This window comes from Streptomyces sp. NPDC048420 (genome assembly GCF_040651535.1).
Lineage (GTDB): Bacteria > Actinomycetota > Actinomycetes > Streptomycetales > Streptomycetaceae > Streptomyces.
In genome coordinates this window covers 1-225,298 of record NZ_JBEZKG010000002.1, presented here as the reverse complement: position 1 = coordinate 225,298, position 225,298 = coordinate 1, and the positions used below count along the sequence as shown (strand labels likewise).

The window sequence follows — 225,298 nt, the reverse complement described above, 5'->3', positions numbered from 1 at the left end:
CTACCCCGCCGTCCCCGGGAGCAGGCACGCCTCCTCCATCGCCCCCGGAAGCACGCACGCCTTCCCCGCCGTCCCCGGGAGCAGGCACGCCTCCTCCATCGCCCCCGGAAGCACGCACGCCTTCCCCGCCGTCCCCGGGAGCAGGCACGCCTCCTCCACCGCCCCCGGAAGCCCCTTCACTCCCTCCGTCGTACGCGAAACCCCCACCGCTCCCGTCATCACCCGGGAGGCGCGTCTCTCGCCCCGCTCCCGAACCCCCCATGCGCGTCCTGCGCGGATCCACTCCCGGCGCCGGCTTGAGCGGCCCCTGTGGGGCGAATCCCGGGGGGAGGGGGCCGAGTTGGTCGAAGATCTCGATCGACTCGTCGTCGGGGCCGGGCTCCGGGAGGAGTTCCCTGGCCGAGGCGAGGGCTTTGCGGGCCCCTGTGGCGGTGCGGAAGCGTGCCTGGGGGTCCGGCTGGAGGAGCGAGGACACGACCTGCCAGAGCGGGTCGGGGACGCCCTGGGGCGCGCCGGGGGTGCCATGGGCGGCGAAGTACTGGATGAGTGCCTTGGTGTCGGGCTTGGCGCCCTCCAGGAGGTACAGCGCGACCAGGCCGACGGCGAACAGGTCGGCGGGGAAGTCGGGTTCGGCGCCCATCATCTGCTCGGGCGCGAGATAGCCGGGCGTGCCCACGACGAGGTTGGTCTCGGTCAGGCGCGGTTCGCCCAGCCGCATGGCGATGCCGAAGTCGGACAGGCGCAACCGAGGGCGGCCGGTGCCGGTGGCTTCGAGGAGGATGTTGGCGGGCTTGATGTCACGGTGGACGACACCTTCCGCGTGCACCGCGGCCAACCCCGCGAGGAGTTGGTCGAGCAGCGTGCAGACGAACGCCGGGGGCAGCGGGCCGTAGTCGCCGACCAGGTGGACCAGCGAGCCGCCGGCGACCAGGTCCATGGTGAACAGGACCTTGTCGTCGTCGGCGGCCCAGCTGGCGGGCGCGAGGACATGGGGGTGGTCGATCCGCAGAGCCTGTTCGCGGACGAAGCGCAGCAGGGAGTGCGCGTCGCTCTGCAACAGGACCTTGGCGGCCACATAGCGGCGGCGCCGGTGGTCCCAGGCACGCCAGACGGCGCCCACGCCTCCACGCCCGATCGGATCGGCCAGTTCGTACCGGCCGGCGAACACCTCACCCATGGCTGTGCGTCGCTCCTCCCCCTGCGGCTACCCCCTTGCATCCCCCTCGATGAGCGATACGACCCCTCGTGGCCTCCCGGATGAGAGATACGGCCCCGTGTTCCTCGTCTCCTCGGCGGGTGACACACCCCCGTGTGTCACCCCCGGTGCGGAGCGCGACCCCCTCGCGCTCCCGCGTACTGCCTGCACGGCCTTCGGCCCGGCTGCCGAACCCCCTTCGGCGGCCGGGCGGACGGCTCAGTTCTGGTGGGACTGGTAGTGCGTGACCGCGTCGGAGGTGCGGCCGGCGCCGTAGACCCGGAGGAACTCTGCCAGTTCCGGGTGGGTCGGGGCGAGGGTGTCGGCCGCGTCGATGATGTCTCCGGCGGCGGCCACCGAGCGCAGCAGTGACTGGATCTCGCGGACGACCCGCTTGACCGTCGGCGCACCCGAACTGCTCGTCGTGGTCGTGGTGTTGCTGAGCACCGATCCCCCCTGCGACTTCTTGATCTCGTCCATGCGCTCGGTCGCCTCGGCCGCGCTCACGCTGCCGTCGGCGACCTGCCCCGCCAGGTCCTGCAGCAGCTGCACCCGCTGGACCACGGCGGGATTGCCGATCTTCGCCCGCTGACCGCTCATCAGCTGAGACAGCATCGGAGCGGACAGTCCCAGTACCCCCGCGAGACGAGCCTGGTTCAGGCCGAGGTCGTCTATGAGCTTACGGAAGAGCGCCCCCAGCGGCTCCCCGTACCAGTTCCGCTGCAGTTCCCGCGCTCTTGCGGTCGCTTCCTGCTGTGCGGCGTCCATGTGCGTCTCCCCATCGCTTCCCCAAAAAATCCGTGGTTCGCGACAGCGAACCACGCCGAGCATCTTACGGAGAGTGGTTGTTCGCGGGGACCCCCAATCTTTTTGCGGAACACCCGGGATGACCCGGTACTCTGGTCTCCGGCGCCCACCGGTAAGTGGTTCTTCCGGCGGACGTATCCCTCCCGGGGCCTTAGCTCAGTTGGTAGAGCGCTGTCTTTGCATGGCAGATGTCAGGGGTTCGACTCCCCTAGGCTCCACACTTCAAGAGCCCCTCTGAACTGCGGAAACGCAGGTCAGAGGGGCTCTTTTTGCTGTCGGAAGGTCTTCGTGGGGAGCTTCGAGGGTCGGCCCTCCAATTGACGTATCGCAATTCGTCGATACGATCTCGATATGCCGACCTTCGATGCCGCTCCCACCGCACTCATCGTCCACGCCCATCCCGAGCCCCAGTCGTTCAGCACTGCCCAGATGACCACCGCCGCTCAGGCTCTGCGAGACGCCGGATACCAGGTCGACGTCCTCGACCTCTACAGGGACGCCTGGGCCCCGGTCCTCGCCCGCGAGGAGTTCGCCCCGGTGGACGGGCCGTTCAAGCCGCAGGCCGAGCAGATGCGCGCGGTCCAGGACGGCACGCTCGACGCGGCGGTCAGGGACCAGCTGGAACGGCTGCTCGCCGCCGATCTCCTCGTACTGTCGTTCCCGCTGTGGTGGTTCTCGCTGCCGGCCATCCTCAAGGGGTGGATCGACCGGGTCTTCGTGATGGGCGCCCTCTTCGGCGGTGACCACGGCCTCTTCGGTGACGCCGCGCTCGCAGGCAAGCGCGCGATGCTGCTGTTCACCACCGGCGGCTCGAGCGAGGCGTTCCAGTCCGACGGGGCCTTCGGCTCCATGGACGACTTCCTGTTCCATATCCACCGCGGGATGCTGGAGTTCGTCGGCTACCAGGTCCTCGACCCGGTGATCACCTATGGACCGGCCCATCTCACCGACGAGCAGCGGACGTTGGCGTTGAAGGTGGTCCGGGAGTCCGTCATGCTCACCGCGACCGCTGCCGTGCCCACGGTCCGTGCAGGGGGCAGGTGAGCTGGTGGCCGGGGTGGACGACACCGCCGTACGGCTGGGCGGTGATTCAGTGTCGTAGCCCAGTCGTGTGCTGTGCGAGCGGAGCCGTCGCGCTTCCCAGGAGCCGCAGTGCTGCCTCCGACGGTGAGGCGGGCTCTGCCGTGTAGGCGATCAGGTGCTGGCCCGAGGTGCCGGGGATGACGAGGTTCTCGAAGCTGAGTTCCATCGCACCGACCAGTGGGTGACGCAGGTGCTTCACTCCGGAGGTGCAGGTGCGCACCGGGTGACGAGCCCAGAGGGTGGCGAACTCGTCGCTTTTCATGGTGAGTTGACCGACGAGCCCGGCCAGGGCACGGTCGTCGGGGTGGCGTCCCGCGACCAGGCGCAGGGCGGCCACGGCGAGCTCTGCCTGTTCGGCCCGGTGTGTGTACAGCTTCCGGTACTGCTCGTCCAGGAAGAGCATCCGGGTCAGGTTCGGGCGGGTGGCCGGTGTGTCAGGGCTTTCGGGCGCCAGATGTCCGGCGAGCAGGGCGTGACCCAGGTGGTTCCACGCGAGGACGTCGTTGCGCCGGTCCATGACGAGGGCCGGTACGTCGGTCATGGCCGCCAGCAGTTGCCGGGTCGAGGCGCCGGCCTGTGCCGCCCGGGGCGCTGCGGGGCGGCACGAGGTCGCGGTGGGACGGGCGAGGTCCTTCAGATGGGCGGTCTCGTCGTCGCTGAGGCGCAGCGTGCGTGCGATCGCCTCCAGCACACTGTCGGAGGCGCTGACGGCGCGACCCTGCTCCAGGCGCGTGTAGTGGGTGATGCTGACGCCCGCAAGCATCGCCAGTTCCTCGCGGCGCAGGCCGGTGACGCGGCGTCTGGTCGGGTGCGGGGCGATGCCGACCTCCTCGGGGCGCAGCGCGGCGCGGCGCGACTTGAGGAAGTTTCCCAGCTCGGACGAGGCGCCCATTGATACCCCCAGGTCGATGGACGACGGCAGGCTGTGGCCACTGACTTCCCATCATGCCCGCCGGTCCCGAAAGCCGGGAGCCGTGAGGGTGGTCCTGTGATGACCACCCTCGTGCCGGATGTGCAAAGCAGGGTTCTGGCTGGGAATCCGGACGCCGACCAGTCTTTTTCCACAACCGCGTGTCAGGAACCATGAGGAAAAGGACTCGACGTCATGTCTGTCACTGATACGGAGGCGGCTGGTACCGGGCCCCGCCCCGCCCTCGACACCGCACCAGTCGGAGCCGTGCTCACCCCCCGGCTGCGGATGGTGCTGGTACTGCTGCTGGCAACGCAGTTCATGCTGGCTGTGGACTTCGCCATTCTGAACGTGGCGCTGCCGGTGATCGGTGTGGGCCTGGGCTTCTCCTTGTCGCACCTTCAGTGGATCGGTACCTCCTTCGCGCTGTGCGCGGCGGGATTCACCCTGCTCTTCGGCCGGGTCGCGGACCTGTTCGGCCGACGCCGGCTGTTCCTCGGCGGCCTCGTGGTCCTGGGCGCGGCCTCGCTCCTGGGCGGGCTGGCACAGAATCCGCAGACGCTGATCACGGCCCGCGTCTTCCAGGGGCTGGCCACCGCGGCCGTGACCCCTGCCGCGCTGTCGCTGATGACCACCTCGTTCCCGGAGGGTCCGCTGCGGCAGAGGGCGCTCGGCCTCAACGGTGCGCTGATGTCCAGCGGTTTCACCACCGGCGCCGTCCTCGGCGGTGTGCTGACCGACCTGCTGTCGTGGCGGTGGGCGTTCTTCATCAACGTTCCCGTCGCGCTCGCCGTGCTGATCGTCGCCCCGCGGGTCATCACGGAATCCCGGCTCGAGGAGCGCCCCAAGCTGGATCTTCCCGGCGCCATCAGCGTCACGCTCGGCCTGCTGGCGATCATCTTCGGTCTCACCCAGGCGGGCGAGAAGGGCTGGGGTTCGGCTGCCACCCTCTGGTCGACGGCGGCGGGCGTGGTGCTCCTGGTGGTGTTCTACGTCGTCGAGAGCAAGGTGTCCGCGCCGCTGGTGCCGCTCGGCGTGCTCGGTAAGCGGTCGGTGGCCTGGGGCAATGTCGCCGGTCTGATCGCGTTCGCCACCTTCACCTCCCTGATCTTCCCGCTCACCCTCTACCTGCAGGAAGTGCTCGGCTTCTCCGCGCTCGCCGCCGGCCTGTCCTTCGGTGTTCTCGGCCTCGGCACGGTCACAGGTGGTGTCACGGCCTCGAAGGTCATCGGGAAGATCGGCACCAAGCAGACGCTGATCGTGGGCGGCCTCCTGCAGACCGTGTTCACCGCGGCCCTGGTCGGCCTCGGCGACGACCGCTCGTGGATGTGGCTGATGCTGGTCGCCGGCTTCCTCGGCGGTATCGGCAACATGCTCGCCATCGTCGGTTTCATGGTCACCGCCACCTCGGGTCTCGCCGACCACGAACAGGGTCTGGCCACCGGTCTCGCCACGATGACCCAGCAGGTCGGCATCACGATGGGTACGCCCGTCATGAGCGCCGTCGTCACCGCCGCCATGGCGGGTACCGGAGCCTCGGCCATGCTGGGCGGTCTGAAGGTCGCGATCGCGGTGAACGCCGCCATCGTGCTCCTCGGCCTCCTCAGCAGTGCCGTGTTCCTGCGCAGCGACCGGTCTCCCGCGCGGTAACGCGATGGCGGGCCGGCACGGCGGGGCGGGGCAGGGCGCTCCCTGGGGGAGGCGGCCGCGGCTCGCGAAGGCGTAACGCATCGAATATCGTCGATTCGACCACAGTCGGCTCCGCCTCAGCACCGGAAGGCTCATGACGACAGACGACATGCCCGCGGCAGGCGACCTCTCGGCCCTGCTCGAGCCCCTCAAGGCGCTCGCCAACCCCGTGCGGTTCCAGGTGCTTCAGTGGCTGCGTGAGCCGGAGGAGCATTTCGCGGTCGATCCCGCTGTCACCGACCCGCGTGCGGTCGGCGTCTGTGTCAGCCATATCCAGGCCAAGACCGGACTCGCGCAGTCCACTGTCTCCGCCTACATGGCGGTGCTGGAGCGGGCGGGCCTGGTGCGCTCCACGCGCGTCGGGAAGTGGACCCACTACCGGCGCGACGAAGAGCGCATCGCGTCGTTCATCGAGGCGTTCAGGCGGGAGGTCGGGGAGGCGCACATGGTGGACTCCCTGCCCCTGTGAGCCCATCTGGCGGGTGAGCTCCGAGCGGGTCTCCTGGTCGGTTCCGGCCTCGGGGTTCTTCGTGCGCGAGGCGGAGGCGCGAGGCGGAGGCCGGCTCGGAATGCCGGTGGCGCCCTGCCAGGTCATGACAGAACACGTCTCCCGACCCGGCCGAACTCACCGGGCGTCTGGCCGTGTTCGCGACGGTGACCGCCGGACGCGACCCTGATCGACCGGATTGCCACTCGCCCCTACTCCACCTGGCTGACCGGCGCGAACCCCGGCCTCGCGGACCCGGCGAAGCGCCTCGCGCTGCTCCCCACGCCGTGGAACGGCTCAAGCGGCAGCCGCACACCCGCGTCCACCTCGACGCCGGCAACCCCGGCTGGGTCACCGACGGGTCTGAGCGCGAAGCCACCCTCAGCCCATCAGCGCCCGGTACACCGCCGACGACCTCGGATGGGCACGACAGCCCCACACCCCGTGCGGGCAGTAGTCGGTGACGGACTGGTACAGGGGACGCTGCCGGGCGAACCAGGTGAGCATGCCGCGCATGTACGCCGGGTTGTCGCCGTTCTCGAACAGGCCCCACTCCTGGTACGAGAACGGCTTGCCGTGGGCGCGCGCGAAGCGGACGTGGGCGCGCAGACCGTACGGCTCGGCGACCTGCTCGGTGAAGCTCAGGCCGCGCGGGGCGTCGTAGGCGTCCATGCCGATGATGTCGACGACCTCGTCGCCCGGGTAGCAGCGCGGCCACGGGACCGCGTCCCGGCCGCGGGTGGGCGTGAACTCGAAGCGGAAGCGCTGACCGGGCACCGAGCGCATCGCGCGCACGATCCTCGTCCAGTACGCCTTCCAGGCCGCAGGGTCCGGGCCGCAGCGGTGGGTGTAGGTGGTGCCGTTCATCTCCCAGCCGAGCACGACGATCGTGTCCGGGACGCCGAGGGCCGTCAGCCGACGGGCCAGGGCACGGAAGTGGGCGTCGTAGGCGCCGCTAGCCCCGCGCCGGAGCTCGGCGCGCACTGCGCCATCGGGAAGGTGGGCCTCGGTGCGCTCCAGCATCGGCACATTGAGGACGAACATCCGCTCCGGGTCCGCCCGCCGCCAGGCCGCCCAGGACTCCAGATAACCCGGCGCCCCCTCGATGTTGCTCCAGCGGTCGCCGGGCAGATACACGTGCCCGACCCGGGGCGTGGGCCCGCCGAGCCATGCTCCCAGTTCGCCGAGACGCCGTATGTCGGAGGGCTCGTAACCGACGTACGCGCCGTACGCGGAAGCCGCCGAGGGCTCGGGCGCACGGGCGGTGCAGGCCGAAACCAGCAGCAGTACGGCGGCCAGGGCGGCCCGCCCACGGCGCGAGGGCTTCATGAGGGCGGCGGCCCCTCCGTGCGGGAGACGTGTCCCCGCGACTGTGCCGCACCGGAGCCCGGCCCCGCCGGTTCGGCCACACCGTCGGGTGAACACAACGGTGGGGCGGAGAACTCTCCGCCCCACCACTGGTAGTGCACGCCCTCAGCCCGGCGTCAGCGCCCTTCGTCGTTCCTGGCCGCGTCCTCCTCGGCCTCCTTCGCCTGGACCTCGGGGTCCAGGACGGACTGTCCGGTGCCGTCCACGGACGCCAGCCGGCCCGTCTCGGGCACCTCCGTCGCGGCGGGGGGCTCGACCAGCCAGTCCGGGTTGGCCTGCTTGTCCCACCACTTCCAGGCGGCGAAGGCACCGCCCGCGACGATGCCCGCGACCGCGAGCGCCTTGGCGAGCCGTCCGGCCCGCGCCCGCCGCTCGTGCTTGCGGACCAGCTTCTGGATCTCCTTGGGCGAGACCTGGCCGCGCAGCGCGACCAGCGCGGCCGCACTGCGGGCCGTGGCCTCCTTCTGGACCGGCCCGGCCGCGGCGACGGCCTGCTCGATCCTCGGACGTGAGTAGTCGGCGGCCTGCTTGGCCGCCTTACGGGTACGGACGGCCGCCTCGTGGGCGGCATGGTCGACCTTCGGCGGAACATGTGTGCGGGCCTGCTCCAGACGCGGCGCCACATGGGCGCCGTACTGGACACGCGCCTGCTCGGCGGCCTGGGACACCTTCGGCGCAAGCCGTACGCGTGCCTCCGCCGCGTACTGCGAGGCCTTGTCCTTGGCATTGTCGGCGTAGGGCGCCACCACTTCCGCGGCGTGCAGCACGCTGTCCTTCGCCGAGCCGGTCGCGGCGCGCACGCTGTCGATGCGGGTCACGGGATCCTCCTCCTCGGTGGCGTACGGTATTTCGACTTTCCACCCTTTTACGGATCATGCCTGCTGGAGCGCAGCCCGGCACCTGAGGGCGGGCATCCGGATCAATAACGGATGAATACGTGGCAACAGGAGCTTGTCGACGACAATGCCACGGATCGCCGCCCGGCGCCCCTGCCCGGAGCCTCCTCGACCGGATCCGTGCGAGGATCGGAGGGGCACAACAAGACAACGGAAGGCAGATCGTGGCCGAGCAGCTTTACGCCACCCTCAAGACGAACCACGGCGACATCGAAGTCCGGCTCCTGCCGAACCACGCCCCGAAGACGGTCAAGAACTTCGTCGAACTCGCCCAGGGCGAGCGCGAGTGGACGCACCCGGGCACCGGTGAGAAGTCCACCAAGAGGCTCTACGACGGCACGATCTTCCACCGCGTCATCAGCGGCTTCATGATCCAGGGCGGCGACCCGCTGGGCACCGGCATCGGCGGCCCCGGCTACGAGTTCGAGGACGAGTTCCACCCCGACCTCTCCTTCAACAAGCCCTACCTCCTCGCCATGGCCAACGCCGGCCCGGGCACCAACGGCTCGCAGTTCTTCATCACCGTCTCCCCGACGGCCTGGCTGAACCGCAAGCACACCATCTTCGGCGAGGTCACGGACGCGGCCAGCCAGAAGGTCGTGGACACCATCGTCGGCGTCAAGACCACCCGCCCCAACGACCGGCCGGTCAACGACGTCGTCATCGAGTCGGTCGTCGTCGAGACCCGCTGAGGTCCCGCGGGTACCCGCGCGTAGGGAACCAAACGCCCCGCTCAACCGTAAGGATGGGCGGGGCGGTCATGTCCGTACGACGACTCAGGGCGACTTAGGGGATGGCATGAATCAGGAGGCGGGCAGTTCACCGGAGGCCCAGAGCCTGCCTGGCTGCTACCGGCACCCGGACCGTGAGACCGGCATCCGCTGCACCCGCTGCGAGCGCCCGATCTGCCCCGAGTGCATGGTCAGCGCCTCCGTCGGCTTCCACTGCCCCGAGTGCGTGCGCGACGGCGGCGGCACCGGGCCCGCACCGGCCGCGGCGAGGCCCCGCACCATCGCGGGCGGCACCGTCACGGCCGATCCCCGGCTGTTCACGAAGATCCTGATCGGGATCAACGTCGCGGTGTTCATCGCCATCCAGGCCAACAAGTCCCTGGTGACGGACCTCAGCCTCATCGCGGCCTGGCCGCCGGCGCCGTTCGCGCCCACCGAGGGAGTCGCGGGCGGACAGTACTACCGCCTGGTGACCTCGATGTTCGCGCACCAGGAGATCTGGCACATCGGCTTCAACATGCTGAGCCTGTGGTGGCTCGGCGGCCCCCTCGAAGCGGCCCTGGGCCGGGCCCGCTATCTCGCGGTCTATTTCGTCTCCGGGCTCGCGGGCAGCGCCCTGGCGTATCTGCTGGCCAGCCCGAACACTCAGACACTCGGCGCCTCCGGTGCCATCTTCGGCCTCTTCGGCGCGACCGCGGTCCTGATGCGCAAGCTCAACTACGATCTGCGGCCGATCATCGCGCTCCTGGTGATCAACCTGATCTTCACCTTCGGCTGGAGCAGCATCTCCTGGCAGGCCCACATCGGCGGCCTCGTCGCCGGGCTCATCACGGGCTACGGCATGGTCCACGCCCCGCGAGAGCGCCGGGCGCTGGTGCAGTACGGCATCTGCGCGCTGGTCCTGCTGATCGTCGTGGGCATGACCCTGCTGAGGACCGCACAGCTCACCTGAGCAGGCAGTTGTCCACAGTGAGTGGCGAATCTTGTGCATACAGTGCGGGAACAGCTGTGCCCCCTGTCACCGACCCGTGTTTATGCAGGTCAGGCAGGGGGCGAACAGGCTTGCGGGGGCTGGTGTGATGGTCGCATCGGCGTCAACCCTCGATGAGTTATCCACAGATCGTAGTCTTTTCCCCAGGCCCTGTGGAAATTGCTCCAGGCTGTGGATAACTCAGCGGATACCCCTGGGCAGAGCTACTTCCACTGGGTGGAGACGCCGAATCCGGCGGCGATGAAACCGAAGCCCACCACGATGTTCCAGTTGTCCAGAGCGTCGATGGGCAGCGAGCCGTCGGTCACATAGAAGACGACGATCCAGGCCAGCCCGATGAGGAACATGGCCAGCATCACGGGTGCGACCCAGGCGCGGCTGTTCAGCTTGATGGCGGTCGCCTGCTTCGCCGGGGGCGGCGTGTAGTCGGCCTTCTTGCGGATACGTGACTTCGGCACGAGGGTCTCTCCTGTCGATGCGCTGCGTGGCCGCGCAGGTAACTGGTCGGGCTCCGGGCAGCGTACAAGGGGACTCTTAGCGCTCCCCCGGGCGTCCGTTAGCGTAGTGCTTCCGCGGCGCCGAAGGAGATAAGGGTACGTTGAGCAATTCTGCCGACTCCCCCCAGTCCGAATCCAGCCCTGTTCGCAAGTCGGGTTTCCGGCCCGTGCGGGTGCTCACGGTGGGTGTCTTCGCTCTCGCGGGCCTGATCTTCTTCACGAGCTTCAACACGGCCAAGGGCACCGACATCCGCACGGACGCGTCCATGCTGAAGCTGTCGGATCTCATCCAGGAGCGCAGCCACAACAACGCCGGGCTCGACGAGGCGAACGGCTCCCTGCGCCGGGACGTCGAGTCGCTGGCCGAGCGCGACGACGGCAGCACCAAGGCCGAGGACGACAAGCTCGCCGCCCTGGAGGACCGGGCGGGCACCCAGAAGCTCAAGGGGAAGGCGGTCACGGTCACACTCGACGACGCCCCGCCGAACGCCACGGCCAAGCTCCCCGGCTATCCCGAGCCGCAGCCCGACTACCTGGTCATCCACCAGCAGGACCTCCAGGCCGTGGTCAACGCCCTGTGGAAGGGCGGGGCCAAGGGGATCAAGGTCATGGACCAGCGGCTGATCTCCACCAGCGCGGTGCGCTGCGTGGGCAACACCCTGATCCTCCAGGGCCGCGTCTACTCGCCGCCGTACAAGATCCAGGCGGTCGGTGACCCCGGGAGGCTGAAGCAGGCGCTCGCGGACTCCAAGGCGATCCAGAACTACATGGTCTACGTCAACGTCTACGGCCTCGGCTGGAATGTCGCCGACGACGGCACGGTGACTCTTCCCGGCTACTCGGGCACAGTGGATCTGCAGTACGCCAAGCCCGTGGAGTGAGCACGATGTGAGCCCCTGGAGCCGCCGGTGCGTGTCGTCGTCAGGACCGTCAGCGAGCTGTGCATCACCGCCGGCGCCCTGATCGTGTTGTTCGTCACCTATGTGCTGTTCTGGACCGGCGTGAAGGCCGACCATGTCATGGACGACCAGATAGACACCCTCCAACGGCAGTGGGCCACGAGCACGCCGACGCCGAAGGCCTCTTCGAGCCCGGCGGGGGTGACGTACCGGAACGGGCAGCCCTTCGCGGTCATGTACATCCCGCGCCTTGGTTTCACGTGGAACAAACCCGTGCTCCAGGGCACCGATGTCGGCACCCTGAAAAAGGGCCTCGGCCACTACGCCGACACCGCGCGGCTCGGCGGAAAGGGCAACTTCTCGGTCGCGGGACACCGGCGCACGTACGGCGATCCGTTCAAGGACTTCCCTAAGCTGCGGCGCGGTGACGCGGTCGTGCTGACGGACGGTACGTCCTGGTTCACGTATCGGATCGACAAAGGGCCATACAAAACAGTGCCCACCGACATTGAGGTGATCGATCCTGTGCCACGTAAGTCCGGGTACACGCGGCCCGGCCGCTATCTCACGCTGACCACGTGCGATCCGGAGTGGGGACACAGCCACCGGCTGATCGTCTGGGCACACCTGGACTCCACACAGCCTGTGGAGGACGGCAAGCCAGTTGCCCTGCGCCGTTAGTCTGGTGCGGTACGGCGTGTGTCTGGTGCCGTGGTACGACGGAAGGGACGGCATGTACGGCTGGATCTGGCGGCATCTGCCGGGCAACGCGTGGGTCAAGGCGTTGCTCTCACTGGTGCTGGCGATTGCTGTGGTCTACGTCCTCTTCCAGTACGTCTTCCCGTGGGCCGAACCACTGCTGCCCTTCAACGATGTGACGGTGGACAACCAGTGAGCGCGCGCATTCTCGTCGTCGACAACTACGACAGCTTCGTCTTCAACCTGGTCCAGTACCTGTACCAGCTGGGTGCCGAGTGCGAGGTGCTGCGCAACGACGAGGTGTCGACGGCGCACGCCCAGGACGGTTTCGACGGCGTGCTGCTGTCGCCGGGCCCTGGGACACCGGAGGAGGCGGGCGTGTGTGTGGACATGGTCCGCCACTGTGCCTCGACCGGGGTACCCGTCTTCGGCGTCTGTCTGGGCATGCAGTCGATGCAGGTGGCGTACGGCGGTGTCGTGAACCGCGCCCCGGAGCTGCTGCACGGCAAGACGTCGTTGGTCGAGCACGAGGGCCGCGGGGTCTTCGCCGGGCTGCCGACGCCGTTCACCGCGACCCGGTACCACTCGCTGGCCGCCGCGCCGGCGACGGTCCCGGCCGAGCTGGAGGTCACCGCGCGGACGCACGACGGGATCATCATGGGGCTCAGGCACCGTGAACTCCCGGTCGAGGGTGTGCAGTTCCATCCCGAGTCGGTGCTGACGGAGCACGGGCACCTGATGCTGGCCAACTGGCTGGTGGAGTGCGGCGACCAGGGCGCGGTGGCGAGGTCGGCGGGGCTCGCCCCGGTGGTGGGCAGGGCCACGGCGTGACGGCCCTGCGCCCCGAGCGCGAGGACTTGTACGGCGACGCGTCGTACGAGTCCTACGGTGGCGATCCCTACGGCGGGGAGTCGTACGCCGAGGAGTCGTACATCGAGGAGCCTTTCGGCGGGGTGCCTTCGGGCGGTGCGTCTTCGGGTGGGGTGACGCAACCGTATGTGCCTCCTGCCGACGACGAGACGGTGGCGTTGCGGATACCGGATCCGCCGCCGTCCTCCATATCCGCTTCTGCGGCCTCTTCCGTCACATCCGCCACTGGATCCCCACAGGGCGGCCGTGCGGCCCGCAGAAAGGCCGCCAAGGGCCGTCACGGGCGTCATGGCGGCGGGGCCGCCCCCGAGTCGCAGCCGGAGCAGGAGTCGCCGGACGGGAAGCCGCTCTCCCGTGTGGAGGCCCGTCGGCAGGCCAAGGCGCGCAAGCCCGGTCCGGCCGTCGTCGCGAGCCGGGCGATCGGTGAGGTGTTCATCACCACCGGTGTGCTGATGCTGCTGTTCGTCAGCTACCAGCTGTGGTGGACCAACGTCCGGGCGCATGCGGCGGCGGACAAGGAGGCGAGCAGCCTCCAGAACGACTGGGCGAGCGGCAAGGGCGCGCCGGGCACCTTCGAGCCGGGGCAGGGCTTTGCCCTTCTCCACATCCCCAAGCTGGACGTGGTCGTGCCGATCGCGGAGGGCGTCAGCAACAAGAAGGTGCTCGACAAGGGCATGGTCGGGCACTACAGCGAGGGCGCGCTGAAGACGGCGATGCCCGACGCCAAGACCGGCAACTTCGCCCTCGCCGGGCACCGCAACACACACGGTGAGCCCTTCCGTTACATCAACAAGCTCAGCCCGGGTGACGCGATCGTCGTCGAGACGCAGGACGAGTACTACGTCTACAAGATGACGTCGACGCTGCCGGTGACCTCTCCGAGCAACACGAGCGTGATCAACCCCATCCCCACCGGGTCCGGTTTCACCACGGCCGGCCGCTACATCACCCTCACCACCTGCACGCCGGAGTTCACCAGCAAGTACCGGTTGATCGTCTGGGGCAAGATGGTCGAGGAACGGCCGCGCAGCAAGGGCAAGCCGGATGCGCTCGTCCAGTAAGGGCAGATGACTAGTGGCAGCGACCACCGAGCAGCAAGAGCAGCACACCGGCGCCCCCGCGCGGCGTCGCCGCGGTATCGGCCGGATCGCCATGGCGGTCAGCGTCTTCGGTGAACTCCTCATCACGGCGGGTCTGGTGCTCGGCCTGTTCGTCGTCTACTCGCTGTGGTGGACGAACGTCGTCGCCGACCGTGCGGCGGACAAACAGGCCGACAAGGTGCGCGACACCTGGACCGAGCGGACCACCAGTGGTCCCGGCGCGCTGGACACCAAGAACGGGATCGGCTTCCTGCACGTCCCCGCGATGAAGAACGGCGAGGTCCTGGTCGAGAAGGGCACCTCGACGGAGATCCTCAACGACGGTGTGGCCGGCTACTACACCGACCCGGTCAAGGCCACGCTTCCCACCAGCGGCAAGACGGGCAACTTCTCCCTTGCCGCCCACCGGGACGGCCACGGCGCGAAGTTCCACAACATCGACAAGGTCAGGAAGGGCGACCCGATCGTCTTCGAGACCAAGGACGAGTGGTACGTCTACAAGGTCTACGCCGTCCTCGCCGAGACCTCGAAGTACAACGTCAAGGTCCTCGGCCAGATCCCCAAGGAGTCCGGCAAGAAGAAGGCCGGCCACTACATCACGCTGACGACGTGCACGCCCGTGTACACCTCGCGGTACCGGTATGTGGTGTGGGGGGAGCTGGTGCGCACGGAGAAGGTGGACAGCGAGCGGACGTTGCCGAAGGAACTGCGCTGACGTCCCCCTACCGGTAGAGCTGCACCGAGGGCGACAGGGCGTCAGCGCCTCGCAGCCGGTCGGAGTCGATGCCGACGGTCAGATGCTCCAGCTGGGAAAGCGCCGCGAGCGGGGCCACGTCGAGGTCGCCCTCGGCGGTCATGTCTCCTCTGATCTCACAGATCCGCAGCCCCGGAAACGCCGTCGGCAGCCGGTGGACCGCGGCCTGGACGGCACGGTCGCCCCCGCTCTTCAGGGAGAGATGGGCCACGTGCCCCAGGACCGTGGCCGGGTCGAGGACCTCGAACGAAGCGGCGGTGACGTCGAGTTCGAGGAGAGCTGCAAGACGGCTGATCTCCTCCCAGTCCTCGACCGAGGCGGGGCTCGACAGGGGACAGAGCCTGAGCTGTTCGAGCTCGGAGAAGTCGCCCAGGCCCCGCAGACCGTCCGACGGCTGTGCCAGCCCCGCGATTCTCAGACTGGACAGCGGGGATTGCCTCGGCAGCCACTCCACCGGCCAGGAGAGCGGGGAGATGCTGTTGATCTCCAGGGCGCGCAGCTGCCGCAGCCGGGACACCGAGCCCAGGTCGACGGCCTCGGTACCGGAGACGCTGAGGGAGAGAGTGGTCAGCGACAGCTCCGTCAGGGCCGACAGGTCAGCGAGGGCGGGGCAGTCGCCGAGGACGAGGCTCCGTAGCTCCGACTGCCCGGCCAGCCAGGAGAGGTCCGTGATCGTGTCGTTCGCGACCGTCAGGGAGGTGCAGGTGTGCCGGGAGGCGTACGCCGCCAGGGCCGGGCCGGAGACGGTGGACCTGATGCGCAGATACGCCGGCCGCAGCCCGAGGCGGAGCAACTGGTCGAGTTGGTCGTCGGACTGGATGGTGTAGGTGAGCTTGCCCGGATCCATGCGCGCGACGACTTCCTCGGCGTATTGAGCCGTGTCGTAGCGGGGCCAGGCCTGCAGCAGAAGACTGCCGACCAGGGGGAAGGGGTGCTCGGCGAAACGGGCCAGGAAAGTGAGCGCCGCGTCCGACTTTATGTGCGAGGCGGCGACGACCACGTGGTACGCGGTCACGTCCTCCGTGATGTCCTCCGGCCCGGGCAGCAGTCTGAGGATGAGCGGCCCCGCCTCGGCGAGCGCCCGGGCCTCCTCCTCGCTCTCGGGCGGGATGAGCTTCGCGGTACGGAGCTCCACGGCCTCCCGCACGGCGGGTTCGAGGGCCGTGGCGTGCTCCAGGCACGCGGCGGCCAGCAGGTAGACGCGGGCCCGGACCCGCTCGTCCTCGGTACGGTCCCCCAGCGCGAGCAGATCCTGGAAGATCGAGACGCGTTCACGTGCCCGCGCGAGGGCGACGGCCATGCGGATGACGTCCTCCCACTGGTCGTCCGCCGCGTGGGCCACCAGCAGCCCGAAGTCGCCCTCCTCCAGGACCGCCCGGGCGCCCAGGAAGTCCTGGAAGGTGCGGTGGATGAAGTCCACCGCGTCGGGCGCGGGTTCGCGCAGCAGACCGCTGCGCTCCAGGAAGAACTCGAAGACGGCCGGGACGCCGCCCAGCGCGGCCACCTCGGGTACGGCGGGCAGGGCACGGCCGATGATGTCCTCGGCGCGCGAACGGTCCATCTCGGTACGGCCGTTCTTGATCAGCCAGTACGCCAGTCGCTGGAGCACGTCGAGCTGCGGATCGTCGGCGAGTTCGGGACCGGCCATGTCCCGCTCCCGGTCCCGGCGGCTGAGCAGCATCGACAGCGCGGCCTCGTACAGCTCCTTGCGGCCGTGCGGGAGGTAGCCGCGCCGGTCGCGGTGCAGGGCGCAGATCAGCCCGCACATCAGCGGGTTGGTCGCGAGCCGGCCCAGGTCGTCCTCGGTGCGGACGGCCCTCAGCAGCTGTGCCTCGTACCGGTCCAGGTCGGCGTCGTCGTCCGTGCCGGTACGGGCCGCCTCGTGCCAGCGCCTGATGAAGGTGGCGATGTCGGCCGGGCTCATCGCGGACAGCGTCAGCTCGGTGAACTCGTCCTCGGAGAGCCAGTCCTGGTCGACGGCCGACGGGCGTGAGGTGACCAGCCAGCGGTTGTCCTCGTGGTACGTCTCGGTCAGGGTCCGCAGCCAGTTCCGGGTGCGTTCCCGTTCGGCCTCGGGGATCTCGTCGATGCCGTCGATCAGGACCAGGCCCCGCCCGGCGCGCAGAACCCGGTTCTCCCAGCCGTCGGGCTGGGTGCCGTCGAGCGGACAGTCGACCGCCGACAGGAACGACCTGGGCGCGGGCAGACTCCTGCCGTTGCGGGTGAGGGTTCTGAGGGGCAGTACGAACGGAACGCGGTCGTCCAGGTGGTCGTACTGCTCGGGCAGGTCGTCACGGGTGGCGCTGACCGCCAGCCACTGGACGAGCGTGGTCTTGCCCGAACCGGCCTCGCCGCGGAGCAGGACACGGCGGGTGGTGGCGAGGGCCTGGTCGGCGGTCTGCGGGGTGGCCAGGTGCCGGACGCGTGACCTCAGCACCTCCCACCTCTCGTGGGTGTTGAGCTTCCGGAACGCCCCGGGCTCTCGCCGCAGGGACGCGTCGGCGTCGGCGAACAGGTCCCAGAGGTCCCCCTGCGAAGGCGTGCTGTCCGGGCGGTCGAGCAGGCCCTTCTCGGCGAGCCGCACGAGTCGCTCGTACGCCTGCTGGATTCCCGAGGACGCCTCCAGGCTCAGGTACGCCACGTCCAGGGGCCAGTGGCGGCGGGAGTTGTTGAGGTCGATGCCGTAGATCGTGAGCTTGCCGTGGCGTTTGGCGATGTGGGCGAGGTAGTCCCGCTCGAAGGCGGCGTCCGTGTCGCCGGGACGGGGATTGCGGCTGATGAGTTCGTCGACCTTGGCGATGAGCTCGCCGGTCGACTGGGACTGTCCGACCAGGGTGTGGGCGACGAAGGTCGAGCGCTGGGTGAAGAAGTGCAGGATGTGCAGGCAGGCGGTGTCGAGCAGGGAGTCGTAGAAGTGGGTGGCGTCCGCCGAGAGGTGGCGCTCGGGGTGGTCGCCGGCCTTGCGGAGGGTGCGGGCGAACTCCCGGGGGCCGAGGTTGACGGCATCGAGGTCGGTGATCGTGAGGTCGCCTAGGGCCCGCAGGGTGGTGGCGAGCGCGTCGACGACGGCCTGGCGTTCGTCGGCGGCGATCGGGCGTTCGCCGGTGCGCAGGGCCTGGGCGACCAGCTTGCGGGCGAGGCGTCGGACGTCGGCGTCGGTGAGGGAGCGCTTCTCCCCCTTGAAGGAGACGTACCCCGAGATGCGCAGGGGCTTGTCGACCAGCCCGGCACCCGGCCCCTCCGTGACGAAGAGCTTCCTGACCAGGGGGCGGACGGCGGCGGAAGCGAGCCGGACGCCGATGGTCGTGGGTTCCAACTGTGCCCCCGTAGAACGACTTTGCCTCTGGTGGACGGCTGATCGTCCATCGTATCGACAGGACTCGGGAGCGCGGGTACGACAGAGCCCCGGCCACCTTGTCGAGGTGCCGGGGCTCTGTCGTGCACTGCCGTGCGGCTAGCCGCCGGTGCCGCCTCCGAAGAAGCCTCCGCCGTTGTTGCCGCCGTTGTTGCCGTTGCCCGTGTTCACCGTGGCCAGGGTGATCTGGGTGCTGGCCGGGTCGTCGACCTCGTTGCCCGCCGGGGGGTCCTGCTGTATCACGAGAGCCGTGTCGCTCTGGTCGCTGCCGTTCGCGAACCGGATGTTCGTGAAGCCGGCGTTGTTCAGGATCTGCCTGGCCTGACCCAACGTCTGGTTGACGACGTTCGGGACCTCGGTCTTGTCCGCCGGCTTGCCGATCTGGATGTTGACCGACGAGTTCTTGTCGACCTGCGTACCGGCCTGCGGGGAGGTCGCGATGACCTTGCCGATCTTGTTGGTGTCGTCGGTCTCCACCTCGGTGCAGTTGCCGACGAGGTTGTTCGCCTGCATCTGTGCCTTGGCCTCGTCACAGGAACGGTCGGTGACGTCCGGGACCGTGGACTTCGCCTCGGCCTTGGCGATGGTGAGGGTGACGGTAGAACCCTTCTCGACCTCCTGGCCGAGCTCCGGGTCCTGCTTGAGGACGGTGCCCACCTCCTCGGTGGACTCCTCCTGCTTGGTCTTGACGACGAACTGGTACTTGTCGCCTTCCAGCGTCTCCGTGGCGTCGTCGACGTTCTGGCCGAGGACGCTGGGGACGGCCACCTTGGGCGCACCGGTGGACACCACGATGTCGACTGCGGACTTCTTGTCGACCTTGGTGCCGCCGGTCGGGTTCTGCTCGCAGATATTGCCCTTGGCGGTGTTCTCGCAGGCCTTCTGCGTGACCTGGCCGATGGTCAGGTCGACGTTGGTCAGCTGCTGTTTCGCGGCTGCCTGTGACTGGTTGACGAGGTTCGGCACCGCCACGGTGTCGTTGCCCGCGCCTCCGCCGCTGAAGATCCACTTACCGATGAGGATCGCGCCGACGAGCACCAGGACACCGGCCACCACCAGCAGGATCGTCGAGGTGTTCGACTTCTTCTGGCGGCGCCGGTCGGGGCGGTCGTCGTAGCCGTAGCCGCCGTCGTCCGGGTTCATCGGCGGCAGCATGGTGGTGGCGCCCGCGTCGGCGCGCAGGGCCGTGGTCGGCTGGTCGTCCGGGTAGCCGCCGTAGCCCACCGAGCCCATCGCCGCGGTGGCCGCGACCGGCTGGCCGTCGAGGCAGGCCTCGATGTCGACGCGCATCTCGTCGGCGGACTGGTAGCGGTAGTTGGGGTCCTTGACCAGGGCCTTGAGGACGATGGCGTCCATCTCGGGCGTGATCTCGGGGTCGAAGACCGACGGGGGCTGCGCCTCCTCGCGTACGTGCTGGTACGCGACGGCCACCGGGGAGTCGCCCACGAAGGGCGGACGGACCGTCAGCAGCTCGTAGAGGAGACAGCCCGTCGAGTAGAGGTCCGACCTCGCGTCGACCTGCTCGCCCTTCGCCTGCTCCGGCGAGAGGTACTGGGCGGTCCCGATGACCGCGGAGGTCTGCGTCATCGTCATGCCGGAGTCGCCCATGGCGCGGGCGATGCCGAAGTCCATGACCTTGACCTGGCCGTTGCGCGTGAGCATGACGTTGGCCGGCTTGATGTCCCGGTGGACGATCCCGCTGCGGTGGGAGTACTCCAGCGCCTGGAGGATCCCGATGGTCATCTCCAGGGACCGCTCCGGCAGCAGCTTGCGGCCGCTGTGCAGGAGTTCGCGGAGCGTGGAACCGTCGACGTACTCCATGACGATGTACGGGATCGAGACCCCGTCGATGTAGTCCTCGCCCGTGTCGTAGACCGCCACGATCGCGGGATGGTTGAGCGAGGCGGCCGACTGGGCCTCCCGGCGGAACCGGGCCTGGAAGGACGGGTCGCGCGCGAGGTCCGCGCGCAGCGTCTTCACCGCCACCGTGCGGCCGAGGCGCGTGTCCATGGCGAGGTAGACCTCCGCCATGCCACCACGGCCGAGCACCTGGCCCAGCTCGTACCGGCCGCCGAGGCGACGCGGCTCTTCCATAGCTTCCTACCAGCCCTCTCCGTCGGTCCCGACCGGCACGTCTGTGCCGTCGGAGGCTGCACTCCGGGCCTACCGTACCCGGCTAGCTTTGTGTGACCTGGCCAAGTGCGTCACCCGATACAGGACCGGTATCGCAACGTGCACCGATGTGAAGGGGACGTGAGCGGGGTCACTTCTTGGAGTCGATGACCGCCTCCATCACGTTCTTCGCGATCGGGGCGGCGAGACCTCCGCCGGAGATGTTCTCGCGGGCCGCCGCATTGTCGTCCTGGATCACGACAGCGACCGCTACCGGTGCGCTGTCTCCGACCTTGGCGTACGAGATGAACCAGGCGTACGGGTTCTTGCTGTTGTTCTCGCCCTGCTGGGCGGTACCGGTCTTGCCGCCCACCGTGACGCCGTTGATCCGCGCGTTCTTGCCGGTGCCGTCGTTGACGACGGTCTCCATCATCGACTGGAGGATCTGGGCGTTCTCCGCGGAGAGCGGCTCGCTCATCTTCTCCGGCTCGGTCTTCTCGAGGGTGTCGAGGTTCGGGGCCTGGAGTGAGTCGACCATGTACGGCTTCATCAGGGTGCCGTTGTTGGCGACGGCAGAGGCGACCATGGCCATCTGGAGCGGGGACGCGGCGGTGTTGTACTGGCCGATCGAGGACAGCGCGGTCTGCGACTGGTTCATGTCGCTGGAGAAGACCGATGCGCTGGAGCGCACCGGCGTGAACTGCTCCTCGTCGAAGCCGAACTTCTTCGCCTCGGCCAGCATCTTCTCGTTGCCGAGGTCGGAGCCGACCTTGCCGAAGACGGTGTTGCAGGAGAACTGGAGCGCGACCCGCAGGGTGGCGTTCTTGCAGGGGATGTTGCCCTCGTTCGGCAACTGGGTCGTGGTGCCCGGCATGGTCCACGGCAGTGGCGAGTCGGTCTTCTCGTCGGCCGAGGTGTACAGGCCGTTCTCCAGAGCGGCGGCCGCGGTGACGACCTTGAAGGTGGAGCCGGGCGGGTAGACCTCGCGCAGCGCCCGGTTGAGCATCGGGTCGTCGGGGTTGTTCTTCTTGTCGAGCTTCTTCCAGGCCGCCGCGTCCGAGTCGCTGCCGCCCGCGATCGTCGACGGGTCGTACGACGGGTAGGAGGCCAGCGCCAGGATCTTGCCGGTGGACGGCTCGATGGCGGCGACCGCGCCCTTGCCGCCCTGCTTCTTCAGACCGTCGTAGGCGGCCTTCTGCGCGGCGGCGCTGAGGGTGGTGACGACATTGCCGCCCTCCTTGGCCTTGCCGGTGAGCATGTCGAGGGTGTTGCGGAAGAAGAGCCGGTCGTCGTTGCCGGTGAGGATGCCGTCCTCGATGGACTCCAGCTGGTTGGCGCCGTAGGACTGCGAGACGAAGCCGGTGACCGGCGCCCACATGGCGCCGTCCTTGTAGGTGCGCTTGTACTTGAAGTCGCCCGACGTCGTCTCCGCGTGCCCGGTGATGGCCTTGCCGTCGACGATGATGTCGCCGCGGGGGGTGGCGTACCGCGCGATGAGCACACGGCGGTTCTTCGGGTCGTCCTTGAGGCTGTCGGCCTTGACGTACTGCAGCCAGTTGTCCCGCAGCAGCAGCGTGAGGACGAGGAGGCCGCAGAAGATCGCGATCCGGCGCAGGGGCTTGTTCATGAGGGGCGGACCACCTGGGTCATCTCGGCGTCGGGGCTGGGGGCGGGGGCGGGCGCCGGGCGGCGGGCGGTGTCGCTGATCCTCAGCAGGATGCCGATCAGGGCCCAGTTGGCGATGACGGAGGAACCGCCGTACGCCAGGAAGGGCATCGTCATACCGGTCAGCGGGATCAGGCCCATCACACCGCCGGCGACCACGAAGACCTGGAGGGCGAAGGCGCCGGACAGGCCGACGGCGAGGAGCTTGCCGAAGGGGTCGCGGGCGGCGAGTGCGGTGCGGACACCACGCTCCACGATCAGGCCGTACAGGAGCAGGATCGCCATGAGGCCGGCCAGGCCCAGTTCCTCGCCGAAGGTGGCGAGGATGAAGTCGGAGTTGGCGGCGAAGCGGATCAGCTCGGAGTGGCCCTGGCCCCAGCCGGTGCCGAGGGTGCCGCCGGAGCCGAACGCCCACAGGGCCTGCATGGCCTGCTCGGAGTGGCCGACGACGCCCTGCTGGCTGAGCGTGTACTCCTTCATCGGGTCGAGCCAGGCCTGGACCCGCTGCTGGACGTGCGACTCGAAGGAGGCCACGCCCACCGCGCCCGCCGCCGACATCAGCAGACCGAAGACGATCCAGCTGGTCCGCTCGGTGGCGACGTACAGCATGATGATGAACATTCCGAAGAACAGCAGCGAGGTACCGAGGTCGGTCTCGAACACCAGGATGAGGATCGAGATGAACCAGACGACCAGGATCGGTCCGAGGTCGCGGCCGCGCGGCAGGTAGAGGCCCATGAAGCGGCGGCTGGCGAGCGCGAGCGCGTCCCGCTTGACCATGAGGTAGCCGGCGAAGAACACCGCGAGGACGATCTTGGCGAACTCGCCGGGCTGGATGGTGAAGCTGCCGAGCTTGATCCAGATCTTGGCGCCGTAGACGTTCAGGCCGAGGCCCGGGACCAGCGGGAGCAGCAGCAGGACCAGCGCGCCGACCATGGAGATGTAGGTGTAGCGCTGGAGGACGCGATGGTCCTTGAGGAACACCATGACGACGGCGAACAGCGCGATGCCGAGCGCCGTGTAGATCAGCTGGTTGGTGGCCTTGCCGCCGGCGACCCCGAGCCCCCGCAGCAGCGCCGACTGGTCGAGCCGCCAGATCGCGACGAGCCCGAGCCCGTTCAGCAGGGTCGCGAGCGGCAGCATCAGCGGGTCCGCGTACGGTGCGAACTTGCGTACGACGAGATGGGCGACGCCGGCCAGCAGGCCGAGGCCCAGGCCGTAGCTCAGCAGTCCGGACGGGACCTGGTCGTTGATGGCCAGGCCGACGTTGGCGTAGGCGAAGACCGGGATGAGGACGGCGAACACCAGCAGCGCCAGCTCGGTGTTACGGCGGCTCGGGGCGCCGATCGCGCCGATCGTGGACGTGTGGTGCGTCGACGGGTTGGTTGTACTGCTCATGGTGTGACGGGGCCTCTCACGGCTTGCCTACTGCGTACCGCATTGCCCGACGACCTGCTTCTCCTGGTCCGAGAGAGTGGGACCGGGGGTGGGAGTGGCGGTCGGGGATGCGGAAGCGCTCGGGGACGGCGAGGTCGTGCCGGTCGGTGTCGGTGTGGCTTTGGACGTGAGGGAGGACTGAGTGGTTCCCGTGGTGCCGCCGGCCTCGCCCTCGCCCGTCTTGGAGTTCTTCTTGCTCTCCGTGGCCTGCGCCTGGGCTTCCTTCCGGCACGCGGAGGCCTGGACGCCCAGCTCGTCGATCTTCTTCTGGGCCGTCTTCAGGTCGCCCTCGGCGATGGTGCCCTCGACCGACTTCTGCTGGTAGGGCGGCAGGTACTTGAGTTCGATCTCGGGGTGGTCCTTCTCCACCTTCGACAGCGAGACCCAGGCCAGGTCCTGGCTGATGCCCCGGTACAGCGCGACGTGCTCGCCGTTGGTGCCGACGTAGTACTGCGTCTGCGTCCAGCGCCAGCCGCCGTACAGGCCACCGCCGATGACGGCGAGCGCGAGGACCGTGTAGAAGGATCTCTTCAGCCACCTGCGGCCCTTGCGGGGCTTGACGAAGTCGTCGTCGGTGTAGTCGCCGAAGCTGCCCGCGGGGGTGTAGCCGGTGGTGTCGCCGGAGCCGGGCGGGCCGAACTCGCCGCCGCCCTGTCCGGGCACCTGCCGGCCGAGCCCGGAGGCGCGGCCCGCGGGGGTCTGCATGATGCCGTTGTCGTGCAGCTGGTGCTGGTTCTCGGCGACCGCGCCGACCACGACGGGCTGGTCGTTCAGCTGTCCGGCGAGGGTGTCGCCGGTGTCCAGGTCGAGGACGTCGGCCACGATGACCGTGATGTTGTCGGGGCCGCCGCCGCGCAGCGCGAGCTGGATCAGCTCCTGCACGGTCTCCTGGGGGCCCTGGTAGCTGGCGAGGGTGTCCTCGAGCGTCTGGTGGGAGACCACGCCGGACAGGCCGTCGGAGCAGATCAGGTAGCGGTCGCCGGCGCGGACCTCGCGGATGGAGAGGTCGGGCTCGACGTGCTCGCCGCTGCCCAGCGCCCGCATCAGCAGGGAGCGCTGGGGGTGGGTGGTGGCCTCTTCCTCGGTGATGCGGCCCTCGTCGACCAGCCGCTGCACCCAGGTGTGGTCCTGGGTGATCTGGGTCAGGACGCCGTCCCGGAGCAGGTAGGCGCGTGAGTCGCCGACGTGCACCAGACCGAGGCGCTGACCCGTCCACAGCAGGGCGGTCAGGGTGGTCCCCATGCCTTCGAGCTGGGGGTCCTCCTCGACCAGGGCGCGCAGCTGGTCGTTGGCGCGCTGGACGGCGGTGCCGAGGGAGGTGAGGACGTCGGAGCCGGGGACGTCGTCGTCGAGGGCGACGATGGTGGAGATGGCCTCGGAGGAGGCGACCTCACCGGCGGCGGCGCCGCCCATGCCGTCGGCGATGGCGAGCAGGCGTGGTCCGGCGTATCCGGAGTCCTCGTTGCCCTCCCGGATCATGCCTTTGTGCGATCCGGCGGCGAAGCGCAGTGACAGACTCATGCGCACCTCGCCTGTCGGCTCCGGGTACATCCGCACGGTGCCCACCCTCCGGTCGGGAGCGCGCCGGGGCCCGAGGTGGGGGCCCACTCCGCGTGCTCGCTCCGCTCGCGCCTATTCATGATGTAGCACTACTTCCGCAGCTCGATGACGGTCTTGCCGATACGGATCGGCGCGCCCAGCGGAATCGGTGTGGGAGTCGTCAGCCGCGTTCGGTCGAGATACGTGCCGTTGGTGGAGCCCAGGTCCTCGACGATCCACTGGCCGTCGCGGTCCGGGTAGATCCTGGCATGGCGGCTGGAGGCGTAGTCGTCGTCCAGCACGATGGTGCTGTCGTGCGCCCGGCCCAGGCTGATGGTCTGGCCCTGCAGCGCGACGGTCGTGCCGGTGAGGGTGCCCTCGGACACGACGAGCTTGGTCGGGGCGTTACGGCGCTGGCGGCCGCCGGCGGCCGGCTGCTGGCGCTGCTGCGGGGGTGCCTGCCGCTGCGCCTGCTGCTGTGCTCGGCCGGCCTCCCGGCGCGAGCCGCGCTGGGTGACGCGCGTACCGAACAGGTCGCTGCGGATGACCTGCACGGCCACGATCACGAACAGCCACAGTACGGCCAGGAAACCCAGCCGCATGACCGTGAGGGTCAGCTCTGACATTGCCCCCGCTTCACCCTTCGGCTTGCCGGTAAATGATGGTGGTGCTGCCCACGACGATCCGCGAGCCGTCGCGGAGCGTAGCGCGGGTGGTGTGCTGCCCGTCCACCACGATGCCGTTGGTGGACCCGAGATCCTGGATCGTCGAGGGCGTTCCGGTCCGGATCTCACAGTGCCGGCGCGAGACGCCGGGGTCGTCGATCCGCACGTCGGCTTCGGTGCTGCGGCCCAGCACCAGCGTTGCGCGGGAGATCTGATGGCGGGTGCCGTTGATCTCGATCCAGTGGCGGGTGCGGGAGCCCGGCGCGGGCGCGCCGACCGGGCCGCCGGCGCCGGGGCGCTGGGCCTGGGCCGGCTGCGGATAGCCGTAGCCGCCGGGGGCCCCACGGCCGCCGGGCGGCGGCGCGGTCGGCATGGGCGGGGCGCCCGCGGGGGCGGCCGGCGGATAGCCGTAGCCGCCCGCTCCCGCGCCGGGGGCGCCGGGGCGGCCGGCCGGGGCTCCGGTCCCGGGGGCCTGCTGGTTGGTGGAGGAGGCGAGCGTACGGCTGCGCACCCGGTACAGACCGGTGTCGAGGTCGTCCGCCTTCTCCAGGTTGACCTTGATCGGGCCCATGAAGGTGTAGCGCTGCTGCTTGGCGTAGTCCTTCACCATGCCGGCGAGCTCGTCGCCGAGCTGGCCCGAGTAGGGGCTGAGCCGCTCGAAGTCGGGCGTGCTCAGCTCCACGATGAAGTCGTTGGGTACGACCGTGCGGTCGCGGTTCCAGATGGTGGCGTTGTTGTCGCACTCCCGCTGGAGCGCGCCCGCGATCTCCACGGGCTGGACCTCGGACTTGAACACCTTGGCGAAGGTGCCGTTGACCAGACCTTCGAGACGCTGCTCGAACTTCTTCAGGACTCCCATGAGGCACCTCCTCCGTCCTTGCCGTCCTGGGTACTGCGCTGCGTGCTGCTTACCTGGTACTGCTTACTGATCGTATCCACGCGCCGGTGAATCGGCTGGTTCCCCCTGTCGGCACTGTCGACGGGTGTCGACGCCTCCGAAGTTCCCTGTGAAGCTCCACTTCGAACTCCGCTGTCGAACTCCTCTGTCAAGGATCGTAGAGGCGGCCGCAGACCAGTGTCCCGCACCTGACTGTGGACCCTGACCGGCTCCTGGGGAGACGGGGACTACCGGTACGAGGTTGATACGTGAACCGGCACAGGTTGATACGTGGCCGACGGCACCCCGGTTCGGTGGACCGCGTCCGAAGCCGCTGGTGGGCGGCTGCCCCCGGATAAGGGATGTGAACCCACCCCCTCCCGCGTGCTAATGTTCTGCGTGTCGGAAGGCGCCGCACCGCAAGGCCAGGAGCCCGAGGACACACCCAATGCGCGGGTGGCGGAATAGGCAGACGCGCTGGATTCAGGTTCCAGTGCCCGCAAGGGCGTGGGGGTTCAACTCCCCCCTCGCGCACCACTGGAAGCCCCCCAGGTCCTGGACCTGGGGGGCTTTTTGCTGTCCGGGTGCGGGCCCCGGGTGGTGGCGGGGCTCACGCTGTGAGGTCGCTCTCACTGACGTCCGGTCGGCTGTGGAAGAGCCAGGAGTTGCTGTCGTACGACGGCCCGGTCGCCTGCGGGAGGCGGCCCGGCCGTCGGTCACTCCCGCATACCTGCCGGCTCCACCGCCCGGCGCCGCATGGCCAGCGCGGCCGGGGCGACGGAGGACACCACCGCGAGTACGGCACACGCGCCCACGGTCGCTCCGAGCTCCGTCCAGGGCAGCACCACCGTGCTCCGCACCGACAGCAGGCCGAGCGCGCTCCACATGCCCGCCAGGTTGAATGCGGCGACCAGGAGTCCGAGCACCGCGCCGACCGCGACGACCATCAGCGCCTCTCCGGCGACCAGCCGCAGTACCTGCGGGCGGGTGGCCCCGGCCAGCCGCAGCACGGCCAGGTCGCGTACCCGGTCGGAGGTCGCCATGACCATCGTGTTGGCCAGGGAGATCCCGGTGTAGAGGAGGGCGATGCCGAGGACCAGCAGGAAGCCGTACCGGGTGGTCCGGTTGGTCTCGGGGTAAGTGGCCCGCACCCACTGGTCCTTGGTGAGGACCTGCCCGCCCGCCTCGGTGAGCGCGGTGGCCACGGCGGCCGGATCGGCACCGTCGGCGAGGGCGACGTCCACGCAGTCGACGCTCGCGCCGGGGGCGTTGGCGGGGGTGACGTACGCGCCGTTGTCGCCGGTGCCGGTGGTCATCACCGCGGCGATCCGCAGCGACTTCTTCGTGCCGTCCCCGAGCCACACCTCGACGCTCTGCCCGACGGTGTGCTTCTCCCACTCCTCGTTGACGATGATCGAGTCGTCGTCGAGGTCGCTCACCCTGCCGGAGGCCAGCGGCAGGTGCATGGTCCTGGCGAGCGGGCCCGCCTCCGCCGCCCGGGCCGCGGACTTGACGAGGGCGACGCCCTCCTCCAGGACGTACACGGCGCTCGACGAGGTGGCCGAGACCAGGGCGCCCTTTGTCCTGCGCAGCTTGGTGAGCGTTGCCGCGTCGAACCCGGCGTCCCCGGCCGGGGTGACCACGAACGCGGCCGAGGTCTGCTCGCGCCTCTCGGTGGCCTTCGCCTCGTTCAGGGTGGCCGTGGCACCCAGCAGCGAGCCCGCGAGGGCCACGGTGACCAGGACGGGCGCCGCGACGGCCGTCGTACGGCGGATGCCCGCGGCCGCGTTCTCCCGCACCAGCATCCCGCCCGCGCCGGGCAGTCGGGCCGGCAGCCAGGCGATCAGCCGGGTGAGCGGGCGCACCAGGGCCGGTGCGAGCAGCGCGACCGCGGTGATCAGCAGCATCGGACGGCTCACATAGGTCTTGCGGTGCAGCAGCTCGCCCGGGTCGGAGACCAGGGCCACGGCCAAGGTCACCGTCGCGGTCAGCAGCAGGCCCGCTCCGAACATTCGGCGGCCCCACGTCATCGCCGAGGTGTCCACGGACGCCTCGCGCAGCGCCTGGGTGGGCCCGGTGCGGCCGGCCCGCCAGGACGCGGCGATCACTCCGAGCAGCGCGACGAGCAGACCGGTCCAGAAGGCCAGGTGGTACGGCCAGGTGGAGTCGCCGATGGTGAACCAGCGGGGCGCGAGACCGCCGTCGACCACCCATGCGGCGAGCTTCGGGGCGCCGTACGCGCCGAGGACGCAGCCGGCCGCCGACGCCAGTACGCCGACCACCAGGGCCTCCGCGCACACCATCCGCCTGACCTGGCCGGGCGTGGCCCCCGCGATGCGCAGCAGGCCGAACTCCCGGCGCCGCTGGGCGACCGCGAAGGCGAACGTGGACGACACCACGAACACCGACACGAAGGCGGTGACCCCGCCGGCCGTGCCGAACAGGGCGTTCATCGCGGTGAGCGCCTCGCTGTCACGGTCCGGGTCGGCGTCCGCGAGACGGCGGTCGGTGCCGGTGAGGACCTGGAGGTCCTGGCCCGCGACGGCCGCGCGTACGTCCGCCGCGTCCGCCTTCACGACCAACTGGGTGCTCCTCGGCGACAGTTCGGCGGCGCGGGCGTCGGTGTAGAAGACGGCGTCCTCGAAGCCGCGCGAGGCGACGGTTCCGACGACCGTCACGGTGCCCCGGTCGGTGGCGAGGCGCTCACCGGGCCGTGCCCAGTCGCCGGTGACGACGACCTCGTCGGCGGCTCGGGGAGCACGGCCGCCGTCGATCTCGTACGGCGCGAAGGCGGCCGTGGGCCAGGGGTGGCCGACCAGATCGCCGGGTCCCCGCGCGGCCCGTACGGGGAAGGACCGGTCCGCGATGACGGGGCCGAGCTGCCGGAGCCTCGCCACGGTCGCCTCGGGCACCGGGCGCGGGTGGGCGAGTTCGTGGGTGCGGTCGCCGATCGGGGTCTCCACCCGCAGGGTGTCCTGGCCCTGGACGACGACCGGTGCCGTGGCGAACCGCTCCGGCTGCCGTTCGGGCGCGTCCAGGGAGGAGGCGAGGGCCAGGCCCATCACGGCGAGCAGGGCGACGCCCAGGGAGAGCGCGAGGAAGCTGCCGGCGAAGGTGACCCAGCGGGTGCGCAGGGTGCGCAGGGCGACGCTCAGCACGGCACGGCCTCCAGCCTGGTCGTACGGGCCGCGATGTCGTCCGCGCTCGCGCCGGTCAGCTCGCCGTCGACCCGGCCGTCGACGAGGAGGACCACGCGGTCGGCGTAGGAGGCGGCCACCGGGTCGTGGGTGACCATGATGATCGTCTGGCCCTCGCCGTCGACCATGGAGCGCAGCAGGGTCAGCACCTCACGGCTGGTCTGCGAGTCCAGGGCGCCGGTCGGCTCGTCGCCGAAGAGGACCTCGGGGCGGGTGATCAGGGCGCGGGCGAGGGCGACGCGCTGCTGCTGGCCGCCGGACATCTCGGTCGGCTGGTGTCGGGCGCGGTCGCCGAGACCTACCTGCCGGAGAACCTCGCGGACCCGGGACTGCGGCACCCGCCGGCCGGCCAGCCTCAGCGGCAGGGCGACGTTCTGCTCGGCGGTCAGCGCCGGCAGCAGGTTGAACGCCTGGAACACGAACCCGATGCGCTCGCGGCGCAGCAGGGTCAGCCCGGTCTCGCTGAGCCCGGTCAGCTCGGTGCCGGCCACCAGGACCGAGCCCGAGGTGGGGCGGTCCAGGCCCGCTGCGCACTGCAGCAGGGTGGACTTGCCGGAGCCGGAGGGGCCCATGACGGCGGTGAAGGTGCCGCGGGGGAAGGCGAGGGAGACCTGGTCGAGGGCCGTTACGGTGCTGTCGCCCGACCTGTAGCTCCTGGTGAGGGAGCGCAACCGAATGGCGTCGCCGCCACTGTGCGCCGCCGTTTGCTTCGTCGGCCGAGCCGTCATACGGGTGCCGCCTCTCTCGTCTCTCGGGGACTCCACGAAACCGTGCGGAGACACTCGGGCGCAGTGCGGCAGGGGCGAGACCCGGGGTATGGCCGGCCCTACCCCCTGACCCCTCCCTGGACCCATGGCTCCGCCCCCGGCCGCCCTTCTACGGTGATTCCCATGCACCCTCGGAATGTGTGGCAGGCCATGTCCCGGCCGGGCTTCCTGCTGTCGGCGTGGCCCTGGCGCTCGACGGGCTATCTGCTGACCGGCGCGGTCGTCGGAGTGCCGACTCTGGTCGGCCTGGTGACGCTGGCGGTCGTCGGCGGGGCGCTGGCCGTCGTTCTCGTCGGGCTGCCGCTGCTGGTCGTGCTCGCCCTCGTCGGACTGCCGGTCGCCTGGGTCGAGCGGCGCAGGCTGGCTCTGGTGGACCGGGACCCGGCGCCCGACCCGCACCGGGCACCGGCCGCCGAGGGGCTGGTGCCGTGGCTCAGGACGCGGCTGAAGGAGCAGGTCACCTGGCGCGAACTCGCGTACACCGTGCTGTTCGCGGGCCTCCTGTGGCCGCTGGACGCGCTCGTGTTCACGGTCGCGCTGCTCTTCCCGGTCTCCATGGCCGCCGCCCCGCTGGTCATGGCCACGATCGGCGAGGGCCGCGAGACGAAAATCCTCAAGCAGTGGACGGTCACCACCTGGCCGACGGCGTTCGGGGTCGCCGTCCTCGGACTGCTGCTGCTCGCTCTCGGCGCCTACGTCCTCGGGGCCGCGGCCGGCGCCCGCGCCGCACTGACCCGGCTGCTGATCGCCGACCGGGACGGCGACCTGGGCGCGAGGGTCGTCGAACTGAGCCGTTCGCGCGTGCGGTTGGTGGACGCCTTCGAGGCGGAACGCCGCCGCATCGAACGCGACCTGCACGACGGCGCCCAACAGCGCCTGGTCGCCCTGACGATGACGCTCGGCCTGGCCCGCCTCGACGCCCCGCCGGGACCGCTCGCCGACCAGCTCGCCAAGGCCCACGACGAGGCCGGCAAGGCCCTCGCCGAACTGCGCGAACTCATCCACGGCATCCACCCGAAGGTGCTGGCGGACTACGGCCTCGGAGCCGCCGTCGCCGACGCCGCGGACCGTTCCGTGGTCCCCGTCGACGTGGGCCTCTCCCTTCCGGGCCGCTTCGACCAGGCGGTGGAGGCGGCCGCGTACTTCGTGGTCTGCGAGGCCCTCGCCAACATCGCCAAGCACAGCGGGGCGGACCGCGCGCAGGTGCGCGGCGGGCATGCGGACGGCCGGCTGGTGCTCGAGGTGCGGGACGACGGCCGCGGCGGCGCCGACGCCTCCGGGGGCAGCGGACTGACCGGACTCGCGGACCGGGTGTCGGTCCTGGATGGCAGACTCTCCCTGTCCAGCCCGCCGGGTGGGCCGACCCTGCTGCGTGTGGAGTTCCCTTGCGAGGCGACCGAGTTGAGCGAGGCGGCCGATCGCTTCGCGTAGTCCTGGCCGAGGACAGTGTGCTGCTGCGCGAGGGCCTCACAGGTCTGCTCGGCCGCTGCGGCCACGAGGTCGTCGCGGCCGTCGGTGACGCGCAGGCGCTCATCGCGGCGGTCGAGGAGCACGGCCCGGACATCGTCGTCACCGACGTCCGTATGCCGCCCGGCTTCCAGGACGAGGGTCTGCACGCGGCGGTCCTCCTCCGTGAGAAGCGCCCCGCCCTGCCGGTGCTGGTGCTCAGCCAGTACGTGCAGCGGACCTACGCCGCCGAACTCCTCGACTCCGGCGACGGCACGGGCGTCGGCTACCTGCTCAAGGACCGGGTGGGCCAGGTCGAGGAGTTCGTCGACGCGCTGTCCGAGGTGGCCGAGGGCGGCACGGTCGTGGACCCCGAGGTCGTACGGCAACTGCTGCGCCGTCGCCGCGATCCGCTGGAGCGGCTCACCCCACGCGAGCGGGAGGTGCTGGCGCTGATCGCGGAGGGCAAGTCCAACGGGGCGATCGCGCGGGAGCTGGTCGTGTCGGAGGCGGCGGTGGGCAAGCACATCGGGGGGATCCTGACGAAGCTGGACCTGCCGCCTGCGGACGAGACCCATCGACGGGTGCTGGCGGTGCTCGCGTATCTGCGGGCGTGACGTCGCCTGCGGCGCTCGGGACGGGGTGACCTCACGCTGTGGCTGTGGGCGCCGGTTGTCCACAGCTGTGGAGTTGTCCACAGGGTCTGACGCGTTTCGGCTGGTGGTTGTACGGTCTGCACGAGTTGATGTTGTTGACGCGCGGACCGGACACCCGGCCGGCGTGGAGCGAGGTGCGGGGGAGGCGGTCGGTGTGTCCGAGGCCGGTGTGGAGGCGAAGGCCGGGATGCCGGCGGAGTCCGTCGGGGGCTCGGCACGGCGGCCCGTCGTGCCCGGCTTCGCCCGTTGGCCCGTCGAGGACTCGCATGAGGACTCGCCCAAGAAGCAGGGCAAGGCCCTGCGCCAGAGCGTCCCGCGCAGCGCCCATGGCGCGCTCGACCTCGACATCTCCCGACCCGGCGCGGTGAGCGCGGTCGAGGAGTCGAGCCGCGGCCGCATCCCCGAGCTCGCACCGCTGCGGGTGGGCCGGATGGCGGCCACGCCGTTCGCCTTCCTGCGCGGCGCCGCGGGTCTGATGGCGTACGACCTCGCCCGCACCCCCATGACCCGGATCCGCGCCCAGATCTGCGGCGACGCGCACGCGGCCAACTTCGGCCTGTACGGCGACGCCCGCGGTGACCTGGTCATCGACCTGAACGACTTCGACGAGACGGTGTACGGCCCCTGGGAGTGGGATCTCAAGCGGCTCGCCGCCTCCCTGGTCCTCGCGGGCCGGGAGATCGGCGCCGACGAGGTCACCTGCCGCGCGGCGGCGCACGGCGCGGTGGGCGCGTACCGGCGCACCATGCGGCTGCTGGCCAAGCTCCCGGTGCTGGACGCGTGGAACGCGATCGCCGACGAGGAGCTCGTCTCGCACACGGACGCCCACGACCTGGTCGGCACCCTTGAACGGGTCTCGGAGAAGGCGCGGGCCAACACCAGCGGGCGTTTCGCGGCGAAGTCGACGGAGCCCACCGAGGACGGCGGCCGCCGCTTCGTGGACGCCCCGCCCGTGCTGCGCCGGGTGCCCGACGCGGAGGCCGCGGCGGTCGCCGCCTCCCTGGAGCACTACCTGGGCACACTCTCCGAGGACCGGCTGCCGCTGCTGGCCCGCCACGCGGTGCACGACGTGGCGTTCCGCGTGGTCGGCACGGGCAGCGTGGGCACCCGCTCCTACGTCGTCCTGCTGTTGGACCACCGCGGCGAACCGCTGGTCCTCCAGGTCAAGGAGGCGCGGGCCTCCGCTCTGCTGCCGCACCTGGTCACCGCGGGCTTCGAGGTGCCGTCCGTGGATCACGAGGGCCGCCGGGTCGTCCTGGGCCAGAAGCGGATGCAGGTCGTCAGCGACATCCTGCTGGGCTGGACGACCGTCGAGGGCCGCCCCTTCCAGGTCCGCCAGTTCCGCAACCGCAAGGGCAGCGTCGACCCCACCGCGCTCTCCGCCGACCAGATAGACGACTACGGCCGCATGACCGGCGCCCTCCTGGCCCGCGCCCACTCCCACAGCGCCGACCCGCGCCTCGTCTCCGGCTACTGCGGCAAGAACGACGAACTCGACGAGGCGATCGCCACCTTCGCCGTGACCTACGCGGACCGCACGGAAGCGGATCACGGGGAGCTGGTGGCGGGGATCAGGGCGGGGAGGGTGGCGGCGGAGACGGGGGTGTGAGGAGGCGGGGGTGTGAGGAGACGGGGGCTTTTTGCCGGCGTGGCTGCACTCACCCGAAGAGGGCGCGGGGCTGTGCCGATATGCGGCTCCGCCGCGTGGGCGCGACCAGCCGCACTGAGCCTGTACCCGACCCGGCACCCAGGATGGCGCCTGCCCCACACCGACACAGTTACGCTGTTCGGATGACGTCCCCGGAAACCGACGGCACAGCCGCCGCAGGCGCAGGCACCGCGCGGCTGGAGCAGGCCGTGCGGGCCGCGGAGCAGGCGCTCATCGAGTACGAGATCGCGGTGGAGACCTTCCGCATCGAGGTGGAGAACTTCTCCCGCCTGCACCACCAGCGGCTCGGCCCCATGTACACCCGCCTCGACGAGCTGGACGCGCAGATCGCCGAGGCCCGGGCCGCCCGCACCGGCGACCCCGAGGACCTGCGCAAGGCGGACGAGGCCCGCGCCCGGGTGATGCCGATGCCCGGCGTGGAGGAGCTGTTCCACGGCTGGATGGACGGCGAGGGCCTGTTCCCGGAGGCCGCCGCGATGCTCACCGACCAGCCGGTGCGGCCCCCGCAGCGGGTCCGCCCCAGCGACGAGGCCCGCAAGCTCTACCGTGAGCTCGCCCGCAAGGCCCACCCGGACCTCGCGCAGGACGACACCGAGCGGGCGCGGCGCGAGGAGTTCATCACCCGGGTCAACGCGGCCTACTCCCGCGGTGACGAGGCACTCCTGCACGAACTGTCCGAGGAATGGGCCGCCGGGCCGAAGCCCCCGGAGCCGGGCCCCACCCCCAGCGAGGAGCTCTACGCCCGTCTCGAATGGCTCGCCCGGCGCAAGGAGCTGCTCTCCGTTGTCGCGCGGGAGCTGGAGGAGGGCGCGATCGGCTCGATGCTCCGGATGGCTCCGGACGACCCGGACCGCCTCCTGGAGGAGATCGCGGAGAAGCTGCTCGCCGATGTCTCCGCGCGCGAGGCGGAACTCGCTCAGCTGCTCGCCCAGGAGTGACCTGCCGTCCCCTCACGGGCGTCGGGTAGCGTCGGGCCCATGAACTTCGGTGCTGGTGTGCCCACGGTCCAGGTGACAGACCTCAAGGACGACGACTTCCTGCTGGATGTCCGCGAGGACGACGAGTGGCAGGCGGGTCACGCCGAAGGGGCGCTGCACATCCCCATCAGTGAGTTCGTGGCGCGCTACGGCGAGCTGACCGAGGCCGCGCCGCAGGACGGCCGCGTCCATGTGATCTGCCGCTCCGGCGGACGCTCGGCCCAGGTCACGATGTACCTGGCCCAGCAGGGCATCGACGCCGCGAACGTCGACGGTGGCATGCAGCTGTGGGCCGAGGTGGGCCGCCCCGTGGTGACGGACGACGGCCGACCGGGGTTCGTGCTCTAGCCGCAGGCGGTTCCGGTCCGGCTCGGGTGGCGGGGCTCGGTCCCGGCTCGGGTGGCGGGGCTCAGTCCTCACCGCCGCTCGGGTTCCGGTCGTAACGGCTCGCGCGGCGGGCCAGCTCGCCCGCCGCGAGGGTCGCGGTGGACACCGCGCGCGTCCAGCGCGGGCCGCCCCGTGCCGCCCACCAGACACAGGCACATCCCGCGAGGGTGAGCACGAGGACGCCGGACAGGACGAGCACCATCATGCCCGGCCTCCTTCTGATGTCGGGGTTCCGTCATCCTCTCAGTCGCCGATCAAGCCCTCTTGGTTCCGACTCTTGGTTCCGCCTCACCCCAGGGAATGCGCCGCCAGCAGATCCCCCAGCGCCTCCTCGTGCGCCGCCGCCGGGCCGAGCGACAGCTCCAGGTGTTTGGCCCAGGCGTGGTACCGGTGCAGGGGGTAATCCACGTCGGCGCCGAAGCCGCCGTGCAGATGCTGTGCCGTCTGCACCACCCGCCGTACCCCCTCCGAGGCCCAGATCTTCGCCACCGCGACATCCCCGGAGACCGGCAGTGCGCCCCGCGCCCCCGAGGCGATCCGCCACGCGGCCTGCCAGAGGGTGACCTCCATCGCGCGCAGGTCGATGTAACGGTCGGCGGCCTGCACCGCGACGGCCTGGAACGTGGCGACCGGGAACCCGAACTGCTCCCGCTTGCTGGTGTATTCACTGCTCATCCGCAGCACCCGCTCGCCCAGACCGAGCGCCAGCGCGCAGGTCCCCGTGACGAGCAGCTCCCGCAGCCACTCCCACGCGCCCTCGGTGTCGATCACGTCCCGCGCGGCGAGCCGCACCGACTCCAGCCGCAGCTCACCCAGCCGCTCCCCGCTGGTCGAGAACTGCTCGCCGAGCGCGACCCCGTCATGGAGCCGGGGCACCAGCGCGAGGACGGTCCGGTCGGCGGGCGTGTGCGCGGGTACGACGACGAAGTCCGCGTCGTACGCCCACGGCACCGCCGTCTGCACCCCGTCCAGGATCCAGTCGGTGCCCTCCCCCTCCTCCTGCCGTGCGGTGACAGCGAGTTCGGCCGGGTCGTGTCCGGTGCGGCCGCTCGCGGCGACGGTCAGTACGACCTCCCCTCGCCCTGCCCGCTCCAGCAGCGCCGCCCTCGACTCCGGGCTTCCGTACGCCTGTACGGCCGCCATGGCCGCACTGTTCTCCAGCAGTGGCACCCGGGCCAGCACCTTCGCCGACTCGCGCAGCACCAGGCAGAGCGCGACGGCGTCCAGGCCCGCCCCGCCGTACTCCTCGGCCGTCAGCAGGCTCAGCAGGTCCGCGTCGGCGAGCCTGGACCACAGCGCGCGGTCGAACTCGTCGGCGACGGCACCCGTGGTCAGCGCCGGACTCGGCACCGCGTCCGGGACGACGTCGGCGAACACCCCCCGCGCCGCTTCGGCCGCCGCCTGCTGCTCCTCGCTGAAGGTGAAGTCCACGGTTCCTGTCCTTCCGACGGTCGGCCGATCTGACGGTCCGTCAAGATAGAACAGGTTCTAGAAGAAGGGAACGGGCTGCCGGGGTCCACGTGCCGGGAACCGGAACCCCATACCGACCGATCATTCGGTTCGTGCGATTCCATGATGGGTCGGGCGCCGTAGGGTGTCCACCGCTGTGGAAAACCCGCGGTCGCCGCCTGTGGAAAACGGGGCGGGAGTGAGAACGGCCACGGCGGGACCGGGTCGAAAGGGGCTGTGCGGGGCGGTCGGGCCTGAGTACCGTGCCGGTGCGAGCCGCCGCGGTGAGGCGGGTGCGGCGAGCGGGCACGGGCATCGCGGGCACGGGCATCGGTCACCGGCTTCTGCGGCGCCCGCAGCTGTGCGGCCGTGCGGCCGGAGGACGGACCGGAATCGGGAACGGGGCGGAATGGACGCGTACGACGGAGGCTCGAACGCCCGGCGGCGACCGGACGCTTCGAACGGGCCGGGCGGTGTCCCCGAGTCGGGCGGGTCGGACGGGTCGGAAGGGTTGACGGAGCGGAGTGGCTCGACCGAGTCCGACAACGTGACCGAACCGGAGGTCACCGAGCCGACCGAGCCGCAGAAGGTCCTTCCTCGTCCCGACCGAGAGCCCGCCGATGTGCGGTCGGCTGCCCCCGATGATCCGTACGCCGGGCTCGCAGCCCCTCGCCCCTCCGTCCCGCGCCCTGCCGGCCCCGCCCCTGATCTCGACGCGATACCCCGGACCGCCCCCGGCCCCCGTTCCGGCGTAGCCGCCCTCTCCCTCCGCTATCAAATCGGTGTCGCTCTGGCGCTGGCCGTCGTCGCGGTCGCCGTCTGTGTGCACATCGGGATGGTGTTTCTGTACGTCGCGCCGCCGAACACGGTGACCAAGCAGCACGGCGAGGCGGTCGACGACTGGATCTACCCGGAGTTCGAGCAGAACTGGAAGCTGTTCGCGCCGAACCCGCTGCAGCAGAACATCGCGGTGCAGGTGCGAGCCCGGATCCGCGGCGCCGACGGCGGCAGCCGTACGACCGGGTGGTACGACCTGTCCGCCCAGGACGGCCGGGCCATAGACGGCAACCCGCTGCCCAGCCACACCCAGCAGAACGAGCTGCGTCGCTCCTGGGACCTGTTCGTCGCCACGCACGGCACCGACAACCGTCCGATCGGCCTGCGCGGCACCCTGTCCGAGACCTATCTGCGCCGGATCGTGGTGCTGCGCCTGGAGCGCGAGGACGCGACCGCGCCGGGCGGCGTCCTCGTGAGCGTCCAGGTCCGCTCCAGGACCGCCAACGTGCCACCGCCGAAGTGGAGCGAGGAGAAGGTCTCTGTGCAGCCGGTCTACCGGGAGCTGCCGTGGTGGGCCGTGACGGCGGACGACACCGAGGGGAGCGCCCGGTGAACCGATTCGCTCTCCTGGTGTCGAACGGCATCGCCCGCGTGACCGGGTCCGCCCTCGGCCCCTACCAGACCGCGATGATCCGCATCGGCTTCAGCGCGACCTGGCTGCTGTTCCTGCTGCGCGAGTTCCCGCACCGCCAGGAGCTGTACGGCCCCGACGGCCCGTGGAGCTGGAACCTGGCCGAGCAGCTGATCTCGACCAACGGCGCCTTCACGGCCCTGATGTGGTCGGACAGCCGGTTCTGGTTCGAGACGGTGTACGTGCTCGCCGTTCTGTCGTGCCTCCTGCTGCTGCTCGGCTGGCGCACCCGCACGATGTCCGTGCTCTTCATGGTCGGCGTGCTCTCGCTGCAGAACCGCAGTGTCTTCATGGGCGACGGCGGCGACAACGTCCTGCACCTGATGTGCATCTACCTCGTCTTCACACGCTGCGGCCGAGTCTGGTCGCTGGACGAGCGCCGGGCCACGCGTACGCGGGAGGCACGCGCGCGTGGGGAGCTCGTGGTCGACCGGGTCGGCCCGGCCCTGTGGGGCGTCCTCGGGCTGGTGCTGGTGTCGGCGACGTTCCTGGACAAGCTGGACGGCGACCTCTTCGTCCCGGCGCTTCTGTGGGCCCTGTGGCTGGCGCAGGCCCTGTGGTGGGCGGTCGGACGCTTCGCCCGGTCCGGTCAGCCGCGGATCATGCTCGACGTGATCGCCGACGTCGTCCACAACGGCGCCCTGCTCGTGATCATGGCCGAGGCCTGTCTGATCTACGCGACAGCGGGCTGGTACAAGATCCAGGGCTCCCGCTGGCAGGACGGCACCGCCGTCTACTACCCCCTCCACCTGGAGTCCTTCTCGCCCTGGCCCGCTCTCGCCGACCTGCTGTCGGCCAACGGCGTCATGGTGATGCTGGTGACGTACGGCACGGTCGCCGTGCAGGTCGCCTTTCCGTTCACGCTGTTCAACCGGCGGGTCAAGAACGTCCTGCTGGCGGCGATGATCACTGAGCACGCGGTGATCGCGGTCGTCCTCGGGCTGCCCTTCTTCTCGCTGGCCATGATCGCCGCCGACTCGGTCTTCCTGCCGACGTCGTTCCTGCGCCGGCTCGGCGCCGGAGCCGCACACGCGCGTGCCCGGCTGCGGGCACGGTTCGCGGGCGGGGACGGTCCGGACGCGAGGCTGCCGGGGCAGCGGGCCCCGGAGAACCCCGAGCACACGCACGTAGGCTTCACGGCATGAACGACCCCGTGAGCGCCTGGCACCGGCTCGCCGACACCGCCGTACTGCTCGACGGCTTCCACGCCCTCAAGCACGCCGTGCGCTTCGGGGCGGAGATCCCCGTGGCGGTCGCCGTGGACCGTCCTGCGGTGCTCGGTCTCGCCGACGAGCTGGCACCGGACGTACGGGATCGTCTGGACGCGCTTCTGACGCAGATCCCGGAGTCGTCGTACACGTCCCTCGTGCCGCGCCCGCATCCGACCGCTGTCGCGGCCCTGGCCGTACGACCGTCCCGTACGGTCCACCTCGAGACGCTGGCCCGCACACCGCGTACCGCCCCGGTCGTGGTCCTCGACAATCCGCGCAACCTCGGCAACGCGGGGGCCGTGATCCGGCTGGCCGCCGGTTTCGGGGCGACCGGTGTGGTCACCACCGGCACCCTGGACCCCTGGCATCCGACGGTCGTGCGCGGCGGGGCGGGCCTGCACTTCGCGACCGCCGTGGAGCGGCTCACCGTGGCCGAGCTGCCGTCCGGCCCGGTGTTCGCGCTGGACCCGGAGGGCGACGACATCCGGGCGGTGAAGCTCCCGGACGACGCCGTCCTCGCCTTCGGCTCCGAGCGCAGCGGGCTGTCGCCCGAGCTACGCGCGCGTGCCGATCACCTGGTCGCCCTTCCGATGCGTCCGCAGGTCTCCAGCTACAACCTGGCGACGAGCGTGGCGATGACGCTGTACCACTGGAGCCTCACCGGCTCCTAGGCCTCGCGCCGGACCTCCACCACCCGGAACCGGTTCGCGACGAACGCCCCGTCGGTCAGCGCGGCATTCGCCGCCGGGTTGCCCCCCGACCCGTGGAAGTCGGAGAAGGCGGCCGTCTGGTTGACGTAGACCCCGCCGACCAGGTTCAGCGACAGCTGGGCGGCCTCCTCCAGGCAGACCTCCTGGACGGCCTGCTCGACCTCCTCGTCGGTGGTGTAGGCGCCCACGGTCATCGCGCCCTTCTCGCGAATCGTCCGGCGCAGCAGCTCGACCGCGTCGGAGGCCGAGTCCACCGCCACGGCGAAGGACACCGGCCCGAAGCACTCGCTCATGTAGGCGGCCTCGTTGTCGGGCTTGGCGCCGTCCAGCTTGACGACGACGGGCGTACGGACGACCGCGCCCGGGAACTCGGGGTTGCTGATCTCCCTTGAGGGCAGGGCGACTTCACCCAGCCCCGCCGCTGCCTCCAGGCGGGCCTTGACGTCCGGGTTCACGATCGCGCCCAGCAGCGAGTTCGCGCGCGCGTCGTCGCCGAGCAGGCCGTCGACCGAGCGGGCCAGGTCGGCGACCACCTCGTCGAAGGTCTTGGGACCCTCGTCGGTGCGGATGCCGTCGCGGGGGATCAGGAGGTTCTGCGGGGTCGTGCACATCTGGCCGCTGTACAGGGACAGCGAGAAGGCCAGGTTGGCGAGCATCCCCTTGTAGTTCCCGGCCGATTCCACGAGAACGGAGTTGACGCCGGCCTTCTCGGTGTAGACCTGCGCCTGGCGGGCGTTGGCCTCCAGCCAGTCGCCGAACTCCGTCGAGCCGGTGTAGTCGATGATCCGGATCTCCGGACGCGTGGCCAGGGTCTTCGCGATGCCCTCGCCGGGGCGCTCGGCGGTGAGCGCGACCAGGTTCGGGTCGAAGCCGGCCTCGCGCAGGACGTCCCGCGCCACCTGGACCGTGAGCGCCAGCGGCAGCACCGCGCGCGGGTGCGGCTTCACCAGGACCGCGTTGCCGGTCGCCAGGGAGGCGAACAGGCCCGGATAGCCGTTCCACGTCGGGAAGGTGTTGCAGCCGATGACCAGGCCGATCCCGCGCGGGACGGGCGTGAACTGCTTGGTGAGCGCGAGCGGGTCGCGCTTGCCCTGCGGCTTGGTCCACTCGGCGGTGTCGGGGGTGCGGACCTGCTCCACGTACGCGTACGCCACCGCCTCCAGGCCGCGGTCCTGTGCGTGCGGGCCGCCCGCCTGGAACGCCATCATGAACGCCTGGCCGCTGGTGTGCATGACCGCGTGCGCGAACTCGTGGGTGCGGTCGCTGATCCGCTTGAGGATCTCCAGGCACACCACCGCGCGGATCTCCGCGCCCGCGTCCCGCCAGGCCTTCTGGCCCGCCCTCATCGCGGGCAGCAGCACGTCCACGTCGGCGTGCGGGTACTCGACGCCCAGCTCGATGCCGTACGGCGACACCTCGCCGCCCACGAAGCCGTCGGTGCCGGGCTGGCCGAGGTCGAGGCGGGTGCCCAGGAGGGCGTCGAAGGCGGCCTTGCCCGCCGCCATGTCGAGGCTGCCGTGCTCGCCGTAGGCCTTGGGGTGTTCGGGGTGCGGGGACCAGTACGCACGCGTGCGGATCGCTTCGAGCGCCTGGTCGAGGGTCGGCCGGTGCGCGGCGATCAGCTGGTGGGCGGTCAGTTCGGCGGCCATGCGGGACCAACTCCTCGTCTTTCGAACTCTTCGTCGAGCTCATGACCTGGGCAGAAACCTGGGCAGGAACAGACGGACAGGGCTAGAGTAACCGAACGATCGGTCGGGACAAGGGGGTCCGCCGCATCTGTGGAAAACCCCGTGCGGGAGGATCGCGCACATGACAGCACTCGACCTCAGCAGCCCCGTGGCCGTCGTCGGCACCGGCACCATGGGCCAGGGCATCGCCCAGGTCGCGCTGGTCGCCGGGCACCCCGTGCGGCTGTTCGACGCCGTGCCCGGCCGTGCCCGGGAGGCGGTCGACGCCATCGGCGCCCGCCTCGACCGGCTCGTCGAGAAGGACCGGCTCACCGCCGCCGACCGGGACGCGGCACGCGCCCGCCTGCTGGCCGCCGAGCACCTCACCGACCTCGCGGACTGCACCCTGGTCGTCGAGGCCGTCCTGGAGCGGCTGGACGTCAAGCAGGAACTGTTCCGCGCGCTCGAGGACATCGTCGGCGAGGACGCGCTGCTCGCCACCAACACCTCCTCCCTGTCGGTGACGGCCATCGGCGGCGCCCTGCGCAACCCGGGGCGTTTGGTGGGCCTGCACTTCTTCAACCCCGCGCCGCTGCTGCCCCTCGTCGAAGTCGTCTCCGGGTTCGCCACCGACGTCTCGTCGGCCACGCGCGCGTACGAGACGGCACGCGCGTGGGGCAAGACGCCGGTCGCCTGCGCCGACACCCCCGGCTTCATCGTCAACCGCATCGCGCGGCCCTACTACGCCGAGGCCTTCGCGGTCTACGAGGCCCAGGGCGCCGAACCCGCCACCATCGACGCCGTCCTGCGCGAGTGCGGCGGCTTCAAGATGGGCGCGTTCGAACTGACCGACCTGATCGGGCAGGACGTCAACGAGTCCGTCACGCACTCCGTGTGGCGGGCCTTCTTCCACGACGTGCGCTTCACGCCCTCCCTCGCCCAGCAGCGCCTGGTCGAGTCGGGCCGGCTCGGCCGCAAGAGCGGGCAGGGCTGGTACGACTACACGGACGGCGCCGAGCGCGACGAGCCGCAGACCGCGGAACCGGCCCAGGCGCCCGCGTACGTCGTCGCCGAGGGCGACCTGGGCCCCGCCTCCGAACTGCTCGCCCTGATCCGCGAGGCGGGCATCCCGGTCCGCGAGGACGAGGAGGACCACGGCACCCGGCTGGTCATGCCGAGCGGCGGCCAGCTCGCGCTCGCCGACGGGCAGACCTCGGTGGAGTTCCGGGACGTCGTCTACTTCGACCTCGCGCTGGACTACCGCAGGGCCACCCGGATCGCGCTGTCCGCCTCCCAGGACACCTCGCAGCAGACCCTCGCCGAAGCGGTCGGGCTCTTCCAGGCGCTCGGCAAGGACGTCAGCGTCATCGGGGACGTGCCCGGCATGATCGTCGCGCGTACGGTCGCCCGGATCGTCGACCTCGCCCATGACGCGGTCGCCAAGGGGGTGGCCACCGAGGAGGACATCGACACCGCGATGCGGCTCGGGGTCAACTACCCCCTGGGCCCGTTCGAGTGGAGCCGCAGGCTCGGCCGCAACTGGGCCTACGCGCTCCTCGACGACCTGCACATGCGCGACCCCTCCGGGCGGTACGCGCCCTCGCTCGCGCTGTACCGGCACGCGTACGCCTCCGACAAGCGGGAGGGCAGCACCTCATGACGACCGCCAAGCGCGACACGTACACCCCCGAGACGCTGCTGTCCGTCGCCGTCCAGGTCTTCAACGAGCGCGGCTACGACGGCACCTCCATGGAGCACCTCTCCAAGGCCGCCGGCATCTCCAAGTCGTCGATCTACCACCATGTGACCGGCAAGGAGGAGCTGCTGCGCCGGGCCGTCAGCCGGGCCCTGGACGGCCTCTTCGGCATCCTCGACGAGGAGCACGCGTGCGTGGGCCGCGCCTCCGACCGGCTGGAGTACGTCGTGCGGCGCATGGTCGAGGTCCTGATCACCGACCTGCCGTACGTCACCCTGCTGCTGCGTGTGCGCGGCAACACCGGCACCGAGCGCTGGGCCATGGAGCGCCGCCGCGACTTCGACCACCGGGTCGCCGAGCTCCTGAAGGCGGCGGCCGCGGACGGCGACGTACGCGCTGACGTGGAGGTACGCCTCGCCACCCGCCTGGTCTTCGGCATGATCAACTCCATCGTGGAGTGGTACCGCCCGGACGGCCGCGGCATGAACGAACGCGAGGTGTCGGACGCGGTGGTCCAGTTGATCTTCGGGGGCCTGCGCAGAGCTTCCTGAAGCCGACCCTTGGCTCCGGGGCTCCTGACCTCAGCCCTGCGGCTCCAGATCCTCCTCCTCGAAGACCAGCAGGGTGCGGGTGCTCAGCACCTCCGGGATCGCCTGGAGGCGGGTGAGGACCAGTTCGCGCAGGGATCTGTTGTCGGGGGTGTGGACGAGGAGCAGGACGTCGAAGTCGCCCCCGACCAGCGCGATGTGCGAAGCGCCGGGCAGCTGGGTGAGCTGTTCGCGGACCGTGCGCCAGGAGTTCTGGACGATCTTCAGGGTGATGTAGGCCGAGGTGCCCTGGCCCGCCCGCTCGTGGTCGACACGGGCGCCGAAGCCCCGGATGACGCCGTCTTCCAGGAGCCGGTTGATACGGGCGTAGGCGTTGGCGCGTGAGACATGGACGCGTTCGGCGACCGACCTTATCGACGCGCGGCCGTCCGCCTGGAGCATCTGGAGGATGTCCTGATCGATGGCGTCTAGGGGGCGTGGGGGTGGGAGGGAGGCACCGCTCTCCGGGCCGTCGGCCATTTGTTCAGGTGCCATGTCCCCCTGCCTCCCTGTCATGGACGTACTGCGTTCATTGGAGGCTGTGGAGAACCGTTTGTCCACAGCCTGAGGGGGCCGGTAGCCAAAATGTGCCGACGACCGAACAATCGGTAGGTGAGGCGCCTCACACCCGTGGCGCGCCCGAAGCCGTCTCCCACGAGGAGGTGCCGTCATGACGGTCATGGAGCAGCGGGGCGCGTATCGGCCGTCGCCGCCGCCCGCCTGGCAGCCCCGAACCGACCCCGCGCCGCTGCTGCCCGACGCCGAGCCCCACCGGGTCCTCGGCACGGCAGCGGCGGCCGGGGCCGACCCGGCCCTGCTGCGCCGCCTGTACGCCGAGCTGGTGCGCGGCCGCCGCTACAACGCGCAGGCCACCGCCCTCACCAAGCAGGGCCGTCTCGCCGTCTACCCCTCCACCACCGGCCAGGAGGCCTGCGAGGTCGCCGCCGCGCTGGCCCTGGAGGACCGCGACTGGCTCTTCCCCAGCTACCGCGACACCCTCGCCGCCGTCGCCAGGGGCCTGGACCCCGTCCAGGCGCTCACCCTGCTGCGCGGCGACTGGCACACCGGTTACGACCCGCGCGAGCACCGCGTCGCCCCCCTGTGCACCCCCCTCGCCACCCAGCTCCCGCACGCCGTCGGCCTCGCCCACGCGGCCCGCCTCAAGGGCGACGACGTGGTCGCGCTCGCCATGGTGGGCGACGGCGGCACCAGCGAGGGCGACTTCCACGAAGCGCTCAACTTCGCCGCCGTCTGGCAGGCTCCGGTGGTCTTCCTGGTCCAGAACAACGGCTTCGCGATCTCCGTCCCGCTCGCCAAGCAGACCGCGGCCCCGTCGCTGGCCCACAAGGCCGTCGGCTACGGCATGCCCGGGCGTCTGGTCGACGGCAACGACGCGGCCGCCGCGCACGAGGTCCTCACCGCCGCCGTACGCCACGCGCGCGCGGGCGGCGGCCCCACCCTGGTGGAGGCGATCACCTACCGCGTGGACGCCCACACCAACGCCGACGACGCGACCCGCTACCGCGGCGACGCCGAGGTCGAGACCTGGCGCGGACACGACCCGATCGCCCTCCTGGAGCACGAACTGACCGAGCGCGGCCTCATCGACGAGGCCGGCATCGAGGCCGTCCGCCAGGACGCCGAGGAGTTCGCCGCCGGGCTGCGCGAGCGCATGAACCAGGACCCGGTCCTCGACCCCATGGACCTGTTCGCCCACGTCTACGCCGAGCCCACCCCGCAACTTCGCGAGCAGCGGGACCGGTTGAGGGCCGAGCTCGCGGCGGAGGGGGAGACCCGATGACCACCGTCGCCCTCAAGCCCGCCACCATGGCGCAGGCCCTCACGCGCGCGCTGCGCGACGCGATGGCGGCGGACCCCACCGTGCACGTCATGGGCGAGGACGTCGGCACCCTCGGCGGTGTCTTCCGCGTCACCGACGGCCTCGCCAAGGAGTTCGGCGAGGACCGCTGCACGGACACCCCGCTCGCCGAGGCGGGAATCCTCGGCACGGCCGTCGGCATGGCGATGTACGGGCTGCGCCCGGTCGTGGAGATGCAGTTCGACGCCTTCGCCTACCCGGCGTTCGAGCAGCTGATCTCGCACGTCTCACGCATGCGCAACCGCACGCGCGGCGCGATGCCGCTCCCGATCACCATCCGGGTCCCCTACGGCGGCGGCATCGGCGGGGTCGAGCACCACAGCGACTCCTCCGAGGCGTACTACATGGCGACTCCGGGGCTCCATGTCGTCACGCCCGCGACTGTCGCCGACGCCTACGGACTGCTGCGCGCCGCCATCGCCTCCGACGACCCGGTCGTCGTCCTGGAGCCCAAGCGGCTGTACTGGTCGAAGGACTCCTGGAACCCGGAGGATCCCCAGAGCGTTGAACCGATCGGCCGCGCGGTGGTGCGGCGCTCGGGCCGGAGCGCCACGCTCATCACGTACGGGCCGTCCGTACCCGTGTGCCTCGAAGCCGCCGAGGCCGCGCGGGAGGAGGGCTGGGACCTCGAAGTCGTCGACCTGCGCTCGCTGGTGCCGTTCGACGACGACACGGTCTCGGCCTCGGTACGGCGGACCGGGCGAGCGGTCGTCGTGCACGAGTCGGGTGGGTTCGGCGGACCGGGCGGGGAGATCGCGGCCCGGGTCACGGAGCGGTGCTTCCATCATCTGGAGGCGCCGGTGCTGCGCGTGGCCGGGTTCGACATCCCCTACCCGCCGCCGATGCTGGAGCGTCACCACCTGCCCGGCGTGGACCGGATCCTGGACGCCGTGGGGCGTCTGCAGTGGGAGGCGGAGAGCTGATGGCCCAGGTGCTGGAGTTCAGGCTGCCGGATCTCGGCGAGGGCCTGACCGGGGCGGAGATCGTCCGCTGGCTGGTGGAGGTCGGCGACGTCGTCGCGGTCGACCAGCCGGTCGTCGAGGTCGAGACGGCCAAGGCGATGGTCGACGTGCCCTGCCCCTACGCCGGCGTGGTCACGGCCCGCTTCGGCGAGGAGGGCAGCGAGCTCCCGGTGGGGTCACCGCTCATCACGGTGGCGGTGGGAGCGGCGTCCTCCGGCGGTTCGACCGAGGCTCCGGACGCCAAGGGTTCGGGCAACGTGCTTGTCGGATACGGCACTTCGGAGCCCCCGGCACGCAGGAGGAGGGTACGTCCAGAGCAGCCGGTGTCGGCATCGGCCGGAGCGGCGAACGGGTCGTCGGGCAGGGCGGAGTCGCTCGACGGGCGGCCGGACGCGGCGGACGCGCCGAGCCGGGCGACCGTGTCAGGCGGGGGCGACGGGCAGGCGGGTGGTCTCGGCGTGGCCGACGGCCCGGTTCCCGTGATCTCCCCGCTCGTCCGTCGACTCGCCCGCGAGAACGGCCTCGACCTCAAGGAGCTCACCGGCTCCGGCCCGGACGGACTGATCCTGCGGGCCGATGTCGAGTACGCCCTGCGGGCCGCCGCCGTACCGACGCGCACAGCGCCCGAACCGGCCACCGCCCCGGCACCAGCCCCTGCGACCACCCCCGCAGGGACCCGTATCCCCCTCAAGGGCGTCCGGGGCGCGGTGGCCGACAAGCTCTCCCGCAGCCGCAGCGAGATCCCCGACGCGACCTGCTGGGTGGACGCCGACGCCACGGAGCTGATGCGGGCGCGAACCGCCATGAACGCCGCCGGGGGACCGAAGATCTCCCTGCTCGCGCTGCTCGCCCGGATCTGCACCGCCGCCCTCGCCCGGTTCCCCGAGCTCAACTCCACCGTGGACATGGCGGCCAGGGAGATCGTGCGGCTCGACGCCGTGCACCTCGGGTTCGCCGCGCAGACCGAGCGGGGTCTGGTCGTGCCGGTGGTGAAGGACGCACACGCGCGCGACGCCGAGTCCCTGTCCGCCGAGTTCGCCCGGCTCACCGAGGCCGCCCGCACCGGCACCCTCACCCCCGCGGAACTCACCGGCGGCACCTTCACGTTGAACAACTACGGCGTGTTCGGCGTCGACGGCTCCACGCCGATCATCAACCACCCCGAGGCGGCCATGCTCGGCGTCGGCCGCATCGTCCCCAAGCCGTGGGTGCACGAGGGCGAGCTGGCGGTGCGCCAGGTGGTCCAGCTCTCGCTCACCTTCGACCACCGGGTCTGCGACGGCGGCACCGCGGGCGGCTTCCTGCGGTACGTGGCGGACTGCGTGGAACAGCCAGCGGTCCTGCTGCGCACCCTGTGACCGCCATGCCGCCCGACCCGCCCAGCGCCCGCGCCGCCGCCCGCACGTTCCCTGTGATCGCCTCGGCCCGCATACTCGGGGGGTGACCGCATACGACGTCGTCGTGCTCGCCGGAGGTGCCGCCCGGCGGCTCGGCGGCGCCGACAAGCCCGGCGTGCGCGTCGGGGGACGCCCGCTGCTCGACCGGGTCCTCGCCGCCTGCGCCGACGCCGACACCACCGTCGTCGTCGCCGCCCCCCGCCCCACCGCCCGCCCGGTGACCTGGGCCCGCGAGGACCCGCCCGGCGGCGGCCCGCTGGCCGCCCTGGACGCCGGCCTCAGGCACACCACCGCGCGGTACGTCCTGGTGCTCTCCGCCGACCTGCCCTTCCTCCAGGAGGCCACCGCACGACTGCTGCTGACCGTGCTGCGCACGGGCGGCGCCGACGGCGTGCTGCTCACCGACGCCGACGGCCGCGACCAGCCGCTGGTGGCCGCGTACCGCGCGCCCTCGCTGCGCCACGAGCTCACCGCACTCACGAAGGAGCACGGCACCCTCACCGGGCTGCCGCTGCGTAGGCTGACCGCCGCGCTCGACCTCACCCGCGTCCCCGACCCCGTCGCGTCCTTCGACTGCGACACCTGGGACGACATCGCCACCGCCAGGGCACGCATCAGGGAGCATGGGCACGTGTTGGATGAATGGATTACCGCAGTCAAGGACGAGCTGGGCATCGACCTCGACGTCGACACCGGCGTACTGCTCGACCTCGCCCGTGACGCCGCGCACGGCGTGGCCAGGCCCGCGGCACCGCTGACCACCTTCCTCGTCGGCTATGCGGCCGCACAGGCGGGCGGCGGACCCGAGGCGGTCGCCGAAGCCTCCCGCAAGGCCGCCGCCCTGGCCCTGCGCTGGGCCGACGAGAACGCCGAGGACGCCGCGGACAGCGGCGGTGCGTCCGACGGGCCCGCCGACACCCGCCCGGACGCCGGATGACGGCCCGGTCCCTGCGCAGCGACGAGAACGCCGGGCGGACCGAGGACGCCGACGAACTCGACGTCGAGGAGGCGCTGGCCCTCGTGAGGGACGACAACGGCAGCACCCACCAGGGCGGCCACCGCCCTCCCGCGCCCCCACCTCAGGGCTCCGGCCCGGCAGCCCGGCGGGACGCCCACCACAAGGCCACCCCCTGGCCCGAGGCCCGCGCGAGCGCCGCCCGAGCCGCCCGCGCGGTCAACCGGAGCGCCCACCGGGCCCCCGTCTCCGTACGGCTCGACGACGCCCTCGGTCTCACCCTGGCCGCTCCCCTCGACGCCCTCACCGACCTCCCCTCCTTCGACACCTCGGCCATGGACGGCTGGGCGGTCGCGGGCCCGGGCCCCTGGGCCGTGCGGGACGAGGGGGTGCTGGCCGGGCACGCCGAGCCCGCGCCCCTCACCGACGGAGAGGCGGCCCGGATCGCCACCGGCGCCCGTATCCCCCCGGACACCACCGCCGTCCTGCGCAGCGAGCACGGACAGACCGACGAGAAGGGCCGGCTGCACGCCACGCGAGAGGTGGTGCCCGGTCAGGACATCCGCCCGCGCGGTCAGGAGTGCCGCAGTGGCGACCAGCTCCTGCCGCCCGGCACCCTGGTCACCCCGGCCGTCCTCGGACTCGCCGCGGCCGCCGGATACGACACCCTCGCCGCCGTCCCCCGCCCCCGAGTCGACGTCCTCGTCCTCGGCGACGAGCTGCTCACCGAGGGCACCCCGAGGGGCGGCCTGATCCGGGACGCGCTCGGCCCGATGCTGCCGCCCTGGCTGCGCGCGCTCGGCGCCGAGGTCACCGCCGTACGCCGGTTGGGCGACTCCGCCGAGGCCCTGCACAAGGCGGTCACCACCTCCCAGGCCGAGGTGATCGTCACGACCGGCGGCACCGCGTCCGGACCCGTCGACCACGTCCACCCCACGCTCCAGCGCATCGGCGCCGAACTCCTCGTCGACGGCGTCAAGGTGCGCCCCGGCCACCCCATGCTGCTGGCCCGCACCAAGGAGAACCAGCACCTCGTCGGTCTGCCGGGCAACCCCCTGGCCGCCGTCTCCGGCCTGCTCACGCTCGCCGAGCCACTGCTGCGCACCCTGGCCGCACGCCCGGCCCCGGAGCCGTACACGCTGCCTCTGCGGGACGAGGCGCACGGTCACCCGTACGACACCCGGCTCGTCCCGGTCGTCCTGCGTGGCGACAGCGCGATCCCGCTGCACTACAACGGCCCGGCGATGCTGCGGGGCATCGCGGCCGCCGACGCCCTCGCCGTCGTACCGCCCGGGGGCTCCCGGCCGGGGCAGGAGGCTGAACTGCTCGATCTGCCCTGGGCGTCCGCCGGAATCGGGGTGTGTTTCACGTGAAACTTCCGGGCCATGACGCGATCGCCCGCCAGGCGGACGAGCATCTCGTGACCCACAAGGTGAAGTTGCCTCGGAAGGTGGTGGAGCATCCGTTCCGCCAGGTCGCCAGGCGGGTGCTGATGGCCCTGCTGGTCCTCACGGCGACCGCCCTGATCGTCTACTTCGACCGCGACGGCTACAACGACAACTCCGACAAGTCCGTCGACTTCCTCGATTCCTGGTACTACGCGACCGTCACCCTCTCCACCACCGGATACGGCGACATCACCCCGGTCAGTGACGCCGCCCGGCTCACCAACATCTTCGTCATCACGCCCCTGCGCGTGCTGTTCCTGATCATCCTGGTCGGCACGACGCTCGAAGTTCTCACCGAACGCACCCGGGAGGAATGGCGACTCAACCGCTGGAGGTCCACCTTGCGCGACCACACCGTCGTCATCGGCTTCGGCACCAAGGGCCGGTCGGCGATCCAGACCGTCTGTGCGACGGGACTGAAGAAGGAACAGGTCGTGGTGGTCGATCCGAGCAGCAAGGCGATCGACGCCGCGACCGCCGACGGCTATACGGGGATCATCGGGGACGCCACACGCAGTGAGGTGCTCAAGCGCGCCGAGGTGCACAGGGCGCGGAAGGTCATCATCGCGACCCAGCGCGACGACACGGCGGTCCTTGTGACGCTGACCGCCCGGCAGCTCAACAAGGGCGCCAAGATCGTGGCCGCCGTGCGCGAGGAGGAGAACGCGCCGCTGCTCAAGCAGTCCGGCGCCGATGCCGTCATCACCAGCGCCAGCGCGGCCGGCCGGCTCCTCGGTCTTTCGGTGCTCAGCCCCGCCGCCGGCATGGTGATGGAGGACCTCATCCAGCAGGGCAGCGGGCTCGACCTCGTCGAACGCCCGGTCATAAAGGCCGAGGTGGGACGGAAGCCGAGGGAGACGGACGACCTGGTGGTGAGCGTCCTGCGCGGGCACCGGGTGCTCGGCTACGACGATCCGGCCATCGGGACGCTGGAACTGACGGACCGGCTGATCACCATCGTGCGGGCGACGCCGGGCACCCAGGTGGCACCCGACGCCCGCCCGCTTCCCCCGATGCCCTCGCAGTGATCACTTGCGGTTGTAGAGCCGCATCGTGACCGGCCCGAAGACCGCGACGAACAGGCCCGCCCACCCCAGCGACCAGGCGATCTCGTCGGCGGGCCAGCCGCCCGCCATCAGCTCGCGCACCGCCGAGGACAGATGGGTGATCGGGCTGTTGTTGACGAAGGCCTGGAGCCAGCCAGGCATGGTCCTCGGGTCCACGAAGATGTTGGACAGGAAGGTCAGCGGGAACATCACCATCATGCTGACGCCCATCACCGACTTCTCGGTGCGCAGCAGCAGCCCGAACATCGTCCAGATCCACGAGAACGCGAACGAGAAGACGACCAGGAGCGCGACCCCGGCGAGTACGCCGCCGACCCCGCCGTCCGGGCGGTAGCCGAGGATCAGGCCGACGGTGAGCATCACCACGGACGCGATCGTGTAGCGCAGGGCGTCACCGAGCAGATAGCCGACCATCGTCGACGGCCGCCAGATGGGCAGCGTCCGGAAGCGGTCGAAGACACCCTTCTCGATGTCGATGTTCACCGAGATGCCCGTGTACATCGTGATCATCACGACCGACATCACCATGATGCCGGGCAGCAGGAACTGGATGTACTCCTTCGGGGACCCGGCCAGGGCGCCCCCGAACAGGTACGTGTACATCAGCACCATCATGATCGGGAACGCGGTGACGTCGAAGAGCTGCTCCGGCACGTGCTTGATCTTGAGGATGGCCCGCCAGCCGAAGGTGAGGGAGGCCGAGAAGGCGCTCGGGCGCGGCGGCCGCTCCCCGGCGACGAGCAGCGCGGCCAGCGACTCGGCACTGACAGGGGCGAGGTCCTTGGCCTCGGTCTGCGTCACGGTGCTCATGCCGCCGCCTCCTCGGTCTCGTGGGTGGGATGTCCGGTGAGGGCGAGGAACACCTCGTCCAGGCTGGGCTGGCCCAGCGAGAAGTTGTCGACGGTGATGCCCGCGCGTGCCAGTTCGGCGAGGGCTCGGGAGGCCTGCTCGGCGGCCGTGTCACTGGCCGCCGAACCGAGCCGGGCCGTCAGCGCGACCGAGTCCGGTTCCAGCTGCACCTGCGCTTCCAGGGACCGTCGCAGGATCTCCGCCGCCTCGGGCCGCTGTCCGCCGTCCCTGAGACGCAGATGTACGGTTCCGGCGCCCACGGAGGCCTTCAGCTCGCCCTTGGTGCCCTCGGCGATCACCCGGCCGTGGTCGATGACGGCGATCCGGGAGGCCAGCTGATCGGCCTCGTCCAGGTACTGCGTGGTCAGCAGCACGGTGGTGCCCTGGGCGACGACCGCGCGCACGATGTCCCAGACCTGGTTGCGGGAGCGCGGGTCGAGGCCGGTGGTCGGCTCGTCCAGGAAGAGGAGCTCGGGGGTGTTGAGGATGGACGCGGCGATGTCGATACGGCGCCGCATGCCGCCCGAGTAGTGCTTGACCTGCTTTCCGGCGGCCTCCGTGAGTCCGAAGGCCTCCAGGAGCTGTCCGGCACGCTCGCGTGCGGCCTTCTTGTGGTGGCCGAGGAGGCGGCCCAGCAGGACCAGGTTCTCGGTGCCGGTGAGGTCCTCGTCGACGGAGGCGTACTGGCCGGTGAGGCTGACCCGGCCGCGGACCTCGTCGGCCTCGCGGACGACGTCGTGGCCGAAGACGTGGGCCTCGCCGCCGTCGGGTCGCAGGAGGGTGGCGAGCATCTTCACGGTGGTGGTCTTGCCGGCGCCGTTCGGGCCGAGGACGCCGTAGACCGTGCCGGCCGGCACCGCGAGGTCGACCCCGTCGACCGCCCTGGTCTCGCCGAACGTCTTGACCAGGCCCGCCGTCTCGATGGCCAGGCCTGACGTGTGCTGGCTCATGGGTGGGTTTCCTTCCGCGTACTTGGGTTACGCATGGGGAGACCTTTACCGTCGCGCAAACTCATCGGTCGTGCACGGGGTTTTCGGCAGGACCGGTCCAAGGACGGAGAGATCTGCGACCTGAGACCGAGGAGTAGCGTCGGGCCCATGTATGCGATCACGATTCCCGAACCCGGTGGGCCCGAGGCGCTGGTCTGGAGCGAGGTGCCGGATGCCGTGGCCGGTGAGGGCGAGGTGCTGGTCGAGGTGGTGGCCGGGGCCGTCAACCGCGCCGACATCCTGCAACGGCAGGGCTTCTACAACCCGCCGCCCGGCTCCTCCCCCTACCCCGGCCTGGAGTGCTCCGGGCGGATTGCCGCGGTCGGCCCCGGGGTCTCCGGCTGGGCCGTCGGCGACGAGGTGTGCGCGCTGCTCGCGGGCGGCGGCTACGCCGAGAAGGTCGCCGTGCCGGCCGGGCAGCTGCTGCCCGTGCCCAAGGGCCTCGACGCGCGTCGGGCGGCCGCGCTGCCCGAGGTGGTCTGCACGGTCTGGTCGAACGTCTTCATGATCGCCCACCTGCGCCCCGGCGAGACCCTCCTCGTGCACGGCGGCTCCAGCGGCATCGGCACGATGGCGATCCAGCTCGCCAAGGCTGTCGGCGCGAAGGTCGCCGTGACCGCGGGCACCCGCGAGAAGCTGGACCGCTGTGCCGAGCTGGGGGCGGACATCCTGATCAACTACCGCGAGCAGGACTTCGTCGAGGAGCTGGCGAAGGCCACCGACGGGGCGGGCGCCGACGTCATCCTCGACAACATGGGCGCGAAGTACCTGGACCGCAACGTGAAGGCGCTCGCCGTCAACGGGCGGCTCGCGATCATCGGCATGCAGGGCGGCATCAGGGGCGAGCTGAACATCGCCACGCTGCTGAACAAGCGGGCCGCGATCAGCGCGACCTCGCTGCGGGCGCGACCGCCGGCCGAGAAGACGGCGATCGTGGCGGCCGTGCGCGAGCATGTGTGGCCCCTGCTGGACGCCGGGCACGTGCGTCCCGTCGTCGACCGCGAACTGCCGATGAGCGAGGCCGCGGCCGCGCACCGGGTGGTCGAGGAGAGCGGCCACATCGGCAAGGTCCTGCTGGTCACGGTGTGAGTCCGGTGCGGTTGGGCCGGTCGGTCCTAGCCGCGTCGTATCCGCAGCGCGAACAGGCCGATCCCCAGGCCCAGCCCGACCAGCACCAGGCCGGTGCCGAGCGGCAGGATGAACACTCTGGGGCTCGCCACTGGGCGCTCCGCGGACTGCCCCGCGGGCTGCTTCGCAGGTCGTGACGGCGGTGCTACGGCGGTCTCCCGGGGCGGATCCGATACGGCGGCGAGGTCGCCGTCGTCGTGGCCGTCGCCGGCGCCGGACGGGTCGGCACCGGCGGCATCCGTCTCCTCCGGTTTCTCACGGCGCCCCGGCCGCTCCCGTCCCTCACCGGCCCGGCTCCCGGCCCGGGAGGGCGTGGCGGCGGACGGGGTGGGGGCGAGGGAGGCCGACGGGGAGGCCCGGAGCGGCCCATGCGGTGGCGAGGAGTTCACGGGAGCGCCGGACGGCCGGAAGGGTGAGGACGCTCCGGCGGTGGCCTCCGGTCCACGGGCCGGCATCGACGCCGATGCCGACCTGGGTCCCGGCGCCGGATCTGGCGGACGTCCGGAAGGGGAGGAGGCACGGGTCAGGGATCCGCTGCGCCGAACCGGCTCTGCGCCGTACGCCGACCCGTTGCCGTGACTCTGCTGCGTGCCGTACCCCCGACCGCCGCCGTAGCCCTGCTCTACCCCGTAGCACCAGCTCTCCAGCGGTCCGACGGCCGTGCTCGCCACCAGCACCACCGCCAGTACCGTCGCGCGCAGCCAGGGAGTCACGGAACAAGACTGGCATTTCATGGAGATCCCGGCATTCCGGGTGGTGCCCTGGTGTTGATCTGCTCTGTGAACGGTGGATCAGCACACACCGGGGGCACCCCACTGATGAGGTGTACGGGTGCGAGAGAATGGCGGCATGGAGATGCCGAGGAACGAAGGTTCGCCGGAAAGCCCCCAGATCCTGGTCGTGGGCCAGGACGGGATGGCGTTGGGCGGCGGGGGGGACGACGACTCCCGCGAGGTTCCGGTCACGGAGATGGTCGAGCAGCCCGCGAAGGTCATGCGGATCGGCAGCATGATCAAGCAGCTGCTCGAAGAGGTGCGCGCCGCTCCCCTCGACGAGGCCAGCCGGGCCCGGCTCAAGGAGATCCACCACAGCTCGGTGAAGGAGCTGGAGGACGGGCTCGCCCCCGAGCTCGTCGAGGAGCTGGAGCGGCTCTCTCTGCCCTTCAATGAGGACTCGACCCCGAGCGACGCGGAACTGCGCATCGCGCAGGCCCAGTTGGTCGGCTGGCTGGAGGGCCTCTTCCACGGGATCCAGACCACCCTGTTCGCCCAGCAGATGGCCGCGCGGGCCCAGCTGGAGCAGATGCGCCGCGCGCTCCCGCCGGGCGTCGGCGGTCACGAGGACGGCGGTGACCCGCGCGCGGGCGGCCGCACGGGCGGACCGTACCTGTAAACCCCCTGAACCGACGAAGGGCCCGGCGGCCGATGCCGCCGGGCCCTTCACTTCGCCTGTGGGAAACGCTCGTTCGGGTTTTTCTTCGGCGCCCCGGCGAAACCGGCGGGCGTGACCTTGGCCACGAAAGCCCCGCCGGGAACCGGCCGCCGACGCGTCGGACGCGGTGCCCGTTCCGTGACCGTACGCGAAAGAAAGGTGGCGCGGGCGTTACAGGTGCCCTACCGCCGGTACACAGGATTTGCACGCCGAGACGTAGTACAGGTTTGATGGCCGGTCCGTCTCGGGCCGGCCCCCGGGCTCATCCCGGACCGGCGGCTTGCGCGAAGGCTGTAGCGTGGCCGACGGAGACCGTAACAACACCGCGCGCACCGCGGGCAGAAACGACGGCGAGGACCGATGGCACAGCAGCAGCGCGCTCAGGGCCCGTCCGACCCCGAGGCGACTGGCGGCGGAATGTCAGATGCGCCGGAGCTGTGGGGTAACGGCGGACTGGTGGGGGACGGCCGATATCGGCTGACCCGCAGACTCGGCCGGGGCGGCATGGCCGAGGTGTTCGCCGCCGAGGACGTTCGGCTCGGCCGCACCGTGGCGGTCAAGCTGCTCCGGGCCGACCTCGCCGAGGACCCGACCTCCAAGGCCCGCTTCACGCGCGAGGCCCAGTCCGTGGCCGGCCTCAACCACCACGCGATCGTCGCCGTGTACGACTCCGGCGAGGACTTCGTGGGCGGCCAGTCGGTGCCGTACATCGTGATGGAGATCGTCGAGGGACGGACGATCCGTGACCTGCTGATCAACGCCGAGGCGCCCGGGCCCGAGCAGGCCCTGATCATCGTCTCCGGGGTCCTGGAGGCCCTCGCCTACTCGCACCAGCACGGCATCGTGCACCGCGACATCAAACCGGCGAACGTGATCATCACGCACAACGGCGCGGTCAAGGTGATGGACTTCGGCATCGCCCGCGCCCTGCACGGCGCGTCCACCACCATGACCCAGACCGGCATGGTCATGGGCACCCCGCAGTACCTCTCCCCCGAGCAGGCCCTCGGCAAGGCGGTCGACCACCGCTCCGACCTCTACGCCACGGGCTGTCTCCTCTACGAACTCCTCGCGCTGCGGCCGCCGTTCACGGGCGAGACCCCGCTCTCCGTGGTCTACCAGCACGTCCAGGACATCCCGACACCTCCGTCGCAGGTCTCCGAAGCCGTCCCGCCGGAGCTCGACGGCCTGGTCATGCGCTCGCTCGCCAAGGAGCCCGACGACCGCTTCCAGACCGCCGAGGAGATGCGCGGGCTCGTCCAGTACGGCCTCCAGATGCTGTACGACCAGGGCGGCCACACCGGCACCTGGAACACCGGCCCGGTGACGGTGCACGACGGCCGCGGCACGCCCGCCGCGGGCTTCGCGAGCACCAGTGTGCTTCCGCACCCCGGCGCCGCCTCCGGCACCACCCAGATCCCCCAGCCGATCCTGCCGGGCGGCTACGGCGGCGGGGACGACGGCGGCTTCGAGGGGCACGGCAACCGGGGCAGCGGCCGCGGCAAGCTGTGGATCCTCGCCGTCCTCGCGGTGATCGCCGTCGCGGCGGGCGTCGCGCTGGCGCTCAACGGCGGGGGCGGGGGTGGTGCCGGCACCGACATCACGCCGACGGCGACCACCTCGCAGACCACCGACGACCAGTCGGCCAGCGAGACGCCGAGCGAGACGGCGACGGACGAGTCGACCGACACGTCCACCGACGACAGCGGCAGCTCGGGCGGCTCGGGGTACACACCGTCCTATACGCCGTCGTACACACCCTCTTACACGCCTTCTCCTACGCCCACCCAGCCGACTGAGACTGCGACGGAGCCGACGGACACCGCGGAACCGACGGACACGGCGGAGCCCAGCGACACGGCGGAACCGACCGGGGGCGGTGGCGTCATCTCAGGGCCCACCGGCGGAGACGAGGACTCCTGAACCGCTGAACCCCTCACGCACGCGTGGGTCCTTGGAACGGGCCCCACGCGTGCGTGCCGTTTGTCTGCTCGTACGGCGCCGACGTCAGCCGACGAACGCGTCGCACACCGCGTCGTACTCCCGCGTCCACCACACCACCAGCGCCGAGGCCGCCGGGAACTGGGGGTCCGCGCGGGTGTCGCCGCGTTCGTAGTGCCAGCGCAGCATCCAGAAGTCGTTGAGGCGCTCCCACCACACGCGGTGCACGGCTGCCGCGAGTTCCGAGGGGGTCGCTCCCGCGGTACGGCGGTACGCGCGCGCGTAGGCCCGCGCCCTCGGCAGGTCGAGCGTCCCCGCGGGCCGTACGAAGAAGATCGCGGCAGCGCGTACGGCCTCCTCGGCGCGGGGCTTCACGCCGAGCCGGTCCCAGTCGACGATCGCGGCGGGCGCGTCGCCCCGGTAGAGCAGGTTGAAGGGGTGGAAGTCCCCGTGCACCCAGCCCACCGGCCCACTGTGCGGAGGCCGCCGCCCCGCGTGCTGTTCGAGCAGCGCACGCCGCTCCAGAAGGCGGTGCCGGGCCAGTTCGTCGAAGGAGTCGGCGGGCCGGTGCCGGCGCACACGCGCGAGGAGGTCGTCGATGAGGGCGAAGGTGACGGCGGGGTCGGTGCCGGTCTCGGCGGGCCCGGCACCCGGCGCGCCCTCATCCCGGCGCACTCCCGCATCCGCTCGTACGCCCCCTTTCGGCACCGCACCGGCCTCCACCGGCATCACCCGCTCCAGGCTCGCGTGCACCACCCCCAGCAGTGCGCCCAGCCGTTCGCACTGGTCGGTGCTGAGTTGGGTGCCGTGGTGGTGGCGGCCGTCGATCCAGGGATGGAGGGCGTAGGCGTGGCCGCCGACGACAGCGACCGTGCGGCCGTCCTGGCCGGGGAGCGGCGGGGCCACCGGGACGCCGAGATCGGCCAGGCGCCGGGTGGCCCGGTGCTGGCGGGCGATCGCCTCCGGGGCGGCCGTCTCGGGGTCGAAGTGGTGCTTGAGGAAGTAGTGGCCGCGGGTGGTGCGGAGCCGGTAGCCGCGGTTGAGGAGCCCTTGGTCGACGGGGTCGCAGGCGAGGGCGGACCCTGCGCCGTACTGGCGGAGGAGGGCGCCCAGCGGGGGCGCGTGAGGCATCAGGGGTGGTACAGGAGAGCGCGGCACGCGCCAGATGCTAGGGCACGGAACAGGGCTGTGAGCTGGGCGTTGTCACAGCAGGTCATATTCAGTCACGGTGTGTTCTCGAAGAGGCGTACCCGGCCACCGTACGTCGAGGTCGTCGAGGAGGAATACCCTGATTTCTCCGTCTTCGCGCGCTCGGCAAGTCAGACACGGAAAGTCTTCCGGTGGCCTGGGTGGACGGGATAACGTGCCGTTGCTCCGGCCTGCTGCAAGGCTGTGACCAGCGCCCCTTCGGCTCTTTTCCGATTTACTTGGAAATCCAAGCAAAATCGCAGGTCAAAGGGGGTTTCACAGAAATGTGGAGCACTGGGTAACGTGATTCTTGCAGGGCGCTCGCCGGGGCACCTGTCACGCCTGTTCCGGCCGAGTGGCACCCACCCCGTGCCCCGGGTGTCGGAAGCAGGCGAGCCGCACTGGTACCCGGCAATCCCGGGGGCCGGACCGACGGAGGAGCACACGTGACCGTGGAGAGCACTGCCGCGCGCAAGCCGCGACGCAGCGCCGGGACGAGGAAGTCCCCGAGCACCAAGCCCGAACTGGTTCAGCTGCTGACGCCCGAGGGCAAACGCGTCAAGAACGCGACCTACGACAAATACGTCGCGGACATCACCCCCGAAGAGCTCCGCGGCCTCTACCGCGACATGGTGCTCACCCGCCGCTTCGACGCCGAGGCCACCTCACTGCAGCGCCAGGGCGAACTGGGCCTGTGGGCCTCGCTGCTCGGCCAGGAAGCCGCCCAGATCGGCTCCGGGCGGGCGCTGCGCGACGACGACTACGTCTTCCCGACCTACCGCGAGCACGGCGTGGCCTGGTGCCGCGGGGTCGACCCGACCAACCTGCTCGGCATGTTCCGCGGTGTGAACAACGGTGGCTGGGACCCGAACAGCAACAACTTCCACCTCTACACGATCGTCATCGGCTCCCAGACCCTGCACGCCACGGGCTACGCGATGGGCGTCGCCAAGGACGGCGCGGACAGCGCCGTGATCGCGTACTTCGGTGACGGCGCCTCCAGCCAGGGCGACGTGGCCGAATCGTTCACCTTCTCCGCGGTCTACAACGCCCCGGTGGTGTTCTTCTGCCAGAACAACCAGTGGGCGATCTCCGAGCCGACCGAGAAGCAGACCCGCGTGCCGCTCTACCAGCGCGCGCAGGGCTTCGGCTTCCCCGGTGTACGGGTCGACGGCAACGACGTGCTCGCGTCGCTGGCCGTCACCAAGTGGGCGCTGGAGCGGGCCCGCGGCGGCGAGGGGCCGACGCTCGTCGAGGCGTACACCTACCGGATGGGCGCCCACACCACCTCCGACGACCCGAGCAAGTACCGGGCCGACGAGGAGCGCGAGGCGTGGGAGGCGAAGGACCCGATCCTGCGCCTGCGCCGGTACCTGGAGGCCTCAAACCACGCGGACGAGGGATTTTTCGCGGAACTGGAGACCGAGTCCGAGGCGTTGGGCAGGCGAGTGCGTGAGGCGGTGCGTGCCATGCCGGACCCGGACCGCTTCGCTCTCTTCGAGCACGCGTACGCGGACGGGCACGCGCTCGTCGACGAGGAGCGGGCCGGGTTCGCCGCCTACCAGGCGTCGTTCGCGGATGGGGAAGGGGCCTGATCATGGCAGCGGAAACGATGGCACTGGCCAAGGCGATCAACGAGTCGCTCAGGCGCGCCCTGGACACCGACCCCAAGGTCCTGGTCATGGGCGAGGACGTCGGCAAGCTCGGCGGTGTCTTCCGGGTCACCGACGGCCTCCAGAAGGACTTCGGCGAGGACCGGGTCATCGACACCCCGCTCGCCGAGTCGGGCATCGTCGGCACCGCGATCGGCCTGGCGCTGCGCGGCTACCGGCCGGTGGTGGAGATCCAGTTCGACGGCTTCGTCTTCCCGGCCTACGACCAGATCGTCACCCAGCTCGCGAAGATGCACGCGCGGTCGCTGGGCAAGGTCAAGATGCCGGTCGTCGTGCGCATCCCCTACGGCGGCGGCATCGGCGCGGTCGAGCACCACTCGGAGTCCCCGGAGGCGCTGTTCGCGCACGTGGCGGGCCTGAAGGTGGTCTCGCCGTCGAATGCGTCGGACGCGTACTGGATGATGCAGCAGGCCATCCAGAGCGACGACCCGGTGATCTTCTTCGAGCCCAAGCGGCGCTACTGGGACAAGGGCGAGGTCAACACCGAGGCCATTCCCGGTCCGCTGCACAAGGCGCAGGTGGTCCGCGAGGGCACCGACCTGACGCTCGTCGCCTACGGCCCGATGGTGAAGCTCTGCAAGGAGGTCGCCGACGCGGCCGCCGAGGAGGGCAAGTCCCTGGAGGTCCTGGACCTGCGCTCCGTCTCGCCGCTGGACTTCGACGCGATCCAAGCCTCGGTGGAGAAGACCCGCCGCCTGGTCGTGGTCCACGAGGCGCCGGTGTTCTTCGGGTCGGGCGCGGAGATCGCGGCCCGGATCACGGAGCGCTGCTTCTACCACCTGGAGGCCCCGGTGCTCAGGGTCGGCGGCTACCACGCCCCGTATCCGCCGGCGCGTCTGGAGGAGGAGTACCTGCCGGGTCTGGACCGGGTGCTCGACACCGTCGACCGTGCCCTGGCGTACTGAGGAGAGGGTCGTGACGACGATGACACAGGCGTCCGTACGCGAGTTCAAGATGCCCGACGTGGGCGAGGGGCTCACCGAGGCGGAGATCCTCAAGTGGTATGTCCAGCCGGGGGACACCGTCACCGACGGGCAGGTGGTGTGCGAGGTGGAGACGGCCAAGGCGGCCGTCGAACTGCCCATCCCGTACGACGGGGTGGTGCGCGCTCTGCACTTCCCCGAGGGCACCACGGTCGACGTGGGCACGTCGATCATCGCGGTGGACGTGTCGGGCGGGGCGGCCTCGCCCGCTGAATCCGCTGCTCCTGAACCCGCTGCTCCTGAATCCCCCGCTCTCCAGGAGCCGAAGCCGGAAGGCCGCCAGCCGGTCCTGGTCGGCTACGGCGTGGCCACCTCCTCGACCAAGCGCCGCCCCCGCAAGGGGCCCGAGGTCCCGGCCCAGCAGGCGTCGGCGGCCGTCCAGACCGAGCTGAACGGCCATGGCCCGGCGGCTCCCGTGGTGGAGTCCCGTCCCCTGGCCAAGCCTCCGGTGCGCAAGCTCGCGAAGGACCTGGGCGTCGACCTCACGACGGTGACCCCATCCGGGCCGGACGGCATCATCACCCGCGAGGACGTCCACGCGGCGGCCGGCCCGACCGAGGCGCCCGCGCCCGCGCCGGTGACACAGGCCCCGGTCCCGGTTCCGGCGGCCCCTGCGGCGTCGTACGACTCCGTCCGCGAGACCCGTGTCCCGGTCAAGGGCGTCCGCAAGGCCACGGCACTGGCGATGGTCGGCTCGGCGTTCACGGCCCCGCATGTCACGGAGTTCGTGACGGTGGACGTGACGCGCACCCTGAAGCTGGTCGAGGAGCTCAAGCAGGACAAGGAGTTCGCGGGGCTGCGGGTGAACCCCCTTCTGCTGATCGCCAAGGCCCTGCTGGTCGCGATCAAGCGGAACCCGGACATCAACGCGTCCTGGGACGAGGCGAACCAGGAGATCGTGCAGAAGCACTACGTCAACCTGGGCATCGCGGCGGCCACTCCGCGTGGCCTGATCGTCCCGAACATCAAGGACGCCGACGCGAAGACGCTGCCGCAACTGGCGGAGTCACTGGGCGAGTTGGTGTCCACGGCGAAGGAGGGCCGGACCTCTCCTGCGGCGATGCAGGGCGGCACGGTCACCATCACCAACGTCGGTGTCTTCGGCGTCGACACCGGCACGCCGATCCTGCCGCCGGGCGAATCCGCGATCCTCGCGGTCGGTGCGATCAAGCTCCAGCCGTGGGTCCACAAGGGCAAGGTGAAGCCCCGCCAGGTCACCACGCTGGCGCTGAGCTTCGACCACCGCCTGGTGGACGGAGAGCTGGGCTCCAAGGTGCTGGCCGACGTGGCGGCGATCCTGGAACAGCCGAAGAAACTCATCACCTGGGCGTGACCTGTCCGGCCCGGACAGGTTGTTCAACGGTGAAGGGACGGCCGCAAGTTTGGGTTGCGGCCGTCCCTTCACGCCTTCACGGGCCGATCAGGACCGGTCGAGCACGTAGATGACGTTCAGGTCTCGTCGCCACTCTCTACCTGCGGGCGCTCGGTTCGTTCATTCACCAATGCGAGGGAAGTTCTTTTGTTCCCCTTGCGCCTGGCACCCCGACATGACGAAGGGGCCCGTCGCCCATCGGCAACGGACCCCTACGTGACAGTCGGTGTCAGCTGATCTTCGCGTAGCCGTAGTTGATGAGCTTCTTGACGTCGGTCGTGCGGTTGGCCGCCGAGGAGGAGGTCATGACCGCGCCGATGACGGACTCGCCGTTCTTCGTGGCGGCGAAGACGAGGCAGTACTTGGAGTCGGAGCCCGAGCCGGTCTTGATGCCGAGCGTGCCGTTCCAGCCGAGCAGGGTGTTGGTGTTCTTCCAGGCACCCATGGTGCGGGTGCTGCCGGTCTTCGTGATCGTCTTCGCCGTGTACGACTTGGTCTTCACGACGGACTTGAAGGTCGAGTTCTTCATCACGTTGCGGGCGAGCAGCGTGAGGTCCTTCGGAGTCGAGGCGTTCGAACCATTGCTTATTCCGTCGAACGAGTCGAACTTCGTGTTCGTCATACCGAGGTTCTTCGCCGTCGTGTTCATCTTCGCGATGAACGACTTCGTGCGCGCGGAGACCGTCGAGCCGGAACCGAACTTGTCGGCCAGTGCCATCGCGGCGTCGCAGCCGGACGGCAGCATCATTCCGTAGAGCAGCTGACGGACGGTGACCTTGTCGCCGACGATCAGGTGGGCGGAAGAGGCGCCCTTGGAGACGATGTAGTCGCTGTACGCCTTCTTGATGGTGACCTTGGCGTCCAGGTTCAGGTTCGACTGCGAGAGCACGACCTTGGCGGTCATGATCTTCGTGGTGGAAGCGGTGAGCCGCTTGGTGTTGGGCGACTTGCTGAAGAGGGTCGTGCCGGTGGCGCTGTTCATCAGGAAACCGCCCTTGGCGGTGATGGTCGGCGTGGTCAACGCCTGCGCGGGTGCCGCGGTGAGAGCCCCGGTGGCGAGCACTGCGCCGGTCGTGATCGCGACGGCTGCGGCTCTGCGGACGCGGAGGCCCTTGATGGCGGTAATCAACTGAAATACCCCGAATACGTCGAATGCCCCTGAAAGTGCGGCCGAGTTGAAGGGGAACGAGGTTGAGGCCGCATGTGTCTGACACGTAGATAGCACGGAAGGTTGTGCAGTCGCTGGGGCGGGTGTCGATTTCCGCGACGAGGGTGACGGCCGGGGGTCCGCATGCTGGACGGGGCTCATCATGCGTACGTGTTGTATCTATGCTGTGGGCATGAGCCTGGCCGTGAAACAGCCCCCCGCCGCCGACCGCGTCTACACCCACGTCAAGCAGGGTGTCCTGGACCGTCGCTACGAGGGCGGGACCCTGCTCACCGAGGGCGAGCTCGCCGAGGCCGTCGGGGTGTCCCGCACACCGGTGCGTGAGGCGCTGCTCCGTCTCGAGGTCGAGGGGCTGATCAAGCTTTACCCGAAAAAGGGAGCGCTGGTCCTGCCCGTCTCCGCCCAGGAGATCGCGGACGTCGTCGAGACCCGCCAGCTCGTCGAGGGTCACGCCGCCCGCAAGGCCGTGCCGGCGTCCCCGCAGCTCCTCGCACGCCTGGAGGAGTTGCTCGCGCGGCAGAAGGAGCAGGCCGCGGCCGGGGACCTGGCCGGCGCCGCCGTGACCGACCGCTGCTTCCACGCCGAGATCGTCCGCAGCGGCGGCAACGAGATCCTCAGCCGGCTCTACGACCAGCTCCGCGACCGCCAGCTCAGGATGGGCGTCGCCGTGATGCACGCCCACCCGGACCGCATCACCAAGACCCTCACCGAGCACGAGCAGATCCTTCACGCCCTGCGCTCCGGCGACGCGGAGGCGGTCGTAGGCCTGATTCACGGGCATGTCGAGTGGTTCTCGAACCTGGCGCGGGGGGAGGTCCGATGAACCGCTCCCCGCTTCCCGGTGACCCTCCGGGCGGCCGGCGCGCGATGGCCGTGTGGGGCATCGGCGTCTCCGTCTACTTCGTCGCTGTCATCTTCCGCACGTCCCTCGGGGTCGCCGGCCTCGACGCGGCCGAGCGGTTCCATGTGAACGCCTCGGCCCTGTCGACCTTCTCGATCCTCCAGCTCCTCGTCTACGCCGGCATGCAGATCCCCGTCGGCCTGCTCGTCGACCGGCTCGGCACCAAGAAGGTGCTGACCCTGGGCGTGGTGCTGTTCACGGCGGGGCAGCTCGGCTTCGCGTTCTCGCCGTCGTACGGCACCGCCCTCGCCTCGCGCGCGCTGCTCGGCTGCGGCGACGCGATGACCTTCATCAGCGTGCTGCGGCTCGGCACCCGCTGGTTCCCGGCCCGCCGCGGCCCGCTGGTCGCGCAGCTCGCCGGGCTGGCCGGCATGGCGGGCAACCTGGTCTCCACCCTGGTCCTGGCCCGGCTGCTGCACGGCATCGGCTGGACGGCCGCGTTCGCGGGCAGCTCGCTCGCGGGTGTGGTGGTGCTGGTCCTGCTGCTCCTCTTCCTCAAGGACCACCCCGAGGGACACGAGCCGGAGCCGTTCCCGCACCGGGGAGCGGCCTACGTACGACGCCAGATCGCCGCGTCCTGGCGGGAACCCGGCACCCGGCTCGGGCTGTGGGTGCACTTCACGACGCAGTTCCCGGCGATGGTGTTCCTGCTGCTGTGGGGCCTGCCGTTCCTCGTCGAGGCGCAGGGGCTGTCCCGGGCGGTGGCGGGCGAACTGCTCACGCTCGTCGTGCTGTCCAACATGGTCTTCGGCCTGGTCTACGGCCAGATCGTGGCCCGGCACCACGCGGCGCGGCTGCCGCTCGCGCTCGGCACCGTGGCCGCGACGGCGCTGCTGTGGGCGGGCACGCTGGCCTACCCCGGCGAGCACGCGCCGATGTGGCTGCTGATCGTGCTGTGCGTGGTGCTCGGCTCGTGCGGGCCGGCCTCGATGCTCGGCTTCGACTTCGCGCGCCCGGCGAACCCGCCGGAGCGGCAGGGCACCGCGTCCGGCATCACCAACATGGGCGGGTTCGTCGCGTCGATGACGACCCTGTTCGCCGTCGGTGTCCTCCTGGACGCGACCGGCGACAACTACACCGTCGCCTTCTCGTCCGTCTTCGTGCTCCAGGCACTCGGCGTCAGCCAGATCCTGCGGCTGCGCAGGCGGGCGGCGCGCAGGGAGCGGGAGCGGCTGGTGGCGAGCCGGGTGGAGACGGTGCACGTCCCTGCGTAGCCGCGGGAGCTACGCAGGTCTCACACCCGATTCCTACTGCGTCACCGTGAAGTTCCGCAGGATCGCCGACGTCAGTTCCGGGTCGCCGTCCGCCTTCACGCGGTCCGCCGCCGACTCCGGGGTCACGCGGCCGCAGGCCAGGCGGACGTAGGTCTCCCAGTCGAGGGTGAGGGTGGCGGCGGGGCCGAGCGCGGGAGCCGTCTCCAGTGTGCCGCGGCCTTGGATGTCGACCCTTATCGTGCGCAGGAACTCGACGGGGCCGTGGATGTCGAAGACGATCGCCGAACTGCGGGGCGCGTTCGCCTTGGTGGCCACTATGTCGGGGAGGGCGTCGAGCAGCACGTCCCGGGCGATGTGCGCGCCGGGGGAGTCGAGGTTGCCGGGCCGGCCGAGGGCGGTGCGCAGGTCCTGTTCGTGCACCCAGACGTCGAAGGCGTGCTGGCGCATGGAGTCCACGAGCGTCAGTTCGGTTCCGAGCGGGCCGCGCACCTTCGTGCCGGGGTCGCGGGACTCGTTCCGCAGCTGGCGGTTGCGGCGGATGATGACGTACTCCAGCTCGGACGTCATCTCCGGCGCCGTGTGGTGGCGGCGGACGTCGACCTGCATCTCCATGTACCGCTGGTGGTCGTTGGTGACGTGGAACAGGTCGCGGGGGAGGGTGTGGATGGGGCGCGGGTCGCCCAGCATCTCGCAGTCCAGCCCGATGACATGCGACACCACGTCCCGCACCGACCAGCCGGGGCAGGGGGTACGACGGTTCCACTCACCCTCGACGAGGGGCGTCACCAGCTCGGATATCGCGTCGATGGAGTGGGTCCAGGCGTCGGCGTAGGGCTGGAGAGTGGGATGCAGACTCACGGAACGGGACCCCTCGGCGGTCGGAGCACGGGCTGGTGGTGGCGGCGTTGCCAGTGGAGGTGGTGGCTGTCGGCGGGTGTCTTGGAACGCTAAGTTACGCTGCTGCGAGGCACCCCGGCAGTGCTTTCGTGTGACGATCGTAGGCCCGTAACGGACGGCTCGAATGCCAGGACGGTGGTAGTGTGCGCGCCTCTTTGATCCAGATCGCCGTGGATGAGGGCGAATCGGTCGAATCGCGTCGGCGTCGGGTGGCGTCGCTGGTACGCGATCAGGCCGGAGCCGACCTCGTCGTCCTGCCGGAACTGTGGAGCACGGGGGCGTTCGCCTTCGAGGAGTTCGGGAGCGAGGCCGAGCCGCTTCACGGGCCGACGTACGAGGCCATGGCGAAGGCCGCGAGCGACGCGGGCGTGTGGCTGCACGCGGGCTCGATCCCCGAGCGGGCCCCCGACGGCACCCTCTACAACACCTCCCTCTTCTTCTCCCCCGCCGGTGAACTGGCCGCCACCTACCGCAAGATCCACCGCTTCGGCTTCGACAAGGGCGAGGCCGTGCTGATGGGCCGCGGCGAGGACCTGGTGACGGTCCGTCTGCCGGAGACGACCGTCGGCGTCGCCACCTGTTACGACCTCCGTTTCCCCGAGCTCTTCCGTGGTCTCGTCGACGCGGGCGCCGAGACCCTGGTGATCCCGGCGGGCTGGCCGGAGCGCCGCCGGGCGCACTGGACGCTGCTGGCCCGGGCGCGGGCGGTCGAGAACCAGGCGTTCGTGCTTGCCTGTGGAACGGCCGGGACGCACGCGGGAGTTCCACAGGCAGGTCACTCGATCGTGGTGGATCCGTGGGGCGAGGTGCTCGCGGAGGCGGGCGCCGACGAGGAGGTCCTCACGGTGGAGTTCGACCCCGGGAAGGTGGCCGTGACCAGGGAGCAGTTCCCGGCCCTGAAGGACCGGGTGCTCTGAGACCCGGGGCAACGGCCCAGGGGATCAGTCGTCCTCCCGCTCCTTCTCCGCGAGGTGGATCACGCACACCGCCACCGCGATGAGCAGCGCCGGGTCCGCGTCGTCGCGGACGATGTCGACGCCGTAGGTCTCACGGACGTGCAGCCAGCGCCGGGAGACCACGGCGAGCAGTTCGCCGTCGTACTCGACGGCGAACTCACGGTCGAGGATCTTGCCGCTGACGTCGAGTTCGGTCCTGCCGTCGGCGAGCGCCACCCGGTAGTGGTTGCGCAGCAGCGACAGGCGTTTCCGCTTGATCTTCGCCAGCGGCTCGCCGTCCCGCTCGATCACCATGGTGTCGCGCAGGGCGAACATCTTCTGGCGGATGTCGATCAGGACCCGCCCGTGGGTGTCCTTCAGCTCGAAGGTGTCCCTGACCCGCATGGCTTTGCCGTCGACGAGGAAGACCTTGTTGCCCCGGTCGTCCTCGATCCAGTAGTCGTCACCGATGCCGAGGAGCCGGTCGCGTACGAGGAATCTCATGCCGTTACCGCTTCCCCGGCGCCCGTCCCGAAACGCCGCCGGTAGGCCGACGGGCTGAGGCCGGTCTCGCGCCGCACGCGCGCGCGGAGGTTGGCGGCCGTGCCCAGACCGCTCCTCGCGGCCACCACGTCGAGGCGTTCCTCCCCGCGCTCGATGAGCCGGCAGGCGAGCGCCACCCGTTCCGCCGTCAGCCACGCGAGCGGAGTCGTGCCGAGCTGGGCCTGGAAGCGGCGGTGCAGGGTCGCCGGGGAGACAGCCGCGCGGGCCGCCAGGCCGGCCACCGTCAGCGGCTCCCCCAGCCGCTCCTGCGCCCACGCGAGCAGCGGACCCAGCGACTCGTCCCGTACGTCGGGCACGGGCCGCTCGACGAACTGCTTCTGGCCGCCGTCGCGGTGGGCGGCGAAGACGAGCCTGCGGGAGACGTGGTTGGCGATCTCGGCGCCGTGGTCCCGTCGTACCAGGTGCAGCCCCAGGTCGAGCGCCGAGGCGCTGCCGGACGCGGTGAGGATGTCGCCGTCGTCGACGAAGAGGATGTCCGGCTCCAGCCGCACACGTGGGAAGCGGGCCCGGAACGAGTCGGCCCACATCCAGTGACAGGCCGCCCGCCGTCCGTCCAGCAGCCCGGCCTCCGCCAGGGTGAACGCGCCCGAGCAGAAGCCGACCAGCCGGGCGCCACGCGCGTGTGCCCGTCGTACGACGTCCAGCACCTGCGGTGAGCGCGGGGTGTCGGTGTCGGGCCGGTTCGGCACGATCAGCGTGTCCGCCTCGTCCGCCGCCTCCAGACCGGCGACCCCGGTCAGCGTGAAGAAGCCGTCCCGCATCCGGGTGCTCGACCCGGCGGCGCACAGCGTGAAGTCGTACAGCTGCCGCCCCAGTTCCGGCCGTCGCAGCCCGAAGACCTCGATGGCGCAGCTCATTTCGAAGGGGTTGGAGTTCTCGTCGACCAGCAGGACGACACGGTGAGAGGATTCTTGCGCCATGTGCGATTTCTAGCACTCGTGCGGTGAACGAGGCACCCGCACGATGACCTCATGACCACCGAACCCGTCTCCCTGCCCGCCGCGCTGGCCTCCTTCACCGAGCAGTGGAGTCCCCGCATCGTCAGCGCCGTCAACGACTACGACGTCCGCGTCACGCACGTCGAGGGCGAGCATCTCTGGCACGTCCACGACGACACCGACGAGTTCTTCCTGGTCCTGGAGGGCGAGCTGCACATTTCGCTGCGGGAGCCGGCCGGCGAGCGCACGGTCGTTCTGCCGAGGCTGTCCGTCTTCACGGTCCCGCGGGGCGTCGAACACAAGCCGTACGCCCCCGTCCCGACCGACATCCTCCTGCTCGAACCCACCGGCACCTCGACGGTCGGCGACCGCCATGACGAGATCCCGGCCCATGTGGACGTGACGACGGGCCACGCGCTGCACCGGTGACCCGTCCGACGGCTACCGCCTGCGCGGGACCAGCTTGAACACCGCGACGCCTGCCGCCACCAGGGTCGTGGCGGCCACGACCATCGCCATGCTGTTGAGCCACAGCCCGGTCGCCGCCAGCGTGGCGCCTCCGGCCCCGGTGGTACCGGCGCCGATCACTCTTCCGTACATCGCGCTTCTCCTGTGTTGGTTTCCATGAGGGTTACGTAGCCACCCACTTCTCCTCGCTGCGGCGCAACAGCCCCCACAGCGAGGAGAAGTAGACGGCGTGCTGAAAGAGGTCGTAGAGCATCTCGGGGATCATCAGCGCCGCCACCAGCACGGCACGTGGCCCGGCCCGGCGTACGGAGACCGTCTTCTCGACCACGAAGACCAGCCCGATCGCGGTCCAGAAGGGCGAGTAGCCGGGCCAGCCGTACAGCGTGGTGTAGGTGCCCATGTAGGTCAGGTAGATGAGGAAGGACAGCGCTCCGAAGCCCATGAGGAACTGCTGTGCGAAGTAGCGGGCGGTGACGCGGGTCCAGCCGTAGTCGCGCAGGTTCTCGAGGGCTCCGCGCTGCCACCGCAGCCGCTGGTGCCACAACTTGCCCAGGGTGGGCATGACCTCGGTGGTGACCGCGCAGCCTGCCGGGGACATGGTCCGGTAGCCGAGGGTCTTGACCGCCTTGGTCATCTCGTCGTCCTCGGTGAGCGAGGCGAGACTGTAGTAGGCGTGGCCGCCGCCGATCACTCCGTCGCGGCGGGCGGCGCGCACCTCGCGCAGGACGCGGGCGCGGAACATGGTGCCGGTGCCGGTGAGCACCTGGGCCTTGCCGCCGGTGCGCTCCAGCTCCCAGGCGTAGCGGTGGAACTCCATGCGCTGGAGCAGGCCGAGCAGACCGCCGCCGTCCTCGCCGTAGAAGACCCCGCCGACGGCACCGACCTTGCGGTTGAAGGTGCCGATCGCCGTCTCGTTGAACGACGGGTCGAGCACGGTGTCGGCGTCCTGCACCAACAAGAGGTCGCGGTCCTCGAGATGGGGCAGCACCCAGGCGATGGCCTGGTTGAGGGCGCCGGCCTTCTTGTGCGTGTTGCCCTGGGTGGCGAAGACCTGGGCGCCCTGTGCGAAGGCGATCTCGGCGGTGGCGTCGGTGCAGTTGTCGGCGACCACGACGATCAGGTCGGGGCGCCGGGTCTGCCGCCACAGGCCCTGGATCGCGTCGGCGATGCGGTCCTGTTCGTTGTGGGCCGGTATCAGCGCCACCAGGCGTGTGGGGCCGTCGAATTCGTCGGGGGCGGCGTGGGCGCGGCGCGCCGCGTGCCGGTGGGGGCGCGGTGAGCGCGGATAGTGCGCCGCGGGTGACGTCGCCTCAAGTGTCGTCGTGGAGTGGAGCACGGGGAGCCCCCGGGTGTGCTGATGGTTCACGCCCGGCACTGCAGACCCCCCGGGCTCTCAAGGATCCCGAGTCTTCACTATTTCCACACAAGCAGACAAGTCAACCTGGATCACGGATTGCTCACGGTTGACTGTGTATCCGACTTGAGAGCCGTATCCGGTTTACACGCCGTATCCGTCGGAGTATCCGTCACGGCGTCCGTGCCGCTCCTCCTCGATCACCGTCGGCGCCGTGGGCGGCATGACCACCCGCCTGCGCCGCGCGATGCTGCTGAACGTCGTCACGCCGATCAGCCCCACGATCATCAGAATGACCCCGACCAGGTCGAGGTTGACCCCGTTCATGTGCCAGTCGGTCGCGAAAGTGAGGATGGCTCCCACGGCGATGAGGATGATGCATCCGCCCAAGCCCATGAGTGTCGCCTCCCTGTCCGGGCCGGTCGTTCCGGTCCGGACTCGCGGGTACCCCCACTCCGGGCGAACTACCCCTCCAGGAACGCCACCAGCGCGTTCGCCAGCAGATGCGGGTCGTCCACGCCGCACAACTCCCGGACGCTGTGCATCGACAGGATCGCCACACCGATATCGACGGTCTTGATGCCGTGCCGGGCCGCGGTGATCGGCCCGATCGTCGTGCCGCAGGGCATGGAGTTGTTGGAGACGAAGGACTGGAAAGGCACACCGGCCTTCTCGCAGGCGGCGGCCCACACGGCCCGGCCCGAACCGTCCGTGGCGTAGCGGTTGTTGACGTTGACCTTGAGGATCGGCCCGCCGTTGACCCGCGGGTGGTGCGTCGGGTCGTGCCGCTCCGCGTAGTTGGGGTGCACGGCGTGCCCGGTGTCGGAGGACAGACAGACCGTCCCCGCGAAGGCCCGCGCCCGGTCCTCGTACGACCCGCCGCGTGCGAACACCGAACGCTCCAGGACCCCGCCGAGCAGCGGCCCGTCGGCGCCCGTGTCCGACTGCGAACCGTTCTCCTCGTGGTCGAAGGCGGCGAGGACGGGGATGTACGACAGCTCCGGGCCGCCCGCGACCGCGGCCAGGGCGGCCACGCCCGCGTGCACCGACAGCAGGTTGTCCATCCGCGGTCCGGCCAGCAGCTCCTTGTCCCGGCCCAGATAGGCGGGCGCCTCCACGGAGTGCGTCATCAGGTCCCAGCCGGTCACCTCGCCCGCGCCGAGCCCCAGTTCCTCCTCCAGGAACGCGATCAGGTCGCCGTCGCGCACATCGTCGCCGAGCCCCCAGATGGGCTGCAGATGCCGCTGCTTGTCCAGCTTGAGCCCCTCGGAGGAGACCGCGCGGTCCAGATGGATGGCGAGCTGGGGCACCCTCAGCAGCGGCCGGTCCACGTTCACCAGCCGCGTCGAACCGTCCCGCAGGGTCAGCCGGCCGGCCAGCCCCAGGTCACGGTCCAGCCAGGAGTTCATCAGCGGACCGCCGTAGATCTCCACGGCCACCTGGCGCCAGCCGTGTCCGCCGGCGTCGGGCAGCGGCTTGACCCGCAGGTTGGGCGAGTCGGTGTGCGCGCCGACGATCCGGTACGGCGTGTGCGGCGTGGCCGTCTCGGGGACGTACCAGGCGATGATCGCGCCTCCGCGCAGTACGTACTTGCCGCCGCTCGACCCGTCCCAGGCGTCCGTCTCCGAGACCTGGCGGAAGCCTGCCTTCTCCAGCCGCTCGGCGGCGTTCGCCACCGCGTGGTACGGCGTGGGGCTCGCTGCCAGGAAGGACATGAGGTCGTCGGTGTGACCGCGGTCGAAGCGGGAGGGTTCGCTCATGGCAGCCACCCTAAGGTGCCGTGCAGCCGTGTCGAGCCGCGGTTCCGTGAAGGATCGTGCCACCGCGGAGGCGGATTTGATCGGAAAGCGGTGGGCCGGAGGCGTATGCCGTTTCGCGGACGGGACCGTCCGGGCCCCCGGGACCTTCCGTGGTGGTCCCGGGGGCCGTGATGCCGGCGCGGCGTCAGCGGCGCAGTGCCTCCGCCGGCTGGATGCGGGCCGCACGCCAGGCCGGGTAGAGGCCTGCCAGCAGGCCCGTGGCGAGGCCCACGGCCGGGGCGGCGGCGAGGGTGACCGGGTGGACGACCGGCGTCCAGTCCCGTACCACCGCCACCGCGACCACCGTGATCACACCGACGCTGGTGCCGACCAGGCCGCCCAGCGCGCCCAGCGTGCCCGACTCCGTGAGGAACTGGAGCGTGATGTGGCGGCTGCGAGCGCCCAGCGCTCGGCGCAGACCGATCTCGCCCGTGCGCTCCAGCACGGCCACCAGGGTCGTGTTGGCGATCCCCACCGCGCCGATGACCAGGCAGATCGCGGCCAGCAGCAGGAAGAGCTGGCCCAGGTCGGAGGTGACCGACGTGCGCAGGGACCTCGGGTCGGGCGGCGGGGTGGCCTTGAGGTACTCGGGGTGGTCCGGCCGCAGCGCGGTCGGCGCCTCGTGGGCCACCTGGGCGGCCGCCCCCGTACTGGTGGCCACCAGCATCTTGGCGCCCCCCTCCTCGGGCACCCCCCACAGCCGCTCCGCCGTGCTGCTCGGGACGACCACGCTCAGCAGGAGGTCGGCCTTGCGCTGCACGTCGTCGATGATGCCGATCACCGCGAACGGCTCACCGTCGATGAAGACGGCCGGCCGCGTGTCCAGTGTGGTGATGCCCAGCCGGGCGGCCGTCCCGGAGCCGAGGAGCGCCACCTGGGCCGAGGTGTCCTGCTGGAAGCCGTCGTACAGCCGCCCCTGCGCGAGCGTGGGCAGCGCGGCCTGGAGCGTTCCGGGTGAGGCGGCCAGGATCTGGGCCCGTTCACCGGTGGCGTCACCGAGCGGGGACGCGCGGACCGTGTCGGTGCCGGTGAGCCGTACCTGCCAGTACACGCCCGCGTGCTCGACGCCGTTCAACGCCTCGATCCGGTCGTCGGCGTCGTCGGGAAAGGCGTAACCGGCGAACTCGTTCTGCTGGCGGCCCACGTCCTCGATGGTCACCTCGGTCGCGCTGAGCAGGTCGAAGCGCGAGTCGATCTGCGAGGAGGTGGTGGCCGTCAGACCGAGCACGGCGACGAAGGTGCCGACGCCCAGGACGGTGCCGAGGCCGGTGAGCGCGGAACGCGCGGGCCGTTGCAGCATCCCGGCGAGGGCCTCGCCGAACAGGTCGCGGGGGGAGAAGGACGAGAACGCGGAGAGCGAGGGCTCGGGGGAGCGGCGGCGGCTTCGCAGCCGTGGCAGTCGTCTTCGCCTGTCGGTCACTCGGCGACTCCCTCCGCCGACAGGGCCCGCCGGGGGCCTCGGCCGGGCTGCTCGGCGAGGACGCCGTCCCGGATGGCGACGGTGCGTTCCCCGTGGGCGGCGACGGCCGGATCGTGGGTGATGACGAGTACGGTCATGCCCTCGGCGTGCAGCTCGTCCAGCAGCGCCAGGACGCTCTCGGCCGTCGCCGTGTCCAGGTTGCCCGTCGGCTCGTCGCACAGCAGCAGCGAGGGCCTGGCCACCAGGGCGCGGGCGATCGCCACCCGCTGCCGTTCACCGCCGGACAGCCGCGTCGGCACCGCGTCGATCCGGTGACCGAGCCCGACCCGGATCAGGGCGGCACGCGCGCGTGCCGTGCGGTCGGCGCGGCCGGAGCGGTTGTAGACCATGGCGAGGGTGACGTTCTCCAGCGCGCTGCGGTGCGGCATGAGGTGGAACGACTGGAAGACGAACCCGATGTGCCGCCCGCGCAGCGCGGCGCGGGCCGCCTCGCCCGCGCCGGCGACATCGATGCCGTCCAGGAGGTACGAGCCCTCGGTCGGCGCGTCGAGCAGCCCCGCCACGTTGAGAAACGTGGACTTGCCCGACCCGGACGGCCCGATCACGGTGACGAACTCGCCCCGCCGCACGACCAGGTCGCAGGGCCGCAGCGCGGTGACGGGTGGCGGGCCGGGATAGGTCAGCCCCACCCCGCGGAACTCCATGACCGGAACCTCGGGCCCCGGCCCGGGCGCCTGCGGTGAGCCGCGGCGGCGGGTGTGGGCGCGCAGCCTCATGCACCGCCTCCCGGGGCCTGCCGTATACCGGTGACCACGAGGGCGCCGGGGTCCAGACGGCCACCGGCCACGGGAACCACCTCCACGTACCCGTCGCCCTGGGTGCCGGCCCGGACCTGCACCCGACGCTGTGTGCCGTCCGCGGCCACGACGGTGACCGCGCTCTTGCCGTCCGAGCCCACGGACACGGCGGTGACCGGCACCACCAGTGCCTTGCCGTCCGTGGAACCGGCCTCGACGGTCAGCCGCACCTCCTGGCCCGCCAGTGCGCGGTCCAGGGGCTTGTCGGGCTCCACCACGAGCGGATAGCCCTGGGCCGCGGCCGGGGCGCGCTCGCCGTCCGACCCGTCCTCGGAGGTGGTGCCGTCCTGCTCCTGGCCCGCGTCCAGGGTCTGAGACACGGACCGCACCTTCCCGGGGACGGTGGTCCCGGAGCGCTCGGCGAGGACCTCGACCCGCTGACCGGCCCTGACCAGGCCTTTCTGGCGCTCCTGCAGATATCCCCGGACGACGAGCCGGCCCGCGGACACCTTCATCACGCCGGCCGTCACCCGAGTGCCGACCGCCCCGGACACCGAGTCCACCCGGGCCGGGAAACCGGGCAGGAACACGACCTCGCCTGCGGGCAGCATGGGACCGGCGGCGGACTGTGCGTCGGTCAGGTTCTGGCGGGCCGTCTGCAGGTCCTCCCGCGCCCACTCGACGGCGCGCCGGGCCTCGGCGGCGCCATCACCTGCGTCTGTGTTGTTTTCACCGTCGGCCGGTGTCGCCGAGGGGGACGGCTCCGCCGCGTCGGCGGCCGACTGCGCCTGCTCCAGCGCGCGTTCGGCGGACCGTACGCCCTCCTCCGCCGCCTTGACCGCCTGGCCCTCGTCGTCGACCGCCGGCCTGGGGTCGTAGCCGAGCCCGGCGTAGAAGGCCTGGAGCGCCGCTTTCGTACCGGCCTTGAAGGTGCCGGACGGGTCGTTGCCGGTGCCGTGCCCGAGGTCGCGCAACGCTTTCTGCAGCTGGGCCACGTCGTCGCCCTTGGCCCCCGGCTTGAGGTCCCGGTACACGGGGAGCTCGCCCTTCAGGACGAACACCGGGCGGCCGGACACCTCCAGCAGGAGCTGACCGGCGCGGATCGTGTCCCCGGTGTTGACCGGGAGCTTCGTCACCACGGGTTCGGCGGCGCCCTCACCGCCCGACGCGACGGGCGTCACGGTCACGGACTGTCCGGCCGCCACGGTGCCGCGCAGCACCACGGTCTCCTTCAGCACCCGCCGTTCCACCGGCGCGGTCAGCACGTCCGCGGCCGGGGGCTTCGTGTCGGCCGCGGCCTGGGCCGGTGACTTGATGACCTGTGAGGCGGCGAAGCCGGCCGCCGCCAGCAGGGTCGACCCCACGGAGACGGCGGCCACCCACCGGCGGCGGGTCATCCGGGCCCTCGCGGTCGGCTCCGTGCCCGGCGCCGACTGCAGCCGCTCCGGTTCGGATCGCGTCTGATGATCCATCGCTCACCCGGCCTGCGCGGACGCGGCGGCCTTGAGCATGGCGTCGATGTTCTTCTTGACGTCGGCGAGGGCCTCGGCGTTCTGCTCCACGGCCTGCTCCTGGTAGGCGTAGTCGACCGCGAACCAGACACCCACCACGTTGTGCTTCGCACGGCACTCCTGGTCGGCGGTGGCGACCTGGATCTCGTGCCGCGTCGGCTGCGGGGTCTTCGCCCACTCCGGGTCGCCGAGGGCCGCCAGCGGGTCGGTGTAGTCGAAGCCCTTGTCCTTCATGCACGTCGACCACTTGGCGAACACCGCGCGGGTGCGCTTGTCCTGCTGGGCCTTCGTCAGGGTGTCGAACTTGAGGTCGGTGGCGACCTTCGCGTCACCCGTGTTCCCGTTGACCGAGCCGGTGAGCTTCTTGCGCCCCTCTCCGACACACCCGTGGTCCGGTACCTTCTGGCCGTTGATGACCTGTCCGCCGGACCCGAACTTCTGCTTGGGGTCGTCCGATCCGCGCTCGGCCGTCTGCATCGCGGCCGTCATCTTCTGACCCTTGTTCCCCCAGGGGCTGTCGTCCTCCACGCCGCCCGCCGGGTGGTAACCCCACTCCTCCGCCTTTTCGGCGCTCTGGGGTCCGAAGCGGCCGTCGGTCCGTGTGGTCGGGGCGTCACCCGAGGACGCGGTGAACTCGGCCTCCGGGGGCGTGTAGTCGAATCCGAAGCGCTTCATGCAGTCGGTCAGGATGCCCGCGTAGGCGTTGTTGATGGTCTCGTTCTGCTCCGGGTTCAGCAGGTAGGTGTCCAGGGGCATCGACTTGTCATTGGCGTTGGTGATCTTCGGGATTTCGGCCACGGCGGGAGGTGCCTTGGGATTCCCCTTCGATTCCGCCGAAGAGCTTTCGCCGTCCGAACAGCCGGCCAGCAGAAGCGGCACACAGACCAGGAGAGCAGAAAAGCGGCGCATTGCACGAGACACGATGGTGGCTTCTTCCGATTCTTCTGAGTGGAGTTCCGATTCCGGGCCCGGTTCCCGTGCCGGGGGTGCGAGCAGGTGCCCGCACCCCCGCATCACTCGGACGGGACTCAGACGTTCTGGCCCGATGCGTTGTTGTTCTTCAGCTGCGAGTTGAGGTCGACCGTGGCGTAAGGCGAGATGGTCTGACAGGCAACGGCGCAGCTGTAGCCGCTGTTGTAGTAGACCCGGAAGTTCGAGCTGATCCAGCTGTCCACGGCGGCGGCGTGGTTCTTGACCTCGACGCCGGCTCCCGCGCTGCCGTTTCTCCCGCTGCTGAAGTAGCGGCCCGCGTAGTCCCGGACCTTGTCGTACTGCACGTAGACCGCGCCGTAGCCATAGCTGCTGGAGTTGTAGTACAGGCAGACTTCGCCCTCGCCGCAGTCGTAGTCGATCGCGGCCGACGCCGGTGCCGCCGTCACCAGTCCGGCGGCCAGTGCGCCGCCCACCACCGCGGTCGCCGCGATGAGTTTCCTGATTCGCATGCCGATCCCTTTCCGTTGCGGTTCGGATTACTCCGGATACGCTCACAAGAAAGGGCAGCCTCTCGCTGTGCTGCCGCTGCGAATTCGGGACAGGTGGAACGGGACGTGACTCTTGCTGAGAACGGCCGAGAGGATCTGCCCATTGCGCGGACTGCTGCCTCGAATTCGCGTTCCCCAGAGTAGGTCGTGCTTCGCCGGGCGGCCTCTCTATTCCTTTTGGGAGTGTCTGAAAAGCGATCAACCATCCGTGTTTGCGGGGGTGGTGGCGATGTAAATCATCGCCCGGTATGTTGCGATTGACCATGGAATGACCCCTGATGGAATACGAAGTTCCATGTATGCGGAATGAAGGACTCTGGCGGGAATCTTGTGCCCGCTGTGACGGCTGAAGCGGGAGAGGGCGGACGGGCGCCTCATCCGCCCGCTTTCTCCGCGGCGTCGTTCACCCGCGGATCGACCCACTGCTGCCACCGCTTGCTCGTCGCGAGGGCCTGCACCTGGGCCGCCCGGTATCCGGTCCCGGTCGCGGTCACGACCACGCGCGTGCCGTCCGAGCGCAGGACGTCGGCGGTCAGTTCGGCGCCGGAGCCGCTGCCACGCTCCTTGAAGAGCAGGACCGACCCGTCACCGAGCTTGGCGATCCGGCAGCCGTCGTCCCCCTCCGGGCAGGAGTAGTGCCGGCCCAGGCCGTCGACCGAGGGCATATGGGTCGGACCCGTCACCTCGGGCTTGCTCGACTGACGGCTTCCCGGCCACGCGTCACCGTCCTGGCCGCTCCTCTGCGGCTTCTGGACAAACCCCCCCTGCAGCCACACGGCCACCGTGCCCCCCTCCGCCAGCGTGACCTTGCCGTACGTCTGCACGGCGGTGTACGCCGGGTCGCTGTCCCGTGACTCGGTCTTCGTCACCGAGGGCCGGTCCGGGAGCAGCTCGGCCAGCAGGGCGACCGTGGCGGCACCCGTCACGGGTTCCTTGCCCGGCGGGGCGGAGTCGCTGCCGACGGAGAAGTCGGGCAGCGCGACGGTCTGCATCGCGTCCCCCCGCTGTCCGGGCAGCGCGAGGAGCAGCGCCGCGGCGGTCAGTGCCGCCGCCGCCGACACGGACGTGCTCCACAGCGCCACCCGCTTGCGGCGCCGGGTGCGGGTGCCCCGGGCCACCGCGCCCGCCACCAGGAACTCGGTGCGCAGCGGGAGGTCGTTCAGCGCGGTGTCCAGGGCGCGGGAGAACTCGCGGCCGTACCGCAGGTCGTCGTCGAAGGGTGTGGACTCGTCGTGCCGCATGGGTGCACCGTCCTTTCCGGTGTCGCGGGGTCCGGGATGCGGGGCGGGTCCGGCCGCCGGGGCCGGGATCGGGGTCAGTGCACGGCGATCGAGTCCTGTCCGTCCCCTATCGTCCGGCGCAGTCTGGCGAGGGCTCTGCTGCTGCGGTTGCGCACCGAGCCCTTGGTCATGCCCAGCACGGACGCGGTCTCCTCCACGCTGCGGTCCTCCCAGTAGCGCAGGACGACGACCGCACGATCACGTGGCGGCAGTTCGGCCAGTGCGGCGAGCAGGGTGACGCGCAGGGCGCTGTCCGGGCCGGTCGAGGCGTGCTCGGGCAGTGCCGCCACGGGATGCTCCGAGGAGCGCCGCAGCCGTCGGTGCGAGATGTAGGTGCGCATCAGCACGGTGTGGGCGTATGCCTCCGGGCTGTCCGTGCGCCGCACCCGGGACCAGGACGAGAAGATCTTTCCGAGGGCCGTCTGCACCAGGTCCTCGGCCAGGTGCCAGTCGCCGCTCATCAGCAGGGCGGTGCGGAAGAGGCGCGGTGTGAGGGCGCGGGCGAACCCCTGGAACTCGTCCAGAGCGTTGGCAGTCGACACTCGGTTCCGCCCTCTCCTCGCCGTCAGCTCCTCCACACCCGGTAGACGCTCCGGCCCACCGCTTGTGTCGCACCCGTCCCGGAGATTTTTCTGCCGACACCAAAACGGCGGCGGCCCGCTCCCCGTCAGGGGAAGCGGGCCGCCGCCACGGCGGGCCAACGACCGGTCGGATCAGAACGCGGCCTCGTCCAGCTCCATCAGGTCCAGCTCGACACCCTCGGCGACCTTGCGGGCCAGCGTCACGCCGGGCAGGACGTTGGCTGCGAAGAACTTCGCCGCCGCGATCTTGCCGGTGTAGAAGGCCTTGTCCTTCGCGGGGGCGGTCTCCAGCTTCTCGGCGGCGATCGCGGCGCCCTTGAGGAGCAGGTAGCCGACGACCACGTCACCGGAGGCCATCAGCAGGCGGGTGGTGTTGAGGCCCACCTTGTAGATGTTCTTGACGTCCTGCTCGGTGGCCGCGAGGTCGGTCAGCATCAGACCGACGATCGACTCCAGCTCTACGGCCGCCTTGGCCAGGTGCTCACGGGCGCCCGCGAGCTCCTCGCCGCCGGTGCCGAGCGCCAGGAACTTCTTGATGTCCTCGGCGAGGGAGTTCAGCGCCGCGCCCTGGTTGCGGACGATCTTCCGGAAGAAGAAGTCCTGGCCCTGGATCGCGGTGGTGCCCTCGTACAGGGTGTCGATCTTGGCGTCGCGGATGTACTGCTCGATCGGGTACTCCTGGAGGAACCCGGAGCCGCCGAAGGTCTGGAGCGACTGGGCGAGCTGCTCGTAGCCCTTCTCGGAGCCGTAGCCCTTGACGATCGGCAGCAGCAGGTCGTTCAGCGCGTGCTCGGTCTTGGTGTCCTCGCCCGCGGCCTCCTTGACGGCGATCGCGTCCTGGATCGACGCGGTGTAGAGGACGAGGGCGCGCATGCCCTCCGCGTACGCCTTCTGCGTGATCAGCGCGCGGCGCACGTCGGGGTGGTGGGTGATGGTGACCTTGGGGGCGGTCTTGTCGCCGAAGGCCGCGAGGTCGGAACCCTGGACGCGCTCCTTGGCGTACTCCAGCGCGTTCAGGTAGCCCGTCGACAGCGTCGAGATCGCCTTCGTGCCGACCATCATCCGCGCGAACTCGATGATCCGGAACATCTGGCGGATGCCGTCGTGCTTGTCGCCGATCAGCCAGCCCTTGGCGGGGTGCTGGTCGCCGAAGGTCATCTCGCAGGTGTTGGAGGCCTTCAGGCCCATCTTGTGCTCGACGTTCGTCGCGTACACGCCGTTGCGCTCGCCCAGCTCGCCGGTCTCGAAGTCGAAGAGGTACTTCGGGACGAGGAAGAGGGACAGCCCCTTGGTGCCCGGACCGGCACCTTCGGGCCGCGCGAGGACGTAGTGGAGGATGTTCTCCTCCATGTCGTGCTCACCGGACGTGATGAAGCGCTTGACGCCCTCGATGTGCCAGGAGCCGTCCTCCTGCTGGACCGCCTTGGTGCGGCCCGCGCCGACGTCGGAGCCCGCGTCGGGCTCCGTCAGCACCATGGTCGAACCCCAGGTCCGCTCCACCGCGATCTGCGCGATCTTCTTCTGGACCTCGTTGCCCTCGTCGAAGAGGATCCCGGCGAACGCCGGGCCGGAGGAGTACATCCACACGGCCGGGTTCGCGCCGAGGACCAGCTCCGCGTACGACCAGATCAGGGACGGCGGAGCCGTCGTGCCGCCGATCTCCTCGGGCAGGCCCAGCCGCCAGTACTCGGAGTCCATGAAGGCCTTGTAGCTCTTCTTGAAGGAGGCCGGGACCGGCGCGGTGTTGGTCTCCGGGTCGAAGACCGGCGGGTTGCGGTCGGCGTCCGCGAAGGACTCCGCGAGCTCGTTCTCGGAGAGGCGGGTCAGCTCCTCCAGGATGCTCTTCGCGGTCTCGACGTCCATCTCCGCGAACGGACCGGTGCCGTACAGCTTGTCGCGCCCGAGTACTTCGAAGAGGTTGAACTCGATGTCGCGCAGATTCGACTTGTAGTGCCCCATGGCGACGGCTCCGTTAAGAGTTCGGCGAGGCACTTGGTTCCTCGCGCTAGTTCACGTACCAACAAGTAGCTACGATGATGCTACCCGTCGGTAATAAGTCGCAACCCCGATCCGGCCATCTGTGAGGAGTCACACCGCGAAGGTCAGCGTGGCGGCGTACCCCTCCTGGACGCTCCCCTTCACGGCCGCCAGCTGGTGGTCGTGGCCGTCCCTGAAGACCATGTCCGACTCCAGCGAGAGCCGGCCGAGGTTGTCCACGCTCCGCTCGTAGCCCTCGGTGGCGTACACCGTGTCGCACACGTCCTTCGGGAGGGCGAGCTGCGAGGTGTTCGTGATCGCGGTGGCGCTCGTCGCGTCCTCCAGGCTGCCGTAGACCTCGAAGTGGATGTGCGGCCAGCGGCCCGTGTAGCAGCCGGGGAAGACAGTGGTGAACGTGACCTGCCCCTTCTCGTCGGTCTCCTGGACACCGCGCAGGTAGTTCTCGTCGGTCACCCCCTCGGTGTACAGGGAGTAGCCGCCCTCCCGGTCGCAGTGCCACACATAGACGGCGGCGCCCCGCTTCGGGGTCCCGCAGCCCGACGCGGCCTCCACGACCGTGAGCGTCACGGTCAGGGGCACGCCCCGCGCGGTGCCGCCCGCGGAATCGCCGAAACTGCGGGTGATGTCGGCGCGCACGACCCCGCTCTCCTTCAGCACGTTCACGCCGTTCGAACCGTCGCCGGGATAGGGCCCGGCCGTCTCCTCGGGGACGGTGGCGCACGCCTCGCCGGTGGAGGAGGGCGCCGTCGTGTCCGTAGCAGCCGTGGCCGCAGAAGAGGAGGAGCCGTCGGCAGTACAGCCCACGAGCGGCACCAGGGCCGCCCCCGCTCCGGCCATGAGCCGGATCATCCGCCGGCGGGCGAGCACGGGAAGGTCGTAGGAGAGCCCTCGGTCGTGCTCATGCGTCTCGTCATCCTGATGTCCGCTCATGAGTCGACGCTACGAGCGACGGCCGCCCGAATCCCAGAGCCGGCCGCTGTCAGGTCACTGTCGGTTTCCGGGTGCCGGTAGCTGCCCACGGCCCTCACCCCTCTCGGTACGCTTACGCCCATGTACGGCTACGACCAGAACGCTGGCGCCCAGCAGCAGTACGGCGTCCCGCCGCAGCAGCCCATGACCGGCGGTGTGGGCGGGTACGGCCAGCAGCCGCCGCTGTACCCCGAGCCGTCCCCGCCGTCCCTCGCGGACGCGGTGCGGGCGTTCACCACCGGCCAGATGTCGGCCGAGGACTTCCAGCAGGTCTTCGCCACCTCCAAGGTCTACTGCCCGCGCGGCGACAACCCCGGCTTCCTCGCCCTGCACAACACCCAGCAGCCGGTGATCCCCATGTTCACCACGCTCAAGGAACTGCGGCGGTACGCGGGCAAGGAGTCCAAGTACTTCGTGATCACCGGCTCGGAGGTCCTCGACCTGCTGCCGACGGGGTACGGCTTCGTGCTCGACATGGAGGGCGAGCACCGGATCGTCTTCGACGCGAAGGCCGTGGAGCAGATGGTCGAGTTCGCGATGCGGCGGATGTACGGCTAGGTGCTGGATGTGCGGTCAGGTCCGCACTTCGGCCAGGTCGGAGAAGCCTGGAGGGAATGCCCTCCGGGCTTCTGTCGTTGGAGGTGGCAGAAAGTTCAATGCTCAACTAAACTCGAACCACAAGGAGGTACCGACATGCCTGCAGTGACTGTCGACAACCCGCTGACCCTGCCGCGCGTGGCCGCGACGGCGGACGCGGTGGCCCGTCCCGTCCTCGGCGTGACGACCGCGCCGAGTGGCTTCGAGGGGGAGGGTTTCCCGGTGCGCCGGGCGTTCGCCGGGATCCATTACCGGCATCTCGACCCGTTCATCATGATGGATCAGATGGGGGAGGTCGATTACGCTCCGGGCGAGCCGAAGGGGACTCCCTGGCATCCTCACCGTGGCTTCGAGACGGTCACGTACATCATCGACGGCACCTTCATCCACCAGGACTCCAACGGTGGTGGAGGCACCATCACCAACGGGGACACCCAGTGGATGACGGCCGGCTCGGGTCTCCTTCACATCGAGACCCCGCCCGAGTCGCTGGTGAAGTCCGGCGGTCTCTTCCACGGCCTGCAACTCTGGGTCAACCTCCCGGCCAAGGACAAGATGAAGGACCCCCGCTACCAGGACATCCGCGGTGGCCAGGTCCAGCTTCTGACCTCGCCGGACGGTGGCGCGCTGCTTCGGGTGATCGCGGGTGAGCTCGACGGGCATCAGGGCCCCGGCGTCACGCACACGCCGATCACGATGATCCACGCCACGCTGGCGCCGGGTGCGGAGATCACGCTGCCGTGGAGCGAGGAGTACAACGCTCTCGCGTACGTCCTCGCGGGTCGCGGCAGCGTCGGTGCCGAGCGCCGCCCGATCCACCTGGGCCAGACCGCAGTCTTCGGCTCCGGCTCCTCTCTGACCGTCCGTGCGGACGAGAAGCAGGACTCCAACGCGCCGGACCTGGAGGTAGTGCTCCTGGGCGGACAGCCGATCCGCGAGCCCATGGCGCACTACGGCCCGTTCGTCATGAACACCCGTGAGGAACTCCAGCAGGCGTTCGAGGACTTCCAGAAGGGGCGACTCGGGACGGTGCCGGCGGTGCATGGAATGACTGAGGGCGGGCTGTAAGGGCGCGCTGCTCCGTCGGAGCAGTCATTGCCTGAAGCCGCAGACTTTGTCTGCGGCTTCAGGCATGTTCCTCTGTTGTCGCTAGGGCAGCCCGTCGAGATTGATGCCGCCTGCCCAGGTGATGCTGACGCGTGACTCGGCAGGCACGCTCTGGCCTGCATAGCGGTAGGCCTTACGCACTTCTACTCGGTCCAGGAAGAGTCGAAGGCGCTGATCCCCAGGTCCTCATACACCGAGACGTGGGCCGGTTGAATCGCCCATTGTTCCAGGGCCTTCAGGCATTCTTCGCGTTGGGCGGCTGTGCTGGCCTCGCTGCCAGTGGCGCGACGCTCGGATTGGCGTACGTACACCCCTACGTGCTGCGCCATGCCGGTCACTACGTGCGGCCTGCCTGCGGGAGTGGGCAGGGCAGGGCTAGAGTCGCTGGTATCCATGAGATCGGTCCTGTCGATCCTGTGGTGAGACCCCGGCGGGTGCTGCTAACACCCGGCCGGGGTTGTTTTGTTACCGCGAACGCTAAGCGATGGCGACGGAGCGTCGCAGCCGTGAGGCTGATAGCTGAAGTGCGTGCGGAGCGCTCGGCTCGCTCGACAGTTTGCCGCCGCATCCGAGCGAAGAGCGGAGCGGTCGATCGGGCGACTCGTTCGGGCGCCTACGGGCGATGCCGCATCTGACGCATGGTCAGATTAAGGGTGTCGCAGTGATACGCGCCCTGGTTGGCCCCTGAGCTGCTGTCCTGCGATCATCCGCGCATGCTCACGCTCAACGATGACCTTGGACACCTTTCCTACGACATAGCTGGTGGCGGCCCGCCCGTCGTGCTCGTGCACGCCGGTGTCGCCGATCACCGCATGTGGGAAGCGGTCGTGCCCGCTCTCGCAGAACGGCACACCGTGATCCGGTACGACCTGCGCGGTTTCGGCGAGTCCGCGCCCCCGACCGGGCCGTTCCGCGAGACCGACGACCTGCGCCGTCTCCTGGACCACCTCGGTCACGGACGGGTCGGCTCGTGGGCGCGTCCTGGGGTGGCCGCGTGGCCGTGGACTTCACGCTCACCCACCCGGAGCGGGTGCACTCCCTGGCGATGCTCGCCGCACCATGGCCTCGGTACCACTGGTCCGCAGACATGATCGCGTACGACGAGGCCGAGACGGCAGCCCTGGACGCGGGCGATCTGGACGCCGCCGTACGTATCAACCTGGACATGTGGCTGCGCGGGCCTTCTCGCAGCTGGGATGACGTGGCTGACGGGCTGTCTGACCAACTCCGCGGTCCGCTGCGGACATCGCTGGTGAACCAGGCCCTCGTGGGGCAGCATTCCCAGGGTCCTGCAACCGGCGACCTCGCCGCTGTCTCCGTCCCCACGCTGGTGGGCGTCGGCAAGCTCGACGTTGTCGACTTCCAGGACATCGCCCGCCGCTACGCCACTGAGATCCCCGGCACCACCCTGGTCGAGTTCGCCACCGCCGCCCACCTCATCGCCATGGACGCGCCGACCGAACTCAGCGCGGTACTGGGCCCGTTCCTCGCCCGTTAGGGCGCGGGCGTGATCAGTCTGTGGGATCGGCCCTTACAGGAGGGGCGTCTTCGAGGCTGATGGAGGGCCTGATCGCGGAGGCCGTGAAGCGGGGTGAGGTGGATCTACCCCTGGTCAGCGTGGACTCCACCACCGCGCGAGCTCACCATGACGCTGCCGGGATGCACCTGGGCGAGGACAACCGCTCTCCTCAGACGCTCCAGGGGTGGACAGACAAGCAAGGTCCACCTCGCCGCCGACCGTAACCGCGGCCCCCTTCGGCGTCGTACACGAGGTGCGGGAGCGCTATGCGGAGGCCTCGTCGGGGGACTCGTAGAGCTCGAACCAGATGCTCTTGCCCTCGCCCCGGGGGTCCACGCCCCACACGTCGGCGAGGAGTTCGATCAGCATCACGCCGCGGCCCGAGGAGGCCAGCTCGCCGGGGCGGCGCTTGTGCGGGAGGTCGTCGCTGGTGTCGGTGACCTCGATCCGCATCCGGCGCTCCCCGGCCTCACCGCGGACCTCCGCGAGCAGCAGCGCGTCCGCGTCGGTGTGGACCAGGACGTTGGTCAGCATCTCGGACAGCAGCAGGACCGCCGAGTCGACCTGGTCGGCGGAGGACCAGTCGTGCAGCAGTTCGCGCAGTTGCTGGCGGGCCACTCCGACGCGTTCGGGTTCCGCCTGGGCCACCGAGAGCATCGTGCGGCGGACTGGCAGCGACGGGGAGGTGACGGTGTCGTCGGAGTCGTGGCCCTGCCGGGACAGCAGCAGGACCGCGATGTCGTCCTCGCGGCGGTCGGCGAGGGGGCCCGTGGTGTGGTGGGAGGAGGGGCCGTGAACGGCCTGGACCAGGGCGTCGGCGAGTTCCTCCAGGTCGCCGTCGTGGCTCTCCAGGATGGTGCGGATGCGCTTCCAGCCGGTCTCGAAGTCGTGGCCGCCGGTCTCGATCAGGCCGTCGGTGCAGAGCATCAGCGTCTCGCCGGGCTCCAGGACGATCCGGGTGGTGGGGTAGTCGGCGTCCGGGTCGATGCCCAGCGGGAGGCCGCCGGCCGTACGGCGGGCCAGGACCGTGCCGTCGGCCTTGCGGGTCGCCGGGTCGGGGTGGCCGGCCCGGGCCACTTCCAGGACGCCGGTCACCGGGTCGGCCTCGACGTAGAGGCAGGTCGCGAAGCGGGTGTCGGAGGGGTCGTCGCCGTATGTCATGCCGTTGAGGAAGCGGGAGGCGCGGGAGAGGACGGCGTCGGGGCGGTGGCCCTCGGAGGCGTAGGCGCGCAGGGCGATGCGGAGCTGGCCCATCAGGCCGGCCGCCCGCACGTCATGGCCCTGGACGTCCCCGATGACCAGGGCGAAGCGGCCGCCTCCGGACTCGGTGCGGGAGCTGCCGCCGGGCAGCGGGATCATGTCGTACCAGTCGCCGCCGACCTGGAGGCCGCCGCCGGTGGGGACGTAGCGGGCGGCGATGGTCATGCCCGGTATCTCGGGGCCGAGGGTGGGGAGCATGGAGCGCTGGAGGCCGTCGGTCAGCTCGCGTTCCGATTCGGCGAGGCCCGCGCGGGAGAGTGCCTGGGCCAGCATCCGCGCCACCGTCGTCAGGACCGAGCGCTCGTCGGGGGTGAACGCCACCGGGTAGGCGAAGCCCGCCATCCACGCGCCCATCGTGCGGCCGGCCACCGTCAGCGGCAGGAACGCCCAGGACTGGCGGTCGAAGCGCTGGGCGAGCGGCCAGGTGACCGGATAGCGGGAGCGGTAGGCCTCGGGGCTGGAGAGATAGACGGCCCGGCCGGTGCGTACGACCTCGGCGGCCGGATAGTCCGTCTCCAGGGACATGTGGGAGAAGGGGCTCTCGTCACCGGGCTGCTGGCCGTGGTGTCCGATGATCGTCAGACGGTCGCCTTCGACGCCGAAGACGGCCAGACCGTCGGGGCTGAAGCCCGGCATGGACAGGCCCGCGGCCACCCGCAGCACCTCGGCGGTCGAGCGGGCCTCGGCGAGGGCGCGGCCCGCGTCCAGGAGGAAGGCCTCGCGGGAGCGCCGCCAGTCGCCGGTGACGGCGGTGCGGCCGGCGGGGGTGCCGGGGGTCGGCTCGGTGACCTCTTGCAGGGTGCCGATCAGCCGGAACGACTTCTTGTCCGCGTCGTACGACGGCTTGGAGCGGCTGCGTACGGTACGGACCACCAGGCCCCGCTCGTCCATGATCCTGATCCGGACCTCGGCGAGCGTGTCCTCGGTGACCGCGAGCCCGACGACGCTGATGATCTCGTTCCAGTCGACCGGGTGCAGACGGGCCCTGGCCTGGGCCTCCGTGAGGGTGGCCCGCTCGGCGGGCAGCCCCAGCAGCCGAGCGGCCTCCGCGTCGACCGTGACCAGTTCGGTGGCCGTGTCCCAATGCCACAGGCCGGTCGCGAGGGCGGTGAGGACGTCCCCCACGGCGGGCAGGGGCTCACCAGTGCGCATTGCCCCACTTTAAGAACAGGAGAAGCGGGAGTGCCACTGTTGGCCGAGTCGTAATGATGGGAAGGCGATCGCGGGGGCCCCGGTAGGCTGGGGCTCAGTTTCACGTGAAACACACCCCGATCCGCGAAGGCTGGATGAACGACGATGCATCGGTACAGGTCCCACACCTGCGGCGAGCTCCGCTCCTCTGACGTCGGCACCGACGTCCGACTGAGTGGCTGGCTGCACAATCGGCGCGACCTGGGCGGCATCCTCTTCATCGATCTGCGCGATCACTACGGCATCACGCAGCTGGTCGCCCGTCCCGGCACGCCCTCCTACGAGGCCCTCGACAAGCTGACCAAGGAGTCCACGGTCCGCGTCGACGGCAAGGTCGTCTCCCGCGGCACCGAGAACGTCAACGCGGACCTGCCCACCGGTGAGGTCGAGGTCGAGGTCGGCGAGGTCGAGCTGCTCGGCGCGGCCGCCCCGCTGCCGTTCACGATCAACACCGAGGACGGGGTCAACGAGGAGCGGCGCCTGGAGTACCGCTTCCTGGACCTGCGCCGCGAGCGCATGCACAAGAACATCATGCTGCGGTCGTCGGTGATCGCCTCGATCCGCTCGAAGATGGTCGCCCTCGGCTTCAACGAGATGGCCACGCCGATCCTGTCGGCGACCTCCCCCGAGGGCGCCCGTGACTTCGTGGTCCCCTCCCGCCTGAACCCGGGCAAGTTCTACGCCCTTCCGCAGGCACCGCAGCAGTTCAAGCAGCTGCTGATGATCTCGGGCTTCGACCGCTACTTCCAGATCGCGCCCTGCTTCCGTGACGAGGACGCGCGCGCGGACCGTTCGCCGGGCGAGTTCTACCAGCTCGACGTGGAGATGAGCTTCGTCGAGCAGGAGGACGTCTTCCAGCCGATCGAGAAGCTCATGACCGAGCTGTTCGAGGAGTTCGGCAACGGCCGTCACGTCACGTCGCCCTTCCCGCGGATCCCGTTCCGCGAGTCGATGCTGAAGTACGGCTCCGACAAGCCGGACCTCAGGGCCCAGCTGGAGCTCGTCGACATCACCGACGTCTTCGAGGGCTCGGAGTTCAAGGCGTTCGCCGGCAAGCACGTGCGGGCGCTCGCCGTGCCGGATGTCTCCGCTCAGCCGCGGAAGTTCTTCGACCAGCTCGGTGACTACGCGGTCTCGCAGGGCGCCAAGGGCCTGGCCTGGGTGCGGGTGGCCGAGGACGGTTCGCTGTCCGGCCCGATCGCGAAGTTCCTCACCGAGGAGAACGTCGCCGAGCTGACCAAGCGGCTGTCGCTGGCCGCCGGGCACGCGGTGTTCTTCGGCGCGGGCGAGTTCGACGAGGTCTCGAAGATCATGGGCGCGGTTCGCGTCGAGGCCGCCAAGCGTGCCGGGCACTTCGAGGAGAACGTCTTCCGGTTCTGCTGGATCGTCGACTTCCCGATGTACGAGAAGGACGAGGAGACCGGCGCGATCGACTTCTCGCACAACCCGTTCTCCATGCCGCAGGGTGGTCTGGAGGCTCTGGAGACCCAGGACCCGCTGGACATCCTGGGCTGGCAGTACGACATCGTCTGCAACGGCGTCGAGCTGTCCTCCGGTGCGATCCGGAACCACGAGCCGGACATCATGCTCAAGGCGTTCGAGATCGCGGGCTACGACCGGGAGACCGTCGAGGAGAAGTTCGCCGGCATGCTGCGGGCCTTCCGCTTCGGCGCCCCGCCGCACGGCGGCATCGCCCCCGGCGTCGACCGCATCGTGATGCTGCTCGCCGACGAGCCGAACATCCGCGAGACCATCTCCTTCCCGCTCAACGGCAACGCCCAGGACCTGATGATGGGCGCGCCGACGGAGCTGGAGGAGGCCCGGCTGAGGGAACTGCACCTGTCGGTGCGCAAGCCGCAGCCGAAGTAGTGAGCGGCTGAGCGAAGGGCCCGGAACCGTGATCGGTTCCGGGCCCTTCCGGTTTCTACAGCCACCCACAGCTCACGCCCACGCTCCTTACAGCCCTCTTACCTAGCGTTGCGCGGCATGACGGGAAACCAGACGGCCCAAGCGCCGCAACACAAAAGGGATCTGACGCGCCGTAAGGTCGTCGTGGCGGGAGCGGGTGCCGCCGTGGCGGTCGGCGCGGGCGCCGCCCTCGCCACGGGCGCGTTCGCGGACGAGGGGACGGGCACCGCCTCCGCCTCCGCGAGCAGCACCGCCGAGGTCTGCTACCGGCTCACCTCGGAGACCACCGAGGGTCCGTACTACATCGACGCCGACAAGCTCCGCCAGGACATCACCGAGGACAAGGAGGGCATCCCGCTCGTCCTGAACCTCAGGGTGATCGACTCCGAGACCTGCAAGCCGATCCGCAACGCCGCCGTGGACGTCTGGCACTGCGACGCACTCGGCATCTACTCGGGCTACGAGAGTCTGTCGACGGGCGGTGGCGGCACGCCCCCCACCGACGCCCCGTCCGGCACGCCCACCGGTGAGCCGCCGTCCGGCGCGCCCTCCGGCGGCACCGGCGGCGGGGTCCACGAGGAGCCCACCGACGAGGAGCGGTATCTGCGTGGCACCTGGCGGACGGACAAGCAGGGCCGGGTCACCTTCAAGACGATCTTCCCGGGCTGGTACCGGGGCCGTACCGTCCACATCCACACCAAGGTGCACGTGGGCGGCGAGTGGACGGACGCCGGTTACGAGGGCGGGCACACCTGTCACACCGGGCAGTTCTTCTTCGACGAGGAGTCCGTGCTGGCCTCCGCCGAGGTCGAGCCGTACTCCACCTCGACGACCGAGCGCACCACGCTCACCGAAGACACCATCTACGACCAGAGCGGCACCACGGGCGGTCTGCTCAGGCTGAAGTACAACAGGAAGAACATCGCCAAGGGTGTCATCGGCTCCCTCACGATGGGCGTCGACCCGGACACGACGAACGACGGCACGTCGATCTGATCGGCGCGTGAAGAGGCGCCCGGGACCCTGAAGTCCCGGGCGCCTTCGGCTGTTTCAGATGATCAAGAGCAGCCCGTCGCCACCGAGCATCGTGCCGTACGGCTGGGAGAGGCCCACGGACGACGCCGTGAACATCTTGCTGCCGGTGGTTGTCGGCCGTGCCGAGCCGCCGGGGAGGACCCAGACCGCCCCGGTCCCGTTGTTCTCACCGGCCGCGCCGACGAACAGCTCCGGCCTGCCGTCCTTGTTGACGTCCCCGACCGAGACCGTCGTACCGAAGAAGTCGTCGGTCTCGGAGGCTCCCGGGACGCCCGCGGTGTCCTGGGAGAAGGAGTACGAGCCGGTGCCGAGGGCGCCCGAGGCGCGGCCGGGGATCACGGTCACCTGGCCGGCGCGGTTCTTCGCGAGGTTCTCGTACGGCGAGCCGACCACGATGTCGGCGAGGCCGTCCCGGTTGAGGTCGGCCACGGTCAGCGCTCCGCCGAAGGCGTCGCCCTTCTCGCTCGCGCCGGGGACGCCGGCGGTGTTCTGCGTGATCCCGACGGGCGCGGTCTCGGGTGCGATGCCCGTCGCGGAGCCGTACACGGCGTCCTTGTACCCGTCACCGTTGAAGTCACCCGGCACGCCCCCGTGTACCGCGGCCGCACTCCATCTGCGCACGTGAACTCCCCCTAGGAAAGGAACTTGTAGCTGCCGAAGCCGGTCGCGATCTTCACCCTCGCGCCGAACGACCCCTTGCCGTCACCGCTGTTGCGCCACAGCGTGCCGCCGGTGTCCCGGGAGACGATGTCGGCCTTGCCGTCGTCGGTGATGTCGCCGACGCCGACGATGACGTTGTAGGACCCGCCCCAGTTGGTGAAGAGCTTCACGCGGGCCTTGAAGGTGCCCGTGCCGGTGCCCTCGTAGCGGTAGAGGGTGTTGGACGTGTCCTGGGCGAGCAGGTCGCCGCGGCCGTCGCCGTTGAGGTCGCCGGCGCCGACGATCTTCTTGTAGCCCTTCCAGTTGTCGTAGAGCTTCACGCGCGCGGAGAGCTTGCCGGTGCTGGTGCCCTTGTAGAGGTAGACCGTGCCGGTGGACGCCCCTCGCGCGATCAGGTCAGGGCGCCCGTCGCCGCTGATGTCTCCGGGCGAGGTCAGGACGTCGTACTGGTTCCAGCCGCTGGTGCTCAGTGTGGTGTACGGCGTCGAGGGCTTGACCGCGGATCCGCAGCCGGGCTTGTACAGGCGCAGGGCGCCGCTGCTCAGCCGTATCAGCACGTCGTTGCAGCGGTCGCCGCTCAGGTCGCCGAAGGGGACGGCCTTGAGGGTGGTGGGCCAGCCGCTGCCGGAGATCTTCTCGCCGAACCTGCCCGTTCCGGTGCCGCTGTGGAAGGTCAGGCCGCCGGAGGAGTTGAGGGTGAACAGGTCGCCGCGGCCGTCAGGGCCGTCGACGCTGACGAAGTCCCGGACGGCCGGGGAGCCCCGCTGGAGGAAGCCCTCGCCGGAGGTCACGGTGACCGGGGCGGAGGTGGCTAGGCCGGTCGCTCTCAGGGTCCAGGTGAACGAGCCGTTGGGGAAGCGGACCCCGCTCGCCGTCTTGCCGTCCCAGCCCGCCGTGACCACCGCGGGGGTCGCTCCGCCGGTGAGCGTGCGGGTGCCTTTGCCGGTCGCACCGCTCTGCACCGAGGTGAAGGTCAGCGACCAGGAGGTGACGGGGCGGGACAGCGTCCACTCGCCGGTCCAGGGCATCGAGACCGGGTCGACGTAGTTCGCGGTCTCCGTGCGGACCGCCGTCACGGCGGACGGGGTGACGCCGGTGGTGGCGATGTGCGTCTGCTCGAACCTGTCGAACCAGCCGACCAGGCCGGTCTGCTCGTCGACCGTCCACCGGAAGCGGCGGTCCACGGGGAGCCCGGAGTCGGGGAGGCCGGAGGCGACCACACGCGTGGCGCCCGTCGTCGCGTCCGTCAGGACCAACCGGTCGGCCTCGTGGTCGTGGCGGACCGTGAACCCGTCGCCGAGCAGGACGTCACCCGGGGGCACGGTGAGCGACCTCGCGGCCTTGGTGTCGTAGACGCCCGCCGAGGTGTCGCCGCAGGACCAGTACACCCAGCGGCCCGCCGCCTGCAGTTCGCTCGGCACACAGCCGAGGTCCGGGACGTCGACGGTGGCGAGGGTCTTCCTCGTGGTCAGGCTGTACGAGGTCAGTCGGCCGGGGGTGGTGGTCGCGCTCCACAGCACGGAGCCGCTGAGGGCGGCCGCGCGGACCGACCGCTTCAGCTGCTGTCCGTAGCCGAACTCGCCGATGTACTGCGCCGGGGTCGTACCGCCCGAGTTGTACACCGCGTAGTCGTCCGAGGCGTCGACGATCGCGCCGTCCTTGGTGCCGTAGGTCAGCGAGTAGTTGGACCATCCGTCGTGGAGGGCGACCAGACGGTCCGCGTCCGACACACCCGTGCCGCCCTCGTCGGTGTCGTCGAACTTCTGCAGATGCACGTCCTCGGGGGTGTTGCCCCACAGGGCGGAGCAGGTGGTGCCCGGGTAGGGGCACACGGCCAGGATCGAGTCGCCCTCCGTGGCCGCCGAGGCGGTCAGCTGCGTGCTGCCGTTGGTGGTGAGGGTGCGGACGGAGGTGGTGTCCATGGAGCTCGCGGAGTTCTCCTCCGCCACCCGCAGGCCGCCCCGGCTCAGGGCGATGCCCGTCTTGGCGTTCTCCAGCGGGGCCACCTTGGAGACCTGCTTCAGCTGCGGGGTGCCGTCCGCGCCCGGGACGACCCGCTGGACCCACCAGTCGGCGGCGCCGGTGCCACCGGTGACCAGCGCGGTCCCGTCGGGGGCGGCCAGCGGAGTGCCGTACGACCGGCTCAGCAGGGTCATCGTGGTGCCGTCGGCCAGTGAGACGGCCCGGACCGCGCCGCCGTTCGTCGCGAGGACCAGCCAGTCGCCGACCAGGACGGGGACCGGGGTGCCGGGCAGGTCCTCGCCCGCCACCGGGGTGGTCTCCGCGGCGGTGAGGTCGGTGCGCGGCTTGAGGTGCAGGCCGGACGCCTCGGTGTACCAGCCGACGCGGTTCCCGGTGAGCACGAGCTCCGGCACGGTCTCCCGGGACAGGCCGGTGAAGACCGGGGTCAGCTCGGCCGTGGCGAAGTCGAGGTAGCCCACGGTGTACGAGGTGAACGCGCCGCTCTCGTCGCGGACCGGGTAGGTCAGCAGGGCGCCCTCGGTGTCGCCGGTGCGGCCGAAGTTCCCCTCCCAGGTGCCGTCGGCGGGCAGGCCGGTGACCACACGGTCGCGCTGCTCGCCGTCGACGAGGTCGACGAGGTGCAGGACGTAGCCCTCCAGTTCCTGGCCGTCGACGACGCCGTCCCGCTCGATGGTGACGGTGGTGTCGCCCCAGGTGCCGACGCGGTCTGCCGACTGGCGGAGGTCCACGGTCCTGAGCGCGCCGCCGCCTGGGCTCCACAGCGACACCGGGTCGCCGTAGGTGCGGTGCGGCAGGGCCACGGTGTCGGCGGCCTGCCCGAACACGCCCGAGGCGCAGCGCGCGGAGATGTCGTAGCAGCTGGTGGTGGTCGGCTGGTAGACCCCGGAGGTGCCCTCGACGGCGACGGTGGTGCCGTCCTCGTAGTCCGTCCACAACAGGCCCGCGACCCCCGACTGCCGGTGCAGATAGCCGGTCGCGCCCGCGGCGAGCAGGCGTTCGGTGCGGGGGGTGGTGCTGCGGGGGTCGTCCAGGACGATCTCGGTGGTGGCGGCCGCGGCGGTGGTGGCCGCCTGAGCGCCGGTGTCCCGCGTGCCGGAGAACAGGGTGAGCGAGCCGGCCGCGACGGTGACGGCGAGTGCGGAGACGAGAGCGGAGCGCGCGGCCCGTCTCGGGGCGTGTCTGCCCAACGGTGGTCCTTCCGTAAGAGAGTCAGCAAACCTTATAGGCAGGTAAAAAAATCGCCGCCGCCGGTACGCCCGCGCAGTACGCGATGGTGACGCAGACCGCCTTCGACGGCATCTGAACGGGCGTCAGCAACCGGCGGGACCATCCGTCAGGACAGCGCCTTGTAGCCGCTCCACCTGGTCGCGAACTTCGCCCGGTCCCTGAACGGCCCTTGTTGACACCGCTGTTGTGCCACAGCGTGCCGCCGGTGTCGCGGAAATTTTTTCGCGGACGCGGCAACCCCCTTGATCCGGGCGGCTACTTGAGGACGGAAGTGCCTTCACCGGTGCTCCACGAAACGCACATGTCCCACCCTCGCTCGTAAGGAATCCCCGTGGCCTCTGCCTCCCACCGCCGGTCCCTCCGCACCCGCCGCACCTTAGTCGTCTCGGCCGCCGTGGTCGCCGCGGGCGTGGGTGCCGGTGTGGTCGTGATGAACGCGAATGCCCAGCCGGTCGACCTGTTCCACCAGACGCTCGCCGCGAAGGACGGCTGGGCTTCCTCCGGCACGGGCACCACCGGCGGTACGAAGGCCGACGCGGCGCACACCTTCACCGTCTCCACGCGGGCGCAGCTCGTGAAGGCGCTCGGCTCGGCGTCCGACACCACCCCGCGGATCATCAAGGTCAAGGGCACGATCGACGCCAACACGGACGACGCCGACAAGAAGCTGACGTGCGCCAACTACGCGTCGGGGACGGGCTATTCGCTGACGTCGTACCTGAAGGCGTTCGACCCGGCGACCTACGGCCGTTCGAAGCTGCCGTCGGGCACGCAGGAGACCGCGCGGGCCGCCGCGCAGAAGAAGCAGGCCGCGAACATCGTCTTCAAGGTGCCGGCCAACACGTCGATCGTGGGCGTGCCGGGCACGAACGCCGGGATCTCCGGCGGCATGCTCCAGATCCAGAACGTGGACAACGTCATCGTCCGCAACCTCTCCTTCTCCGCCACCGAGGACTGCTTCCCGCAGTGGGACCCGACGGATGGCGACCAGGGCAACTGGAACTCCAACTACGACTCCGTGACCCTGCGCGGCGCGACGCACGTCTGGGCGGACCACAACTCGTTCACGGACGCCCCGCACCTGGACTCCGCGAACCCGAAGTACTTCGGCCGTGAGTACCAGATCCACGACGGGGCGCTGGACATCACCAAGAGCTCGGACCTGGTGACCGTCTCCCGCAACCAGTTCACCAACCACGACAAGACGATGCTGATCGGCAGCAGCGACAGCGAGCCGAGCGGCAAGCTGCGGGTCTCGATCCACCACAACGTGTGGAAGGGCATCGTCCAGCGGGCGCCCCTGTCCCGAGTGGGCCAGATCCACATCTACAACAACTACTACGACGTCACGACCCTGAACGGCTACGCGCTGCAGTACAGCATCAACTCCCGCGCCAAGGCCCAGGTCGTGGCCGCGGACAACTACTGGAAGGTCCCGTCCGCGGTGAAGGTGTCGAAGCTCCTGAGCGGCGACGGCACCGGCGCGGTCAAGGGCTCCGGCAACCAGGTCAACGGCACGGTCACGGACCTGGTCGCCGCCTACAACGCCGCGTCCTCGAAGGACCTGAAGACGACGGTCAACTGGACCCCCACCCTGACGACGGGCCTGGAGTCCTCGGCCGCCGCGGTGAAGAACCTGCCGACGTCGCTGGCCACGACGACCGGCGCGGGCGTGCTCAAGTAGCACACGAGACGCGCGGGGGCCGGGTGACCACGAGCCCTCGGCCCCCGCGCACCGAGGCACTCATGTGTCGTACGTCCCGTCCCACGGTTCCGCGAAGGCGAGGCGGTCCGGGTAGAGCTCCGCCCACTGCTCGCCCTCGTCCTCGCGGATCACCAGGCCGAACAGGACGCCCTCGTGGGTGACCTGGAAGGGGCGGATCGCGATGTCCGTGTAGGAGCGGCGGGGCAGGCTGCGCAGCAGGGTCGCGCGGTGGACCTGGGCACGGGTCAGGGGCGAGGCGGCGCCCTCGGGGTCGCGCTTCTGCTCCGCCCAGGTGCCGGCGCACCAGATGTCCGAGTCGCGGTAATTGCCTGCCGCGTCGAAGGTGTGCAGGACCGCGTACAGGCGTTTCTGCTCTTCCCAGCCCTCCTCGAGGTGGAACCCCTCGGGGAAGGCGTACGTGATCGACGCCAGGAACTGACCCTCCGCATACCGCCCGATCGTCTCGGTGCGGTGCCTCGGCTCGTAGGCGACAGGAATGACACCGGGCACGGCCATGGCGCAAACCATACGGCTTGGCGCGGACACGGCGATGCCCGGGTCGGTATCCGGACTGTTCCGGGAGCGGTTTTACTCCGGGGAGCCGCCGAAGCGCTCCTTGTACGTCTCCAGGTCCTCGTCCGTCAGCTTGGCGAACAGGACCGGCGGGACGGTGAAGGGGGTGCCGGCGGGTACGGCGGTGAGGGCGCGGGCCTCCTCGGGCGTGACCCAGGCCGCGGTGTCGTCCTTCAGGGCGAAGGCCTGGCGCATGGCGGCCGAGGTCGCCGGGATGAAGGGTTCCGAGACCACCGAGTAGAGGTGGATCAGGTTCATCGCCGTACGGAGGGTCAGAGCCGCGCCCTCCTGGTTGGTCTTGATCTCCAGCCAGGGGGCCTTCTCCTCCAGGTAGGAGTTGCCGGCCGACCACAGGGCACGCAGCGCGGCCGCGGCCTTGCGGAACTGGAGGGCCTCCATCTGGGTCTCGTACTCGGCGAGGAGCTCGGCGATCTGCTCGCCCAGCTTCGTCTCCGCCTCGCCGGCCTCCGCGCCGGCCGGGACCTCTTCGCCGAAGCGCTTCTTCGAGAAGGACAGGACGCGGTTGACGAAGTTGCCGAGGGTGTCGGCCAGGTCCTTGTTCACCGTCGCCGTGAAGTGCTCCCAGGTGAAGGACGAGTCGTCCGACTCCGGGGCGTTGGCGATCAGGAAGTAACGCCAGTAGTCGGCGGGCAGGATGTCCAGGGCCTGGTCGGTGAAGACGCCCCGCTTCTGGGACGTGGAGAACTTCCCGCCGTAGTACGTCAGCCAGTTGAAGGCCTTGACGTAGTCGACCTTCTTCCACGGCTCGCGCACGCCCAGCTCGGTCGCCGGGAACATCACCGTGTGGAACGGGACGTTGTCCTTCGCCATGAACTCCGTGTAGCGGACCTCGGCGTCGACGTCGTACCACCACGACTTCCAGTCCCGGTTCTCCGGGTCGAGGTCCGCCCACTCCTTCGTCGCGCCGATGTACTCGATCGGGGCGTCGAACCAGACGTAGAAGACCTTGCCCTCCGCCGCCAGCTCCGGCCAGGTGTCGGCCGGGACCGGCACGCCCCAGTCCAGGTCACGGGTGATCGCACGGTCGTGCAGGCCCTCGGTGAGCCACTTGCGGGCGATGGACGAGGCCAGCTGCGGCCAGTCGTCCTCGTGCCGGGAGACCCACTCCTCGACCTCGTGCTGGAGCTTGGACTGGAGGAGGAAGAGGTGCTTGGTCTCCCTGACCTCCAGGTCCGTGGAGCCGGAGATCGCCGAGCGCGGGTTGATCAGGTCCGTCGGGTCCAGGACGCGGGTGCAGTTCTCGCACTGGTCGCCGCGGGCCTTGTCGTAACCGCAGTGGGGACAGGTGCCCTCGACATAGCGGTCCGGGAGGAAGCGCCCGTCGGTGGGTGAGTAGACCTGGCGGATCGCGCGCTCTTCGATGAAGCCGTTCTCGTTCAGGCGGCGGGCGAAGTGCTGGGTGATCTCGACGTTCTGCTCGCTGGAGCTGCGGCCGAAGTAGTCGAAGGCCAGCGCGAAGCCGTCGTAGACCGCCTTCTGGGCGTCGTGCGCCTGCGCGCAGAAGTCCGCCACCGGCAGGCCCTGCTCCTTCGCGGCCAGCTCCGCCGGGGTGCCGTGCTCGTCCGTCGCGCAGATGTAGAGGACCTCGTGGCCGCGCTGGCGCAGGTAACGGGAGTAGACGTCCGCCGGGAGCATGGACCCCACCATGTTGCCCAGGTGCTTGATCCCGTTGATGTACGGAAGGGCGCTGGTGATGAGGTGTCGAGCCATCGGGGGCTGCTCCCAGGTCGCTGCCGGCTGCGGGGCCGGGCTGTCGTACGAACTCTGAAATCGTAGTCGACCGGGAGGATTGCCAGGACCCGTGGTATATATTTGATTTAGGTCATCTATATATGGAGGTCCGTCATGTCGAAGCTGCTCATCGAGGTCGACGACGAGGCTCTGGCGGAAGCCCAGCTCCTGCTCGGCACGAAGACCAAGAAGGACACCGTCAACACCGCGCTGCTGGAAGTCGCCAAGCGGCGCAGCCGGGCCATAGCGCTGGCCAAGCTCCGTGAGAGGGGGGCGCGCGGCGACTTCGACATCCTCCTGGACAAGAGGAACTACCGCCGATGAGTGATGTCTCGTATCTGGTCGACACCTCGGCTGCCGTGCGCCTGCTCAGCAGCGATGCGTACGACGAGCAGTGGGGGCAGCTGCTCGACAACGGGCTGGTCGCGCTCTGTGATCTGACCGAGTTGGAGATCCTCTTCTCCGCGCGCGGCCGAGCGGACCGTGAAGGCATCCAGGAGGAGCTGCGGCAACTGTTCAGCTGGACCCTCATGCCCGACGGCATCTACCAGCGCGCCCGCGAGGTTCAGCAACTCCTCACCGACAACGGGGAGCACCGCTCGGCCGGACCGGTCGACCTGCTCCTTGCCGCCACCGCCGAGCTGTCGGGTCTGACCCTGCTCCACCACGACCGGGACTTCGAGACGATCGCCGGTCGTACGGGCCAGTCGACCGCCTGGCTGGCCGAGCCCGAGGCCTGAACCACTACGCGCTCGGCTTCTCCTCCAGACGTGGGAAGAGCACCGCGCCCTTGGTGACCGTCGTACCGGGGCGGAGCCGACCCCACTCGCCCGCTTCCTGTACCTTCTGGTCCGCGAGGGCGCCCAGGGACGCCTCCGCGCCGAGGGAGTCCCAGAGTCTGCGGGAGGTCTCCGGCATGACCGGGTTGAGGAGGACCGCCACCGCGCGGAGCGACTCCGCGGCTGTGTAGAGGATGGTCGCAAGGCGGGCCCGGCCCTCCGGTGAACCGTCCTTGGCCACCTTCCAGGGTTCCTGCTCCGTGAGGTAGCCGTTGACCTGCTTCACGAAGTCGAAGACCGCGAGGATTCCGCCCTGGAAGTCGAGGTCGTCGCCGATCCGCCGGTCCGCTTCGGAGACGGCCGCCGCCAGCCCCGCCTGAACCGCCTGCTCCGCATCGCCCGCGGCCGCCGCCTCGGGCAGCTCCCCCTCGAAGTACTTGCCCACCATCGCGGCCACACGCGACGCGAGATTGCCGTAGTCGTTCGCCAGCTCGCTCGTGTAGCGGGCGGAGAAGTCCTCCCAGGAGAACGAGCCGTCCTGGCCGAACGCGATCGCGCGCAGGAAGTACCAGCGGTACGCGTCCACGCCGAAGTGGGAGGTCAGGTCCTGGGGTTTGATGCCCGTCAGGTTCGACTTGGACATCTTCTCGCCGCCGACCATCAGCCAGCCGTTGGCCGCGATCCTTCCCGGCAGCGGCAGGCCCTGCGCCATCAGCATCGCGGGCCAGATGACCGCGTGGAAGCGGAGGATGTCCTTGCCGACGAGGTGGACGTCGGCGGGGAAGGTGCTCTCGAACTTCGCCGGGTTCTCGTTGTAGCCGACCGCCGTCGCGTAGTTCAGCAGGGCGTCGATCCACACGTAGATGACGTGCTTGTCGTCGAAGGGGACCGGGACGCCCCAGTCGAAGGTGGAGCGGGAGATGGAGAGGTCCTGGAGGCCTTGGCGTACGAAGTTCACGACCTCGTTGCGCGCCGACTCGGGCTGGATGAAGCCGGGGTTCTCCTCGTAGTGGGCGAGGAGCCGGTCGCCGTACTCGCTGAGCCTGAAGAAGTAGTTCTCCTCCTTGAGGAGTTCCACCGGCTTCTTGTGGATGGCGCACAGCTGCGTGCCGTCGTCAGCCTCGATGAGGTCGCCGGGCAGCTTGTACTCCTCGCAGCCGACGCAGTACGGGCCCTCGTATCCGCCCTTGTAGATCTCGCCCTTGTCGTGGAGGTCCTGGACGAACTCCTGGACGCGGTCCGTGTGGCGCTTCTCCGTGGTGCGGATGAAGTCGTCGTTCGCGATCTCCAGGTGCTCCCAGAGGGGCTTCCAGGCCTCCTCGACGAGCCTGTCGCACCACTCCTGCGGGCTGACGCCGTTCGCCTGGGCGGTCCGCATGATCTTCTGGCCGTGCTCGTCGGTGCCGGTGAGGTACCACACCCTCTCGCCGCGCTGACGGTGCCAGCGGGTGAGCACGTCGCCGACGACGGTCGTGTAGGCGTGGCCCAGGTGAGGAGCGTCGTTGACGTAGTAGATGGGGGTGGAGACGTAGTACGTCATGGGCGGAAGCGTACTGGCGGTACGGGAACGGGGCCCGGTGGTTTTCCGGGCCCCGTGGTGGTGGTCGTACTGGCTGCTACGGCCGCCAGTTCGCCAGGATGCCCTCGTAGATCTCCGTGTCGGTGAGTTCCTTCGGGGTCTCGCCGGCGAGGAAGTGGGAGGTGTTCGCGAGCTTGAGCTTGCGGAGGTAGTCGAAGGCCTTGTTCTCCGGGTCTCCGAAGGCGACGAAGGAGAAGAAGACGGTGGGGTGGGACTTCGACGCCTCCGTGAGGGCCTGGGTGGCGGGGGTCTTCGCGTCCGGGGCGCCGTCGGTCTGGAAGACGACCAGGGCGGGGGTGTCGGGGGCGTTCTTGGTGTGGTGCGCGAGGACTTCCTCGACGGCTGCGTGGTAGCTGGTACGGCCCATGCGGCCGAGGTCGGCGTGCAGGTCGTCGATCTTGTTCTCGTGGTCGGTGAGGGTGAGCTCGCCGGTGCCGTCGAGTTCGGTGGAGAAGAAGACGACGTGGACCTTTGCGGCCGGGTCCAGGTGGGCGGCGAGCGCGAGGGTCTGCTCACCGAGGGCCTGGGCGGAGCCGTCCTTGTAGTACGCGCGCATGCTCGCGGAGCGGTCCAGGACGAGGTAGGTGGTGGCTGTGGTGCCGGTCAGGTTGTGGGTGGAGAGGGTGGCGGCGGCGGCGGTGTAGGCCGTGCGGAGGGTGGGGGGTACGGACTTTTCGTTCCCACCCGCACCACCCGTGACAGTTTCGTCGTCGTCTGCGGGTGGCCCCTGTGGGGCGTCCTCGCCGTCGGCGGCCGCGGGGGCGTTCGCCGCTGCGGCGGGTGCCGGCTCGGGCTCGGGGGCGGGGGCGGGGGTGACCTCGGCGACCGGCTGGGGCTCCGGTTCTACGACGGTCTCGGCGACCGGCTCGGGCGCGGGCTCCGGGGTTGTTTCGGCGATCGGCTCGGGCGCGTGCGCGGGCTCGGGGGTCGTTTCGGCGACCGGCTGGGGCTCCGGTTCTACGACGGTCTCGGCGACCGGCTCGGGCGCGGGCTCCGGGGTCGTTTCGGCGACTGGCTCGGGCTCGGATGCGGGCTCGGGGGTCGTTTCGGCGACCGGCTCGGGCTTGGGCTCGGAAGCGGTCTGGGCGACCGGCTCCGGCGCCGGCTCCGGCTCTACGACCGTCTCGGGCTCCGAGGCAGTTGCTTCCTCGGTGGCCGGCTCGGCTACTGCGGTGGCCGTCGGCTCCGGTTCCGGGGTGGCCTCGGGCTGCGCCGCTGCTTCCGGCTCCGGTGCGGACTCCGTCGCCTGCGGCTGCTCTTCCTCCACAGCCACAGCCACAGCCACGGGCGCCGGCGCTTCCGTCACCGGCTCCTCTACGGCCGTGTCCTCCACCACCGGTTCCTCTGCGGCGGACTCGTCAGTGACCGCGTCCGAGGCCACCGGCTCCGCTGCGGAGACCTCGGGCTCCTCGGAAACGGTCTCCTGGGCGCCCGCCTTCTCGGCAACCGCCTTCTCGGCAACCGCCTTCTCGGCAACCGGCTCCTCGGCAACCGGCTCCCCAAGCTCTTGGTTCGCGGACGCTACCGGCGGCTCTTCGGTGGGCTGGCCGGCCTCGGCCGGCGCCTCCGCGCTCGCGCCCGGTGCCGTGCCCTCCGTCTCCGTCGGAGACCCCTGCTTCGGGACCGAGACCTTGTCGAACGCGGCCGAGACCAGTTCGTGCTCGGACTCCGTCGAGAGTGTGGCGGTGCGCGGCTCGGGGACCGTGGCCGTCACCGGGGAGGGCGGGGTCGGCTCGGTCGCCGGGGTCGGGAGCTTCGGTTCCGTCGCCTCCTGCGAAGGAACCGCACCCTCTGCCTCGGTGGCAGCGCCCTTGCGTGATCGGCCGCCGAACGCGTTCCGCAGGAGAGTGAGAATGCCCATGTGCGCAACCCTTCGCATGAGTTGTAGCCCGTCAATCCCTGGCCAGGACGGACACGTAAGGTTAGCGGCCCTGGATTGCGATCTTGGGCAGGGGCAGGGGGTCGGGCCCCCGGGCGTCAAGACCTACTTCCGGACTTCACCCGCGCGTGACGTCAACTCCGCTACGTCCACCCCGGGTTCATTCACGGTTCACCGCCTCGCCCCGCTCCCGCACAAACGCGCCCCTACCGTCCGTCACGCGAGCTTCAAGGGGAAGCAAGGGGAGAGTAAAAGTGCGTATACAGCTGCCGCTGATCACAAAGTCGGAGTCGCATCCTGGCGGTCGGTCCGCCCTGACCTGCCGTTTCCGGTGTGGTGACGCCTGTTTCCACCCGGCGCCCAACACCTCCTCCAACCCGTACGTCGGCGATGTCATCGCCACCGCGCTCAGCCGCCGCTCGATGATGCGTGCCGCCGCCGTGGTGACCGTGGCCGCCGCCGCGGGCACCGCAGTCACCACCCGGGACGCCCAGGCCGCGGAGCTGAGCGGCACGGCCAAGGACAAGGGCAAGAGCAAGGGCGCCCGCGGCCTCCGCTTCACCCCCGTCGCGCCCAACACCGACGACACCGTGACCATCCCGGCGGGCTACGCCCAGAACGTCGTCGTCCGCTGGGGCGAGCCCATCCTGCGCGGGGCCCCCGCCTTCGACCCGGACAAGCAGACCGCCGCCGCCCAGGCCGGCCAGTTCGGGTACAACAACGACTTCCTCTCGCTGCTCCCGCTGCCCGGCGAGCGCGGCCGGCAGGTGCTCGTCGCCAACCACGAGTACACCGACGAAGTGCTCATGTTCCGCGGCTACGACGCCGCCAACCCCACCCGCGAGCAGGTCGAGATCGCCTGGGCCGCCCACGGTCTCGGTGTCGTCGTGGTGGAGGAGAACAAGAAGAACGGCGCGCTCACCCTCGTACCCCGCCACCACCTCAACCGGCGCGTCACCGCCACCACCGAGTTCCGGCTGACCGGTCCCGCCGCCGGGTCCGACCTGCTGAAGACCTCCGCGGACCCGACCGGCCGGAAGGTGCTGGGCACCCTCAACAACTGCTCCGGCGGCACCACCCCCTGGGGGACCACCCTCCACGGCGAGGAGAACTTCAACCAGTACTTCGCCAACGCGAGCCGGCCGACGGACAAGCGGTACGGCCTCGGGACGGGCGCCTCCGAGCGCAAGTGGGAACGGTTCGACAAGCGGTTCGACGTCGCCCAGGAGCCCAACGAGTCCCATCGCTTCGGGTACGTCGTCGAGCTCGACCCGTACGACCCGTCCTCCGCGCCCCGCAAGCACACCGCGCTCGGCCGGTTCAAGCACGAGGGCGCGACCGTACGCCTCACGCACGACGGGCGGCCGGTCGTCTACTCCGGGGACGACGAGCGGTTCGACTACTTCTACAAGTTCGTCGGCAGCAAGCGGATGAAGCACGGCAGCGGCAGGGCCGTGCGGGAGCACAACCTCTCCCTGCTCGACGAGGGGACCCTGTACGTCGCCCGGCTCACCGGCGACTCCCCCGCCATCGAGATCGACGGCACCGGCAAGCTGCCCGCCGACGGGGAGTTCGACGGCAGCGGCGAGTGGATCCCGCTGGCGACCGCCACCGCGAAGGGTGCCGTGTCGCACGTCGAGGGCATGACCGCCGACGAGGTGTTCGTGTTCACGCGGCTCGCCGGGGACAAGGTCGGCGCGACCAAGATGGACCGGCCCGAGGACATCGAGCCCAACCCGCACTCCGGCAAGGTGTACGTCGCCCTCACCAACAACACCAACCGCGGTGTCGGCACGAACGCCCCGGCCGACGAGGCCAACCCCCGCAACGCCAACAAGCACGGGCACATCCTGGAGCTCACCGAGCGGTGGAACCGGGCCGACAGCACGAAGTTCGTCTGGACGCTGTTCCTCGTCGCCGGGGACCCGGAGGATCCCGCCACCTACTTCGCCGGGTTCCCGAAGGACGACGTCTCGCCGATCTCCTGCCCGGACAACGTGGCCTTCGACCCGCACGGGAACCTGTGGATCTCGACCGACGGCAACCAGCTGGGGTCGCACGACGGGTTGTTCGGTGTCGCCACGAAGGGGGATCGGCGGGGTGAGCTCAAGCAGTTCCTGACGGTACCGACGGGGGCGGAGACCTGCGGTCCGCTGGTGCAGGGGCGGCGGGTGCTGGTTGCTGTGCAGCATCCCGGGGAGATCAGCGGGGCGACTGTGGAGAAGCCGGCGAGCACGTGGCCTGACGGGGTCGGCAAGATCGTGCGGCCTGCTGTTGTTGCCGTTTGGCGCAAGGATGGGGGCGACATCGGCGTGTAGGGGCGGCTGCGGGTGCGTGGGGGGCTGGTCGCGCAGTTCCTCGCGCCCCTGAGCAGGTGCAGTGATCGCCCTTGCTGCTGCCACCTCCTGTCGCAGTGGCTCCAAAACGCTGCCCGCCGTACCCGTACCCTCGCCGCCTGGTCGACCGCGAGGTCATCCGGGCCCGTGCAGCGTGACGTCCACCAGCAGGGCCCGGTGGTCGGTGTCCGGCAGGTCCAGGAAGCGGGCGTCGCCGACAGAGAAGTCCCCCGACACCAGCACGTGGTCGATCTGCGCGCCGATCGCCAGGGCGGTGCGGGCCGGCCAGGTCGGGGTACGACCGGACCCGGCGAGGCGGGCCGCGTCGCGCAGACCGGTGTCGAGGATCGCGCGGAAGGCCGCGTGGTCCTGGGAGGCGTTGAAGTCGCCGGCCAGGACGGTCGGCGTCGAGCCCCTGGCGGCCGCGAAGTCCCGCAGCTTGCCCAACTCGCCGCGCCACAGGTCCAGTTGGCTCGGCAGCGGGGGCATCGGGTGCGCGAGTTGCAGCCGTACGGCGTGACCGTGCACGTCGGCGACCGCCCCCGGCATGCCCATGGTCGCGGGGATTCCGGCGGCCGCCGTCAGCGGGAAGCGGCTGAGGATGACGGACCCGGCCGAGCCGCCGTCCTCCACGGACTGCCGGTACGGATAGGTCAGGGACGTGCGCAGTTTCGCCGAGCAGCCGTACTCGCACTCCTCCACGAACACGACGTCCGGTTTCTCCTCACGGACGGTGGTGACGAGGGCGTCGGTGGCCCGGCCGAACTCGACGTTCGACGTCAGCACCCGGAACGAGGCGAGCACCCGGCCGTCCGGTTCGCCGCCCGTGCCGTAGGGCGCGATGAACCACGCGAGCAGTCCGAGGACGACGGCCGCCCACACCGTCCCCGGCCACCACCGGGCGAGCAGCGCGAGGGCGAGGCCGAGTCCGGCGGGTGCGAGGAGCCAGGGCAGGAAGGCGAGGAGCTGGGGGACGGGGGTGATGCCGTCCGTGTCGGCGAGCCGGCAGCCGACGACGACGCTCACGGAGGTGAAGAGCAGGGCAGCGGTCCAGATGACGGGGCGCCGGTGGGTCACCGTGCCGAGCCTACGAGCGGGCGTCGGCCTTCGCCAGGAACTTCCCGAGCACGGTGTTGAACTCCGCCGCCTGTTCGAGGTTCGGCAGGTGCGCGGCCCCGGCGAACACATGCAGTTCCGAGTCCGGGAGGGCCGCGTGCATCGCCTCCGCGTCGGCGACCGGCGTGTAGGTGTCGTCGGCGCCCACGAGGACCAGCGCGGGGATTGTGACGCGGGTGAGCAGCTCGCGGTAGTCGGGGCGGGCGGCACGGGCGCGCAGGGCGGCCGCCGCGGACTCGGGGCGGGTGGCCGTCATCATGCCGTGCACGTGGGCCTTGACCTCGGGGGAGGCGTAGGGCGCGACCATCTTCTCCAGCACCTCGTCGGCGTACCCGCGCATGCCCTCGCGCAGCAGCCGGTCCGCCATGGCGTGCCGGACCTTCACGCCGTCAGGGGTCTCGGCGGCCGGAAAGGTGTCGGCGAGGACCAGGCCCCGGATGCGGTCGGGGAACCGTCCGTAGCAGTCCATGGCGATCTGGCCGCCCATGGACAGGCCCGCCAACACGCAGGTGGACACGCCGAGTTCGTCCAGCAGCGCCTCGATGTCCTGGGCGAACCGGCCGAAGCCGGTGACGGGGGCGGCCCGCGACGCGGTGCCGTAGCCGCGCAGGTCGGGGGCGATCACCTGGCGGGAGGCGGAGAAGGCCTCGATCTGCGGGTGCCACATCGTGTGGTCGAAGGGGTGGCCGTGGACCAGGACCAGGGGGATCGCTGTCATGTCGTCGACCCTAGGTCGGCCCGACTTCTCGGTGCAATAAGATCTTTGCCCTCGGTGCAATTACAGGGGGTTCACGTGCCCGACTACCGGAGTATCGCCGACCGCATAGCCGCCGACATCGCCGCCGGACGGCTGCGCCCCGGCCAACGCCTGCCCCCGCAACGGCAGTTCGCCCGACGGCACGGGATCGCCGCGTCGACGGCGGAGCGGGCGTACGGCGAACTCGTACGGCGGGGACTGGTCGTGGGCGAGGTCGGACGCGGCACCTTCGTGCGGGCCGCCGTGCCCGTGACGTCCGGCCGGGGGCTCATCGAGGACGCGGGGGCGCCCGTCAACCTGGAGCTCAACTACCCGTCCGTGGCAGGCCAGTCGGAGCTCCTCGCCGACACCCTCGGGCCCCTGCTGCGCCCCGACGTGCTGACCGAGGCGCTCCGTCCGGCCGCCGCCACCGGCACGGCGGCCGCCCGTGAGGCCGCCGCCGCGCTCCTCGCCACCCCCGGCTGGCGGCCCGACGCGGACCGGGTCCTCTTCACGGGCAACGCCCGCCAGGCCGTCGCCACCGCCCTCGCCTCCCTGGTGCGCCCGGGCGGCCGGGTCGGGGTCGAGGAGCTGACGTATCCCGTGGTCAAGGAGATCGCGGCCCGGCTCGGCATCACCCTGGTGCCGCTCGCCACCGACGAGGACGGACTGCGCCCCGAGTCGGTGGCCGCCGCCCACCGCACGGCTCCCCTGTCGGCCCTCTATGTGCAGCCGACCCTGCACAACCCGACGTCCGTCACCATGAGCGCCGAGCGCAGGCGTCAACTCGCCCTGGTCGTGGGCGCCTTGGACATCCCGGTGGTGGAGGACCGCATCTGGTCGTTCCTGGCGGAGGGCGACGACCCGTTCGCGGCCCAGGTGCCCGCCCTCACCCATGTCGTCGACGGTCTGTCCAAGCGGGTGGCGCCGGGGCTCACCGTCGGCTTTCTCGTCGTACCGCGGCAGCGCGTGGAGGCGGTGGCGGACGCCGTGCGCTCCGGCGGGTGGAGTGCCGGGCGGTTCGCGCTGGAGGCGGCGACCGGGTGGATGACGAACGGGACCGTGGAGCGGCTGGTCCGCCAGAAGCGGGCGGACGCGGCGCACCGGCAGCGGCTGCTGGCCGAGTGCCTGGCCGGGTTCGCCGTACGGTCCGATCCGCGCGCCTACTACGCCTGGTGGGAGCTGCCCGCCCCCTGGCGGGCGGACACCTTCACGGCCGCCGCCGCGGCGCTCGGTATCGCCGTCCCGCCCGGCCCGTCCTTCGCGGTCGACCCGAGCCGCACCCCGGACGCGGTACGGCTCGGGCTCGCGTCGGCTCCCGCGGCGGACCTGGAGCGGGCGCTGCGCACCCTCGCGGACCTGGCCGCGCGGGGCTCGGGCCGGTCCGGCAGGCCGTCGTCAACCCAGGCCGGTCGGCCCCGCGGTGGGCTGGGCGGCGCCGGAGAGATCGGTCGGTGAGGTGATGGTCACCTTCAGGTCGCCAACCTCGGCCCTCAGCGGCTCGGCCACGGCCACCCGGCCCCGCACCCGGACGTACCGGCTCAGCCAGGTGCCGACGGCGACCGTCAGGCCCACGGCGACCAGCAGCCAGGAGGCCTGGCGCAGCGTGAGGGTCAGGGCGTCGTAGATGGCGCCCGCCGCCGGGCGGTGCACCGGGTCGGGCAGGTCGGTGAGGGTGAGGTGGCGGCCGATGGCCACGGCGAGGCCCAGCAGCGCCCCGCCCAGGGCCGTGCCGAGTGCGGTCGCGGTGAGCGCGCGGCGGCGGCAGGCGGCCACCGCGATCCCGGCGACGGCGAGGGCGGCGGCCGTCACAGGCAGCCAGAAACCGGCGACTTCGAGCACGTCGTAGCCCTTCCGGAGGCGGTCGAGTTCGGCGGCCGGGAGTACGGCCACCCTGGTGTGGGAGAGGTCCGACGGCACATGCTCGGAGGGGAGTTGCCGCTCCACCTCGGCGAGGTCGACGCTCACCTCATGGCGGCCGTCGTCATGCAGCGCGTTCGACACGGCGTCGTGGACGGCCCGGTTGCCGGCGTCCCACGCGGTGCGGAAGGCCGGGGTGCGGGCGAAGTCGTGCACGAAGGGCCGCAGCGGCTCCCCGACCTCGTCCGCCACGGCGTCCCGTACAGCGGGGTCGGCGGCCAGCGGTGCCATCGCGGTGACGTACCGGCCCGTGTCGGCGAGGCCGCAGGCCCAGGCCGCCAGCGCGCCGAAGGGCACGAGGAGACAGGCCAGCGCGATCAGTACGGCCGACAGGGCGCCGCGGACACGGGAGGTCACCCCTCCAGGCAAAACCGTCGAAGGCGGCCGCGCGAGCCGTGGAGCTGCGGATTCCGCCCTCCGGTGGAGGGTTCACCCGAACGGGTGTCTCATGGATCAAGGGGATGAAGGAGGCCGATCATGCGCACCACTACGGCCCTGCGGACCCTGGCCGTGGCCCTGCTCACCGGCGGAACGTTCGCCGTCACGGCGGCGGGCACCTTCGCCGAGGCAGCCCCGCCCACCCACACCGAAGGCCACGGTGACGGCGGTCCGATCTGGGGCACCATCGTCTCCCGCACCGCGCTCAACGTGCGGGACGCGCCCACCACCCACTCCGCCGCCGTCGACCGGCTCGCACCGGGCAGTCAGGACCGCGTCGAGTGCATGGTCCGCGGACAGCGCGTCAACGGCAACCCGTACTGGTACTGGTTCACCGGTGCCCAGGGCTGGGTGAGCGCCGAGTTCGTCGACACCGGTTGGCGTTCCGTGCCGACCTGTGCGGATCCGTGTCCACAGTGGAAGAACGGCGGCTGGAACAACGCCGACTGGAACGACCCGAGCTGGGACTCCGGTTCCGACTCCTGGGCGGCCTCCGGCTCCGTCTCGTGGAGCTTCTCGGGCTCCTGGAGCTGGAGCGTGGGATGAGGGAAGCCGTGGACCCCGGCCACCTCGTGGCCGGGGTCCACGCGCGTCCGCTAGCGGATCCGGTTCCCCTCGCCGTCCTCGTGCGTGTAGTAGCGGTAGAAGAACACGACGAAGATGCCCGCCGCGACCGCCATGCCCAGGGCCGTGGACCGCAGCACGCTCTCTCCCGTCTGGCTGTACAGGAACCCGACCGCCGCGCCCGCGAAACCGGACTTCACGGCGGAGTGGAGCTCCCGCTTCAGCAGCGGGGCGAACGTCGCCACGGCGATGCACAGCACGATGAACGCCAGCGCCGTCACAAAGCCGAACAGCAGGTTCCAGCCGGTGATCGGCCCGCCGTCACGACGGTTCGCCGCGGCCCAGTAGCCGTAGACCAGCCCGAGTACGACCGGGATGCCGTACCTGGCGGCCGTGTGCACCTTGGTGCCGAAGACATCGGGTGTCCGGGCGAATCCGCCCGTGGGTGCCGCGTGAGCCATGAGAGCACTCCTCTCTCCCCACCCCTGTACACCCCCGACTACCAGAGCACACCTGGGGGCAGGCCCTGGCAAGTCGAATGACCGCACGAGAGAGACGAGCGGGCAGGAAAGGGACGTTTGCCGTCCTGGGAACTCCCCTTCGCAGCCGCAGCGGTTACCGTGCTGCCGTAAGTGATCGACGGGGGATGGGGAGGGACCGATGCCCGGGACCGTGCTGCTGCTCGCCGCCTCACCGGTGGGCAAGAGCTGTCTGGTGGACGCGGCGTCCGTGCTTCCCGTCCTCGCGGCCGTACCGCCCGCCGTGCTCTCCGGCACCGACACCGCCAACGTCGTCGAACTCGCCGACCCCCTGGAACCGCAGGCCGTCCTGACCCGCCTGCGGGCCGTCGCTGCCACACCGGGGCCGCTGACCGTGTTCGTGGCCGGCCAGCTCGCCCTGGACCGCCGCCAGCATCTGCCCCACCTCGCGCTGGCCCGCACCACCCCGGCCACCGTGCGCTACACGGCGCTGCCGTGGCAGTGGATCCGCGAGGAGTTCCGGCTGCGCTCACCGGGTTCGACGACGCTCTTCCTCGACTTGCACGCCGACGCGGAGATGTGGGGGTGGCTGCGGACGCACGCGCTCGACTCCGGGCGCAACAACGCGGTGTTCGGTCGGATCGCGCCGCCGCCGTCGAGGCGTACGGTGGCCTCGCCGGCGTACATGAAGACGATCGCGACGATTCTGCGCAGCGGGTGGCGTCCGCCGGTCGAGCAGTTGCATCAGCAGGCGTTCATCAGGCTGGGGCCCGAGGCGTACGGGGACGTGGTGTTGACCGTGCCGCCTGCTCCGGTGGCCGTCCCCGGGGGCTTCGCCCCCAGACCCCCGTATCGGCCTGAACGGCCTCGTCCTCAATCGCCGGACGGGCTGGGAGTCCCCGCACAGCCTCCTCAGCAGGAACCCGTGGACCCGCACGTCCAGGTCACCGCCGCCGTCCAGGCCGGGCGCCACCAGGAGGCCGACACGCTCGCCCTCGCGCACGAGCAGGCCGCCGGCCAGGCCCACGGCCCCGCCTCCGAGCAGGCCCTGCACTGGTCCGAGGTCCGGGCGGATCTCGCGATGTTCGCCAGGGATTCGGCGCGCAGCTGCCGGATCTGGCTGACGGTGGCCGAGACGCGGCTGGCCGCCGGGCAGGCCCCGGACTCGCCGGCCGTGGAGAAGGCCGTGGACCGGGCCCACCACCAGTGGGGGCAGGTCCGTGACAAGGCCCGGGCCCAGGAACTCGGCGCCCTGCTCGCCGAGTTGCGCACCCGCGTCCCGGGCCGCCGCCCCGGCGCCCTGGAGAACGTGCGCAAGCAGCTGCGGGAGTTGCAGGCGACGCCGTTCTAGCCGAGCATCGCCAGCGCCCCCGACACCAGCGTCCGCACCCCCGGTGCCACCGTCGACAGGTCGGGGGCGAAGTGCGGGCTGTGGTTGCTGGGCACCGCGTCGAACTTCTCCATCAGGTCCGCGCCCGGCGCCGCGTCCCACACCGCGGCCGGGGTGCAGGTCACGAACCAGTAGGAGTACGGGAGTTCGCCGAGCGCGAGCTTCGAGAAGTCCTCGCTGGCCATCGCCGGACCGGAATCGAAGACCGTCTCGGCGCCGAAGACCTCGCGGTGCACGGCAGCGATCCGGTCGTCGGTCTCCGGGTCGTTGACCGTGGCCGGGAACGAGCCGCCGAGGGTCACCTCGGGCTCGCGCGGACAGCCGGCCGCATGGCACTCGCCCTCGGCGATCCGCCGGATCGCTGCGAGCATCCGGTCCCGGACCGTTTCCGACTGGGTGCGCAGGTTGAGGGAGATGCGGGCGGTGGCGGGGATGATGTTCGGGGCCGTGCCCGCCTCGATCCGGCCGACGGTCAGGACGGCCGACTCGCGCGGTGTGATCTCCCGGCTGACGACCGTCTGGAGCCGCGTGACGATGTAGGCGGCCGTGACGACCGGGTCGACCGTCGTCTCGGGGCGCGAGCCGTGTCCGCCCCGGCCGTGCACCACGATCTCGACGTCCGTCGTTGCCGACATGATCAGGCCCGGCACATGCGGGTACAGGCCCGCCGGACCCGGCACCGCGTGCTGGCCGAGCAGTACGTCCGGGCGCGGGAAACGGTCGTAGAGCCCGTCGGCCACCATGGCGGCCGCCCCGCCGCCGGCCTCCTCGGCGGGCTGGCCCACCAGGAGCAGCGTCCCGGACCAGGTCTCGCGGCCGTCCGCGAGCGCCTTGGCCGCCCCCGCCAGCCAGGTCACGTGCAGGTCGTGCCCGCAGGCGTGCATGACCCCGGGCGTCTCGGAGGCGTACGGCAGCCCGGTCCGCTCCTCGACCGGGAGTGCGTCCATGTCGGCGCGCAGGAGGACGGTCGGTCCCTCGCCGTTGCGCAGGACGCCCGCGACTCCCGTGCCGCCGATGCCCTCGGCCGTCTCGAACCCGGCCCGACGGAGGTGTGAGGCGAGCATCCCGGCCGTGCGGTGCTCGTGCAGGGACAGCTCGGGGTGGCGGTGCAGATCCCGATAGAGGTCCTCCAGGGCGGACACCGGGAGATCGGTGGTGAGGTCCAGCGCGGTACGGGCGGCGGCAGAGGTCACGCCGGCAGCGTACGCGGCGCGGATGTCATCGCGTGAGGTTCACGCCACGCGGGCCGCGAGTGGGAGCCACCAGTGGGACCAAGGGGGTGTGTCCCACCGGTGGCGGCTTGGGCCGGCTCAGGTGACCTTGGATGCCGACGCTTGGGGGAACCTTTGCTCAGGGGTGAGCGTTGGGCGGGTGAATGGCTCCGCCAACAACCGAGGTGACGGCAATGGCACTGTTCGACCGGCTCAAGGACCAGGCCAAGAACCTGCAGCAGCAGGCCCAGGGCGCGCGCGGCACGACCGGAGGGCACGGCGCGGCCGGTGGGCAGGGCGGCTCGGGCTTCGGCGGTGGTGCGCACGGCGGTTCGCAGGGAGGATCGCGCGGCGGTTCGCGCGCCCAGCTCGTCGGTCTGCTGAAGACACAGCTCGGCTCCCTCAAGACCGAGTTGAAGAGCGGCGCGTACCGGGACGCCAGCATGGCGATGTGCGCCCTGGTCGCGGCGGCGGACGGTCAGGTGGACGCGTCCGAGATCCAGCAGATGGAGTCGCTGATCCTCGGCAACGAGGTGCTGCAGAACTTCCCGCCGGAGCAGCTGCGCACGCGCTTCCACAAGCATGTCGACCAGCTCACCCGCAACTTCCCGCAGGGCAGGGCCGAGGCCATGCAGGAGATCGCCAAGGCCGCCAAGAAGCCCACCGAGGCGCGCGCGGTCATCCAGACCGGCATCGTCATCGCCGGCGCCGACGGTCATTTCTCCCAGGCGGAGCAGTCGGTCCTCAGGGACGCCTGCGCGACCCTGGGTCTGCAGCCCGCGGAGTTCCAGCTCTGAGCCGACCTCCTTCGCCTTTCCTTCGCATCGGACCCGGCCCCGTCGCGGCTCGCCCCGGCGGGGCCGTCCGATGCCTCGGTCCGGCGGCTCAGTCCGAGGTGTGCCCGGCCGCCTGCTCCGTCTGCGCGGCCCGTTCGGCGGGGTGCGGTGTCGACGCCTTCGCCGGACCCGCGTTCGCCGCCAGGACGAGCGTGGCCACGGCCACGACCGCGGCGGCGAGACCCCTGGCGTAACGCGCGGTGGTGCTGGTGTGTTCGAGCACGGCGACCTCGCTGCGGTGACGGTGAGAATCCATGGCGGTGGCGGCGTATTAAGCGGGGTTAATACGCCGTTTAACCTAGGGCCGGGGGGAGCCGAACGGCAAGAGGGACTGGGGGAGTTGGCCATGTCGGAGCGGGACGACCCGGGCGTCATCGGGCGCCGGGTGCAGCAGCTCAGAGTCGCCCGCGGGCTGACCCAGAAACAGCTGGCGGAACCGGCCTACACACCGGCCTACATCTCCACCCTGGAGTCCGGCCGCGTGCGCCCCTCCGACGACGCGCTGCGGCATCTCGCCGACCGCCTCGGCGTCGACTTCCAGGAACTGGCGACCGGCCGTCCCGCCCATCTCGTCACCGATCTCCGGCTCCGCCTCACCGAGGCCCAGCGCACCCTGGCCACCGGAGAGGCCGAGGAGTCCGCCGAGCAGTACGCCCGCCTCCTCGCCGAGGCCGACGCGCTGGACCTCTCCGAGGTACGGGCCGCCGCCCTGCTCGGACTCGGGGAGTGCGCCGTGGAGACGGGCGAACTCAGCGCCGCACGCCAGTACTTCGAGCGCTCCGAGAAGGCCCTCGGCGACGACGTTCCCCTCCCCGCCCGGGTCCCCGCCCTCCGCGGCCGCGCCGTCTCCCACTACCTCGCCGGTGAACTCCGCTACTGCGTCTACCTGTTGGAGTCCGCCCTCGACGAGCTCAACCGCGGTGGCCTGCACGACCCGGACGCGCTGCTCCTGCTCTACGCCAGCGTCATCGGCCCCTACATGGACATGGGCGCCCACGCCCGCGCCGCCCAGGCCGCCGAACTCGCCCTCGCGCTCGCCCCGCAGTCCGGCGACCCCGCCCTGGTCGCCCGCATGCACCGGTCCGTCGCCCGCACCCTGCTCGCCGAGGGCCGGGTCGCCGAGGCCGACGCCTCCCTCGCCAAGGCCGCCGAGCTCTACCGCCGGCTCCAGCTCCGTACCGAACTCGCCAACTGCCACTGGATGCGCGGCTACGTCTACGCCCAGAACGGCGAACTGGAGCGCGCCGAGACCGAGTTGAGACAGGCCCTCGCCATGCTCTCCGCCCGGCGGGCCGCCCTCTACTCCAGCCAGGCCGCCGTCGAACTGGCCGACGTACTGCACCGGCGCGGCAAGTCCGACGAGGCCGCGGCCCTTCTGCACGACGTGCTCAGCGACCTCAGCCCCGAGCGCGGCGCCCTGCACTCCGCCGCCGCCCACCGCCTCCTCGGGATCATCGCCGAGGACGCCCGCGACACCGAGACCGCCGAGGAGCACTACGTCCGCGCCCTGAGCCTCCTGGAGCGGGCCGGCGCCGCCGGTGACCTGGCCGACCTGTGCCGGCTGCTCGGCGATCTGTTCCGCCGTACCGGAAGGGTCGAGGCCGCGCTCGACGCGTACCGGACGGGACTCGGCCACCGCACGGCCCCCGGCACCACCACCCTCGGCCCGGCCCCGGCCCAGCCTCCGCTGTGAGGCCGCTGGGCGGCGCCACCCCTCGCACAGCCGTCTATACGACGATTCCAGGCCTCCGCACAGGTATGTCCGGTTAGCCTGCCCAAGGGCATTCCGAGGGCGGGGCAGGGCGCGTGGAGAACCAGAGGACGGTGGCCGACGGGTTGCGGCTCGTCGCGTTCGGCCTGCGCGTGCTCGTGTACCTCGTGCTCGGCGGGGCCGCGCTGATCGCCGTCGCCACCGTCGCCTCGGTGCTCGGACCCACCCTCGCGCTCGACCTCTACACCCCGCCCGTCGCCGCCTGGTGGACCGTCTTCACGGCGGTGGTCGTCCAGGGCGTGCCCTTCCTCCTGCTCGGCACGGTCGTCTCCGCGGCGATCGGCGCCTTCGTGCCGGAACGTGTCTTCACCCGGCTCCTCCCCCGCAACCAGGCCCTCGCCGTCCCGGTCGCGGGCGCGGCCGGAGTCGTCCTGCCGGGCTGCGAGTGCGCGTCCGTGCCGGTGGCCGGGAGCCTGATGCGGCGCGGGGTCGCCCCGGCGGCGGCCCTCGCGTTCCTGCTGTCCGCGCCCGCCATCAACCCCGTGGTACTCGTCGCCACCTCGATCGCCTTCCCCGCCCAGCCGGAGATGGTCCTCGGCCGGCTAGTCGCCTCGCTCGCCACCGCCGTGGTGATGGGGTGGCTGTGGGCCCGCTTCGGCCGCGAGGAGTGGCTGCGGCTGCCGAAACGATCAACCGGCACCTCCGCCCACGGACTGCGGGCCTTCGGCGCCGGGCTCCAGCACGACTTCCTGCACGCCGGCGGCTTCCTGGTGCTCGGCGCGGCCGCCGCGGCCACCTTCAACATCGTCGTCCCGCGCTCCGTGCTGGACCTCTTCACCGGCTCGGCCTGGCTCTCGGTGCTGCTCCTCGCGGTCCTCGCGGTCGTGCTGTGCGTGTGCAGCGAGGCCGACGCGTTCGTGGCCGCGTCCCTGAGCGGCTTCTCGCCGACCGCGCGGCTGGCGTTCATGGTGGTGGGCCCGATGGTCGACCTGAAGCTGATCGCCCTCCAGACGGGCACCTTCGGGCGGGCCTTCGCCGTCCGCTTCTCCACCGTGACCTGGGCGGTTGCCGTGCTGAGCAGCGTGCTCGCGGGATGGTGGCTGCTGTGAGGCGGTACGGGTCCTGTCTGCTCCTCGTCCTGGTCGGCGGGGCCGTCCTGCGGATATCGCTCTTCAGCGAGCTGTATCTGCGGTACGTACAGGCGGCGTTGCGGCCCTACCTGGTGGTGTCCGGCGCTTTGCTGGTGCTGCTCGGTGTCGCGATGGCGGTCGTACGACGGACCGGGGACGACCATGATCACGACGAGGACCACGGGCACGGGCACGCTCACGGTGCCGCAGGGCCCCGGGTGGCCTGGCTGCTCACTCTCCCCGCCCTCGCGCTGCTCCTCTTCCCGCCCCCGGCCCTCGGTTCCTACAGCGCCGACCGTGAGGCGGCCCAACGGGCGGCCCAGGGCGTGGGGACCTTCCCGGCGCTGCCCGCCCAGAACCCCGTCGAACTCACCCTCGGCGAGTTCAGCTCGCGGGCCGTCTACGACAGCGGGCGTTCGCTGACGGGCCGTACGGTCCGGATGACCGGGTTCGTGACCCACGGCGACGAGGGGACCTGGTACCTCACCCGGCTCTCCGTCACCTGCTGTGCCGCCGACGCCACCACCAGCAAAATCGAGGTCCGCGGTGCCGCGAACGGGGCCCCGACGGTCGACACCTGGGTCACCGTCACCGGCACCTGGCACCCCAGGGGGAAGCCCGGCACCGACGGCGCCTGGCCGCCGGTCGTGGACGCGAGCGCGGTCGAGCGGGTGCGGCAGCCGGCGGACCCTTACGAGAAGCGCTGAACCCGGGGCGGCCGCCACCTCGGTGACGGCCGCCCCGGGTGAGGACGCGCGGCTCCCCTCGCGCGGTCCTCCCGGAAGTCCCCGGCCCGCTCGCGACGGCGGGAGGCGCCCCGGTCGGCGTCGCGGCACACGGGGACAGGTAGGGAGGTGGGGACAGGTGGGGTGGTGGGGACAGGTGGGTCGGTGGCCGGGACATGGCGGCTCCGGCACAGTGCGAGGCTGTGCGGCCACTCCCTGACCGTCACCGCCGACCGTAATGAACCGGAGGGCGGTCTGTGGAGAGCGCGTGGGGGTACCCGGTGGGCCGGACCACCGGGAAGGACGCCCCTGTGACGGACACATCCTCCGCGGCCCCGCCCGACGGGCCGGCCCGCGGCGAGCAGACCCTGGCACGACTGCAGCAACTGCTGCTGGAGGCCGACCGGCTGGACGACTTCCTGCGCGAACTCGTACGGCTCACCTCGACCTCGCTGCCCACGCCCGTGTACTGCTCGATCACCCTCAGGGCCGAGAACAGCGCCCACCCCTACACCGCGGCCGCCAGCCACCAGCTCGTGGACCAGTTCGACCAGCGGCAGTACGACGAGGGCGACGGGCCCTGTCTGCGGACCCTCAGGACCGGCAGCGCGCACCACGTCGACGACGTCGACACGGAGGACCGCTTCGGGTCCTTCCCCGAGATCGCCCGCGAGTACGGCCTGCGCAGCATGCTCGCCCTGCCCCTGGCCCCGCCCCGGCAGCCGGTCGCCGGCGTGCTGAACATGTACTCCAGCGAACCGCACGGCTTCGACCTGCCGGTGCGGGAGCAGGCCGTCGTCTTCGCGGGGCACGCCTCGGGCGCCCTGGGCGTGGCCCTGAAGTTCGCGGGCCAGCTCCAGTTCAGCCTGGACCTGCAGAGCGCGATCGCCTCGCGGACCGTCATCGACCAGGCCCTGGGCGTCGTCATGGCCCGGGAGGGGTGCTCCTCCGAACGGGCCTTCGAGATCCTGACCCGCGCCTCCCAGCAACGCAACGTCAAGCTGCGCGACCTCGCCGCCGACCTCGTCGAGGGCGTCTCCGGGCACCCGCCCTCCGTACGGCCGCTGGCGCCGCGCAACTCACCGCTGGGCGGTCCGGGCGGCCTGGGTGAGACGGCGTTTGGCCCCGGAGGCGAGGGGTAGCCGGGCGGTGCCCCTGAGCGGGTGCGCCACGCGACACGGCTCCTGCTCCGGGTGAGCCTGCTCCGGGGGCCATGGCGGATGATGGCCGCGCTGATCGAAGGAGGCGGTGGCCGTGCGGCCGAGGGACGACCGCGGCGATTCCGCCGCCGGCGACGACTCCGGTCGGTTCGCGGGGCCGGGTGGCGGTTCGGGTTCGCGTGAGATGTCGGGCGACGACTCCGGTCGGTTCGCGGGGCCGGGTGGCGGTTCGGGTTCGCGTGAGATGTCGGGCGACGACTCCAGGCTGTCCGGACAGGACGCCGAGCGGGAACGGGAACGCGACCGGGTGCGGGCCACCGACGTGATCGCGGACGGGGTCCGTGGCGCCGATGCCGCCGAGATCCCGGGCAGGCTCTGTGCCGCCGCCGTCAAACTGCTGCCCGTCGTCGGCGCGAGCGTGTCGCTGCGCAGCAACGGCATGCCCGTCCAGCTGAGCTCCAGCAGCGACCAGGCCGCCCGGCTGTCGGAGATCCAGGCCACCCTGGGCGACGGCCCCTGTGTGTACGCCGCGACGATCGGCGCCCCCGTGCTCGCCGACGACCTGACCGACGGCCGGGACGCCCGGCGCTGGCCGGTCTTCGCCCAGGAGGCGACGGCCGTCGGGGTACGGGCCGTCTACTCGATGCCGCTCGGCAACGACGCCGTCTGCGTCGGCACCCTCGACCTGTACCGGGACACGCCGGGCGCACTGGCCACCAGCGAGCTGCGCACGGCGGAGCTTGTGGCCGGTGTCATGACGGTCGCCCTGATGGCGCTGCCTGGCCGGGAGGAGAATGGTCCTGAGGGAGACGAACCCTGGCTCAGCGGTTTGGCCACCGATTATGACGAGGTCTACCAGGCCGTCGGCATGATCATGGTGCAGCTCGGCGTGGGCGCGGACGAGGCGCTGGCCCGGCTGCGCGCCCATGCCTTCGCGCACGACCGCACCGCCGTCGAAGTGGCGCGTGATGTGATCTGGCACAGCCAGAGGTTCGAGCGCGACTGACAACGCCCCGGCAGCCCCGCCCGTCCTGACCACAGAGAGGGCCGCCGGTGGGTGCGGGTTCCGGCAGGTCAGACCCGCACCCGTCCCTGCTTCCTGATCTCCTCCAGCCGCTGCGCGCCCAGCTGTACGGCCGTCTGCGTGGCGTCCGTCAGTACGTCCCCGAAGCCGCCGTTGGTCACGCTGATCGCGTCCTGCCCCACGCGGACCGCGGCCACGTCCAGCCTGAGCGTCACCGGTTCCCCGTCCGGCGACTCACCGGTCAGCAGCACCCGCAGCCCCTGCCGGGCGTCCCCCGTCTCCGGCAGCTGCGCGTCCGTCACCTGGACGCCGAAGACGGCTCCCGTGGTCGTCGTGGCCGCGAACTGGCCGCACTTGCGCGGAACGCTCTTCATCCAGCCCAGAGTCTTGTCGATCTCCGCCGGGGGGCGGGCGAGCACCTGGAATCGCAACTGCGCCTCGTTCCACTCGTCGTCCAGCCCGATCACCGCACGCGGCCGGGCGCCGGCCCCGAACAGCTCGTCCGCGTACAGGGCGTCGAGCAGCCGCTGGCAGTCCCGCTTCTTCGTCTTCGCCTTCAGCACCCCGTCGTGCCAGGTGGCCGCGCCCTGGGTGGGGACCCAGGGCTCCCCGAGATCCACGTCGGTGACGAGGGCGGCCTGGGCCATCGCCTCGGTGAGGGTGGTGGGGTTGGCCGGGGAGGCTTTGGGGCTCTTGGACGGGCCCGCACTGGTGGGGGCGGTGATCGGCGGCTTTGCGGCGGTCGGCGGACTGGACAGCGCGGAACAGCCCGCGGTCCCGAGGAGGGCGGCGAGTCCGAGGCCGAGGAGGGAGACGGTGACGCGGGTGGCGGCGGGGGCGCGGGGCGGGGTCATGTCTCCTAGTGATCACCGGGTTCGGCGAGGCCACCAGTGGTCCGGGCCGTACGGGTTACCGGCCGCCGCCCGGGCCTGGCTCCCCGGCTGCCGGGTGCGCCATGCTGACCCCGTGTCTCGAGCCGTACCGGGGTGAGTTGGTGGCGTACTGCTACCGGATGCTGGGCTCGTTCCACGAGGCCGAGGACCTGGTGCAGGAGACGATGCTGCGCGCCTGGAAGGCCCGGGACCGGTACGACCCCGCCCGCGCCTCCGTGCGGACCTGGCTGTACCGGATCGCGACCAACGTGTGCCTGACCGCGCTGGAAGGACGGGCGCGGCGCCCGCTGCCGTCCGGGCTGGGCGCCCCGAGCGACGACCCCGGAGCCCCCCTCACACCGGCCCTCGACATTCCCTGGTTGCAGCCGTTCCCCGACGCGAGGCTCGACGTCGAGGTACGCGCCGACCTGCGGCTCGCGCTGGTGGCGGCGATGCAGGTGCTGCCCCCGCGGCAGCGGGCCGTGCTGGTCTTGCGCGAGGTGCTGGAGTTCACCGCGGCCGAGGTCGCCGAGCAGCTCTGGACCACGACTGCGGCCGTCAACAGCGCGTTGCAGCGGGCGCGGGCCGCTCTGGCGGAGGCGGACGGGGTTCGAAACGTCGCGGAGCCGGACGGCGTTCGAAACATCGCGGAGCCGGACGACCCCGGGACCCGTGCGGTGATCCAGCGATACATGCGGGCGTTCGAGGCGGCGGACGTCCCCGCCCTCGTCCGGCTGCTCACGGACGAGGCGGTCCTGGAGATGCCGCCGGTGCCGCTGTGGTACCGGGGCAGTGGCGACTACGGCCGCTTCATGGACCGCGTGTTCCGGATGCGCGGCACGGGCTGGGCCACAACCCCCCTCACGGCCAACGGCCAGCCCGCGCTCGCCGCCTACGCCCCCGACCCCGACGGCACCCTCCACCTGCACACGCTGCAGGTGTTCACGGTCACCGGCGGCCGCGTCGCGCGCAACGTGGTCTTCGCCGACCCGCGGGTGTTCGAGGCGTTCGACCTGCCCTGGCGGATTTCTTCCGGGTGATCCGGCCGGGAGCGATGAGTGGAGCCGCTGCCGCCGGTAGGTACGGGCGAGCATCCACTCCTGGAAGGCAGGACTCCCCTCATGAGCGTCATCGTCATCGAGTTCATCACCCTGGACGGGATCGTCTCCGACCCGGACGGCTCCGGCGGCACACCGGGCGGCGGCTGGGCGTTCCGGCACGGCCGCGAAACGGTCGCCGGGGACAAGTTCCGTCTCGGCGGCACGCTGGACGACGGGGTCCTGCTGCTGGGGCGTACGACCTGGCAGGCGTTCTCACACATCTGGCCCGGCCGCGACGACCCGTTCTCCACCCGGATGAACACAGCCCCGAAACTGGTCGTCTCCCGCACCCTGACCGACACTTCGGCGTGGGCGAACTCCCGGGTCGCCGACGGCCCTCTCCTCGATGTCGTCAAGCGCGAGGAGCGCGATGTGATCGTCATCGGCAGCCTGAGCGTCGTACGGGCACTCATGGCCGAGGACCTCGTCGACGAATACCGTCTGCTGACCTTCCCCACGATCCTGGGCACGGGCGACCGACTCTTCCCCGTGGGTGCCGCGTACACGCCCCTGGAATGCGTCTCGGCGGAGCACTCCGGCGCGGCCGTCCTGACGCGGTACCGGAGGGCGACGGGCTGAGTTCCCGGGCTGCCGGACCTCTCTACGAACGCCGCACGCAGAGGCTCACGACCGCCGCCCTGGCGATGGGAGCGAACCCACCCGGTGCGGGTTCGTTCTGGCCGACGACGACTTGGCTGGTCACGCTGTCCAAGTTCGGCGGCCACGGCCTCCACTGGCTCGTCCTACGACGCTCCGGCGTCACCGCGGTCAACGCGCTGATGTTCCTCATGGCACCGGTGACGGCGGGGTGGGGGGGGCGGTGAGGATCGTCCGCGAGGGCGCAAGGCGGATGCCGGCCGCCGCGCTGGAAGGCGAAGTCAACACACATATAGTCGGGTTGGTCGACCAGCGCGACGACAATGGCCGACGTCTGGTGGTCCGCAACGGCTACCACCGATCGCTGGAACGGAACCATGAACGACATTGCTGGGAACGGCGCCTACTTCACCGCCTCCATCAACGGTCAGGAATGGCGCGGTGCGTGGTATCCACCTTCTGACCCGCCGCCGGGTACGCCACACGGCGCGGAGGCGGTGTGCGTCGTCGGCGATCGGATCGTCGTGGTCAGCCCAGACGGACAGCGGTGGGGCCTGCCCGGCGGTCGACCCGAGCGGCATGAGCAGTGGGTCGACACGATGCGCCGCGAGGTCAGTGAGGAAGCCTGCGCCGAGGTGATGGACTGCCGACTCCTCGGATTCAGCCGGGGCGTCTGCGTGCGAGGCCCGGAGGAAGGGCTGGTACTGGTCCGGTCGATGTGGCGAGCAGAGGTGCGTCTGGCTCCGTGGGACCCTCGATTCGAGATGACCCACCGCCGTCTTGTGCCGACGGAGGAGGCATTCCAGTCCATGGCCATCCCCGACGGCCTCGGCCCTTTCTATCGCCGACTGTTCGCCGAGGCTGCCGTCTCCCACCCCAACATCCACGACCTCTGACGCGCAAATAGATCGCGTCCAAGGTCCAAGTAGGGCTGTCGCCTTCGATTTGCAGGTCCCCCGGCGCGCACCGAAGGTGCGCTAGTTCGCTGACTACGAGAGCACTCATGCGACAAACGCACCGAAAGACCTTGATCCACAGATCTTGACTATTCCTCGTCCGCCGCTGTTCGTTGGCGTTGTCACGCAGTTAGACACGCACCTGGTGGCACCTTCACTCCTCCCCGGGTGGGATGAGGAGATCGGCACTCTCGGCGTCGTCCACATCCCCGCGCGCGCCGACGGTGATCGGGGTGGCGCCTCCCTTGGCAGTGATCAGCCAGGCAAGCACTTGCTCGGTCAACGGCCCGTTGTCGGGTCCCTCATCCTTCCAGAACGCGCGCCAGCCCCCTCCGGGTATGGCGGCTACTACTTGGCTGGCCGGCTCCAGGTGGGAGAAGTCGGGGTAGTCCGTTACCGGGCGGCGGATACCGCGCTGGGGATCGACCACCAGGGCAACGCCTGTTGCCTCGTCCCAGGCGTCTACGTCTCTGGTCCTACCGATCATCGTCTCAGTCCCGGTAAAGATCGCGAGCCATCCTGTCCCGTTGAAATAGCGCATTCGGGCATCGTTCATGAAGGTGGCCAGCCCGCCCTAGCCGACTCCCGTTGCTCTGGTGGGACATCAACTTGGGAAGCTTGGGGCCTTTGGCGGCGGCTGCTCCGCTGACCTGCGGCGGACCTTGAACGGTGCGCAGGCGGTCCCCGACTTGTTCCCCGCTGTTCCCCGCTGTTTCCCCATGGTTCTCCGCAGGATCTGGCACACATCTGGCACCTCCGCGCACTCCGGGCCGAGAGTCTGAACCCGTGACTGATGATGAGGTTGTCGAGGCGTTGCGGATCGTAGCGCGGACGGGGGCAGCTACGGAGACTGCGGTTCGCTCCCAGGCATCACCTGCAGCACCGACCGGTTCACCCCAGACCATCCCTGAATATCGGCGTCCAGAATCTCGTTCAAGGTCATCAGGGCCTCCTCCGCGACCCGCGCCGTCTCCTCGCCGGACGCCTTGCGGTACTGCATCTCCTGCTTGAGCCGCTGTATCCGGGCGAGGACCGAGGAGCGCAGCTGCCACAACTCCTGGTCCCTGAAGAGGTTGTTCTTCGCAGCCACGATGCCGGAGACCCCGGCCAGAGCGGTGCTGGATATCCCGAACCACGGATACTTCCACGCTGCGCTAGCGACCCCGAGGACCGCGATCACGGCGTTCAGCGCAGCGATGAGCGTGATCACCCGGTCCACCCTGGTCCGCGATATCACCCGTAACCGAGCGAACTCTTTCTCGTACCAGGCGACATAGTGGGAGACGACGACGAAGGGATCGGCCTCCACGGGCGGATCGGGCGGTGTGCGCATTCCGGCGGACCTGAACGAGATCGGCCACCACCTGGAATCCCTGTACCCATGCTCCGGCTCACGCGATGGCATCGATGCGCCCCCTCCGCCGTCCAGTGTGCGAGCTGGCCCGCCAAACACGCCCCACCTACTTCGCTGCTGTACCGCATCACAGATCCACTCGGGTCTCTGTCTCCTGTCTCCCATACCGCAGCACAACGTGAGCCGGCCTGAACGGCAGGTCGCGAAGGGTTGGCTCCAAGACCTTGAAGAGCACCTTGGCGTCCGTCCCGTAGGCGTACAGCACGGCTTCACCTCCGCCGAACTCGTTCCCGTCCACTTCACCGACTCCCGCCTCTTCCACAGCGGCCGTCATGGTGCGCTCAGCGGCAAAGATCGCGTCCCGCTCGGCACGGGAGCCATACTGATCATCGCTCAGTCGGTAGTGAGTAATGACAGCTTCTTCTGTTATCTCCGGTTCGGGAAGATCAAAGAGCGTGTCCATGCGGGCACGATGCCACCTGCTTCTGACAACGCGCCCACGCTGTGCCGGCCACCGATGCCGTCGACTGTGCGCTCGACGACCTCGCCCGTGAAGCCGGTGGCCGCCAAGGCCTCGGTGACCGCGTTCCGCCACACGACTGTCATCCCGGTCTCCCTTCGCTGCCGTGTGGTCACCGTATCGGTGCGGCACCTGCGGAACCGGCTCAGGAGGCTACGCATCGCATACCTTCAGGAGATCCAGTTCCGCCCACACGGTCTTGCCGACGGTCAGCCTCTCCACGGCCCACCGGCCCGCCAGCACGCGAACGATGAGCAGGCCCCGGCCGAACTGGTCGTCGGCCTCGGACAGTCGGGCACCGGGGAGACGCTCACCCCTCGGGTCAGTCACCGCGATCCGCAGTGCCGTGTCGGTGAGGGACGTCTCGACCCGGAAGAGACGGTCCCGCAGGCACCCGTGCAGCAGTGCGTTCGTGCACAACTCGCTTGCTACCAGCGCCGCGTCGCCGGCCAGGCCCGGATGGCCCCAGTCGACGGCGAGTTCAGCCACGTGTCTCCTGGCGAGCGGGATGCTGCGCGGGTACGGGGTGTAACTGACCTCGTCGTAGCGGTCGTAGGACTTGGCCGGTCCCGGCGGACAGCAGTCGGTCACAGGCATGCACCTCCTTGTGCGTGCCGACGCCAGATGGGTGGCTCTGCCGCGCGGGCAGAGCGGTGCCTTCCGCCAACCGGTGGCACTGAGTGGGCGATTGAGTACTGACAGTAAGGCCTACGGAGCTGGTGCAGCAATTCGTTCGCCAGAAATATGTCTTCGGACTGGCTTTCTTGTCGTAGGGTGACGCCTCATGGCTCGGCCAACCCAGTGGCAGGGAGACGAGATGGCAGGCAGGGAGCGGGATCCTGATCGCGGCAGGACCGTGTCGACAGTGCTGGCACGGAGGCTGGGTGGTGAGCTGCTGCGCATGCGTGAGGCGTGCGGGATGCGCCAGCCTCAAGCGGCCGAGGCGCTGTCGGCGACCGCATCCAAGGTCGCCAAGATGGAGCGCGGCGGGGTGCCGATGCGCGACCCGGACATCAGGGCCCTGTGCCATCTGTACGGCCAGGCCGACGAAGCGGTGATCGAGAGGCTGCTGACCCTGGGGCGGACGGACCGGGAGAGGCGCAAGGCCAAGGGATGGTGGAATCAGTACCCACAACTCCTCGCCATGGTCGAGTACGTCGCGCTGGAGGACATCGCCACCAGCATCCGGACCTGGCAACCCGCCTTTGTCCCGGGCCTGTTGCAAACACCCGACTACGCACGCGCTGTTGCGGTCGGTGCTGGATCGTGGGAGGACCCGAGCGAGATCGAGCCATTTGTCGAGGCGCGGCTGGCTCGTCAGGCGCGGCTGCGGTCGGACCGTCCGCTGGCGTTGTGGGCCGTGATCCACGAGAGCGCACTGCGCCAACTGGTCGGTGGACGCCAGGTGATGAGGGAACAACTGGGACATCTGCTCGACATGGCAGGTTTGGACACGGTCCAGGTGCAGGTCGTGCCCTTCCTGGCCGGAGCCAACCCGGGCATGACTGGCGCGTTCAGCATCGTCTCGTTCACCGAACCAGGCGCGCTGGACGTCGTACATATGGACGTACCGTCTTCTACGATCTGGTTGGAGAACGAGGAGGACGCCGCACGGCACGGCCGCATCTACGATCGCATCGCGCGGGTCGGGCTGGCGGAGCGCAAAGCCCTTGACCTGATCGACGCCATTCGCAAGGAGATGTAGGTCGATGATCGAATTCGAGTTCGCCAAGTCCAGCTACAGCGGAGGCGACGCCGGCCAGGAGTGCGTCGAAGTCGCCCGCAACATACCCACCACCGTCGCCGTCAGGGACTCCAAGCACTCCGACGGCCCGGTACTCCTCCTCACCCCCGGCGCCTGGCACCCCTTCCTGCGCTCCGTGCTCGGCGAGCGGCCCGAATAAGCCGGCACTGCTGGGTCAGCAAATTATTCGATGTACATCGCCCGCATCGGACAGGGAGCGCCACATGTCCGTGCCCCAGATCGACATCGACGATGACGCCCTGGAACGCGCCATGACCGTCGCCAAGGTCGGGACCAAGGAAGAGGCGGTCAACCTCGCCCTGAACTTCTACGTCGAACAGCAGAAGCGTGCCGCGCGCATCAGTCGGCACTTCGAGCGCGCGCGTGAGTGGGGCGCCGTGGAGGACGCCGAGCGCCTGCACCGGGCAGAGAAGAACGACCGATGATCCACCTGCTGGACACGTCCGACCTGATCCGGCTGCTGCGTGATCCCACTCTGCAGTCGGCCTGGCACGACTCCATCCACGCCAGGGCTGTCGCCTCCTGCTAGTGCCGCATCAGGCAACGTTCGCCCTCTCGACGGGCGGGACTCCGTCTGGCTTCTTTCACTTCAAGCAGCAGCGTTTGTCCATCGGTTTGGGAGGCGATGCGCGGTCTGTGGGGACGTGAATGTTCGCCGGAAATGGCTCTGGCTCAACTTCTGTGATCAGTGAAATGCGCCACCGACGCCTGGAACGAGAGCGCCTTTGTCCAGAGGGAGCTGGCGCGCAGATGTCGGAGGTCGCCACGGCTCCCGTTGCGCCCGATCGGGTAGGCGGGGCCGGCCGGCCCGGTGCGCCTGCGGCTGTCCATCCAGCTTCCGGTTACGTTCGCGGGCCAGAGGCCAGAGGAGGCTGCGATGACTGATCATCCGAACATTGCCGTGTTTCAGCGGGCCATGGCCGCCTTCACGGCAGGCGACATGAAGACGCTGGCGGAGGTGTTCCACCCCGATGTGGTGTGGCATAACCCCGGCCAGAGCCCGTTGGCCGGCGAGTACCACGGTCGTGAGGCCGCGTTCGCTGCGTTCCAGAAGGAGTTCCAGCTCTCAGGGGGTACGTATCGCCCGCAACTCCATGATGTGCTCGCCAACGACCAGCACACGGTCGCCCTGCTCCACGTCACGGCCTCGCGTGAAGGCAAGGAGCTCGACATGGACTACGTGATCGTTTTCCACATCCGGGACGGAAGGATCACCGAGGGCTGGGACCTCTGGTCCGATCAGAAGGCGTACGACGAGTTCTGGTCGTAGCGACACACAACCCGCCACTCAGCGTGCGGTTCCACAGAAGTTGAGCCAGAACCACGACTCGTGAATAGAGCCACCCCGTCTCGTGTGGAGCAGCAAGTCATGCGCAATGATGCGACGCGGCCCAGGATCGCTATGTGAAAAGGCGGACGTCGCCGTCGCCTGATTCCGGCCCAGGCGTGGCAGCCCATGCCGCGTCTCCGCGATCTGGAAGGACCCAAATGCCGATCGTCCTCATCTCCCCCGAGTTCACACAGGAGCAGTACGAGGAGACCTGCCGCAAGTTGACGGGGGGCAAGAACCGGATGGAATCTCCAGCCGACTGGCCCGTAGAAGGCTTGCTCGCACACATCGCGGGACAGGGCGAGAGCACCTTCCGCGTCGTCGACGTCTGGGAGTCCGAGGAGGCCCTCAACAGCTTCGCCGAAATCCTCGTTCCGATCCTCCGTGAGGCCGGTGTCGAGGGCGACCCGGAGGTGTATCCGGCACTCACATATGTGTCCGCCTAGGTGATCAGCCGCCTCGGGGCAGTGCTGTGCCGGTCCCAACGGCGCGGATGCCGCCGACGGAGAGCCTTTTCACGCGATCGAACAGCGTCAGGTCAGCCAGTGCCGCAACAGGAAGGAGCTCGCGGTGGAGTACCGCCTGGTCATCTGGGAGCCGCAGTCCCGGGAGACTGCCATGAACCACCGGGTGCTGCGCTGGCTCAGGCCACGTTCGCGCGGGTGACGACCACGCGGAGGCGTTCGTCGGCAGCGTGCTTGTTCCGCCAGATGATGTAGCGGCGGATCATGCTGCCCTGCTCCTTGTGGCTGGTGCGGTCGGTGCCGTCCAGCGCGAAGTAGCGCAGGGCGGTGAACTGGGCCTCGATGCGGTTCAGCCAGGAGCTGTAAGTCGGCGTGTAGGCGAGCTCGACGTTATGCGCCGCGGCCCAGTCGCCGACCCGGCTGTCCTTCTTCGTAGCCAGGTGCGGGGAGAAGTTGTCGAGCACGACCGCGATCCGGACCTGAGGCGGGTAGAGGCTGCGCAGATAGCGGCAGAACTCCAGGAACCTCGTGCGGTGCTTTCTCGGCTTGATATGGCCGTAGAGCCTGTCCTTGCCCAGGTCGTAGGCGGCGAACAGGTTCCGGACCCGTGCGGGCGGGTGTAGGTCGCCCGTCGGCGGGGCCTCGGCTCCCGGCCGGGTCCTTGTGCTGCCCTCCGCGCTCAGCCCACTGCCGCCCCGGGTGGGGCTGGAGGTTGAGCGGCCCGAACTCGTCCAGGCAGAAGACGACTTCGGGTCGCCGTCGTCGGGTATGACCTCTCTGTCGGCGATCGCGTAGAGGTGCTCGACCCTGGCCTTCTTGGCTCCGTAGTCGGGGTCGCGCGAGTTCTTCCATGTCTTCATGCGTTGAAAGGAGACGCCCTCCTCGCGGAGCAGGATCCGAAGGCCCTCGTGGCTGATGTCGTCGACCACCCCCTCGGCGACCAGGAAGTCGGCCGCCGACTACCGCGCCGTCGTCCGGCACGCACCCGACCTGCGCGAGCACAACATCCACGACGTCGTCTGAGGCTGAGGGCCGGTCGGGCCGCTGGAGCACGGGCCGCCCCCTCTCAGGACACCTGCTTCAACAACCCCCGCACATCCTCATCCACCACCGAATACCGAACCACCCGCCCCTCCTTCTCCCCCGCCACAACCCCCGCCGCCCGCAGCAGCCGCAGCGCCTGCGATACGGCGGGGTCGTTCATCCCCGTGGCGATCGCGAGGTCGGAGACGGCCAGGGGGCCGGTTCGGTGCAGGGCGAGGAGCAGGGACAGCCTGTTCGGGTCGGCCAGGAGGGCGAAGCGGTCCGACCAGGCGCGGACATGCCCCGGGTCGCCGATCGCCTCGATGGCGTCGCACACCCGGTGTCCGTCGATGGTGCGGCGGTCCGCTCGGTCGGGCGGGACGAGATGCATGGGGTCATCCTCGCAGGACGCGATCCCGCGGGAGGCGCCCTCGCACGACGGGATCCAGCGGGGGGCGCCCGAGCAGGACGAGATCTCGCCGGGACGCCCTCGCAGGAGCAGTTAAACATCACCGTCCGGCCAGGCGGCCGTATGTGATCTTTCATACCTGCGTAGGTATGCAGCTATGCAGGGGACCGCCAGTGCCCCTACCGTGGTCGGGCCGTGGTGCTCGGGAAGCCGGTGACGATCCCTCAGGGGGTTCATGCCGGCGCGGCCCTCGCCACTGTGATCGGGGAGTTTTCCGCCCATGTCCCTCACGGGACAGCCACTGGCCGTCAGTACGCGGCCGGGAAGGCGGGCCGGGAGACGCACGACCCGTAAGCCAGGAGACCGGCCACGGCAGCTCACGCGTTCATCCACGAGGTGCTGGAGTGACCACCGTATGACTGATCCTGGCCTGCCCGAGAGCGCCGCCGCTTCCGCCGCCGCCTCCTCCTTTCGCTGGCGGCGGGAGGACACCGTCAAGACCATCGGTCTGATGGCCGCCATAGCCGGCCTGCACGTCGTCGCCTTCGGGATTCTTTTTCTGCTTGTTGTCCCGGAGCACTACGAAGTCGGCGACAAGGCCTTCGGTATCGGGCTCGGCATCACCGCCTACACCCTCGGTATGCGGCACGCCTTCGACGCCGACCACATTGCCGCGATCGACAACACCACCCGCAAGCTGATGGCGGACGGCAAGCGGCCGGTGTCCGGGGGGTTCTGGTTCGCGCTCGGGCACTCCAGCGTCGTGGTGCTGCTGGCCGCGCTGATCGCCGGCGGCACCCAGCTGGCCGGCAAGGTCATGAACGAGGGGTCGAGTACCCACCAGGTGCTCGGGTTTCTCGGTACGACGGTCTCCGGGTCGTTCCTCTATCTGATCGCCGCACTCAATCTGGTCGCCCTGCTCGGCATCCTGAAGGTCTTCCGGGCGATGCGGGCGGGGACGTACGACGAGAAGGAGCTCGAATCCCACCTGGACTCGCGGGGGTTCATGAACCGGATCCTCGGGCGGCTCACCAAGTCCATCACCCGGCCCGGGCAGATGTATCCGCTGGGGTTTCTCTTCGGGCTCGGCTTCGACACCGCCACCGAGGTCACGCTGATGGTGATGGCCGGGTCGGGGGCGGCGGCCGGGCTGCCCTGGTACGCGATCCTGTGCCTGCCGCTGCTCTTCGCCGCCGGGATGAGCCTGTTCGACACGCTCGACGGCACGTTCATGAACTTCGCCTATCAGTGGGCCTTCTCCAACCCGGTGCGCAAGGTGTTCTACAACCTCGCCATCACCGGGCTGTCCATTGCGGTCGCCTTCTTCGTCGGCACGATCGAACTCGTCGGGGTCCTGCACGAAAAGCTCGACCTCACCGACGACCTCACCACCTGGATCGCCGACATCGACCTCGACAATGTCGGCTACGTCATCGTCGGCCTGTTCGTGGTGGTGTGGGCGGCGGCGATCGCCTACTGGCGGCTCGCGAAGGTGGAGCAGAGGTGGACGCCGCGGCCTGCCGACTCCCGCTAGTGCTGTGACCGCGTGGTGCGCACCGCCATCAGTAGTCCGCTTGACCATGCCATGCGGACGCAGCGGAAGTCCTCGCGTTCGTCCAGCTCGGCCAGAAGGCGCTTGACGGAGGCGCCGTGGCTCTCCGGCCAGCCGGGCTGGGGGAAGAGGTCGTCGATCAGGTAGGTCCCGCCGGGAGCCACGAGTTCCAGGGCCTGGTCGAGGTGCGTGAACTTGCCCGGCCAGGTGTCCGCGAAGACGAGGTCGAAAGGAGCGCCGTCGAAGTCCTCCAGCCATGCGCCGCCGTCCCCGGAGACGAAGGTCACCCGCGGGTCGTCTCCCAACTGTTCCTGGGCGATGGCTTGGACGGTGGGGTCGAGTTCGACTGTGGTCAGGCGGGAGTCGCTGTCCATGCCGCTGAGGAGCCAGGCGGCGCCCTCCCCCACTCCGGTGCCGAGTTCGAGGATCCGGCCCGCGGGCCTGGCGGCGGCGAGTGCTGCCAGGAGGCTTCCTGTGCGATCCTCGCTCGACATGCTGAAACCCGCGTCGCGTGCCTTGGCGCGCAACGCGGGCAGGGTGGTGGGGAGGCGGCTCGGTGTGTCGTCCATCCGGAGATGATGCGAGGACAACGACCTCGCGGGCAAGGTCCTTTCTCATTGCTCCGGCTCGTTTCCATTCTGTCTCCGCAGAGGCTGACCGGCGGGTTCAGGAGGCCTTGGACTCCGCACTGCCCGACCGTAGAGCTCGTCGAGGCCGACCAGCAGGGCACCTCCACGGTCGGCCTCGGCTAGCAGCCGTCTCGCTGAAACCTGCCGCGCTGAAGCACACGAGCCTGCACCGCGTGGTGTCCATACCTCGTCCGGTGAGTCGGAGCCTGACCGCCGGACGGTCAGGCCGAACGGCCCGCCCCCTCAGCCCCCCTCCACCGCCGTCAGCCACAGCTTCACGTACCGCTCCACGTCCACGCCCAACCCCACGTCCACCAGGGTCACTTCACGCTCGCCCTCGTGGATCTCGGACTCGCCAGGACGGCGGCGGCGGTCGACGACGGTCTGGCCCCGGGTCGGGCCGGGGACCAACGAGACCTCCACCGGGAGGAGTTCGGTGGTCAGGCCGTCCGGGTCGACGACCGCGCAGACCGCGCCCGCGTCGCCGAGGCCGCCCGTGGGGGTGGGGTCGCCGGTGGTGGCCGGGTCGCGGTGGGCGAGGAGTTCGCCGGCCATGCGGAGGGAGGGTTCCGAACTGGCGCGCAGGCGCTGGACGTCCGCCGCCGGGACGATGACCCGCTCGAAGACGTCCAGGCCGTACATCGTGATCGGCACCCCCGCGGTGAGCAGGACGGCGGCCGCCTCGGGGTCGTGCCAGACGTTGAACTCCGCGACCGGCGTGGCGTTCCCGGTCGCCACCGCGCCGCCCATGAACACGATCCGCTCGATGTTGCGCACCACTTCGGGGTGGGTGCGCAGCAACAGGGCGATGTTCGTCAGCGGGGCCGTGGGGATCAGGGTGACCGGGCGCGGGGAGGCGAGGATCTCCCGCCGCAGCAGCGTCACCGCGTCCACGTCCACCGCCACCCGGGTCGGCGCGGGCAGCCCCAGGTCGCCCATGCCGTCGAGGCCGTGCACGTGCTGCGCGGTGCGCACGGGCTCGATCAGCGGCCGCTCGGCGCCGCGGGCGACCGGGATGTGCCCGGCCCCGGCCTGCTCCAGGACGGTCAGGGTGTTGCGGACCACGCCGTCGACGTCGGTGTTCCCGGCGACACAGGTGACGGCGCGCAGGTCGATGCCGGGATGCCGTACGGCGAACAGCAGGGCCAGGGCGTCGTCGACACCGGTGTCGCAGTCGATGATCACCGGGATGGGCTGACCGGTCACGGCGGGGTCCTTTCGTCACTGGCGTACGTCGCTGGCGTACGGGTCCGACCTTACGCAGCCGCCCAGAGTTCGGCCCCACGATCACCGGCCCGGGCGGCGATCCGCTCCAGCAGCTCGTCGAGCGGCACCGCTCCTGGCCTACGGCCGTCCCGCAGTCGTACGGCGGCACAGCCGGCGTCGGCCTCCCGCTCCCCGATCACCGCCTGGTACGGCACGAGGCGCGCGGCGCGGACCCGTGCGCCGAGGGTGCCGTCGCCGGGAGCGGACAGTTCGGCGCGGATGCCGAGCGCGCGAGCCCGTCGTACGGCCTCGTCGGCCCTCTCCTCCTGCGCCTCCGCCACCGGCAGGACCACGAGCTGGACCGGGGCGAGCCACACCGGGAAGGCGCCGCCGTGTGCCTCGATGAGGTGGGCGACCAGCCGCTCCACGCTCCCGATGACGCTGCGGTGGACCATCACCGGGCGGTGTTTCGCGCCGTCGGGGCCGATGTAGTGCAGGTCGAAGCGTTCGGGCTGGTGGAAGTCGATCTGGACGGTGGAGAGGGTGGACTCGCGGCCGGCCGGATCGGTGATCTGGACGTCGATCTTGGGGCCGTAGAAGGCGGCCTCGCCCTCCACGGACTCGTACTCGACGCCGTCCAGGACGTCTACGAGGAGGGCGGTGGCGCGGCGCCAGAGTTCCGGGTCGGCGACGTACTTGCCGCCCTCGCCCGGGAGCGAGAGGCGGTACCGGCCGGCTCGGATGCCGAGGTCGTCGTAGGCGCGACGGATGAGGGCGAGGGCGGCGCGGGCCTCGTCCACGGCCTGCTCCAGGGTGCAGAAGATGTGGGCGTCGTTGAGCTGGATGGAGCGGACGCGGGTGAGGCCGCCGAGGACGCCGGAGAGTTCGGAGCGGTACATGCCGCCCAACTCGGCGATACGGAGGGGGAGTTCGCGGTAGCTGTGGGAGCGGGAACGGTAGATGAGGGCGTGGTGCGGGCAGAGGCTGGGGCGCAGGACGACCTCCTCACCGCCGCCCAGCCGCATCGGCGGGAACATGTCCTCGCTGTAGTGGTCCCAGTGGCCGGAGATCTCGTACAGCTCGCGCTTGCCGAGGACGGGTGAGTACACGTGCCGGTATCCGGCGGCCCGCTCGGCCTCCCTGACGTACTCCTCCAGGATGTGGCGTACGACGGCCCCGTCGGGCAGCCAGTACGGCAGTCCCGCGCCCATCAGGGGGTCGGTGTCGAACAGGTCGAGCTCACGGCCGAGTCGGCGGTGGTCGTGCAGGGGGTCGGTGGAGCTCTTGGGATTCATGGGGTTCATGGGGTTCTCCCTCGCGGTGGGGCGAGGAACCGGCGGGAACGACGAAGCCCCGGGGCACTCGCCCCGGGGCTTCGGACTGATCAGGTGTCAGCGCGCCGGGACTGGGTCCGGCGTCGTCGTGATCGACGGGAGTGCTTGGGCGCGCTGCATGGAGGTGAGGCTAGGGGGAGGGGCGGGGAGGGGGCGAGGGGTTTTCTGCCTCTTGAGTCGGGTCCCCGTGAAGAAGCCGGGTCTCAGCGATCCGCCGCATGTCCGCGAACCGCCTGTCCTGCCGGGTCCCGGAAGCGAGGTCGCTCAGCGCGTAGGCCGTGTACGTGAAGCCGTCCGTGGTGTGGAACTGCGCGCCCCAGTTGCCGAGACTCACCGCGCTGACACGGGACCACGGCAGGTGGTGGGTGCCCCAGGGGTTCACCATGACGATCGTCTCCGTGGTGAGTTCCAGGCGGACACCGCCGCACACGCGGGGACACCGGCGAGCGCGAAGAGACACCGGACGGCCTGCTGGTGCCTGGTGCCTGGTGGCCAACGTGGCGCGGGAGACCGCGCGCGGCGAGGGGGCGGTCTCGACATCCAGCGCGGCAACACGGTGCTACCAGCTCCGGGGCCGTAAGGCTCACTGCCCGCCGAGTCGGAGTACAGCAACCACGTACAGGCTCCCGGACACCGTCAGAAGCAGAAAGGCGAGAACCGTGTGGACGACGAGCCCTCGCTCTGGGGCAAGACCCAGGTGGGTCCGGGCCGCACGGCTCACACGGGGCCCGGGGACACCTCGCGCGGCGTTCGCGTCCGCCTTCTCGATCGCCCGGCGCAGCTTCCTGCGGCTTCTCTCGGTCGTGATACCCAGGCACACACCGTGGGCGTCGCGTACCAACAGGGTCCGGTACGCGCCGTTGTACGAGAAGGTCGTCAGCAGCCGGACAGTGGTGATCCGGTTGAGGTCGACGGACCGTTCGCCGGTCAAGGTGCGCGCCGTCAGGTGCGTCGAGGAGTGTCGGAACGGGACTCGCTCCTCGCACAGTGCGGTCAGGAGGACGAAGCCGACGATCGCGGACAGCAGGCCGACCACGATCGGTGTGCCTTCCGGGAGCACCCCCGTCCTGGCCAGCCCGTATGCACCGAAGGGCAGCAGCAGGACCGTCACCGCCAGGCCCGATCCCACGCGCGCACGCACCACGCTGCGGGCTGTGCTTGCTTCCACCGACGCCCCCGTTTCTGTTGGCGGATATCAGCATGCATGCGTGGTGGAGTCCACGTGCGATGAGTTTCGTCATGGTTCCTCGTCTGTAATCCCAACACGCCAGCAACCGCACACGAGGAGAGCACCATGACCGCGATCTACACCTGGGACGTCTTTTCCACGCTCGACGGCTACGGCTCCTACGGTCCCGACGGCGACTGGGGCGGCTACTGGGGGAAACAGGGCCCTGAGTTCCTCGACAACCGCCTTGCCGTGATCAGCCAGGAGCAGCGGATCGTTCTCGGGGCCAACACCTTCCGGCAGTTCGTGGATCTGCTGGGCCCGATCCCAGAGGCCGACCTCGACCCGGTGAACTCCCGGATGCGAAGCCTGCCGACGACGGTGGTGTCGACGACGCTCGCAGGACCCTTCGCATGGCCGGACGCGAGCGTCGCGAAGGGGGACGCCGTGGACGTCGTGGCCCGGCTCAAGCAAGAGTCCGAGGTGCCGTTGCGCTCGCACGGCAGCCTGTCGTTGAACCGGGCCCTGATGGCCGCAGGGCTCGTAGACCGCGTCCAGGTGACGATCTTCCCCGTGATCAGCGGTCGGACCGGGACCGACCCGGTCTTCGAGGGCGCGGGCGACTTTGACCTCGAAATGATCGAGAGCCGGACGTTCGACGGTCACACTCAGGAGCTGATCTACCGACCTACCCTGCATTAAGGCAGTCGTCTACTCACGTTTCGTACGATGTCGTCGATTCGTCCATTACTGGCTTCGTACCCCGCTCCCCCGTCTTCCAGGAGCATGATCTCCCGGATCTGGGCAGGTGTCAGCCCTCGGTCGTGCAGCGCTATCACCTGGTCTCGCCAGGCGATGGCCGACATGGCCCCGTCGATGTTGTAGTGCGCTTGCAGCGTGCGTTCCGCGATGTGCTGCGCCTGGGTCAGCGCCGCGTCTGCTCTCGCGAGGCTGCGTGCCGACTGAGCTTCGGACTGGGCCAAGGCCTTTTCGGCCTTTCGTAGGCTGAGGACAGCTACGAGGACGGCAATCACATTTCCCGCAAGCCCCGACCACGCGGCAATACTGTCCGAGTCCAATCCGGCCCCCCTCACGACGTGTTGGCCGGAGAGACGCATCGGAAGACAGGCCGGTTCCCCACAGCTCACGAGGCCGCACGACTCATCCGGTAGGGCTGGAGCTACGGATCAGACGAAGCCCGACCGTCGGTCAGGTCGTTGAGCGATGAGTGGACCTGGCGACGCTGGAGTTCCGACCGGTGGGACGCATGTCAGCCCCTCACCTCCGGATCCCAACCCCAGGGCCCCACCCCCCGCCAGTCGATCCACCCCGCCTCCGCCACCTCCGCCGCGTCGATCTCCAGCCCTGCTCGGCGGAGGAACTCGGCGATGTCGGAGAGGTTGTGGGCCAGGCCGAGGGGTTCGCCGTTCACGCGTACGCGGCGGGCGCCTTTGGGGGTCGGTGGGTGGACGGTGACGTGGAGGGGGGCGGACGCACCTTCCGGAGTGTCCGGGCCCGTGCTCTCGCCCGTCATCGGGGCCGTCGCTCACTCGTGGCCGCGCCCGGCCGGCTCAGGGCGCGCAGTTCCTGCCAGGCCGCGGGGCCGGGGCGCCGTTGCTGCCAGTGGGGATGGAAGAACAGCTGGACCGACAGCCGGTACAGGCGTCGGCGCAGGTCCGTGTGGCCTGGGCGCTCGGCGAGCCTGCGGTAGGTGGTGGTCCAGTCCCGCTGCGCCTGGGCGAGGTCGTCGGGGAACGATCGCATTGCTGGATTCAATCATGTGTTCGATTTTTACGGCCAGTGCGTAGGTCACCGCGTAGCGATGAGTTCCGCGCGCGTGCCCGGTCTATCGGTACAGCAACCGCCGCCGAGGAGGACCACATGACCGCCACCTACACCTTCGACTTCTTCTGCAGCCTCGACGGCTACGGCGCCGCCGGGGGCGACTGGACCGGGTACTGGGGCAAGCAGGGGCCCGAGCTGCTCGACCGTCGGCTCGAGCTGTACGGCGCCGAGCAGCGGATGGTCTTCGGGGCCACCACCTTCCGGGCCTTCGCGCGGATGCTGGCCGAAGCCACCGATGACTCCGAGGTGCGGGACCCCTGGGTCACCCGGATGCGGAACCTGCCGACGACCGTGGTGTCGACCACCCTGGACGACTCCCTCGGCTGGCCGGACGCGAGCGTCGTGAAGGGCGACGCGGTGGACGTCGTGGCCCGGCTCAAGGAGGAGTCCGAGGTGCCGTTGCGCTCGCACGGGAGCCTGGCGATGAACCGGGCGCTGATGGCCGCGGGCCTTGTCGACCGGCTGCAGGTGACGCTGTTCCCTGTCGTCACCGGGCGGACCGGGCTCGACCCGATCTTCCAGGGCGCGTCCGACTTCGACCTGGAACTGCTGGAGACCCGGACGCTCGACGGGAACATCCAGGAGCTCGTCTACCGGCCGACGCTTCACTGACGGCCACGGCCACGGCCACGGCCACTGCCACGGCCACAGCCACAGGCACGGGCAGACATGCCGAAAGGGCCGCCCCCACCGCGACTGAAGCGGTGGGACGGCCCTGCGGAACAGAAGAGAGCGGAACAGAAGAGAAGGGTCAGGCGCGCGAAGCCTTACGGCGGCGCGTCGCCAGGACGATGCCCGCGCCGCCCGCCAGGAGCACCGCCGCACCGCCCGCGATCAGCGGGGTGTTGCTGCTGGCGCCGGTCTCCGCGAGGTTGTCGCCGCCACCGTTCGGGGTGGGGACGGCGGGGGACGTCGTGGATTCCGAGGCGGAGGGGGTCGGGGAGTCCGTCGAGGGGGTCTCGGAGGCCGGGGGAGTGGACTCGGAGGCCGGAGGCGTCGACTCGGAGGCCGGGGGAGTGGACTCCGAGGCCGGCGGGGTCGCCGGAGGCGTGGTCTGCGTGGTCGTGCAGTCCTTCGTGCCGCCGTTCCAGGCCGCGATCAGCTTGTCCTTGATGACCGGGTGGTCCGGGCCCTTGGGGAGGTCGCCGTGCGTGAAGCCGTCGTTGGCGTCGAGCTTGCCGTCGAACTTCGTGTTGCCCCGGTAGAGGTCGACCTGCCCGTAGCAGCCCGCGTCGGGGATCGCGACGTCGAGGGAGTCCACGGAGCCGGCCTTGACGGTCACGGTGTCGAAGTCGTGGAAGACCTGCTCGCCCGAGGTGGCGAACGTCGGGCCGTGTGCGAGGTAGGACGCGAGAGAGGCGGTGCAGGTGGACGCGTCGCCCGCGGCGCGGACCTTGACGTGGACCTTGCCGTCGTCGCCCGGCTTCAGGTTCTGGTCGTCGACCTTGACCGAGGCGTAGAAGTTCTTGCCGTCGAGGGAGAACTCGCAGCGGTCGGTCTCGGTCTTCGAGCCGGCGCCCGTACCCGGCTGGTAGTGTCCGCCGTTCTCCCAGCCCTTGCCGCCGGGGCAGTCGGAGGCCGAGGCGACGGAGGCGAGGGCAGCGGAGAAGGCGAGCGTCGCGGCGCCCGTCCCCAGCAGGCGCCGCATGGTGACACGTCTCGCTATGGACATACGTATCCCGTCAGAATGAGAGTGAGTGGTCTCAGAAAACACTGGGCCCATTGGTCACATGCGCCACGGTGTTTGCACATCGTGGATCTCCTGGCGGAATGCTGTCAACCTGCGGTGTTGCAAGGCCGGTTCATAGGCCATCACAATTTCGACACACCAGGAACGACCAGCTCCGCATAAACCCCAGGTTCACTTTTCCGATGACGTGGACAGATATCCCCTTTGTCGCCTGTATGGACCGCACGTAATGCACACGTATTGCGCACGCATCGCAGAGGAGCCCGCGTGACCACCCGCACCACCACGCCCGACCTCTCCAGCAACGACCCGGACTGGTGGCGGCAGGCCGTCGTCTACCAGGTCTACCCCCGCAGCTTCGCCGACGCCGACGGAGACGGCCTCGGGGACATCAGGGGTGTCACCCAGCGCCTGACACATGTGGCCGCCCTCGGCGCCGACGCCCTGTGGCTGAGCCCCTTCTACCCCTCCGAACTCGCCGACGGCGGCTACGACGTCGCCGACTACCGGAACGTCGACCCGCGCCTGGGCACCCTCGACGACTTCGACGCCATGGTCGCCGAGGCCCACCGGCTCGGGCTCAAGGTGATCGTCGACCTCGTCCCCAACCACACCTCCCGCCGGCATGTCTGGTTCCAGGAGGCGCTCGCCGCCGGTCCCGGATCCACGGCCCGCGAGCGGTACGTCTTCCGTGACGGCCGCGGTGCGCACGGCGAACTCCCGCCCACCGACTGGCAGTCCGTGTTCGGCGGCAGCGCCTGGCGCCGGGTGGCGGACGGGCAGTGGTACCTGCATCTGTTCGCCCCCGAGCAGCCCGACCTCAACTGGTCGAACCCCGAGGTCCGCGAGGACTTCCGCACCACCCTGCGCTTCTGGTCCGACCGCGGGGTCGACGGCTTCCGCGTGGACGTGGCCCACGCCCTGGTCAAGGACCTGACCGAACCGCTGCGCGACCTCGGCGACCTGCCCGGTGTCGCGGAGGAGGCCCTGCAGCATCTGCCGCCGGGCAGCCATCCCTACTGGGACCGCGACGAGGTCCACGAGATCTACCGCGACTGGCGCACGATCCTGGACTCCTACAGCCCGCCCCGTACGGCCGTCGCCGAGGCCTGGGTGCCGGGTCCGCGGCGCACGCTGTACGCCCGCGCCGACGAACTCGGCCAGGCCTTCAACTTCGAGTACCTCCAGACCACTTGGGACGCCGCCGAGCTGCGCCAGGTCATCACCGGCTCCCTCGCCACCGCACACGCGGCCCGTGCCTCGGCGACCTGGGTGCTCTCCAACCACGACGTCGTACGGCACGCCTCACGGCTCGTGCTCCCGCCGGGCACCGACGAGAACGCCTGGCTGCTGTCCGGCGGCCACGCGCCCGCGATCGACCTCTCGGAAGGGCTACGGCGCGCTCGCGCGGCCACGCTGCTCATGCTGGCGCTGCCGGGATCGTCGTACGTCTACCAAGGCGAGGAACTCGGTCTGCCCGAGGTCGCCGATCTGCCCGTGGAGGTGCTCCAGGACCCGATCTGGGAGCAGACGGGACGGGTCCGCAAGGGGCGTGACGGGTGCCGGGTGCCGCTGCCGTGGGCGACGACGGGGCCGTCGTACGGCTTCGGCGCGGGTGGTGCCTGGCTGCCGCAGCCGGACTGGTTCGCCGAGTACGCCGTCGCGGCCCAGGACGGCGCCGAGGGCTCCACGCTGGAGCTCTACCGCACCGCCCTGCGCCTGCGCCGCAAGCTCCTCCAGGGGGAGGAGCTCACCTGGGCGGACGCCTCCCCGGCCGACGTGCTGGACTTCGCCCGGCACGAGGGCTGGCGGTGCGTCACCAACCTTTCGGACACGGCCGTACCGCTCCCGGCGGGGGAAGTGCTGCTCACCAGCAGCCCGTTGGAGAACGGGCAGCTGGGTCCGGACACCACGGCCTGGCTCGGCTAGGACCGCTATCCGACCGTCGGGGTCGGGGTCGCGCCCGCCGCCGGGGCGGCGCCGCCCGCGTTCTCGCCCGGGATCCCGAGTGGTGTGGACGTCGGGTTCGCCGGTGGGGTGAGGACGACCATCGGCGCGCCCGGCTGCGGGGCCGGCGGGGTGAGGTCGGTGTCGGGCAGCTTCGGCGGGGTCGTCTGCATGAACAGGGCCTGGTCGAAGTTGACGAAGCCGGTCTTCTCCATGACCGTCATGTGGTCGAGCACCGTGTCGTTGGCCATGTCGGCCAGCGACCGCACCAGGGAGTTCTTGGTGGTGGAGCGGACCTTCGAGATCGTGTTGAAGATCGAACCGTGCGTGACCCGCAGGATGTTGGCGAAGTTCGTGTCGAACTGCTGGCCGTCGCTCGACTCGATCGTGTTCACGAAGCCGACCTGCTGCGGGCTCGCCACGTTCGGGATGGTGATGTTGAGCATCGGTGCGATCTTGCGGCAGGCGGCGTCCAGGGCCGCGTGTCCGTCGATGAGGTGCCGTCCGGCTTCCTTCACCTCCGGGGTGGTGCCCTTCTGCAGGGCGACCTCGCCGAGCGGGTACTCCCACAGGCCCGCCGCCCGCACCTTGACGACGAAGTCCCGGTCCAGCTCGGTCAGCGGGCCCCACTGCGTCTGTGCGATCACTCTGTCCTGTGCGGTGGAGGCGTTGCTCACTCCGAGCATCGACGGATAGGCGAGTGCGCCGAGGGTCAATGTGAGGGCTCCGCCGACGAACAGCGTTCCCATCGCGTTGCGCGAGAGTGGCACCGTGCCTCCTGCCCGGTAGGAATCCCGCCGGGGAGGCGGGCTGGACGCACAGAAGTACGGAAGCGGAGGCGCCGGCGTTCATCGTCGTTCCGGAGGTCCGCCCGGGCCCCTGTTCACGGTTGACCGTTCGTTGACCTGTTCGCGGCGAAGTCCTGGGGAAATCGCGGGAGAGACCTGACGGACCCTCGACCTAGATTCGCTGCATGTCCATGCCACAGCAGCGGTCTCTGCCCGTCCTCCCCTACCGCAAGCCCACCAAGGGCCGCGACTACTGGGTGATCGACGACGTACTCCCGGACGCCGACGCCGTACGGGACCGCTGTCTCGCCAAGGACGACTGGGTGAAGGGGTATCCGTACACCTCGGAGACCTGGCCGGGGCTGCGGACCATGCCGGGGCTCGAACCCGCCGAACTCGGCCGGGTGGAGCGGCTGGTGAAGCAGGCCACCGGGGCCAGGGAGCTGTGGGTGCAGCGGGCGCCCGGCGGGGGCACCCTCAACCACAACTGCGTACAGGTCGTCGGGGAGGGCGAGAGCGAGCCCCGGCCGCACACCGACTCCCGGGCGCTGTGCAGGTACGCGGCCGTGCTGTACCTCAACCCCGGTGTCCCCAAGGACTGCGGCACCAGTTTCTACCGGCAGTCCATGCCCGGCGGCCGGCTCGGCGGGAACGTCGTGCAGGCCCCGCACAACAACCTCGTCGAGGCCCTCGGCACCCGGTTCGTGGCGCCCGACGCCTTCGAGGAGGACGTACGGGTGCCGCACAGGTACAACCGGCTGCTCCTCTACAACGCCAACCTCGTGCACAGCGCCACCGGTTACTACGGCGGCACGCTGGAGGAGAAGCGGATGACGGCGGTCTTCTTCTGGATGGCGTGACTCCGGCCGAGGGTCAGTAGCGCACCGCCCGGGCCACCTTCGCCCGCACGTCCCCCGACAGGGCGTGCGTACTGCGGGCGGTGCCCTTCCCGGAGCCGCCCGCCGGGACGTCCCGGACCGTGACCACCACCGCGTCCAGCAGCTTGCCCGAACCGTCGGTGAAGTCGACCTGGACGGCGTAGGACTTCGCCGAGTCCGCGCTGTTGGCAGCGGTGACCCCGACCGTCGTACGGCCGTCGGAGGCGGTGGCGGGGGTGCCGAGCCGTACGTCGTCCTCGGCGTCGACGCCGTTCTTGATGTCGTCGAACCGTCTGCCCGCCTCGGCAGTCGCCGACGCCACCGCGTCCCCGGCCCGGGAGGCGGCGGAGGCGACCTCGCTCGCCACGCTCGCCACCGAGGACGGGGTGTCGTCGTCGGAGCAGGCGGTCAGGCCGGTCAGGCCGGTGAGGGTCAGAGCGGTCAGCAGCGTGGCCGTCGTCCAGCGGGTCATCTTGCCTCCAGGGTGGGTCTCGCTCCAGTGAAGTTCCGTCCCCGTACGGCCGCACGCCCGACGTCACCCGAACGGCCCACTCCCGTGGTGGGCGGACCCGCGGCGCCGGATGGTCGAAGCACATCGACCACGAAAGGTGGGACACGGCCATGACGCAGCGACCGCACGCCACACCGCCGCCCGTCGGCGGGACGCAGCAACCCTCGGCGGGCATGCCCTCGACTCCGGCGCCGGGCCTCGGCCCCACGCCCGCGGAGACGGCCTGGGCCGCCGGCGGGGTCGTCTTCGCCGGTGTGCTGATGCTGATGCACGGCATCCTGGCGGTCTTCCAGGGCATCTCCCTGCTCGCGGACGACGACGTCTGGACCCGCATCGGCGACTACGTCTACAAGATGAACTTCACCAGCTGGGGCGTGATCCTGCTCTGCCTGGGCACCCTCGCCGCCGTCACCGGCGCGTTCGTCCTCAGGGGCGCGGCCTGGGCCCGGATGACCGGTATCTTCCTGGCCTCGCTGAGCATGGTCGCCCAGTTCCTGTTCCTGCCCTACGCGCCGTTCTGGTCGGTCATCATGATCGGCATCGCCTTCTTCGTGATCTGGTCACTGGCGGTGTACCGGCCGGAGAGCCGGATCTGATCCCGGACGGCGGGGAGGCCGGCCCGGCGGCTGCGGCTGAAGCCGTACGCGCTCCGGGCCGTCACCGCCCCGGCCGGGGCGGTGACGACGGGGTGCGCGGTGGTGCGGCGGGCGCCTCGGAGGGTGGTGCACGGTCAGCGTCGGCGTGAGGGAGACCCGGGTGGGGGCGCCGTACCCGCGGTGCCACGGAGGGGGCGTAATGAGGCCGGCGCCGACGTGAGGCAGCCAGCCCCGGGCGGGCCCGCCGTACCGTGCCCCGGGCGGGGCCCGCCGTAGCGCGCTCCGGGCCACCACCTCGCCCCCGCCGGGGCCTGCGTCGCGAAGTGGTCTGCGGCGTGTGGCCGCCCCAGGTCTCGGAGCCGCCCTGTGTCCCGGGGGCCGCCCCAGGTCCCGGAGCCGCCCTAGAACCCGGGGGGCAGCCCCACCCGGTTGCGCCCTGGGTCCCGGGGCCCCAGGCCCAGCGTGCCCTGTGTCCCGGCACCGTCACACGTGGCCCAGGCCGCCGCTGCCGAAGCCGCCGCTGGAGCCGGGGAGCCAGCGTTTGCGGTGTTGGTCCTTTCCTCGTCTGGTTGCCGAGTGACGGAGCTGGTACGGCATCAGCCGTTCCTGCTCCTCCGTGGTGGCCGGCAGCTCGTCCGGCTCCCGCATCTCCCGGATCTCACGGATCGGCCCGGTCTCCGGGAGGTGCGGCTGCTCCTCGCTGAGCGGCCGTGGAAGCTCCCGGTCCTGGACCCGCATGCCGAACTGCACGGCCCACACCAGCGCGCCGGCGATGAACAGCCCACCGGCAAAGGCGGCGATCACGTTGAGTACATCGCTCGACGTGGCCGCCAGGACAAACGTCGCCGTACTCATGAGTCCGATTATCGCCTAATCGGGACGAAAGGGGAGTCCCGGGGGACCACCGTGACCCGGTGGAAGTTGCACTCGGTGGGGCCGACGGGCCCAGGACCCGCCTGGTGGGCCTTGAGGGCCACGCTGACCAGGCTCATCAGCAGGTCGACGTCGGTCTCGCAGTCGAGGTGGACGGTGACCCAGCCGGAGCCGGGCACGAGCCGTACCGCGGTCGAGTCCTGGAGGTCGTCGTGGAATCTGCGGATGGCCGACTCGGTGAGGTGCAGGTCCACGTCCCGCCCCGGGTGGAAGTGCACGATCTCGCTGTGTATGGAGCACAGCGCCAGCCCGGCTCCGCAGCTGGGCATGCCCACGCTGAGGTCGGACCACGCTTCCAGGCGCTCCAGGGCACGCTCGGCCAGAGTCATGCGCCCATCGTCACCCGATCACCGCTTCGCAACCAGGGGTTGAGCGAAACGTAACCGGGGCGTGAGGTGTCTTGTGCGCCACAAGTGACGCGTCCCTGTCCGGTCCTCACCGGGTCCTTCCGCGTACCGCCCACGCGCGTGCCCACAGCGGGATCGAGCCGTCGTGCGCGGTGGGTACGGCCGTGCGCAGGGCCTCCCGCAGGCGGTCGCGGTCGGCGAGGGAGAGGGCGGCGACATAGCCCGGGGCGGGGCCCTGACCGGCCAGGAAGGGGCCCCACAGATCGGCGAAGTCGACGAAGACGGTGGGGATCTCGATCGCCCGCACGACCACGTCGGTGAGCCCCGCGCCGGTCCACAGGTCGTGCAACGGCTGTGGACGGCAGCCGGGGAACCGGCGGCCCTCGTCCAACTCCGCCGCGGCCGGGTCGAGTTCGATGACGGTGTCCCAGAAGTGGCGCAGCAGGCCCATCCGCTCCGCGTAGTCCCACACGTACGCGGCCACCAGACCGCCGTCCCGGTGGACCGCGCGGGCCATCGCGGTGACGGCCGCCGCGGGCTCCGGCAGGAAGTTCAGGGTCAGGCCGCTGACCGCCACGTCGAAGGCGCCGTCCCGCACGGGAAGCGCCGTCGCGTCCGCCACGACCGCGGCTCCGGCCATCCGTACGAAGCCCTCGGAACGGTCGCAGCCCACGACCCGGGCGGGGCGACAGCGCTCCCTCACCACCGCCGACAGCACCCCGGTGCCGCAGCCCACGTCCAGCCACGCGAGCCCGTCCGGGCGGCCGAGCCAGGCCGTGAACTCCCGCGCGACCGCCCGGCTCCAGCGGCCCATGTAACGGTCGTAGGCGGCACCGGACGTCCACACGTCGTATCGCTGTTCGTCCATGGCCCCCACGATCCTCGCCCCGCCGCGTTTCTTCCCGGCTTCCGGCGGGGTCCACCGGGGCCGTGTCTCTCGCGGGTATCAGATCGGCCTGGGCGCCCTGCGGTACGGGCGGGGTGCGGGGGCTTGCGGCTTTGGCGCGGGGCGGGCGGCTTTCCGCGTTTCCGCGGGGCGGGCGGCTTCCGTGTTTCCGCGGGGCCGCCGGGCTGCGTGTCGTTCCGCGGGGTCGGGCGGGGGCAGGGGTCCGCCGGGCCCCCGTTTCTCCTTCGGATCCGCCGGTGATCTCCGCGTGAACCGGTCGGGGGGTTCGCGACGATGAGGGGGTGAAGTGATCCTTTTGAAGGGGGACCCCGTGAGTGAGAACGCAGTCCGGCCCGCCGTGCGCACGGTGCGTGGCTCCGCCCACCTCGCCGTCGCGGGGCTCGGGCTCGCCGGCGCGGCCTGGGCACTGCGGGCCGTGTGGCACATCCGGCTCGCCGTGGCGGGTGAGCCCGCGTCCGGGCTGCCGGACCAGGGCGAGGGCCGGCACCGGCCACTGACCTCCCTGGAGAACTCGTACCACCTGGTCAGCACCGCCGGAGACCTGCTCACCGTGGTGTGCGCGGCCCTGTTCACAGGCTGGCTGTGGCGGATGCGGGACAACGCGCGTGCCCTGTCCGGCGAGCGCCCGCGCTACGCCGGCATCTGGGTCTACGCCTCCTGGATCGTGCCGATCGTCAATCTGTGGTTCCCGCGCGGGATCGTCGCCGACATCCACCACAAGAGCGCCCCGGACCAGAAGCTGCCCATCGTGGTGAACGTGTGGTGGGCGCTGTGGCTGGTCGGCATGGTCAGCGGGGTGGGCCTGATGTACCAGGACGACACGGACCAGGTCATCGCCCGCGCCTACCAGGGGGTGACGGGTCTGCTGGTCGCCGACCTCGCCGTCGTCGGCGCCGCCGTCGCCGCGATCCTCATGGTGCGGACCCTGACCGCCGTGCAACTTGTGCGCATCGAGGACTAGTTGCGGACGTCGAGTGGCGATCCCTTGAAGGAAACGGTCAGGGTGTTTGATCGGGGTGGAGGGCACTTACTGTTGCGCCTACGTGACAGCCCCCCACCCACAGGATCGCCATGCGTCCCTTCCCCTCCGTCATGGCCGTCTGCGTGTCGGCCCTTCTGCTCAGCTCCTGCGCGGTCGGCAGCAGTGACACCGCGGTGAGCCCCAAGAAGGGCGACGACATCACGCTGGGTCTGCTGCTGCCCGACCGGGACACCAGCCGCTTCGACAGGTTCGACTACCCCCTCATCAAGAAGGAGGTGGCGTCCCTCACCCACGGCAAGGGCAAGGTCAGTTACGCCAACGCCGAGGCGAGCGCGAAGCGGCAGAGCCAGCAGTTCCAGCAGATGGTCGCCGACAAGGTGGACGTGATCCTGGTGGACGCGGTCGACGCCAAGGCGATCGAACCGTCCGTCCAGAAGGCGAAGGACGCGGGCATACCCGTCATCGCCTACGACCGCCTCGCCCAGGGCCCGATCGACGCCTACGCCTCGCACGACAACGAACTCGTCGGCGAGGTGCAGGGCAGGGCCATCGTCGAGGCGCTCGGCGACAAGGCCGCGACCAGCAAGATCGTGATGATGAACGGCTCACTCGCCGACCCCAACACGGCCCTGTTCAAGAAGGGCGCGCTGTCCGAGCTCAACGGCAAGGTCGTCATCGCCAAGCAGTACGACACCCGCGAGTGGCTGCCGTCGGTCGCCAAGGCCAACATGAAGGCGGCGATCGCCTCCCTCGGGCTGAACAACATCGCCGCCGTCTACTCGGCCAACGACGACATGGCGGGCGCGGTCATCGAGGAGCTCAAGGAATCGGGCGCCACCAGGATCCCGCCGGTGACCGGGCAGGACGCGAGCCTCGCCGCGGTGCAGCGGATCGTGTCGGGCGAGCAGTACATGACCGTGTACAAGTCCTTCCTCCAGGAGGCGACCAACGCCGCGCAGATCGCGGTGTACAAGGTCCAGGGCCGCGACCTCCAGTTCGACGCGCTGGTCCGGGACACGATCGACAGCCCGACGCAGAAGGACATCCCCTCGGTCCTGGTGCCGGTGATCGCCCTCACCAAGGACAACATCAAGCAGACGGTGATCAAGGACGACGTCTACACCGTGAAGCAGATCTGCACCCCCGAGTACGCGGCGGACTGTGCCGCGATCGGCCTCAATTGACTTGTACCCCCTCCTGAGGGAGGGGGATTCTGGCCATCCCGTTCGTTGCTGTGCAGCTACGCGGCACATGCTTGGTGTGGGATTCCCTGACTTCCTGTTTCTTCGCGCTGTGCCGGGACAAGTCCTGGTCTTATCGGCGCTCCGCAGACCGATGCCGCCAGTCCGGCGGCCTGTTTGACGTTGATCGCGGCGTTGTGGTCGCGGTCGTGGAGCGTGCCGCACCTGGGGCAGGTCCACTCCCGTAGGTGCAGGGGTTTGGGCCCGTCCCGGTGTCCGCAGGCCGAGCAGGTCTGGCTGGTGGGTTCGAACCGGCTGATCTTGACGAAGGTGCGGCCGTACCGCTGCGCCTTGTATTCGAGCATGTCGACGAACTGCGACCAGCCCGCGTCGTGCACGCTCTTGGCCAGCCGGGTACGCGCGAGTCCCGCCACCGCCAGGTCCTCCACCGCGACCGCTTGGTTCTCGCGGATCAACTTCGTGGAGAGCTGGTGGTGGAATTCCTTGCGCGCGTCGGCCACAGCCGCGTGGGCCCGGGCGACCTTCAGCCGGGCCTCTTCCCGGTTCTTCGATCCCTTGCGCTTACCGGACAGCTCCCGCTGCGCCTTCTTCAGCTTCTTCTCCACCCGGCGCAAAAACCGTGGGCTGTCGATCTTCGTGCCGTCGGAGAGGACCGCGAAGTGGGTGAGGCCCAGGTCGATGCCGATCGCGGCATCGGGGTCCGGCTCCGTCCAGCGGGCCCGGTCGGTGCCGTCGTCGGTGTCGATGACGAAGCTGGCGAAGTACCGGCCCACCGCATCCAGGATCACCGTCACACTCGACGGCACGGCGGGCAGGGCCCGCGACCACTTCACCTTCACCTCCCCGATCTTCGGCAGGGCCAGCCGCCCACCCTCGTTGATCTTCCAGCGGGCGTTCGCGGTGAACCGGATCGACTGCCGCCGGTCTCTGCGCGACCTGAACCGCGGCGCACCCATCTTCCGGCCCTGGCGCTCCCCCTTCAACGTGGCGAAGAGGTTGCGGTACGCGGCCTCCACGTCCCGCAACGCCTGCTGCAGGACAACCGAGGAAACCTCGCCCAGCCAGGACCGTTCGGGAGTGTTCTTGGCCCGGGTGATCAACTGCCGGGACAGGACGGCAGCACTGGGGTAGGGCTGCTGGGCCGCGCGGGCATCCTCACGGGCGCGCACCGCGTCGTTGAACACGACGCGAGCGCATCCGAACGCCCTTGCCAACGCGACGCGTTGACCGGGCTCCGGGTACAGCCGGAAGGCGTACCGAAGCTGCATTCGCCGATCGTACGAACATGCGACACCCTCTGTCGCCGGGAACACCCGTTCCCCACCTCACCCCCGCGACCACACTGTCCGGCTCCACCGGAACGACACCGCAACGCTCCGCGCCGCCATCACACGATTCGCTTCACCAACGGACTGAAGCCCGACGCACCGCGAATCAACCCCGATAGCCGTGTCTCAGGGGCCGATGCGCAGCCGTCGTACGAACAGGGCGGTGGCCGTCAACGCGGTGACGGTGCCGAAGGCCAGGTGGACGGCGGTGTCGGCGGGCGTGAAGGACGCCACCGCGTTGCCGAGCACGCTGAGCACGAGCAGGGGCCAGAGCAGAAGGTTCACGGGGTACTCCTAGTGGCTCGGTTGTTCCGGTGCCGATGACGCTACGAGCCGGCACCCGGTCCGGCCGATCCAGTGGTCCGCCCGGTCCGGGGTACAGCAGGCTGTACTTTTCGGCTCCGGGGCCCGATGCCAACCCGCCTTCGGCCTAAGGTCGTTGTCCTCCGCCCAGAGGGGGTTCGTATGGCGACCACCGACGTCAAGAGCCTGGTCGTGGGGACCGCGACGACCGCGGCCGCCGCGCTCGGCCAGCTGGTCTCCGGTCTCGGTACGGCCGTGCTCACGCCGTTCGTGCTGCTGTGGCTGGTGCTGGCGCCGGGCGGGGTGCGGGTGCTGCACGCCCTGGCCGGCATGGAACGTACCCGGCTCGCCCGCTGGGGCCCCGAGGTCATCGCCCCCGCACCGCCGCCCGCGCGGCTCCGGGCCGCCCTCACCGACCCCACGACCCGGCGCGAACTGCGCTGGCTGCTCCGGCACCTGGCCGTCGGCCTGCCTCTTGGCCTGCTCGGCTTCGTGCTGCCGGCGGTCGCCGTACGGGACACGGCGTTTCCGCTGTACTGGCCGCTCGCGCCCACCGACGCGACCGCCACCTCCATCGGCATCGGCAACGCGCACTCCTGGCCGGACGCCCTCGCCGTGGCCCTGCTCGGGGTGGGCTGGATCGCCATCATCCTGGGACTCACGCCCGCCATGGCACGGCTCCAGGCGAACCCGGGGCGCCGGCTTCTGTCCGCCGGGCCCGACGCCGACCTGTCCCTGCGCATCGCCGAGCTGACCGCCACCCGGGCCGCCGCACTGGACGCCCACGCCGTCGAACTGCGGCGCATCGAGCGCTCGTTGCACGACGGCACCCAGAACCGGATCGTCACGGTCACCGTGCTGCTCGGGGCCGCCCGCCGCATGGTCGCCCGCGATCCGGCCGGCGCCGACGAGCTCCTGGAGCGCGCCCAGTCCGCCGCCGAACAGGCCCTGGCCGAACTGCGGACCGTGTCCCGCAGCATCCTGCCGCCGGTGCTCGCGGACCGGGGTCTCGCGGGCGCGCTGACCGGGCTCGCGGCGGAGAGCGCGGTGCCGTGCAAGGTCGACGTCGAGATGGACCGGCGGTGCGCGGCCTCCGTGGAGGCGACCGCGTACTTCGTGGTGGCCGAGGCACTGACCAACATCGCCAAGCACAGCGGGGCGGGCGAGGCCGCTATCACGGTCCGGGCCACCGGCCCACACCTCCTGCTGCGGATCACGGACGACGGCCGCGGCGGCGCCGACGAGTCCGGCGGCTCCGGCCTCACCGGCATCCGCAACCGCGTCGCCGCCCACGACGGCACCCTGCGCGTGACGAGCCCCGTGGGCGGCCCGACGGTGCTGGAGGTGGAGCTGCCGTGCGGTGCGTGAGCGGCTCCGGGGCCGTGAGTGAGGACCTTCCCCGCCCGACGAACCCGCCGGGCGGCCCTACGACCAGGGAAGTGGACCTGCCATGCGGATCGTGATCGCCGAGGACGACCCCCTGCTGCGGGAGGGGCTCGCCCTGTTGCTGCGGGCCGAGGGGCTGGACGTGGTCGGCACGGCCGACACCGCCGACGGCGCGCTCGACGCCATCGACGCGCACAAGCCCGATGTGGCCATCCTCGACGTACGGATGCCGCCCACCCACACCGACGAGGGCGTCCGCGCCGCCGTCGAGGCCCGGCGGCGCCGGCCCGACCTCGCCGTGCTCGTGCTCTCCGCCTATGTCGAGCAGAGCTTCGCGACCGAGCTGCTCACCGGCGGGGTCGGCGGCCTGGGCTATCTGCTGAAGGAACGGGTCGGCCGGGTCGAGGAGTTCCTCGACGCACTGCGCCGGGTGGCGTCCGGCGGCACCGCCATCGACCCCGAGGTCGTCGCCCAGCTCTTCACCCGGTCCCACCAGGACACCCGACTCGAACGGCTCAGCCCGCGCGAGAAGGACGTACTCGCCCTGATGGCCGAGGGGCTCGGCAACAGCGCCATCGCGGAACGGCTGTTCGTCACCGACGGGGCCGTGCACAAGCACATCCGCAGCATCTTCGCCAAGCTCGACCTGGCGCCCACGGACCAGGTGGACCGGCGGGTGGCGGCCGTACTGCACTACTTGGAGGACGCGCGGCGACGGTCGTAGTACAGCCTGCTGTACGGCAGTCGGGCCCCCTACGGCAATGATCCGCGGGCCTGGCGCTGGTGTGCTGGACGCATCACATCAGCCCCCTTGGAAGGGATCCGCGGTGAGCGTCCAAGCCCCCGTCAACGTCGAGCGCCCGGTCGGCGAGGCCCGTACGACCGGCCTGCGCGGCAGCATCCGCCGTAACCCGCTGACCTGGTTCTTCGCCCTGACCTTCGCGCTGAGCTGGGCCGCCTGGACGCCGTACGTCCTCTCCCACAACGGCCTCGGGGCCTGGCACTTCACCTTCCCCGGCGGCCGCGCGGGCAGCCAGCTCACCGGCGTCCTGCCCGGCGCCTACCTCGGCCCGATCGCCTCGGCCCTGCTCGTCACCGGCATCACGGAGGGGCGCGCGGGGCTCAGGGTCTGGCGGAGCCGGATGCTGAGGTTCAGGGTCGGCTGGCGCTGGTACCTGGTGGTGCTGGCCTCCGTCCCGGCCGCGCTCACCCTCGCCTCCGCCGCGCTGGCCGACCGCGGGCCCGTACTGCCGTCCGCGATGATCCTCGCCGCCTATCTCCCCGGCCTGCTCATCCAGATGATCACCACCGGTCTCGCGGAGGAGCCCGGCTGGCGGGAGTTCGCGATGCCGAGGATGCAGCGCCGCTACGGCCCCCTGACCGCGACCCTCGTCGTGGGTGTGCTGTGGGGTGCCTGGCACCTGCCGCTGTTCCTGACCGAGTGGGGCGGCGGACCGCACGTGGCGTGGACCGTGCCGGCGCAGTTCATGGCGATGACGGTCGCGTTCAGCTCCGTGATGACCTGGGTGTTCAACCGGTCCGGCGAGAGCATGCCGCTGGTCATGCTGCTGCACACCGGCGTCAACAACTTCCTCTCGCTCGCCTGGTCGGACATGTTCCCCTCGCTGAAGGAGAGCGACGCCGCCCGCTCCGTACTGCTCGCGGCGACGACTGCGGCGCTGATCCTGCTGGTGGCGACGCGGGGTCGGCTGGGGCTGCCCAAGCGGTGACCGTACCTGTGCGACACACGAACGGGCTCCCGGCGCCTCCCTCGTCGCCCCGGGAGCCCGTTCCGGTGCGTCCCCGGCAACTGTTCGTCGCTCGTGGCGGATCGGATGTCGTTTTGGCTCAGGAATTTCAGGGGGCCTCGCTCGCGAACTGGAGCGAGATGCGCCGCAGGACGTCCGCGGAGGTGTCGGGGCGGCCCTCGTCGTGGGCCTCGGCCAGTTGGACGAAGGCGAACGCGAAGCAGTTGGCGATGCTCGCGATGGCGGGGCCCAGCTCCTCGACCACGGCGTCCGCGGCGGCGTGGCCGCTCGCGTCGGCGGGGAGGTGGATGCGGGGGAGTGTCTCCACCAGGAGTGCGGAGACGGCGCCGGTCAACGAGGCTTGCCGGTCGGGGTGTTCACGGGCCTGGCGGCGCATCTCCAGGGCCTCGGTGAGGATGCCGACGACGTTTTGCATGACCTCTCGCTGCTGCATGCTCCGCAGGGTATGCGGTGGGGCCGGGTGTCGGCTGCGGGTTCGTTGTGGCTGGTCGCGCGGGGAGCGGAGCACAATTGCGGTATGAGCATCGTCAAGATCAACGTACTCACGGTCCCCGAGGAGCAGCGCGAGACGCTGGAGAAGCGGTTCGCCGGCCGGGCGGGGACCGTCGAGAGCTCGGACGGGTTCGAGTGGTTCGAGCTGCTGCGGCCCGTCGAGGGCACCGACACCTACCTCGTCTACACGCGCTGGCGTGACGAGGAGTCGTTCCAGGCATGGATGGAGGGGCCGATGAAGGCGTCCCACCAGGGCGGCGGCGAGGGCGGTGAGCGTCCGAAGCCCGCCGCGAGCGGTTCCACGGTGTGGACCTTCGAGGTCGTCCAGCAGGCCGCACCCAAGTAGGGACACCCGAAGGGCCCCGGAACGGTCGTCGTCCGGGGCCCTTCCCGTGCCCTACAGGGTGACCTGCCTGCCGCCGAGCGTCACCACCAGGCTGCCGTTCGAGGCGAACGACCAGCCCAGCGCGCCGGAGTACGAGGAGCAGCGGGACCCGTTGGTGCCGGACCAGAACTGGTTCGAGCTGTCGGAGTCGCCGATGATCCGGTCGTTCGTCCCGCTGCTGAAGCGGCATGAGGTGTTGCTCCGGAACACCGAGGTGCCGGCGTCGAAGTTGAAGTTGCGCTCGGTGTTGTCGATGCTCAGGTTGTTGGAGATCGTCATCGAGCCCGGGTTGCTGTTGAAGGTGAACCCGTGCTTGCCGTTGTCGAAGGCGATACTGCGCCGGACGACGTGGTTGATGGGCACGTCCTCGCCGCCGAGCTTGTAGCCGTTGCGGTCGCCGGCGCCGGCCTGTGAGCCGTCGCTGAGGGTGCCGTTGCCGTAGGAGAGGGAGTCCTCGATGGTCACCGGGCCGATCGGGTCGTAGTCGGAGTAGGTGTAGAGGTCCCAGCCGTCGTCGATGTTGTGGTGCGAGACGGTGTACCGGAAGACGTTCCCGGAGCCGACGGTCAGCTTCGCGGCGAACCCGTCGGCGTCCTCGCCGTCGGAGTCGGCGTTGTCGTGCGACTCGGAGCTGACGATCAGGTTGTTCGCGGGCCACTGGCTGGTCGGGGTGGAGGAGGCCATCCGGCCGAGCTGGAGGCCGGTGTCCCGGTTGAAGCGGGTCACCGTGCGCTCGACGACGTTGTTGCTGCCGCCGATGAAGATGCCGTTGTCACCGGCGCGCTCGACGACCAGGCCGTAGATCTTCCAGTAGTTGGCGTTGATCTGGAGACCTCGGTTGGACGAACTCTCGCTCTGCGCCGAGAAGTTGAGCACCGGCGTCTCTCCCGGGTAGGCGGAGATCGTGGTGCGGGCGGCGGAGGTGCCGTTGTTGCCGGCCGGGACGGTCACCGTCGAGGAGTGGGCGTACGTCCCCCCGCGCAGGTAGATCGTGCCGCCGGCGGAGATACGGCTGATCGCCGAGGTGAGCGTGGTCGGCGCGGTCACCGTGCCGGCCGCGCTGTCGGTGCCGCTCGGTGACACGTACAGGGCGCTGCTGGAGGGCGGCGGGGTGGTCGTGCCGGACGTCTCGACGTCCAGGTAGTCGACGTTGGGCAGACCGTTCGCGCTGGTCGGGCTGAGCCGGACCGTGTTGCTGCCCGCGGTCAGCGGGACGGTGAACGTCTTCGTGGTCCAGCCGGTCCAGGTGCCGGTGGACTCGAAGGACACCGAGGACACCGTCGAGCCGTTCACGATGATGTTCGCGGCGCGCGCGGTGGTGGTGCCGTTGGCGAAGCGGACGCTCAGGGTCGCCGTGCCCGATGCGGGTGCGGACACGGTGAACTGGGCGTAGCCGCCGGTGGCGTTGGTGCCGTTGCAGAATCCGCTGCCGGAGTAGCCGGCGTACTCGGTCTCGACGGCTCCGGTGCAGATGGCGGGGGTGGTCTCGGCCTCGTAGCGGGTGGTGGCGGCTTGTGCGGTGGTGCCGGACAGTGCGACGAGCGTGCCGGCGAGGAGGCCGACGGAGGTGATGAGGGGTCTCAGGCGCATCGTTCGTCTCCATGGTGTGCGGCGACGGGGGCACGTATTCTTCGGACGGTAAGCGCTTGCCATGGTCGCGTCAACGGTTGTGTATGTGATCGCTGTTCACACATACGAATTGGATACGGTGGGCGGCATGACGCTCTTCGTGAAGATCTGCGGCCTGAGTACCGAGCAGGACGTCGACACGGCCGTGGAGGCCGGCGCCGACGCCATCGGGTTCGTCTTCTCCGACAGCCCGCGCCGCATCGACCCCGCGACGGCGGCGCGACTGGCCGCCAGGGTTCCGCAGAGCGTGCTGACCGTGGGCGTGTTCCGCCGTGAACCCCTGGAGTACGTCCGCTCGGTGGCCGTCGAGTCGGGCATCGGGGCGGTCCAGCTGCACGGCCCGGATGACCGCGCCTACTACGACGAACTCGCCCGCGGCGGCTGGACGCTGATCCGCGCGGCCGCCTTCGGCGACTCCGTGCCGCGCTGCGGGGAGTTCGGCGAGGACATGCTGCTCCTCGACGCACCCGTGCCGGGTTCCGGCATGGCGTGGGACTGGTCGCGCAAGCAGGTGGCGGGCGCCGGCGAGAAGTGGCTGCTGGCCGGCGGCCTCACCCCGGAGAACGTCCGCGAGGCCGTCGACGTCACCCGCCCCTGGGGCGTCGACGTCTCCAGCGGAGTGGAGGCCAGCCGGGGCGTCAAGGACCCGTCCCTGATCACGGCGTTCGTGGAGGCGGCACGGGCGGGGGCGGTTTTGGGGTGAGTCTCCCGGGGGCGTCGGCGGGTGCGGGTGAGTGGGGGGCTGGTCGCGCAGTTCCCCGCGCCCCTAGGGAGTTGGGGGTGGCCTGCGCCACGAGGGGCCGTAGGTGGAGGCCTGTCGCGCAGTTCCCCGTGCCCCTGAGCGGCGCATGCATGGGAGCGCCCGCCGTCGCTCCTGTGGACCGACAGCGGGCGCTCAGAGAACTACGCCGGTTCAGTAACGGCTTTTAGGGGCGCGGAGAACTGCGCGACCAGCCACGACGGCGCGTCAGACGGGAGACGGCCGTCGTGGCACTCACTCACCCCCTCACCGGCACGAACGCCAACGCGTCCCACGCGATCGAGTCGTCCCCCGTCCCGTCCGCCGTCGCCGAGCTCAGCGACACACTCGGCGTGCCCTTGAACTCGTACGACCCCAGCGACACCCAGGCGTTCTTCCCACCCGTGTCCTGCGAGATCGTCTTCTCGACCACCGTCCCGTCACCGAGGTCGATGCGGTACTTCGCCGACGGCGTGTTCGCCTCGTGGTCGGGCAGATGCACCATCACCTCCGCCGAGCCGACCACCTTCCGGTCCGGCGTCCACGTGCCCGTGACCACCGAGTCGGTGTAGCTGGGCACCCGGGTGTGGGTGAGCCAGAAGTGCCCGCCGAATCCCGCACCCAGCTGATGGAAGTCGATCTTCGAGGGGTAGACCGTCGCACCGTTCTGCTGCGCCGACCCGAACGTGAACGTCAGCGTGCCCCGGCTGATCCAATTGCGCTCACCCGCACAGGGGTTGGCGGACCCGACCCGGAACTTCACCGAGTTCGGCACGTCGTCCACGATCAGCGCGTTCGCCGGAAGGGTGGACGTACAGGCGGCCGGATGAGGGGCGGAGACCTTCGGCTCGGGGTCGGTCACCGCGTACTTCAGCACCTCGGTGCCACAGGTGGCCGTACAGTCCGTCCAGCTCACCGGCTGGTTCCACCAGCACTTGAAGTCGTCCCGCTGGCACGGACCTTCCGGCTGGGTCGACCCCTCGACCTTGTGCGGCTTGGTGATGTCGCACTCGTTGACCGTGGGCTTGCAGAACGTGTCGTGGGCCGGCTGGGCCGCCGGAGCGCCACCGCTGGGCCAGTCACCGACGGTGAACGACTTCACCGTCTCCCCGGTCGCCGGGTCCTTCTTCTGCTGGGAGTAGGCCGCCCAGCCGAGCACCCGCTCCGGGTACGTCCACAGGTTGGGGGTGCGGGCGTCGTCGTAGCCGGACGACAGGAACATCTTGCGGTCGGCCGGGTAGAGGCCGTTGGCCGGGTTGTTGAACCAGCCGAGGCCCCAGGGGGCGCTCGCGTCGGTCGAACTGGGCAGGTTGAAGCCGCTGTTGTAGGCCCACAGCGCGAGCCACCAGTTCTCCAGGTACTTCGGGTCGCCGCCGTTGACGAGCAGGCCCTTGTCGTACAGCGTGTTCCACTGGCCCTGGAGGTTCTCCAGACCCGCGGCGATGTTGGCCGCGTAGTCCACGGTGATCGCCCGCTGCTGTTCGGCGGTGTACTTGGTGTCCGCCTTGGCCATCCCGTCGGTCAGCTGGGCGATGCCGTAACCGCAGTCGGCGGCCGACCAGTTGACGGTGTGGACGCTGCCCGCGTTGCCGTAGTAGCCGCCCTGTGTGAAGTTGCCGCTCTCACCCGCGGCCGCCCGGGAGCTGGCCTGGAGCAGGTTGGTCTCCTGGGAGAGCACGCCGAGCATGATCTGCGCGGGGACGCGTCCGCCGCCCTTGAGCGCGGTGGACGGGAACAGGCCCTGCGGGGTGTACGAGGGCAGTTCGCTGCCGTTCCAGCCGCTGCGCCGGTGCACGTCGAGCTTGCCCTGCACGGCGAGGTCCGTCGCCCACTCGACCTGCGCGGTCGAGGGCTGGAGCGACTGGAGCTTCGGGTCGTTGCGGGTGACGGCGCAGGCGCGGTCGGGGTCGGTGGTGGAGGTCGACGGGTCGTCGTCACCGGGGGTCACACTGTCGGTGTGCAGCCCGTCGGACAGGGCCGGGGACTGCTCGTCGCCCTGGGCCGTGGCGGGGATCCTGGGCTTCACCGTGAAGTCGACGGCCGTGTCGCTGCCGGGCAGCACCGCGTCGATGCCGACGGGCTGGATGCCGGTAGTGGCGGCCTTCTTGCCGCCGGACGCCTCGGAGCCGTTGCCGACGGAGGTCAGCGCGAGATCACCGGTGGTGGAGATCTCGGCGGAGGCCGGCACGTCGAGGGTCTGCCAGCTCTTCGGCAGAGCGGACGACTTTACGGCGTCCTCGGCGTCGCTTCCGGTCAGGAAGACCCGGCCGCCGGTGCCGTGCACCGCGAGGGCGCCGAGCGCGCCGGAGCCGAGCAGCTTGTCGGAGCCCGCGGAGGTGACCCGGCGGACCTGGACCTGCCCCCCGTCGGGGACCTGGTAGGCGAGCCCGCTGTGCGCGTCCGGCACCAGCCGGAACGGCGTGCCGCCGGTCCTGGCGAGGGTGTCGGTGGTGCCCTTGGCGTCCACCGAGACCACCGAGTCGCCCAAGACCGCCGCGATGCCGCCCCCGAAGGGCACGGCCGAGGTCAGCTGACCCGCGACGGTCTGCTGCCGCACCAGCTTGGCCTGCGCGGTGTCGACGGTGAGCAGTTCGGTGCCGTTGCCCTGCGGCCGGGTCAGGACGGCCTGTTCGCCGTCGCCGCAGCCGGGGTTGAAGTAGGCCAGCGAGACCAGCTCGGGCAGCTTGGTCACGGTGCCGTCCGCGAGGTCGACCACGGCCGCGAACGCGCCCTGCTGGAAGCCCTGTTGGTCGTTGACGGCCTGCCGGGGCGCGTAGACCACGACGGCACGGTCGCCTGACCCGGTCACACAGGTCTGGCCGATCCACTGGTCGGTGTCGATGCCCGGCTCGGACAGGGTGGCCGCGGTGTGCCACTTGTAGGCGTCCGCCGCGTCGGCGACCAGGACGTGCAGTCCCGTCGCGTCACCGTCGTAGGTGACGATCCGGTCGTCGGACTTCTGCCAGCCGGAGGGGAGTTGGGAGGTGTCGGTGATGTGGTCCGCCACCGGGGCGGACGTCGGGTCGGCGGGGTCGGTCAGGGCCGCCGAGGCCAGCGGGGCGATGAGGGCGAGCGAAAGCACGGACATCGCACCGGCCGCGGCTATTCGGCCGCGCCGGCTTTTCGGGACGCGCCAACGGTGTCTGCCGCCGGCGTTTTCACGGAAAGTACGCAAGGAATTCCGTCCGGTCATTCAAGGGATGAAAGGTGGGGGGTACCGGCTCCGACGCTCCCCCAGGCCGGTGACGCGGAAGCTATCAGTCCGCTATGGCCGTATTGGGTGCCGTGAGTGATCTACCGGGCGGTATCCACGAAATATCCACGGGAATCGACCAATGATTTTCCTTTTGTTGCCGGCGCGGTCCTCGCTCTCGCGGGTCCGGCGGCCACCGCTCCGCGGGCAGCCGCCGTACAGACCCAGCAGTCCGCCGTACCCGTCGACTTCGTGGACCTGCCCACCACCGCCCTGGTGGCCGACGGCAAGCGGCACGAGGTCACCGTCACCTACCGCAACGACACCTCGGCGGAACGAACCGTCGCCCCGCACGCGGGCCCGTTCCTCACCTCGTCGGACCTCGTGGTCGAGCAGCGCACCGCGCACGGTTGCTGACGGACCGTCAGGACAGCGAGCCGGACCGGCACCCTCTTCACCGACCTGACGACCGCCCAGCGCACCCGCGCCCGAGCCAGGCCCTCACCCAGGTCTACCGGATCACGGTCACGAACCCCGCGGCGCAGGGGACTGTGCTCCCGAGGATCGCGCTCTACAAGTGATCCTCGACGGTCAGCGGCGCCCCGCAGCTCACCCAGCTCGTCGGCCGGTGACGGAGACCTGGCCCGCCTCAAGCCAGGGCGAGGTCGATGAGATGCGTGCTCCGGCCCGATGACGAAGTGGGCGGGCTGGACGCCACCGGAGTCCGGGCTACTTGACCAGCCGGAAGGCGGGGTGCCCGACCCAGGCCCGCAGGAACTCCGCCGTTCCCAGCACCGTCCAGTCGTCGTCCGTGATCCCCAACACCCCCGGAAGACCGGCGACGACCGACGCCTGTCCGTTCAGCAGCTCGGCCTTGGCCACGCCCCCGATGACGTCCATGACAGCGGCGGTCAGCAGGGCCGTGGTCACGTGGTCGATCTCGCGATTGCAGCAGGCGCTGACATTGACGGCATGGGTCGGCCTGAAGCCCAGGACAGCCTCCACCTCGGGCTCGCCCTCGTGCTCAGCCTCGAAGATGCTCTCATCGCCGACACCGGGCCCCATCAAGTAGACCAGGAAGGGCCGACGCCAGTCCTCACGCAGCGGACTGAATCCCACCAGGGCCATGAGCTCCTCCTCCGCGACGGTGTCGCCGAGGAGTGGAAGCGGAAACGGCTTTCGCCAGTCCTCATCTCGCGTGTCCTCGACGCCCAGTCGCAGTGCGGGCACGTTGACGTCGAAGAACCCGGGCCGCTTCTCGGCGAAGTGGGAGGAGAGCCCCACCATCAACGCGCGGAACTCTTCCAGCGCAGCCACGGAGAGCGGCTCCGCCAAATCGATCACCAACGTCGGACCAGACATGCCGGGAGCCTAACGCCGGCCTGGAGGCGTCCGCCGGAAGCCGCACTTCCGGGAGACCGCCCCCGCTCGTCGCGGACCACCGGATCAGCGAAGCGCGCCGTCGGTGATCTGAGTGGCTATGCCGTTCTTGATCACGACCTCGGCCTCCACGCCCTTCTTGGCGGCCTTCTCCAGGTCGGCCTCCTCGCACGGCGCGTCCACCTTCGAGCCGGCGGTGCCGCAGATCTGGCCCCCGCCCAGGATCACGGTGTCCTCGGCGAGGTAGAAGGTCTGCTGCTCACCGCCGGAGCCCTGGGCCGCCGGACCGTCGACCAGGTACTTGCCGGGCGCCACATACCGCACGATGCCGTACCAGGTGCCGCTGACGCCCTTGCCCTTGTTGAGGCCCTCCACGACGCTCTCGCCGGAACCGGACGTGCTGCTGCCGCCGGAAGTGCCGCTGGAGCCGGATGTACTGGAGCCGCCGGACGTACTGCCGGAACCGGACGTGCCGCTGCCGCCGGACGTGCTCCCGGAACCCGAGGGGGAGGGGGTCGCGGCGGTGTCGCTGCCCCCTGTGGCGCCGGACGTGCTCGCCGCCGTGGGCGTGGCGGAGGTGCTGGACGAGCTGTCGGCGGCGTCGTCGCCCTGGTTGCACGCCGTCAACAGCAGGGTGCCGCCCAGGAGTGCGGCGGAGACGAGGAACGCCTTGCGACGGTTGCGGATCACGGGTCAATTCCCCTGAGTGGTCGAGGTGTTGGGGGCTGAAGCTTGGCGGGTTCCTCAGCGCTTTCTTGATCACTATGAGGGGCCCAGGACCCGAACGGTTGCCCCGTCCATGATCCAGGACGACACCGTCGCAGTCCCGTGACATGAACAGCTAAAGGCCGCGGAACCGAGGTTGCTGCTCTTCACCACGCACCCCCACCTCCAACGCCGAAAGGCCCAGGTCGCTCCCGTGACCTGGGCCTTCCATGACGCCGGATCGCCTAGTGCAGCGAGCCGATCCGGTCGACCCGCTCGCTGACGCCGTTGCGCAGCTCGCTCAGCGTCGTCCCCGGCGGGGCCACCGTCGGCTCCGCGGACGGCGGCTGGGTCTCGTCCGCGCACCTCGCGCCCCGGGCCGGGACCTTCAGGTCCACCAGGTAGTTGGTGATCGCGTCCGACGCGCAGGCGCTGCGGCCGAAGGCGGTGTGCCCCTCGGCCTCGAAGGTGAGCAGGCGGCCGTTGTCGAGCTCACGGGAGAGGGCCACCGCGTCCTGGTACGGGGTGTCCGGGTCACCGGTGTTGCCGATGACGAGGACCGGCGCGGAGCCCTTCGCCCGGAACGAACCGGAGTACCGGCTGGTGTGCTCGCCCTTCCACTGGACGCACGCGGTGGCGTGCTGGTGGTCGTAGGTGGGCGGGCCGTAGGCCATGGCCGGGCCCAGCAGCGGAGCCAGCCTGGCGTTGGTGGTGACCTGGCGCTTCAGCAGGGCCGGGTCGGTCGGGTACTTCTTGTCGACGCACTCGACGGCGACGTTCGGGTTGAGGAAGTCGAAGCTGGCCGGGGACGGCGGCCGCAGCAGGAACGAGGTGTTGTCGCGCAGTTGTGCCTTGCGCAGGGCCTCGCCGAAGGACGGCCAGATGACCTTGCCCTCGTTGATGTTGAACATCAGCCGGTAGACCAGGGTGTAGCCGTTCGCCTGGCCCCCGTTCGCGGTCGGCACCGGGTTGGCGTCCAGGTCGGCCTTCAGCTTCTCGAACGCCCCGCGCGGGTCGCCGTCACCGAAGCCGCAGGTCGCCTGGTCGGCCTTGCACCAGTCGAGGAAGCGGCTCATCGCGCCGTCCAGGGCGAGGTACTGCGGCCGGTCGTAGGCGTACGGGTGGCTGGTGTAGCGCTCCGGGTCGTAGGCCCCGTCGAGCGCGAGCGCGCGGACCCGCTCGGGGAACATCGCGGCGTAGACCGTACCGATGTAGGAGCCGAACGAGCGGCCGTAGTAGGTGAGTTGCTGCTCGCCGAGGGCCTGGCGCAGCAGGTCGATGTCCCGGGCGACGTACTGGGTGCCGATGTACGGCAGGATCTCGCCCGCGTTGGTCCGGCAGGCCTGGTCGAAGTCGGCGGCCTGCTGGACGGCGGGCTCGTAGGCGTCGGGGCCGGGGACACCCTTGGCGGCGGTGACGGCCTTGGTGTAGGTCGGGTCGTCCCAGCACACGACCTGGGAGCTGCGGCCGACGCCCCGCACGTCGTACCCGAACACGTCGAAGTCGTCGCGCAGTTGGGCCGGCAGGTCGGCGTAGTTGTTGCGGACGAAGTCCACGCCGGAGTTGCCCGGCCCGCCGGGCTGGAGGAAGAGGGTGCCCTTGCGCTTCGAGGGGTCGGCGGCCGGCTTGCGTACGACGGCCAGGGTGATGGTCCTGCCCCCGGGATCCCGGTAGTCCAGGGGCACTTGGGCGTTCGCGCACTGGAAGCCGTTCTGGCAGTCCGCCCAGGCCAGGGTCGGCACGGCGGGTGCGTCCTGGGTGGCTGCTTCCTGCGTGGCCGCTGCCGACACCGGGGCCCCGGTCCAGGCCACGGCGAGCGCGCTCACCGCGGCTCCGGCGAGTCTGAGTCGTCTGAACTTCACTGTCCTTGTTCCCCCTTGGGCTGGTCAGGCCTCAGAGAATCGGTTGTCCCACAGAGGAGACACAGGAAATCACACGTCCCGGTTCCCGCGGTCCGGCGGTAGTCCCCGCGGCCTACCCGTGAACGGCCGCGTACTGCGATCTGAGTACCGGGGATTGTCGGCAGGCGCACGACGACATCGGGGCCCTCGTCCCGACAGCCTGGGTGGACCGTTCGGCACCAGATGTGGAGACCTCTGCCGTGGCTACTTTCCTCTACCGCGTGGGCCGCCTGGCCTTCCGGCGACGCTGGTACGTCGCTCTGGTCTGGGCGGCGGTCCTGGCCGCCGTCGGGCTGGGAGCACTGAAGGCGCCGAGCGCGCCCGACGAGGGCTTCTCGATGCCGGGCATCGAGTCCCAGAAGGCGTTCGACCTGATGGAAGAGCGCTTCCCGGGGGCCACCGCCGACGGGGCCACCGCCCGGGTCGTCTTCGTCGCGCCGAAGGGCGAGAAGGTCACCGCGAGCGAGAACAGGAAGGCCGTCGAGGACACCGTGGCGGAGCTCGCCGACGGGTCGCAGGTCGCGTCCGCCGTGAACCCCTTCCAGGCGAAGGCCGTGAGCAAGGACGGCACGACGGCGTACGCGACCGTCACCTACAAGGTCGCCTCCAACGACCTCACCGACGCCGGCAGGACCCAACTGGACAAGGCCCTCGACGAGGCCCGCGACGCCGGGCTGACCGTCGACGCGGGCGGGAGCGCCATGGCCGACGGCGGTGGCGCGGGCGGCGCGGCCGAGGTCATCGGTGTCGCGATCGCCGCGGTCGTCCTCCTCGTCACCTTCGGCTCGCTGGCCGCCGCCGGACTGCCGCTGCTGACCGCGATCATCGGCGTCGGCGTCAGCATGGCCACCATCCTCACCCTCGCCGACGCCCTCGGCCTGTCCACCACGACCGGCACCCTGGCGATGATGCTGGGCCTGGCCGTCGGTATCGACTACGCCCTGTTCGTCGTCTCCCGCTACCGCGAGGAACGCGCCAAGGGCAGGGCACCGCAGGAGGCGACGGCCCTCGCGGTCGGTACGGCGGGCTCCGCGGTCGTCTTCGCCGGCCTCACCGTGGTCATCGCCCTGGCCGGGCTCGCGGTGGTCGGCATCCCGATGCTCACCAAGATGGGCCTGGCCGCGGCCGGCGCGGTCGTCGTCGCCGTACTGATCGCGCTGACCCTGGTCCCGGCGTTCCTCGGCTTCTGGCCGAACGCGGTGCTGCGTCGCAAGGACCGCAGGGAAGGCCGTATCGAACACGAGGCCGCGGACAATGGCGGCGCCCGCTGGGCCCGGTTCGTGCTGCGCCGCCCGTTGCCCGTGCTGATCCTCGGCGTGGTCGGCCTCGGCGCCCTCGCCCTGCCGATGACCTCCCTGCAGCTGGGCATGCCCGGCGACGAGGCCAAGCCGACCTCCACCACCGAGCGCCGGGCCTACGACGCGCTCGCCGAGGGCTTCGGTCCCGGCTTCAACGGCCCGCTGACCGTCGTGGTGGACGCGAAGGGCGACGACGACGCGAAGGCGGCCGCGGCGGCGGTCTCGAAGGTCATCGGCGCGACGAAGGGGGTCGTGTCCGTGTCCCCCGCGCGCTTCAACGAGGCCGGTGACACCGCCGTGTTCTCGGTCGTGCCGTCCACCGCGCCGACCGACGAGAAGACCAGGGACCTGGTGACGTCGATCCGCGACGAGCGCCCCGGCATCGAGTCCGAGACCGGCGCGACCTACGAGGTCACCGGCACCACCGCGCTGAACATCGACATCTCCGAGAAGGTGCAGGCCGCGCTGGTGCCGTACCTGATCGTCGTGGTGGGTCTCGCGATCGTGCTGCTGCTGGTGGTCTTCCGGTCCCTGCTCGTCCCGCTGAAGGCGGCCCTCGGCTTCCTGCTCTCCGTCCTGGCCTCCCTAGGCGCGGTCGTCGTGGTCTTCCAGGAGGGGCACGGCGCCGGGTTGTTCGGTGTGGAGACCACCGGGCCGATCATGAGCCTGATGCCGATCTTCCTGGTGGGCATCGTCTTCGGCCTCGCCATGGACTACGAGGTCTTCCTCGTCTCCCGGATGCGCGAGGCGTACGTCCACGGCGAGAGCCCCGACCAGGCGGTGACCTCCGGATTCCGGCACAGCGCCCGGGTGGTCGTGGCCGCCGCGCTGATCATGATCGCGGTGTTCGCCGGGTTCATCGGCGAGAGCGAGTCCATGATCAAGATGATTGGGTTCGGGCTCGCGACCGCCGTCCTGTTCGACGCGTTCGTGGTCCGGATGGCCATCGTGCCGGCCGTGCTCGCCCTGCTCGGCGACAAGGCCTGGTGGCTGCCGAAGTGGCTGGACCGGATCCTGCCCCGGGTGGATGTGGAGGGCGAGGCGCTGACCCGGGGGACCGAGTCCTCGGACGAAGCGCCCGCCGACCTGGAGACCGCGCACGCCTGACCCACCCCCCACAGGGGCCGCCCGTGTCGTCGTACGACACGGGCGGCCCCGTTCGCTCACCATGGTCCTTGAGTCCACCCCCGGAGAACACGATGACCACCAGCCTGGAGCGGCGTTACGCGGGCCGCCTGGAGGAGTTCGCGGACCGCCGTCCGTTCCTCGTCGACCTCGCGCTGATCACGACGCTGATGGGCTCCGCGACCCTCGGAGCCTCCCTCACGCTGCCCAACGCCGAACCTCCGGGCGACGACAGGGCCGCCGTCTGCCTGCTGGGAATCTCCTGCCTCGCCCTGTTCCTGCACCGCACCCACCCGCGTGTCACCGTCGCGGTGAACGCGGTCTGCGCCACGATCGTGATCGCCCAGGGCTATCTGCTCACCCCGCTCCTCCTCGCCCCGGTCATGGCGTCCCTCTACTGGCTGGCCACCCGCACCGAACGCGCGACCATCCGCACCTACGGCCTCGTCACCATGACGTCGCTGATGATCGCGGCGGCCGTCTCCGACTCCATGGACCACATCTCGCTGCTCCTGCGGACGATCGGCCCCTTCTTCTGGCTGCTGCTGCCGCTGGCCGGCGGCACCATGACCCGGCTGCGGCGGGCCTATCTCCAGGCCACCCAGGCCCGCGCCGAGCACGCCGAGCGCACCCGGGAGGAGGAGGCCCGGCTCAGGGTCACCGAGGAACGCATGCGGATCGCCCGGGAGCTGCACGACGTCGTGGCCCATCACCTGGCCCTCGCGAACGCCCAGGCCGGTACCGCCGAGCACCTCGCACTCGCCAACCCGCAGCAGACCAAGCAGATCCTGCACGACCTCACCGGTACGACCTCCTCCGCGCTGCGCGAACTGAAGGCCACACTGGGCCTGCTGCGGCAGACCGGCGACGACGGCGCCGCCCCGCTGGAACCGGCCCCCGGCCTCGCCCGGCTGCCCGAACTGGTCTCCTCGTGCGCCTCCGCGGGGATCACCGTCACCGTCACCACGGAGGGGGAGCCGCAGCCCCTCTCCCCGGGCGTGGACCTGACCGCCTTCCGGATCGTGCAGGAGGCCCTCACCAACGTCACCAAGCACGCGGCCACCCACAGCGCGCACGTCCGCTTCGCCTACGCCGGCCCCCGCCTCCTCATCTCGGTCACCGACGAGGGCCGGACCACCGCGGCCGCCCCCGAACCGGCCGTGCCCGCAAAGGGCTTCGGCGTCATGGGCATGCGCGAACGCGCCCACTCCGTCGGCGGCGAACTCCGGGCGGGACCGCGCCCGGAGGGCGGCTTCGAGGTGAGCACGGCGCTGCCGTTGCAGCCGTCGGTGAGCGGGGAGGAGACGGTGTGAGGGGCGTGCGCCGCGCGGTGGGGCAGGGGCCATCCGGGGTTCACCGGGAGGTCGCCGGCGGCCCGGCCCCGGGCCCGTAGGGTGGCCGGCATGGCTGACGTGGATCTCGACCGGGCGCTGGAGGTCGCGACCGAGCTCGCGGCATGGGCGTCGGAGACGATCCGGCGCCCGCGTGACCCGGGTGCCGAGGTGCGGGAGAAGGACGGTCCCGCGGACATCGTGACCGCCACCGACGAGGCGGTGGAGACACACGTCCGCGAGGTGCTCGCGCGGGCCTTCCCCGAGCACGGGATCGTGGGCGAGGAGTACGGCACGACCGAGGGCTCCGCGGACGCCCCGCACTGGGTGGTCGACCCGGTCGACGGCACCACCAACTACGCCCACGGCCTCGGCTGGTGCTCCTTCTCGCTCGGTCTGGCCGCCCCCGACGGCACCCCGCTGCTGGGCGTGGTGGCGGACCCGTGGCGCGGCGAGACGTTCACCGCCGTCCGGGGCAGGGGGGCCCATCTGAACGGCACCCGCACCCACGCGGCCGCCCACATCACCCTCACCGGCCATGTCTTCCTCACCGAGTGGGCCGCGCACGCCCACTGGCCCGGCATGGACGCCCTCCTCGCCGAACTCGCCGACCGGCACTGCACGGTTCGCGTGATGGGCTCCACGGCGCTCTCCCTCGCCCAGGTCGCGGCGGGCCGGGCGACCGCGGCCGCGATCGGCTCCTTCCACGCGGTCGACGGACTCCCGGCACTGCTGATCGCCCAGGAGGCCGGAGCGCTGGCCCTGCCCGAACTCCCGTCCCACAACCAGCCGTTGCTGCTCGTCGCACCGGGTGCCGCCGAGGAGACGACCGACCTGTGGCGCAGGTCGGCGGCGGCCGGCTGACGGTTCCTGGTCGAGATCTGACCAGGAGATGACCGTCAATGAGGCATCAAAAGCCTGATCAGGGCACATACTTCAGCCAGCGGGAGGGTCCCGGGGGGAACTCTGACGGGGAGCGGTCTGATGCATGCCGACGGTGCGGGTCTTGGCAAGGTCCAGGTGCGGCTCAGGTGGGATCCGAGCCCCTACGGGGAACCCGCCCGGCATCTCGACATCGTCGCCGCGACCTACGCGGAGGGCGACCCGTACGGCCGTCCCGAGTACGTCGTGCACACCGAGAGCCGCTCGCCGGACGGCACCATCAACATGACCCGGCACAGCGAGACCGGCCTCGGCCTCGGGTTCGTCGAGGTGATGGAGCTGGAGTTCGAACGCCTGTCGTCCGCCTACGGGCGGGTGGTGGTCGGCGTCGCCATCCACCAGAACGGCGGCCCCCGCACCTTCGGCGACCTGACCCACGCCGGGGTGCTCGTCGTGGAGGGCTATCGCCGGCTGCTGGCCGACGACCTCGCGGGCGTCGCGCACGCCACGGCCGCGACGATCGCGGAGTTCACCAGGGACGCGTCCGGGGCCTGGCACATCCGGGAGCTGATCCGGGGCTTCGACAGCAACCCGACGGGGTTCATGGCGGAGATGGGAAGCGTACGGGGGTGAGGCGGCCGGCAGCCGGCCCCCGCACCCCCGTCACGGTTCTCAGTCGGTCGGGTTGACGACCACCTTGGCCGAGTTGTTCCCGGTGTCCGGGTCGAAGGCGAAGGACGGACTGCCGTCGTAGGGGCGGACGGTGACCCGGCCCGTGGCGTCGGGGACGACCTGGTCGACCCGCAGCCGGAACGGGAAGTCGACCTTCAGGTCGGGCCTGGTCCAGGTCGGCAGGGTGCAGACGTAGTGCGGGACGGCCGGGTCGTCGGCGGACGGCGAGCCGGTGCGGCAGGTGCTGGGCACCGAGGTCGCGGTGGTGCCCGGCGGGAGGTAGTAGTCGATCGCGGGGACCGGGTCACCGGAGGCCACGTCGGCGACCCAGGCCGGGCCGCGGTTGACGAAGCGGAAACCGGCGGTGACGGTGTCGCCGGCCGCGCCGCTCACCTCGGTGCCGTGCACGGCGAAGTCGGCGGTGTTGTCGGCGCTGATGTGCCAGGCGCGGCCGTTGTCGGAGGTGTCGAGATCGGTGACGTCACCGGCGGGCTCGACCTCGTAGTCGAACCGCTCGTACAGCGCGTGGTCGGTGACGGCGAGCCGCAGCGGCTCGGGCAGCTCCACGGCGGCGCCGGGTGCGACGTCGGTGTCGAAGGAGCAGGTCACGTAGGTCATGGCCGGGTACTGGGCGTCGTCGACGTCCGGGCCGGTGTAGGTGCACTCCGGGTAGCGGGTGGTGACGTCGAGGCCGTACGTCGCCCACAGCTTCACGCTGAAACCGTGGGCGGTCTCGTTGCCGGTGTTGGTGACGGTGAACGGCACGGTGAGGTCGGTGCCGGGCGCGACGCCGGTGACGTCCTGCGGGGCGGTGACACCGAGATCCGGGCCGGAGGCGACGGTGACGGAGGTCTCCGCGGAGTACTCCGGGACGGTGAGCGTGCCGTCGGGGCCGCCGGTGGCCGTCGCGGAGTACTCGATCGCGCCCTGCGCGCCCACGGCGGCGCCGGCGGCGGCCCGCACCTTCAACTGCACCTGCGGGGTGTAGCGGACCGGCACGTCACCGGTGTCGCACACGGCGACGGTACCGGCGGCATCGGGCACGCAGTTGTCGGGCCAGGCCACCTCGGCGACCCCGGCGAGCCCGGAGACGTCGACGGTCAGCTTGCCGTCCGTGACGGTGAAGTCGCTGTTGTAGTGCTGAAGCCCGAGCGCGAGCGAACGGTACTGCGCCGCGGTGCCGTCGCCGGGCGCGACGGTGACCGCCTGTTCGTACGGTGCCTGGATCTCCAGCCCGTCACTCGGCGCCGAGTCATCGGCGAACGCGGCCCCGGCGACGACCAGCGCCCCCACGACCCCGGCACACGCCCCGCGGCGCATCACACGCCCGACGGAGACAGAACTCATTGCATCCCCCAGCTGGGACAGAAGGACCCCGGCACGGTGTTCCGGTGCCGGTCGCGAGTTGGACGGGACGGCTGGGCGGAAAGTTGTAGGTGAGAGGCGTGCGGGAGGCGGTTCTTACCGACTTCTTGATCAGTCCGGTCACCCTTGTGTGTGGCACATCACACCCGATTCCGGGGGTTGCAGCCCCGGTGTTCGCATCCGGTCGTGGACAGGCGCAGCGGACCGGGCGCTCGTAGGCGCATACTGAGGACGATGACAAAGCCTGCTGCACCGAAGCGTCATTTGCCCACCAGTCCCTTCAAAGCCCCGGTCGCCCCCGCTCCGAAGCACTTCGAGATGGGCGACCAGGTCACGCACGACATGTACGGTCTCGGCCGAGTGATCGGCGTCGAGGACGGAATCGCGGTGCTCGTGGATTTCGGCTCGACGCAGATGCGGATCCTGAGCCCGTACTCGAAGATGACCAAGCTGTAGGAGAAAGGACCTCCTCTCATCGACTCGACCTCGCTGTTCTCCGCCCCGGAGGGACAGCCCCACCGCTCCCCGGCCGCCTTGCCGCGTCCGACCACCAACCCCTTCCAGGCCCCGGACTTCGGGGAGGAAGAGGACCTGGACGAGACGTTCCCGCGGCCGGAAGCGGCGTAGTTCAGCGTTCGGCCGAAAGAGAAGGAAACCTCCGCCTCGCCGGTGATGCGGTGAGGTCATGCAGTGCTGGCCGCCGAGGACCGTGGCAAGGGCCACCGCCCTCCGCACCCGCCCCCTGTCGATCCATGCTGTGATCCTGCCGTGATTCGTCACAGCCACCGCCCAGAAACGCATGCGAGCTTGATTTCCGGTTAGGCGCACCGGGATCACTCGATTCAGCGGGCAGGTGAGCAGAGATCTCTTTCATGGCGAAGGCACCGGACTCGACGGCCGCGGCGGAAACGGAGCGGGAAGGAGCGGATCCGGCGGTCGGCGTCGACAGACCCGCCGCACCTGCCACTCCACGTGCGACCCGGGGTTTCCCCTCCGCGGTCTCCCGCGCCGGGCGGGTGAGCGGCCTGGACGGACTACGCACCCTCGCGGTAGCGCTGGTCGTCGTCTACCACGTAGAGCGAGACGTAGTGCCGGGTGGCTCGGTCGCCGTGGACGTCTTCTTCACCATCAGCGGCTTCGTCATCACCCGCCTGCTGCTCGCCGAGTACGTCCGCCACGGCGGCATCTCCCTCATGTCCTTCTACCGCCGCCGCTGGCTGCGGCTCGTGCCCGCGATGCTGGCCATGTGCGCGTTCTGCGCGGTGCTGGGCATGACCACCTCGCTGTCGGGCTTCGCCGGTTCGGTGCAGGCCGCGGGCCTGTCGGCGACCTTCCTCACCAATGTCGTACGGGCCATGGAGACCGGCCCCTACTCCGGCCTCACCGCACCCCTCGCGCACACGTGGTCGCTGGGTGTGGAGGAGCAGTTCTACCTGCTGTGGCCGCTGGCCCTGCTGTTTCTCCTACGACGGTCCCGGGCCCGTACGGTCCTGCTGTGCACGGCGGCCCTGTGTGTGCTGCCGCTGCTGTGGCGGTGCGTCCTGTGGAACCCCGACGCGGCCCACCGCATCTACAACGGCACCGACACCCGCGCCGACCAGCTGCTGGCGGGCGCCCTGGTCGCCGTGGTCCTGGCCCGGCTGCGGGCCGACGACCCCCGTCTCGCGCTCCTGCGCACCTGGGCCGGACGGCTCGCGTGGCCGGCGCTCGCGCTGCTGGGGCTCGTCGCCTGGCAGGTGCCGCTGACCGAGGATCTCGGCGGCTGGACCACCGCCTGGTACACGATCGGGTTCCTGGCGGTGGCGGCCCTGTCGGCCACGCTGGTCGCGGCGCTCGAACTGCGTCCCGAGGACCGGCTGTCCCGGCTGCTGGCCCTGACCCCGCTCGCCTGGGTGGGCCGCAATCTGAGCTACGGCATCTATCTGTGGCACTACCCGGTCATACGGCTGCTCGCCTCCCTCGGCATGAACGAGGGACGCCTGGCGGCCACGGTGGTGCTGACCCTGCTGATGGCACTGCTTTCCCACTACGCCATCGAGAAACCGTTGCTGCGCAGGTCGCACGTGACGAAGGCACCACGTCCGGCGCTCGCGACGGCGACGACGTAGGGCTCAGCGGGCGGCCACGGAACGGACCACGTGGCAGGCAGGCAGGCCCGGACGCGGGCGAGGTCGATCTCCACCGACCTCTCCGCGACCGCGGCGAACACCAGAGCCCTGCGGACGACGTGGCTGGACGCACGTCACGTCGCCACCTGGGACATCCCGTCCGACCCCTCCGCCGTCGCCCAGACCCGCAAGGACGCGGTGGCCCAACGGGAGACCTGGGGGCTGGACGAGGCCGCCTTCGTCACCGAGCTGGTCGTCAGCGAACTCGTCACCAACGCCGTCCGGCACGCCGAACCCCCGATCCAACTCCGCCTGATCCTGGACAACACACCTACGACGAGGGCGGCCGCGGCCTGCTCCTGGTCGCCCAGCTCACCCAACGCCGGGGCACCCACAGAGCATCAAGGGCAAGACCATCTGGGCGGAACAGACCCTCGGCCCGCTTCCGCCGACCACGTTCCTCTGACGTACCGGCACCTCAGACAGCGGGAGAAGGCTCCGGTGCCGGCTCTGCCGGAGCGGTGCCGCCACGACCCTCCCGCCACCAGGACGCCCCCCAGGCCAACACCGCCCCGCCCACGGCGTACGCCCCCAGCACCCACAGCGCCGAACCCGTCGCATGCCCCGAGAAGTACACCGTGTTGCGGACCAACGTCGTCCCCGCCCCCGGTGGCAGGGCCTGGCCGATCGCGCTCCAGAAGGCGGGGAGCAGCGGGGCCGGGTACACCCCGCCCGAGCTCGGGTTGCCCAGGACCACGAACAACAGGATGACCACGCCGGTGCCGAGCAGGCCCAGCAGGGTCTGGAGGGCCAAGGCCGTTGCCGCCGAGGCCATGACGGTCAGGGCCCCGATCGCGCTCAGTGCCCAGAAGTGGCCGCCCAGCGCGTCGAACACCGGGCCCACGATCACCGCGCCGGCGATGCCCGACACCACCGCGTACGGGACCAGGGCCGCCAGCCGGATCAGGGTGCGGGGGCGGTTCGCCGGGCGGGAGCCGGAGGCCATGCCCATGATGGTCGCGGTCAGGTAGCCGCCGATCACCCAGCCCAGGACCAGGTAGAAGGACGTCATGCCGCGGCCGTCGCCCGAGTTGGGGGAGCGGATGTCCGTCACCGTGATCTGGCGCTTCTCGGACGCCTCGATCTTCTGGGCGATCTGGGTGGCCGTCTGGGAGACCGAGGGTCCGCCCGCCGAGGCGACCAGGAGGGTGTCCCTGGTGCCCGTCGGGTCGAAGAGGAAGGCCGCGTCCGTGTGGCGGGTCAGGACCCACTCGCGGGCAACGGCCGTACTGGAGGCCGCCGTTGCCTGCACCGGGTCGCCGGCCAGCGCGTTCAGCTTCGCGACGATCTTCGTGGCCGCCTGCTGCGGGGCCACCACAGCGACGGGGATCCGGTGGGGGGTGGGGGAGTGGAAGGCGCCCACGTACGACACGACGAAAGCCAGCTGTACGAGGAGCCCGCCGAGCACGAGTGTGAAGGCCCGGAACGTCACGGCGTCCTTGAACTCCGCGGCGAAACCAGGGGACTTGGGGGCCGGCTGGGTGGGGGATCCGTCGAGGACGGAGCCGGAGGGTGCGTTCACGGGCGCATCGTCGCACAGGCGGGTGATCTGAACGTTCCGTTTGCGGCCCCGCGCAGGCTAAATTCCCGGCAACGCCAGCTCCGCCCAGATCGTCTTCCCCGTGGCCGTCTGCCGGCTCCCCCACCGCTCCGCCATCTGCGCGACCAGCAGCAACCCCCGCCCGCCCTCGTCGAACACCCGGGCCCGCCGCAGATGCGGAGCCGTACTGCTGCCGTCCGAGACCTCGCAGATCAGGGTCGAGTCGCGGATCAGACGCAGGACGACGGGGTCGGCGCCGTAGCGGACCGCGTTGGTGACCAGTTCGCTGACGATCAGTTCCGTCGCGAAGGCGGCGTCGCCGAGGCCCCAGGCCGACACCTGTTCGCTCGCCGCCTTGCGGGCGCGGGCCACCGCGGCCGGGTCGCGGGGCAGCTGCCAGGTGCGGACCCTGGCCTGGTCCAGGGCGGCGGTGCGGGCCAGCATCAGGACGATGTCGTCGGCCGGGCGGACCGGCAGGACCGTGCGCAGGACGTCGTCGCAGGTCTCCTCCAGCGGGCCCGCCTTGTCGGCGAGTGCCCCGCGCAGCAGGTCCAGGCCGACCTCGATGTCCCGGTCGGCGGCCTCCACCAGGCCGTCGGTGTAGAGGGCGAGCAGGCTGCCCTCCTCCAGTTCCACCTCGACGGACTCGAACGGCAGACCGCCGAGACCGAGCGGGGGCCCGGTCGGCAGGTCCAGGAAGCGGACCTCGCCGTCCGGGGTGACGACGGCGGGCGGGGGGTGGCCGGCGCGGGCCATCGTGCAGCGCCGGGACACCGGGTCGTAGACGGCGTACACGCAGGTGGCACCGACCTCGCCGGAGGTGGCGGCGGCTTCCGCCGCCCGCCCCCGCGCCTCTGGCCCTTCCTCGTGGTCCAGCCGTACGACCAGATCGTCCAGCTGGGTGAGCAGCTCGTCCGGAGCCAGGTCCACGTCCGCCAGGGTGCGTACGGCCGTCCGCAGGCGGCCCATCGTCGCCGAGGCGTGGATGCCGTGGCCCACCACGTCCCCGACGACCAGGGCGACCCTCGCACCGGACAGCGGGATCACGTCGAACCAGTCGCCGCCGACGTCCGCTCCGGAGCCCGCGGGGAGGTAGCGGTAGGCCACCTCCATCGCCGCGAGCTCCGGCGGCCGGTCGGGCAGGAGGCTGCGCTGCAGGGTGAGCGCGGTGCGGCGCTCGTGGGTGTAACGGCGGGCGTTGTCCACGCTCACCGCCGCCCTCGCGACGATCTCCTCGGCGAGCAGCAGGTCGTCCTCGCTGAAGGACTCCGCCGTACGGTGCCGCAGGAAGTGCACCAGGCCGAGCGTGACCCCGCGGGCCCGCAGCGGCACCATCATCGCCGAGTGGATCATGTACTTGGCGACGGACTCGGCACGGCCCCGGGAGGACTCGATCCACTCCCGCATCCCGGGGTCCCCGGGCGTCGCCAGGGTGCCGCGCCCGGCGACCAGGGCCCGCATCGGGGGCGTGTCCACCGGGTAGAACGTCGTCTCGCCGGACGGGACCACCGACTCCGGGCAGCCACCGAGGACCGACCCCTGCGCGGTACGCCGTACGGTGACCGGATGGGCCGGCTCCACCGGTTCCGGCTCCTCGCCGAGAGCCACCGACTCCAGCAGGTCCACGGTGACGAAGTCCGCGAAGCCCGTCACGGCCACCTCGGCCAGCTCCTCGGCGGTCCGGGTCACGTCCAGGGCGCTGCCGATACGGAGGCTGGCGTCGTTGAGGATGGCCAGGCGGCGGCGGGCCCAGTACTGCTCGGTGGTGTCGAAGACGGCCGCCGACAGGCCCTGGACCGTGCCGCTCGCGTCCTTCAGCGGGGACAGGAACATCGACCAGGCGTGCCCGCGCACCTCACCGGGCGCCTTGCCGTAGTTCTCGTGGAACACCGGCTCGCCGGTGCGCAGAACCTGCCGCTGGAGACGGTCGTACTCGTCGAAGGGCGGGCTCGGCTCGATCTCCCACAGGGTCCGACCGCGCATCTCGGCCACGCTCCGGCCCATCACCTGGGTCATGACCTCGTTGGCCGACACCAGCCGGGCCTCCCGGTCGTAGATCGCCACCGGCACGGGAAGCTGCGCGAGCGTGAGGTCCCACAGGGCCTCCGCGGCCGGCTCGGCGGGCCCGGCCATGTGCTCCGGGGCGGCGGCGGTCACCAGCCACGGCCGCGCGCCGTCGCCGTCCGCGAGCGGTGTCCCCTTCAGCCGTACGACGACACGGGCGCCGTCGCGGTGCCGCAGCGCGACCTCGCTGGCCCACCGGCGGCCCTCGGCCACATGGCGCCGCGCGGAGCCGGTCAGCTCGGCGGAGAGCAGTCCGGCCGCCGGACGTCCTACCACCTCGGCGGCCTCGTACCCGAGCAGCTGCTGCGCGCCCGCGCTCCACACCGTGACCGTTCCGTCGGCGTCGACGACGACCGCCAGGTCCTCGGGTACGCGTCCCGCCACGCTGCCTCCGGAAGTGCCGCCCCTGCTGTCCATGCCTCCCAGCGTCCCGCCGCGCAGCTCCCGACTCAAGCGATACCAGGAGGAACACGGCGGCGCTGCCGTGAGGAGCCGCAGTCTTGCACGGGGTGACGGGGGTGGGGAACGGAACGGGGCGACCTGGGTCCCGGCAGTGGCGACGGCGACGCACTCGGCCGGGCGGCCTCGGCCCCCCGCGGGCCGGCCCCTGGTCTGACGCGGCACTGGTACCGCGGTCCCACCGGGGAGAACGTACGGCACGGGTCTGCTCTCCCCTCGCTCCTCCTGGGGCAGGTCACCGGGTCGTGACGGCCTGCCGAAGCCGTAGGGACGGCAGACCCAGGAGCTGTTCCACGGCGGCCGGGGCCCCGAAGCGGCGCAGCAGCCAGCCCCAGGTCCTGGCCAGGACGGGCCGGATGTGTTCGGCGGCGCAGTGTGTGGCGTCCCGCACGATCCACACCGTGGTGCTGGACCTGGACGCGAGGCCCGTGGTATCGCCCAGCGGGATGTACTGGTCGTCCGCCCCGTTGACCGCGAGCAGCGGGGTGTCGGCGGCCGCCTCGCGGGGCCCGTCGAGGAGGCCCTGGTGGCGGAGGGAGAAGCCGGTGAGCAGGCGGGCCGCGGTGGCCGGGTCGGGCAGGGCGTCGAGGCCGAGCGCGTTGCCGACGATGCCGGCCATGCCGTAGGGCAGGGAAAGGACGTCGGTCTCCTGGCCGGCCGCGCCCGTGGGGCCGCCGAGATCCACCGCAGCGTCCACCACCCCGCGCAGTGCGAGCTTCACCGCCCAGTGCCCGCCGAAGCTCAGCCCGAAGTAGCCGACCGGTTCACCCGGACACCGCCTCCGCACCTGCTCTACCAGCCCGTCGAGCAGCCGGTCGGCGTCCGGCGCGAGCGGCACCGGCGACTCGCCCGTGGCCGGCATGTCGACGACCACCACCAGCAGCCCGGTGACCAGCGCCGTGGCGACGGCCATGCGATGCAGCTCGGTCTTCCAGGTGTCCACCCCGCCGGACATCATCAGCACCCCGCGCCTGCGCAGCTGCCGGCGGGCCATCAGGTGCACGGGAACTTCCAGAGCCCGTCCGTTCACCGGGACTTCGAGTCACCGGGACTTCGAGCGTGACCCGCCGAAACCGCACGGGGAAGTCCGCGGCGGCCCGTGCGTAGCACCTCTGCTGTCGCTCGTACGCCTCCTGGCGGGCGGGCTCGGCCAGGGCGGGAAAGCGTGCGGCACCCCACAGATGGGCCGCGCGCAGCCACCGGCCCTCGTGCTCCGCGGCCCGTGCCGCCCGCGCCCACACCGGGACCCAGGCCCGCGCACCGGTGCCCCACATCTCGTCGACGCGGCCGCGCGCCTCGGCGACGGTCGCGGCCGGAATGCCCCACGCCGCGAACTGACGGGCCCGCTCGGCGAACACGGCCCGGGGATCGACATCGAAGGTGAACATGACCTCCCTGTCGGCAGTCCGGCCGCTGACGACCGACAGGGACCGGGACGCCGAGAGCCGTACGGGGGCGGGACTCGCGGCCGTGCCCCGGTTCACCGGGGCACGAAGGGCAAGTGAGGGGCACGCGAGGGGCACGGGAGCCGGCGACGTCAGCCCAGCGGGGTGTCCGCCCAGGGCAGGGACGCCGACGGGTCGTTGAAGGCCTCCGGCTGGGGCGGGCGGTGCTCGTGGCAGGTGAAGCCGAGCCGGGTCAGGGCCCTGCTGACCTCGTTCGCGGTGAAGTCGCGGCGGTCCTGCCGGGTGATCACCTGGCCGACCTGCTTGACCGGGTAGACATGGCTGCCGATGGTCACGCACATGCCGGTGGCGGGTTCGGGTGCGACGCCCTCCATCGACCTCTCGACCTCGCCCATGGTCAGGTCGAAGGGAAAACGTGCGATGACGATACGCATGGTGCCTCCACGGGGGAGCGGTCGAACGGAGACGGAAAGTGCCGGTGGGTGAACCGCTGGGGAAATTCCCGGGGAATAGGTCGGGAAAACGTGCGGAAATCAAGGGTTCAAGCAATAGGTCGGGGCCCGCACCCCAAGAGTGCGGGCCCCGACCCTTAAGAACGCGTCAAGCGTCAGGCGGGAACGATGTTCTCGGCCTGCGGGCCCTTCTGGCCCTGCGTGACGTCGAAGGTCACCTTCTGGCCTTCCTGAAGCTCGCGGAAGCCGGAGGTGGCGATGTTCGAGTAGTGCGCGAACACGTCGGCGCCGCCGCCGTCCTGCTCAATGAAGCCGAAGCCCTTTTCCGCGTTGAACCACTTCACGGTGCCAGATGCCATATTGAATCTCCCTTAGGGGCAGTGCCGGGAGCCGCACTGTGCGGTACCCGAGTCGCCGCGATGATCACCCCTCCGGAAGACCCGGAAAGACGCCGGAGAATGTAAAGAACCTCCGGAAAACCAAAACTGCAACTCTTATCACGGTAACACACGGTAGGTGGGCCGATCCACGTCGTCCGGAATTCCCGTGTTGATCAGGTCGAAAATCTTGTCGCGCCCCGCACATGATTCTGCTGTGGCCGTGACAGTTATTCGCCCCTGCCCGGCTGGCTCCCCTCTCCTCCATGACGATGATGCGGCAGGCCGCTTCGGCGGAGGTGCCCGGGTCCACCAGTTCGCGGGAGCAGCGACGGTGGGAGCCCTCCGAGCGCAGCGGCGTGATCAGCCGCGCCTCGCCGAGGGCCCGGAGTGAGGCGGGGGTGTCACTGAGGACGGCAGCGGCCCGCCCCAGCGTGTACGCGGGATAGTCGTCGTCATCGAGGCGGCCGCCGGGCGTCTCGGCGGGCATGGCACCTTCGTTTTGAGGCACGAGGACATGGCCGCCCCGGCACCGCGCCGGCCATGCGGTGCCGGGCAGCGCCCGGACGGTCACCTGAATCTTGCATGGATGCCCCGGCGTTAACGTCGGCGAGCAATTGCTCCTACGGAGCCGCAGACGGAGCCGGAAAGCGAACGGATGTGCCTGTGTTCGCTGGTGGGGGTGGCTTTGCCGTGATGGGGGCACGGGTGTTCGTGTGTCGCACGTACGGTCTCTTCGTCGAAGCTGGGGTGATCGGGCGGTCGCCAAGCCCAGGCAAACCCATCTGTGGAACATGAGCCGTCCCGAAGGCATGGACAAGGCGATGTGTGGTCCGGCCGGGCTCGACGCGATGCTGACCGAGGCCCGCGCGAGGACGTCGTGGCTGCGTGAGGGCTCGTCGGTTCCCCAGCAGCAGATCATCCGCGACTTCGGCAGGTCCCGCTCGAAGGCGCACAAGGACATCCGCGAAGGTCTGCCGCAGCAGCGCAGGGCCGGGTTGCCGAGGTACAAGAAGAAGCGTGAGACCGACCCGAGCCTGAACTACACCAGGCGCGGCTTCCGGCTCAGGGACGGCCGTCTGCACCTCGCCGGGCACATCGTCCTGACGGTCGGGTGGTCGCGGGAGCTTCCCGCCCGACCGTCCTCGGTGCGCATATACCGCGACAGCCTCGGGCACGGGGACGCCTCGTTCGTCGTGCCCGCCGAAGTCCAGTCACTGCCCGCGACCGGCCAGGTGATCGGGATCGACTGGGGTGTGAGGGAGACCGCGACCACCACCAGCGACACCCACGACCTCCCGCATGCCCAACATGGCCCGCCAAGGGGCAAGCGGCCTCGAGGGGCTACCGCGAGGCGAAGAAGCTGCGGGCCGACGCGATTGCGGTCGAAGACTTCCGTCCGAAGTTCCTGGCGAAGTCGACCATGGCGAGGAAGGCGGCCGGTGCCGCCATCGGCGCCACCAAGAGGGCCCTGCTGGAGATGGCCCGCAAGCACGGCAGGTTCGTGCCGGCCCGGGCTGGTCTCAACCCGGATGGTGCTGATGGCGCAAGACCTTGCGGGACGCCGTTCCGCCAGGCAACCTGAGCCAGGAATCCCCCTCGTCCACGAGGGGGAGGATTCAAGAAATGAGCACCCCTCCGCAACCCGGAGTGCGATCCGTCCCTCTTCTTCAGACGGACGGGAGGCTCTTCGGGGGAGATGAAAGTGATACGAATACCCAGGTTCTGGGCCGCGGCGGGTGGCGGGCTGCTCGGAGGCTTCCTGGCGATGGAGTTCGCCGCGCGCCACTACGGCGTGCCGGGGCCGCTCACCGTCCTGGTACGGGAGCTGGTGCTCCCGCCCAAGTCGGGCCCGCTGCTGTACGCCGGTCTGTGCCTGACGATGGTGGTGCTCACCTGGCGGCAGCGCCTCGTCGCACTCGCGGCCGCGGTCGGCCTCGACGCCGCCTTCTTCGTGGTCCGGACGGCGTGCGGCATCCACGTGACCCACGGCCATCCCTTCGGCAACGGCGCGCTCTGGGTGACCCTGGGCTGCGGGGTCCTCGCCCTCACCCGCCGCACCGGCCCGGAACGCGTCCTGCTGCTGAAGGGCGTCGGGCTCGGCCTGGTGCTGGTGGCGGGCCGCAAGATGGGCGACGTCTGGCTGCTCATCACCGCGAAGAGCCGGCCGGACGTGCTCGACCCGTATCTGGCCAACGCCGACCACGCCCTGGGCAACCCGTCGTGGCTGATGGGCCGGCTGGTCACCGCCACCGGAGCGTTCGGCTTCAACTTCCTCGACACCATCTACGGGCAGCTCGCGGTGGCCGCGGTGGTCGTCGCGCTGTACCAGCTGCGCAACGTGGCGGCGGAGCGCCGCTTCCCGCGCCACCACCTGGTGCGCACCTTCCTGCTGATCGGCCTCCTCGGCCCGGCCATCTACATGATCTTCCCGGTGGTCGGCCCGGTCTTCGCCTACGGCACCGGTACCGACCACTGGGCGTCCATCGCCCTGTGGTCGCCGCAGATACCGAGCGACGGGCGCTGGGCGGTGGCCGACCTGTGGCCGCAGACCCCGCCCCCGGTGTCCGCCCCGCACTCCATACCCTTCGACACGGTCACCCCCCGTAACTGCATGCCCAGCCTGCACACGGCGTGGGCCACCGCGATCTTCATCCACTCCCGCAAGGGCCCCCGCCTGCTGCGCCACGCCGGCACCTTCTGGCTGATCGCCACGCTCTGCGCCACGCTCGGATTCGGTTACCACTACGGCGTCGACCTCATCGCCGGAGTGGTGTTCACCCTCACCATCGAGCTGGCCGTGCGCACCTACGACCGCGGCGGGGACCGGGCCGGTCTGCGGCTGACCGTGTACGGCACGGCGGTCTTCGTGGCGCTCCTGGTGTCGTACCGTCTGCTGCCGGTGGAGATGGCCGAGTACCCCTGGCTGGCCGGCCCGCTGCTCCTGCTGGCGATGGGTTCGGTGATCTACGGCTATGTCCGGACCGTGGCCCGGTGGGAACCGGCGCCGGTGCCGGAGCGGCGGCCTGAGCTGCAGCCCGAGCTGCTGTGACCGCCCGCGCCGTACGTCCGGCTCAGCCGCCCACCCGCTCGATCCACTCGCTGGCGCCCAGCGGGTAGTCGTACCCCGGGCGGCCCACGTCGGCGCTGGTGCGGAACGGGCTGCCGTCGTTGTCGATGTGCACGGTCCCGCTGCGGTCGCCGCTGGACCAGTCCAGGGTGAGGTCCCAGCGGACGTCGTGCGCCGTGGTGTGGGCGGTGACGTAGAAGACCTCCGGGTCGGACTCGCTGACCTTGTACGGGAAGTCGCGCTGGCCGTTCTTGACGGTGACCGCGGGGCTGCCGTCGTCGAGGGCGATGTCGAACGACTTGGTGCCGACCCCGCCGCCGCAGCCGACGCCCATCGAGTAGTCGTTCCAGGCGAGCGGCGCGCCCTTGGTGAGGACGCGCACATGCAGCGCGTTCAGTACGACGGTCTCCGCGCCGGTGCCCTGCACGGTCAGGGCGATCTCCTGTTCGCCCGAGGAGACCGCCCCGTACGCGGCGGCCCAGCGCTGGGCGTCCTGCTCGACGGCCGGCGGGCCGACCTGTGCGGGCTCGCTGTCGACGAGGAAGTGCTGGCTGCACGGACTGTCGTAGACATAGGGGCGGGTGGCGACGGCGATCGGGACGCCGGTGGCGACGGGCCGGTCCGTGCCCTGCGCGCCGGCGCCCTGGGAGCGGGGAGTGCCGGTGGGGGAGACCGAGGGCGACGCGGACGGCCTGTGTCCGCTCCCGCCGGCCGACGGGGTGAGGGAGGGCGGCTGCTCCTCGGGGCCGATGTCCAGGGTGCCGGTGGCCGTCGGCGCCGTGGTGTCCCCGGCGCGGATGTCGGTCGGACGCAGGGCGTACGCGACGGCCCCGAGCGCGGCGACCACCGCGACGGAGGAGACGACCAGCGCGGTACGGCGACGGCGGAGCCACGGGGGACGCGGCGGTGGGACCTCGTGCGGCGCCCCGACGACGACAGGCTCACCGCTTTCGCCCTCGTCGCCCTCGTCGCCCTCGTCGGCCTTGTCGTCCGGACCGGCCGGAGCGTCGTCCTGGATCGGCGCCTTCGCCACAGCGGTCTGGTCGGCCTTCCGCCCCCGTGCCGCGTCCGCGAGGATCCAGTGCCGGTGCAGCTCCACCAGCTCCTCCGGGGTGGCCTTGCAGACCCGCGCGAGACGCTCCGCCGGGGCGTAGTCGACCGGCACCGCCGTGCCGTTGCAGTAGCGGTGCAGCGTCGACGTACTCATGTGCAGGCGCTTGGCGAGCACTCCGTAGCTGAGCCCCGAGCGGTCCTTGAGCTCCCGCAGCAGCCGTGCGAACGCCTCCGATTCCGCGGACTCCGTGGCCTGTGACACCTGTTCCCCTCAACCCCGGCATCCCGGAAACGCGTTCCAGGGACCTTGTGTTCCCCCTGGTCAGAGCCTGTTTCGGCGTTCCAGTGTCCCCAACTGCCAGCTGTGTATGGCGGTTGGGACGGATCACCTCGCAAGCTTCGGTCATCCAATCACCACCGCCACCCGAACACCGAAGGGGCACCGCAGCATGTCCGCTCTCCGTACTTCCCGCACCCGTCTCGCCGCCGCGGCGGCGACCACGGTCCTCGCCGCGCTCTCCCTGACCGCGTGCAGCAACGGCACAGGCACCCAGGACGAGGGCGCCGCGGCGACCAAGAGCCCCTCCGCCACCGCCACTTCCTCGCCCACGGCCGCCGAGTCCCCGGGTTCCCCGGACTCCACGGGCGCCACGGGTTCCTCCGGCGCCGACTCCGGTTCCGCCGGGGGTTCCACGTCCGCAACCCGCACCCCCGCGTCGAAGGAGCCCGCCGCCTCCACCACTCCGGTCACCTGCGAGGGCTCCAACACCAGGACGGTCGCGGCCCCGCTGACCCGTCCGGTGAACCACATGCTGCTCACGGTGACCAACACCGGCAACAGGACCTGCTTCCTCTACACCTACCCGAGCGTGCAGTTCACCGACGCCCAGTCCGAGCCGCCGGTCATCGAGGACTCCCAGCCGCAGGCGGTCGTCACCCTCGAACCCGGTGAGTCCGGCTACGCTTCCGTGAGCCTGTCCGCCACCGACGGCAGCGGTGCGCACGGCTACACCGCGAAGACCCTGGACGTCTACTTCCACGGCCGCTCCGGCAACGAGAGCGTCGGCAAGGGGGCGAGCCCGGCCCTGCCCGCGAAGGGTGTCTACGTCGACGACTCCCTCAAGGTCACCTACTGGCAGCAGTCGATGGACGACGCCGTCAGCTGGTGAGGTTCTGGATTCGGTGAGCAACAGGATCCGGCAGCCGTGCGGGCGGGCCCTCAGCCATGATCAGCGCACCGGGAAGCCGAACGAGTAGCCCTGCTCCTTGAGCCTGGGGAGGATCAGGCGCAGGGCCTCGACGGTCTGGGAGCGGTCGCCGCCCGCGTCGTGGAAGAGAAGCGTCGGGCCGTTCGGCAGCTCCCGCTCGACGGTGGCGACGATGGCGTCCGTGCCCGGCTGTTCGAAGTCCTTGGTGTCGACGTTCCAGCCCAGCGGGCGCATGCCGTGGGAGGCGGCGAGCTTGCGGCTGTACGGGGTGAAGGCCCCGCCCGGTGCCCGGTAGTACATCGGCCGTACGCCCCCGGACGCCTCGATGATCATGCGCTCGGCGTCGAGGATCTGCTGTGACTGGTAGGCCTCGGACTTCTTGTCCATGGTGGTGTCGTGCGAGACCGAGTGGTCGCACAGCCGGTGCCCGGCCGCGACCACCTGCTTCACCAGGTCCGGGTGGGCCTGCGCCTGCGTGCCCACCATGCAGAACGTGGCCTTCACCCCGTACTCCCGCAGCACGGCGAGGACTTGGGGGGTCCACTCGGGGTCGGGGCCGTCGTCGATGGTGAGGTTGACGCCGTGCGCCCCCGCGTCCGAGGCGTGCGCGATGGTCACGTCGACCGGCTTGACGGCACTGCCCGCCGTCGCCTTCGCCTTCGGCGCCGAACCGCCCTCGACACCGGCCTGCGCGGTCCACATCGAGGCTCCGGCGGCGAGCAGGGTCACCCCGAGTGCCGCGCCGAACACCTTGCCGTACCAGCCCCGTCCGCCGCCGTGCCCTGTCATGCCCGTCCCGCTTTCCCGCAGTTCCTCGCCGATGCGCCGGTCACCCTGTGACCACCTGGCAGGACGAGGAACGGCCGCTCCGGGATGCGTCCGTTACCGATCAAGGACAATCCCGGGGTGGTTCCCGGACACGCCGACGGATGGGCTATCCGCCCGATTTCTGATCATTCGCGCCATAACGTGATGAATATGACGAGAATTCATATGGCTTACCTGGCGTGTGTCGCGGCGCTCATCGGGGCGGGGCTCGGGGCCGCCCCGTCCGCCGGTGCCGTCGGCCACGCGACCCACCTGGTCTTCCCGGGGGAGTCGATCCAGAAGGCGGTGGACGCCGCCGCGGCCGGGGACACCGTCCTGGTGACCTCCGGCACCTACCGCGAGAGCGTCAAGGTGACCACGCCCGGGATCACCCTGCGCGGGATGGGCCGCAGCACCGTCATCGAGCCGGCCACGACGACGACGGCGGCCACGACGGAGAAGGCGGCCAACACCTGTGCCGCGGGCGGCAACGGCATCTGTGTGATCGGGACGAAGGACAAGAACGTCGAGGGAGTCACCGTCGCCTCCCTCACCGTGACCGGCTTCGCCAAGACCGGCGTGTTCGCGACGGCGACCGACGGGCTGACCGTGCGGAACGTGACCGCGGTGAAGAACGGGGTCTGGGGGATCGCCCAGGAGCACTCGGTCCGCGGGGTGTTCCGCAAGAACACCGCCCGCGACAACGGCGACGCCGGACTGTTCCTCGCCAACAGCATCAATACCGAGGCGGGCGCCACGGACACCGAGGGAACCGTGGTCGAACGCAACCGCCTGGAGGGCAACCGGATCGGCGTCACCGTCCGGCGCCTCAGGAACCTCACCGTCGCGAACAACCACGTCACCGGCAACTGCGCGGGCGTCTTCGTCGTGGGCGACGAGAACAAGCCGAAGGCCGGGGCCGTGACCGTGCGCGACAACCACATCGCCGGGAACAACAAGTCCTGCCCCAAGACCGCGCGCCTGGAGGCCCTGCAGGGCTCCGGCATCGTGCTGACCGGCGCCGAGGACAGCCTGGTGACCGGAAACCGGGTCATGGACAACGCCGGCACCTCCTCGATGTCGGGCGGCATCGTCCTGTTCAAGAGCTTCGTGGGCACCACCAGCGAGCGGAACCGCATCACCGGCAACACGCTGCAGGGCAACTCCCCGGCCGACCTCGTCAACGCGGACACCGGCGCGGGAAACACCTTCGACGGCAACACCTGCCGGGCGTCGAAGCCCGCGGGGCTGTGCTGACCGGTCCTGGTCACCCATGAACTCGAAGCAGGAAGGCGACACATGACGACCGCACGGACCGCACAGCCCGCCCCCGCCACCGAGGCCGCGCACCCCGCCCCACCACCGGCCATGCGGCTCAGGGAGCTGGTGTTCGGGGCGGCCTGCGCGGCCGCCGTCCGCGCCGCCGCCCGGCTGGGCGTGGCCGACGCCCTGGGCGAGACCCCGCTGTCCGCGGACCACCTCGCCGCGGCGGTGAAGACCGAACCCAAGCCGCTACGACGGCTGCTGCGGGCCCTGACCTGCTACGGCATCTTCGCCGAGCGCCCCGACGGCACGTTCACGCACACCGACATGTCCCGGTTGCTGCGCGAGGACGACCCGAACAGCCTGCGCGCCATCGCGCTGTGGTGCACCGAGCCGTGGACCTGGGACGCCTGGCCGAAACTGGACGAGGCGGTGCGCTCCGGCCGCAATGTCGTCCAGGAGCTGTACGGCAAGGAGTTCTTCCAGTACCTCAACGAGGACGCCCCCGAGTCGGCGGACGTCTTCAACCGCGCCATGACGACCTCCAGCGTGCAGTCCGCGCGGGACGTCGCGCAGTTCCTCGACCTGTCGGGCAGCACCTCGGTCGCCGACATCGGCGGTGGCCAGGGACACGTGGTGGCGAGCCTGCTGGAGAAGTACCCGTCGCTGCACGGCACCCTGCTCGACCTGCCCCGCGTGGTCGAGAACGCCGACCCACGGCTGCGGGCGGGCGGCACGCTCGCGGACCGGGTGCGCCTGGTGCCCGGCGACTGCCGCGCGGCCGTTCCCGTCCAGGCCGACGTGTACATCATCAAGAACATCCTGGAGTGGGACGACGACAGCACGACCCGCACCCTGCGCAACGTCATCGAGGCGGGCGGCCCGGGTGCACGGATCGTGGTCATCGAGAACCTCGTCGACGACACACCGTCGATGCGGTTCAGCACCGCCATGGACCTGCTGCTGCTCCTGAACGTCGGCGGGGCCAAGCACACCACCGAGAGCATGGTCGGCAGGCTGACGGCGGCGGGCCTGGTCATCGGGGACATCAGCCCGGTCAACCCCTACCTGCACGCCTTCGACTGCACGGTCCCGGCGTGACCGCGTCCGCCGGGCACGCGGGAGCCGCGTGCCCGGCGGACGCTGTACCGCCTTCGGCTCAGGAGCCGCCGTCCCGCTCCCAGAGGTAGAAGCGCTGTGCCATCGCGTCCTTCGGCGAGCGCCAGGTCGCCGGGTCGTACGCGGTGACGTACGCCGACAGCCGTTCGCTGATGTCCCGGAACTCCGGGTGTCCGGCCGCCTTCGCGATGGCCGGTCCGGGGTCCCGCTCGGACTCGATGAGGTGCAGGTACACGTCGCCGAACTGGAAGAGGCTGCGGCGGGCGACGCCCACGAGGTGCGGCAGCTCTCCCCGGTCCGACTCCTCGAACACCTTGGCGATGTCGAGGGCCGACTCCGGGGCCATCCGGGCGACGATCAGGGACTGGTGCATCGGCCTGTCCTCCCTAACCGTCAGTCGGACAGCACCGGCGCGGGCCTGCGTTCCCGGGCGGCCTGTTCGATACGGTCTCGGATGAGCGCCATCTGGACCTTGGAGTTCCGGTTGATGTTGTCCGTCATCCAGTCGTCGTCGACGGGTGCGTCCGGCTTCATCGCGAAGTCCTGCGTCCACACCATCCGCGTGCCCTCGGGCACCTCCTCGTAGCGCCACACGATGTTCATGTGGGCGAACGGCCCGGTCTCGACGCGGCGGGCCCGCACGGTGAGCGAGTCACGGTCCGGCTCCCGCTCCGAGACCCAGCTCCACACCTTGCCGTTCTCGTCCGGGTGCATGGTCAGCCGGAACGTGGTCCGCTCGCCCTCCTGGGAGAGGATCTCGGCCGAGGCGTACTCGCTGAACAGCCGGGGCCAGCCCGCCACGTCGTTGGTGATCTCCCAGACCAGGTCGAGCGGTGCGGCGATGGTGACCTCGTTCTGCGTGTGTCCGGCCATGTCAGGCTCCCGCCATCAGTGCGCTGTTGACGAGGTCGAGGAAGAGCCGGGGTGTCTTGCTCTTCTCCGCGTCCGGAGGCATCGACGCCCCGTACCGGTTCTCCAGCTCGCCCACGATGCCCAGCAGGGCCAGCGAGTCGATGCCGAACGTGTCGAAGCCCGAGTCGTACCCCTGCTGGAGCTTCTCGGGGGCGACGGCGACGCCGGCGGCCTTCTTCATCAGCTCGGACAGCTCTTCCACGGTGATGCGGTCACTCATGCGGTTCCTCTCCTTGCTTCTTACGGATGCTTGCGACGCCCCGCTACGAGGCGCCGCCGGTGCCGAGCCGCAGCACCAGCGCCGAGTTCGACCCCATGACTCCCCGGCTGAGGACCAGCGCGGTGCGCAGTTCGACGGCACGGGCCCGGGTGGTGACGAGGTCCAGGTCGTGGCAGATGTCGAAGACGCCCGGGGTGGGCGGGATCAGGCCGTGCTCCATCGCGAGCACCGCCGCGGCGACGTCCAGGACGGGCGCCGCGCTGTAGGCCCGGCCGAAGGCGGTCTTCGGAGCCGTGACCGGGACCCGGCCGGCGTGCGTGCCCAGGGCGTCCGCGATCGCCTGCGCCTCGGCCCGGTCGGCCGCCGGTACGCCGAGCGCGTCGGCGAAGACCACGTCGATCTCCTCGGGGGCGCAGCCGGCCTGGTCCAGGGCGCCGCGGATGGCCTGGGCCAGCCCCTCCCGGGACTCCTCCCAGCGGGAGGCGCCGGTGAACGTCGAGGCGTGGCCCGCCAGGGTGGCCCGCACGGGCGCGCCCCGCTCCCGGGCCGAGCCCTCCGCCTCCACGACGAGCATGGCGCCCCCCTCGGCGGGCACGAACCCGCAGGCCGTGGCGGTGTACGGGCGGTAGGCGCGGTCCGGGTCGTCCAGGGTGCTCAGCTCCGCGTAGCCGAGCTGGCAGACCATCGAGTAGGGGGCGAGGGGCGCCTCGGTCGCGCCGGCCACCATCACGTCGGTGCCCCGCCGCACGGCCTGTGCCGCGTGCGCCAGCGCGTCGAGCCCGCCGGCCTCGTCGGAGGCGACCACACCGCAGGGGCCCTTGAAGCCGCGGCGGATGGAGATCTGGCCGGTGCTCGCGGCGTAGAACCAGGCGATGGACTGGTACGGCCCGACGAAGCGGCTGCCCTTGCCCCACAGCTTCTGGAGCTCCCGCTGCCCGAACTCGCCGCCGCCCGAACCCGCCGCGGTGACCACGCCCACCGAGAAGGGCGCCTCGTCGGTCGCGGACCGGTCGAGGCCCGCGTCGTCGAGTGCCTGGTCGGCCGCGGCCATCGCGAAGTGCGTGAACCGGTCGGTCTGCACGAGGTAGCGCTCCTCGACCGCCGACGGCGGATCGAAGTCCCGCACCTCACCGGCGACCCGCAGCGGCAGGTCCCCGCAGCCCTCCCGGGTGATCCGGTCCAGGACGCGGATGCCTTCCCTGGCGGACTTCCAGAAGGTGTCGGTGCTGGTTCCGTTGGGCGCGATCACACCGATTCCGGTGACGGCCGCGCGCCGGGGGTGCGGTTCGCTCATCGTGTCTTCTCCCTCGGCAGGTTCAGGATCACCGCGGACTGGAAGCCGCCGAACCCGCTGCCCACGGAGAGCACGTTCCGCAGCCGCCGCTCACGGGCGACGCGCGGGACGTAGTCCAGGTCGCACTCGGGGTCCGGGGTCTCGTAGTTCGCGGTGGGCGGGACGACCTGGTGGACCAGGGCCAGCGCACAGGCGACGAGCTCGATCGCCCCGATCGCGCCGAGGGAGTGGCCCACCATCGACTTGATGGAGCTCATCGGCGTGTCGTAGGCGTGCGCGCCCAGGACCCGTTTGACCGCGGCCGTCTCGTGCCGGTCGTTCTGCTGGGTGCCCGACCCGTGCGCGTTGACATAGTCGATCGCAGTCGGGTCTGTCCTGGCCTGGTCGAGGGCGTCCTCGACGGCCCGGGCCATCTCCAGGCCCTCGGTGGTCAGACCGGTCATGTGGTAGGCGTTGCCGAAGGTGGAGTAACCGCCGAGTTCGCAGTACACGTGCGCGCCGCGGGCCCGGGCGTGCTCCAGCTCCTCCAGGACGAGTACGGCCCCGCCCTCGCCCATGACGAACCCGTTGCGGTCGGCGTCGAAGGGCCGGGAGGCGTGGGCCGGGTCGTCGTTGTTCGGGGAGGTCGCCTTGATCGCGTCGAAGCAGGCCATGGTGATCGGGGAGATCGGCGAGTCCGAGGCGCCGGCTATGCACACGTCGGCCCGGCCCTCCTCGATCGTGTGGAAGGCGTATCCGACCGCGTCGAGCCCCGAGGTGCAGCCGGTGGAGACGGTCTGCACCGGCCCGCGCGCCTCGAAGCGTTCGGCGACCGTCGAGGCGAGGGTGCTGGGGGAGAACGCCCGGTGGAGGTGGGGTTCGGCCTCGCGGTGGTCCACGTCCCAGCGCTGCCCGTGGTGGCTGACGAGGACGTAGTCGTGCTCCAGCCGGGTGGTCCCGCCGACCGCGGTGCCCATGGAGACCCCGACGCGCCAGGGGTTCTCCACGGCGAGGTCGAGCCCGGAGTCGCGTATCGCCTCCTCGCCGGCGACCAGCGCGAACTGGATGTACCGGTCGCAGCGGGCGGTCTGCTCCGCGTCCAGGCCGTGGGCCGCCGGGTCGAAGTCGCACTCGGCGGCGATGCGGGAGCGCAGCCCGGCCGGGTCGAAGAAGGTGATGCCCCGGGTCGCCGTACGGCCGCCCGACAGCAGGTCCCAGAAGGCCGGGACGCCGATGCCGCCCGGGGCGACGACACCGAGGCCGGTGACCGCCACGCGCCTGGTCATGAGCGGACCTGTGAGGGCTCGGCCGCGGCGACGGGAGCCGGCTCCACCGGGATCGGCACGCCGTTCGCGTCCTCGGTGTCGACGTGCCCGAGCGGCGGGCTCGGGGCCAGCGGGCCGAGGTGGAAGACCAGCCGGGCCTCCACCTTGCCCACGTTGCGGAAGCGGTGCCGCATGTGGGCGGGGATCAGGAGCCCCTGCTCGGGCTGGAGAGGATGGGACTCACCGTCCAGGTCCACCTCCAGCTGCCCGCAGACGACGTAGATGAACTCCTCGGAGTACGGGTGGTAGTGCTCGGCGATGCGGTCCCCGGGCTGCACGATGGCCACGCCCATGAAACCGCTGGTGGAGCCGACCGTGGTGGGGGTGAGCATGGCGCGCAGGTCGCCACCGCGCCGGGTGTTGGGCTCGACCTCGCTGAGATCCACGATTCCGGGATGACGAATGATCACGACGTTCCTCCGAACATGTGCTGCATCGACATGTGCCGCACCTACATGTGCCGCACCTACATGAGGGCGTGACCGACACGAGTGGCGTCCCGCCGAGTGGTGCAGGGAGTCCCGGCCGCGCCGGGCGGCCCATGTCCGGCCGCGGCCCCGCACCGGGACGGTCACGACCTGCGACGACACGAAGCCCGTCCGACTGCACCACCCGGCGGGCCGCCACCACCGACACGGCCCGGGTGACGGTGAATCAGGCGTCCGGCGAGCGACGGTCGGTGACGAGTTCCATGCGGGAGCCCGCCAGGAGACGGGAGGGTGCGCCGCCCCCCGCCGGACCGTCCGCCCCGAGGGCCGCACCGTCGAGGAGCGCCGTCAGCTCGGCCGCCTGACCGGGATCGGTGAGACCGAGCACCGGGCCGGAGTCGGTGCCGAGCCCGCCGCGCACGTCCACCAGCCGCACCACGATGTCGTCGCGCTGGAAGATCGTGCTGCGCAGCACCGGACCCTTGGGATCGTCCGCCGCCGCCTCGTCCTGCCGGGCGAGCAGCTCGGCCAGCCGCATCCCCTGACCCTCGCGGGCCGGGTAGTACAACGCGTGCCGCACCGCGTCCGGGCTCTCCTGACCGGCCGTCACATGGTGTACGGCGGGCAGCGCGGCGCGGGTGAAGAAGACCCGGGCGGACTCGGGGTCGTCGAGGTCCCGGTCCTGCTCCAGATAGGGGTTGATGGCCTCCTCGACGGCCCGTACCGAGGGCTGCCGGGCGACGTGGCGCAGTGCGGCGAGCAGGTCGCCGCGCACCTCGATGGCCCGCACCACCCGGTTGCCGTGCATGAACAGGGAGGTGCGGCACAGCCGGGTGGTGTCGTCGACGCGCGGCTCGGGGGAGGCGTAGTCGGCGAGGATCTTCGCGACGGCCTCCTCGCTGCCCGGCTTGACGGTGAAGGTGAGCGCGTGCCGGATCAGGCCGTCGCCGATACGGGGGGAGGCCTGGAGCCGGCGCTTGCCCGCCTTGGTGTCCACCGCCGGTCCGCCGGTCTCGCGCACGATGTGGAAGCGCAGCGACCTGGTGTCCCTGACACAGCTGTGCAGGGGCTCCACCATCCGGACGTGTTCTTCGCTGTTCACCCAGGTCAGGAAGGGCGGGGCGCTCTCCCACTCGCTGGTGATCAGCCACTGGGAGGGGTTCTCGATGGACTGGCACAGCTGGTCGCTGACATGCCCGGGCACGGAGGCGACCTGGTTGCACAGCTGCTCGTATGCCTCCAGGAACTGCTGCTGGGCGCCGTCGTAGACATCGACCAGCAGGACGACACGGAGCCTCGAGCCGTCGAACACGGACTGGGAGACCCGCTGCGACGCCTCTTGTGCAAGTGGTTTCGTGACACGTTCGGACGTGGTGGTCATCCTGCGCACAACTCCTTGGTGGGGGGAACGGACGTCGGTCACAGGGGAGGTGACCTCGGCGTGCCTCGATCCTGTGCCCGCCCTGTGAAGGGCGCGACTCGTGTGCACCGTGCGGGTGATCGACCGGTCGAACGGCCGGGACGGGCTCAGTAGAGGTGGGCGAACACCACCAGGTTGTCCGTGTAGTCCTTGGCCGTACGGTCGTATTCGCCGGCGCAGGTGATGAGCCGGACCTGGGCCTGGTCCGTGTCGCCGTACACCCGTCGGCTGGGGAAGTCGTCCTTCTCGAAGGTCTCCGCGCTGTCGACCACGAAGGACGCCCGGCGCCCGTCGGCCCGTTCGACGTGGAAGACGTCCCCCTTCTCCAGTTCCCCGAGGTCCGCGAAGACCGCCGCCGACGTCGCCGTGTCCACATGCCCGGCGATGATCGACGTGCCCACCTCACCGGGGGAGGCGCCCTTGGCGTACCAGCCGACGAGGTTCGTGTCGGCGGCGGGCGGTGGTTCCAGCTGTCCCGTGCGGCCGATCTCGAGCTTGGTGAAGGGGGCGTCGACCGAGATCTTCGGGATGAGCAGGCGCACGGGCGCCGATCGCGGCAGCTGCCGGCCCGTCGCGCGTGCCGTCGGCCGGTCCGCCGGGTTACCCGCCGCCGGAGCCGACGCGGAGACGGGTGCGGGTGCGGCCCGTGGGGGGAGGGAGGCGTCGCCGGGCGACGAGTCGTTGCCGCCGAACAGGCTCACGGCCAGCGCCAGGATCGCTACGGCGCCGAGCACGAGCCTGGTGTTGGATCCCCGTCCGTTCCCGGCCGGTTCACCGCCGCCGAGGTTGTCGAAGGGGCGGCTGCCGGGGTTGTCTGCGGGGGAAGAGGGACGAACTGCCAACGGAATCAACCTCACCGGGGCACGGCGGCACATCGGACGGGAGAGAGGGTTCGGGGAGAGCCGCCGGGCCGCCACGCGGCGCGCACGCGTGGCGGCCTCAGCGGCTATCGCATCCGGCATGGGTCAGGCCATGCTTCCGGCGGTCCTCTTGCGACGCGCCGCGTAGAGCCCGGTTCCGACGACCGCCAGGACGGCGAGTCCGCCCGCGGTCATGTCCGGCGAGGCCAGCGCGCCGCCGCCGGTGTGCATGCCACCCCTGGGCTTCTCGTGGCCGCCGCTCCAGCCACCGTCCTCCTGCTTGCCGCTGGAGTCCTTGCCGTGCTCGTCCTTGTTCTTGTAGGTCTCCGGGTCGTGCTTGGGGTCCTTCGTGGTGCCCCAGTCGTCCGCGTTCACCGCGGTCAGCGCGCCGCCACCGGTGTGCATGCCACCGTGCGGCTTGTCGTGGTCGCTGCCCTTGTCGTGCTCCTTGTCGTGCTCCTTGCTGTAGCCGGAGTCCGTCTGGTCCCAGTCGTCGCCGGCCGCGTAGGCGCCGGGGGCACCGAGAACGAGGACGGTCGAAGCGGCCGCGGTGGCCAGGATCATGCGAGCAGAGCGCATCTGACGTTCCTTCCGTCGGCGGCCGGGCAGCTGCTGCTTCGTCAGCTGGAGTGGCCCGCCGCGACATGATCCACCGTCAGCCAGTTGCCCTTCCCCCACCACTCAGGACGATCACATGGGTGAAACCGCCCGGGTCCCCGGCGCCCGAGGGAGCCCTCCGGCACATCTGACGAAACGTCTGACGCCACGTCCGGCACGGTGCCTGACGTGGCGTCCGATCGACGTATACGCGCAGCTCAGTCCAGGGACAGCAGCCTGGTCAGGACCTGACGCAGCATCGACTGCGCATCCGGGACCGGCCCCGGCGACCGCCAGGCCACGAACCCGTCGGGCCGCACGAGTACGGCACCCTCGGGCGTCGTCCCGTGGGCGGCCGCCCAGTCCGCGCCGCCCTCGGGAACCAGCTCGGCATGGGCTCCCTGGCCCAGGCGGTACGAGGTCAGCGGGACGGACATCTCCTCGGCCAGGCCTACGGCGGCCCCGTGCCAGCCGCCCGGGCCACCGGCGTCGGCGCCGCTGAGCAGGACGAACGACCGCTCGTAGAGGTCCAGCGTGGAGATCCGTTCACCTCGGTGCCGGACCGCCAGATGGGGTGCTCTGCTGCCGGGTGCACCGGACAGGTCGAGGCGTTCGGGGACGACCGGGGCCGCCGGGTCGGTGCCGACGACGGCGCCCTGCGGATAGCGGTAGCCGAGGGCCACGTTGAGGATGCCGCGCTGCGGGCCACTGCCACCTGCACCGCCGCCGCCCGCGCCGGGCGGCGGGGCGAAACCGGGGTGGCTGTGCTCCACCGACCGTGCGGCGGCCCGGGCGCTGGTCGCCTCCGCCACCGGGCGGCGCTCGGCGTCGTAGGTGTCGAGGAGCCCCTCGCCGGCCCAGCCGCCGAGCACCGCGGCCAGCTTCCAGGCGAGGTTGTGCGCGTCCTGGATACCGGTGTTGGAGCCGAACGCCCCGGTGGGGGACATCTCGTGGGCCGAGTCACCGGCCAGCAGGACACGGCCCGACCGGTAGCTCCGGGCGACCCGCTGGGCGGCGTGCCAGGGAGCCCGGCCGGTGATCTGTACGTCGAGGTCGGCGACCCCGACCGCGCGGCGGATGTGCTCGACGCACCGCTCGTCGGTGAACTCCTCCAGGGTTTCCCCGAGTTCGGGGTGCCAGGGGGCGTGGAAGACCCACTTCTCCCGGTTGTCCACGGGCAGCAGGGCGCCGTCGGCCTCCGGGTCGGTCAGATAGCAGACGATGAAGCGGCGCTCGCCCACGACCTCGGCGAGACCGCGGGAGCGGAAGGTGATGCTGACGTTGCTGAACAGGTCACCCGGACCGCTCTGGCCGATGCCGAGCTGCTCGCGGACGGGGCTGCGGGGGCCGTCGGCGGCGACGAGGTAGTCCGCCCGGATCGTGGTGTGCTCGCCGGTCTCCCGGCTCTTGACGATGGCGGTGACGCCGTCGGGTGCGCTCTCGAACGACAGCAGTTCGGTGCCGTAGCGCAGGTCGCCGCCGAGCCGCTCGGCGTGCTCCAGCAGCACCGGCTCCAGGTCGTTCTGGCTGCACAGACACCAGGAGCTGGGGCTGAAGCGGGCCAGGCCGCCGCCCGCGTCGATCTCCTTGAACAGCCACTCGCCCGCGTCACCGACGAGGGTGGGCGTCTGCAGGATCCCGTGGTTGTCGGCCAGTGTGGCGGCGGCCTCCCGGATCCCCCGCTCCACGCCGGCCGTCCGGAACAGCTCCATGGTGCGGACGTTGTTGCCCCGGCCGCGGGGGTGGATGGAGGTGCCCGCGTGGCGCTCCACCAGGGTGTGGCGTACGCCCAACCGGCCCAGGAACAGTGAGGTCGACAGGCCGACGAGGGAACCGCCGACGATGAGGACCGGGACCTGATGGGTCGTGAGGTCGGGGTGGTCGGCTCTCTGTTGCATCGCTTGCCTCCAGCGCGTCGGTCCGCCGATCCGGCCGGGTCCGGCCGCGAGCTACATGCATGCCCCACGCCACGTACGCAACCGCAAGCTTCACCCGCTTAACCCGTCTGGTTCGCCGAGTCGGCGGGTACGGGTAGTCTAGGTAGACCGACCTACCTACTTAAGGAAGTGAATGAGCGACACCCCCGCGAGTGCGGCTGCGACAGGGCGGCGGCGTCCCGCCCGGGAGCGGTTGCTGGCCGCCGCAGCCCGCCGGTTCTACGCCGACGGCGTGGCCGCCACCGGCATCGACACAATCACCGCCGACGCGGGCGTGGCGAAGATGAGCCTGTACAACAACTTCTCCTCCAAGGCCGATCTGGTCCGCGCCTACCTGGACGCCCGGCACGAGGAGTGGCTCGGGCTGTACCGGGCGCGGCTGGAGCGGACCCAGGGCCCGCGCGACGGTGTGCTGGCGGTCTTCGACGCCTACGCCGATCACGCCGCCTTCGCCTACGAGCACGGGTTCCGGGGTTGCGGACTGCTCAACGCCGCCGCGGAGCTCCCGGCCGGGGACGAGGGCCGGGACGTGGTCCGTGCCCACAAGGAGGAGGTGGAGCGGCTGATCGCGGGGCACCTGGAGCGACTGCTGCCCACCCGGCCCGACGAAGCCCGGGCCACAGCCGAGCACCTCGCCTTCCTGCTGGAGGGCGCGATGGCCCGCGCGGGCCTCGAAGGCGACGGCGAACGACTCCAGCACGCCCGGTCGCTCGCGGCGGCCCTGCTGGACCGGCTGTGAAGGGCGCGGGACCGGGCCGGTTCGCCGGGACGGGGGCGCTGTGCGTGCTGGCGGCCGCCGTGCTGTGGGGGACGACGGGTACGGCCGCCACCTTCGCCCCGGGCGTGGGCCCGCTCGCGGTCGGCGCCGTCGCGATGGGCCTCGGCGGACTCCTCCAGGCCCTCGCCGCCACCCGGCAGATCATCCGCAACACCGGCCGCCTGCGCGAACAACGCGGCACAGTGCTCCTCGGCGCGGTCTCGGTGGCGGTCTACCCCCTCGCCTTCTACACCTCGATGCACCTGGCCGGGGTCGCCACCGGCACCGTGGTCTCGATCGGCACCGCGCCGCTGGCCTCGACGGTCATCGAACGTGTCCTGGACGGCCGTAGGCTCACCCGCCGCTGGCTGCTCGCCGCCACCCTCGGCCTGCTCGGCACCGCCCTGCTGTGCGTGGCCCAAGCCGCCCACGGCACCGGTGACACGGGCCAGGCATCCACGGCCGGCACACTGCTCGGCGTCGCCCTTGGCCTGGTGGCCGCCGCGACCTACGCCCTCTACTCCTGGGCCGCACACCGGCTCATCACCCGCCGCATCCCCTCTCGCGCGGCGATGGGCGCGGTCTTCGGCCTGGGCGGCCTGCTCCTCGTCCCCGTCCTGCTGGCGACCGGGGCCCCGCTCGTCGCCTCCTGGTCCAACGCGGCGGTCGGCGCCTACATGGCGCTGGTCCCGATGTTCGCCGGCTACGTACTGTTCGGCTGGGGGCTCGCTCATGTGCCCGCCAGCACCGCCACCACGCTGTCCCTGCTCGAACCCGCCGTGGCGGCCGTCCTCGCCGTCGTGATCGTCGGCGAACGCCTGCCCGCGGTCGGCTGGACCGGCCTGGCGCTGATCATCGCCTGCCTGGTCGTCCTCACGGCGCCGACGCCCATACGCCGCCGGCGCCGGGCTCGGTCCGAGGGGTGTAGCGGGCTGCACCAGGGGTTCGGGTGAAGGCTCCCTCGTGACGTGAGCCGCCGGACGGGATCGTGGACGACGGATCGAAGAGATCCGGAAAAGCCCACCCCGCGCTCCCCGCGTCCGTCCCGGAAGGCCACCCCCGTGAAGCCCGTGAAGCCCGTGAAGTCCTTGAAGACCGCCACCTCTCCCTTCGCCGACCTCTTCCTGTGGAGCACGTTCGCCGTGGGCCTCGCCATGAGCGCGGGCGGCGCGGAAGCCCTTCTCGACGGCACCGCCAAGACCGCCGCCACGATCGCCGGTGGTGTGGTGGCCCTGATCGCCGGTTCACGGATCGCGAAGAAGCCGAAGATCAAGGCGTTCCTGGGCCGCCCGGGCACCCTGTGGTTCCTGTTCCTCTTCAACGGCGGCACCGCCGCGGCCCTGTACTTCACCATGGACGGCGCAAAGGGCATCATCGGCGCGGCCTGCATGGGCCTGGTCTCCCTGGGCGCGGCAGGCGGCCTGCTCACGAGCCACCGCCATCGTGCGGCGCGGGCGACAGAGTCGGCGTAGGTGCGGGAGGTCTCGGTCGTCGGCCGAGGGTCTGCGGTCCGGCCGCTGCCGTCAGGTGCAGGTGAGGAGGCGAGGCCGCCGCGGGTGGTCTCGTCGCGAGCCGCCGCCACCGGGCAGACGACGGTGGCGGTGTGGCCGCGGGAAGGCTCGCGGGTACGGCGTCTCCGAGCCGGGCCGGGGCACCGGCGTCCCGGACCCTCGCCGAGCACCTCGCGCGCAGCCGGGCCGTCCGTCCTGGCAGCCGCGGCCCCGCGACCGCGACACTCGCGCGGGCGTACGGCCCGCGCGTCCGGGTCACCCCCGATGCGCACCCGAACGGTCGGACGCCGCCTTCGCGGCACGGCGGTACTCGGCGTTGATGCGCTGCGCCTCCTCGAGCTGGTCCTCGAGGATGACGATGCGGCAGGCGGCCTCGATCGGCGTTCCCCGGTCGACGAGCTCGCGGGCGCGGGCGGCGATCCGCAGCTGGTAGCGGGAGTACCGGCGATGCCCGCCCTCCGAGCGCAGCGGCGTGATCAGACGAGCCTCCCCGAGAGCACGCAGGAACGCCGGGGTGGTGCCCAGCATCTCGGCGGCCCGGCCCATGGTGTACGCGGGGTAGTCGTCGTCGTCCAGACGATCGCTGAGCGGGTTATCTGCTGCCATGTCACCTCGTAGTGCAACGCGTCGAGGGGCCCCGATGCCGTACGGCACCAGGGCCCCGAAGGGAATTCAACACCATCTGCCGGCCGTCATGCTGCGCCGACCTTCTCTGGCTGCGTGACCGGGGACCACCATCCAATCCTGGGCCTTGCGGTACTGGCCTGGAACTTCAGGTACTGCTACCCGGCAGTTCATGTCTGCCGGGTCTCCCTTGACTGTGTTGATGAGAAAAACAGTAACCGGTCCAGGATCCAATGTCTACTGCGACAAGAGCAGATTTTGGTGTTCGAGGGCCACAGCCAAGCTGGTGCCGACGACCGTGGGCCAACAGAGAGGGCCCCGCCGACGTACGTCGGCGGGGCCCTCTTCGGTTCTGTGACGGGTCAGGCAGCGGTGCCGGACCCCGAGCCGGTCCGCCGCGGCCCCCTGCGCCGCGACGCCTCGCCGACGGGCCGGCCCTGCCCGGACTGTCCGCTCTGGCCCTGTCCCCGGCGTCCCCGACGGCCGCGGGACGGCGAGGAGGACGCCGCGCGGGGCCGCTCGGGCTCGGGCGCGGTGATGACGACCGGGACCCCGGAAGGCGCCTGGGCACCCGTGATGCGGCTCAGCTCGGCCTCCCCCGAGCGCACCTGGGCGATCTGGGGAGTGATGCCGGCCGAGGTCATCAGCCGGCTCACCTCACGACGCTGGCCGGGGGTCACCAGGGTGACGACACTGCCGGACTCGCCGGCCCGGGCCGTACGACCGCCGCGGTGCAGGTAGTCCTTGTGGTCGCTGGGCGGGTCCACGTTGACGACCAGGTCGAGGTCGTCGACGTGGATACCGCGGGCCGCGACGTTGGTCGCCACCAGGACCGTGACATGCCCGGTCTTGAACTGGGCCAGGGTCCGCGTGCGCTGCGGCTGGGACTTGCCGCCGTGCAGGGCCGCGGCCCGGACACCGCTGCTCAGCAGGTGCTTGGTCAGCCGGTCCACCGCGTGCTTGGTGTCGAGGAACATGATCACCCGGCCGTCCCGTGCCGCGATCTCGGTGGTCGTCCGGTGCTTGTCCGCCTCGTGCACATGGAGGACGTGGTGCTCCATCGTGGTGACCGCGCCGGCGGAGGGGTCGACCGAGTGGACGACGGGGTCGTGCAGGTAGTTGCGCACCAGCCGGTCGACGTTGCGGTCCAGGGTGGCCGAGAAGAGCATCCGCTGCCCGTCGGGGCGCACCTGGTCCAGGAGTGCGGTGACCTGGGGCATGAAGCCCATGTCGGCCATCTGGTCGGCCTCGTCGAGGACCGTGATGCCGACCTCGTCGAGCCGGCAGTCGCCCCGCTCGATGAGGTCCTTGAGCCGCCCGGGGGTCGCGACGACCACCTCGGCGCCGGCGCGCAGCGCACTGGCCTGTCGGCCGATGGACATCCCGCCGACGACGGTGGCCAGCCTCAGGCTCAGCGAGCGGGCGTACGGCGTGAGCGCGTCGGTGACCTGCTGGGCGAGCTCGCGGGTGGGGACCAGAACGAGGACGAACGGCTGCCGCGGCTCGGCCCGGCGTCCCGCCGTACGCGCGAGTGCGGCGAGTCCGAAGGCGAGGGTCTTGCCGGAACCGGTGCGGCCCCGGCCGAGCACGTCACGACCGGCCAGGGAGTTCGGCAGGGTCGCCGCCTGGATCGGGAACGGCACGGTCACGCCTTCGCGGCCGAGCGTGGCCAGCAGCTGCTTGGGCATGGCGAGATCGGCGAAGGCCTCGACGGGGGGCAGCGCGGGCGTGATCGTCTTCGGCGGCGCGAACTCGCCCTGTACGGCCGGTCGCTTTCCGGGCGCCTTCGCACGGCGCGGAGCGCCGACGCGGTTGGAGGCGGTGCCTCCGCCGCGGCGGTCATGGGTGCGGGTGGTACGCCTGCTGTTGTTCATACGGAGATCTCCTTGATACGGCGCGCAGCAAGGGATTCCCGCAGCAGACGAGCGGCGCAGAGAATCGCGAGAACGAGCCAGATCGATGGGGGCCGCGCCTGAAACGCGGCGAGCCGGGTCCCGCACCCCGAGGTGCGGGACCCAGCTGCGAAGTTTGCGCGGGTGCGCTGCGCCGGTGTCAGGCGGAAACGATGTTCTCGGCCGTCGGGCCCTTCTGGCCCTGCGCGATGTCGAAGGACACCTTCTGGCCTTCCAGCAGCTCACGGAAGCCCTGGGCGGCGATGTTCGAGTAGTGGGCGAAGACGTCGGGGCCGCCGCCGTCCTGCTCGATGAAGCCGAAGCCCTTTTCCGAGTTGAACCACTTCACGGTACCGGTAGCCATGTCATTTCTCCTTCGGAGACGGTTTCAGGAATTCACCCTGCGTGAATTCCGTGTCGCCGTGCTGATTAACCCGTCGGAAATGAACCTTCTGGCAACCACACCTGCAACTGGCGTCGACACTAGCACGGTGCGACGGGCCGCGTGCGGCCGGTAATTCCGATCCGCCCGGCGGTCGGGGAATACTTGCCGTGCCCCGTGTCTATTTCTCATTTCACGGGTACAGATATTGCCCACCGTGGCCGCGGCCCGGCGGCCGCGCCCCTCCGTCCGCAGCCCTGTGACCTCCTCCGACGGGTGATGTGGCACCACGACCCGCGGAGCGGACGACCCGACGGCGAACGCACCGAAACCCCGTTCCCGCGACGAAGGTCACATCCGTCAGGGAGCACGCATGCGCCTTCTACGGGCCGCTGTCTCGGGCCGTGGCCTTGCCTTCCCGGTTGGCCCGGACGATGCCGGGTCTGTCGTGGCCGGCCCCACATCGGTCACCGCTTCGAGAGAGCCGTATCCGGATTGCCGTAGTACGCGTCGGGGCCGTGTTTGCGGGTGTAGTGGCGCTCCAGGAGGTGGGCGGGGGGTGGTGAGGTCGGGGACAGGGACAGGGTGTGGAGGGCGATGTCGGCGACGGCTTCGCAGATGATCGCGTGTTCCAGGGACTTGCGGGCGGTGGTGCCCCAGGTGAAGGGACCGTGGTTCGCGACGAGGGCGGCGGGGACTTCGGCTGCCTTCTGGTCGTCCTCCTCCAGTAGGTCCACGATGACGCGGCCGGTGTTGTACTCGTAGTCCTTCGCGCACTGCGCCGGGGTGAGGTCCCGGGTGACGGGGATGGGGCCGTTGAAGGTGTCGGCGTGGGTGGTGCCCAGGACGGGGATGTCGCGGCGGGCCTGGGCGAAGGCGACGGCGTGGGTGGAGTGGGTGTGGGTCACGCCGCCGACGGACGGGAACGCCAGGTACAGGCAGCGGTGGGTCTCGGTGTCGGTGGAGGGGCGCAGGTCACCGGCGACCACCGCCCCGTCGGACAGGCGGACCGTCACCAGGTCGTCGATCGTCAGGTCCTCGTAGGGCACCCCCGAGGGCTTGATGACGAACACGCCCGCCTCGCGGTCGATTCCGCTCACGTTGCCCCAGGTCAGGGTCGCGAGGCCGACCTGGGGTATGGCGAGGTTCGCCTCCAGTACCTCCCGGCGCAGGCCCTCCCGAACAGTGGTGGTCATCGGTCGTTCTCCTTGAGTGCGGGGATGGCCGTCACAGGGCCTGGGCGAGGCGGTGGTAGGCGGCGTTCCAGCGGATCTCCTTGCCGAACTGCTCGGTGCGGGTGTTCTCGTCGATGGTCAGGAGTTCGACGCCGGTCATGGCCGCGTAGTCCGTCAGGGTCTCCAGGTCGACCGCGGAGGTCAGGACGGTGTGGTGCGGGGCGCCTGCCAGCAGCCAGCTCTCCGCCGACTCCGCGAGTGAGGGGCGCGGCTTCCACACCGCGCGGGCCACCGGCAGCCTGCGCAGGGGCTCGCTGGGGGCGACGACGTCGACGGCGTTGGCGGTCAGGCGGAAGCGGTCGCCCAGGTCGGAGAGGCCGACCACGACGGCGGGGCCTTCGGCCGCGTTGAAGACCAGGCGGACGGGGTCCTCGCGGCCGCCGATGGACAGCGGGTGGATCTCGCAGCTGGGCCGGGCGGCCGCGATCGAGGGGCAGACCTCCAGCATGTGCGCGCCGAGGACGCGGGGTGTGCCGGGGCCCAGGTGGTAGGTGTAGTCCTCCATGAAGCTGGTGCCGCCGGGCTGTCCCTGGCCCATCACCTTCAGCACCCGCAGCAGGGCGGAGGTCTTCCAGTCGCCCTCGCCGCCGAAGCCGTACCCGTCGGCCATCAGCCGCTGGACCGCGAGGCCGGGGAGCTGGCGCAGCCCGCCGAGGTCCTCGAAGTTGGTGGTGAACGCGGTGAAGTTGCCCTCGGTGAGGAAGGTGCGCAGGCCCAGTTCCTGGCGGGCGGCGTACAGGAGGGAGTCGTGGCGGATGCCGCCGGGGCGCAGGGCCGGGACCACGTCGTACAACTCGACGTACTCGGCGGCCAGTTCGGCCGCCGCCTTGTCCTCGACCGCGTCGACCACGGCGACCAGGTCGTTGACACCGTAGGTGTTCACCGAGAACCCGAACCGCAACTGCGCCTCGACCTTGTCGCCCTCGGTCACGGCCACATCGCGCATGTTGTCGCCGAAGCGGGCCAGGCGCAGGGTGCGTGCGGCATGCCGGCCCACGGCCGCCCGCGCCCAGGCGGCGACCCGCCGCACGACCCGCGGGTCAGTGGCGTGACCTGCGACGATCTTCCGGTCGACGCCGACCCGGGACTCGATGTGGCCGAACTCGCGGTCCCCGTGGGCGGCCTGGTTGAGGTTCATGAAGTCCATGTCGATGCTCGGCCAGGGCAGCGACAGGTTGTACTGGGTGTGCAGGTGCAGCAGGGGCACGTCCAGGGCGGACAGGCCCGCGATCCACATCTTCGCCGGGGAGAAGGTGTGCATCCACACGATCACGCCCACACACGTGTCGGAGGCGGACGCTTCCTGGCACAGCCTGCGGATCGCGTCGGCGTCGGTCAGGACCGGCTTCCACACGACCCTGACCGGGATCTTCCTGCCGAGGGTCTCGGCGATGCTCCGCGACTGGTCGGCGACCTGGCGCAGGACGTCGTCGCCGTACAGGCCCTGACTGCCGGTGAGAAACCAGATCTCCTGGTCGGGATAGGGGGTGGTGTTGGTGTCCATGAGGGTGGGTCCTTTCAGGAAGAGGCTTCGGCGCGCAGAGCGCGCAGACGGTGCATGACGTCGTTGGTGCCGCGGCCGAAGTAGTCGTGCAGCACCCGGTATTCGGCGTACAGGCGCTCATAGGCCGCCGCCCGCTCCGGGTCGGGCAGGTAGACCCCGCGGTGGACCTTGCCCATGGCGTGGGCGGCGGCCCGGATGTCCTCGTACGCCCCGGCGGCGACCGCCGCGTGCATCGCCGCACCCAGGGCGGGGCCCTGGGCGGAGCCGATGACGCCGAGGGGACGGCGGGTGACGTCGGCGTAGATCTGCATCAGCAGCGCGTTCTTCGTCAGCCCGCCCGCGATGATCAGCTCGTCGACCGGTACGCCGGCCGTCTCGAACGCCTCGATGATGGTGCGGGTGCCGAAGGCGGTCGCCTCCAGCAGCGCCCGGTAGACGTCCTCGGGGCGGGTCGACAGGGTCTGGCCGATGAGCAGGCCGCTGAGGTCGTGGTCGACCAGGACGGAACGGTTGCCGCTGTGCCAGTCCAGGGCCACGAGTCCGTGCTCGCCGACCTTCTGCCGGGCGGCCAGTTCCGTCAGGTACTCGTGCGCGGTCTGCCCGGCCGCCGCGGCCTTCTCGGCGTAGTCCGCGGGGAAGCCGGTGCGGACGAACCAGCCGAAGATGTCGCCGACGCCGCTCTGTCCGGCCTCATAGCCCCACAGGCCGGGCAGGATGCCGCCGTCGACGACCCCGCACATGCCGGGCACCGTGCCGAGCTGGTCGGAGCTCATCACATGGCAGGTGGAGGTGCCCATGATGGCGACCATCTGGCCGGGCTCCACGGCCGCGGCCGCCGGGGCGGTGACATGAGCGTCGACGTTGCCGACGCAGACCGTGATGCCCTCGGGCAGTCCCGTCCAGGCGGCCGCCTCGGCGGTCAACGTCCCGGCCGGGGCGCCGAGTTGGCCGATGGGCTGGTCCAGCTTGTCGGTGACGAAACCGGCGAAGTCCGGGTGCAGGGCGCCCAGATAGGCGGGTGACGGGTAGACGCCGTCCTGGTACTGGCCCTTGTAACCGGCGGTGCAGGCGTTGCGGACGTACGTCCCGCACAGCCGCCACACGATCCAGTCGGCCGCCTCCACCCACCGCTCCGTGCGGTCGTAGACCTCCGGATCCTCCTCCAGGAGCTGAAGCGCCTTGGCGAACTCCCACTCCGAGGAGATCTTCCCGCCGTACCGCGCCAGCCACGGCTCCTTCATCTCGGCGGCCAGCGCGTTGATCCGGTCGGCCTGGCCCTGGGCGGCGTGGTGGCGCCACAGCTTGACGTAGGCGTGGGGGCGGTCGCTCAGACCGGGCAGCTCGCACAGCGGGGTGCCGTCGGCGAGCGTCGGCAGCACCGTGCAGGCGGTGAAGTCGGTGCCGATGCCGATGACCTGCTCGGGCGCCACTCCGGCACGGGCGAGGGCCTCGGGTACGGCGATGCGCAGGACATCGATGTAGTCCGACGGGACCTGGAGGGCCCAGTCCGGGGGGAGACGGGTGCCGTCGGGCAGCTCGCGGTCCAGGACCGCGTGGGGGTAGACGTGCTCCGCCGACGCGAGCTCCGCGCCGTCGCGGACGCGGACGACGACGGCACGGCCGGACAGCGTTCCGTAGTCGACGCCTACGACGCAGGGTTCCTCGGGCATGGCGGGCCCACCTCTCTTGTTCGGTATTGCGATCACTGTTCGGGATCTTGGGCAGAAGATCGGGGGCCCGGCCTGAACCGGGCCCCCGGGTGGGTCAGTTGACCCGGACGACCTGCCACAGTTCGTCATCGGCGCCGTTGTCCGCCGACTGGACGATCAGCGCGCCGTTGGCGGTGGAGGCCGAGGCGACGTCCGCCACCAGGCCGCTGCCGGAGTTGACGAGCTTGTAGTAGCCGCCGCCCGCGTCCGTGAGCGTCCACTTCTGGGAGCTCGCGGTGGAGGAGGCGTTCTGTACGACGGCCGCGCCGGCCGAGGTCGAGCCGTTGCTGTCGAGGAACAGACCGCTGTTGACGTTCTTCACGGTCCACGCCCCGCCGCTCTGCGACTGGAAGGTCCACAGCTGGCAGTTGTTGGCGGTGTTCACCCACTGGCCCGCCTGCTTGCCCGTCGCGGTGGAGGCGCCGGGGATCTCCAGGAACTTGCCGCTGTTCTTGTTGACCAGGCGGTACTGGCCGGTGGACAGAGTGGGCAGGGCGGTCTGGGTGAGGTCCCAGCGCTGGCAGGCGCAGCCGGTGTCGGACCACTGTCCGGCGGCGGTGCCGACGGTGGTGGAGGCGCTGGGGATCTCCAGGTACTTGCCGCTGATCCGGTTGGTGGCGGTGAAGCCGCCCGCCGGGTTCGGGGCGATCGCCCACTCGTGGTCCAGGGTGCCGTTGTCGTCCCACTGGACGACCTTGGCGCCGTTCGCGGTGGACTGGTTGGTGACGCCGAGGACCTTGTTGCTGGCCACGTTGAAGATCTTGAAGTAGCCGGAGGTCTGCTGGACGAACTTCCACTGCTGGTCGGTGGCGTTGTCGGCGTTCTGCTGGGTGGCGCCCACACCGTTGGTGGTGGAGCCGCCCGCGATGGTCAGCATCAGGTGGCTGTTGGCGTTGGACATGGTGTAGGTGGCACCGTCCGAGATGCCGCCGCCCAGGTCGATCGTGCCGTAGGTGATCGGGTTCAGGCCGGTGCTGGTCAGGTGACCACCGCTGAGGACCAGCAGGCTGTGGCCGTCGGCCAGCGGGAGCAGGCCGCGGCTGTAACCGCCGGGGACCGTGGAGGCGATCCGGGTCCAGGTGTTCGCGGCGCCGTTCTGGGTGTTGAGGAACAGGTCGTCGCTGCTGTTGGCGCTCACCACGAGGGTGCCGTTGGCGCCGCCGGTCGGCAGCCAGGTGATGTACGGGGAGCTCTTGGGCTGGGTGCCGTCGGTCGCCTTGAGCGGGATGGCGGTGGCGGAGCCGAACGCCTCCGGGTTGGAGGAGATCTTGTAGTAGACGGCGAAGCCGCCCTCCGGGGCGCCCCAGAACTCGTACGTCATCACGTAGTTGCCGTTGGGCAGCTTGGCGATCACCGGCATGCCCGGACGGTCACCGTAGGTCGAGGTGGCGACGTCGTTCACCACGGAGCCCCAGGTCAGGCCATCCGTGGAGGTCTGGTGGACGATCTTCTGGCCGTAGCTCGGGTCACGCTGGTCGGAGTAGTACACGATCAGCTTCGAGCCGGACACCATCAGGAACGGCTCCCACACCGGGGTCTTGCCGTTGGTGGGGTCCGCCTCGCCGCCGGTGGCGATGGTGCTGACGAACGACCAGCTGACGCCGTGGTCGGTGCTCGCGTACAGGTCCAGCTCGGTCGAGGAGAGGTCGTTCGGGATGGAGTTGCCGGCGGCGAGGATCGTGCCGGCCGGGAAGTTGCCGATCTGCGTGGGCAGTTCGTACAGGAACGGCTGGTAGCGGTTGCCGAAGCCGTTGTGGGTGTCGCTGATGCTGGAGATCTGGCTCCAGCTGTTGCCGTTGTCCGTGCTGCGGTAGATCGGGAAGACGGGGGTGCCCGAGCTGTACTGCTCGAAGGTGGCGAGCAGGGTGCCGTTGGACGATCCGCTGTTCTGCAGGCGGAGGGCGCGCGGGTAGAGCGAGCCGGGCGAGGGGGCGTTCGACGGCGGGGTGTACATGGTCTGCGAGGCGCGGGAGATCGCTTGCGCCTGGCCGGAGGTGGGCAGGACGAGGGCGACGGCGGCTGCGAGCAGGGCCAGCAGCAGCGTGATCGCCTGGGTGCGGGGTATGGCGCGGTGTCCTGCGCCTTCCCTGGTGGTGGACATGGGCGGCTCCCAAGAGATGTCCGGGAAGAGGGGGATGGTGCGGGGCCCGCCGCTCCCGGGGAAAACGGGGGGAGACGGGAGCGGCGGGTGTCGGAGGGGAAGTCGTCAGCCGGCGCGGCGCAGCCGGACGACGTTCCAGGAGACGGGCGGCAGGCTCGCGGTGAGCCGCCCGTCGGTGATGGCACCGGTGTCGGCGGCGTACGGGCGGACCCGGTCGGGGTCGTCCTGGGTGTTGGTGGCGCGGATGTCCGGGTCGCTCAGCACCGCGTGCTCCACCGGGACGTAACCGGGGAACGCCCGCAGGTCCAGGGCGAGTTCGACGTTGTCGCTCTGGTGCCGGTTGATCGCGAAGACGGTGAGCTCGTCGCCGTCGTGGGTGGCCACGGCGTCCACGACGGAGACCTCGCCGAAACGTTTCGTCTCATAGGTCGGCGCGACCGGCTCCACCCGCAGGACCGTGCCGCGGGCGTGCCGGGCGGCCTGGGCGAAGGGGTGGAAGGTGGTCTGCCGCCAGCTCGGGCCGCCGGGCTCGCTGCGGATGGGGGCGATGACGTTGACGAGTTGGGCGAGGCAGGCGGCGGTGACGCGGTCGCTGTTGCGCAGCAGGCTGATCAGCAGCCCGCCGACCACCACGGCGTCGGCGACGTTGTACTCGTCCTCGATCACCCGGGGCGCGACGGCCCAGTCGGTGGGCTTCTCCTGCGCCTCGAAACGGGTGTTGTACCAGACGTTCCACTCGTCGAAGGAGAGGTTGATCCGCTTCTTCTTGCGCTGCTTGGCCCGGATGTGGTCGGCGGTGGCGACCACCGACTCGACGAAGTGGTCCATGTCGACCCCGGAGGCCAGGAAGCTGCCGAGGTCGCCGTCGAGCTCCTCGTAGTAGGCGTGGCAGGAGATGTAGTCGACCTGGTCGTACGCCTCCTCCAGGACGGTCGCCTCCCAGGCGCCGAAGGTCGGCATCGAGGAGCTGGAGCTGCCGCACGCGACCAGTTCGAGGCCGGGGTCGACCATGCGCATGGCCCGGGCGGTCTCGGCGGCGATACGGCCGTACTCCTGGGCGGTCTTGTGGCCGGTCTGCCAGGGGCCGTCCATCTCGTTGCCCAGGCACCACATGCGGATGCCGAAGGGGTCGGTGGCGCCGTTCTTGATGCGCTGGTCGGACCAGGCGGTGCCGCCCGGGTGGTTGCAGTACTCCAGCAGATCGAGGGCCTCGGCGACGCCCCGGGTGCCGAGGTTGACGGCCATCATCGACTCGACGCCGGCCTTCTCGGCCCAGCGCTGGAACTCGTGCAGGCCAAACGCGTTGGTCTCGGTGCTGTGCCAGGCGAGGTCCAGGCGGGTGGGGCGGTCGGCGACCGGGCCGACGCTGTCCTCCCAGCGGAAGCCGGAGACGAAGTTGCCGCCGGGATAGCGCACGGCGGTCACCCCCAGCTCGCGCACCAGGTCCAGGACGTCACGGCGCAGGCCGTCCTCGTCGGCGAACGCGTGGCCGGGCTCGTAGATGCCGGTGTAGACGCAGCGGCCCATGTGCTCGACGAACGAGCCGAAGGTACGGGGACTCACGTCGGCGACGCGGAAGGCGGGGTCGACGGTCAGGGAGGCGTGCAGCATGGAGGTCGCTCCGGGAGGTGCGCGAAGGGGGGAGGGGCGAGAGGCGAGGGGCTGGGCTTACTTGAGGCTTCCGACGGTCAACCCGCCGCGCCAGTAGCGCTGGAGGAGGAGGAAGGCGACGATCAGCGGCAGGACCGCCACGAGGGAACCCGCGATGACGAGCGTGAACAGGGTGTTGGCGCCGGACTGGACCAGCGCTCCCTGGTACCAGGACTGCAGGCCCACGGTCAGCGGGAACAGCTTGTCGTTGTTGAGCATGACCAGCGGCAGGAAGAAGTTGTTCCAGGTGCCGACCATGGAGAACAGCAGCACGGTCACCAGCGCGGGCTTCAGCGTCGGCAGCGCCACGTTGAACAGCACCCGCAGCTCACCGGCCCCGTCCACCCGGGCCGCCTCGAGGAGCTCGTCCGGCAGGGACTCCTGGACGTACACCCGGACCAGGTAGACGCCGAACGGGTTGAGCAGCGAGGGCAGGATGACCGCCCACATGGTGTTGGTCAGCGCCACCTTGCTCAGCAGCAGATAGGTGGGGATGGCCAGCGCGGTCGCCGGGACCATGATGGCGCCGAGCAGGCTGGAGAAGAGCAGGTTGCGGCCCGGGAAGCGGTACTTGGCGAAGGCGTACCCGGCGAAGGTGGCCACCGCGGTGGCGCCGACCCCGCTGACGCCCGCGTAGATCGCGGTGTTGCCCATCCAGCGCAGGTACTCGCCGTCGTTGTACGTGAACAGCTGCTGGAGGTTGGTGAAGAAGGCGCCCGGCGAGTGGAACCACAGGGCGGCGGTGGAGAACAGGGCGTCGTTGTCCTTGGTGGCGGCGACGACCAGCCACCAGAACGGCATCAGGAAGTACAGGATCATCGCCACCATCACCGCGTTGACGGTGACGCGCCCTCGGACGGAGGACGTACGGCGGGACGCCGGGGCGGCGACGGCGGGGGCGGGGACAGCGGCGGTGGTCACTTCAGTCCGCTCCTTTTGCGTGCGGCGAACAGGAAGATGTAGGAGCCGATGAAGACCACCGCTCCGAGCGAGAAGGAGATGGCGGCGGAGTAGTTGAACTCCGAGTACTGGAAGGCGAGGTTGTAGGCGTAGAGGTTCGGCGTGTAGTCCGGGGTGATCACGGAGGACGCCGTCGGCTCCAGCACCCGCGGCTCGGTGAAGAACTGCAGGGTGCCGATGATGGTGAACATCAGCGTGAGCACCATGGCCGAGGAGATCATCGGGATCTTGATGCGCAGGGCCGTCTGGATCTGTCCCGCGCCGTCGAGCTTGGCCGCCTCGTAGACCTCGCGGGGCAGGCCCTGTAGCGCGGCGTACAGGACGATCATGTTGTAGCCGGTCCACTGCCAGGTCACGATGTTGCCGAGCGAGGTCAGCATCAGGCTGTGGCCCAGCAGGTCGATCTTCCCGGTGCCGAGGGCGTGGCTGAGGGAGTTCACCGGGCCGAAGGTGGGGCTGTACAGGAAGCCCCACATCAGGGCGCCGATCACCGCGGGGACGGCGTACGGCATGAACAGCGTCATCCGGAAGACCTTGGCGAGCTTGCTGGAGACCTCGTCGATGATGAGGGCGCCTAGCAGCGCGAGACCGAGCATGACTGGGATCTGCACCAGGCCGAAGAGCGCCACGCGGCGCACACCGGACAGGAAGTGCGGGTCGCTGAAGGTCTGCTGGTAGTTGGCGAACCAGCTGAAGTGGTCACCGCCGACCAGGGTGGAGGTCCTCAGGCTCAGCCAGAAGGCGTACGCCAGCGGGGCCACCAGGAAGGCCGCGAAGAGCAGCCCGAACGGGGTGATCAGCAGCAGGCCCATGGCCTGGTGGCGGGCGTGGGCGGACTGCCGTCCGTTCCGGCGACCCGCGCCCGATCCGGTCACAGGGGAGCGAAGTCCCTTCTTGCGGACGGTACTCGGGGGCGCGGCCGTCGCGGGTCCCTGCTGTCGGAGCAGGCTCATCACATCTCCTTGCGCGTCTTGCGGAACCCCCGCCGGCGGGCGGTGCGACGCGCGGGCGCCGGCGGGGGCAGTGGGGGAGTCGGGGACTCGGGCCGGTTACTTGCTGACCTTGAATCCCTGCTTGGCCGCGTAGGAGCTCACCTGGTCCTGGACGTTGTCGTTCACGGACGACCAGTCGGTCTGACCCTGGAGGGCCTTGCCCACCTCACTGGTGTCGGTGTTGTAGGCGAAGTCCTGGAACGGGCTCCAGTCGAAGGCCCCGATGCCGTTCGCCGCGGGCACGAACACCTTGTTGATCTGCTGGCCGCCGAAGAAGTCGTACTTCTTGTTCTTGAAGTACTCGCTCTCGAGGGTCGGGGTGGCCAGCGGGAACAGGTAGGCCTGGTCGATGCCGATCTTCCAGGCCGCCTCGGAGGTGCCGAAGAGCTCCCTGGCGACCTGGGTGGCCTCCTTGGGGTGCTTGGTCTGCGTGGTCACCGAGAAGCTCGAACCGCCCCAGTCGCCCTGGGCGTTGCCGCCCGCGGTCCACTGCGGGAGCGGGGCGACCCGCCACTTGCCCGCGGTCTTCTTGGCGACGCTGGAGAGGTAGCCCGGACCCCAGCCGGCCGCGATGTAGGTGGCGTACTTGCCGGTGCTGAGGCCGTTGTAGAAGTCCGTGGTGGCGTACGACTGGGTGTCGACCAGCTTGTTCTTGACCAGGTCGCCCCAGTAGTCGTAGACCTTCTTGGCGTTGTCGTCGTTGAGCTTGACCCCGATGTCCGGCAGCTTGCTCGCCGAGTAGGTGTAGGGGCGCGAGCCGGCCTGCCACATCAGGCCCTGGCGCCAGCCGGCGGCCGTCTCGTCGCTGCCGAAGTCGGTCATGTACGCGTTGGGGTCGGCCTTGTGCAGCTTGGCGGCCTCCTCCTTGTACTCCGCCCAGGTCGTCGGGACCTTCAGGTTGTACTTCTTGAAGAGGTCGGCGCGGTACATCATCGCCATCGGGCCGCCGTCGACCGGGATCGCGTAGACGTGCTCGCCGTCGGAGGCCTGCTTCCAGGCCCAGTCGACGTAGTTGCCCTTGTCGTCGTTGGCGCCGTACTTGCCCATGTCGAGCAGGCCCTTGGTGAGCTGGATGGTGGGCAGCTCCTGGAACTCCAGCATGACGACGTCGGGGGCGCCCTGGCCCGCCTTGAGCGCGGTCTTCAGCTTGGTGTACTCGTCCTGGCCGACGCCCGCCTGCACCCAGTCGACCTGGACGTCCTTGTGGGTCTTGTTGAACTCGGCCACGACCTGCTTGAACTGCGGGTACCAGGCCCACACCTTGATGTGCACCGGGCCGCTGCCCGTGGCGCCGCTGCCGCTGCCGCCGCCCGACCCGCAGGCCGCGAGGAGCACACCGGCGAGGGCGGCGGAGGTCGCCGCGACCGCGGTCCGACGCAGCGAACGGGACGTGGGCTTGCTGATGGAGGACATGAGCGATCTCCTGGGTGTGGTGCCCGAGGGCAGGGCAGGGCTGGGGAAGACAAGGCGGAGGGACGCCGGACACACGGAGGTCCGTCGTATACGGGCCGGGGCGTGCGGCACCGCGGCTCGGTGAGGGGGGACGTCGACGGGCGCGGGAGGGTGGGCGCGGGTGACGTCGGTGAAGTGAGCGACAGCTCGGTGATCAGCGCGGGGGCGCTGTCAGACCACCATGAGTAAAGAGCGAAGCCCTGTCAGGCCCGGTGCGGCTCCCGGCCCCTGCGTGGTGGCTCTTCCCACTGCGGCTCCTACGATCCGGTCCGCGACGCGGTGACGTCACGGTCCCTGGGTTCCCGACCCGGCTGGATCAGGCCCCCTTCTGCTACGCTTTGCAGCGCTGCAAAAGTGTTAACCGAGAACTTGCCGCGCTGCAAGGGGTAACTCGAAGGAAACTTTCAGCGCTGAAAGCGACATCCGGGATGAAGGTGGCATATGGCTAAGGGCGTCACGCTCCGCGACGTCGCGGCGCTCGCCGGCGTCTCCAGCCGGACCGTGTCCAACGTGGTCAACGGCTACGCGGCGGTCTCCGATTCCATGCGGGCCCGGGTGCAGAAGGCCGTCGACGAGCTCGGCTACCAGCCCAACGTCCTGGCCCGCAACCTCGCCTCCGGCCGCTCGGGCCAGATCGCGGTGGTGGTGCCGTACCTGGACACGCCCTACTTCGCCGAACTGTCCCAGGGCATCATCCGGGCGGCGCGGGTCCAGGGGTACAACGTCCTGATCGACCAGACCGACGGCGACGCGGAGCACGAGAAGACGTTCCTCAGCCGCGGCTCCCAGCAACTGCTGTTCGACGGCGTCATCTTCAGCCCGCTGGGACTGGCCCAGTCCGACCTGGGCGAACGCGACGCGACCCTCCCGCTGGTCGTGCTCGGCGAGCGGGTGAGCGACGGCGGCTTCGACCACATCGGCATCGACGACGTCACCGCCTCCCGGGAGGCCACCGAGCATCTGCTCGGCCTCGGCCGGCGCCGCGTCGCCGCGATCGGCGACCAGCCCTACCGCACCGGTGAGGCGGCCCAACTGCGCACCCAGGGCTACCGGTTGGCCCACGAGTGGGCCGGGATTCCCGTCCGCGAGGAACTGGTCATCTCCACCCCGCGGTTCAACCGCTCCGACGGCGCCAGCGCCATGGCCCACCTGCTCGACCTGGAGGAACCGCCCGACGCGGTCTTCTGCTACAGCGACCTGGTGGCCCTGGGCGCCCTGCACACACTGGCCGCCCGCGGGCTGCGCGTCCCCGAGGACGTCGCCGTCGTCGGCTACGACGACATCGAGGACGCCCGCTACTCGAACCCGCCGGTCACGACCATCTCCCCGGACAAGAAGATGATCGCCGAGACGGCGGTCGAGCGACTGCTCAAGCGGATCCGCAGCTCGACCCATGTGCCCGGCATGGAGATTCGGGCTCCGCATCGGCTCATTGCGCGGGCCAGCACGATGGGGCGGCAGGCGATGGGCGCGGCAGACGGAGTGTGAGCATTCGGAGGGTTGCGGCGGAGCTCGAACATGGCCGAAACCGGGGTCCCGTATCGGCATTCCCTCGGAGCACACTGGCCACGCAAGTTGCTTGAGAGTTGGACAACCCTTCGATCCTTCGATTGATTGGCAGACGGCATGCGCCTCACGTCCCCCCACGGCCGCACGCGCCGCACGGCCCGTTCCGCTTCGTTGGCCGCCCTGTTCGCCCTCACCGGCGCCACCGCCCTTGTCGCAGCGCCCACCGCGTCCGCAGCCCCCACGGCCTCCCTCACCGCCGACGTACCGCTGGCCGCCAGAGGGGCCGGCAACTCCGTCGTGTACTTCGGCAGTCTCCGGATCGACGACGGCACCTCCGTCACCTGCCTGAGCGGGTGGGGCGGCGGCACCACTTCCGGCGGCAACGGCCGGATCATCTTTGCCACCGACTACAAGATCACCCCGGGCGCCACCTACGGCATCTCCGCCTGGGAGAGCGGCAACTGCGACGCGCCCGGGTATACCCAGTCCCTCGGCGGCGTGACCGTCAAGCCCACGGCGGCGGACTTCTCCAACGGTGTGTACACGGTCAGGATCCCCTAGAAGGCCAGGACGAGCGAAGCGGTCCTGACCGGGGTGCGGCTGTGTGTGGCTGCGCTTGCGTCGGTGGGAGGTCGGCTTCCGGCTGTCACTCGGCATCGACTCCGTGGCCACGAGCGACGCCGTCCGCCCCTCCCCGGCCGAGTGCTCGGCGACGACCATGGCTCGGATAAGGGAGGGCCGCAGTCCAGGAGGCCGTGCGGCACCGTCGGCAGAGCAGCAACGGCTCACCCATGAAACCAGCCCCAGGCCACTGACCTCCGGTCTTAAGGGCACGCCATGGGCACGCCCTCGGTTCGGAGGGTGCCAGAGAGCCGGCGCCAGCTCGCGCAGTCGATGACGCGCGGCCTTCGGCAGAACCTGTGACCACTGGCGGTCCTATCGGCTCGGCGCGGCCGACACCCACCGGTCGGGCGATGGTCTCCACCGCAAGACGAACTTCCGATCACTGACGGGGCAGGGACGACGATTGCTTTGACTTGACCGCTCGGTGACACTGCAGCCGCTTAGATGTTGAGCCCGCTCCGCGAGACCCGGGGGAGATGTGCGGATACATCAATCCGGTACATGGACTACTCTTGGTACATGCCCATGAAGCGCACGAACGTCTACGCGGACCCCGAAGACCTGGCGATCATCAAGGAGGCTGCCAAGCGCCGGGGGATAAGCGAGGCCGAGATCATCCGCCAGGGCATCCATCTCGCGGCCATGGCAAATCGGGTCTGGGACGAGCCGCTGTTCTCACGCACCTTCGAGGGGCCGGGGCGCACGCCGTCCACGTCGGAGGTCCGCGACACGGTGGCCGATGCCGTCCGGCGTGAGACCGGCCCGGGTTCCGGATCCGCCGCGTGATCATTGTCATCGTCGATACGTCCGGCCTTCTGGCAGCGCTGGACTCGGCTCATCCGGAACATGGGGCGGCGAACGAGGCGATCATGGCGGCGGGCCTGCTGGTCATGTCCCCGCTCCTGCTGGCCGAACTGGATCACGTGGCGACGCGTGAGCTCGGCAGGGAGGCCGCCCTCAGCGCGGTCGACGACCTGCGGCGCTGGATGAGCCGGGGCCGTGTCGTCCTGCCGGAGATCACGGAGGACCGCTTGGGCGCGGCCCAGTCCGTCCGTGTCCGTTACCGCGCGCTGGACCTCGACCTCGCCGACGCGGTGAACGTCGCGCTCGCCGCCGACTACGACACGGACGCGATCCTCACGCTGGACCGACGAGACTTCCGGGCCGTACGCCCGCTGGGCCGTTACAAGGCGTTCCGGGTACTCCCCGACGACCTCCCGCTCTGACCCAGGACGCAGGACGGGTGTCCACCAGTGCCAGAACCGTGCCTACGCCGCGCATGCCGTCCCCCTGGGGGCCACAGGCCCTGTCGGACCTGACGGAGCCGCCATGGCTCCTCCGCCGACCAGACTTCCCGGCACACCGCGTTCACCCTATCCGCCCGCCCGACGTCAAGGCAGTGTCAAGTTCCCCGCAGCGGACGCCAAGGAAGCGCTAACGAACGCCCCGGCCGGGCCCCGAAGGCGCTTCGGTAGGAAGAGGCAACCCGCCTTCTGCGGGAGTTGAGCCAGTGAGCGGAGCGCGTCGGCGGCGATGAGTGGTGACGTACGGCCCGGACGACTGAAGGTCTACCTCGGGGCTGCTCCGGGTGTGGGCAAGACCTGTCGGATGCTCGACGAGGGGCGCGCCGTGCCGCCCGGGGCGCGGACGTGGTGGTCGGCTTCGCCGAGTGCCATGACCGGCCGCGCACCGAGGCCATGCTCGACGGTTTGGAGGTCGTCCCCCGGACCCGCTGCGACTACCGCGGCGGACAGTTCGAGGAGATGGACCTCGGCGCCCTGCTGGCCCGTCGGCCGCAGTGCGCCGGGTGTAGAGGTGCGGGGCGAGCGGGTGCCGCGCCGCCGCGGGGCGCGGGCGCGCCATGCAGTCGTTCGGCTGCGGCGCCACCGTGGTTGGTCGCGCCCGCGGTGGCAGCCGCACATCGGCACAGCCCCGCGCGCCTTCGGGGCGTCGAGGACCTGCGTCGTCACTCCAGCCCCGACGCCCTGAACACCTCGCGGGCGGTCTCGTGGTCGATGCGCCGGGCGAGGCGGCGCAACGCGGTCGCCCCGTACAGCAGCGTGCCGCCCGCCGCCGACTTCCGGGCCCCTGCCTCCAGCCGGAGCCACAACCGCGGGTTCCGTACGAGTACTTCGGGGTCGATCTCCACCTGTCCGCCGAGCGCGTCCCGCAGCAACAGCCGCTGCGAGATGCCGTCGAGGCAGCGCACGGACACCAACAGGTCGGTGCGGACCCGGCGTTCGCGCAGCAGCCGACGGATCGAGAGCCAGTCCGCGCCGACCCGGACGCGGGCCGGACACAGCACGAGGAAGAGCAGCAGCGCCAGGCCGAACCACAGCGTGCCGCGTCCGAATGTGAGTCGGTCCGTCCCCCAGTCGAGCAGAAGCAGCAGGACCAAGAGCACTCCGGCGCAGCGCACCGAGTCCCGCACGTCCTGTGCCCAGCGGAGGTCGTGCGTGCTGTCGGCGAGTTCGCGCGCACCGTCGCGGCATCCCATGACGGCGACCGTAAGGATGCGGAAGGCTCGTTCGCCTGCCTTTTGACGCGACTCTGATGTCTCTGTCACGTGTGTCACATACCCGTCAAGGACCCGTCAAAGTCGGCCGGTTCAGCGCGAAGGAGACGCCAAGAGACGTCGGATCCGGCCGGAAACGGTCACACCCTGAGTGCACCGCGCACGCCTCTGCCCTCATGCGCGGCACAAAGGAAGAAGGAGCACGCACCGATGTCCGTCCTGACCCACGAGCCGGGCGCGATCCCCGCCGACGAGGAGCCGCCGGATACCGGCGAGCGGCATCGCCTCACCGCATTGACGGGCCTGGCCGCCCTGTCCCTGGACGCGATGGCGTCGGTGGCGTACGGCCCTGAGGCGATCGTGCTCGTGCTGGCCGCCGCGGGCGCGCACGGCCTGGGTTTCACCCTGCCGGTCACGCTGGCCATCGCCGCACTGCTCGCGGTGCTGGTGGCCTCGTACCGTCAGGTGATCGCGGCCTTCCCGGACGGTGGCGGTTCGTACGCCGTCGCCAAGACGCACCTAGGGGCGCGCACGAGCCTGGTCGCGGCCGCCTCGCTGGTCCTCGACTACGTCCTGAACGTGGCCGTCGCCGTCACCGCCGGCGTGGCCGCGCTGACCTCTGCCTTCCCCGGCCTCTACGACGACCGGCTGTGGCTGTGCCTGGTGGTGCTCGTGCTGATCACGGGCGTCAACCTGCGGGGAATCGTCGAGTCGGCCAGGATCTTCATCGTGCCGACCGTGGTGTTCGTCGGGTCGATCCTCGTGCTCATAGCCGTGGGCCTGTTCCGGTCCGGGCCGGTGAGCACGGCCACCGCCGACGGGCATGCCTCCGCGCTCGCCGACAACGCCACCACTGTCGGCGCCCTGCTGTTGCTGAAGGCCTTCGCCTCCGGGTGCGCCGCGCTCACGGGAGTCGAGGCCATCGCGAACGCCGTCCCGTCCTTCCGCGTCCCGCGTGCCAAGCGGGCCCAGCGCGCGGAGGTCGCCCTCGGGGCGGTGCTCGGTGTGATGCTGATCGGACTGTCGGTGCTGATCGGCCGTTTCCACCTCCAGCCGGTCGACGGCGTCACCGTCCTCGCCCAGCTCGCGGACGCTTCGCTCGGGCACAACTGGGCTTTCTACGTCATCCAGTTCGCGACGATGATCCTGCTCGCGCTCTCGGCCAACACCTCCTTCGGCGGTCTGCCGGTGCTGTTGAAGCTGCTCGCCCGCGACAACTACCTGCCGCACGTGTTCGCGCTGAAGGCCGACCGGCAGGTCCACCGGCACGGGGTGCTCGCCCTGGCCGCCGTCTCCGCCGCGCTGCTGGTGTTCTCCGGCGGCGACACGAACACCCTTGTGCCGTTGTTCGCCATCGGTGTCTTCGTCGGGTTCACGATCGCGCAGGTCGGAATGGTCAGGCACTGGCGGGCCGAGCGCGGCACCGGACGGCGCGGCAAGGCCCTCCTGAACGGCTTCGGGGCCGGGCTCACCGGCGTGGCGACGGTCGTCGTCACCGTGGAGAAGTTCGAGGAGGGCGCCTGGCTGGTCGTGATCGCGCTGCCGCTGCTGGTCGCTGCCTTCGTCGCCGTCCATCGGGCCTACGGGCGGATCAGCGAGCGGCTCGGTCTGGGGCGTATCCCCGAGCCTCCGCACCGCGAGCGTTCGCTGGTGATCGTGCCCGTGTCCTCGCTGTCCCGGCTGACCTCCGAGGCTCTCACCGCCGCCGCCTCCCTGGGCGACGAGGTCCGCGCGGTCACCGTCTGCTACCCCGATCCCGAGGACCGGGCCGCCCTGCACGCCCTGGAGCGCTCCTGGGCCGAGTGGGACCCCGGAGTACCCCTCGTGCGGCTGTCGTGTGGGCGGCGCAGCCTGGGCCGCCCCATCGCCGCCTACGTCCGCGAGGTTGCCATGGCCGAGCCCGCCACCCGGGTGACGGTGCTGATCCCGGAGGCGGAACCGGAGCGGCTGTGGCAGCGGCTGCTGCAGAACCAGCGGGGGGCGGTCGTCGCCCATGCCGTACGGCGGGAGACGGACGCCGTCATCTGCCGACTGCGGTTCCGCCTGATGTGAGGGTTGCGGAGGGCTGGGCCGTAAGGGGCCCGTCAAAGGTGTGGGGGCCGCCGTAAGGGACTCGTCAACGGCCGACCGATTCCGGCCGGGGGCGGGGTTTCCTCTGTCTGTCCGATTCTCTTCCGAACCTCTTCTAGGAGTTCGCGATGGCCGACCTGGCCTTCGTCGTCACCACGATCGCGGTCTTCGCGCTGGTGGCCCTCGTCGCCAAGGGGGTGACGAAGCTGTGACCGCCGAGAACATCGTCGGCCTCGTCGTGGCCGTCGCCCTGCTGGGCTATCTCGTCCTCGCCCTGATCTTCCCGGAGAGGTTCTGAGACACAGATGGGTCCCGTACTCGCCGGCGTCCTCCAGTTGCTCGCCCTCATAGGCGCACTGGCCCTCGCCTACGTCCCCCTCGGCAACTACATGGCCAGGGTCTACTCCACCGACAAGCACTGGCGCGTCGAGAAGTGGATCTACAAGGGCATCGGCGCCAACCCCGACACCGAGATGCGCTGGCCCGCGTATCTGCGCGGTGTCCTCGCCTTCTCCGCCGTCGGTGTGCTGTTCCTGTACCTGCTGCAGCGGCTGCAGGGTGTGCTGCCGGGCTCGCTGGGCTTCGCCTCCATCGACCCGGACCAGGCGTTCAACACCGCCGTGTCGTTTGTGACCAACACCAACTGGCAGTCGTACTACGGCGAGCAGGCCATGGGCCACGTCGTGCAGACCGCCGGGCTCGCCGTGCAGAACTTCGTGTCGGCGGCCGTGGGTATCGCGGTGGCGGTGGCGCTGGTGCGCGGGTTCGCGCGGTCCCGGACCGGTGAACTGGGCAACTTCTGGGCCGACATGGTGCGTGGGGTGACGCGGATTCTGCTGCCTGGCGCCTTTGTCGCGGCGGTCGTGCTGGTCGCCTGCGGTGCCATCCAGAACTTCTCCGGCATTCACGAGGTCGGTCAGTTCATGGGGGGCTCGCAGCAGTGGAACGGCGGCGCGGTCGCCTCGCAGGAGGCGATCAAGGAATTCGGTACGAACGGTGGCGGGTACTTCAATGCCAACTCCGCGCACCCGTTTGAGAATCCGACGCCCTTCACGAACCTGTTCGAGATCTTCCTGCTCCTGGTGATCCCGTTCTCCCTGACCCGCACCTTCGGCGTGATGGTCGGAAGCGTGAAGCAGGGGTACGCGATCCTCGCCACGATGGCGACGATCTGGGTCGGCTTCACCGCCCTGATGATGTGGACCGAGTTCGCCCACCACGGCCCGGCGTTGCAGATCGCGGGCGGGGCGTACGAGGGCAAGGAGGTCCGGTTCGGGGTCGGTTCCTCGTCGATCTTCGCGGTGGCGACGACGCTGACGTCGACCGGTGCGGTGGACTCCTTCCACTCCTCCTTCACCGGGCTCGGCGGCGGGATCACGATGCTGTCGATGATGCTGGGCGAGATCGCGCCCGGCGGTACCGGGTCCGGCCTCTACGGCATGCTGATCATGGCGGTCATCGCGGTGTTCATCGCCGGGCTGATGGTCGGCCGTACGCCCGAGTACCTGGGCAAGAAGATCGGCACCCGTGAGATCAAGCTGGCCGCCTGCTACATCCTGATCACCCCGGCTCTGGTGCTTGTCTTCACCGCTGCGGCGATGGCCCTGCCGACGCCCGGTAACTCGATGACCAACTCCGGGGCGCACGGGTTCTCCGAGATCCTCTACGCCTACACGTCCGCCGCGAACAACAACGGCTCGGCCTTCGCGGGGCTGAACGCGGACACCCAGTGGTTCAACACCACCCTGGGCCTGGCCATGGTCCTGGGCCGCTTCCTGCCCATGGTGTTCGTGCTGGCGCTGGCCGGGTCGCTCGCCGAGCAGCAGCCGGTGCCTCAGACCGCGGGCACCCTGCGTACCGAGAAGCCGCTGTTCACCGGGTTGTTGGTGGGCGCGATCCTCATCATCACCGGTCTGACGTACTTCCCGGCGCTCGCGCTGGGCCCGCTGGCCGAGGGGCTGGCGTCATGACCACCCGTACCGAAAGCAGCGAGATGTCCACTCCCACCCTTGCGCCCCACCAGGACGCGCCGACGGGTCACAAGGCTCCCGAGGGCCGTGTCGGCGCGGGCCTCTTCGATCCCAAGCAGCTGCTCAAGTCGCTGCCGGACGCCTTCCGCAAGCTCGACCCGCGGGTGATGGTGAAGTCGCCCGTGATGTTCGTGGTGTGGATCGGATCCGTCCTGACCACGGTGTTCTCCTTCAAGGACCCCGGTGACTGGTTCGGCTGGACCATCAGCGCCTGGCTGTGGCTGACGGTCGTCTTCGCCAACCTGGCGGAGGCCGTCGCCGAGGGCCGCGGCAAGGCGCAGGCCGACACACTGCGCAAAGCCAAGACCGACACCGTGGCACGGCTGGTGGACGGCACCGAGGTGCCGGGAACCGCGTTGAAGATCGGTGACCTGGTGGTCTGCGAGGCGGGCGACGTCATCCCCGGCGACGGTGACGTCGTCGAGGGTGTCGCGAGCGTCGACGAGTCGGCGATCACCGGCGAGTCCGCCCCGGTCATCCGGGAGTCCGGCGGCGACCGGAGTGCGGTCACCGGCGGGACGAAGGTCCTCTCCGACCGGATCGTCATCAAGATCACGACGAAGCCCGGTGAGACCTTCATCGACCGGATGATCAACCTCGTCGAGGGCGCGGCCCGGCAGAAGACGCCGAACGAGATCGCGCTGAACATCCTGCTGGCGTCCCTGACGATCGTGTTCCTGCTGGCGGTGGCGACCCTGCCGCCCTTCGCGGACTACGCGGGCACGCACCTGACGATGGTGGTGCTGGTCGCCCTGCTGGTCTGCCTGATCCCGACCACGATCGGCGCCCTGCTCTCCGCGATCGGCATCGCCGGCATGGACCGCCTCGTCCAGCGCAACGTCCTGGCCATGTCGGGAAGGGCTGTTGAGGCCGCCGGGGATGTGTCGACGCTGCTGCTCGACAAGACCGGCACCATCACGCTCGGAAACCGCCAGGCCGCCGAGTTCGTGCCGGTGGCCGGGACGAGCGAGGCCGAGGTGGCCGACGCCGCCCAGCTCTCCTCGCTGGCCGACGAGACGCCCGAGGGCCGCTCCGTCGTCGTACTGGCGAAGGAGAAGTACGGGCTGCGCGAGCGTGAGCTGGTCGGCGCCGAGTGGATCGCCTTCACCGCCCAGACCCGGATGTCCGGAGTGGACGTCGAGGGGCGCAAGATCCGTAAGGGTGCGGCCGGTTCGGTCATCGCCTGGGTGGAGGAGCAGGGCGGTGAAGTCGCCCAGGACGCACGGGGGTTGACCGACCGTATCTCCGAGGCGGGTGGCACCCCGCTGCTGGTCGCGGTCGAGGACGCCGACGGTGCCCGGGTGCTGGGGGTCATCCACCTCAAGGACGTCGTCAAGGAGGGCATGCGCGAGCGGTTCGACGAGCTGCGGCGCATGGGCATCAAGACCGTCATGATCACGGGTGACAACCCGCTGACGGCCAAGGCGATCGCCGAGGAGGCGGGCGTCGACGACT

209 protein-coding genes, 2 tRNA genes, 8 pseudogenes and 1 riboswitch are annotated in these 225,298 nt (G+C 70.5%); of the genes and pseudogenes, 106 read left to right on the top strand and 113 right to left on the bottom strand.

Annotated features, from left to right (window positions below):
• A partial coding sequence (locus AB0D34_RS03765) for a protein kinase (RefSeq protein ID WP_362655943.1) occupies window positions 1–1,177 on the bottom strand: 1,177 nt, incomplete at its 3' end.
• A gap of 237 nt (window positions 1,178–1,414) precedes the next feature.
• Entirely contained in the window at window positions 1,415–1,963 is a 549-nt protein-coding gene (locus tag AB0D34_RS03760) for a DNA-binding protein (protein ID WP_031036313.1), read from the bottom strand.
• Window positions 1,964–2,147: 184 nt separating this feature from the next.
• Between AB0D34_RS03760 and AB0D34_RS03755 the strand changes: the two genes are divergently transcribed.
• Window positions 2,148–2,220 (top strand) — tRNA-Ala (locus AB0D34_RS03755).
• Window positions 2,221–2,353: 133 nt separating this feature from the next.
• Complete coding sequence (locus tag AB0D34_RS03750; RefSeq protein ID WP_362655940.1) at window positions 2,354–3,046, top strand: NAD(P)H-dependent oxidoreductase; 693 nt, start codon at window positions 2,354–2,356, stop codon at window positions 3,044–3,046.
• 46 nt (window positions 3,047–3,092) lie between these two features.
• Here AB0D34_RS03750 and AB0D34_RS03745 read toward each other — a convergent pair whose 3' ends face one another.
• Entirely contained in the window at window positions 3,093–3,977 is an 885-nt protein-coding gene (locus tag AB0D34_RS03745) for a helix-turn-helix transcriptional regulator (RefSeq protein ID WP_362655938.1), read from the bottom strand.
• A 306-nt stretch (window positions 3,978–4,283) separates the two neighbouring features.
• Here AB0D34_RS03745 and AB0D34_RS03740 point away from each other — a divergent pair, with 306 nt between their 5' ends.
• Window positions 4,284–5,645 (top strand): MFS transporter, encoded by a 1,362-nt coding sequence (locus AB0D34_RS03740; RefSeq protein ID WP_362656636.1) that lies wholly within the window; start codon window positions 4,284–4,286, stop codon window positions 5,643–5,645.
• A 133-nt stretch (window positions 5,646–5,778) separates the two neighbouring features.
• Complete coding sequence (locus AB0D34_RS03735; RefSeq protein ID WP_362655936.1) at window positions 5,779–6,153, top strand: metalloregulator ArsR/SmtB family transcription factor; 375 nt, start codon at window positions 5,779–5,781, stop codon at window positions 6,151–6,153.
• Between the two features lie 399 nt (window positions 6,154–6,552).
• Here AB0D34_RS03735 and AB0D34_RS03730 read toward each other — a convergent pair whose 3' ends face one another.
• Together AB0D34_RS03730 and AB0D34_RS03725 are read right to left on the bottom strand one after the other, a co-directional pair.
• A complete protein-coding gene (locus AB0D34_RS03730) occupies window positions 6,553–7,500 on the bottom strand; it encodes a glycosyl hydrolase (RefSeq protein WP_362655933.1) in 948 nt (315 codons plus the stop codon).
• Between the two features lie 155 nt (window positions 7,501–7,655).
• Window positions 7,656–8,357: a DUF5324 family protein gene (locus AB0D34_RS03725; protein ID WP_362655930.1), complete on the bottom strand. Its 702-nt coding sequence runs from the start codon at window positions 8,355–8,357 to the stop codon at window positions 7,656–7,658.
• A gap of 242 nt (window positions 8,358–8,599) precedes the next feature.
• Between AB0D34_RS03725 and AB0D34_RS03720 the strand changes: the two genes are divergently transcribed.
• Together AB0D34_RS03720 and AB0D34_RS03715 are read left to right on the top strand one after the other, a co-directional pair.
• Window positions 8,600–9,127, top strand: coding sequence for a peptidylprolyl isomerase (locus AB0D34_RS03720; RefSeq protein WP_362655927.1), 528 nt, complete (start codon window positions 8,600–8,602; stop codon window positions 9,125–9,127).
• 106 nt (window positions 9,128–9,233) lie between these two features.
• Window positions 9,234–10,118: a rhomboid family intramembrane serine protease gene (locus tag AB0D34_RS03715; protein ID WP_362655924.1), complete on the top strand. Its 885-nt coding sequence runs from the start codon at window positions 9,234–9,236 to the stop codon at window positions 10,116–10,118.
• Between the two features lie 242 nt (window positions 10,119–10,360).
• Here the strand turns inward: AB0D34_RS03715 and crgA are convergent, their stop codons facing one another.
• Window positions 10,361–10,615 carry a cell division protein CrgA gene (crgA, locus tag AB0D34_RS03710; protein WP_020119474.1) on the bottom strand — a complete coding sequence of 85 codons (255 nt, stop codon included), beginning with the start codon at window positions 10,613–10,615 and terminating at the stop codon, window positions 10,361–10,363.
• Window positions 10,616–10,755: 140 nt separating this feature from the next.
• Here crgA and AB0D34_RS03705 point away from each other — a divergent pair, with 140 nt between their 5' ends.
• Genes AB0D34_RS03705 through AB0D34_RS03680 form a run of 6 tightly spaced genes read left to right on the top strand, consistent with a single transcriptional unit; the run spans window position 10,756 to window position 14,937 of the window.
• Window positions 10,756–11,535: a DUF881 domain-containing protein gene (locus AB0D34_RS03705; RefSeq protein ID WP_362655921.1), complete on the top strand. Its 780-nt coding sequence runs from the start codon at window positions 10,756–10,758 to the stop codon at window positions 11,533–11,535.
• 27 nt (window positions 11,536–11,562) lie between these two features.
• The gene (locus AB0D34_RS03700) at window positions 11,563–12,234 is read left to right on the top strand and encodes a class E sortase (protein ID WP_362655918.1); all 672 of its coding nucleotides are present in this window, start codon (window positions 11,563–11,565) and stop codon (window positions 12,232–12,234) included.
• 4 nt (window positions 12,235–12,238) lie between these two features.
• Window positions 12,239–12,448, top strand: a complete 210-nt coding sequence (locus AB0D34_RS03695; RefSeq protein ID WP_362655915.1) for a hypothetical protein — start codon at window positions 12,239–12,241, stop codon at window positions 12,446–12,448.
• Entirely contained in the window at window positions 12,445–13,083 is a 639-nt protein-coding gene (locus tag AB0D34_RS03690) for an aminodeoxychorismate/anthranilate synthase component II (protein WP_362655913.1), read from the top strand. The genes AB0D34_RS03695 and AB0D34_RS03690 overlap by 4 nt, the downstream gene beginning before the upstream one ends.
• Window positions 13,080–14,183 carry a class E sortase gene (locus tag AB0D34_RS03685; protein ID WP_362655910.1) on the top strand — a complete coding sequence of 368 codons (1,104 nt, stop codon included), beginning with the start codon at window positions 13,080–13,082 and terminating at the stop codon, window positions 14,181–14,183. The genes AB0D34_RS03690 and AB0D34_RS03685 overlap by 4 nt, the downstream gene beginning before the upstream one ends.
• 13 nt (window positions 14,184–14,196) lie before the next feature.
• Entirely contained in the window at window positions 14,197–14,937 is a 741-nt protein-coding gene (locus AB0D34_RS03680) for a class E sortase (RefSeq protein WP_362655907.1), read from the top strand.
• A 7-nt stretch (window positions 14,938–14,944) separates the two neighbouring features.
• On the opposite strand, the gene AB0D34_RS03675 is transcribed toward AB0D34_RS03680, so the two are convergent.
• The 7 genes from AB0D34_RS03675 to AB0D34_RS03645 form a co-directional block, all read right to left on the bottom strand.
• Entirely contained in the window at window positions 14,945–18,292 is a 3,348-nt protein-coding gene (locus AB0D34_RS03675; RefSeq protein WP_362655904.1) for an NACHT domain-containing protein, read from the bottom strand.
• 138 nt (window positions 18,293–18,430) lie between these two features.
• Window positions 18,431–20,425: a Stk1 family PASTA domain-containing Ser/Thr kinase gene (gene pknB / locus AB0D34_RS03670; RefSeq protein ID WP_362655901.1), complete on the bottom strand. Its 1,995-nt coding sequence runs from the start codon at window positions 20,423–20,425 to the stop codon at window positions 18,431–18,433.
• A gap of 169 nt (window positions 20,426–20,594) precedes the next feature.
• Window positions 20,595–22,070: a penicillin-binding protein 2 gene (locus AB0D34_RS03665; RefSeq protein ID WP_362655898.1), complete on the bottom strand. Its 1,476-nt coding sequence runs from the start codon at window positions 22,068–22,070 to the stop codon at window positions 20,595–20,597.
• Window positions 22,067–23,506 (bottom strand): FtsW/RodA/SpoVE family cell cycle protein, encoded by a 1,440-nt coding sequence (locus AB0D34_RS03660; RefSeq protein WP_362655895.1) that lies wholly within the window; start codon window positions 23,504–23,506, stop codon window positions 22,067–22,069. Before AB0D34_RS03660 ends, AB0D34_RS03665 begins: the two co-directional genes overlap by 4 nt.
• 27 nt (window positions 23,507–23,533) lie before the next feature.
• On the bottom strand, window positions 23,534–25,096 hold the full coding sequence (locus AB0D34_RS03655; RefSeq protein ID WP_362656633.1) for a Stp1/IreP family PP2C-type Ser/Thr phosphatase: 1,563 nt from the start codon (window positions 25,094–25,096) through the stop codon (window positions 23,534–23,536).
• A gap of 98 nt (window positions 25,097–25,194) precedes the next feature.
• A complete protein-coding gene (locus AB0D34_RS03650) occupies window positions 25,195–25,710 on the bottom strand; it encodes an FHA domain-containing protein (RefSeq protein ID WP_362655893.1) in 516 nt (171 codons plus the stop codon).
• Window positions 25,711–25,720: 10 nt separating this feature from the next.
• Entirely contained in the window at window positions 25,721–26,608 is an 888-nt protein-coding gene (locus tag AB0D34_RS03645; RefSeq protein ID WP_362655890.1) for a DUF3662 and FHA domain-containing protein, read from the bottom strand.
• Between the two features lie 468 nt (window positions 26,609–27,076).
• Here AB0D34_RS03645 and AB0D34_RS03640 point away from each other — a divergent pair.
• Window positions 27,077–27,163, top strand: a tRNA-Leu gene (locus tag AB0D34_RS03640).
• A 179-nt stretch (window positions 27,164–27,342) separates the two neighbouring features.
• Here AB0D34_RS03640 and AB0D34_RS03635 read toward each other — a convergent pair.
• The gene (locus AB0D34_RS03635; protein ID WP_362655887.1) at window positions 27,343–29,784 is read right to left on the bottom strand and encodes an FtsX-like permease family protein; all 2,442 of its coding nucleotides are present in this window, start codon (window positions 29,782–29,784) and stop codon (window positions 27,343–27,345) included.
• Window positions 29,778–30,551 (bottom strand): ABC transporter ATP-binding protein, encoded by a 774-nt coding sequence (locus tag AB0D34_RS03630; RefSeq protein ID WP_362655884.1) that lies wholly within the window; start codon window positions 30,549–30,551, stop codon window positions 29,778–29,780. The genes AB0D34_RS03635 and AB0D34_RS03630 overlap by 7 nt, the downstream gene beginning before the upstream one ends.
• A 189-nt stretch (window positions 30,552–30,740) precedes the next feature.
• Between AB0D34_RS03630 and AB0D34_RS03625 the strand changes: the two genes are divergently transcribed.
• The 5 genes from AB0D34_RS03625 (at window position 30,741) to AB0D34_RS03605 (ending at window position 35,686) form a co-directional block, all read left to right on the top strand.
• The gene (locus AB0D34_RS03625) at window positions 30,741–32,021 is read left to right on the top strand and encodes a sensor domain-containing protein (protein WP_362656630.1); all 1,281 of its coding nucleotides are present in this window, start codon (window positions 30,741–30,743) and stop codon (window positions 32,019–32,021) included.
• A gap of 17 nt (window positions 32,022–32,038) precedes the next feature.
• Window positions 32,039–32,653, top strand: coding sequence for a response regulator transcription factor (locus AB0D34_RS03620; RefSeq protein WP_362655881.1), 615 nt, complete (start codon window positions 32,039–32,041; stop codon window positions 32,651–32,653).
• Between the two features lie 226 nt (window positions 32,654–32,879).
• Window positions 32,880–34,301, top strand: coding sequence for a DUF2252 domain-containing protein (locus AB0D34_RS03615; protein ID WP_362656628.1), 1,422 nt, complete (start codon window positions 32,880–32,882; stop codon window positions 34,299–34,301).
• 182 nt (window positions 34,302–34,483) lie between these two features.
• Window positions 34,484–35,299 (top strand): J domain-containing protein, encoded by an 816-nt coding sequence (locus AB0D34_RS03610; protein ID WP_362655878.1) that lies wholly within the window; start codon window positions 34,484–34,486, stop codon window positions 35,297–35,299.
• Between the two features lie 57 nt (window positions 35,300–35,356).
• The gene (locus tag AB0D34_RS03605; protein WP_362656625.1) at window positions 35,357–35,686 is read left to right on the top strand and encodes a rhodanese-like domain-containing protein; all 330 of its coding nucleotides are present in this window, start codon (window positions 35,357–35,359) and stop codon (window positions 35,684–35,686) included.
• Between the two features lie 61 nt (window positions 35,687–35,747).
• Here AB0D34_RS03605 and AB0D34_RS03600 read toward each other — a convergent pair whose 3' ends face one another.
• On the bottom strand, window positions 35,748–35,930 hold the full coding sequence (locus tag AB0D34_RS03600) for a hypothetical protein (protein ID WP_362655875.1): 183 nt from the start codon (window positions 35,928–35,930) through the stop codon (window positions 35,748–35,750).
• Between the two features lie 83 nt (window positions 35,931–36,013).
• Entirely contained in the window at window positions 36,014–37,156 is a 1,143-nt protein-coding gene (locus tag AB0D34_RS03595) for an acyl-CoA dehydrogenase family protein (RefSeq protein WP_362655872.1), read from the bottom strand.
• 427 nt (window positions 37,157–37,583) lie between these two features.
• Between AB0D34_RS03595 and AB0D34_RS03590 the strand changes: the two genes are divergently transcribed.
• From AB0D34_RS03590 to AB0D34_RS03580, 3 genes are read left to right on the top strand one after another with little or no spacing between them, the layout of a single operon-like run.
• Window positions 37,584–38,564: a DUF5819 family protein gene (locus AB0D34_RS03590; protein ID WP_362655869.1), complete on the top strand. Its 981-nt coding sequence runs from the start codon at window positions 37,584–37,586 to the stop codon at window positions 38,562–38,564.
• The gene (locus AB0D34_RS03585; protein ID WP_362655866.1) at window positions 38,561–39,787 is read left to right on the top strand and encodes an HTTM domain-containing protein; all 1,227 of its coding nucleotides are present in this window, start codon (window positions 38,561–38,563) and stop codon (window positions 39,785–39,787) included. The genes AB0D34_RS03590 and AB0D34_RS03585 overlap by 4 nt, the downstream gene beginning before the upstream one ends.
• The gene (locus AB0D34_RS03580) at window positions 39,784–40,524 is read left to right on the top strand and encodes a TrmH family RNA methyltransferase (protein ID WP_362655863.1); all 741 of its coding nucleotides are present in this window, start codon (window positions 39,784–39,786) and stop codon (window positions 40,522–40,524) included. Before AB0D34_RS03585 ends, AB0D34_RS03580 begins: the two co-directional genes overlap by 4 nt.
• Here the strand turns inward: AB0D34_RS03580 and paaN are convergent.
• Window positions 40,521–42,212 carry a phenylacetic acid degradation protein PaaN gene (gene paaN, locus AB0D34_RS03575; RefSeq protein WP_362655860.1) on the bottom strand — a complete coding sequence of 564 codons (1,692 nt, stop codon included), beginning with the start codon at window positions 42,210–42,212 and terminating at the stop codon, window positions 40,521–40,523. The genes AB0D34_RS03580 and paaN overlap by 4 nt on opposite strands.
• 160 nt (window positions 42,213–42,372) lie before the next feature.
• On the opposite strand from paaN, the gene AB0D34_RS03570 reads away from it, so the two are divergent.
• Both AB0D34_RS03570 and AB0D34_RS03565 read left to right on the top strand, forming a co-directional pair.
• Window positions 42,373–43,890 carry a 3-hydroxyacyl-CoA dehydrogenase gene (locus tag AB0D34_RS03570; protein ID WP_362655857.1) on the top strand — a complete coding sequence of 506 codons (1,518 nt, stop codon included), beginning with the start codon at window positions 42,373–42,375 and terminating at the stop codon, window positions 43,888–43,890.
• Window positions 43,887–44,477, top strand: coding sequence for a TetR/AcrR family transcriptional regulator (locus AB0D34_RS03565; RefSeq protein WP_362655855.1), 591 nt, complete (start codon window positions 43,887–43,889; stop codon window positions 44,475–44,477). The genes AB0D34_RS03570 and AB0D34_RS03565 overlap by 4 nt, the downstream gene beginning before the upstream one ends.
• A 30-nt stretch (window positions 44,478–44,507) precedes the next feature.
• Here the strand turns inward: AB0D34_RS03565 and AB0D34_RS03560 are convergent, their stop codons facing one another.
• Window positions 44,508–44,993, bottom strand: a complete 486-nt coding sequence (locus AB0D34_RS03560; RefSeq protein ID WP_362656623.1) for an Lrp/AsnC family transcriptional regulator — start codon at window positions 44,991–44,993, stop codon at window positions 44,508–44,510.
• Between the two features lie 190 nt (window positions 44,994–45,183).
• Here AB0D34_RS03560 and pdhA (AB0D34_RS03555) point away from each other — a divergent pair, with 190 nt between their 5' ends.
• The 6 genes from pdhA (AB0D34_RS03555) to AB0D34_RS03530 all read left to right on the top strand — a co-directional run bounded on the left by pdhA (AB0D34_RS03555) (window position 45,184) and on the right by AB0D34_RS03530 (window position 52,182).
• Window positions 45,184–46,314 carry a pyruvate dehydrogenase (acetyl-transferring) E1 component subunit alpha gene (pdhA, locus tag AB0D34_RS03555; protein ID WP_362655853.1) on the top strand — a complete coding sequence of 377 codons (1,131 nt, stop codon included), beginning with the start codon at window positions 45,184–45,186 and terminating at the stop codon, window positions 46,312–46,314.
• The gene (locus tag AB0D34_RS03550; protein WP_362655850.1) at window positions 46,311–47,315 is read left to right on the top strand and encodes an alpha-ketoacid dehydrogenase subunit beta; all 1,005 of its coding nucleotides are present in this window, start codon (window positions 46,311–46,313) and stop codon (window positions 47,313–47,315) included. Before pdhA (AB0D34_RS03555) ends, AB0D34_RS03550 begins: the two co-directional genes overlap by 4 nt.
• Complete coding sequence (locus AB0D34_RS03545; RefSeq protein WP_362655847.1) at window positions 47,315–48,712, top strand: dihydrolipoamide acetyltransferase family protein; 1,398 nt, start codon at window positions 47,315–47,317, stop codon at window positions 48,710–48,712. Before AB0D34_RS03550 ends, AB0D34_RS03545 begins: the two co-directional genes overlap by 1 nt.
• 82 nt (window positions 48,713–48,794) lie before the next feature.
• Entirely contained in the window at window positions 48,795–49,688 is an 894-nt protein-coding gene (locus tag AB0D34_RS03540) for an NTP transferase domain-containing protein (protein ID WP_362655844.1), read from the top strand.
• Window positions 49,685–51,079, top strand: a complete 1,395-nt coding sequence (locus AB0D34_RS03535; RefSeq protein ID WP_362655841.1) for a molybdopterin molybdotransferase MoeA — start codon at window positions 49,685–49,687, stop codon at window positions 51,077–51,079. The genes AB0D34_RS03540 and AB0D34_RS03535 overlap by 4 nt, the downstream gene beginning before the upstream one ends.
• The gene (locus AB0D34_RS03530) at window positions 51,067–52,182 is read left to right on the top strand and encodes a potassium channel family protein (protein WP_362655838.1); all 1,116 of its coding nucleotides are present in this window, start codon (window positions 51,067–51,069) and stop codon (window positions 52,180–52,182) included. The genes AB0D34_RS03535 and AB0D34_RS03530 overlap by 13 nt, the downstream gene beginning before the upstream one ends.
• Here the strand turns inward: AB0D34_RS03530 and AB0D34_RS03525 are convergent, their stop codons facing one another.
• Together AB0D34_RS03525 and AB0D34_RS03520 are read right to left on the bottom strand one after the other, a co-directional pair.
• A complete protein-coding gene (locus AB0D34_RS03525; protein ID WP_362655835.1) occupies window positions 52,183–53,031 on the bottom strand; it encodes an ABC transporter permease in 849 nt (282 codons plus the stop codon).
• The gene (locus tag AB0D34_RS03520) at window positions 53,028–54,020 is read right to left on the bottom strand and encodes an ATP-binding cassette domain-containing protein (RefSeq protein WP_362655832.1); all 993 of its coding nucleotides are present in this window, start codon (window positions 54,018–54,020) and stop codon (window positions 53,028–53,030) included. Before AB0D34_RS03520 ends, AB0D34_RS03525 begins: the two co-directional genes overlap by 4 nt.
• 147 nt (window positions 54,021–54,167) lie before the next feature.
• Here AB0D34_RS03520 and AB0D34_RS03515 point away from each other — a divergent pair, with 147 nt between their 5' ends.
• The gene (locus AB0D34_RS03515; protein ID WP_362655829.1) at window positions 54,168–55,148 is read left to right on the top strand and encodes an NAD(P)H-quinone oxidoreductase; all 981 of its coding nucleotides are present in this window, start codon (window positions 54,168–54,170) and stop codon (window positions 55,146–55,148) included.
• A 26-nt stretch (window positions 55,149–55,174) separates the two neighbouring features.
• On the opposite strand, the gene AB0D34_RS03510 is transcribed toward AB0D34_RS03515, so the two are convergent.
• Window positions 55,175–55,900, bottom strand: a complete 726-nt coding sequence (locus AB0D34_RS03510; RefSeq protein ID WP_362655826.1) for a hypothetical protein — start codon at window positions 55,898–55,900, stop codon at window positions 55,175–55,177.
• Between the two features lie 136 nt (window positions 55,901–56,036).
• On the opposite strand from AB0D34_RS03510, the gene AB0D34_RS03505 reads away from it, so the two are divergent.
• Both AB0D34_RS03505 and AB0D34_RS03500 read left to right on the top strand, forming a co-directional pair.
• Window positions 56,037–56,579 carry a bacterial proteasome activator family protein gene (locus AB0D34_RS03505; protein ID WP_362655823.1) on the top strand — a complete coding sequence of 181 codons (543 nt, stop codon included), beginning with the start codon at window positions 56,037–56,039 and terminating at the stop codon, window positions 56,577–56,579.
• 399 nt (window positions 56,580–56,978) lie between these two features.
• Complete coding sequence (locus tag AB0D34_RS03500) at window positions 56,979–58,541, top strand: protein kinase (protein WP_362655820.1); 1,563 nt, start codon at window positions 56,979–56,981, stop codon at window positions 58,539–58,541.
• 84 nt (window positions 58,542–58,625) lie between these two features.
• On the opposite strand, the gene AB0D34_RS03495 is transcribed toward AB0D34_RS03500, so the two are convergent.
• The gene (locus AB0D34_RS03495; protein ID WP_362655817.1) at window positions 58,626–59,690 is read right to left on the bottom strand and encodes a phosphotransferase; all 1,065 of its coding nucleotides are present in this window, start codon (window positions 59,688–59,690) and stop codon (window positions 58,626–58,628) included.
• A gap of 503 nt (window positions 59,691–60,193) precedes the next feature.
• Here AB0D34_RS03495 and pdhA (AB0D34_RS03490) point away from each other — a divergent pair.
• The 3 genes from pdhA (AB0D34_RS03490) to AB0D34_RS03480 are packed head-to-tail and all read left to right on the top strand — an operon-like array spanning window position 60,194 to window position 63,736.
• A complete protein-coding gene (gene pdhA / locus AB0D34_RS03490; RefSeq protein ID WP_362655814.1) occupies window positions 60,194–61,342 on the top strand; it encodes a pyruvate dehydrogenase (acetyl-transferring) E1 component subunit alpha in 1,149 nt (382 codons plus the stop codon).
• A gap of 2 nt (window positions 61,343–61,344) precedes the next feature.
• The gene (locus AB0D34_RS03485) at window positions 61,345–62,325 is read left to right on the top strand and encodes an alpha-ketoacid dehydrogenase subunit beta (RefSeq protein WP_362655811.1); all 981 of its coding nucleotides are present in this window, start codon (window positions 61,345–61,347) and stop codon (window positions 62,323–62,325) included.
• Between the two features lie 10 nt (window positions 62,326–62,335).
• On the top strand, window positions 62,336–63,736 hold the full coding sequence (locus AB0D34_RS03480; protein WP_362655808.1) for a dihydrolipoamide acetyltransferase family protein: 1,401 nt from the start codon (window positions 62,336–62,338) through the stop codon (window positions 63,734–63,736).
• 268 nt (window positions 63,737–64,004) lie between these two features.
• Here AB0D34_RS03480 and AB0D34_RS03475 read toward each other — a convergent pair whose 3' ends face one another.
• Window positions 64,005–64,904: a serine hydrolase gene (locus AB0D34_RS03475; RefSeq protein ID WP_362655806.1), complete on the bottom strand. Its 900-nt coding sequence runs from the start codon at window positions 64,902–64,904 to the stop codon at window positions 64,005–64,007.
• Between the two features lie 211 nt (window positions 64,905–65,115).
• Here AB0D34_RS03475 and AB0D34_RS03470 point away from each other — a divergent pair, with 211 nt between their 5' ends.
• A complete protein-coding gene (locus AB0D34_RS03470) occupies window positions 65,116–65,766 on the top strand; it encodes a GntR family transcriptional regulator (protein WP_362655804.1) in 651 nt (216 codons plus the stop codon).
• Complete coding sequence (locus AB0D34_RS03465; RefSeq protein WP_362655801.1) at window positions 65,763–67,058, top strand: MFS transporter; 1,296 nt, start codon at window positions 65,763–65,765, stop codon at window positions 67,056–67,058. The genes AB0D34_RS03470 and AB0D34_RS03465 overlap by 4 nt, the downstream gene beginning before the upstream one ends.
• A 33-nt stretch (window positions 67,059–67,091) precedes the next feature.
• Here AB0D34_RS03465 and AB0D34_RS03460 read toward each other — a convergent pair whose 3' ends face one another.
• On the bottom strand, window positions 67,092–67,916 hold the full coding sequence (locus AB0D34_RS03460) for a maleylpyruvate isomerase family mycothiol-dependent enzyme (RefSeq protein WP_362655798.1): 825 nt from the start codon (window positions 67,914–67,916) through the stop codon (window positions 67,092–67,094).
• Between the two features lie 182 nt (window positions 67,917–68,098).
• On the opposite strand from AB0D34_RS03460, the gene AB0D34_RS03455 reads away from it, so the two are divergent.
• Window positions 68,099–68,872: a carbon-nitrogen family hydrolase gene (locus AB0D34_RS03455; protein WP_362655795.1), complete on the top strand. Its 774-nt coding sequence runs from the start codon at window positions 68,099–68,101 to the stop codon at window positions 68,870–68,872.
• 24 nt (window positions 68,873–68,896) lie between these two features.
• Here the strand turns inward: AB0D34_RS03455 and AB0D34_RS03450 are convergent, their stop codons facing one another.
• Both AB0D34_RS03450 and AB0D34_RS03445 read right to left on the bottom strand, forming a co-directional pair.
• Window positions 68,897–69,394 (bottom strand): LURP-one-related family protein, encoded by a 498-nt coding sequence (locus AB0D34_RS03450; protein ID WP_362655793.1) that lies wholly within the window; start codon window positions 69,392–69,394, stop codon window positions 68,897–68,899.
• Complete coding sequence (locus AB0D34_RS03445) at window positions 69,391–70,374, bottom strand: helix-turn-helix domain-containing protein (protein ID WP_362655790.1); 984 nt, start codon at window positions 70,372–70,374, stop codon at window positions 69,391–69,393. The genes AB0D34_RS03450 and AB0D34_RS03445 overlap by 4 nt, the downstream gene beginning before the upstream one ends.
• A gap of 51 nt (window positions 70,375–70,425) precedes the next feature.
• On the opposite strand from AB0D34_RS03445, the gene AB0D34_RS03440 reads away from it, so the two are divergent.
• On the top strand, window positions 70,426–70,821 hold the full coding sequence (locus AB0D34_RS03440) for a cupin domain-containing protein (protein WP_362655787.1): 396 nt from the start codon (window positions 70,426–70,428) through the stop codon (window positions 70,819–70,821).
• A gap of 12 nt (window positions 70,822–70,833) precedes the next feature.
• On the opposite strand, the gene AB0D34_RS03435 is transcribed toward AB0D34_RS03440, so the two are convergent.
• The 13 genes from AB0D34_RS03435 to AB0D34_RS03375 all read right to left on the bottom strand — a co-directional run bounded on the left by AB0D34_RS03435 (window position 70,834) and on the right by AB0D34_RS03375 (window position 84,011).
• Window positions 70,834–70,992, bottom strand: a complete 159-nt coding sequence (locus tag AB0D34_RS03435; protein WP_174269180.1) for a hypothetical protein — start codon at window positions 70,990–70,992, stop codon at window positions 70,834–70,836.
• Between the two features lie 31 nt (window positions 70,993–71,023).
• Window positions 71,024–72,235, bottom strand: coding sequence for a glycosyltransferase family 2 protein (locus AB0D34_RS03430; RefSeq protein ID WP_362655784.1), 1,212 nt, complete (start codon window positions 72,233–72,235; stop codon window positions 71,024–71,026).
• Window positions 72,236–72,358: 123 nt separating this feature from the next.
• On the bottom strand, window positions 72,359–72,610 hold the full coding sequence (locus AB0D34_RS03425) for a DUF6458 family protein (protein WP_362655781.1): 252 nt from the start codon (window positions 72,608–72,610) through the stop codon (window positions 72,359–72,361).
• Window positions 72,611–72,678: 68 nt separating this feature from the next.
• On the bottom strand, window positions 72,679–73,974 hold the full coding sequence (locus AB0D34_RS03420) for a M18 family aminopeptidase (protein WP_362655778.1): 1,296 nt from the start codon (window positions 73,972–73,974) through the stop codon (window positions 72,679–72,681).
• A 184-nt stretch (window positions 73,975–74,158) separates the two neighbouring features.
• A complete protein-coding gene (locus AB0D34_RS03415; protein WP_362656620.1) occupies window positions 74,159–75,403 on the bottom strand; it encodes an ABC transporter permease in 1,245 nt (414 codons plus the stop codon).
• A 26-nt stretch (window positions 75,404–75,429) separates the two neighbouring features.
• Window positions 75,430–76,137, bottom strand: coding sequence for an ABC transporter ATP-binding protein (locus AB0D34_RS03410; RefSeq protein ID WP_362656617.1), 708 nt, complete (start codon window positions 76,135–76,137; stop codon window positions 75,430–75,432).
• A 68-nt stretch (window positions 76,138–76,205) separates the two neighbouring features.
• Window positions 76,206–77,702 carry a peptidoglycan-binding protein gene (locus AB0D34_RS03405; RefSeq protein ID WP_362655775.1) on the bottom strand — a complete coding sequence of 499 codons (1,497 nt, stop codon included), beginning with the start codon at window positions 77,700–77,702 and terminating at the stop codon, window positions 76,206–76,208.
• Between the two features lie 3 nt (window positions 77,703–77,705).
• Window positions 77,706–78,539, bottom strand: coding sequence for a hypothetical protein (locus tag AB0D34_RS03400; RefSeq protein ID WP_362655772.1), 834 nt, complete (start codon window positions 78,537–78,539; stop codon window positions 77,706–77,708).
• A 230-nt stretch (window positions 78,540–78,769) separates the two neighbouring features.
• Window positions 78,770–79,183 (bottom strand): hypothetical protein, encoded by a 414-nt coding sequence (locus AB0D34_RS03395; RefSeq protein ID WP_362655769.1) that lies wholly within the window; start codon window positions 79,181–79,183, stop codon window positions 78,770–78,772.
• Between the two features lie 413 nt (window positions 79,184–79,596).
• Entirely contained in the window at window positions 79,597–80,463 is an 867-nt protein-coding gene (locus AB0D34_RS03390; protein WP_362655766.1) for a hypothetical protein, read from the bottom strand.
• Between the two features lie 74 nt (window positions 80,464–80,537).
• Window positions 80,538–81,044: a SigE family RNA polymerase sigma factor gene (locus AB0D34_RS03385; RefSeq protein ID WP_037707035.1), complete on the bottom strand. Its 507-nt coding sequence runs from the start codon at window positions 81,042–81,044 to the stop codon at window positions 80,538–80,540.
• 171 nt (window positions 81,045–81,215) lie between these two features.
• Window positions 81,216–83,042: an acyl-CoA dehydrogenase gene (locus AB0D34_RS03380; RefSeq protein WP_362655763.1), complete on the bottom strand. Its 1,827-nt coding sequence runs from the start codon at window positions 83,040–83,042 to the stop codon at window positions 81,216–81,218.
• Window positions 83,043–83,171: 129 nt separating this feature from the next.
• Window positions 83,172–84,011, bottom strand: a complete 840-nt coding sequence (locus AB0D34_RS03375; protein ID WP_362655760.1) for an intradiol ring-cleavage dioxygenase — start codon at window positions 84,009–84,011, stop codon at window positions 83,172–83,174.
• Window positions 84,012–84,131: 120 nt separating this feature from the next.
• Between AB0D34_RS03375 and AB0D34_RS03370 the strand changes: the two genes are divergently transcribed.
• The 5 genes and pseudogenes from AB0D34_RS03370 to AB0D34_RS03350 form a co-directional block, all read left to right on the top strand.
• Entirely contained in the window at window positions 84,132–84,608 is a 477-nt protein-coding gene (locus tag AB0D34_RS03370; protein ID WP_362655757.1) for an SseB family protein, read from the top strand.
• Between the two features lie 135 nt (window positions 84,609–84,743).
• Window positions 84,744–85,715, top strand: a complete 972-nt coding sequence (locus AB0D34_RS03365; protein ID WP_362655754.1) for a pirin family protein — start codon at window positions 84,744–84,746, stop codon at window positions 85,713–85,715.
• Between the two features lie 866 nt (window positions 85,716–86,581).
• The gene (locus tag AB0D34_RS03360) at window positions 86,582–86,845 is read left to right on the top strand and encodes an alpha/beta fold hydrolase (protein ID WP_362656614.1); all 264 of its coding nucleotides are present in this window, start codon (window positions 86,582–86,584) and stop codon (window positions 86,843–86,845) included.
• The gene (locus AB0D34_RS03355) at window positions 86,749–87,252 is read left to right on the top strand and encodes an alpha/beta hydrolase (protein ID WP_362655751.1); all 504 of its coding nucleotides are present in this window, start codon (window positions 86,749–86,751) and stop codon (window positions 87,250–87,252) included. The genes AB0D34_RS03360 and AB0D34_RS03355 overlap by 97 nt, the downstream gene beginning before the upstream one ends.
• 50 nt (window positions 87,253–87,302) lie before the next feature.
• A pseudogene (locus AB0D34_RS03350) lies at window positions 87,303–87,495 on the top strand (IS5/IS1182 family transposase); the annotation flags it as partial.
• 42 nt (window positions 87,496–87,537) lie between these two features.
• Here AB0D34_RS03350 and AB0D34_RS03345 read toward each other — a convergent pair.
• Complete coding sequence (locus tag AB0D34_RS03345; protein WP_362655748.1) at window positions 87,538–89,685, bottom strand: SpoIIE family protein phosphatase; 2,148 nt, start codon at window positions 89,683–89,685, stop codon at window positions 87,538–87,540.
• Between the two features lie 144 nt (window positions 89,686–89,829).
• Between AB0D34_RS03345 and aspS the strand changes: the two genes are divergently transcribed.
• Complete coding sequence (gene aspS / locus AB0D34_RS03340) at window positions 89,830–91,593, top strand: aspartate--tRNA ligase (RefSeq protein WP_362655745.1); 1,764 nt, start codon at window positions 89,830–89,832, stop codon at window positions 91,591–91,593.
• Between the two features lie 117 nt (window positions 91,594–91,710).
• Complete coding sequence (locus AB0D34_RS03335) at window positions 91,711–92,628, top strand: intradiol ring-cleavage dioxygenase (protein ID WP_362655743.1); 918 nt, start codon at window positions 91,711–91,713, stop codon at window positions 92,626–92,628.
• Between the two features lie 54 nt (window positions 92,629–92,682).
• Here AB0D34_RS03335 and AB0D34_RS03330 read toward each other — a convergent pair.
• Both AB0D34_RS03330 and AB0D34_RS03325 read right to left on the bottom strand, forming a co-directional pair.
• A pseudogene (locus AB0D34_RS03330) lies at window positions 92,683–93,210 on the bottom strand (FG-GAP repeat protein); the annotation flags it as partial.
• An 89-nt stretch (window positions 93,211–93,299) separates the two neighbouring features.
• A complete protein-coding gene (locus AB0D34_RS03325; RefSeq protein ID WP_362655740.1) occupies window positions 93,300–96,497 on the bottom strand; it encodes a VCBS repeat-containing protein in 3,198 nt (1,065 codons plus the stop codon).
• Between the two features lie 371 nt (window positions 96,498–96,868).
• On the opposite strand from AB0D34_RS03325, the gene AB0D34_RS03320 reads away from it, so the two are divergent.
• Entirely contained in the window at window positions 96,869–98,221 is a 1,353-nt protein-coding gene (locus tag AB0D34_RS03320; protein ID WP_362655737.1) for a polysaccharide lyase family 1 protein, read from the top strand.
• A 60-nt stretch (window positions 98,222–98,281) separates the two neighbouring features.
• Here AB0D34_RS03320 and AB0D34_RS03315 read toward each other — a convergent pair whose 3' ends face one another.
• Together AB0D34_RS03315 and metG (AB0D34_RS03310) are read right to left on the bottom strand one after the other, a co-directional pair.
• Window positions 98,282–98,758 (bottom strand): hypothetical protein, encoded by a 477-nt coding sequence (locus tag AB0D34_RS03315; protein WP_362655733.1) that lies wholly within the window; start codon window positions 98,756–98,758, stop codon window positions 98,282–98,284.
• A 72-nt stretch (window positions 98,759–98,830) separates the two neighbouring features.
• Window positions 98,831–100,546, bottom strand: coding sequence for a methionine--tRNA ligase (metG, locus tag AB0D34_RS03310; RefSeq protein ID WP_362655730.1), 1,716 nt, complete (start codon window positions 100,544–100,546; stop codon window positions 98,831–98,833).
• A 135-nt stretch (window positions 100,547–100,681) separates the two neighbouring features.
• On the opposite strand from metG (AB0D34_RS03310), the gene AB0D34_RS03305 reads away from it, so the two are divergent.
• Window positions 100,682–100,891 (top strand): type II toxin-antitoxin system VapB family antitoxin, encoded by a 210-nt coding sequence (locus tag AB0D34_RS03305; protein ID WP_086751292.1) that lies wholly within the window; start codon window positions 100,682–100,684, stop codon window positions 100,889–100,891.
• Window positions 100,888–101,307 (top strand): PIN domain nuclease, encoded by a 420-nt coding sequence (locus tag AB0D34_RS03300; RefSeq protein ID WP_362655727.1) that lies wholly within the window; start codon window positions 100,888–100,890, stop codon window positions 101,305–101,307. Before AB0D34_RS03305 ends, AB0D34_RS03300 begins: the two co-directional genes overlap by 4 nt.
• Before the next feature lie 4 nt (window positions 101,308–101,311).
• On the opposite strand, the gene metG (AB0D34_RS03295) is transcribed toward AB0D34_RS03300, so the two are convergent.
• Both metG (AB0D34_RS03295) and AB0D34_RS03290 read right to left on the bottom strand, forming a co-directional pair.
• Complete coding sequence (gene metG / locus AB0D34_RS03295; RefSeq protein ID WP_362655725.1) at window positions 101,312–102,886, bottom strand: methionine--tRNA ligase; 1,575 nt, start codon at window positions 102,884–102,886, stop codon at window positions 101,312–101,314.
• A gap of 76 nt (window positions 102,887–102,962) precedes the next feature.
• Entirely contained in the window at window positions 102,963–104,786 is a 1,824-nt protein-coding gene (locus tag AB0D34_RS03290) for a VWA domain-containing protein (RefSeq protein ID WP_362655722.1), read from the bottom strand.
• Between the two features lie 272 nt (window positions 104,787–105,058).
• Here AB0D34_RS03290 and AB0D34_RS03285 point away from each other — a divergent pair, with 272 nt between their 5' ends.
• Window positions 105,059–107,122 (top strand): PhoX family protein, encoded by a 2,064-nt coding sequence (locus tag AB0D34_RS03285; RefSeq protein ID WP_362655719.1) that lies wholly within the window; start codon window positions 105,059–105,061, stop codon window positions 107,120–107,122.
• A gap of 153 nt (window positions 107,123–107,275) precedes the next feature.
• On the opposite strand, the gene AB0D34_RS03280 is transcribed toward AB0D34_RS03285, so the two are convergent.
• Both AB0D34_RS03280 and AB0D34_RS03275 read right to left on the bottom strand, forming a co-directional pair.
• On the bottom strand, window positions 107,276–108,217 hold the full coding sequence (locus AB0D34_RS03280) for an endonuclease/exonuclease/phosphatase family protein (RefSeq protein ID WP_362655716.1): 942 nt from the start codon (window positions 108,215–108,217) through the stop codon (window positions 107,276–107,278).
• 10 nt (window positions 108,218–108,227) lie between these two features.
• On the bottom strand, window positions 108,228–108,974 hold the full coding sequence (locus AB0D34_RS03275) for an alpha/beta hydrolase (RefSeq protein WP_362655713.1): 747 nt from the start codon (window positions 108,972–108,974) through the stop codon (window positions 108,228–108,230).
• 75 nt (window positions 108,975–109,049) lie between these two features.
• On the opposite strand from AB0D34_RS03275, the gene AB0D34_RS03270 reads away from it, so the two are divergent.
• A complete protein-coding gene (locus tag AB0D34_RS03270; protein WP_362655710.1) occupies window positions 109,050–110,450 on the top strand; it encodes a PLP-dependent aminotransferase family protein in 1,401 nt (466 codons plus the stop codon).
• Here AB0D34_RS03270 and AB0D34_RS03265 read toward each other — a convergent pair.
• Complete coding sequence (locus AB0D34_RS03265) at window positions 110,391–111,269, bottom strand: hypothetical protein (RefSeq protein ID WP_362655707.1); 879 nt, start codon at window positions 111,267–111,269, stop codon at window positions 110,391–110,393. The genes AB0D34_RS03270 and AB0D34_RS03265 overlap by 60 nt on opposite strands.
• Window positions 111,270–111,389: 120 nt before the next feature.
• Here AB0D34_RS03265 and AB0D34_RS03260 point away from each other — a divergent pair, with 120 nt between their 5' ends.
• A complete protein-coding gene (locus tag AB0D34_RS03260) occupies window positions 111,390–111,896 on the top strand; it encodes an SH3 domain-containing protein (protein WP_362655705.1) in 507 nt (168 codons plus the stop codon).
• Window positions 111,897–111,946: 50 nt separating this feature from the next.
• On the opposite strand, the gene AB0D34_RS03255 is transcribed toward AB0D34_RS03260, so the two are convergent.
• Window positions 111,947–112,375 (bottom strand): hypothetical protein, encoded by a 429-nt coding sequence (locus AB0D34_RS03255; RefSeq protein WP_362655702.1) that lies wholly within the window; start codon window positions 112,373–112,375, stop codon window positions 111,947–111,949.
• A 199-nt stretch (window positions 112,376–112,574) separates the two neighbouring features.
• Between AB0D34_RS03255 and AB0D34_RS03250 the strand changes: the two genes are divergently transcribed.
• The gene (locus tag AB0D34_RS03250; protein ID WP_362655700.1) at window positions 112,575–113,744 is read left to right on the top strand and encodes a hypothetical protein; all 1,170 of its coding nucleotides are present in this window, start codon (window positions 112,575–112,577) and stop codon (window positions 113,742–113,744) included.
• On the opposite strand, the gene AB0D34_RS03245 is transcribed toward AB0D34_RS03250, so the two are convergent.
• A complete protein-coding gene (locus AB0D34_RS03245) occupies window positions 113,741–114,976 on the bottom strand; it encodes an amidohydrolase (protein WP_362655697.1) in 1,236 nt (411 codons plus the stop codon). The genes AB0D34_RS03250 and AB0D34_RS03245 overlap by 4 nt on opposite strands.
• A 212-nt stretch (window positions 114,977–115,188) precedes the next feature.
• Here AB0D34_RS03245 and AB0D34_RS03240 point away from each other — a divergent pair, with 212 nt between their 5' ends.
• On the top strand, window positions 115,189–115,791 hold the full coding sequence (locus AB0D34_RS03240) for a tellurite resistance TerB family protein (RefSeq protein WP_362655694.1): 603 nt from the start codon (window positions 115,189–115,191) through the stop codon (window positions 115,789–115,791).
• Window positions 115,792–115,879: 88 nt separating this feature from the next.
• Here the strand turns inward: AB0D34_RS03240 and AB0D34_RS03235 are convergent, their stop codons facing one another.
• A complete protein-coding gene (locus tag AB0D34_RS03235; RefSeq protein ID WP_362656660.1) occupies window positions 115,880–116,086 on the bottom strand; it encodes a hypothetical protein in 207 nt (68 codons plus the stop codon).
• A gap of 90 nt (window positions 116,087–116,176) precedes the next feature.
• Here AB0D34_RS03235 and AB0D34_RS03230 point away from each other — a divergent pair, with 90 nt between their 5' ends.
• From AB0D34_RS03230 to AB0D34_RS03210, 5 genes are all read left to right on the top strand, one after another.
• On the top strand, window positions 116,177–117,523 hold the full coding sequence (locus tag AB0D34_RS03230) for a tetratricopeptide repeat protein (RefSeq protein WP_362655691.1): 1,347 nt from the start codon (window positions 116,177–116,179) through the stop codon (window positions 117,521–117,523).
• A 113-nt stretch (window positions 117,524–117,636) separates the two neighbouring features.
• On the top strand, window positions 117,637–118,650 hold the full coding sequence (locus tag AB0D34_RS03225) for a permease (protein WP_362655690.1): 1,014 nt from the start codon (window positions 117,637–117,639) through the stop codon (window positions 118,648–118,650).
• Window positions 118,647–119,378 (top strand): TIGR03943 family protein, encoded by a 732-nt coding sequence (locus AB0D34_RS03220; RefSeq protein WP_362655687.1) that lies wholly within the window; start codon window positions 118,647–118,649, stop codon window positions 119,376–119,378. The genes AB0D34_RS03225 and AB0D34_RS03220 overlap by 4 nt, the downstream gene beginning before the upstream one ends.
• A 329-nt stretch (window positions 119,379–119,707) precedes the next feature.
• Window positions 119,708–120,538, top strand: a complete 831-nt coding sequence (locus tag AB0D34_RS03215; protein WP_362655685.1) for a GAF and ANTAR domain-containing protein — start codon at window positions 119,708–119,710, stop codon at window positions 120,536–120,538.
• Window positions 120,539–120,644: 106 nt separating this feature from the next.
• The gene (locus AB0D34_RS03210; protein WP_362655682.1) at window positions 120,645–121,562 is read left to right on the top strand and encodes a GAF and ANTAR domain-containing protein; all 918 of its coding nucleotides are present in this window, start codon (window positions 120,645–120,647) and stop codon (window positions 121,560–121,562) included.
• 68 nt (window positions 121,563–121,630) lie between these two features.
• On the opposite strand, the gene AB0D34_RS03205 is transcribed toward AB0D34_RS03210, so the two are convergent.
• Window positions 121,631–122,434: a hypothetical protein gene (locus AB0D34_RS03205; protein WP_362655679.1), complete on the bottom strand. Its 804-nt coding sequence runs from the start codon at window positions 122,432–122,434 to the stop codon at window positions 121,631–121,633.
• A 101-nt stretch (window positions 122,435–122,535) separates the two neighbouring features.
• Between AB0D34_RS03205 and AB0D34_RS03200 the strand changes: the two genes are divergently transcribed.
• From AB0D34_RS03200 to AB0D34_RS03185, 4 genes and pseudogenes are all read left to right on the top strand, one after another.
• Window positions 122,536–123,492 carry a sigma-70 family RNA polymerase sigma factor gene (locus tag AB0D34_RS03200; RefSeq protein ID WP_362655676.1) on the top strand — a complete coding sequence of 319 codons (957 nt, stop codon included), beginning with the start codon at window positions 122,536–122,538 and terminating at the stop codon, window positions 123,490–123,492.
• An 81-nt stretch (window positions 123,493–123,573) separates the two neighbouring features.
• Window positions 123,574–124,131: a dihydrofolate reductase family protein gene (locus AB0D34_RS03195; RefSeq protein WP_362655673.1), complete on the top strand. Its 558-nt coding sequence runs from the start codon at window positions 123,574–123,576 to the stop codon at window positions 124,129–124,131.
• Between the two features lie 56 nt (window positions 124,132–124,187).
• A pseudogene (locus AB0D34_RS03190) lies at window positions 124,188–124,367 on the top strand (EamA family transporter); the annotation flags it as partial.
• 105 nt (window positions 124,368–124,472) lie between these two features.
• On the top strand, window positions 124,473–125,045 hold the full coding sequence (locus AB0D34_RS03185; RefSeq protein WP_362655671.1) for an NUDIX domain-containing protein: 573 nt from the start codon (window positions 124,473–124,475) through the stop codon (window positions 125,043–125,045).
• 214 nt (window positions 125,046–125,259) lie between these two features.
• On the opposite strand, the gene AB0D34_RS03180 is transcribed toward AB0D34_RS03185, so the two are convergent.
• From AB0D34_RS03180 to AB0D34_RS03165, 4 genes are all read right to left on the bottom strand, one after another.
• Complete coding sequence (locus AB0D34_RS03180) at window positions 125,260–125,646, bottom strand: hypothetical protein (protein ID WP_362655668.1); 387 nt, start codon at window positions 125,644–125,646, stop codon at window positions 125,260–125,262.
• Window positions 125,647–125,946: 300 nt separating this feature from the next.
• The gene (locus AB0D34_RS03175) at window positions 125,947–126,438 is read right to left on the bottom strand and encodes an SLATT domain-containing protein (RefSeq protein WP_362655665.1); all 492 of its coding nucleotides are present in this window, start codon (window positions 126,436–126,438) and stop codon (window positions 125,947–125,949) included.
• Between the two features lie 148 nt (window positions 126,439–126,586).
• Window positions 126,587–126,922 carry a hypothetical protein gene (locus AB0D34_RS03170; RefSeq protein WP_362655663.1) on the bottom strand — a complete coding sequence of 112 codons (336 nt, stop codon included), beginning with the start codon at window positions 126,920–126,922 and terminating at the stop codon, window positions 126,587–126,589.
• Between the two features lie 210 nt (window positions 126,923–127,132).
• Window positions 127,133–127,576, bottom strand: coding sequence for an ATP-binding protein (locus tag AB0D34_RS03165; RefSeq protein WP_362655660.1), 444 nt, complete (start codon window positions 127,574–127,576; stop codon window positions 127,133–127,135).
• A 220-nt stretch (window positions 127,577–127,796) separates the two neighbouring features.
• Between AB0D34_RS03165 and AB0D34_RS03160 the strand changes: the two genes are divergently transcribed.
• The 5 genes from AB0D34_RS03160 to AB0D34_RS03140 all read left to right on the top strand — a co-directional run bounded on the left by AB0D34_RS03160 (window position 127,797) and on the right by AB0D34_RS03140 (window position 130,520).
• Window positions 127,797–128,684 carry a helix-turn-helix transcriptional regulator gene (locus AB0D34_RS03160; protein WP_362655657.1) on the top strand — a complete coding sequence of 296 codons (888 nt, stop codon included), beginning with the start codon at window positions 127,797–127,799 and terminating at the stop codon, window positions 128,682–128,684.
• A gap of 4 nt (window positions 128,685–128,688) precedes the next feature.
• Window positions 128,689–128,883 carry a DUF397 domain-containing protein gene (locus tag AB0D34_RS03155; protein WP_362655654.1) on the top strand — a complete coding sequence of 65 codons (195 nt, stop codon included), beginning with the start codon at window positions 128,689–128,691 and terminating at the stop codon, window positions 128,881–128,883.
• A 64-nt stretch (window positions 128,884–128,947) separates the two neighbouring features.
• On the top strand, window positions 128,948–129,169 hold the full coding sequence (locus tag AB0D34_RS03150; protein ID WP_362655652.1) for a type II toxin-antitoxin system VapB family antitoxin: 222 nt from the start codon (window positions 128,948–128,950) through the stop codon (window positions 129,167–129,169).
• A gap of 452 nt (window positions 129,170–129,621) precedes the next feature.
• Window positions 129,622–130,014 carry a nuclear transport factor 2 family protein gene (locus tag AB0D34_RS03145; RefSeq protein ID WP_362655649.1) on the top strand — a complete coding sequence of 131 codons (393 nt, stop codon included), beginning with the start codon at window positions 129,622–129,624 and terminating at the stop codon, window positions 130,012–130,014.
• A 218-nt stretch (window positions 130,015–130,232) separates the two neighbouring features.
• Window positions 130,233–130,520, top strand: coding sequence for a hypothetical protein (locus tag AB0D34_RS03140; RefSeq protein WP_362655646.1), 288 nt, complete (start codon window positions 130,233–130,235; stop codon window positions 130,518–130,520).
• Between the two features lie 197 nt (window positions 130,521–130,717).
• Here AB0D34_RS03140 and AB0D34_RS03135 read toward each other — a convergent pair.
• Window positions 130,718–131,491, bottom strand: a pseudogene (locus AB0D34_RS03135) (IS630 family transposase); the annotation flags it as partial.
• Window positions 131,492–131,604: 113 nt separating this feature from the next.
• The gene (locus AB0D34_RS03130; protein ID WP_362655643.1) at window positions 131,605–131,952 is read right to left on the bottom strand and encodes a metalloregulator ArsR/SmtB family transcription factor; all 348 of its coding nucleotides are present in this window, start codon (window positions 131,950–131,952) and stop codon (window positions 131,605–131,607) included.
• Between the two features lie 186 nt (window positions 131,953–132,138).
• Window positions 132,139–132,357: riboswitch (cobalamin riboswitch) on the top strand.
• A gap of 28 nt (window positions 132,358–132,385) precedes the next feature.
• Here AB0D34_RS03130 and AB0D34_RS03125 point away from each other — a divergent pair.
• Entirely contained in the window at window positions 132,386–133,504 is a 1,119-nt protein-coding gene (locus tag AB0D34_RS03125) for a HoxN/HupN/NixA family nickel/cobalt transporter (protein ID WP_362655640.1), read from the top strand.
• On the opposite strand, the gene AB0D34_RS03120 is transcribed toward AB0D34_RS03125, so the two are convergent.
• From AB0D34_RS03120 to AB0D34_RS03100, 5 genes are all read right to left on the bottom strand, one after another.
• The gene (locus tag AB0D34_RS03120) at window positions 133,501–134,091 is read right to left on the bottom strand and encodes a class I SAM-dependent methyltransferase (protein ID WP_362655638.1); all 591 of its coding nucleotides are present in this window, start codon (window positions 134,089–134,091) and stop codon (window positions 133,501–133,503) included. The two genes, AB0D34_RS03125 and AB0D34_RS03120, sit on opposite strands and share 4 nt — an antisense overlap.
• A 303-nt stretch (window positions 134,092–134,394) precedes the next feature.
• Window positions 134,395–135,357 carry a nucleoside hydrolase gene (locus tag AB0D34_RS03115; RefSeq protein ID WP_362655637.1) on the bottom strand — a complete coding sequence of 321 codons (963 nt, stop codon included), beginning with the start codon at window positions 135,355–135,357 and terminating at the stop codon, window positions 134,395–134,397.
• Window positions 135,358–135,407: 50 nt separating this feature from the next.
• Window positions 135,408–136,661, bottom strand: coding sequence for a threonine--tRNA ligase (gene thrS, locus AB0D34_RS03110; protein WP_362655634.1), 1,254 nt, complete (start codon window positions 136,659–136,661; stop codon window positions 135,408–135,410).
• Between the two features lie 160 nt (window positions 136,662–136,821).
• Window positions 136,822–137,121 (bottom strand): PH domain-containing protein, encoded by a 300-nt coding sequence (locus AB0D34_RS03105; protein ID WP_362655631.1) that lies wholly within the window; start codon window positions 137,119–137,121, stop codon window positions 136,822–136,824.
• A 153-nt stretch (window positions 137,122–137,274) separates the two neighbouring features.
• Window positions 137,275–137,859: a hypothetical protein gene (locus AB0D34_RS03100; protein WP_362655628.1), complete on the bottom strand. Its 585-nt coding sequence runs from the start codon at window positions 137,857–137,859 to the stop codon at window positions 137,275–137,277.
• A gap of 126 nt (window positions 137,860–137,985) precedes the next feature.
• Here AB0D34_RS03100 and AB0D34_RS03095 point away from each other — a divergent pair, with 126 nt between their 5' ends.
• Entirely contained in the window at window positions 137,986–138,561 is a 576-nt protein-coding gene (locus AB0D34_RS03095; RefSeq protein WP_362655625.1) for a dihydrofolate reductase family protein, read from the top strand.
• Here AB0D34_RS03095 and AB0D34_RS03090 read toward each other — a convergent pair.
• The 3 genes from AB0D34_RS03090 to AB0D34_RS03080 all read right to left on the bottom strand — a co-directional run bounded on the left by AB0D34_RS03090 (window position 138,558) and on the right by AB0D34_RS03080 (window position 139,623).
• Window positions 138,558–138,938, bottom strand: a complete 381-nt coding sequence (locus tag AB0D34_RS03090; protein WP_362655622.1) for a hypothetical protein — start codon at window positions 138,936–138,938, stop codon at window positions 138,558–138,560. The genes AB0D34_RS03095 and AB0D34_RS03090 overlap by 4 nt on opposite strands.
• A gap of 191 nt (window positions 138,939–139,129) precedes the next feature.
• Window positions 139,130–139,393, bottom strand: coding sequence for a hypothetical protein (locus AB0D34_RS03085; RefSeq protein ID WP_362655619.1), 264 nt, complete (start codon window positions 139,391–139,393; stop codon window positions 139,130–139,132).
• Window positions 139,390–139,623, bottom strand: coding sequence for a hypothetical protein (locus AB0D34_RS03080; RefSeq protein WP_362655617.1), 234 nt, complete (start codon window positions 139,621–139,623; stop codon window positions 139,390–139,392). The genes AB0D34_RS03085 and AB0D34_RS03080 overlap by 4 nt, the downstream gene beginning before the upstream one ends.
• A gap of 117 nt (window positions 139,624–139,740) precedes the next feature.
• Between AB0D34_RS03080 and AB0D34_RS03075 the strand changes: the two genes are divergently transcribed.
• Entirely contained in the window at window positions 139,741–140,316 is a 576-nt protein-coding gene (locus AB0D34_RS03075) for a dihydrofolate reductase family protein (RefSeq protein WP_362655614.1), read from the top strand.
• Between the two features lie 139 nt (window positions 140,317–140,455).
• Here the strand turns inward: AB0D34_RS03075 and AB0D34_RS03070 are convergent, their stop codons facing one another.
• Complete coding sequence (locus AB0D34_RS03070) at window positions 140,456–141,376, bottom strand: LAETG motif-containing sortase-dependent surface protein (RefSeq protein ID WP_362655611.1); 921 nt, start codon at window positions 141,374–141,376, stop codon at window positions 140,456–140,458.
• 285 nt (window positions 141,377–141,661) lie between these two features.
• Between AB0D34_RS03070 and AB0D34_RS03065 the strand changes: the two genes are divergently transcribed.
• Window positions 141,662–143,323 carry an alpha-amylase family glycosyl hydrolase gene (locus AB0D34_RS03065; RefSeq protein ID WP_362655609.1) on the top strand — a complete coding sequence of 554 codons (1,662 nt, stop codon included), beginning with the start codon at window positions 141,662–141,664 and terminating at the stop codon, window positions 143,321–143,323.
• Between the two features lie 5 nt (window positions 143,324–143,328).
• Here the strand turns inward: AB0D34_RS03065 and AB0D34_RS03060 are convergent, their stop codons facing one another.
• The gene (locus AB0D34_RS03060; protein WP_362656611.1) at window positions 143,329–144,090 is read right to left on the bottom strand and encodes a DUF4142 domain-containing protein; all 762 of its coding nucleotides are present in this window, start codon (window positions 144,088–144,090) and stop codon (window positions 143,329–143,331) included.
• 224 nt (window positions 144,091–144,314) lie between these two features.
• Between AB0D34_RS03060 and AB0D34_RS03055 the strand changes: the two genes are divergently transcribed.
• Window positions 144,315–144,989 (top strand): DUF6445 family protein, encoded by a 675-nt coding sequence (locus AB0D34_RS03055; protein ID WP_362655606.1) that lies wholly within the window; start codon window positions 144,315–144,317, stop codon window positions 144,987–144,989.
• Window positions 144,990–145,002: 13 nt separating this feature from the next.
• Here the strand turns inward: AB0D34_RS03055 and AB0D34_RS03050 are convergent, their stop codons facing one another.
• Entirely contained in the window at window positions 145,003–145,479 is a 477-nt protein-coding gene (locus AB0D34_RS03050) for a hypothetical protein (RefSeq protein ID WP_362655603.1), read from the bottom strand.
• Window positions 145,480–145,628: 149 nt separating this feature from the next.
• Between AB0D34_RS03050 and AB0D34_RS03045 the strand changes: the two genes are divergently transcribed.
• Entirely contained in the window at window positions 145,629–146,114 is a 486-nt protein-coding gene (locus AB0D34_RS03045) for a hypothetical protein (protein ID WP_362655600.1), read from the top strand.
• Between the two features lie 483 nt (window positions 146,115–146,597).
• On the opposite strand, the gene AB0D34_RS03040 is transcribed toward AB0D34_RS03045, so the two are convergent.
• The 3 genes from AB0D34_RS03040 to AB0D34_RS03030 all read right to left on the bottom strand — a co-directional run bounded on the left by AB0D34_RS03040 (window position 146,598) and on the right by AB0D34_RS03030 (window position 148,262).
• Complete coding sequence (locus tag AB0D34_RS03040; RefSeq protein WP_362655598.1) at window positions 146,598–146,969, bottom strand: DUF6479 family protein; 372 nt, start codon at window positions 146,967–146,969, stop codon at window positions 146,598–146,600.
• A gap of 8 nt (window positions 146,970–146,977) precedes the next feature.
• Window positions 146,978–147,376: a luciferase family protein gene (locus AB0D34_RS03035; RefSeq protein ID WP_362655595.1), complete on the bottom strand. Its 399-nt coding sequence runs from the start codon at window positions 147,374–147,376 to the stop codon at window positions 146,978–146,980.
• A gap of 106 nt (window positions 147,377–147,482) precedes the next feature.
• Window positions 147,483–148,262: a methyltransferase domain-containing protein gene (locus AB0D34_RS03030; protein ID WP_362655592.1), complete on the bottom strand. Its 780-nt coding sequence runs from the start codon at window positions 148,260–148,262 to the stop codon at window positions 147,483–147,485.
• A 349-nt stretch (window positions 148,263–148,611) separates the two neighbouring features.
• Between AB0D34_RS03030 and AB0D34_RS03025 the strand changes: the two genes are divergently transcribed.
• Both AB0D34_RS03025 and AB0D34_RS03020 read left to right on the top strand, forming a co-directional pair.
• Window positions 148,612–149,262, top strand: a complete 651-nt coding sequence (locus AB0D34_RS03025) for a DUF4328 domain-containing protein (protein WP_362655590.1) — start codon at window positions 148,612–148,614, stop codon at window positions 149,260–149,262.
• A gap of 110 nt (window positions 149,263–149,372) precedes the next feature.
• A complete protein-coding gene (locus tag AB0D34_RS03020) occupies window positions 149,373–150,467 on the top strand; it encodes a substrate-binding domain-containing protein (protein ID WP_362655587.1) in 1,095 nt (364 codons plus the stop codon).
• 56 nt (window positions 150,468–150,523) lie between these two features.
• On the opposite strand, the gene AB0D34_RS03015 is transcribed toward AB0D34_RS03020, so the two are convergent.
• Both AB0D34_RS03015 and AB0D34_RS03010 read right to left on the bottom strand, forming a co-directional pair.
• Window positions 150,524–151,753 (bottom strand): RNA-guided endonuclease TnpB family protein, encoded by a 1,230-nt coding sequence (locus AB0D34_RS03015; protein WP_362655584.1) that lies wholly within the window; start codon window positions 151,751–151,753, stop codon window positions 150,524–150,526.
• A gap of 186 nt (window positions 151,754–151,939) precedes the next feature.
• Window positions 151,940–152,098, bottom strand: coding sequence for a hypothetical protein (locus AB0D34_RS03010; RefSeq protein WP_362655581.1), 159 nt, complete (start codon window positions 152,096–152,098; stop codon window positions 151,940–151,942).
• A 180-nt stretch (window positions 152,099–152,278) separates the two neighbouring features.
• Here AB0D34_RS03010 and AB0D34_RS03005 point away from each other — a divergent pair, with 180 nt between their 5' ends.
• The 3 genes from AB0D34_RS03005 (at window position 152,279) to AB0D34_RS02995 (ending at window position 155,232) form a co-directional block, all read left to right on the top strand.
• Window positions 152,279–153,484 carry a sensor domain-containing protein gene (locus AB0D34_RS03005; RefSeq protein ID WP_362655578.1) on the top strand — a complete coding sequence of 402 codons (1,206 nt, stop codon included), beginning with the start codon at window positions 152,279–152,281 and terminating at the stop codon, window positions 153,482–153,484.
• Between the two features lie 82 nt (window positions 153,485–153,566).
• Window positions 153,567–154,226 (top strand): response regulator transcription factor, encoded by a 660-nt coding sequence (locus tag AB0D34_RS03000; RefSeq protein WP_362655575.1) that lies wholly within the window; start codon window positions 153,567–153,569, stop codon window positions 154,224–154,226.
• Between the two features lie 103 nt (window positions 154,227–154,329).
• Complete coding sequence (locus AB0D34_RS02995) at window positions 154,330–155,232, top strand: type II CAAX endopeptidase family protein (protein WP_362655572.1); 903 nt, start codon at window positions 154,330–154,332, stop codon at window positions 155,230–155,232.
• A 127-nt stretch (window positions 155,233–155,359) separates the two neighbouring features.
• Here AB0D34_RS02995 and AB0D34_RS02990 read toward each other — a convergent pair whose 3' ends face one another.
• Window positions 155,360–155,704, bottom strand: coding sequence for a hypothetical protein (locus tag AB0D34_RS02990; RefSeq protein WP_362655569.1), 345 nt, complete (start codon window positions 155,702–155,704; stop codon window positions 155,360–155,362).
• Between the two features lie 84 nt (window positions 155,705–155,788).
• Here AB0D34_RS02990 and AB0D34_RS02985 point away from each other — a divergent pair, with 84 nt between their 5' ends.
• Complete coding sequence (locus AB0D34_RS02985) at window positions 155,789–156,109, top strand: antibiotic biosynthesis monooxygenase (protein WP_362655567.1); 321 nt, start codon at window positions 155,789–155,791, stop codon at window positions 156,107–156,109.
• Between the two features lie 51 nt (window positions 156,110–156,160).
• Here the strand turns inward: AB0D34_RS02985 and AB0D34_RS02980 are convergent, their stop codons facing one another.
• Window positions 156,161–157,738: a carbohydrate-binding protein gene (locus AB0D34_RS02980; protein ID WP_362655564.1), complete on the bottom strand. Its 1,578-nt coding sequence runs from the start codon at window positions 157,736–157,738 to the stop codon at window positions 156,161–156,163.
• A 127-nt stretch (window positions 157,739–157,865) separates the two neighbouring features.
• On the opposite strand from AB0D34_RS02980, the gene AB0D34_RS02975 reads away from it, so the two are divergent.
• Window positions 157,866–158,480: a phosphoribosylanthranilate isomerase gene (locus AB0D34_RS02975; RefSeq protein ID WP_362655561.1), complete on the top strand. Its 615-nt coding sequence runs from the start codon at window positions 157,866–157,868 to the stop codon at window positions 158,478–158,480.
• Window positions 158,481–158,775: 295 nt separating this feature from the next.
• On the opposite strand, the gene AB0D34_RS02970 is transcribed toward AB0D34_RS02975, so the two are convergent.
• Entirely contained in the window at window positions 158,776–161,604 is a 2,829-nt protein-coding gene (locus AB0D34_RS02970) for a hypothetical protein (RefSeq protein WP_362655558.1), read from the bottom strand.
• A 357-nt stretch (window positions 161,605–161,961) separates the two neighbouring features.
• Between AB0D34_RS02970 and AB0D34_RS02965 the strand changes: the two genes are divergently transcribed.
• Window positions 161,962–162,126, top strand: coding sequence for a hypothetical protein (locus tag AB0D34_RS02965; RefSeq protein WP_362655555.1), 165 nt, complete (start codon window positions 161,962–161,964; stop codon window positions 162,124–162,126).
• 312 nt (window positions 162,127–162,438) lie between these two features.
• Here the strand turns inward: AB0D34_RS02965 and AB0D34_RS02960 are convergent, their stop codons facing one another.
• The 3 genes from AB0D34_RS02960 to AB0D34_RS02950 all read right to left on the bottom strand — a co-directional run bounded on the left by AB0D34_RS02960 (window position 162,439) and on the right by AB0D34_RS02950 (window position 165,656).
• A complete protein-coding gene (locus tag AB0D34_RS02960) occupies window positions 162,439–163,071 on the bottom strand; it encodes a DUF6368 family protein (RefSeq protein ID WP_362655552.1) in 633 nt (210 codons plus the stop codon).
• Window positions 163,072–163,155: 84 nt separating this feature from the next.
• The gene (locus AB0D34_RS02955; RefSeq protein ID WP_362655549.1) at window positions 163,156–163,779 is read right to left on the bottom strand and encodes a hypothetical protein; all 624 of its coding nucleotides are present in this window, start codon (window positions 163,777–163,779) and stop codon (window positions 163,156–163,158) included.
• A 260-nt stretch (window positions 163,780–164,039) separates the two neighbouring features.
• Entirely contained in the window at window positions 164,040–165,656 is a 1,617-nt protein-coding gene (locus AB0D34_RS02950; RefSeq protein WP_362655547.1) for an alpha/beta hydrolase, read from the bottom strand.
• Window positions 165,657–165,895: 239 nt separating this feature from the next.
• On the opposite strand from AB0D34_RS02950, the gene AB0D34_RS02945 reads away from it, so the two are divergent.
• From AB0D34_RS02945 to AB0D34_RS02930, 4 genes are all read left to right on the top strand, one after another.
• Window positions 165,896–168,100 carry an MMPL family transporter gene (locus AB0D34_RS02945; RefSeq protein WP_362655544.1) on the top strand — a complete coding sequence of 735 codons (2,205 nt, stop codon included), beginning with the start codon at window positions 165,896–165,898 and terminating at the stop codon, window positions 168,098–168,100.
• Between the two features lie 92 nt (window positions 168,101–168,192).
• Window positions 168,193–169,431, top strand: coding sequence for a sensor histidine kinase (locus AB0D34_RS02940; RefSeq protein WP_362655541.1), 1,239 nt, complete (start codon window positions 168,193–168,195; stop codon window positions 169,429–169,431).
• Window positions 169,432–169,521: 90 nt separating this feature from the next.
• Window positions 169,522–170,313, top strand: coding sequence for an inositol monophosphatase (locus AB0D34_RS02935; protein WP_362655538.1), 792 nt, complete (start codon window positions 169,522–169,524; stop codon window positions 170,311–170,313).
• Between the two features lie 120 nt (window positions 170,314–170,433).
• Entirely contained in the window at window positions 170,434–170,964 is a 531-nt protein-coding gene (locus tag AB0D34_RS02930) for a TerD family protein (RefSeq protein ID WP_362655535.1), read from the top strand.
• A 39-nt stretch (window positions 170,965–171,003) separates the two neighbouring features.
• Here AB0D34_RS02930 and AB0D34_RS02925 read toward each other — a convergent pair whose 3' ends face one another.
• Window positions 171,004–172,350 (bottom strand): hypothetical protein, encoded by a 1,347-nt coding sequence (locus AB0D34_RS02925; protein WP_362655532.1) that lies wholly within the window; start codon window positions 172,348–172,350, stop codon window positions 171,004–171,006.
• Between the two features lie 252 nt (window positions 172,351–172,602).
• On the opposite strand from AB0D34_RS02925, the gene AB0D34_RS02920 reads away from it, so the two are divergent.
• From AB0D34_RS02920 to AB0D34_RS02910, 3 genes and pseudogenes are all read left to right on the top strand, one after another.
• Entirely contained in the window at window positions 172,603–172,824 is a 222-nt protein-coding gene (locus AB0D34_RS02920) for a hypothetical protein (protein ID WP_362655529.1), read from the top strand.
• 416 nt (window positions 172,825–173,240) lie between these two features.
• The gene (locus AB0D34_RS02915; protein WP_362655526.1) at window positions 173,241–174,476 is read left to right on the top strand and encodes an acyltransferase; all 1,236 of its coding nucleotides are present in this window, start codon (window positions 173,241–173,243) and stop codon (window positions 174,474–174,476) included.
• 123 nt (window positions 174,477–174,599) lie between these two features.
• Window positions 174,600–174,942: pseudogene (locus AB0D34_RS02910) on the top strand (ATP-binding protein); the annotation flags it as partial.
• Between the two features lie 12 nt (window positions 174,943–174,954).
• Here the strand turns inward: AB0D34_RS02910 and AB0D34_RS02905 are convergent.
• The 6 genes and pseudogenes from AB0D34_RS02905 to AB0D34_RS02880 form a co-directional block, all read right to left on the bottom strand.
• The gene (locus tag AB0D34_RS02905) at window positions 174,955–176,058 is read right to left on the bottom strand and encodes a DUF3533 domain-containing protein (protein WP_362655523.1); all 1,104 of its coding nucleotides are present in this window, start codon (window positions 176,056–176,058) and stop codon (window positions 174,955–174,957) included.
• 57 nt (window positions 176,059–176,115) lie between these two features.
• Window positions 176,116–178,557: a SpoIIE family protein phosphatase gene (locus AB0D34_RS02900; protein WP_362655520.1), complete on the bottom strand. Its 2,442-nt coding sequence runs from the start codon at window positions 178,555–178,557 to the stop codon at window positions 176,116–176,118.
• A gap of 277 nt (window positions 178,558–178,834) precedes the next feature.
• Window positions 178,835–179,629 (bottom strand): alpha/beta hydrolase, encoded by a 795-nt coding sequence (locus AB0D34_RS02895; RefSeq protein WP_362655517.1) that lies wholly within the window; start codon window positions 179,627–179,629, stop codon window positions 178,835–178,837.
• A gap of 507 nt (window positions 179,630–180,136) precedes the next feature.
• The gene (locus AB0D34_RS02890; RefSeq protein WP_362655514.1) at window positions 180,137–180,439 is read right to left on the bottom strand and encodes an SCO5918 family protein; all 303 of its coding nucleotides are present in this window, start codon (window positions 180,437–180,439) and stop codon (window positions 180,137–180,139) included.
• A gap of 173 nt (window positions 180,440–180,612) precedes the next feature.
• Entirely contained in the window at window positions 180,613–180,816 is a 204-nt protein-coding gene (locus tag AB0D34_RS02885; RefSeq protein WP_007383480.1) for a cold-shock protein, read from the bottom strand.
• 274 nt (window positions 180,817–181,090) lie between these two features.
• Window positions 181,091–181,324, bottom strand: a pseudogene (locus tag AB0D34_RS02880) (MerR family transcriptional regulator); the annotation flags it as partial.
• A gap of 304 nt (window positions 181,325–181,628) precedes the next feature.
• On the opposite strand from AB0D34_RS02880, the pseudogene AB0D34_RS02875 reads away from it, so the two are divergent.
• Window positions 181,629–182,419: pseudogene (locus AB0D34_RS02875) on the top strand (transposase).
• A 183-nt stretch (window positions 182,420–182,602) separates the two neighbouring features.
• Window positions 182,603–183,886 carry a phosphatase PAP2 family protein gene (locus tag AB0D34_RS02870; RefSeq protein ID WP_362656608.1) on the top strand — a complete coding sequence of 428 codons (1,284 nt, stop codon included), beginning with the start codon at window positions 182,603–182,605 and terminating at the stop codon, window positions 183,884–183,886.
• A 22-nt stretch (window positions 183,887–183,908) separates the two neighbouring features.
• On the opposite strand, the gene AB0D34_RS02865 is transcribed toward AB0D34_RS02870, so the two are convergent.
• Window positions 183,909–185,219, bottom strand: coding sequence for a helix-turn-helix transcriptional regulator (locus AB0D34_RS02865; protein WP_362655511.1), 1,311 nt, complete (start codon window positions 185,217–185,219; stop codon window positions 183,909–183,911).
• Between the two features lie 187 nt (window positions 185,220–185,406).
• Here AB0D34_RS02865 and AB0D34_RS02860 point away from each other — a divergent pair, with 187 nt between their 5' ends.
• Window positions 185,407–186,126, top strand: a complete 720-nt coding sequence (locus AB0D34_RS02860; protein WP_362655508.1) for a DUF4232 domain-containing protein — start codon at window positions 185,407–185,409, stop codon at window positions 186,124–186,126.
• A 60-nt stretch (window positions 186,127–186,186) separates the two neighbouring features.
• Here AB0D34_RS02860 and AB0D34_RS02855 read toward each other — a convergent pair whose 3' ends face one another.
• Window positions 186,187–186,954 carry a polysaccharide deacetylase family protein gene (locus AB0D34_RS02855; protein WP_362655505.1) on the bottom strand — a complete coding sequence of 256 codons (768 nt, stop codon included), beginning with the start codon at window positions 186,952–186,954 and terminating at the stop codon, window positions 186,187–186,189.
• Window positions 186,955–187,143: 189 nt separating this feature from the next.
• On the opposite strand from AB0D34_RS02855, the gene AB0D34_RS02850 reads away from it, so the two are divergent.
• Entirely contained in the window at window positions 187,144–188,229 is a 1,086-nt protein-coding gene (locus AB0D34_RS02850; RefSeq protein WP_362655502.1) for a right-handed parallel beta-helix repeat-containing protein, read from the top strand.
• Window positions 188,230–188,271: 42 nt separating this feature from the next.
• A complete protein-coding gene (locus tag AB0D34_RS02845) occupies window positions 188,272–189,336 on the top strand; it encodes a methyltransferase (RefSeq protein ID WP_362655500.1) in 1,065 nt (354 codons plus the stop codon).
• 58 nt (window positions 189,337–189,394) lie between these two features.
• Here the strand turns inward: AB0D34_RS02845 and AB0D34_RS02840 are convergent, their stop codons facing one another.
• The 10 genes from AB0D34_RS02840 to AB0D34_RS02795 form a co-directional block, all read right to left on the bottom strand.
• Window positions 189,395–189,727: a TcmI family type II polyketide cyclase gene (locus AB0D34_RS02840; protein WP_362655497.1), complete on the bottom strand. Its 333-nt coding sequence runs from the start codon at window positions 189,725–189,727 to the stop codon at window positions 189,395–189,397.
• Between the two features lie 20 nt (window positions 189,728–189,747).
• Window positions 189,748–190,227 carry an SRPBCC family protein gene (locus AB0D34_RS02835; protein WP_362655494.1) on the bottom strand — a complete coding sequence of 160 codons (480 nt, stop codon included), beginning with the start codon at window positions 190,225–190,227 and terminating at the stop codon, window positions 189,748–189,750.
• 1 nt (window position 190,228) lies between these two features.
• Window positions 190,229–190,486, bottom strand: a complete 258-nt coding sequence (locus tag AB0D34_RS02830) for an acyl carrier protein (protein ID WP_362655491.1) — start codon at window positions 190,484–190,486, stop codon at window positions 190,229–190,231.
• A gap of 43 nt (window positions 190,487–190,529) precedes the next feature.
• Window positions 190,530–191,780, bottom strand: coding sequence for a ketosynthase chain-length factor (locus tag AB0D34_RS02825; RefSeq protein WP_362655488.1), 1,251 nt, complete (start codon window positions 191,778–191,780; stop codon window positions 190,530–190,532).
• Window positions 191,777–193,045: a beta-ketoacyl-[acyl-carrier-protein] synthase family protein gene (locus AB0D34_RS02820; protein ID WP_362655485.1), complete on the bottom strand. Its 1,269-nt coding sequence runs from the start codon at window positions 193,043–193,045 to the stop codon at window positions 191,777–191,779. The genes AB0D34_RS02825 and AB0D34_RS02820 overlap by 4 nt, the downstream gene beginning before the upstream one ends.
• Entirely contained in the window at window positions 193,042–193,494 is a 453-nt protein-coding gene (locus AB0D34_RS02815) for a cupin domain-containing protein (RefSeq protein ID WP_362655482.1), read from the bottom strand. The genes AB0D34_RS02820 and AB0D34_RS02815 overlap by 4 nt, the downstream gene beginning before the upstream one ends.
• A 244-nt stretch (window positions 193,495–193,738) precedes the next feature.
• Complete coding sequence (locus tag AB0D34_RS02810) at window positions 193,739–194,893, bottom strand: SchA/CurD-like domain-containing protein (RefSeq protein WP_362655480.1); 1,155 nt, start codon at window positions 194,891–194,893, stop codon at window positions 193,739–193,741.
• A 146-nt stretch (window positions 194,894–195,039) separates the two neighbouring features.
• Window positions 195,040–195,666: a class F sortase gene (locus AB0D34_RS02805; protein ID WP_362656605.1), complete on the bottom strand. Its 627-nt coding sequence runs from the start codon at window positions 195,664–195,666 to the stop codon at window positions 195,040–195,042.
• A 231-nt stretch (window positions 195,667–195,897) separates the two neighbouring features.
• On the bottom strand, window positions 195,898–196,371 hold the full coding sequence (locus AB0D34_RS02800; RefSeq protein WP_362655477.1) for a hypothetical protein: 474 nt from the start codon (window positions 196,369–196,371) through the stop codon (window positions 195,898–195,900).
• Between the two features lie 236 nt (window positions 196,372–196,607).
• On the bottom strand, window positions 196,608–198,287 hold the full coding sequence (locus AB0D34_RS02795) for an FAD-dependent monooxygenase (RefSeq protein WP_362655474.1): 1,680 nt from the start codon (window positions 198,285–198,287) through the stop codon (window positions 196,608–196,610).
• A 172-nt stretch (window positions 198,288–198,459) separates the two neighbouring features.
• Between AB0D34_RS02795 and AB0D34_RS02790 the strand changes: the two genes are divergently transcribed.
• The 3 genes from AB0D34_RS02790 to AB0D34_RS02780 all read left to right on the top strand — a co-directional run bounded on the left by AB0D34_RS02790 (window position 198,460) and on the right by AB0D34_RS02780 (window position 200,555).
• Window positions 198,460–199,065, top strand: a complete 606-nt coding sequence (locus AB0D34_RS02790) for a TetR/AcrR family transcriptional regulator (protein WP_362655472.1) — start codon at window positions 198,460–198,462, stop codon at window positions 199,063–199,065.
• Window positions 199,062–200,036: a DMT family transporter gene (locus AB0D34_RS02785; protein ID WP_362655469.1), complete on the top strand. Its 975-nt coding sequence runs from the start codon at window positions 199,062–199,064 to the stop codon at window positions 200,034–200,036. Before AB0D34_RS02790 ends, AB0D34_RS02785 begins: the two co-directional genes overlap by 4 nt.
• Before the next feature lie 126 nt (window positions 200,037–200,162).
• Window positions 200,163–200,555: a hypothetical protein gene (locus AB0D34_RS02780; protein ID WP_362655466.1), complete on the top strand. Its 393-nt coding sequence runs from the start codon at window positions 200,163–200,165 to the stop codon at window positions 200,553–200,555.
• Window positions 200,556–200,849: 294 nt separating this feature from the next.
• On the opposite strand, the gene AB0D34_RS02775 is transcribed toward AB0D34_RS02780, so the two are convergent.
• The 11 genes from AB0D34_RS02775 to AB0D34_RS02725 all read right to left on the bottom strand — a co-directional run bounded on the left by AB0D34_RS02775 (window position 200,850) and on the right by AB0D34_RS02725 (window position 215,056).
• On the bottom strand, window positions 200,850–201,200 hold the full coding sequence (locus tag AB0D34_RS02775; RefSeq protein WP_362655463.1) for a helix-turn-helix domain-containing protein: 351 nt from the start codon (window positions 201,198–201,200) through the stop codon (window positions 200,850–200,852).
• 380 nt (window positions 201,201–201,580) lie between these two features.
• On the bottom strand, window positions 201,581–203,092 hold the full coding sequence (locus AB0D34_RS02770) for a DEAD/DEAH box helicase (protein WP_362655460.1): 1,512 nt from the start codon (window positions 203,090–203,092) through the stop codon (window positions 201,581–201,583).
• Between the two features lie 178 nt (window positions 203,093–203,270).
• Complete coding sequence (locus AB0D34_RS02765; protein WP_362655457.1) at window positions 203,271–203,474, bottom strand: cold-shock protein; 204 nt, start codon at window positions 203,472–203,474, stop codon at window positions 203,271–203,273.
• A 485-nt stretch (window positions 203,475–203,959) separates the two neighbouring features.
• Window positions 203,960–204,688, bottom strand: coding sequence for an L-ribulose-5-phosphate 4-epimerase AraD (gene araD, locus AB0D34_RS02760; protein ID WP_362655454.1), 729 nt, complete (start codon window positions 204,686–204,688; stop codon window positions 203,960–203,962).
• Between the two features lie 31 nt (window positions 204,689–204,719).
• The gene (gene araA, locus AB0D34_RS02755; protein ID WP_362655451.1) at window positions 204,720–206,231 is read right to left on the bottom strand and encodes an L-arabinose isomerase; all 1,512 of its coding nucleotides are present in this window, start codon (window positions 206,229–206,231) and stop codon (window positions 204,720–204,722) included.
• 14 nt (window positions 206,232–206,245) lie between these two features.
• The gene (gene araB / locus AB0D34_RS02750; RefSeq protein WP_362655448.1) at window positions 206,246–207,901 is read right to left on the bottom strand and encodes a ribulokinase; all 1,656 of its coding nucleotides are present in this window, start codon (window positions 207,899–207,901) and stop codon (window positions 206,246–206,248) included.
• Window positions 207,902–207,995: 94 nt separating this feature from the next.
• Window positions 207,996–210,041 (bottom strand): RICIN domain-containing protein, encoded by a 2,046-nt coding sequence (locus AB0D34_RS02745; RefSeq protein WP_362655445.1) that lies wholly within the window; start codon window positions 210,039–210,041, stop codon window positions 207,996–207,998.
• A gap of 105 nt (window positions 210,042–210,146) precedes the next feature.
• Window positions 210,147–211,652 (bottom strand): alpha-N-arabinofuranosidase, encoded by a 1,506-nt coding sequence (locus tag AB0D34_RS02740; protein ID WP_362655442.1) that lies wholly within the window; start codon window positions 211,650–211,652, stop codon window positions 210,147–210,149.
• Between the two features lie 57 nt (window positions 211,653–211,709).
• Entirely contained in the window at window positions 211,710–212,612 is a 903-nt protein-coding gene (locus AB0D34_RS02735) for a carbohydrate ABC transporter permease (protein WP_362655440.1), read from the bottom strand.
• A complete protein-coding gene (locus AB0D34_RS02730; RefSeq protein ID WP_362655437.1) occupies window positions 212,609–213,604 on the bottom strand; it encodes a sugar ABC transporter permease in 996 nt (331 codons plus the stop codon). The genes AB0D34_RS02735 and AB0D34_RS02730 overlap by 4 nt, the downstream gene beginning before the upstream one ends.
• Window positions 213,605–213,700: 96 nt before the next feature.
• Window positions 213,701–215,056, bottom strand: coding sequence for an extracellular solute-binding protein (locus AB0D34_RS02725; protein ID WP_362655434.1), 1,356 nt, complete (start codon window positions 215,054–215,056; stop codon window positions 213,701–213,703).
• 480 nt (window positions 215,057–215,536) lie between these two features.
• Here AB0D34_RS02725 and AB0D34_RS02720 point away from each other — a divergent pair, with 480 nt between their 5' ends.
• From AB0D34_RS02720 to AB0D34_RS02700, 5 genes and pseudogenes are all read left to right on the top strand, one after another.
• On the top strand, window positions 215,537–216,583 hold the full coding sequence (locus AB0D34_RS02720; RefSeq protein ID WP_362655431.1) for a LacI family DNA-binding transcriptional regulator: 1,047 nt from the start codon (window positions 215,537–215,539) through the stop codon (window positions 216,581–216,583).
• Window positions 216,584–216,721: 138 nt separating this feature from the next.
• Window positions 216,722–217,165, top strand: coding sequence for a hypothetical protein (locus AB0D34_RS02715; protein WP_362655428.1), 444 nt, complete (start codon window positions 216,722–216,724; stop codon window positions 217,163–217,165).
• A gap of 582 nt (window positions 217,166–217,747) precedes the next feature.
• A complete protein-coding gene (locus AB0D34_RS02710; protein WP_362655425.1) occupies window positions 217,748–218,014 on the top strand; it encodes a CopG family transcriptional regulator in 267 nt (88 codons plus the stop codon).
• On the top strand, window positions 218,011–218,454 hold the full coding sequence (locus AB0D34_RS02705; protein ID WP_362655423.1) for a PIN domain-containing protein: 444 nt from the start codon (window positions 218,011–218,013) through the stop codon (window positions 218,452–218,454). Before AB0D34_RS02710 ends, AB0D34_RS02705 begins: the two co-directional genes overlap by 4 nt.
• Window positions 218,455–218,761: 307 nt before the next feature.
• Window positions 218,762–219,033, top strand: a pseudogene (locus tag AB0D34_RS02700) (histidine kinase); the annotation flags it as partial.
• 161 nt (window positions 219,034–219,194) lie between these two features.
• Here AB0D34_RS02700 and AB0D34_RS02695 read toward each other — a convergent pair.
• On the bottom strand, window positions 219,195–219,725 hold the full coding sequence (locus AB0D34_RS02695; RefSeq protein ID WP_362655421.1) for a hypothetical protein: 531 nt from the start codon (window positions 219,723–219,725) through the stop codon (window positions 219,195–219,197).
• Window positions 219,726–219,953: 228 nt separating this feature from the next.
• Between AB0D34_RS02695 and AB0D34_RS02690 the strand changes: the two genes are divergently transcribed.
• From AB0D34_RS02690 to kdpB, 4 genes are all read left to right on the top strand, one after another.
• The gene (locus tag AB0D34_RS02690) at window positions 219,954–221,795 is read left to right on the top strand and encodes an APC family permease (protein ID WP_362655418.1); all 1,842 of its coding nucleotides are present in this window, start codon (window positions 219,954–219,956) and stop codon (window positions 221,793–221,795) included.
• A 226-nt stretch (window positions 221,796–222,021) separates the two neighbouring features.
• A complete protein-coding gene (kdpF, locus tag AB0D34_RS02685; RefSeq protein ID WP_016434100.1) occupies window positions 222,022–222,111 on the top strand; it encodes a K(+)-transporting ATPase subunit F in 90 nt (29 codons plus the stop codon).
• Between the two features lie 7 nt (window positions 222,112–222,118).
• Window positions 222,119–223,783 carry a potassium-transporting ATPase subunit KdpA gene (kdpA, locus tag AB0D34_RS02680; protein WP_362655416.1) on the top strand — a complete coding sequence of 555 codons (1,665 nt, stop codon included), beginning with the start codon at window positions 222,119–222,121 and terminating at the stop codon, window positions 223,781–223,783.
• A partial coding sequence (gene kdpB, locus AB0D34_RS02675; protein ID WP_362655414.1) for a potassium-transporting ATPase subunit KdpB occupies window positions 223,780–225,298 on the top strand: 1,519 nt, incomplete at its 3' end. The genes kdpA and kdpB, both read left to right, overlap by 4 nt.

Coding starts and splice junctions, on each gene's coding strand:
- AB0D34_RS02855 (WP_362655505.1), bottom strand. CDS start 186,954: ATGACAGGGCACGGCGGCGGACGGGGCTGGTACGGCAAGGTGTTCGGC.
- AB0D34_RS03495 (WP_362655817.1), bottom strand. CDS start 59,690: ATGCCTCACGCGCCCCCGCTGGGCGCCCTCCTCCGCCAGTACGGCGCA.
- AB0D34_RS02850 (WP_362655502.1), top strand. CDS start 187,144: ATGACGAGAATTCATATGGCTTACCTGGCGTGTGTCGCGGCGCTCATC.
- AB0D34_RS03230 (WP_362655691.1), top strand. CDS start 116,177: ATGTCGGAGCGGGACGACCCGGGCGTCATCGGGCGCCGGGTGCAGCAG.
- AB0D34_RS02885 (WP_007383480.1), bottom strand. CDS start 180,816: ATGGCATCTGGCACCGTGAAGTGGTTCAACGCGGAAAAGGGCTTCGGC.
- AB0D34_RS02840 (WP_362655497.1), bottom strand. CDS start 189,727: ATGCACCAGTCCCTGATCGTCGCCCGGATGGCCCCGGAGTCGGCCCTC.
- AB0D34_RS03235 (WP_362656660.1), bottom strand. CDS start 116,086: ATGGATTCTCACCGTCACCGCAGCGAGGTCGCCGTGCTCGAACACACC.
- AB0D34_RS03395 (WP_362655769.1), bottom strand. CDS start 79,183: ATGCGAATCAGGAAACTCATCGCGGCGACCGCGGTGGTGGGCGGCGCA.
- AB0D34_RS03140 (WP_362655646.1), top strand. CDS start 130,233: ATGCCGATCGTCCTCATCTCCCCCGAGTTCACACAGGAGCAGTACGAG.
- AB0D34_RS02725 (WP_362655434.1), bottom strand. CDS start 215,056: ATGTCCTCCATCAGCAAGCCCACGTCCCGTTCGCTGCGTCGGACCGCG.
- AB0D34_RS03760 (WP_031036313.1), bottom strand. CDS start 1,963: ATGGACGCCGCACAGCAGGAAGCGACCGCAAGAGCGCGGGAACTGCAG.
- araD (WP_362655454.1), bottom strand. CDS start 204,688: ATGACCACCACTGTTCGGGAGGGCCTGCGCCGGGAGGTACTGGAGGCG.
- AB0D34_RS03150 (WP_362655652.1), top strand. CDS start 128,948: ATGTCCGTGCCCCAGATCGACATCGACGATGACGCCCTGGAACGCGCC.
- AB0D34_RS02830 (WP_362655491.1), bottom strand. CDS start 190,486: ATGAGTGACCGCATCACCGTGGAAGAGCTGTCCGAGCTGATGAAGAAG.
- AB0D34_RS03625 (WP_362656630.1), top strand. CDS start 30,741: ATGTCCCGGCCGGGCTTCCTGCTGTCGGCGTGGCCCTGGCGCTCGACG.
- AB0D34_RS03335 (WP_362655743.1), top strand. CDS start 91,711: ATGACGGGAAACCAGACGGCCCAAGCGCCGCAACACAAAAGGGATCTG.
- AB0D34_RS03440 (WP_362655787.1), top strand. CDS start 70,426: ATGACCACCGAACCCGTCTCCCTGCCCGCCGCGCTGGCCTCCTTCACC.
- AB0D34_RS03375 (WP_362655760.1), bottom strand. CDS start 84,011: ATGAGCGGACATCAGGATGACGAGACGCATGAGCACGACCGAGGGCTC.
- AB0D34_RS02915 (WP_362655526.1), top strand. CDS start 173,241: ATGGCGAAGGCACCGGACTCGACGGCCGCGGCGGAAACGGAGCGGGAA.
- AB0D34_RS03095 (WP_362655625.1), top strand. CDS start 137,986: ATGACCGCGATCTACACCTGGGACGTCTTTTCCACGCTCGACGGCTAC.
- AB0D34_RS02825 (WP_362655488.1), bottom strand. CDS start 191,780: ATGAGCGAACCGCACCCCCGGCGCGCGGCCGTCACCGGAATCGGTGTG.
- AB0D34_RS03240 (WP_362655694.1), top strand. CDS start 115,189: ATGGCACTGTTCGACCGGCTCAAGGACCAGGCCAAGAACCTGCAGCAG.
- AB0D34_RS03315 (WP_362655733.1), bottom strand. CDS start 98,758: ATGGCCGTGCCCGGTGTCATTCCTGTCGCCTACGAGCCGAGGCACCGC.
- AB0D34_RS02710 (WP_362655425.1), top strand. CDS start 217,748: ATGCCCATGAAGCGCACGAACGTCTACGCGGACCCCGAAGACCTGGCG.
- AB0D34_RS02820 (WP_362655485.1), bottom strand. CDS start 193,045: ATGACCAGGCGCGTGGCGGTCACCGGCCTCGGTGTCGTCGCCCCGGGC.
- AB0D34_RS03060 (WP_362656611.1), bottom strand. CDS start 144,090: ATGGGAACGCTGTTCGTCGGCGGAGCCCTCACATTGACCCTCGGCGCA.
- AB0D34_RS03615 (WP_362656628.1), top strand. CDS start 32,880: ATGCCGGCGGAGTCCGTCGGGGGCTCGGCACGGCGGCCCGTCGTGCCC.
- AB0D34_RS02720 (WP_362655431.1), top strand. CDS start 215,537: ATGGCTAAGGGCGTCACGCTCCGCGACGTCGCGGCGCTCGCCGGCGTC.
- AB0D34_RS03200 (WP_362655676.1), top strand. CDS start 122,536: ATGCTGACCCCGTGTCTCGAGCCGTACCGGGGTGAGTTGGTGGCGTAC.
- AB0D34_RS03260 (WP_362655705.1), top strand. CDS start 111,390: ATGCGCACCACTACGGCCCTGCGGACCCTGGCCGTGGCCCTGCTCACC.
- AB0D34_RS03450 (WP_362655793.1), bottom strand. CDS start 69,394: ATGAGATTCCTCGTACGCGACCGGCTCCTCGGCATCGGTGACGACTAC.
- AB0D34_RS02795 (WP_362655474.1), bottom strand. CDS start 198,287: ATGCAACAGAGAGCCGACCACCCCGACCTCACGACCCATCAGGTCCCG.
- AB0D34_RS02740 (WP_362655442.1), bottom strand. CDS start 211,652: ATGCTGCACGCCTCCCTGACCGTCGACCCCGCCTTCCGCGTCGCCGAC.
- AB0D34_RS03470 (WP_362655804.1), top strand. CDS start 65,116: ATGAGCCTGGCCGTGAAACAGCCCCCCGCCGCCGACCGCGTCTACACC.
- AB0D34_RS02940 (WP_362655541.1), top strand. CDS start 168,193: ATGACCACCAGCCTGGAGCGGCGTTACGCGGGCCGCCTGGAGGAGTTC.
- AB0D34_RS02935 (WP_362655538.1), top strand. CDS start 169,522: ATGGCTGACGTGGATCTCGACCGGGCGCTGGAGGTCGCGACCGAGCTC.
- AB0D34_RS02730 (WP_362655437.1), bottom strand. CDS start 213,604: ATGAGCCTGCTCCGACAGCAGGGACCCGCGACGGCCGCGCCCCCGAGT.
- AB0D34_RS03305 (WP_086751292.1), top strand. CDS start 100,682: ATGTCGAAGCTGCTCATCGAGGTCGACGACGAGGCTCTGGCGGAAGCC.
- AB0D34_RS02870 (WP_362656608.1), top strand. CDS start 182,603: ATGGAGTTCGCCGCGCGCCACTACGGCGTGCCGGGGCCGCTCACCGTC.
- AB0D34_RS03410 (WP_362656617.1), bottom strand. CDS start 76,137: ATGGAGTTCCGCGGGGTGGGGCTGACCTATCCCGGCCCGCCACCCGTC.
- AB0D34_RS03370 (WP_362655757.1), top strand. CDS start 84,132: ATGTACGGCTACGACCAGAACGCTGGCGCCCAGCAGCAGTACGGCGTC.
- AB0D34_RS03120 (WP_362655638.1), bottom strand. CDS start 134,091: ATGGACGACACACCGAGCCGCCTCCCCACCACCCTGCCCGCGTTGCGC.
- AB0D34_RS03660 (WP_362655895.1), bottom strand. CDS start 23,506: ATGAGCAGTACAACCAACCCGTCGACGCACCACACGTCCACGATCGGC.
- AB0D34_RS03145 (WP_362655649.1), top strand. CDS start 129,622: ATGACTGATCATCCGAACATTGCCGTGTTTCAGCGGGCCATGGCCGCC.
- AB0D34_RS03390 (WP_362655766.1), bottom strand. CDS start 80,463: ATGCGGCACGACGAGTCCACACCCTTCGACGACGACCTGCGGTACGGC.
- AB0D34_RS03365 (WP_362655754.1), top strand. CDS start 84,744: ATGCCTGCAGTGACTGTCGACAACCCGCTGACCCTGCCGCGCGTGGCC.
- AB0D34_RS02770 (WP_362655460.1), bottom strand. CDS start 203,092: ATGAACAACAGCAGGCGTACCACCCGCACCCATGACCGCCGCGGCGGA.
- AB0D34_RS03005 (WP_362655578.1), top strand. CDS start 152,279: ATGGCGACCACCGACGTCAAGAGCCTGGTCGTGGGGACCGCGACGACC.
- AB0D34_RS02765 (WP_362655457.1), bottom strand. CDS start 203,474: ATGGCTACCGGTACCGTGAAGTGGTTCAACTCGGAAAAGGGCTTCGGC.
- AB0D34_RS02690 (WP_362655418.1), top strand. CDS start 219,954: ATGTCCGTCCTGACCCACGAGCCGGGCGCGATCCCCGCCGACGAGGAG.
- AB0D34_RS03185 (WP_362655671.1), top strand. CDS start 124,473: ATGGCCGACGTCTGGTGGTCCGCAACGGCTACCACCGATCGCTGGAAC.
- AB0D34_RS03650 (WP_362655893.1), bottom strand. CDS start 25,710: ATGTCAGAGCTGACCCTCACGGTCATGCGGCTGGGTTTCCTGGCCGTA.
- AB0D34_RS03170 (WP_362655663.1), bottom strand. CDS start 126,922: ATGGACACGCTCTTTGATCTTCCCGAACCGGAGATAACAGAAGAAGCT.
- AB0D34_RS03290 (WP_362655722.1), bottom strand. CDS start 104,786: ATGGGCATTCTCACTCTCCTGCGGAACGCGTTCGGCGGCCGATCACGC.
- AB0D34_RS02900 (WP_362655520.1), bottom strand. CDS start 178,557: ATGGACAGCAGGGGCGGCACTTCCGGAGGCAGCGTGGCGGGACGCGTA.
- AB0D34_RS02990 (WP_362655569.1), bottom strand. CDS start 155,704: ATGCAGCAGCGAGAGGTCATGCAAAACGTCGTCGGCATCCTCACCGAG.
- thrS (WP_362655634.1), bottom strand. CDS start 136,661: ATGAACCCCATGAATCCCAAGAGCTCCACCGACCCCCTGCACGACCAC.
- AB0D34_RS02800 (WP_362655477.1), bottom strand. CDS start 196,371: ATGCGCTCTGCTCGCATGATCCTGGCCACCGCGGCCGCTTCGACCGTC.
- pdhA (WP_362655853.1), top strand. CDS start 45,184: ATGACGGTCATGGAGCAGCGGGGCGCGTATCGGCCGTCGCCGCCGCCC.
- AB0D34_RS03155 (WP_362655654.1), top strand. CDS start 128,689: ATGATCGAATTCGAGTTCGCCAAGTCCAGCTACAGCGGAGGCGACGCC.
- AB0D34_RS03715 (WP_362655924.1), top strand. CDS start 9,234: ATGAATCAGGAGGCGGGCAGTTCACCGGAGGCCCAGAGCCTGCCTGGC.
- AB0D34_RS03175 (WP_362655665.1), bottom strand. CDS start 126,438: ATGCGCACACCGCCCGATCCGCCCGTGGAGGCCGATCCCTTCGTCGTC.
- AB0D34_RS03020 (WP_362655587.1), top strand. CDS start 149,373: ATGCGTCCCTTCCCCTCCGTCATGGCCGTCTGCGTGTCGGCCCTTCTG.
- AB0D34_RS03405 (WP_362655775.1), bottom strand. CDS start 77,702: ATGGATCATCAGACGCGATCCGAACCGGAGCGGCTGCAGTCGGCGCCG.
- AB0D34_RS03550 (WP_362655850.1), top strand. CDS start 46,311: ATGACCACCGTCGCCCTCAAGCCCGCCACCATGGCGCAGGCCCTCACG.
- AB0D34_RS02775 (WP_362655463.1), bottom strand. CDS start 201,200: ATGGCAGCAGATAACCCGCTCAGCGATCGTCTGGACGACGACGACTAC.
- metG (WP_362655730.1), bottom strand. CDS start 100,546: ATGGCTCGACACCTCATCACCAGCGCCCTTCCGTACATCAACGGGATC.
- AB0D34_RS03300 (WP_362655727.1), top strand. CDS start 100,888: ATGAGTGATGTCTCGTATCTGGTCGACACCTCGGCTGCCGTGCGCCTG.
- AB0D34_RS02810 (WP_362655480.1), bottom strand. CDS start 194,893: ATGACCACCACGTCCGAACGTGTCACGAAACCACTTGCACAAGAGGCG.
- AB0D34_RS02860 (WP_362655508.1), top strand. CDS start 185,407: ATGTCCGCTCTCCGTACTTCCCGCACCCGTCTCGCCGCCGCGGCGGCG.
- AB0D34_RS02835 (WP_362655494.1), bottom strand. CDS start 190,227: ATGGCCGGACACACGCAGAACGAGGTCACCATCGCCGCACCGCTCGAC.
- AB0D34_RS03180 (WP_362655668.1), bottom strand. CDS start 125,646: ATGCGCTATTTCAACGGGACAGGATGGCTCGCGATCTTTACCGGGACT.
- AB0D34_RS02745 (WP_362655445.1), bottom strand. CDS start 210,041: ATGTCCACCACCAGGGAAGGCGCAGGACACCGCGCCATACCCCGCACC.
- AB0D34_RS03515 (WP_362655829.1), top strand. CDS start 54,168: ATGTATGCGATCACGATTCCCGAACCCGGTGGGCCCGAGGCGCTGGTC.
- AB0D34_RS03195 (WP_362655673.1), top strand. CDS start 123,574: ATGAGCGTCATCGTCATCGAGTTCATCACCCTGGACGGGATCGTCTCC.
- AB0D34_RS03085 (WP_362655619.1), bottom strand. CDS start 139,393: ATGACGGGCGAGAGCACGGGCCCGGACACTCCGGAAGGTGCGTCCGCC.
- AB0D34_RS03465 (WP_362655801.1), top strand. CDS start 65,763: ATGAACCGCTCCCCGCTTCCCGGTGACCCTCCGGGCGGCCGGCGCGCG.
- AB0D34_RS03570 (WP_362655857.1), top strand. CDS start 42,373: ATGACAGCACTCGACCTCAGCAGCCCCGTGGCCGTCGTCGGCACCGGC.
- AB0D34_RS03380 (WP_362655763.1), bottom strand. CDS start 83,042: ATGGGGCACTACAAGTCGAATCTGCGCGACATCGAGTTCAACCTCTTC.
- AB0D34_RS03425 (WP_362655781.1), bottom strand. CDS start 72,610: ATGGGCTTGGGCGGATGCATCATCCTCATCGCCGTGGGAGCCATCCTC.
- AB0D34_RS03050 (WP_362655603.1), bottom strand. CDS start 145,479: ATGACCCGCTGGACGACGGCCACGCTGCTGACCGCTCTGACCCTCACC.
- AB0D34_RS03610 (WP_362655878.1), top strand. CDS start 34,484: ATGACGTCCCCGGAAACCGACGGCACAGCCGCCGCAGGCGCAGGCACC.
- AB0D34_RS03560 (WP_362656623.1), bottom strand. CDS start 44,993: ATGGCCGACGGCCCGGAGAGCGGTGCCTCCCTCCCACCCCCACGCCCC.
- AB0D34_RS03500 (WP_362655820.1), top strand. CDS start 56,979: ATGGCACAGCAGCAGCGCGCTCAGGGCCCGTCCGACCCCGAGGCGACT.
- AB0D34_RS03665 (WP_362655898.1), bottom strand. CDS start 22,070: ATGAACAAGCCCCTGCGCCGGATCGCGATCTTCTGCGGCCTCCTCGTC.
- AB0D34_RS03250 (WP_362655700.1), top strand. CDS start 112,575: ATGCCCGGGACCGTGCTGCTGCTCGCCGCCTCACCGGTGGGCAAGAGC.
- AB0D34_RS02890 (WP_362655514.1), bottom strand. CDS start 180,439: ATGCGTATCGTCATCGCACGTTTTCCCTTCGACCTGACCATGGGCGAG.
- pknB (WP_362655901.1), bottom strand. CDS start 20,425: ATGGAAGAGCCGCGTCGCCTCGGCGGCCGGTACGAGCTGGGCCAGGTG.
- AB0D34_RS02715 (WP_362655428.1), top strand. CDS start 216,722: ATGCGCCTCACGTCCCCCCACGGCCGCACGCGCCGCACGGCCCGTTCC.
- AB0D34_RS02925 (WP_362655532.1), bottom strand. CDS start 172,350: ATGAGTTCTGTCTCCGTCGGGCGTGTGATGCGCCGCGGGGCGTGTGCC.
- AB0D34_RS03445 (WP_362655790.1), bottom strand. CDS start 70,374: ATGGCGCAAGAATCCTCTCACCGTGTCGTCCTGCTGGTCGACGAGAAC.
- AB0D34_RS03255 (WP_362655702.1), bottom strand. CDS start 112,375: ATGGCTCACGCGGCACCCACGGGCGGATTCGCCCGGACACCCGATGTC.
- AB0D34_RS03040 (WP_362655598.1), bottom strand. CDS start 146,969: ATGAGTACGGCGACGTTTGTCCTGGCGGCCACGTCGAGCGATGTACTC.
- AB0D34_RS03030 (WP_362655592.1), bottom strand. CDS start 148,262: ATGGACGAACAGCGATACGACGTGTGGACGTCCGGTGCCGCCTACGAC.
- AB0D34_RS03740 (WP_362656636.1), top strand. CDS start 4,284: ATGGTGCTGGTACTGCTGCTGGCAACGCAGTTCATGCTGGCTGTGGAC.
- AB0D34_RS03035 (WP_362655595.1), bottom strand. CDS start 147,376: ATGACTCTGGCCGAGCGTGCCCTGGAGCGCCTGGAAGCGTGGTCCGAC.
- AB0D34_RS03750 (WP_362655940.1), top strand. CDS start 2,354: ATGCCGACCTTCGATGCCGCTCCCACCGCACTCATCGTCCACGCCCAT.
- AB0D34_RS03745 (WP_362655938.1), bottom strand. CDS start 3,977: ATGGGCGCCTCGTCCGAGCTGGGAAACTTCCTCAAGTCGCGCCGCGCC.
- AB0D34_RS03165 (WP_362655660.1), bottom strand. CDS start 127,576: ATGCCTGTGACCGACTGCTGTCCGCCGGGACCGGCCAAGTCCTACGAC.
- AB0D34_RS03565 (WP_362655855.1), top strand. CDS start 43,887: ATGACGACCGCCAAGCGCGACACGTACACCCCCGAGACGCTGCTGTCC.
- araA (WP_362655451.1), bottom strand. CDS start 206,231: ATGGACACCAACACCACCCCCTATCCCGACCAGGAGATCTGGTTTCTC.
- AB0D34_RS03160 (WP_362655657.1), top strand. CDS start 127,797: ATGGCAGGCAGGGAGCGGGATCCTGATCGCGGCAGGACCGTGTCGACA.
- AB0D34_RS03600 (WP_362655875.1), bottom strand. CDS start 35,930: ATGATGGTGCTCGTCCTGTCCGGCGTCCTCGTGCTCACCCTCGCGGGA.
- AB0D34_RS03630 (WP_362655884.1), bottom strand. CDS start 30,551: ATGACGGCTCGGCCGACGAAGCAAACGGCGGCGCACAGTGGCGGCGAC.
- AB0D34_RS03045 (WP_362655600.1), top strand. CDS start 145,629: ATGACGCAGCGACCGCACGCCACACCGCCGCCCGTCGGCGGGACGCAG.
- AB0D34_RS02695 (WP_362655421.1), bottom strand. CDS start 219,725: ATGGGATGCCGCGACGGTGCGCGCGAACTCGCCGACAGCACGCACGAC.
- AB0D34_RS02790 (WP_362655472.1), top strand. CDS start 198,460: ATGAGCGACACCCCCGCGAGTGCGGCTGCGACAGGGCGGCGGCGTCCC.
- AB0D34_RS03545 (WP_362655847.1), top strand. CDS start 47,315: ATGGCCCAGGTGCTGGAGTTCAGGCTGCCGGATCTCGGCGAGGGCCTG.
- paaN (WP_362655860.1), bottom strand. CDS start 42,212: ATGGCCGCCGAACTGACCGCCCACCAGCTGATCGCCGCGCACCGGCCG.
- AB0D34_RS03525 (WP_362655835.1), bottom strand. CDS start 53,031: ATGAGCACCGTGACGCAGACCGAGGCCAAGGACCTCGCCCCTGTCAGT.
- AB0D34_RS03015 (WP_362655584.1), bottom strand. CDS start 151,753: ATGCAGCTTCGGTACGCCTTCCGGCTGTACCCGGAGCCCGGTCAACGC.
- AB0D34_RS03655 (WP_362656633.1), bottom strand. CDS start 25,096: ATGTACCCGGAGCCGACAGGCGAGGTGCGCATGAGTCTGTCACTGCGC.
- AB0D34_RS03125 (WP_362655640.1), top strand. CDS start 132,386: ATGACTGATCCTGGCCTGCCCGAGAGCGCCGCCGCTTCCGCCGCCGCC.
- AB0D34_RS03520 (WP_362655832.1), bottom strand. CDS start 54,020: ATGAGCCAGCACACGTCAGGCCTGGCCATCGAGACGGCGGGCCTGGTC.
- AB0D34_RS03535 (WP_362655841.1), top strand. CDS start 49,685: ATGACGGCCCGGTCCCTGCGCAGCGACGAGAACGCCGGGCGGACCGAG.
- AB0D34_RS03070 (WP_362655611.1), bottom strand. CDS start 141,376: ATGTCCATAGCGAGACGTGTCACCATGCGGCGCCTGCTGGGGACGGGC.
- AB0D34_RS03275 (WP_362655713.1), bottom strand. CDS start 108,974: ATGACAGCGATCCCCCTGGTCCTGGTCCACGGCCACCCCTTCGACCAC.
- AB0D34_RS03485 (WP_362655811.1), top strand. CDS start 61,345: ATGGCAGCGGAAACGATGGCACTGGCCAAGGCGATCAACGAGTCGCTC.
- AB0D34_RS02975 (WP_362655561.1), top strand. CDS start 157,866: ATGACGCTCTTCGTGAAGATCTGCGGCCTGAGTACCGAGCAGGACGTC.
- AB0D34_RS03055 (WP_362655606.1), top strand. CDS start 144,315: ATGTCCATGCCACAGCAGCGGTCTCTGCCCGTCCTCCCCTACCGCAAG.
- AB0D34_RS03590 (WP_362655869.1), top strand. CDS start 37,584: ATGGACGCGTACGACGGAGGCTCGAACGCCCGGCGGCGACCGGACGCT.
- AB0D34_RS03645 (WP_362655890.1), bottom strand. CDS start 26,608: ATGGGAGTCCTGAAGAAGTTCGAGCAGCGTCTCGAAGGTCTGGTCAAC.
- AB0D34_RS03080 (WP_362655617.1), bottom strand. CDS start 139,623: ATGCGATCGTTCCCCGACGACCTCGCCCAGGCGCAGCGGGACTGGACC.
- AB0D34_RS02970 (WP_362655558.1), bottom strand. CDS start 161,604: ATGTCCGTGCTTTCGCTCGCCCTCATCGCCCCGCTGGCCTCGGCGGCC.
- AB0D34_RS03505 (WP_362655823.1), top strand. CDS start 56,037: ATGGAGATGCCGAGGAACGAAGGTTCGCCGGAAAGCCCCCAGATCCTG.
- AB0D34_RS03735 (WP_362655936.1), top strand. CDS start 5,779: ATGACGACAGACGACATGCCCGCGGCAGGCGACCTCTCGGCCCTGCTC.
- metG (WP_362655725.1), bottom strand. CDS start 102,886: ATGACGTACTACGTCTCCACCCCCATCTACTACGTCAACGACGCTCCT.
- AB0D34_RS03205 (WP_362655679.1), bottom strand. CDS start 122,434: ATGACCCCGCCCCGCGCCCCCGCCGCCACCCGCGTCACCGTCTCCCTC.
- AB0D34_RS02920 (WP_362655529.1), top strand. CDS start 172,603: ATGACAAAGCCTGCTGCACCGAAGCGTCATTTGCCCACCAGTCCCTTC.
- AB0D34_RS03075 (WP_362655614.1), top strand. CDS start 139,741: ATGACCGCCACCTACACCTTCGACTTCTTCTGCAGCCTCGACGGCTAC.
- AB0D34_RS03420 (WP_362655778.1), bottom strand. CDS start 73,974: ATGAGCGAACCCTCCCGCTTCGACCGCGGTCACACCGACGACCTCATG.
- AB0D34_RS02845 (WP_362655500.1), top strand. CDS start 188,272: ATGACGACCGCACGGACCGCACAGCCCGCCCCCGCCACCGAGGCCGCG.
- AB0D34_RS02985 (WP_362655567.1), top strand. CDS start 155,789: ATGAGCATCGTCAAGATCAACGTACTCACGGTCCCCGAGGAGCAGCGC.
- aspS (WP_362655745.1), top strand. CDS start 89,830: ATGCATCGGTACAGGTCCCACACCTGCGGCGAGCTCCGCTCCTCTGAC.
- AB0D34_RS02980 (WP_362655564.1), bottom strand. CDS start 157,738: ATGCGCCTGAGACCCCTCATCACCTCCGTCGGCCTCCTCGCCGGCACG.
- AB0D34_RS03730 (WP_362655933.1), bottom strand. CDS start 7,500: ATGAAGCCCTCGCGCCGTGGGCGGGCCGCCCTGGCCGCCGTACTGCTG.
- AB0D34_RS02930 (WP_362655535.1), top strand. CDS start 170,434: ATGCATGCCGACGGTGCGGGTCTTGGCAAGGTCCAGGTGCGGCTCAGG.
- araB (WP_362655448.1), bottom strand. CDS start 207,901: ATGCCCGAGGAACCCTGCGTCGTAGGCGTCGACTACGGAACGCTGTCC.
- AB0D34_RS03580 (WP_362655863.1), top strand. CDS start 39,784: ATGAACGACCCCGTGAGCGCCTGGCACCGGCTCGCCGACACCGCCGTA.
- AB0D34_RS03000 (WP_362655575.1), top strand. CDS start 153,567: ATGCGGATCGTGATCGCCGAGGACGACCCCCTGCTGCGGGAGGGGCTC.
- AB0D34_RS03435 (WP_174269180.1), bottom strand. CDS start 70,992: ATGTACGGAAGAGTGATCGGCGCCGGTACCACCGGGGCCGGAGGCGCC.
- AB0D34_RS02960 (WP_362655552.1), bottom strand. CDS start 163,071: ATGTCTGGTCCGACGTTGGTGATCGATTTGGCGGAGCCGCTCTCCGTG.
- kdpA (WP_362655416.1), top strand. CDS start 222,119: ATGGGTCCCGTACTCGCCGGCGTCCTCCAGTTGCTCGCCCTCATAGGC.
- AB0D34_RS03345 (WP_362655748.1), bottom strand. CDS start 89,685: ATGCGCACTGGTGAGCCCCTGCCCGCCGTGGGGGACGTCCTCACCGCC.
- AB0D34_RS03130 (WP_362655643.1), bottom strand. CDS start 131,952: ATGCATCTCGTCCCGCCCGACCGAGCGGACCGCCGCACCATCGACGGA.